At 69.2% G+C, this 214067-nt stretch carries 172 protein-coding genes and 1 riboswitch; of the genes, 83 read left to right on the top strand and 89 right to left on the bottom strand.

Going from position 1 to position 214067, the window contains the following annotated elements; translation table 11 throughout:
* Window positions 1-436 precede the first annotated feature (436 nt).
* From DS843_RS15135 to DS843_RS15120, 4 genes are read right to left on the bottom strand one after another with little or no spacing between them, the layout of a single operon-like run.
* The gene (locus DS843_RS15135; RefSeq protein ID WP_149469713.1) at window positions 437-1633 is read right to left on the bottom strand and encodes an MFS transporter; all 1197 of its coding nucleotides are present in this window, start codon (window positions 1631-1633) and stop codon (window positions 437-439) included.
* Between the two features lie 13 nt (window positions 1634-1646).
* Window positions 1647-2456, bottom strand: a complete 810-nt coding sequence (locus DS843_RS15130; protein WP_149469712.1) for an amino acid ABC transporter ATP-binding protein — start codon at window positions 2454-2456, stop codon at window positions 1647-1649.
* Between the two features lie 4 nt (window positions 2457-2460).
* On the bottom strand, window positions 2461-3123 hold the full coding sequence (locus DS843_RS15125) for an amino acid ABC transporter permease (protein WP_149469711.1): 663 nt from the start codon (window positions 3121-3123) through the stop codon (window positions 2461-2463).
* A gap of 31 nt (window positions 3124-3154) precedes the next feature.
* The gene (locus DS843_RS15120; RefSeq protein WP_149469710.1) at window positions 3155-3952 is read right to left on the bottom strand and encodes a transporter substrate-binding domain-containing protein; all 798 of its coding nucleotides are present in this window, start codon (window positions 3950-3952) and stop codon (window positions 3155-3157) included.
* A 288-nt stretch (window positions 3953-4240) separates the two neighbouring features.
* On the opposite strand from DS843_RS15120, the gene hutG reads away from it, so the two are divergent.
* From hutG to DS843_RS15100, 3 genes are read left to right on the top strand one after another with little or no spacing between them, the layout of a single operon-like run.
* Window positions 4241-5041, top strand: coding sequence for an N-formylglutamate deformylase (hutG, locus tag DS843_RS15110; RefSeq protein WP_149469709.1), 801 nt, complete (start codon window positions 4241-4243; stop codon window positions 5039-5041).
* Window positions 5042-5052: 11 nt separating this feature from the next.
* Window positions 5053-6441, top strand: coding sequence for a formimidoylglutamate deiminase (locus tag DS843_RS15105; protein ID WP_149469708.1), 1389 nt, complete (start codon window positions 5053-5055; stop codon window positions 6439-6441).
* A complete protein-coding gene (locus DS843_RS15100) occupies window positions 6438-7226 on the top strand; it encodes an IclR family transcriptional regulator (protein WP_149469707.1) in 789 nt (262 codons plus the stop codon). Before DS843_RS15105 ends, DS843_RS15100 begins: the two co-directional genes overlap by 4 nt.
* Window positions 7227-7239: 13 nt before the next feature.
* Here DS843_RS15100 and DS843_RS15095 read toward each other — a convergent pair whose 3' ends face one another.
* A complete protein-coding gene (locus DS843_RS15095) occupies window positions 7240-7815 on the bottom strand; it encodes a HutD/Ves family protein (RefSeq protein ID WP_286192115.1) in 576 nt (191 codons plus the stop codon).
* Between the two features lie 89 nt (window positions 7816-7904).
* Entirely contained in the window at window positions 7905-9944 is a 2040-nt protein-coding gene (locus DS843_RS15090) for a M3 family metallopeptidase (RefSeq protein ID WP_149469706.1), read from the bottom strand.
* 628 nt (window positions 9945-10572) lie between these two features.
* Here DS843_RS15090 and proV point away from each other — a divergent pair.
* From proV to DS843_RS15075, 3 genes are read left to right on the top strand one after another with little or no spacing between them, the layout of a single operon-like run.
* Window positions 10573-11769, top strand: a complete 1197-nt coding sequence (proV, locus tag DS843_RS15085) for a glycine betaine/L-proline ABC transporter ATP-binding protein ProV (protein WP_149469705.1) — start codon at window positions 10573-10575, stop codon at window positions 11767-11769.
* Between the two features lie 2 nt (window positions 11770-11771).
* Window positions 11772-12710: an ABC transporter permease gene (locus DS843_RS15080; RefSeq protein WP_149469704.1), complete on the top strand. Its 939-nt coding sequence runs from the start codon at window positions 11772-11774 to the stop codon at window positions 12708-12710.
* Window positions 12711-12751: 41 nt separating this feature from the next.
* On the top strand, window positions 12752-13648 hold the full coding sequence (locus DS843_RS15075; RefSeq protein ID WP_286192114.1) for a glycine betaine ABC transporter substrate-binding protein: 897 nt from the start codon (window positions 12752-12754) through the stop codon (window positions 13646-13648).
* A gap of 39 nt (window positions 13649-13687) precedes the next feature.
* Here DS843_RS15075 and DS843_RS15070 read toward each other — a convergent pair whose 3' ends face one another.
* The 11 genes from DS843_RS15070 to DS843_RS15020 all read right to left on the bottom strand — a co-directional run bounded on the left by DS843_RS15070 (window position 13688) and on the right by DS843_RS15020 (window position 27466).
* Window positions 13688-14632: a DMT family transporter gene (locus tag DS843_RS15070; RefSeq protein ID WP_149469703.1), complete on the bottom strand. Its 945-nt coding sequence runs from the start codon at window positions 14630-14632 to the stop codon at window positions 13688-13690.
* Between the two features lie 239 nt (window positions 14633-14871).
* Complete coding sequence (kce, locus tag DS843_RS15065; RefSeq protein ID WP_149469702.1) at window positions 14872-15816, bottom strand: 3,5-dioxohexanoate:acetyl-CoA acetone transferase; 945 nt, start codon at window positions 15814-15816, stop codon at window positions 14872-14874.
* A 181-nt stretch (window positions 15817-15997) separates the two neighbouring features.
* On the bottom strand, window positions 15998-17545 hold the full coding sequence (locus DS843_RS15060) for an acetolactate synthase large subunit (RefSeq protein WP_149469701.1): 1548 nt from the start codon (window positions 17543-17545) through the stop codon (window positions 15998-16000).
* The gene (locus DS843_RS15055; RefSeq protein ID WP_149469700.1) at window positions 17542-18603 is read right to left on the bottom strand and encodes a histone deacetylase family protein; all 1062 of its coding nucleotides are present in this window, start codon (window positions 18601-18603) and stop codon (window positions 17542-17544) included. Before DS843_RS15055 ends, DS843_RS15060 begins: the two co-directional genes overlap by 4 nt.
* 63 nt (window positions 18604-18666) lie before the next feature.
* The gene (locus DS843_RS15050; RefSeq protein WP_149469699.1) at window positions 18667-19896 is read right to left on the bottom strand and encodes a Zn-dependent hydrolase; all 1230 of its coding nucleotides are present in this window, start codon (window positions 19894-19896) and stop codon (window positions 18667-18669) included.
* Between the two features lie 27 nt (window positions 19897-19923).
* Window positions 19924-20874 (bottom strand): ketopantoate reductase family protein, encoded by a 951-nt coding sequence (locus DS843_RS15045; RefSeq protein ID WP_149469698.1) that lies wholly within the window; start codon window positions 20872-20874, stop codon window positions 19924-19926.
* Window positions 20875-20884: 10 nt separating this feature from the next.
* Window positions 20885-22549 carry an ABC transporter ATP-binding protein gene (locus tag DS843_RS15040; protein ID WP_149469697.1) on the bottom strand — a complete coding sequence of 555 codons (1665 nt, stop codon included), beginning with the start codon at window positions 22547-22549 and terminating at the stop codon, window positions 20885-20887.
* Window positions 22549-23421, bottom strand: a complete 873-nt coding sequence (locus DS843_RS15035) for an ABC transporter permease (protein ID WP_149469696.1) — start codon at window positions 23419-23421, stop codon at window positions 22549-22551. The genes DS843_RS15040 and DS843_RS15035 overlap by 1 nt, the downstream gene beginning before the upstream one ends.
* Window positions 23418-24398: an ABC transporter permease gene (locus DS843_RS15030; RefSeq protein ID WP_149469695.1), complete on the bottom strand. Its 981-nt coding sequence runs from the start codon at window positions 24396-24398 to the stop codon at window positions 23418-23420. Before DS843_RS15030 ends, DS843_RS15035 begins: the two co-directional genes overlap by 4 nt.
* 117 nt (window positions 24399-24515) lie before the next feature.
* On the bottom strand, window positions 24516-26126 hold the full coding sequence (locus tag DS843_RS15025) for an ABC transporter substrate-binding protein (RefSeq protein WP_149469694.1): 1611 nt from the start codon (window positions 26124-26126) through the stop codon (window positions 24516-24518).
* A 29-nt stretch (window positions 26127-26155) separates the two neighbouring features.
* Window positions 26156-27466, bottom strand: a complete 1311-nt coding sequence (locus DS843_RS15020; RefSeq protein WP_286192113.1) for a M20 family metallopeptidase — start codon at window positions 27464-27466, stop codon at window positions 26156-26158.
* Window positions 27467-27687: 221 nt separating this feature from the next.
* On the opposite strand from DS843_RS15020, the gene DS843_RS15015 reads away from it, so the two are divergent.
* From DS843_RS15015 to DS843_RS14995, 5 genes are all read left to right on the top strand, one after another.
* Entirely contained in the window at window positions 27688-28701 is a 1014-nt protein-coding gene (locus tag DS843_RS15015; RefSeq protein ID WP_286192112.1) for a LysR family transcriptional regulator, read from the top strand.
* A 399-nt stretch (window positions 28702-29100) separates the two neighbouring features.
* Entirely contained in the window at window positions 29101-31359 is a 2259-nt protein-coding gene (locus DS843_RS15010) for a PAS domain S-box protein (protein ID WP_167525317.1), read from the top strand.
* On the top strand, window positions 31356-32972 hold the full coding sequence (locus tag DS843_RS15005) for a sensor histidine kinase (RefSeq protein WP_149469692.1): 1617 nt from the start codon (window positions 31356-31358) through the stop codon (window positions 32970-32972). The genes DS843_RS15010 and DS843_RS15005 overlap by 4 nt, the downstream gene beginning before the upstream one ends.
* Complete coding sequence (locus DS843_RS15000) at window positions 32969-34270, top strand: GGDEF domain-containing response regulator (protein ID WP_149469691.1); 1302 nt, start codon at window positions 32969-32971, stop codon at window positions 34268-34270. Before DS843_RS15005 ends, DS843_RS15000 begins: the two co-directional genes overlap by 4 nt.
* A 162-nt stretch (window positions 34271-34432) precedes the next feature.
* Window positions 34433-34870, top strand: a complete 438-nt coding sequence (locus tag DS843_RS14995) for a response regulator (RefSeq protein WP_208852246.1) — start codon at window positions 34433-34435, stop codon at window positions 34868-34870.
* A 7-nt stretch (window positions 34871-34877) separates the two neighbouring features.
* Here the strand turns inward: DS843_RS14995 and DS843_RS14990 are convergent, their stop codons facing one another.
* Window positions 34878-35249 (bottom strand): c-type cytochrome, encoded by a 372-nt coding sequence (locus DS843_RS14990; RefSeq protein WP_149469690.1) that lies wholly within the window; start codon window positions 35247-35249, stop codon window positions 34878-34880.
* Between the two features lie 332 nt (window positions 35250-35581).
* Between DS843_RS14990 and DS843_RS14985 the strand changes: the two genes are divergently transcribed.
* A complete protein-coding gene (locus DS843_RS14985; RefSeq protein ID WP_149469689.1) occupies window positions 35582-38419 on the top strand; it encodes a carbohydrate-binding domain-containing protein in 2838 nt (945 codons plus the stop codon).
* 71 nt (window positions 38420-38490) lie between these two features.
* Here the strand turns inward: DS843_RS14985 and DS843_RS14980 are convergent, their stop codons facing one another.
* The 5 genes from DS843_RS14980 to DS843_RS14960 form a co-directional block, all read right to left on the bottom strand.
* Entirely contained in the window at window positions 38491-39837 is a 1347-nt protein-coding gene (locus DS843_RS14980) for an O-antigen ligase family protein (RefSeq protein WP_149469688.1), read from the bottom strand.
* On the bottom strand, window positions 39834-41090 hold the full coding sequence (locus tag DS843_RS14975) for a glycosyltransferase family 4 protein (protein ID WP_149469687.1): 1257 nt from the start codon (window positions 41088-41090) through the stop codon (window positions 39834-39836). Before DS843_RS14975 ends, DS843_RS14980 begins: the two co-directional genes overlap by 4 nt.
* Entirely contained in the window at window positions 41077-42354 is a 1278-nt protein-coding gene (locus DS843_RS14970; RefSeq protein ID WP_286192111.1) for a lipopolysaccharide biosynthesis protein, read from the bottom strand. The genes DS843_RS14975 and DS843_RS14970 overlap by 14 nt, the downstream gene beginning before the upstream one ends.
* Complete coding sequence (locus tag DS843_RS14965) at window positions 42351-44612, bottom strand: NAD-dependent epimerase/dehydratase family protein (RefSeq protein ID WP_167525316.1); 2262 nt, start codon at window positions 44610-44612, stop codon at window positions 42351-42353. The genes DS843_RS14970 and DS843_RS14965 overlap by 4 nt, the downstream gene beginning before the upstream one ends.
* Window positions 44613-44739: 127 nt before the next feature.
* A complete protein-coding gene (locus DS843_RS14960) occupies window positions 44740-47091 on the bottom strand; it encodes a GumC family protein (protein WP_149469685.1) in 2352 nt (783 codons plus the stop codon).
* A 560-nt stretch (window positions 47092-47651) separates the two neighbouring features.
* Here DS843_RS14960 and DS843_RS14955 point away from each other — a divergent pair.
* The 9 genes from DS843_RS14955 (at window position 47652) to DS843_RS14915 (ending at window position 57964) form a co-directional block, all read left to right on the top strand.
* Entirely contained in the window at window positions 47652-48599 is a 948-nt protein-coding gene (locus DS843_RS14955) for a UDP-glucuronic acid decarboxylase family protein (protein ID WP_149469684.1), read from the top strand.
* A 62-nt stretch (window positions 48600-48661) separates the two neighbouring features.
* Window positions 48662-50266, top strand: a complete 1605-nt coding sequence (locus DS843_RS14950; RefSeq protein ID WP_167525315.1) for an undecaprenyl-phosphate glucose phosphotransferase — start codon at window positions 48662-48664, stop codon at window positions 50264-50266.
* Between the two features lie 50 nt (window positions 50267-50316).
* The gene (locus tag DS843_RS14945; RefSeq protein WP_149469682.1) at window positions 50317-51396 is read left to right on the top strand and encodes an NAD-dependent epimerase/dehydratase family protein; all 1080 of its coding nucleotides are present in this window, start codon (window positions 50317-50319) and stop codon (window positions 51394-51396) included.
* Window positions 51393-52199, top strand: a complete 807-nt coding sequence (locus DS843_RS14940) for a WecB/TagA/CpsF family glycosyltransferase (RefSeq protein ID WP_149469681.1) — start codon at window positions 51393-51395, stop codon at window positions 52197-52199. Before DS843_RS14945 ends, DS843_RS14940 begins: the two co-directional genes overlap by 4 nt.
* 198 nt (window positions 52200-52397) lie before the next feature.
* On the top strand, window positions 52398-53654 hold the full coding sequence (locus DS843_RS14935; protein WP_149469680.1) for a glycosyltransferase family 4 protein: 1257 nt from the start codon (window positions 52398-52400) through the stop codon (window positions 53652-53654).
* Between the two features lie 60 nt (window positions 53655-53714).
* Window positions 53715-54794, top strand: a complete 1080-nt coding sequence (locus DS843_RS14930) for an SDR family NAD(P)-dependent oxidoreductase (protein WP_149469679.1) — start codon at window positions 53715-53717, stop codon at window positions 54792-54794.
* A gap of 27 nt (window positions 54795-54821) precedes the next feature.
* The gene (locus tag DS843_RS14925; protein WP_149469678.1) at window positions 54822-55805 is read left to right on the top strand and encodes an NAD-dependent epimerase/dehydratase family protein; all 984 of its coding nucleotides are present in this window, start codon (window positions 54822-54824) and stop codon (window positions 55803-55805) included.
* 65 nt (window positions 55806-55870) lie between these two features.
* A complete protein-coding gene (locus DS843_RS14920) occupies window positions 55871-57322 on the top strand; it encodes a UDP-glucose dehydrogenase family protein (RefSeq protein WP_149469677.1) in 1452 nt (483 codons plus the stop codon).
* 165 nt (window positions 57323-57487) lie between these two features.
* On the top strand, window positions 57488-57964 hold the full coding sequence (locus DS843_RS14915; RefSeq protein WP_286192110.1) for a helix-turn-helix domain-containing protein: 477 nt from the start codon (window positions 57488-57490) through the stop codon (window positions 57962-57964).
* Here DS843_RS14915 and DS843_RS14910 read toward each other — a convergent pair.
* On the bottom strand, window positions 57945-58694 hold the full coding sequence (locus DS843_RS14910; RefSeq protein ID WP_149469675.1) for a response regulator transcription factor: 750 nt from the start codon (window positions 58692-58694) through the stop codon (window positions 57945-57947). The genes DS843_RS14915 and DS843_RS14910 overlap by 20 nt on opposite strands.
* 710 nt (window positions 58695-59404) lie before the next feature.
* Between DS843_RS14910 and DS843_RS14905 the strand changes: the two genes are divergently transcribed.
* Entirely contained in the window at window positions 59405-60166 is a 762-nt protein-coding gene (locus DS843_RS14905; protein ID WP_286192109.1) for a response regulator transcription factor, read from the top strand.
* A gap of 78 nt (window positions 60167-60244) precedes the next feature.
* Here DS843_RS14905 and DS843_RS14900 read toward each other — a convergent pair whose 3' ends face one another.
* On the bottom strand, window positions 60245-61075 hold the full coding sequence (locus tag DS843_RS14900) for a response regulator transcription factor (protein ID WP_286192108.1): 831 nt from the start codon (window positions 61073-61075) through the stop codon (window positions 60245-60247).
* A gap of 502 nt (window positions 61076-61577) precedes the next feature.
* Window positions 61578-63056 (bottom strand): right-handed parallel beta-helix repeat-containing protein, encoded by a 1479-nt coding sequence (locus DS843_RS14895; RefSeq protein ID WP_286192107.1) that lies wholly within the window; start codon window positions 63054-63056, stop codon window positions 61578-61580.
* Between the two features lie 198 nt (window positions 63057-63254).
* On the opposite strand from DS843_RS14895, the gene DS843_RS14890 reads away from it, so the two are divergent.
* Window positions 63255-65051 carry a glycoside hydrolase family 15 protein gene (locus DS843_RS14890; RefSeq protein ID WP_149469673.1) on the top strand — a complete coding sequence of 599 codons (1797 nt, stop codon included), beginning with the start codon at window positions 63255-63257 and terminating at the stop codon, window positions 65049-65051.
* A gap of 90 nt (window positions 65052-65141) precedes the next feature.
* Here the strand turns inward: DS843_RS14890 and DS843_RS14885 are convergent, their stop codons facing one another.
* Window positions 65142-66341 carry a BON domain-containing protein gene (locus tag DS843_RS14885; RefSeq protein ID WP_149469672.1) on the bottom strand — a complete coding sequence of 400 codons (1200 nt, stop codon included), beginning with the start codon at window positions 66339-66341 and terminating at the stop codon, window positions 65142-65144.
* A gap of 497 nt (window positions 66342-66838) precedes the next feature.
* Here DS843_RS14885 and DS843_RS14880 point away from each other — a divergent pair, with 497 nt between their 5' ends.
* Window positions 66839-68479: a ribonuclease J gene (locus tag DS843_RS14880; RefSeq protein WP_286192106.1), complete on the top strand. Its 1641-nt coding sequence runs from the start codon at window positions 66839-66841 to the stop codon at window positions 68477-68479.
* Between the two features lie 114 nt (window positions 68480-68593).
* Window positions 68594-68923: a hypothetical protein gene (locus tag DS843_RS14875; protein WP_149469671.1), complete on the top strand. Its 330-nt coding sequence runs from the start codon at window positions 68594-68596 to the stop codon at window positions 68921-68923.
* Window positions 68924-68951: 28 nt separating this feature from the next.
* Here the strand turns inward: DS843_RS14875 and DS843_RS14870 are convergent, their stop codons facing one another.
* From DS843_RS14870 to DS843_RS14845, 6 genes are all read right to left on the bottom strand, one after another.
* Window positions 68952-69281, bottom strand: a complete 330-nt coding sequence (locus tag DS843_RS14870) for a hypothetical protein (RefSeq protein WP_149469670.1) — start codon at window positions 69279-69281, stop codon at window positions 68952-68954.
* Window positions 69282-69409: 128 nt separating this feature from the next.
* Window positions 69410-70375 carry a hypothetical protein gene (locus DS843_RS14865; RefSeq protein ID WP_149469669.1) on the bottom strand — a complete coding sequence of 322 codons (966 nt, stop codon included), beginning with the start codon at window positions 70373-70375 and terminating at the stop codon, window positions 69410-69412.
* Window positions 70376-70471: 96 nt separating this feature from the next.
* Window positions 70472-70660 carry a hypothetical protein gene (locus DS843_RS14860; RefSeq protein WP_149469668.1) on the bottom strand — a complete coding sequence of 63 codons (189 nt, stop codon included), beginning with the start codon at window positions 70658-70660 and terminating at the stop codon, window positions 70472-70474.
* 150 nt (window positions 70661-70810) lie between these two features.
* Window positions 70811-73876 (bottom strand): PAS domain-containing protein, encoded by a 3066-nt coding sequence (locus DS843_RS14855; RefSeq protein ID WP_149469667.1) that lies wholly within the window; start codon window positions 73874-73876, stop codon window positions 70811-70813.
* A 302-nt stretch (window positions 73877-74178) separates the two neighbouring features.
* Window positions 74179-75390, bottom strand: a complete 1212-nt coding sequence (locus tag DS843_RS14850; protein WP_149469666.1) for an MFS transporter — start codon at window positions 75388-75390, stop codon at window positions 74179-74181.
* 425 nt (window positions 75391-75815) lie between these two features.
* Entirely contained in the window at window positions 75816-77516 is a 1701-nt protein-coding gene (locus DS843_RS14845; protein WP_149469665.1) for a protein arginine N-methyltransferase, read from the bottom strand.
* Between the two features lie 215 nt (window positions 77517-77731).
* Between DS843_RS14845 and DS843_RS14840 the strand changes: the two genes are divergently transcribed.
* The 5 genes from DS843_RS14840 (at window position 77732) to DS843_RS14820 (ending at window position 82295) form a co-directional block, all read left to right on the top strand.
* Window positions 77732-78895 (top strand): OpgC family protein, encoded by a 1164-nt coding sequence (locus DS843_RS14840; protein WP_149469664.1) that lies wholly within the window; start codon window positions 77732-77734, stop codon window positions 78893-78895.
* Complete coding sequence (locus DS843_RS14835; protein WP_149469663.1) at window positions 78892-79647, top strand: SGNH/GDSL hydrolase family protein; 756 nt, start codon at window positions 78892-78894, stop codon at window positions 79645-79647. Before DS843_RS14840 ends, DS843_RS14835 begins: the two co-directional genes overlap by 4 nt.
* Window positions 79644-80459: an SGNH/GDSL hydrolase family protein gene (locus DS843_RS14830; RefSeq protein WP_149469662.1), complete on the top strand. Its 816-nt coding sequence runs from the start codon at window positions 79644-79646 to the stop codon at window positions 80457-80459. Before DS843_RS14835 ends, DS843_RS14830 begins: the two co-directional genes overlap by 4 nt.
* 783 nt (window positions 80460-81242) lie before the next feature.
* Entirely contained in the window at window positions 81243-81410 is a 168-nt protein-coding gene (locus tag DS843_RS31205; protein ID WP_167525314.1) for a hypothetical protein, read from the top strand.
* 150 nt (window positions 81411-81560) lie between these two features.
* On the top strand, window positions 81561-82295 hold the full coding sequence (locus DS843_RS14820) for a proteasome-type protease (protein ID WP_149469661.1): 735 nt from the start codon (window positions 81561-81563) through the stop codon (window positions 82293-82295).
* On the opposite strand, the gene DS843_RS14815 is transcribed toward DS843_RS14820, so the two are convergent.
* From DS843_RS14815 to DS843_RS14755, 13 genes are all read right to left on the bottom strand, one after another.
* Window positions 82292-84394, bottom strand: coding sequence for a molybdopterin-containing oxidoreductase family protein (locus tag DS843_RS14815; RefSeq protein ID WP_149469660.1), 2103 nt, complete (start codon window positions 84392-84394; stop codon window positions 82292-82294). The genes DS843_RS14820 and DS843_RS14815 overlap by 4 nt on opposite strands.
* Window positions 84395-84422: 28 nt before the next feature.
* Window positions 84423-85565 carry a THUMP domain-containing class I SAM-dependent RNA methyltransferase gene (locus tag DS843_RS14810; protein ID WP_149469659.1) on the bottom strand — a complete coding sequence of 381 codons (1143 nt, stop codon included), beginning with the start codon at window positions 85563-85565 and terminating at the stop codon, window positions 84423-84425.
* Window positions 85566-85618: 53 nt separating this feature from the next.
* Window positions 85619-86296, bottom strand: coding sequence for a GDSL-type esterase/lipase family protein (locus tag DS843_RS14805; RefSeq protein ID WP_149469658.1), 678 nt, complete (start codon window positions 86294-86296; stop codon window positions 85619-85621).
* Window positions 86293-87513: a DUF1796 family putative cysteine peptidase gene (locus DS843_RS14800; protein WP_149469657.1), complete on the bottom strand. Its 1221-nt coding sequence runs from the start codon at window positions 87511-87513 to the stop codon at window positions 86293-86295. The genes DS843_RS14805 and DS843_RS14800 overlap by 4 nt, the downstream gene beginning before the upstream one ends.
* A gap of 121 nt (window positions 87514-87634) precedes the next feature.
* Window positions 87635-88675, bottom strand: a complete 1041-nt coding sequence (locus DS843_RS14795) for an SIS domain-containing protein (RefSeq protein ID WP_149469656.1) — start codon at window positions 88673-88675, stop codon at window positions 87635-87637.
* 49 nt (window positions 88676-88724) lie between these two features.
* Window positions 88725-89921 carry a lipid II:glycine glycyltransferase FemX gene (locus DS843_RS14790; RefSeq protein ID WP_149469655.1) on the bottom strand — a complete coding sequence of 399 codons (1197 nt, stop codon included), beginning with the start codon at window positions 89919-89921 and terminating at the stop codon, window positions 88725-88727.
* A gap of 70 nt (window positions 89922-89991) precedes the next feature.
* Window positions 89992-91167 (bottom strand): acyltransferase family protein, encoded by a 1176-nt coding sequence (locus tag DS843_RS14785; RefSeq protein ID WP_149469654.1) that lies wholly within the window; start codon window positions 91165-91167, stop codon window positions 89992-89994.
* 430 nt (window positions 91168-91597) lie between these two features.
* Window positions 91598-92338, bottom strand: a complete 741-nt coding sequence (gene phbB, locus DS843_RS14780; RefSeq protein ID WP_149469653.1) for a beta-ketoacyl-ACP reductase — start codon at window positions 92336-92338, stop codon at window positions 91598-91600.
* A 290-nt stretch (window positions 92339-92628) separates the two neighbouring features.
* Complete coding sequence (locus tag DS843_RS14775) at window positions 92629-93213, bottom strand: hypothetical protein (protein WP_149469652.1); 585 nt, start codon at window positions 93211-93213, stop codon at window positions 92629-92631.
* Window positions 93214-93283: 70 nt separating this feature from the next.
* On the bottom strand, window positions 93284-94135 hold the full coding sequence (locus tag DS843_RS14770) for a hypothetical protein (protein WP_149469651.1): 852 nt from the start codon (window positions 94133-94135) through the stop codon (window positions 93284-93286).
* A 90-nt stretch (window positions 94136-94225) separates the two neighbouring features.
* Window positions 94226-94714, bottom strand: a complete 489-nt coding sequence (locus DS843_RS14765) for a hypothetical protein (protein ID WP_149469650.1) — start codon at window positions 94712-94714, stop codon at window positions 94226-94228.
* A gap of 134 nt (window positions 94715-94848) precedes the next feature.
* The gene (locus DS843_RS14760; protein WP_149469649.1) at window positions 94849-95706 is read right to left on the bottom strand and encodes a ParB/RepB/Spo0J family partition protein; all 858 of its coding nucleotides are present in this window, start codon (window positions 95704-95706) and stop codon (window positions 94849-94851) included.
* Window positions 95696-96721, bottom strand: coding sequence for an AAA family ATPase (locus DS843_RS14755; protein ID WP_149469648.1), 1026 nt, complete (start codon window positions 96719-96721; stop codon window positions 95696-95698). The genes DS843_RS14760 and DS843_RS14755 overlap by 11 nt, the downstream gene beginning before the upstream one ends.
* A gap of 215 nt (window positions 96722-96936) precedes the next feature.
* Between DS843_RS14755 and DS843_RS14750 the strand changes: the two genes are divergently transcribed.
* From DS843_RS14750 to DS843_RS14725, 6 genes are all read left to right on the top strand, one after another.
* The gene (locus DS843_RS14750; protein WP_149469647.1) at window positions 96937-97572 is read left to right on the top strand and encodes a class I SAM-dependent methyltransferase; all 636 of its coding nucleotides are present in this window, start codon (window positions 96937-96939) and stop codon (window positions 97570-97572) included.
* Window positions 97573-97814: 242 nt separating this feature from the next.
* A complete protein-coding gene (locus tag DS843_RS14745) occupies window positions 97815-99086 on the top strand; it encodes an ABC transporter substrate-binding protein (RefSeq protein WP_149469646.1) in 1272 nt (423 codons plus the stop codon).
* Window positions 99083-99985: an ABC transporter permease subunit gene (locus DS843_RS14740; protein WP_475849190.1), complete on the top strand. Its 903-nt coding sequence runs from the start codon at window positions 99083-99085 to the stop codon at window positions 99983-99985. Before DS843_RS14745 ends, DS843_RS14740 begins: the two co-directional genes overlap by 4 nt.
* A gap of 4 nt (window positions 99986-99989) precedes the next feature.
* Window positions 99990-100811 (top strand): carbohydrate ABC transporter permease, encoded by an 822-nt coding sequence (locus DS843_RS14735; RefSeq protein WP_149469644.1) that lies wholly within the window; start codon window positions 99990-99992, stop codon window positions 100809-100811.
* Window positions 100812-100815: 4 nt separating this feature from the next.
* Window positions 100816-101892 (top strand): ABC transporter ATP-binding protein, encoded by a 1077-nt coding sequence (locus DS843_RS14730; protein WP_149469643.1) that lies wholly within the window; start codon window positions 100816-100818, stop codon window positions 101890-101892.
* 74 nt (window positions 101893-101966) lie between these two features.
* Window positions 101967-102764 (top strand): DeoR/GlpR family DNA-binding transcription regulator, encoded by a 798-nt coding sequence (locus DS843_RS14725; RefSeq protein WP_149469642.1) that lies wholly within the window; start codon window positions 101967-101969, stop codon window positions 102762-102764.
* Between the two features lie 3 nt (window positions 102765-102767).
* Here DS843_RS14725 and DS843_RS14720 read toward each other — a convergent pair whose 3' ends face one another.
* The 3 genes from DS843_RS14720 to DS843_RS14710 form a co-directional block, all read right to left on the bottom strand.
* Window positions 102768-104267: an L-lactate permease gene (locus tag DS843_RS14720; protein ID WP_149469641.1), complete on the bottom strand. Its 1500-nt coding sequence runs from the start codon at window positions 104265-104267 to the stop codon at window positions 102768-102770.
* Between the two features lie 104 nt (window positions 104268-104371).
* Entirely contained in the window at window positions 104372-104950 is a 579-nt protein-coding gene (locus DS843_RS14715) for an NADPH-dependent FMN reductase (protein WP_149469640.1), read from the bottom strand.
* 75 nt (window positions 104951-105025) lie between these two features.
* Window positions 105026-105355 carry a YnfA family protein gene (locus tag DS843_RS14710; protein ID WP_149469639.1) on the bottom strand — a complete coding sequence of 110 codons (330 nt, stop codon included), beginning with the start codon at window positions 105353-105355 and terminating at the stop codon, window positions 105026-105028.
* 124 nt (window positions 105356-105479) lie between these two features.
* Here DS843_RS14710 and DS843_RS14705 point away from each other — a divergent pair, with 124 nt between their 5' ends.
* Window positions 105480-107486: a methyl-accepting chemotaxis protein gene (locus tag DS843_RS14705; protein ID WP_208852244.1), complete on the top strand. Its 2007-nt coding sequence runs from the start codon at window positions 105480-105482 to the stop codon at window positions 107484-107486.
* Window positions 107487-107606: 120 nt separating this feature from the next.
* Here the strand turns inward: DS843_RS14705 and DS843_RS14700 are convergent, their stop codons facing one another.
* The 8 genes from DS843_RS14700 to DS843_RS14665 all read right to left on the bottom strand — a co-directional run bounded on the left by DS843_RS14700 (window position 107607) and on the right by DS843_RS14665 (window position 115522).
* Window positions 107607-108347, bottom strand: a complete 741-nt coding sequence (locus tag DS843_RS14700) for an ABC transporter ATP-binding protein (protein ID WP_149469637.1) — start codon at window positions 108345-108347, stop codon at window positions 107607-107609.
* Window positions 108344-109111 carry an ABC transporter ATP-binding protein gene (locus DS843_RS14695; protein WP_149469636.1) on the bottom strand — a complete coding sequence of 256 codons (768 nt, stop codon included), beginning with the start codon at window positions 109109-109111 and terminating at the stop codon, window positions 108344-108346. The genes DS843_RS14700 and DS843_RS14695 overlap by 4 nt, the downstream gene beginning before the upstream one ends.
* Window positions 109108-110136: a branched-chain amino acid ABC transporter permease gene (locus tag DS843_RS14690; RefSeq protein WP_208852243.1), complete on the bottom strand. Its 1029-nt coding sequence runs from the start codon at window positions 110134-110136 to the stop codon at window positions 109108-109110. Before DS843_RS14690 ends, DS843_RS14695 begins: the two co-directional genes overlap by 4 nt.
* A complete protein-coding gene (locus DS843_RS14685; RefSeq protein ID WP_149469635.1) occupies window positions 110123-111037 on the bottom strand; it encodes a branched-chain amino acid ABC transporter permease in 915 nt (304 codons plus the stop codon). Before DS843_RS14685 ends, DS843_RS14690 begins: the two co-directional genes overlap by 14 nt.
* Before the next feature lie 54 nt (window positions 111038-111091).
* Entirely contained in the window at window positions 111092-112204 is a 1113-nt protein-coding gene (locus DS843_RS14680) for an ABC transporter substrate-binding protein (RefSeq protein ID WP_149469634.1), read from the bottom strand.
* 71 nt (window positions 112205-112275) lie between these two features.
* Complete coding sequence (locus tag DS843_RS14675; protein WP_149469633.1) at window positions 112276-112809, bottom strand: L-2-amino-thiazoline-4-carboxylic acid hydrolase; 534 nt, start codon at window positions 112807-112809, stop codon at window positions 112276-112278.
* Window positions 112810-112811: 2 nt separating this feature from the next.
* Window positions 112812-114137, bottom strand: coding sequence for an NAD(P)/FAD-dependent oxidoreductase (locus DS843_RS14670; RefSeq protein WP_149469632.1), 1326 nt, complete (start codon window positions 114135-114137; stop codon window positions 112812-112814).
* A 212-nt stretch (window positions 114138-114349) separates the two neighbouring features.
* Complete coding sequence (locus tag DS843_RS14665; protein WP_149469631.1) at window positions 114350-115522, bottom strand: M20 aminoacylase family protein; 1173 nt, start codon at window positions 115520-115522, stop codon at window positions 114350-114352.
* Between the two features lie 181 nt (window positions 115523-115703).
* Here DS843_RS14665 and DS843_RS14660 point away from each other — a divergent pair, with 181 nt between their 5' ends.
* Together DS843_RS14660 and DS843_RS14655 are read left to right on the top strand one after the other, a co-directional pair.
* Window positions 115704-116273 (top strand): TetR/AcrR family transcriptional regulator, encoded by a 570-nt coding sequence (locus tag DS843_RS14660; protein ID WP_149469630.1) that lies wholly within the window; start codon window positions 115704-115706, stop codon window positions 116271-116273.
* Between the two features lie 3 nt (window positions 116274-116276).
* The gene (locus DS843_RS14655; protein WP_149469629.1) at window positions 116277-119687 is read left to right on the top strand and encodes an acyl-[ACP]--phospholipid O-acyltransferase; all 3411 of its coding nucleotides are present in this window, start codon (window positions 116277-116279) and stop codon (window positions 119685-119687) included.
* A 12-nt stretch (window positions 119688-119699) separates the two neighbouring features.
* On the opposite strand, the gene DS843_RS14650 is transcribed toward DS843_RS14655, so the two are convergent.
* Window positions 119700-120293 (bottom strand): O-methyltransferase, encoded by a 594-nt coding sequence (locus tag DS843_RS14650; RefSeq protein ID WP_149469628.1) that lies wholly within the window; start codon window positions 120291-120293, stop codon window positions 119700-119702.
* A 114-nt stretch (window positions 120294-120407) separates the two neighbouring features.
* On the bottom strand, window positions 120408-121226 hold the full coding sequence (locus DS843_RS14645; RefSeq protein WP_149469627.1) for a tellurite resistance TerB family protein: 819 nt from the start codon (window positions 121224-121226) through the stop codon (window positions 120408-120410).
* A gap of 244 nt (window positions 121227-121470) precedes the next feature.
* On the opposite strand from DS843_RS14645, the gene DS843_RS31775 reads away from it, so the two are divergent.
* Window positions 121471-121671: a hypothetical protein gene (locus DS843_RS31775; RefSeq protein ID WP_286192105.1), complete on the top strand. Its 201-nt coding sequence runs from the start codon at window positions 121471-121473 to the stop codon at window positions 121669-121671.
* A gap of 37 nt (window positions 121672-121708) precedes the next feature.
* Here the strand turns inward: DS843_RS31775 and DS843_RS14635 are convergent, their stop codons facing one another.
* Entirely contained in the window at window positions 121709-122398 is a 690-nt protein-coding gene (locus tag DS843_RS14635; protein ID WP_149469626.1) for an alpha/beta fold hydrolase, read from the bottom strand.
* Between the two features lie 271 nt (window positions 122399-122669).
* On the opposite strand from DS843_RS14635, the gene DS843_RS14630 reads away from it, so the two are divergent.
* Together DS843_RS14630 and DS843_RS14625 are read left to right on the top strand one after the other, a co-directional pair.
* Complete coding sequence (locus DS843_RS14630; RefSeq protein WP_149469625.1) at window positions 122670-123020, top strand: hypothetical protein; 351 nt, start codon at window positions 122670-122672, stop codon at window positions 123018-123020.
* A gap of 32 nt (window positions 123021-123052) precedes the next feature.
* Window positions 123053-123490 (top strand): hypothetical protein, encoded by a 438-nt coding sequence (locus DS843_RS14625; protein ID WP_149469624.1) that lies wholly within the window; start codon window positions 123053-123055, stop codon window positions 123488-123490.
* Between the two features lie 10 nt (window positions 123491-123500).
* Here the strand turns inward: DS843_RS14625 and DS843_RS14620 are convergent, their stop codons facing one another.
* Window positions 123501-124064: a manganese efflux pump MntP gene (locus DS843_RS14620; protein ID WP_149469623.1), complete on the bottom strand. Its 564-nt coding sequence runs from the start codon at window positions 124062-124064 to the stop codon at window positions 123501-123503.
* An 83-nt stretch (window positions 124065-124147) separates the two neighbouring features.
* Window positions 124148-124271: riboswitch (yybP-ykoY riboswitch) on the bottom strand.
* A 162-nt stretch (window positions 124272-124433) separates the two neighbouring features.
* On the opposite strand from DS843_RS14620, the gene DS843_RS14615 reads away from it, so the two are divergent.
* Window positions 124434-124778 carry a hypothetical protein gene (locus DS843_RS14615; protein WP_149469622.1) on the top strand — a complete coding sequence of 115 codons (345 nt, stop codon included), beginning with the start codon at window positions 124434-124436 and terminating at the stop codon, window positions 124776-124778.
* A gap of 93 nt (window positions 124779-124871) precedes the next feature.
* Window positions 124872-125159: a DUF1289 domain-containing protein gene (locus DS843_RS14610; RefSeq protein WP_286192104.1), complete on the top strand. Its 288-nt coding sequence runs from the start codon at window positions 124872-124874 to the stop codon at window positions 125157-125159.
* A 42-nt stretch (window positions 125160-125201) separates the two neighbouring features.
* Here DS843_RS14610 and DS843_RS14605 read toward each other — a convergent pair whose 3' ends face one another.
* A complete protein-coding gene (locus tag DS843_RS14605; RefSeq protein WP_149469620.1) occupies window positions 125202-125384 on the bottom strand; it encodes a hypothetical protein in 183 nt (60 codons plus the stop codon).
* Window positions 125385-125863: 479 nt separating this feature from the next.
* Here DS843_RS14605 and DS843_RS14600 point away from each other — a divergent pair, with 479 nt between their 5' ends.
* Genes DS843_RS14600 through DS843_RS14585 form a run of 4 tightly spaced genes read left to right on the top strand, consistent with a single transcriptional unit; the run spans window position 125864 to window position 129401 of the window.
* Window positions 125864-126649: an SDR family oxidoreductase gene (locus DS843_RS14600; RefSeq protein ID WP_149469619.1), complete on the top strand. Its 786-nt coding sequence runs from the start codon at window positions 125864-125866 to the stop codon at window positions 126647-126649.
* Between the two features lie 10 nt (window positions 126650-126659).
* Window positions 126660-128300 carry an alpha-amylase family glycosyl hydrolase gene (locus DS843_RS14595; RefSeq protein WP_286192103.1) on the top strand — a complete coding sequence of 547 codons (1641 nt, stop codon included), beginning with the start codon at window positions 126660-126662 and terminating at the stop codon, window positions 128298-128300.
* Window positions 128297-128593, top strand: a complete 297-nt coding sequence (locus DS843_RS14590; protein WP_149469618.1) for a GNAT family N-acetyltransferase — start codon at window positions 128297-128299, stop codon at window positions 128591-128593. Before DS843_RS14595 ends, DS843_RS14590 begins: the two co-directional genes overlap by 4 nt.
* A gap of 10 nt (window positions 128594-128603) precedes the next feature.
* Window positions 128604-129401: a DUF3108 domain-containing protein gene (locus DS843_RS14585; RefSeq protein WP_149469617.1), complete on the top strand. Its 798-nt coding sequence runs from the start codon at window positions 128604-128606 to the stop codon at window positions 129399-129401.
* A 6-nt stretch (window positions 129402-129407) separates the two neighbouring features.
* Here the strand turns inward: DS843_RS14585 and DS843_RS14580 are convergent, their stop codons facing one another.
* The 4 genes from DS843_RS14580 to DS843_RS14565 all read right to left on the bottom strand — a co-directional run bounded on the left by DS843_RS14580 (window position 129408) and on the right by DS843_RS14565 (window position 137703).
* Window positions 129408-130004, bottom strand: coding sequence for an RT0821/Lpp0805 family surface protein (locus DS843_RS14580; protein WP_149469616.1), 597 nt, complete (start codon window positions 130002-130004; stop codon window positions 129408-129410).
* A gap of 120 nt (window positions 130005-130124) precedes the next feature.
* Window positions 130125-132209: a response regulator gene (locus tag DS843_RS14575; protein WP_286192102.1), complete on the bottom strand. Its 2085-nt coding sequence runs from the start codon at window positions 132207-132209 to the stop codon at window positions 130125-130127.
* 10 nt (window positions 132210-132219) lie between these two features.
* Complete coding sequence (locus tag DS843_RS14570) at window positions 132220-137142, bottom strand: HAMP domain-containing protein (protein ID WP_286192101.1); 4923 nt, start codon at window positions 137140-137142, stop codon at window positions 132220-132222.
* A gap of 129 nt (window positions 137143-137271) precedes the next feature.
* Window positions 137272-137703: a response regulator gene (locus DS843_RS14565; RefSeq protein ID WP_167525313.1), complete on the bottom strand. Its 432-nt coding sequence runs from the start codon at window positions 137701-137703 to the stop codon at window positions 137272-137274.
* A 367-nt stretch (window positions 137704-138070) separates the two neighbouring features.
* Here DS843_RS14565 and DS843_RS14560 point away from each other — a divergent pair, with 367 nt between their 5' ends.
* Entirely contained in the window at window positions 138071-139357 is a 1287-nt protein-coding gene (locus tag DS843_RS14560; protein WP_149469613.1) for a pentapeptide repeat-containing protein, read from the top strand.
* A 226-nt stretch (window positions 139358-139583) separates the two neighbouring features.
* Window positions 139584-140177: a DUF4142 domain-containing protein gene (locus tag DS843_RS14555; protein WP_167525312.1), complete on the top strand. Its 594-nt coding sequence runs from the start codon at window positions 139584-139586 to the stop codon at window positions 140175-140177.
* A gap of 60 nt (window positions 140178-140237) precedes the next feature.
* On the opposite strand, the gene DS843_RS14550 is transcribed toward DS843_RS14555, so the two are convergent.
* Window positions 140238-142238, bottom strand: coding sequence for a methyl-accepting chemotaxis protein (locus DS843_RS14550; RefSeq protein ID WP_149469611.1), 2001 nt, complete (start codon window positions 142236-142238; stop codon window positions 140238-140240).
* Between the two features lie 345 nt (window positions 142239-142583).
* Here DS843_RS14550 and DS843_RS14545 point away from each other — a divergent pair, with 345 nt between their 5' ends.
* Complete coding sequence (locus DS843_RS14545) at window positions 142584-144584, top strand: methyl-accepting chemotaxis protein (RefSeq protein ID WP_149469610.1); 2001 nt, start codon at window positions 142584-142586, stop codon at window positions 144582-144584.
* Between the two features lie 24 nt (window positions 144585-144608).
* Here the strand turns inward: DS843_RS14545 and DS843_RS14540 are convergent, their stop codons facing one another.
* The 8 genes from DS843_RS14540 to DS843_RS14505 form a co-directional block, all read right to left on the bottom strand.
* Complete coding sequence (locus tag DS843_RS14540) at window positions 144609-145718, bottom strand: prohibitin family protein (protein ID WP_149469609.1); 1110 nt, start codon at window positions 145716-145718, stop codon at window positions 144609-144611.
* Window positions 145715-145912 (bottom strand): hypothetical protein, encoded by a 198-nt coding sequence (locus tag DS843_RS14535; protein ID WP_149469608.1) that lies wholly within the window; start codon window positions 145910-145912, stop codon window positions 145715-145717. Before DS843_RS14535 ends, DS843_RS14540 begins: the two co-directional genes overlap by 4 nt.
* A 96-nt stretch (window positions 145913-146008) precedes the next feature.
* Complete coding sequence (locus tag DS843_RS14530) at window positions 146009-146680, bottom strand: YcjF family protein (RefSeq protein ID WP_149469607.1); 672 nt, start codon at window positions 146678-146680, stop codon at window positions 146009-146011.
* A 198-nt stretch (window positions 146681-146878) separates the two neighbouring features.
* Window positions 146879-147637 carry a thioesterase II family protein gene (locus DS843_RS14525; RefSeq protein ID WP_149469606.1) on the bottom strand — a complete coding sequence of 253 codons (759 nt, stop codon included), beginning with the start codon at window positions 147635-147637 and terminating at the stop codon, window positions 146879-146881.
* Window positions 147634-149286 (bottom strand): cyclic peptide export ABC transporter, encoded by a 1653-nt coding sequence (locus tag DS843_RS14520; RefSeq protein WP_149469605.1) that lies wholly within the window; start codon window positions 149284-149286, stop codon window positions 147634-147636. The genes DS843_RS14525 and DS843_RS14520 overlap by 4 nt, the downstream gene beginning before the upstream one ends.
* Complete coding sequence (locus tag DS843_RS14515) at window positions 149283-150932, bottom strand: ATP-binding cassette domain-containing protein (protein WP_149469604.1); 1650 nt, start codon at window positions 150930-150932, stop codon at window positions 149283-149285. Before DS843_RS14515 ends, DS843_RS14520 begins: the two co-directional genes overlap by 4 nt.
* Window positions 150929-151939: a TauD/TfdA family dioxygenase gene (locus tag DS843_RS14510; protein ID WP_286192100.1), complete on the bottom strand. Its 1011-nt coding sequence runs from the start codon at window positions 151937-151939 to the stop codon at window positions 150929-150931. Before DS843_RS14510 ends, DS843_RS14515 begins: the two co-directional genes overlap by 4 nt.
* Window positions 151940-151956: 17 nt before the next feature.
* A complete protein-coding gene (locus tag DS843_RS14505) occupies window positions 151957-164574 on the bottom strand; it encodes a non-ribosomal peptide synthetase (RefSeq protein WP_149469602.1) in 12618 nt (4205 codons plus the stop codon).
* A gap of 403 nt (window positions 164575-164977) precedes the next feature.
* Between DS843_RS14505 and DS843_RS14500 the strand changes: the two genes are divergently transcribed.
* Window positions 164978-165181, top strand: a complete 204-nt coding sequence (locus DS843_RS14500) for a DUF3008 family protein (RefSeq protein WP_149469601.1) — start codon at window positions 164978-164980, stop codon at window positions 165179-165181.
* A gap of 38 nt (window positions 165182-165219) precedes the next feature.
* On the opposite strand, the gene DS843_RS14495 is transcribed toward DS843_RS14500, so the two are convergent.
* Window positions 165220-165804, bottom strand: a complete 585-nt coding sequence (locus tag DS843_RS14495; protein ID WP_286192099.1) for a DedA family protein — start codon at window positions 165802-165804, stop codon at window positions 165220-165222.
* Between the two features lie 232 nt (window positions 165805-166036).
* Here DS843_RS14495 and glpD point away from each other — a divergent pair, with 232 nt between their 5' ends.
* The 11 genes from glpD to gltA all read left to right on the top strand — a co-directional run bounded on the left by glpD (window position 166037) and on the right by gltA (window position 178138).
* The gene (gene glpD, locus DS843_RS14490; RefSeq protein WP_149469599.1) at window positions 166037-167590 is read left to right on the top strand and encodes a glycerol-3-phosphate dehydrogenase; all 1554 of its coding nucleotides are present in this window, start codon (window positions 166037-166039) and stop codon (window positions 167588-167590) included.
* An 81-nt stretch (window positions 167591-167671) separates the two neighbouring features.
* Window positions 167672-168775: an ABC transporter ATP-binding protein gene (locus DS843_RS14485; RefSeq protein ID WP_149469598.1), complete on the top strand. Its 1104-nt coding sequence runs from the start codon at window positions 167672-167674 to the stop codon at window positions 168773-168775.
* Window positions 168776-168792: 17 nt separating this feature from the next.
* Window positions 168793-169881, top strand: coding sequence for an ABC transporter ATP-binding protein (locus DS843_RS14480; RefSeq protein WP_149469597.1), 1089 nt, complete (start codon window positions 168793-168795; stop codon window positions 169879-169881).
* Window positions 169881-170765, top strand: coding sequence for a carbohydrate ABC transporter permease (locus DS843_RS14475; protein WP_149469596.1), 885 nt, complete (start codon window positions 169881-169883; stop codon window positions 170763-170765). The genes DS843_RS14480 and DS843_RS14475 overlap by 1 nt, the downstream gene beginning before the upstream one ends.
* Window positions 170766-170780: 15 nt before the next feature.
* A complete protein-coding gene (locus tag DS843_RS14470; protein WP_149469595.1) occupies window positions 170781-171578 on the top strand; it encodes a carbohydrate ABC transporter permease in 798 nt (265 codons plus the stop codon).
* A 19-nt stretch (window positions 171579-171597) separates the two neighbouring features.
* Window positions 171598-171891, top strand: coding sequence for a DUF2160 domain-containing protein (locus DS843_RS14465; protein ID WP_149469594.1), 294 nt, complete (start codon window positions 171598-171600; stop codon window positions 171889-171891).
* 59 nt (window positions 171892-171950) lie between these two features.
* Window positions 171951-173705: an ABC transporter substrate-binding protein gene (locus DS843_RS14460; protein WP_149469593.1), complete on the top strand. Its 1755-nt coding sequence runs from the start codon at window positions 171951-171953 to the stop codon at window positions 173703-173705.
* Between the two features lie 180 nt (window positions 173706-173885).
* Window positions 173886-175391 carry a glycerol kinase GlpK gene (gene glpK / locus DS843_RS14455; RefSeq protein WP_149469592.1) on the top strand — a complete coding sequence of 502 codons (1506 nt, stop codon included), beginning with the start codon at window positions 173886-173888 and terminating at the stop codon, window positions 175389-175391.
* A gap of 12 nt (window positions 175392-175403) precedes the next feature.
* A complete protein-coding gene (locus DS843_RS14450) occupies window positions 175404-176189 on the top strand; it encodes an SDR family NAD(P)-dependent oxidoreductase (protein WP_149469591.1) in 786 nt (261 codons plus the stop codon).
* A gap of 9 nt (window positions 176190-176198) precedes the next feature.
* Window positions 176199-176660 (top strand): flavodoxin family protein, encoded by a 462-nt coding sequence (locus tag DS843_RS14445; protein WP_149469590.1) that lies wholly within the window; start codon window positions 176199-176201, stop codon window positions 176658-176660.
* Window positions 176661-176797: 137 nt separating this feature from the next.
* Window positions 176798-178138, top strand: coding sequence for a citrate synthase (gene gltA, locus DS843_RS14440; RefSeq protein WP_149469589.1), 1341 nt, complete (start codon window positions 176798-176800; stop codon window positions 178136-178138).
* 9 nt (window positions 178139-178147) lie between these two features.
* On the opposite strand, the gene DS843_RS14435 is transcribed toward gltA, so the two are convergent.
* Together DS843_RS14435 and DS843_RS14430 are read right to left on the bottom strand one after the other, a co-directional pair.
* Window positions 178148-179011, bottom strand: coding sequence for an aldose 1-epimerase family protein (locus DS843_RS14435; protein WP_149469588.1), 864 nt, complete (start codon window positions 179009-179011; stop codon window positions 178148-178150).
* 33 nt (window positions 179012-179044) lie between these two features.
* Complete coding sequence (locus DS843_RS14430) at window positions 179045-179671, bottom strand: MarC family protein (RefSeq protein ID WP_149469587.1); 627 nt, start codon at window positions 179669-179671, stop codon at window positions 179045-179047.
* On the opposite strand from DS843_RS14430, the gene DS843_RS14425 reads away from it, so the two are divergent.
* The 12 genes from DS843_RS14425 to DS843_RS14370 all read left to right on the top strand — a co-directional run bounded on the left by DS843_RS14425 (window position 179658) and on the right by DS843_RS14370 (window position 191051).
* Window positions 179658-180263 (top strand): response regulator transcription factor, encoded by a 606-nt coding sequence (locus tag DS843_RS14425; protein WP_286192098.1) that lies wholly within the window; start codon window positions 179658-179660, stop codon window positions 180261-180263. The two genes, DS843_RS14430 and DS843_RS14425, sit on opposite strands and share 14 nt — an antisense overlap.
* A gap of 27 nt (window positions 180264-180290) precedes the next feature.
* The gene (locus tag DS843_RS14420; RefSeq protein WP_149469586.1) at window positions 180291-180929 is read left to right on the top strand and encodes a chemotaxis protein CheC; all 639 of its coding nucleotides are present in this window, start codon (window positions 180291-180293) and stop codon (window positions 180927-180929) included.
* A gap of 74 nt (window positions 180930-181003) precedes the next feature.
* Window positions 181004-182992: a methyl-accepting chemotaxis protein gene (locus tag DS843_RS14415; RefSeq protein WP_149469585.1), complete on the top strand. Its 1989-nt coding sequence runs from the start codon at window positions 181004-181006 to the stop codon at window positions 182990-182992.
* A gap of 26 nt (window positions 182993-183018) precedes the next feature.
* A complete protein-coding gene (locus tag DS843_RS14410) occupies window positions 183019-184587 on the top strand; it encodes a chemotaxis protein CheW (RefSeq protein ID WP_149469584.1) in 1569 nt (522 codons plus the stop codon).
* 18 nt (window positions 184588-184605) lie between these two features.
* A complete protein-coding gene (gene cheB, locus DS843_RS14405) occupies window positions 184606-185724 on the top strand; it encodes a chemotaxis-specific protein-glutamate methyltransferase CheB (RefSeq protein WP_149469583.1) in 1119 nt (372 codons plus the stop codon).
* Window positions 185725-185737: 13 nt separating this feature from the next.
* Entirely contained in the window at window positions 185738-186355 is a 618-nt protein-coding gene (locus DS843_RS14400; RefSeq protein ID WP_149469582.1) for a HEAT repeat domain-containing protein, read from the top strand.
* Window positions 186356-187216: a CheR family methyltransferase gene (locus DS843_RS14395; RefSeq protein WP_149469581.1), complete on the top strand. Its 861-nt coding sequence runs from the start codon at window positions 186356-186358 to the stop codon at window positions 187214-187216.
* Window positions 187217-187228: 12 nt separating this feature from the next.
* A complete protein-coding gene (locus tag DS843_RS14390; protein ID WP_149469580.1) occupies window positions 187229-187672 on the top strand; it encodes a response regulator in 444 nt (147 codons plus the stop codon).
* Window positions 187669-189855 carry a chemotaxis protein CheA gene (locus DS843_RS14385; protein ID WP_149469579.1) on the top strand — a complete coding sequence of 729 codons (2187 nt, stop codon included), beginning with the start codon at window positions 187669-187671 and terminating at the stop codon, window positions 189853-189855. The genes DS843_RS14390 and DS843_RS14385 overlap by 4 nt, the downstream gene beginning before the upstream one ends.
* Window positions 189855-190103 carry a hypothetical protein gene (locus DS843_RS14380; RefSeq protein ID WP_149469578.1) on the top strand — a complete coding sequence of 83 codons (249 nt, stop codon included), beginning with the start codon at window positions 189855-189857 and terminating at the stop codon, window positions 190101-190103. The genes DS843_RS14385 and DS843_RS14380 overlap by 1 nt, the downstream gene beginning before the upstream one ends.
* 55 nt (window positions 190104-190158) lie before the next feature.
* On the top strand, window positions 190159-190602 hold the full coding sequence (gene parS / locus DS843_RS14375) for a type II RES/Xre toxin-antitoxin system antitoxin (protein WP_149469577.1): 444 nt from the start codon (window positions 190159-190161) through the stop codon (window positions 190600-190602).
* Window positions 190599-191051 carry an RES family NAD+ phosphorylase gene (locus DS843_RS14370; RefSeq protein WP_149469576.1) on the top strand — a complete coding sequence of 151 codons (453 nt, stop codon included), beginning with the start codon at window positions 190599-190601 and terminating at the stop codon, window positions 191049-191051. Before parS ends, DS843_RS14370 begins: the two co-directional genes overlap by 4 nt.
* Window positions 191052-191057: 6 nt before the next feature.
* Here DS843_RS14370 and DS843_RS14365 read toward each other — a convergent pair whose 3' ends face one another.
* From DS843_RS14365 to DS843_RS14345, 5 genes are all read right to left on the bottom strand, one after another.
* Entirely contained in the window at window positions 191058-191456 is a 399-nt protein-coding gene (locus tag DS843_RS14365) for a response regulator (protein WP_149469575.1), read from the bottom strand.
* On the bottom strand, window positions 191453-193282 hold the full coding sequence (locus DS843_RS14360) for a sensor histidine kinase (RefSeq protein ID WP_286192097.1): 1830 nt from the start codon (window positions 193280-193282) through the stop codon (window positions 191453-191455). Before DS843_RS14360 ends, DS843_RS14365 begins: the two co-directional genes overlap by 4 nt.
* Window positions 193283-193286: 4 nt before the next feature.
* A complete protein-coding gene (locus tag DS843_RS14355) occupies window positions 193287-193928 on the bottom strand; it encodes a chemotaxis protein CheC (protein ID WP_149469573.1) in 642 nt (213 codons plus the stop codon).
* A 240-nt stretch (window positions 193929-194168) separates the two neighbouring features.
* The gene (gene argE, locus DS843_RS14350; protein WP_208852242.1) at window positions 194169-195320 is read right to left on the bottom strand and encodes an acetylornithine deacetylase; all 1152 of its coding nucleotides are present in this window, start codon (window positions 195318-195320) and stop codon (window positions 194169-194171) included.
* A 210-nt stretch (window positions 195321-195530) separates the two neighbouring features.
* Window positions 195531-195878: a hypothetical protein gene (locus tag DS843_RS14345; RefSeq protein WP_149469572.1), complete on the bottom strand. Its 348-nt coding sequence runs from the start codon at window positions 195876-195878 to the stop codon at window positions 195531-195533.
* A 386-nt stretch (window positions 195879-196264) separates the two neighbouring features.
* Between DS843_RS14345 and DS843_RS14340 the strand changes: the two genes are divergently transcribed.
* Entirely contained in the window at window positions 196265-196738 is a 474-nt protein-coding gene (locus DS843_RS14340; RefSeq protein WP_149469571.1) for a DUF2934 domain-containing protein, read from the top strand.
* A 23-nt stretch (window positions 196739-196761) separates the two neighbouring features.
* On the opposite strand, the gene DS843_RS14335 is transcribed toward DS843_RS14340, so the two are convergent.
* Window positions 196762-198057 (bottom strand): family 4 glycosyl hydrolase, encoded by a 1296-nt coding sequence (locus DS843_RS14335; RefSeq protein ID WP_149469570.1) that lies wholly within the window; start codon window positions 198055-198057, stop codon window positions 196762-196764.
* A gap of 197 nt (window positions 198058-198254) precedes the next feature.
* Between DS843_RS14335 and DS843_RS14330 the strand changes: the two genes are divergently transcribed.
* From DS843_RS14330 to DS843_RS14315, 4 genes are all read left to right on the top strand, one after another.
* Complete coding sequence (locus DS843_RS14330; RefSeq protein WP_149469569.1) at window positions 198255-199586, top strand: GH1 family beta-glucosidase; 1332 nt, start codon at window positions 198255-198257, stop codon at window positions 199584-199586.
* Window positions 199587-199718: 132 nt separating this feature from the next.
* Window positions 199719-201872 carry a glycosyltransferase family A protein gene (locus DS843_RS14325; RefSeq protein ID WP_167525311.1) on the top strand — a complete coding sequence of 718 codons (2154 nt, stop codon included), beginning with the start codon at window positions 199719-199721 and terminating at the stop codon, window positions 201870-201872.
* Between the two features lie 13 nt (window positions 201873-201885).
* Window positions 201886-203430 (top strand): DUF6212 domain-containing protein, encoded by a 1545-nt coding sequence (locus tag DS843_RS14320; RefSeq protein WP_149469567.1) that lies wholly within the window; start codon window positions 201886-201888, stop codon window positions 203428-203430.
* A gap of 119 nt (window positions 203431-203549) precedes the next feature.
* Complete coding sequence (locus DS843_RS14315; RefSeq protein WP_149469566.1) at window positions 203550-205340, top strand: ABC transporter ATP-binding protein/permease; 1791 nt, start codon at window positions 203550-203552, stop codon at window positions 205338-205340.
* Window position 205341: 1 nt separating this feature from the next.
* Here the strand turns inward: DS843_RS14315 and DS843_RS14310 are convergent, their stop codons facing one another.
* Both DS843_RS14310 and DS843_RS14305 read right to left on the bottom strand, forming a co-directional pair.
* Entirely contained in the window at window positions 205342-207414 is a 2073-nt protein-coding gene (locus tag DS843_RS14310) for a tetratricopeptide repeat protein (RefSeq protein WP_149469565.1), read from the bottom strand.
* Window positions 207415-207466: 52 nt separating this feature from the next.
* Window positions 207467-208813, bottom strand: coding sequence for a GH1 family beta-glucosidase (locus DS843_RS14305; RefSeq protein ID WP_149469564.1), 1347 nt, complete (start codon window positions 208811-208813; stop codon window positions 207467-207469).
* A gap of 118 nt (window positions 208814-208931) precedes the next feature.
* On the opposite strand from DS843_RS14305, the gene DS843_RS14300 reads away from it, so the two are divergent.
* The gene (locus tag DS843_RS14300) at window positions 208932-210257 is read left to right on the top strand and encodes a GH1 family beta-glucosidase (protein ID WP_149469563.1); all 1326 of its coding nucleotides are present in this window, start codon (window positions 208932-208934) and stop codon (window positions 210255-210257) included.
* Window positions 210258-210435: 178 nt separating this feature from the next.
* Complete coding sequence (locus DS843_RS14295) at window positions 210436-210903, top strand: Ros/MucR family transcriptional regulator (RefSeq protein ID WP_149469562.1); 468 nt, start codon at window positions 210436-210438, stop codon at window positions 210901-210903.
* Window positions 210904-211012: 109 nt separating this feature from the next.
* On the opposite strand, the gene DS843_RS14290 is transcribed toward DS843_RS14295, so the two are convergent.
* Window positions 211013-212194 carry a polysaccharide deacetylase family protein gene (locus DS843_RS14290; protein WP_286192096.1) on the bottom strand — a complete coding sequence of 394 codons (1182 nt, stop codon included), beginning with the start codon at window positions 212192-212194 and terminating at the stop codon, window positions 211013-211015.
* Window positions 212195-212556: 362 nt separating this feature from the next.
* Here DS843_RS14290 and DS843_RS14285 point away from each other — a divergent pair, with 362 nt between their 5' ends.
* A complete protein-coding gene (locus tag DS843_RS14285) occupies window positions 212557-212952 on the top strand; it encodes a PRC-barrel domain-containing protein (RefSeq protein WP_149469560.1) in 396 nt (131 codons plus the stop codon).
* 41 nt (window positions 212953-212993) lie between these two features.
* Here the strand turns inward: DS843_RS14285 and DS843_RS14280 are convergent, their stop codons facing one another.
* Together DS843_RS14280 and DS843_RS14275 are read right to left on the bottom strand one after the other, a co-directional pair.
* A complete protein-coding gene (locus DS843_RS14280) occupies window positions 212994-213755 on the bottom strand; it encodes an SDR family NAD(P)-dependent oxidoreductase (RefSeq protein ID WP_149469559.1) in 762 nt (253 codons plus the stop codon).
* Between the two features lie 40 nt (window positions 213756-213795).
* On the bottom strand, window positions 213796-214067 hold a 272-nt coding region (locus DS843_RS14275; protein ID WP_208852167.1), incomplete at its 5' end, for a 4Fe-4S dicluster domain-containing protein.

The raw sequence follows: 214067 nt of genomic DNA, 5'->3' as shown, positions 1-214067 counted from the left end.
CATTGCCATCCAAACAGGAAAGCCCCTGCATCACCATCTCCATGCACTATTTCTAATTCTTTGTAGAGGTTTAGTATTTCGGCTGTTGATAGTGTATTTTGGTTACTCATGATAATTCCTAGTTATCCATATTGAAATGATACGCATACTGATTGTATGGAGAACGTACAGTTCTGAAGGCTGGAGCAGTTCTCAGTGGGGATCATAAAATATCTTTCTGAGGCGGTGAAGATAAAAATCACCGATCCGAAGCGCATATTCAAGTGCATACGTGGGTATGGATTTTTCTATGCTTCCAAGCTGCCGTCTGCTGTCAATGTGCCTTTCTTAGAAACTTCCGCACACACCCTATCCCCCCAACTTTCCTGCAAATTTCTGTGGGGCACAGATGGAGACGCCGTGTGGCTCGCATGCGGTGGCTTGACCCAGCCGATCATTACCCACGCTCCGTCCGAAACGGCCCGCTGATAACGCGCCGCAACCCCGCGAACAGCGTCAGGCCGCCCGACACCACCCCGACATAGACGAACAGCGCGTCGTGCCCGAACCACTCCATGGCCGCCGTCGCCAGCAGCGGACCGAGCGCCGCGCCCAGCGCCCAGGCGAGCAGGAGCGCGCTGGCCAGGGGGACCGTCTCCTCCGCCGTCACATGGTCGTTGGCATGGGCCACGCAGATCGCGTAGAGCGACAGCGCGGCGCTTCCCCACAGGGTGAACAGCCCCAGCAGCACGGTCTGCGGCGCCGCTCCGCCGGGCGGGTCGGCGAAGGCGGCGATCAGGAAGGCGGCGACCATCGCCACGGCGGACACCGCGAAGATCACCAGCCGCCGGTCGTGGCGGTCCGAAAAGCGTCCGATCGGCCATTGCAGCACCACGCTGCCGACCTGGATGCCCGACATGATGAGGGCCACCCCCGCGGCGGGCAGGTCCAGCCCGGCGAGCCAAGCCGGGCCGATGCCGGTGACCGCGGTGTTGCACAGGCCCACCATCAGGCACCCCGCAAAGGCCACCGGCGCCCGTCGCACATAGTGCCAAGGGGAGGGCGCCGGACCCTTCGGCGCGGCGCTGGCCGGCGGGCGGATCGCCGCCACCGGCACCAGGGACAGGCCGTAGCAGCCCGCTGCCAGGACGGTCAGCCACAGGGCCGACAGGTTCGGGCTGGCGAGCAGCATCTGCCCGCCGATCATCGCCACCTTGCAGGCGATCATATAAAGAGAGAAGACGCTGCCCCGCGATCCCGGCGGGGTCAGGGTGGCCAGCCCGCTTTCCGCGACGGTCAGCATGCCGACGTAGGACACCCCCATCAGCACCCGCAATCCCACCCAGGCCCGCGCGTCGGGCAGCAGGTTCAGCAGCAGCGTGGCGGCGGCGGCGAGCAGCCCGAAGGCCGCGAAGGACCACACCCCGCCCACCCGACGGATCATCCAGGGGGCGGCCCAGCAGCCCAGCACGAAGCCGACCGAATAGGCCGACGCCACCGCCCCGACCACCAGCGGAGGGGCCGCCGCCTCGGCGAGGCGGAGCGGCAGCAGGATTTGCAGGATGCCGTTGGCGATCTGGATGACGCAGACGCCGGCGATCAGCGCGGCCAGCACCATGAGAGGCGAGGCGGGCGCCCGATGGGAGTTGGGCAAGATCGCGGAAGCGTCAATGGTCGTCGGGCAGGGCGCTCAGCGGATCGTCCGCCACCGGCTGCGGGCGGGCGCCGGCCAGATGGCCGTCCACCAGGGCGCGCAGGAATCCGCGCGTGCGCTCCTGGGTCGGGTTGGTGAAGATCTGCTCCGGAGAGCCGGATTCGACGATGCGCCCGTCGGCCATGACGACCACCGTGTCGGCGACCTCGCGGGCGAAGCCCATTTCGTGGGTCACGACCATCATGGTCATGCCTTCCTCCGCCAGCGTCTTCATGACCTGAAGCACCTCGCCCACCAGTTCGGGGTCGAGCGCGGAGGTCGGCTCGTCGAACAGCATCACCTTCGGCTTCATGGCCAGCGCGCGGGCGATGGCGGCGCGCTGTTTCTGCCCGCCCGACAGGGTGGACGGATAGACGTCGGCCTTGTCGTCCAGGCCCACCTTGCGCAGCAGCCCCATCGCCAGCTCCCGCGCTTCCGCCTTGGCCGTGCCGCGCACCACGACGGGGGCGCGCATGACGTTCTCGACGGTGGTCATGTGCGGGAACAGATTGAAGGACTGGAAGACCATGCCGGTCTCGGCGCGCAGCGCGTTCAGTTCCTTGTCGGGCAGCGGCTTGCCGTCGGCGATGATGGTGCGGTGGTTGATGCGGATCTCGCCGCGGTCGGCGATCTCCAGGCAGTTGCAGCAGCGCAGCAGCGTGCTCTTGCCCGAGCCGGACGGGCCGATGACCACGGTGGTGCGCGACGGCTGCACGGTCAGGCTGACGTCCTTCAGCACCTCGGTGCTGCCGAAGCTCTTGTAGACGTTGCGGATCTCGATCACCGGCTTACCCTCTTTCCACGGTCATGCGCTTTTCGATCTGGCGCAGAATCCAGGTGGCCGCGTTGGTCAGGATGAAATAGATCAGCGCCACCGCGATGTAGACCTCCAGCGCGCGGAAGCTGGTGGAGATGATCCGCTGGCCCTCGCGCATCACGTCGTCGATGGTCAGAAGCGACACCAGGGCCGAGTTCTTGATCAGCGCGATGGTCTCGTTGCCCAGCGGCGGCAGCATGCGGCGGAACGCCTGGGGCAGAACCACCTCCCACATCGCCTCGCGGTAGGACATGCCGAGCGAGCGGGCGGCCTCCATCTGGCCGCGGTCGATGGATTGGATGGCGCCGCGCACCACCTCCGACACGTAGGAGCCGCTGTAGATGCCGAGCCCGATCACGCCGCACAGCCACGCCGGCAGCAGGATGCCGAACTGCGGCAGGCCGAAGAACAGCAGGAAAAGCTGCACCAGCAGCGGCGTGCCGCGGATGAAGGCGACGTAGGCCGACGCGATGCCGTACAGCACGCGCCGCGCCGGGTTGAGCCGGATGATGCCGACGAGCAGCCCAAGCACGGCGCTGAGCACAAAGGCAGCCGCGGTCACCTCGATGGTGACCACGGTGCCTTTCAGAAGCTCCGGCAACCCTCCCCAGACGGGGGCGAAGTCGAGCGTCACGGGAGGGGTCCTCCGTTTACGAAAATGTCGATCACTTCTTGGCTTCGAACCACTTGTCCACGAGCTTCTGATAGGTGCCGTCGGCCTTCAGCTTCGTGATGGCGGCGTTCACCTTGGTCACCAGCTCGGTGTTTTCCTTGCGCATGGCGAAGCCGTAGTCCTCGGTGGTGAGCTGGTCGTCCAGCACCTTCACGGTCGGGTGCGTCTGGGCGTAGAGCTTGGCGGCGGGCTTGCCGGTCACCGCGACGTCGGTGCGGCCGGTTTCGACCTGCCCGAACATCTCGGCGTTGGTCTCCACCTCGACGATCTTCGTCTTCGGGAAATGTTCCTTCAGATGGACGACCGACTTGGTGCCGATCTGCACGGCGGCGGTCTTGCCTTCGAGGTCGGCCGGACCCTTCACGGCGGTGTTGTCCGCCTTGACCATGATGACGAGGCCGCCCGGATAATAGGTGTCGGAGAAGGCGACGACCTTGCGGCGCTCGTCGGTGATGTACATGGCCGAGGCGATCATGTCGAAGCGCTTGGCCATCAGGCCGGGGATCAGGCCCTTGAAGTCGATGTCCACCCACTCGACGCCCTTGGTGGCGCCCAGCTCCTTGGCGATGGCCTCCACCAGTTCGATGTCGAAGCCGGTCTTCTTGCCGTCCTGCGAGAATTCGAAGGGCGCGAAGGTGGCGTCCACGCCGACGCGGAAGGTGCCGCTCTGCTTGATGGACTCCATCACCGCGTCCTGGGCGCGCGCCGGGGCGGAGCCGGCGCCGACCACCGTGACGACCGCGGCGGCGGCGAAGGAGGCGGCGGCGAGAAACTTGCCAATGGACTTCATGGATCAGCTTTTCCCTGTTCGTTGCGCCTGCGTTGCCAATGTCGAAGGCCGGGGGGAAGCCCCCTGCGCAGCGACCGGCTTGGCAGCGCCATGTTTTGCCTATAAAACATATGTTGCCCAGGGAAAACAGCCGCGTCAACGCCGTTTGTCATACTGGAGCATGACGGACGCCTTATGGCAACGCTGGTGTTGCGGTTGCGTACCGCAAAGGCGGCGGAGGCCGGGGGCGCCACAACAGGGATGCTAAAAGTTTTGCTGACAAAACAGATGTCGCAGGGGAGAGAGGGTATGGAGGTCTTCGGGTTTCGCGCCGCGCGCCGTCCGGTGCTGGTCAGCCTGCCCCATGTCGGCACCGCGCTGCCGGACGGATTCATCGGCCGGCTGGTGCCGGAGGCGCAGGGCCTGCCCGACACGGACTGGCACCTGCCGCGCCTCTACGACTTCCTGGAGGAGCTTGGCGTCGGGGTGATCCAGGCGCGTTTCTCGCGCTACGTCGTCGATCTGAACCGCCCCAGCAACGACACGCCGCTCTACAGCGGAGCCACCACGGGCCTGTGCCCGACCACCCTGTTCGACGGGGCGCCGCTGTACCAGCCGGGCGCCGAGCCGGACGCGGCGGAGGTGACGGAGCGCATCGCCCGCTATTGGGCGCCCTATCACGAGACCATCACGGCGGAGATGACCCGGCTGCGCGAGCAATTCGGGCGCGCGGTGCTGTTCGACGCCCATTCCATCCGTTCCACCGTGCCGCGCCTGTTCGACGGGCGGCTGCCGGACCTGAACATCGGCACCAACGAGGGGCGCAGCCTCGATCCCGTTCTGAGCGACCGCTTGCTGGCGGTCTGCGCGGACGCCGGGGCAGACGGCTTCACCCATGTGCGCGACGGTCGCTTCAAGGGCGGTCACATCACCCGCCATTTCGGGCGTCCGGCGGAGGGCTGGCACGCCGTGCAGCTTGAGATGGCGCAGGTGACCTACATGGAGGAGGATGCGCCCTTCGCCTTCGACGAGGAACGCGCCGCGCGGGTCCGCCCGCATCTGCGGCGGTTCATCGAAACGATGGCCGATTGGGCGGAGGGCCGGGCGTGATGGAGGCGAGCATGGACGGGCTTTTCTGCGGACGGGCGCTGCTTCCCGAGGGCTGGGCCTCGAACGTGGCGCTGCGCTTCGACGCGCAGGGGACGCTGACGGCGGTGGAGCGGGATGCGGCTGCGGATGGTCTGCCCCAGGCCGCCGGGCCGGTGATCCCCGGCATGCCGAACCTGCACAGCCACGCCTTCCAGCGCGCCATGGCCGGGCTGACCGAACACGCCGGCCCGTCGGAGGACAGCTTCTGGACGTGGCGGGAGGCCATGTACGGTTTCGTCCGCCGCATGACTCCGGAGGCGGCGGAGGCCGTCGCGGCGCTGCTCTACATGGAGATGGCGAAGCAGGGCTATACGGCGGTGGCGGAGTTCCATTACCTGCACCACGACGCCGATGGGCGGCCCTACGCCGACCGGGCGGAGATGTCGCGCCGCATCCTGACCGCCGCCGACACGGCGGGGATCGGGCTGACCCATCTGCCGGTGCTCTACGCCCACAGCGGCTTCGGCGGCAAGCCGCCGTCCGACGGGCAGAAGCGCTTCATCAACGACGTGGACGGGCTGCTGTCCATCGTCTCCACGATGCAGGGGGCCATGGGTGCTGATCGGGCGGGCCGCCGCGTCGGCCTCGCCCTGCATTCCTTGCGCGCCGTGACTCCGGAGGAGATGCGCGACGCGCTGGCCGGCCTCGACTCGCTCGACCCCGGCGCGCCCATCCACATCCACATCGCCGAGCAGACGGCGGAGGTGGACGATTGCGTCGCCTGGAGCGGCAAGCGTCCGGTGGAATGGCTGTTGGAGAACGCGCCGGTCGGGCCGCGCTGGTGCCTCGTCCACGCCACGCACCTGACCCCGGCGGAGGTGGACGGGCTGGCGGCGAGCGGCGCGGTGGCCGGGCTCTGCCCGACGACGGAGGCCAATCTGGGCGACGGGCTGTTCCCCGCCATTCCCTATCTGGCGCAGGGCGGGCGGTTCGGCGTCGGGTCGGACAGCCACATCAGCGTCTCGGCGGTGGAGGAGTTGCGCGTCCTGGAATACGGCCAGCGGCTGGTGCAGCGGCGGCGCAACGTGCTGCGCGCCGGGGACGGCCCGTCCATCGGCGGTGGTCTTTATCGTGCGGCGGTGTCCGGCGGCGCGCAAGCGCTGGCTCAACCGGTTGCGGGCGGCGGTATCCGGGTGGGCCAGCCCGCCGATCTGGTTGTGCTTGACGCCGACAACCCGAAACTGCTTTCTCGCGCGGACGACAGCCTTCTGGACGCCTATGTCTTCGCCAGCGACGGGCACGCTGTGCGCGACGTGGTCGCCGCGGGGCGGACCGTGGTGCGCGAGGGCCGCCACGTCCGGGAGGACGCCATCCTGGCCGCCTACCGGCGTGCCATCGAGGGGTTGCGCCGGGACATATGAGCGAGACCGATCCGAACACCTACATCGCCCCGGCGCTGCAACGCGGGCTGGCCATCCTGGAGCTGTTCACGCCGCAGCGCCGGACGCTGTCCCTGACCGACATCGCCAAGGCGCTGGGGATCGGGCGGGCCTCGGCCTACCGGCTGGTCTTCACGCTGGAGCATCTCGGCTACATCGGTCGGGCGGGGGACGGCAAGTCCTACCGCCTGGCGCCGCGGTCGATGCAGCTCGGCTACCATTACCTGTCGGGGCTGGACGGGATCGAGGTGGCGATCCCCTACATCGACGGGCTGCGGGACAGCACGCAGATTTCCGCCCACATGGCGGTGCGCGACGGGACGGAGATCGTCTACGTCTACCGCGCGCATTCGCACATGACGCTGTCCAGCAACATCGCGGTCGGCTACCGCCTGCCGGCCCACGCCACCGCGATGGGCCGCATGCTGCTGAGCGGCCTTAGCGACGAGGCCATCGCGCAGCTCTACACGGGGGTGCGGCTGGACCGTTACAGCGACACCACGGCGGTCACGCTGACTTCGCTGATCCAGGAGGTGGCGGAGGACCGCAAGCGCGGCTGGACGATGAACCGCTCCTCCTTCGTGTCGGGGATCGTCGCCATCGCGGCGGCGATCCGCGACCACCGAGGGGAGGTCATCGCCGCCATCAACCTGTCCGGCCCCAGCGCCGTGATGGACCAGCCCGCCACGCTCGACCATCTGCGGGCCAAGGTGGTGGAGACGGCGGACGCCATCTCGCACCAGCTCGGCTACCTGCCGCGGGGGTGAGGGGCAGCGACCCCTACCCGCGCACCGCGATGCGGGCGAGCACGGCGCAGGCGCCCGGTCCGGTTTCCAGTGTGGCGGCGGTGTCGTCCAGCCGGGCGGTCCAGCCCGGGGATACCCGCGCCACGCTGTCCCCCGTGTGCAGGATCACATCCCCCTCCAGCGCGTGGACCAGGGCCACGCCGCCCGCCGGGATGTCCGCCGCCTTGTCCGCCGGCAGGATGTCGAGCCGCGCGTCGGCCCGCTCGCGGTCGAAGATCAGGTTGAAGTCGCGGATCGCCCCGTCCAGCAGGGCGCAATCCACCACGGCGTCGCCGGAAAAGCGGAAGGGCGCGGCGCGGTTGGTCACGGTCGCCGGAACGCCGTCCACGGTCAGCCGCATGCCGGCACCCTCCACCACGGCGATCAGCCGCTCGTAGCCGGTGAAGGCGGAGAAGGGACCGGCCTCCGCCACGTCGGCGATGCTGACCCGCCACAGGAAGCGGCCCGCGTCGCCGGGCAACTCCTGGAGGGCGATTTCGGTGGTCGTCCCGCCGCCGTTCTTCCAGGGCATGCGGCGGTAGCGGGCGGGGTCGAGAAGAGAAACAGCCATCAGAATCCTCACGGGACGGGGGAGGGCGTCCGGCCCGTCCCCCGTCCCTTATCCTCGTAAATATCGCTGCGGCGCCGATGGGCGGTGCGTCAGGCGTCCCCAAGCGATTGGGTCAGGCCCCGGTGCTTGAGAAGCGCCTCGATGCGCGGTTCGCGTCCGCGGAAGGCGGTGTACAGCTCCATCGGGTCGCGGGTGTCGCCCGACGAATAGATCGTCTTCAGCTTCGCCGCAAGCTCCGGATCGAAGGGGTTGCCCGTCTCCAGGAACGCCTCGAACCCGTCCGCGTCCAGCACCTCCGCCCACAGATAGGCGTAATAGCCCGCGGCGTAGCCGCTGCCGGCGAACAGATGCTGGAAATGGGTCGGGCGATGGCGCACGGCGATCTCCGCCGGCATGCCGATCTTGTCCAGCACCGACCGCTCGAAGGCGGCCACGTCCGTGTCGGCGGCGTCGCTCCGGGTGTGGAACTCCAGATCGAGAAGCGCCGCCGCGGTGTACTCCACCGTGCCGAAGCCCTGGTTGAAATTGCGGGCGGCCAGCAGACGGCGCAGCAGATCCTGCGGGATCGGCTCTCCGGTCCGGTAATGGCGGGCGTAGGTGGACAGCGTTTCCGGAACCGCCAGCCAGTGTTCGTAGATCTGCGACGGCAGCTCCACGAAGTCGCGGCGGACCGAGGTGCCGGACTGGCTCGGGTAACGCACGTTGCTGAGGCAGCCGTGCAGGAAATGGCCGAACTCGTGGAACAGCGTCTCGGCGTCGTCGAAGCTGAGGAGCGTCGGCTCGCCCTTCGAGAAGTTGTTGTTGTTGACGATGATCGGCGACACCGCCCCGTCGAAATTCTCCTGGTTGCGGTAGCTGCTCATCCAGGCGCCGGAACGCTTGCTGGAGCGGGCGAAATTGTCGTGCAGGAAGATGCCGACATGCCGACCGTCCTTCTCCGTCACCTCATAGACACGGACGTCGGGATGGTAGACGGGCAGGTCGGGGCGCTCGGTGAAGGTCAGCCCGAACAGGCGGCCGGCGGTGTCGAAGGCCGCGCGCACCATGTTTTCCAGAACGAAGTAAGGCTTCACCTCCGCTTCGTCGATGTCGTACTTGGCCTGCCGCACCTTCTCCGCGTAATAGCGCCAGTCCCAGGGGGCGATGGGCTCGTTCATGCCCTCCGCACGGGCGCAGTCCTGAAGCTCCGCGCGCTCGGCGGCGGCCTTCTCCTTGGCCGGACCCCAAACCTGCAACAGCAGCCGTTCGACGGCGGAGGTGTCCTTCGCCATGCTGTCGTCCAGCTTGAAGTCGGCGTAGCTGGCGTAGCCCATCAGCTTGGCCTGCTCGGTGCGCAGCGCGACGATCTCCCGGATCAGCGGGCGGTTGTCGTGCTCGCCCTCATGCTCGCCGCGGCGAATCCAGGCCTCGTAAGCCACCTGCCGCAGGTCGCGGCGGGCCGAGAAGGTCAGGAACGGCTCCACCGAGGAGCGGGCGAGCGTGATGACGTACTTTCCATCCTGCCCGCGCTCCTTGGCGGCCTGGGCGGCGGCGCTGCGCGCGAAGTCCGGAAGGCCGTCGAGGTCGCTCTCCTCCAGCACGAGCTGCCAGTCCTTCTCGTCGTGCAGCACATTCTGGCCGAACAGCGTGTGCAGGGTCGCCAGCCGCTCGGTGATCGCGCTCATGCGGGCCTTGGCGTCCGGCGGCAGCAGCGCGCCGCTGCGCACGAAGCCCAGATGCTGGCGTTCCAGCAGGCGCAACTGGTCGGGGGCGAGGTCCAGCGTCGCGCGCCGCTCGTACAGGTCGGCGACGCGGGCGAACAGCGCCGGGTCCAGCGCGATGCGCATGGAATGCTGGGCGAATTTCGGCGCGTAGTCGCGCGCGATGGTCTCCAGCGCGTCGGTGGTGTTGCTGGAGTTCAGGTTCCAGAACACGCCGCCGACCCGGTCCAGGAACCGCCCGCCGCGCTCCATCGCCTCGATGGTGTTGGCGAAGGTGGGGGCGTCGGGGTTTCCGGTGATCGCCTCGATCTCCGCGATGCTCTCCGCCATGCCATGGTCGAAGGCGGGCGGAAAATGCTCGGCCTGGATGCGGTCGAAGGGCGGCAGGCCGAAGGGCGTGGTCCAGGTTTCGAAGAACGGGTTGCTCATCAAGGCCCCTTGCTGACCGGAGACGGAAGACAGGCGGATATGGTGCCGCAACCGGTCCTTCGCCACAACACGCTGGTCGCCGCAGGGCATATCGCGGAGCGGCGGATTGCAAGAAGCAGCGGTGCGGTAATAGGAAAAATAGCATATCGATTCGAGTTTTAACGACATTGATCCAGCGCCATATCCAACCGAGACACAAAAAGGCTTCAAATCTCTCCTAAAGTTTGTTAGCCTCTTGTCAGTGGCGGCCAGGAATTGCTCTCTTGAACGCGCTTCAGGGGCGCAATTTCGTGCGCACATATCCCTACAAACCCAGTATGTTTCAGAGGTGAAATCGGCATGCATGCATAGATGAATCTGTTTTCTTGTTTCTTTAGCCTTCGATTTCATGAGTCTTCGCTGTTTTTGCGTTTTCTCATGTAGTTTTACTTTCCCTGTGGTTGGCGGGAGGCAGTCGCCCTGCGGCTGTCAGAAATGTTGGCGTGCGGACGAAAGTCCTTGCCTTGCGTGCCTCTCCACCCCGGCACGCCCCTGCTTCCCCCTGCTTCCAATGAAGGCTGCAAGACGGACCGGTCCCTTTCGGGGTCCGGAACCACACGCATTTTGCCAAGAGCGGAGGCATCAGCGGATGACCGCGAAAATTGCCGTAAACGGCGTCACCCGGATTTTCGGGCGCCACCCCCGTCAGGCGCTCGACCTGCTGAAGGCGGGTCTTTCCAAGGAAGAGATCTTCAAACGCACCGGCCAGACCGTCGGCGTCCAGGACGCCAGCTTCGAGGTCGAGGCGGGCGAAATCTTCGTCATCATGGGCCTGTCGGGCTCCGGCAAATCGACGCTGGTTCGGATGCTCAACCGGCTGATCGACCCGACCGCCGGAGAGATTCTGATCGACGGGCGGGACATCACCAAGCTGTCGCGCGCCGACCTGACCGAGTTGCGGCGGCGCGACCTGGGCATGGTGTTCCAGTCCTTCGCCCTGCTGCCGCATCTGCGGGTGTGGGAGAACGCCGCCTTCGGGCTGGAGATCGCCGGGGAAAGCCTGAAGGCGCGGCGCGACAAGGCGCAGCAGGCGCTGGACGCGGTCGGCCTCGGCGCCTACGCGGAAAGCTTCCCGCGGGAGCTGTCGGGCGGCATGCAGCAGCGCGTCGGGCTGGCCCGCGCGCTCGCCAACGAGCCGTCCGTCCTGCTGATGGACGAAGCCTTCTCGGCCCTCGATCCGCTGATCCGGACGGAAATGCAGGACGAATTGCTGCGCCTTCAGACCGAACGGCAGCGCACCATCGTCTTCATCAGCCACGATCTGGACGAGGCGATCCGCATCGGCGACCGGCTGGCCATCATGGAGGGCGGCCGGATCATCCAGGTCGGGCGCCCCGATGAAATCCTGAAGCAGCCGGCCAACGATTACGTCCGCTCCTTCTTCCGCAACATCGACGTCACCAAGATCCTGACGGCGGGCGACATCGCCCGGCGCGATCAGGTGACGCTGATCCGGCACACGGGCGAAGGCCCGCGCGCCGCCGTCCGCCAGTTGCGGGAGCGCGACCGCGAGTTCGGCTATGTCCAGGACGGGCGCCGCCGCTTCCACGGCGTGGTGTCGGTGGAAACGCTGGTCACCGCCATCGAGCGGCACAACGGTTCCGCCACGCTGGACGAGGCTCTGCTGCCGGGCATCGAGCCGGTGCCCGCCGATCTGCCGATGGACGAGGTGCTGCCGCTGATCGCGTCGGCCCCGTGCCCGCTGCCGGTGGTGGACGGGCAGGGCGCCTATGTCGGGGCGATCTCCAAGACCGCCTATCTGGAAACCCTTGGACGGACGCGCTGACCATGGACTTCAAGCTTCCCATCGGCGATTGGGCCGACGCCGCGGTGATGTTCCTCCTGGACCACGCCCAATGGCTGTTCGACGGCATCGACCTCGTGGTCGGGGCGGTCGCGGACGGCGTTCAGGCCGCTCTGACCTTTCTGCCCGGCGCGGGGCTGGCCGCCATCGTGGTGCTGATCGGGCTGTGGCGGAACGGCTGGCGCTTCGCGCTGTTCGCGGCGGCCTCGCTGCTGGTCGTCGCCGGGCTGGGCATGTGGCACCAGACGGTGGACACGCTGGCGCTGGTTCTGACGGCGACCGCCATCGCTCTCGTCGTCGGCGTTCCGCTGGGCATCGTCGCGGCGCGCAACGACCGCGTGGAGGCGGTGGTGCGACCGGCGCTGGACCTGATGCAGACCATGCCGGCCTTCGTCTATCTGATCCCGGCGGCGATGCTGTTCGGGCTGGGCCGGGTGCCGGGGATCATCGCGACGATCATCTTCGCCATGCCGCCGGTCGTCCGGCTTACCAGCCTGGGCATCCGGCAGGTCCCGCACGAATTGGTGGAGGCCGGCCTCGCCTTCGGCTGCACGCCGCGCCAGCTCCTGTTCAAGGTGCAGATGCCGACCGCGCTGCCGTCGATCATGGCGGGCATCAACCAGACCATCATGCTGTCGCTGTCGATGGTCGTCATCGCCTCGATGATCGGGGCGGGCGGCGTCGGCAACGAGGTGCTGCGCGGCATCCAGCGGCTGGACATCGGCCTGGGCGTCGAAGGCGGGCTGGCCGTGGTGATCCTGGCGATCCTGCTCGACCGCATCACCCAGAGCTTCGGAACCACGGACGCGGGGGGCCGCAGCCCCCGGTCCGTCCTGCGCTCCCTGCTGAACCGCCGCAGCGCGGAACGGCCAAGGGACGACGCGCACACGTCTCCCACGCACGGAGTCACGGAAGCGGGATGAACCGCCATCCCCAAAGCCATACCAGACAAAGGATTTTTTGCATGAGACGCACGTTTCTGAAGATGATGGCCCTTGGCGTCGCCGCCGTGATCGGCAGCACCGCCCTGTCCTCCGCCAGCGTCGCCGCCGAGGAGAAGAAGCCGGTCCGCATCGGCTGGACCGCCTGGTCCGACGCCGAGGCGGTGACCAAGCTCGCTGAACGCCTCATCCAGGAACGGCTGGATCAGCCGGTGGAGCTGGTGCTGGCCGACATCGGCCTGCAGTATCAGGGGCTTGCCAAGGGCGATCTGGACTTCATGATGATGTCCTGGCTGCCGACCACCCACGCCTCCTACCTGGACAAGGTGGGCAAGGACATCGTCCCGCTGGGCATGCTCTACACCCGCGCCCGTCTGGGCTGGGCCGTGCCGGACTATGTGCCGGAGGATCAGGTGAAGACCATCGCCGACCTCGCCAAGCCGGAGGTGCGGGAGAAGCTGAAGGGGAAGATCCAGGGCATCGACCCCGGTTCGGGCCTGATGCAGGTGTCGGAGAAGGCGCTGAAGGACTACGGCCTGAAGGATTACGAGCTGGTGTCCTCCAGCGGCGCCGCGATGGCCGCCGCCCTGGGCCGGGCCGAGAAGCGCGAGGATTGGATCGCCGTCACCGCCTGGAGCCCGCATTGGAAGTTCGCCAAGTGGAAGCTGCGCTACCTGGAGGACCCGAAGGGCTCGCTGGGCGGCCTGGAGCGCATCCACGTCATGGCCCGCAAGACCTTCTACCAGGACCATCCGAAGGTGGCCGAGTTCCTGACCCGCATGTATCTGCCGCTGGAGGATCTGGAGGCGATCATGCTGGAGGCCGACAACAGCTCCTATGAGAAGGCGATCGACAACTACATCGCCAACAACAAGCAGCGCGTGGACTATTGGGTGACCGGCGAGATGCCGGCCTCGTGACGGGAGGCGATGGGCGGCGCGGGGCGCCGCCCATCGGCATCATCGTCCGGAAGAGTTCGCCTCGCGCGGCTTCGCCGTGACTGGGGCGGGCGAGGGAGCGGGCCGCTTGTCACGGACCATCACGACCAGCAGGACGGCGCAGAGGATCAGCGCCAGCGCGGCGTAGGTGCGCAGCGGCGGTGTCTCGCCCAGCACGACGATGGCGCCGGTCACGCCGATCACCGGCACGATCAGCGAACTGACCGACGCCTGCGCGACGCTCAGCCGCCGCACGATGGCGAACCACAGCAGATAGCCGCCGACCATCGCCACCAGGATATGGAACACCAGCGCCACCGCCACTTGCGGCTCCAGCGCCAGCGTCGGGGCGGGGTCCAGCGCCAGGGCGAAGGGCAGCACCACCGGCAGGGAGATGGCGAACTGCCAGCCGGTGATGGCGTTCGGCCCCATGGTCCAGGCCGTCCGTTTGATCAGGACATTGCCCATCGCCCAGCACAGCGCGCCGGTCAGCATGAAGGCGGGGCCGAGCGGCAGGGCGCCCAGCCGCAGCAGATCGGGGCCGAGCAGAACGGCCAGGCCCGTCAGCCCGCAGGCCAGCCCCATCCACTGGCGCGGCCCCGGACGCTCGCCCAGGATCGGGATGGCCAGCAGCGTCGCCCAGGCCGGCATGGTGTAGGCGATGATGGCCGCGCCCGAGGTCGCCATGTTCATCTGCCCGAAGGCGGAGCAGATGTTGAAGCCCGCCATGTTCAGCAGGGCGACGGCGACCAGCGGCCAGCGCTGCCCACGCGGCACGGCCAGCGATTCTCCGCGCGACCGCGCGTAGGCGAACAGCACCACCGCCCCGATGGCGAAACCCAGGCTGCGCAGCGTCCAGGGCTGGATCTGGGTGAGGATGATCTTGACGGCGGGCCAGTTCAGGCCCCAGCAGAGGCTGATGAGGCCCACCAGCGACAGATCCAGCGCCCGAGCGCGGCTTATCATGGCATGGGATTCCGGGTGTGGGGTGATCAGGGGGATCGCACGTTCAGTTCCCTCTCCCCTCCGGGGAGAGGGAGGGGACCCGCCGCGAGAGCGGGGGGGAGGGTGAGGGGGACGGTGCGCCAACGGCGCACCGCCAAGGGGCATGCTGCCCCTTGGCAATCCCCTGGCGTGGGCTCGTGGCCCACTCTGCCCCCTCACCCAAACCCTCTCCCCGGAGGGGAGAGGGAATTCCATATGCCCTAGAACTTCACCGCGTCGCCGCCCTTCAGGGAGAGCATGGCGCGGGCCTCGTCCGGCGTGGCGACCTCAAGGGCCAGCCCCTCGATCAGCTTGCGGACCATCGTGACCTGCTCGGCGTTGGAGGTGGCGAGGCGACCCGGCCCGGCCCAGAGATTGTCCTCCAGCCCGACGCGCACGTTGCCCCCCAGCGCCAGCGACTGCGTGGCGATGGGCATCTGGTTGCGCCCGGCGCCCAGCACCGACCACACATACTGGTCGCCGAACAGCCGGTCGGCGGTGCGCTTCATGTGCATCACGTCTTCCGGATGCGGACCGATGCCGCCCAGGATGCCGAACACCGACTGCACGAACAGCGGCGGCGTCACCAGCTTGCGGTCCAGGAAATGGGCCAGCGTGTAGAGGTGGGAGATGTCGTAGCACTCGAACTCGAAGCGCGTGCCATTGCCGGAGCAGGTCTTCAGGATGTGCTCGATGTCCTTGAAGGTGTTCTTGAAGACGAGATCGCGGCTGTTCTCCAGATAAGGGCGCTCCCAATCGTGCTGGAATTCGGTGAAGCGGTTCAGCATGGGGAACAGGCCGAAATTCATCGTGCCCATGTTGAGCGACGCGACTTCCGGCTGGAAATGCGCGGCGGGGCGCAGCCGGTCCTCGACCGTCATGGCGGCGCTGCCGCCGGTGGTGATGTTCACCACGGCTTTCGTCGCCTGCTTGATGCGCGGCAGGAAGCGCTGGAACAGTTCCGGGTCCTGGGTGGGACGTCCGGTGTCCGGGTCGCGGGCGTGCAGATGGACGATGGCCGCCCCGGCCTCCACCGCGGCGATGGCCTCCGCCGCGATCTGGTCGGGCGTCACCGGCAGGTGCGGCGACATGCTGGGCGTGTGGATGGAGCCGGTGACCGCGCAGGTGATGATGACTTTGCGCGCGCTCGTCTTGGGCGTCGTCATGCTGTCCTCCCGTAGTTTCTTCCTCGCCCCGATCCCCTCTCCCGCCCCGGGAGAGGGTGCCCGCGTCAGCGGGCGGGTGAGGGTCAATCCAAGAATCAATGCCGTCTTCGTGCCGGACCCTCACCCTCCCCATGGCTGCGCCATGGGTCCCCTCCCTCTCCCGGGGCGGGAGAGGGCCTGTTCAGATCACCGCTTCGATCAGGAAGGGTCCCTTGCGGGCGAAGGCGGCGGTCAGCAGGCGGTTGAAGCTCTCCGCGTCCGTGGCCTGCCCGCCTTCCACCCCCATGCCGCGCGCGAGCGCCACCCAGTCGAGGTCCGGACGGCCCAGCTCCGTGCAGTTGCGGGCGTTCGGACCCATGTCCCGGAAGCCCAGGTTGCCCAGCTCCCATTGCAGGATGCCGTAGCGGCGGTTGGCGAAGACGATGGTCACGACGTCGGCCTGCTCGCGCGCCTGGCTCCACAGGGCCTGGAGCGTGTACATGCCGCTGCCGTCCGCCTGGACGTTCACGACCTTGCGGTCGGGACAGGCGATGGCGGCACCAAGCGCCAGCGGCATGCCGATGCCGATGGCGCCACCGGTGATGGTCAGCCAGTCGTGCGGACGCGCCCCGGCGCACGCCGTGTAGACCATGGGGCTGGAGGAAATCCCCTCGTCCAACACGATGGCGCCCTCCGGCAGCAGGGCCGCGAGGGACTGCCCGACGCTGTCGGCGGTCAATGCGCCGGTCGCCGGGGCGGGCAGGGCGAGCGCCTGCGCCGGAACGGGCGTTCCGGCGGCACCCACCGCCTCGACCAGCCAGCGCAGCGCGGCCAGGGCGTCGGCACCCGGCGGGGCGACGGTGTGGATGCGGCAATCCTCCGGCGCCAGACGGCTGGGCTTGTTCGGGTAGCCGAAGAAGCCGACCGGCTCCCCCGAACCGATCAGGATGACGTGCTTCGCCCCGGCCAGCGCGGCGATGCCCAGGTCGATGGGGTAGGGGAAGCGCTCCACCATCACGCGGCCCGCCCCACGCTCGATGCGGGTGGCTCCGGTGTGGGCGTAGAGCTTGGCGCCGGTCGCCGTGGCGATCCGACCGGCCAGGGCCAGCCCCTCCGCCCGCGTGGCGCGGCCGTTCAGAATGACCACCACCCGCTCTCCGCCGCGCAGGGCGTCGGCGGCGGCGCGCAGGGCGTCGTCGTCCGGAACGGTGGGGGCGGGCGGTTCCACGACGATCGGCTCAACCGCCGCCGTGTCGTCCCAGGAGGAGTCCGACGGCAGGATCAGGGTCGCCACGCCCCCCGGCGGCGTCAGGGCGGCGCGGATGGCCTCCGCCGTGTCGGTAGCGACGGAGGCCGCGTCCGGCACCGTGCGCACCCAGGCCGACATGGGCCTCGCCAGCCCCTCCACGTCGGAGGTCAGCGGCGCGTCGACGCCGCGGTGCCACGTCGCGTGGTCGCCGACGATGTTGACCATCGGCACGCAGGCGCGCCGGGCGTTGTGCAGGTTGGCCAGCCCGTTCGCCAGCCCCGGCCCGAGATGCAGCAGCGTGGCCGCCGGGCGGTCGGTCATGCGGGCGTAGCCGTCCGCCGCCCCCGTCGCCACCCCTTCGAACAGCGTCGGGACGCAACGCGCGCCGGGCATGCTGTCGAAGGCGGCGAGGGCATGAAGCTCCGACGTGCCGGGGTTGGCGAAGCAGGTGTCGACGCCGTTCGCCACCAGCGTCCGAACCAGTATTTCCGCGCCGATCATCGCCCCGCCTCCGCAAGCCCGCCTTCGAAACCGTCCAGGAAGCTGGCGAGATTCACCGCCAGCGCGCCGCAGTCGTAGCCGCCCTCCTGCACCAGCACGGTCGGCAGGCCGGCGCCCGCGATCTTGCGGCCCAGCGTTGCGAAGCCCGGCGTCGTCACCTTGAAGAAGGCCAGCGGGTCGCCCGCGTAGGTGTCGAAGCCCAGCGACAGCACCAGCGCCTCCGGCCCGAAGGCGGCGATCTGGGCCAGAGCCTCGTCCACCGCGTTCAGGAAGGTGGACTCCTCCGTGCCCATGGGCAGGGGGATGTTCAGGTTGCTTCCCAGTCCCCGGCCCTTGCCGCGCTCGTGCGCGTAGCCGGCGAACCAGGGGTAGAAGTTGTTGGGATCGCCGTGGATCGACACGAACAGCACGTCGTCGCGGTCGTAGAAGATCGCCTGCGTGCCGTTGCCGTGATGGACGTCCACGTCGAAGACGGCGACGCGCGGCGCGCGGCCCCGCTGCCCCAGCACCGGCAGCATCGCCTGGGCGGCGACGGCGGCGTTGTTGATGTAGCAGAAACCCCCGGCCATATCGCGGGACGCGTGGTGCCCCGGCGGGCGGCACAAGGCGTAGGCCGCGCGCTCCTGCCCGCTCGCCACCATCAGCGCGGCGTGGGCCGCGGTGTCGGCGCCGCCGCAGACGGCCTCCCAGGTGCCGGCGCCGATCGGGCAGGCGGTGTCCGACATGTGCCAGCCCGCCTGACCGACGATGCCCGTCGGATACTCGGCCATGTCGGTGTTGCGGTGGATGTTGGGAACGATGACCTCCGACGCGTCGGGCAGGGCCGACCAGCGGGCGTAGGCGGTTTCCAGGAAGCGCAGGTAATCGGCGGAATGGACCGCCGCGCGCGGGCCGGCGCCGTAGGACGGCGGCTCCTCCACCGTCACGCCGCGCGCCCGCAGGGAGCCGACGAGCGCCTCCGCCCGTTCCGCCTTCTCCGGCGAGGGCTTCGGCTGGCCGCGCACCAGGAAGGTGGGCGGACGGTGGCGCAACTGGGCCTCGGCAAAGACGTAGCGCATGGAAAGGCTCCCGGAATGAATTGATCCCCTCTCCCCAGAGGGGAGAGGGGGAAAAGATGAATGTTACCCCGCGGTCGCCAACACCGCGTCGGCCAGGACCGCGCAGCCGGACGCCGCATGCTCGGGCTTGATGTTCTCCGCCTCGTTGTGGCTGAGACCGCCCTCGCAGGGGATGAAGATCATCGCCGTCGGCACCTTGCGCGCGACATAGACCGCGTCATGGCCCGCCCCGGACACGATGTCGCGGTGGCTGAGGCCGCGCCGTTCCACCGACCGGCGCACGTGGCCGACCAGTTCCGGCGCGAAGGGCGTGGTCGGGAAGGCCCAGAAGTCGGTCAGGTCCAGCGTCAGGCCGCGCTTGTCCGCGATGGCGGCCAGCCGCTCGCGCAGCAGCGCGTCCATGCGGGCGAGCGCGTCGGGGTCGGGGTTGCGCAGGTCGATGGTGAACCAGACGCGGCCCGGAATGACGTTGCGGGAGTCCGGGTGGACCTGGACGCGCCCGATGGTGGAGCAGGCGTCGCCGCCGACCTCCAGCGCGATGGCCTCCACGGCCTCCATCATCACGGCAGCGCCGGCCAGCGCGTCGCGGCGCAGGCGCATGGGCGTCGGCCCGGCGTGGGATTCGCGGCCCGTCACCGTCGCCTCGTACCAGCGCTGGCCCTGCGCGCCGGTCACCACGCCGATCTCGACATCCTCGGCCTCCAGCACCGGACCCTGCTCGATGTGCGCCTCGAAATAGGCGCCCATGGCGTGGCCGGTGACCGGGACGTCGCCCTTGTAGCCGATGCGCGCCAGCTCGTCGCCCAGGCGGACGCCGTCGGTGTCGCGGATGTCCAGCACCTGGTCGAGCGTGAAGACGCCCATCGCCACGCCGGAGCCCAGCATCGGCGGGGAGAAGCGCGCTCCCTCCTCGTTGGTCCAGACGATCAGGTCGATGGGGGCGTCCGTCTCGATGCCCTGGTCGTTGAAGCTGCGGATGACCTCCAGCCCGGCCAGCACGCCGTAGATGCCGTCGAACCGCCCGCCGGTCGGCTGGGTGTCCAGGTGGCTGCCCATGCAGACGGCGGGGCGGTCGGGGTTGCGGCCCGGGCGGCGGGCGAAGATGTTGCCCACCTCGTCCACCGTCACGGTGCAGCCGGCTTCCTCGCACCAGCGCACGAAGAGGTCGCGGCCTTCCTTGTCGAGGTCGGTCAACGCCAGCCGGCACAGGCCGCCCTTCGGCGTCGCGCCGATCTTCGCCAGGTCCATCAGGGTCCGCCACAGGCGGTCGCCGTCGATGCGCAGGTCAGACATGGTCCCTATCCCGATCCCAATTCCAAATCATTGCCGAGTCCCGGTGCGGACCGCGGTCAGCAGTCCGGTCACCGTGGGCAGGCTCAGCCCCGCCCTGTTTGCCAGTTCCAGCGGCGCGTCCAGCACCGCCTCGATCTCCGCCCGCCGGCCCGCCGCCACATCGGCGCGCAGCGCCGGACGGATGCGGCCCGGATGCTGGGCCATGGTCCACACATCCTCGACCTTCGCCGGCGCCGGATGGCCGAGCGCCGCCGACAGTCCCAGCAGTTCCTCCACCACCGCGGCGAAGGTCGGCTGGAGCGCGCCGTCATGGGCGATCTCCTGCGCCGTCTTGCCTGTGGCGAGGCCCAGCAGGCCGAAGGCGAAGGGCGCCAGAAGCGCCGTCCAGACCTCTGCCCGGATGTCCGGCACGACCGGCGCGTTGAAGCCGCCCGCCCCGAACAGGGCCGCCAGATCCTTGACGTCCTCCTGTCCCGCCACCGGGCCGAGGGCTAGCCGCAGCCCGCCCAGATGCCGCAGGTAGCCGGGGGTCCGCCGCTCCACCGCCACGCGGGCGACGGCGCCGACGATGCGGTCCGCCGGGATGGCGTCCGACAGCAGCCCCTTCGGATCGACCGCCTTCAGGGGGCCTCCGAGAGACCCGTCCGCCGGGTACCACCAGGGGATTCCGCCGACCACCGGCACCAGCCGCGTCTCCGGCCCCAGCAGGGGAAGAAGAAGGTCCAGAACGTCGGTCAGCAGCGGGGCGGGCACCGCCAGCACCACCACGTCCTGCGGGCCGAGGGACAGCGTGTCGTCGGTCACCAGGGGCCGCACCGTCACCGGACGGCCCGAGGGGCCTTCGACCGTCAGCCCGTCCCGCCGCAGCGTGTCCAGCGTCCGCCGCCGGGCGACCAGCGAGGCGGGCAGCCCGGCGGTGGTCAGCCGCGCGGCGATCAAGCCGCCGACCGCCCCGGCCCCGATGACGGCGACCTTCATGCCCGCCCCGTCAGGCGCTGTTGCGCAGGGCGGCCGACCGCCGCGTCACCGGAACCACGTCCTCCGGGATGGTCCAGCCCTTGCCGGGGATGGCATCCAGCAGGGTGCGGGTGTAGCTGTGCTGCGGGTTGCCGAACACCTCCTTCGCCGGGCCGATCTCGACGATGCGGCCCTTCTGCATGACCGCGATGGTGTCGCAGATCTGCGCGGCGATGCGCAGGTCGTGGGTGATGAACAGCATCGACAGGTTCAGCCGGTGCCGCAGATCCTCCAGCAGGTCCAGCACCTGCGCCTGCACCGACACGTCCAGCGCCGACACTGGCTCGTCCGCGATCAGCAGCTTCGGCTCCAGCGCCAGGGCGCGGGCGATGGAGATGCGCTGCCGCTGCCCGCCGGAGAACTCGTGCGGGAAACGATCCGCCGCCGAGGCGTCGAGCCCGACGAGCTTCAGCAGGTCCTTCGCCTTCTCCAGCGCCTTGCGGCGGTCCTCGCCGAAGGCCACCGGCCCCTGGGTGATGATGTCGCCCACGGTGTGGCGCGGGTTCAGCGAGGCGTAGGGGTCCTGGAAGACCATCTGCACGTGCCGCCGGTAGGGCCGGAAGGCCGGGCGCGACAGCGACAGCAGATCGACCCCCTCGAACAGGATCTTGCCCGAATCCGGCTTGATGAGGCCGACGATGGAGCGGCCCAGCGTGGACTTGCCGGAGCCGGATTCGCCGACCAGCCCGACCGTCTCGCCCTGGTGGATGGTCAGCGACAGGTCGTCGCCCGCCACCACCTTGCGCCCCGGCGTGAAGAAGCCGCCGCCGATGTGGAAGGTCTTGCACACCTTCTCCGCCGTCAGCACCGGCTGGCGCGCGCGGGTGAAGTCCTCGCGGTGCTCGATCAGGTGCGGGACGGCGGCGATGAGCTGGCGGGTGTAGGGGTGCTGCGGACGGTTCAGAACCTCCTCCGCGGCGCCGATCTCCACCAGTTTGCCCTTCTGCATCACCGCCACGCGGTGGGCGATCTCCGCCACCACGCCGAAGTCGTGGGTGATGAACATCACGCCCATGTGGCGCTTGGCCTGGATGTCCCGGATCAGCTCCAGAATCTGCTTCTGGGTGGTGACGTCGAGCGCGGTCGTCGGCTCGTCGGCGATCAGGATGTCCGGCTCCACGGCCAGCGCCATGGCGATCATCACGCGCTGGCGCTGGCCGCCCGACAGGCGGAACGGATAGCTGCGGCGCAGATGGTCCGGCTCCGGCAGGCCGACGGAGGCGAGAAGCTCCACCACGCGCGCCCGGCGGGCGGCGCGGTCGAGCGCGGTGTGGTAGCGCAGCACCTCGTCGATCTGGTCGCCGACCCGCATCAGCGGGTTCAGCGCCGTCATCGGCTCCTGGAAGATCATGGCGATGCGGCCGCCGCGAAGCGCGCGCTGGTCGCGCTCCGGCAGGCTCAGCACGTCGGTGCCCTGGTGGCGGATGCCGCCGGACGACACCGTCACGGCCTTGGGCAGCAGGCCCATCACGGCGTGCGCGGTCATCGACTTGCCCGACCCGGACTCGCCGACCACGCAGAGGATTTCCCCGCTCTGAAGCGTGAAGGTCAGGTCCTCCACCGCGTGCGGGCGGTCGGCGCCGCGCGGCAGGTCGATGGTCAGGTTGCGGACGTCGAGGAGAGGCGTCTCGGTCATCAGGAACGGCCCTTTCGCGCCAGCTTGGGATTCAGCGCGTCGTTCAGCCCCTCACCCACGAGGTTGAGGGCAAGCACGGTCAGAAGGATCGCGATGCCGGGGAAGAAGCTCATCCACCAGGCCTGACGGATCACCGTGCGGGCCGCACCCACCATGTAGCCCCAGCTCATCAGGTTCGGATCGCCGAGCCCGAGGAAGGAGAGGGAGCTTTCCAGCAGGATCGCCGTCGCCACCATCAGCGAGGCCGACACGATGATCGGCGACAGGCTGTTCGGCAGGATCTGGCGCCAGATGATCGTCAGGTTCGACTGGCCGGTGGTCACCGCGGCGTGCACGAACTCGCGGCTCCGCAGGCTCATGAACTCGCCGCGCGCCAGCCGCGCCAGCGGCGGCCAGGAGACGATGGCGATGGCCAGCACGATGGAGGTCAGCGAGGGGGTGAAGATCGCCACCAGCACCACGGCCAGGACGAAGTTCGGGATGGTCTGGAACAGCTCGGTGAAGCGCATGACCAGATCGTCCACGCGCCCGCCGTAGAAGCCGGAGACGGCCCCCAGGAACACGCCGATCAGCACGGCGACGGCGGTGGAGGTCAGCCCGATCAGCAGCGACACCCGCGCGCCGTGGGCGATGCCCGCCGCGATGTCGCGGCCCAGCGTGTCGGAGCCGAGCAGCGCGTCCTCCGACAGCGGCGGCTGGAAGGGCATCGCGGTCATGTCCCACGGGCTGTCCGGGTAGAGCACGTTGGCGAAGACCGCCATCAGGACGATCAGGGCCAGGAAGACCAGCCCGATCACCGCGCCCTTGTTGCGCGCGAAGGCGCTCCAGAAGCCGGACCCCTTGCGGGCGGGGGTGATGGCCGCGGCGGTCATGGCGCCACCTCGATGCGCGGATCGACGAGGGAATAGATCAGGTCGGTCAGCAGGTTGAAGATCACCACCACCACCGAGGTCAGAAGGAAGATGCCGAGAAGGACCTGATAGTCGCGCTGCAACACGGCCTCGAAGGCGAGGCGCCCGATGCCGGGGAGCGCGAAGACGGTCTCGATTAGGATGGAGCCGCCGATCAGGTGCCCCGCCTGGAACCCCGCCACCGTGATGACGGGCAGGATGGCGTTGCGCAGGATGTGGACCGACACGATGCGCCATTCCGGCAGGCCCTTGGCCCGCGCCGTCTTGACGAAATCCATGTCGCGCACCTCCAGGATCGAGGCGCGGGTCAGCCGGGTGTAGACGGCCATGTAGAAGAGGCCGAGCGTGGTCACCGGCAGCACGAGGTGCTTGGCCTTGTCGACGAAGGCGTCCCAGCCGGTGTAGCCGGCGCCGATGGTCTCGGTGCCGAAGGCGGGCAGCCAGCCGAGATTGACCGAGAAGAGAAGGATCAGCATCAGCCCGATCCAGAAGATCGGCGTCGCGTAGGCGGTCAGGCCCACCACGGTGATGGCGGTGTCCGACCAGGTGCCGGCGCGCATCGCCGCCAGCGTGCCCAGCGCCACGCCGCCCAGCAGGGCCAGGACGAAGGCGGTCAGCGTCAGCGACAGGGTGACGGGCAGGCGGTCCATCAGCAGGTCGAAGACGGGGCGCTGCTGGCGGTAGGAATAGCCGAGGTCGGCCTGCACGACCTTGGCCATATAGGTGCCGAGCTGCTCGTACAGGGGCCGGTCGAGGCCGAACTGCTGGCGGAGCTGCTCGACGAACTGGGCATCGGCGGCCCCGGCCTCGCCCGCCATCACCGCGGCGGGGTCGCCGGGTGCTGCGTGGACCAGGAAGAAGTTGAACACGGCGATCGCCAGAACGACGAAGACCGCCTTCACCAGCCTCTGTGAGATGAATAGGGCGATGCGGGGCATGTTGTCACTCCCGGGATGCGTTTTGCCCCCTCCCTTAACCCTCCCCTGCGAGAGCGGGGGAGGGAAGGGGCCCGCGGCGCGAGCCGTGGGAAGGGTGGGGGCAACCGCTCCCTTTTCTTACTTCTTGACCATGTAGACGCTGTCGTAGCTCTCGTTCACGCCGATGGCGGTCGTGATGGCGTTCTTGAAGCGCTTGTCGAGGAAGGTCGGGAACTCCATCTCCAGGAGCCAGGCGACCGGGACGTCCTCGACCAGGATCTTCTGGGCGGCGGAGTAGAGCTGCCGGCGCTCCTCGTCGTTGTTGGTCTGGGCGGCCTGGGCGAACAGCTTGTCGACCTCGGGGTTGGCGTAGCCCATGGTGTTGGAGAACATCACGCCCTTGCGGATGTTTTCCGACACGTAGGTACGCGACACGCCCAGCGCCGGGTCGCCGTACTGGTAGACGAAGTTGAAGCTCAGGTCGTAGTCCCAGTTGGACACGCGGTTGACCCAGCCGGCGGCGTCGGTGGTCTCCAGCGTCACGTCGACGCCGACGCGCTTCATCGCCTGCTTCACATATTCACCCAGACGGGTCCAGGTTTCGCCGTAGGGCATCACGAGCAGACGGACCTTGGCGCGCGTGCCGTCGGCGCCCTTCTTGTAGCCGGCCTCCTCGAGCAGAGCCTCGGCCTTCTTCGGGTCGTAGTCGTACTTGCGGACGTCCGGCTCGTGGAAGCGGGTGACCGAGTTCACCGGGCCGGTGGCCGGACGGCCCAGGCCGAACCAGATCTTGTCGCGGATGAACTTGCGGTCGATGGCGTGCATCATCGCCTGCCGGAAGCGCTTGTCGTCCAGCGGCTTGTTGCGGGTGTTGATCTCGATCCAGGACAGCGGCGCGAAGAATTCGTAGCCCTTGGTCGTCATCTCGACGTTGGGCAGGCCCTTCAGGCGCGGGACGTCGAAGGTCTCGATGTCATTGAACTGGGTCTGCTGGACGGTGCCCTGCTCCACGGCGACGGCGCGCGAGGCGGCGTCGGGGATCACGCGGAAATAGATGTCGTCCAGATACGGCTTGCCGGGCTTCCAGTACTCGTCGAAGCGGACGAGATGAATGTAGGAGCCCTTGACCCATTCCTTGAACTTGAAGGGGCCGGTGCCGATGGGGGTGGCGTTGGCCGGGGCGGTCTTGAAATCGGTGCCTTCATAGATGTGCTTCGGGATCATCGGGGCCGAAGACACTTCGAAGGACTGGAGGAACGGGCCGAACGGCTCCTTCAGCGTGAAGCGGACCGTGTGGTCGTCCAGCGCCTCGATCTTCTCGCACTTGGAGAAGGTGGCGCGGGCGCGCGGGTGCACCTCCATCAGGAACTTGGAGGTGGAGAACACCACGTCATGGGCGGTGAAGGGCTTGCCGTCGTGCCACTTGGCGTTCTTCACCAGCTTGAAGGTGTAGACCTTGCCATCCGGGGACACGTCCCAGCTCTCCGCCAGTTCCGGCTGCGGCTTCAGATCGAAGCTGAAGGTCAGAAGGCCCTGGTAGATCTTGCCGGCGACCGTCTGCGTCGGCGCCTGCTGGTTGAGGCCCAGCACGAGGATCGGCGGTTCCGGCTGGACGATGATGTTCATCGTGCCGCCGCGCTCCTGCGCGACGGCGACGCCGGGCGCGGACAGCGCCACCGGTGCCGCAAGCGCGGCGGCCAACGCCGCGGCGGTCAGGGTTTGTCGAAAGTGACGCAAACGATTGCTCATGTCTGAAGCCCCCTTATTGTTGATTCACTTCACGCAATGGATTCCAGGCCGCACCAGTCGGCCATGAACAGGGCGAGCACGGCGGTCACCTTCGCCATGCTGTCGAGCGAGACGGACTCGTCGATCCCGTGGATGCGCTCCGCCTCCGGGCCGTAGCAGGTGGCCGGCGTGTCGCCGTAGAGCAGGAAATTGCGGACGTCGGTGGTGCAGGTCTGGGCCAGCTTCGGCGCCGGAGTCCCGAAGATCGACCGGTGCGCGGCGTCCAGCGCCTCCAGCATCGGGTGGTCGGGGTCCAGCGTGCAGCCTTCCGCCTGGAACCCGCGGAAGATGACGCGGGCGTCGATCCCCTTGAGGTCGGAGTCGGTGCGGCAGGCCTCGGCCACCGCGCGCTCGATCTCCGCGCTGACCTCGGCGGCGGCCCGGCCCGGCGGGAAGCCGAAGCGCAGCTCCATCCGGCAGCGGGTGGGGACCGAGGACGCCCATTCGCCGCCGTCGATGTGCCCGACGTTCAGATTGTAGGGGTGATGGTGGTGCGCGTAGGCCGGATGGCGCCCGTCGGGATGGTTCCAGGCCGATTCCAGCGCCTTAAGATGCTTCAGCAGGCGGAAGGCCGCCTCGATGGCGTTCAGCCCGGCCCCGGTGTCCAGCACATGGGCGGGGCGGCCCGTCACCTCCAGTTCGCAGCGGATCACGCCGATCTGGGCGATCTGAAGCGTGTGGTTGAAGGGTTCCGGGATCACCGCGGCGTCGGCCTTGTAGCCGCGGGCGACGCAGGCGAGCGCGCCGTTGCCGGTGCATTCCTCCTCGACCACGGACTGGAGATAGACCGGGGCGGCAGGCTGGACGCCCAGGCTCCGCAGCGCCTTGAAGGCCATGACGTAGGCGGCGATGCCCGCCTTCATGTCGCCGGCGCCGCGCCCGTAGAGGCGGCCGTCGCGGACCACCGGCTCGAAGGGCGGGGCGGACCACAGCTCTTCCGGCCCGGTCGGCACCACGTCGATGTGACCGTTCAGGATCAGCGACTTGCCGGTCGCCCGCCGGGGCCTGTGGACGCCGACGACGTTCTCGCGCCCCTCGTAGGAGATCAGCGAGGGCGACCAGCCGGGCTGGGCCTTCAGCGCCTCCTCGTCGATGGCGAAGCGATCCACCTCCAGGCCCATGTCCCGGAAGATCCGTTCCATCAGATCCTGCGCCGGGCCTTCCTGCCCCAGCAGGCTGGGGCTCCGGACCAGATCGGACAGCAGGCGCACTCCATCCTCGCGCAGCACCGCCACCGCGTCCAGGATCGCGTCCCGGTCCACGGCTGCAATGCTCCGCTCACCCTCGTGGGATGCGGGCATGACGACTCCGTTCTTACCACTTCGCCGCGCAGTCGTCCGTGTGTGTCCGCAAATCTCCGGAAAGACACCGTGGCGATTTCGACTTTCGGACTATGACCCCGGTTTTTCCCTTGCGGGCCTCACCGGGGATCGACCGCTGACTACCGGCGTATTACAATTCAGCTTCTCATTCCCCGCCAAATCGATAATCCTCATTGCCGACATAAGCAGGATTTATGGCGATGGGTTTTCCCCCGATGACGGCGCGCGATCTGGAGCGGCTCGGCCACCAGTTGGACTGGAACCTGCTGCGCACCTTCATGGTGATCGTGCAGGAGCAGGGCTTGACCCGCGCGGCGCAGCGCCTCGGCCTGACCCAGCCGGCGGTGTCCCAGGCGCTGAAGCGGCTGGAGGACCAGATGGGCCGCTGCCTGATCGAGCGCGGTCAGGGCCGCTTCCGGGTGACCGAGGCGGGCGCGATCATCTATGCCGAGGTGCTGGAGATCTACGGCAACATCTCCCGCTTCGCCGTCCTGATGCGCGACATCCGCGAGGAGATTTCCGGCCACATCCGAATCCTGCTGGCCAGCCGAATCCAGTCGCTCCTGTTCGACGCCCTTCTGGAGCGGTTCCACGCCACCCACCCGCAGGTGACCTTCCGGCTGGACGTGATGGCCAGCGCCGACGTCCACATGGCGATCCAGCAGAAGACCGGTTCGCTCGGCCTCTGCCTGATGCGGGAGCCGCCGCCGCTGGTCGAGCACGCGCTGTTCGCCCGCCAGATCTACGGCCTGTACTGCGGGCCGCGCCATCCGCTGTTCGGACGCACCGGCCTGACGCTGAGCGACCTGCGCAGCGAGGGTTTCGTCTCCTTCACCTCCGACCAGATCGGCGGGGTGCTGTCGCCGCTGGCCGTCTTCCGCGCGCAGGAGGGAATCGAGAGCCGGATCGTCGGCGCCTCGGTCAATCTGGACGAGGTGCGCCGGATGATCTCCGTGGGGCTGGGAATCGGGCCGCTGCCCCGGCATGTCGCGGAACGGGACGTTCGCGACGGTCTGCTCTGGCCCTTGCCGCCGGAGGAGGGGGTGGCCCCGGTGGACATCCATCTGCTGTGGAATCCCGCTTCCAAGATGAACCGGGCGGAGCGCGCCTTCATCGAGCATTGCCGCGCCGCCGTTGCCGCCATCCCGCTCGACCGCCGCTTCGATCAGGCGGCGGTGGACGCCTGGATCGCGACCCAGTTCGGCGACGACTGAATCCGTCCTCCCGATGACGCTTTCTGTCCGAAGCGGATGCGCTCCGGAAAGGGATATGCGCAGGAGGCGACAGGAATGTTCCCGCTGCCGTTTCGATACTTTTGCAAGCACAGGAAGGGTGTTGCGCAAGAAAAGAGTGTGACAATTTGCCGATGGACCCATGCGGGTTGCGATGTAGTGTCGCCCGGCAACTGGCGGCGGCTGCGGTTTTCCGTGTGTCCGGCGTTCCGCCGGTCGATGCATTACCGGCGTTCCGCCGGTCGATGCGTTGCAACGGCAACCGGCTCAACGGACATCCAGGCGGCAATGAACATGGCGAGGGCTCTACGCCGGACATCGTATCGGAACCGGTCCACCGGCCGGCTTGCGAAAGCGGGTCGGGGTTTATCCGGCGGACCCGTGGGGCTGGACGCGCTGCGTTCGCCCGTCTGGCTGTTCGGGATGGACGACGGTGGCCTGCGCTGGGCCAACCGCAGCGCCCGCGACCTGTGCGGGACGGCGGACGGGCAGCCGTTGCCGGAGGATGCGCGGGCGCGTCTCGCGCTCCACCGGGCGGCCTTCGCGCGGGGGAAGGCGGTGCGGGAACGGCTGACCTTCCGGACCCGCCGCGGGCCGGTGGCGGTGGACTGCCTGTGCTCCGGCTGGGACGAGGGCGGGCGGGCCGGTCTGCTCGTCGAGGGGCGTCTCATCGAAGGGCGTCTGGCGTCCGAGGCCCCGCCGCCCCGGCCGGACGCCGACGTGGCCGACGTAACCGAGGTGGACGATTCCCGCGCGCGGCTGGACGCCATTCTGGCCAACGCGCCGGTCGGCATCCTCATCGTGGACGGCCAGCGCCGCATCCTGCGCACCAACGAGGCCATGGGCTCCATCGTGCAGCGGCCCATGGCGGCGATGGCCGGGGCGAGCGTCCGCATCATCTACGGCGACGACGCGGTCTTCGAGGACATCGGGCGCCGGGCCTATCCGGTGATGGCGCGGGGCGAAACCTTCGACGACACGATCCCGATGCGCCGCGGCGACGGGTGCGAAATCTGGTGCCGCATCATCGGCCGCCGCATTCACAAGGATCTTCCCGCGCTCGGCTATGTCTGGATCGTCGAGGACGTGACGGTTCGCCGCCGCGCCGAACAGACGGTCAACGACAGAATCGCCTTTCAGCGCGTCCTGCTGGACACGGTGCCGGTTCCGATCTTCATCCAGGACGTGTCGGGCTTCTACACCGACGCCAACGCGACGCTGGAGGATTGGCTGGGGCTGGACCGGCTGGCGCTGTTCGGCAAGATGGTGTCGGACCTCGCCCCGCAGGAACTGGCCGACCAGGATCACGCCGCAAACGAGGCGCTGCTGTCCACCGGCCGGACCCAGACCTTCGAGACGCAGGTGCGCTGCGCCGACGGCGCGCTGCGCGACGTGGTGGTTTCCAAGGCGGTCTATTGCCGGAACGGCGGGCGGCCCGCGGGCATCGTCGGTGCGATGGTCGACATCAGCGAGCGCAAGCGCGCCGAGCAGGCCCTGCTGGAGCGCCACGCCCTGTTCGAGCAGATGTTCGTCGCTAGCCGCGCGGTCAAGCTGCTGATCGATCCGGCCAGCGGCGTGATCGAGGACGCCAACCCGGCGGCGGCGGCCTATTACGGCCACCCGCTGGAGACGCTGCGCGGGTTGCCGCTCGACGCCATCAGCGTTCCGCCGGAGGAGGGCGCGCCGGAAGGGCTGGTGTCCGGCACCGGCTGGGTCCGGCACGAGGGCAGCCTGACGGCGCTGAGCCGCCACCGCCTGTCGTCCGGCGAGGTCCGCGACGTGGAGATCTACGGCAGCCCGGTGCGGGTCAACGGGCGCCGCCTGCTGCTGTCTCTGGTCCACGACATCACGGAACGCCGCCGGGCGGAGGCCGCGCTGCACGGCAAGACGGCGGAGCTGGAACGCTCCAACGCGGAGCTGGAGGCCTTCGCCTATGTCGCCTCCCACGACCTGCGTCAGCCGCTGCGCACCATCAACAGCTACCTGACGCTGATCCAGAGCGATCTGGCCGGCACGCTGGACGCGGAGACCGAGGAGTACATGCGCTTCGCCCGCGACGGCGCCCAGCGCATGGACCGGCTGATCGTGGACCTGCTGGAATACAGCCGGGTCGGACGCCGCACCCGTGGCTTCAACCCGGTGGACCTCGACGGCGTGGTGGGCACGGCGCTGCAGAACCTTCAGGCCGCGATGGCCGAGGCGTCGGCGTCCGTCACCGTGGAGGGAGCGCTTCCCAACGTGGCGGGCGACGAGAACGAGCTGGTGCGGCTGTTCCAGAACCTGATCGGCAACGCGGTGAAGTACCGCCGGCCGGACACGGCCCCCGTCGTGCGCATCACCTGCCGGCGCGACGGGGCGCATTGGGTGTTCGGCGTGCGGGACAACGGCATCGGCATCGCGCCGGAGCATCGGGAGCGCGTGTTCGGCATCTTCCAGCGCCTGCACCGCCGCGAGGAGTATGAGGGCACCGGGGTGGGGCTGGCCGTCTGCAAGAAGATCGTCGAGCATCACGGCGGCCACATCCGGGTGGAAGCGGCGGAGGGCGAAGGCAGCCTCTTCCGCTTCACCCTGCCTGTCGAACGGCCGGGCGAACGGCTTGGCGAACGGAGGGGCGAGCCGTCGGCGGGAGGGCACGAATGACCGAGCCGCCGGACCCGGCGCGCCCGGACGGCCCGTTGCGCCGCTACGGCTGGCTGGCCGCCGGCCAGCTCGTGGTGACGGTCCTTCTGGTGGGCGCCTTTCTTTGGGCCGACAGCCTCTACACCCGCTACCTGATCGCCGAACGGCGCGCCGCGGCGGCCCTGACCGCGGTCAGCGCCGCCAGCGCCCTGTCCAGCGCGGTGAACGAACGGCTGGCGCTCGTGCGCGGCCTGACCGCCTTCGTCGGGGTGGAGTCCCACGTCGGCGCGCTGGACGCGCAGTTCGTGCCCTTCGCGGAGGGGTTGCGCCGCTCGGTGACCGGCGTGCGCGGGGTGTCCGCCGCCCCGGGCTTCGTCGTCCGCCACATCCACCCGATGGACGGCAACCAACGCGTCTTCGGCAGCGCGCTTCTGTCCGACCCGCGCCCGGGCTATGCCGAGACGGTGCAGCGGGCTCTGGTGACCGGCGACGTCACGGTCCACGGCCCGATGGAGCTGGCGCAGGGCGGGCGCGGGCTGATCGCGCGGCAGATCGTTTTCGGAAAGGACCGGCCCTGGGGCGCCGTCGGCATGGTCTTCGACCTGAAGCCCATCCTGGATCAGGCGCGGCTGGACGCCATGCCGCAGGATCTGGCCTTCCTGCTGCGCGCCGAGAACGGGGTCGTGGTGGCGGGGGAGGGCGCGGTGCTGCGCCTGTCGCCCATCGTCGAATCGATCACCCTGACCGACGGCACCTGGGAATTCGCCCTGGCCCCGCGCGCCGGCTGGCTGGGGGCCGCCCACGCCGACCCGGCCTACACCGCCTTCCTGGCGGTCTTCGCCCTGCTGGCCCTGCTGACCGAGGCGCTGGCCTATCTGATGCTGAGCCGGCGCCACACGCTGGAGCGGCTGGTGGAGCGGCGCACCGGCGAGCTGGACGGCCTGAACCGCGAACTGGAGCGCTTCGCCTACGTCACGGCCCACGACCTGCAGGAGCCGCTGCGCGCCATCGCCAGCTACACCCAGCTTCTGGAGCGCCATTTCCAGGGCCGGCTGGACGAGGAGGGGGCGGAGTTCATCCGCCAGATCGTGGACGGCGCGTCGCGGCTGAAGATGCTTCTGCGCGACGTGCAGCTCTTCCTGGCCGAGGACCGCGTCCCGCTGCGCATCCGTCAGACCGACGCGGGCGAGGCGCTGGACAGCGCGCTGGCGATCCTGGACCAGCGCGTCCGCGAGACCGGGGCCGTCGTGACCGCCGAGGGGCTGGGCGCGGTGATGGCCGACGAACGACGCCTGCGCGAGATTCTCGTCGTCCTGCTCGGCAACGCGGTGGAATACCGTCACCCCTACCGGGCCGCCGAGATCGCCGTCGTGCAGCGGCGCGACGGCAGGCAGGACGTGATCGACGTCCGCGACAACGGGATCGGGATCGAGCCCCAGTACCGCGAACAGATCTTCGAGGTCTTCCGCCGCCTGCATTCGCGCGAGGAGCATCCCGGCACCGGCATGGGGCTGGCCATCGCGCGCAAGATGGCGGAGCGGATGGGAGGCCGGATCACGTTGGAGTCGGCGCCCGGCGTCGGCAGCACCTTCTCCCTCCATCTTCCGCACGCCCGCCCGAGAGGACCGTCATGAACCAGAACACCGTCACGATTCTTCTGGTCGAGGACGACGACGCGGACGCCGGGCTGGTCATCCGGACCCTGCGCCCCTATGCCCGCCGCTTCACGCTCACCCGCGCCACATCGCTCCAGGAGGCGCGGGCCTTCCTGCTGCGCAACGCCTGCGACGTGGTTCTGCTCGACCTGTCGCTTCCGGACAGCTTCGGCTTCGACACGGTGCGGCGGATGCGCGGCGACGTGCCGTCGCTGCCTCTGGTCGTGCTGACCGGTCTGGACGACGAGGATTTCGCGCTCCAGGCGCTGGCCGCCGGCACCCAGGACTATCTGGTGAAGGGGCAGGCCGACGGGCCGCTGGTCTGGCGCGCCATCCAGCACGCCATCGCCCGCAAACGGCTGGAGGAGCAGCTCCGCCTGTCGGAGGAACGGCTGGCCGGCATCATCGAACTGGCTCAGGACGCCATCCTGACGACCGACGAGAATCTGAACATCACCCTGTTCAACCCGGCGGCGGAGCGGCTGTTCGGCTACGCGTCGGACCAGATCGTCGGGCGCCCGGTGAGCCTGCTGATCCCGGAGCGGGTGCGGCACAGCCACGCGATGTTCGTGACGACCTTCGCCGGGTCCGACGTCTCCACCCGGGCCATGTCGGACCGCGGGGAGGTGACCGGCCTGACCTTCGACGGGCGCGAATTCCCGGCGGAGGTCTCCATCGCCAAGCTGCAGCACCCCAACGGCATGCTCTACACCGCGGTCGTCCGCGACATCTCCGAACGCAAGCGCGTGGAGCAGGAACTCCGGCGCATGGCCACCACCGACCCGCTGACCGGCCTGTGGAACCGCCGCCGCTTCATGGAGCTGTCGGAGGGCGAGCTGTCGCGGATGCGCCGCTACGGCCGGCCCGTGTCGGTGCTGATGCTCGACATCGACCACTTCAAGTCCATCAACGACACCCACGGCCACGCCGCGGGCGACGAGGCTCTGTGCCAACTGGCCGAGCTTTGCCGGTCCGCGCTGCGCGAGACGGACCATCTGGGCCGGCTGGGCGGCGAGGAGTTCGCCATCCTGCTTCCCGAAACCGGGCTGGACGAGGCGGCGGACGTGGCCGAACGGCTGCGCCGGCGCCTTGCCGACAGCGCGTTCCCGCTGTCCTGCGGCGTCACGCTGCGCATGACCGCGAGCATCGGGGTGGCGTCCTGCACCGCCGACGACACGGCCATCGACCGGGCGCTGGGGCGGGCGGACCACGCCCTGTACCGGGCCAAGAACAATGGGCGGAACCAGGTCGTCACGGAGGCGGTCCAGCCGGGCTGAACCAACCGGGCTGAACCAACCGGGCTGATTGGGCGCCGCCGCTCCGGTTTCGTCGCGGCGGAGGCTGTGCCCTTACCGTCATTGTGGAAATCCACCGGGGTTCCGCTATCATTGCGTCGTGTTCGGGATCGCCCGGAAGCGGCCAAAGCAGGAATCCGTGACATGAGCAGCGCCCCCTTCCACATCCTTCTGGTCGAAGACGATCCCGCCGATGCCGGGTTGGCGAAGCGGGCGATCCGGCAAGGGCGCATCCTGTGCGATGTGCATCATGCCGTCGATGGGGTGGAGGCCCTGGCCTATCTGCGCCGCGAGGGGGAGCGCTACGCCAACGCGCGGCGCCCGGACCTGATCCTGCTGGATCTGAACATGCCGCGGCTCGACGGGCGCGGCGTCCTGACGGCCATCAAGCAGGATGTGGAGCTGCGCGGCATCCCGGTGGTGGTCCTGACCACCTCCGACGTGGACCGCGACGTGGAAGCGATGTACCAGCTCGGCGCCAACAGCTTCGTGACGAAGCCGCTGGACCTGCAGGACTTCTTCTCAGTCATCAGCGGGCTGGAGAACTACTGGTTCGAGATCGTCAAGCTTCCGGCGAAATAGCGGGGCCTCACCGCGCTCCCCTTTTCAGGGTCATCAGATAGGCCACGATGTCGTCCGTCTCGTCCGTAGTCAGCCGGATGTTCGGCATGAGCGGGTGCGAGGTCCGCAGGTAGCTGCGCAACGCCAGTTCGGTCATTGCCGGGTCGGTCATCCGCTCGGTCAGGTCGGGCGCTGTGGCGTCCTCCTCCATCGGGGGCGGCTTGGCGGGCTTGCCCGCCGTCACCCGGTGGCATTCCCCGCAAATCTCCTCCGCCAGCCGCCGGCCATAGCCGACGCTGCCCGGTCCATCCGACATGGCCCCCTGCGGGACGGCCTGCGCCGTGGTCGCGGTCGGCAACAGAAGCGTCGCGGCGGAGACGATCAGTATGGCGGCCCGCATGACGGCGCCTCCCTCCGGATGCTGCGGGAACCATCAGAAAACACTGATAATCAGGTAGGGTAGGACAATACCGGCGGTGTTGTCCATTCTTCGGACGGGATAGGACAGAACTCACAAACGTACGCTATGCGCCCGATGATGCGGTTCTTGATGTTGAAAAGATTTCCTTTTGAAAAACAAAGACCTCCCGGAGTCTTCGCAAAAGAATCACGGAATCTCACAAAAATGCCCCGCCAGAGACGCGGCGCGAATTGGTAGGAGGGGCATATGCCAAAGGGCGAAAACGCCAAAAACTCATACCAGAAGCTGAGACCTAAAGAGAGTATTGACACATGGCCAATCTGTACGGACCGAAGACGCTGACGGCTCCCGCTGGTGCGATCGTCATCGCACCGGGCGCCAACATCCAGTCCATCGTCAACAGCGCTCCCACCGGCGCCAACTTCTGGCTTCAGCCGGGCGAGTACCGCCTCCAGTCGATCACTCCCAAGGACAATCAGACCTTCATCGGGGCCGAGGGCGCCGTGCTGAACGGGTCGAAGCTGCTGACCGGCTTCACCCAGGAGAGCGCCGGGCGCTGGGTGATCGGCGGGCAGACCCAGCAGGGCGAGCGCCGCGAAACGGACAAGGCCAGCCCTGACGCGATGCGCGGCGGCTATCCGGACACCGTCTACATCGACAACAAGGCTCTGACCCCGGTGGATGCGCTGTCGAAGCTGAAGGCGGGGACCTTCTACTTCGACTACAACGCCGACAAGATCTACATCGGCGACAACCCGGCGGGGCACAAGGTCGAGGCCGGAGTGACGGCTCATGCCTTCAGCGGCACCGCCGACAATGTGACCATCAAGAACCTCGTCATCGAGAAGTACGCACCGCCGGTGCAGCACGGCGCCATCCAGGGCGACGTCGGCTGGACCATCCAGGACAACGAGATCCGGCTGAACTACGCGGTCGGTGCCACGTCGCAGGACGGCAGCAAGTTCATCGGCAACTACGTCCACGACAACGGCGAGATGGGCCTGGGCGGGGCCGGGGCCAAGATCCTGGTCGAAGGGAACGAGATCGCCCGCAACGGCGCTTGGTCCGGCATCGACGTGTTCTGGGAAGGCGGCGGCACCAAGTTCGCCTACACCACCGACCTCGTGGTTCGCGGCAACTATTCGCACGACAACACCGGCTTCGGGATGTGGACCGACATCGACAACGTCGGCGCGCTGTATGAGAACAACCTGCTGGTCGGCAACAGCGGCGGCGGCATCACGCACGAGATCAGCTACGACGCCGTCATCCGCAACAACGTGCTGATCGGGAACGGCGCCAAGCCGCAGGCCGAAGGCTGGCTGTGGGGCGGGTCCATCCAGATCCAGAACTCCCAGAAGGTCGAGGCCTACGGCAACAAGATCGACATCACCGGGGTCAAGGGCGCCAACGGCATCGTGATGATCCAGCAGGATCGCGGCGGCGGGGAGTTCGGCACCTACACCACGACCAACAACAAGATCCACGACAACATCACCGTTTCCAGGGACGGCAACGGCCAGTCGGGCGGCGTGGCCGATTTCAATGAAGCCGGCATGCTGAACGGCGGCAACCAGTGGGACAACAACACCTACTACATGCCGGACGGCGACCGTTGGCGCTGGGGCGATTTCCCGGAAGGCGACACCTGGTCCGCCTACATGAACGCGACCACGCAGGATGAGCATTCCACCCTGTCGCAGGCCTATCCGTCCACCGCCGGCTGGTCGTCGGTCCTTCCCACCACGCCGACCAACCCGCCGGCCCCTCCGGCCCCCCCGGCCCCAACCCCGGGCGACACCACGCCCCCCACGGTCAAGGTGACCATCGCCGACACCAGCGTGACCAAGGGCGAGGCGCCGCTCGTCACCTTCGCCTTCAGCGAGGCGGTGAAGGACTTCGCCCTGACGGACACGACGGTGAAGGGCGGCGCGCTGAGCGGCCTCAAGGCTGTGAACGCCTCCACCTACACCGCCGTCTTCACGCCCTCCGCCAGCACGAAGATCACCGACGCCAACGTGGCGGTGAAGGCCGGCAGCTACGCCGACCTCGCCGGCAACGCGGGCAAGGCGGGGTCCGCCGGTTTCGCCGTGGACACGGTGACCACGACGCCGACCGTCCCGACGACTCCCACGGCCAGCGTCACGACGATCAAGGTCAACGCCTCCGGCTCCGCCGCGGGTGGGGTGAACGCCCACTTCAAGCTGCTGGTGGACGGCAAGGCCATCGGTGACGCCACGGTCGGCACGACGGCGAAGGACTACAGCTTCACCACCAACCTGACCGCCGGGCAGCCGCACAAGGTGCAGATCCAGTACGACAACGACGGCTTCGTCAACGGCCAGGACCGCAACCTGTTCGTCAACAAGATCACCATCAACGGCACCGCCCACAACCCGACCGACGGCATCGTCACCTACGACAAGGGCGCGCTGGACGGCAAGGACGTGGTGAAGGGGCAGTCGTCCCTGTGGTGGGGCGGCACGCTGGTGGTGGACGCTCCCGCCAAAGAATTCCCCGCGGGCAGCACCCAGCCGCAGAGCGGTCCCAGCACCACGACGATTACCGTCAACGCCTCCGGCGCCGCCGCGGCCGGGGTGAACGCCCACTTCAACCTGCTGGTGGACGGCCAGAAGATCGGGGAGGGGGTGGCCGGCACCACGGCCAAGGATTACAGCTTCTCCACCAGCCTGACCGCCGATCAGGCGCACAAGGTGCAGATCCAGTACGACAACGACGCCGTCGTGAACGGGCAGGACCGCTCCCTGTTCGTGAACAAGGTCACCATCAACGGCAAGTCCGTCACGCCCACCGACGGCATCGTCACCTACGACAAGGGTGCGCTGGACGGGAAGGACGTGGTCAAGGGGCAGACGTCGATGTGGTGGGGCGGCACGCTGGTGGTGGACGCCGACAAGAGCTTCTTCCCCTCCGCCACCCCGGCCGGGGACGCCACCGCCCTGGCGCAGGACGCCGGAACGGACAGCGTGTGGAGCCACGTTGCGGCCCAGCAGGCGGCCACCGCCCCGGCGGCTCTGGCCGAGGCGGCGGCAACGGCCGGCAACCTCTACGGCGCTACCCTGAGCGACGTGGGCTATGACCCGCTGCTCGACCATGCCGATCCGTCGCTGTTGAGCCATGCGGCGTAAGGCGGCGTCGTAAGGATACGGTCGCGAAGGGCGGGGGCCGCAAGCTCCCGCCCTTTCCGTGTCGGCGGGCGTCAGGGTGCCGCCTGGCGGAGCGGGCGCCTTCGGTCCGCGATCTCCGAGCGGTGGATCAGGCCGGCGGCGATGCCCGTCCCGAACAGGACCCAGAACCAGATGCCCAGCATCGGACCTTCCAGAGCCACGTCGAACGAGGCGTTGATGACGATGGACAGCCAGTAGCAGAGCAGGAAGACGAACAGCCGGGCCCAGGCGCGGTCGCCGTGCCGGCGGGCCAGCAGGAAGGCGCGGACCATGAAGGCCACCCAGCTTCCCAGCAGGGCCACCCACAGCAGGAAGCCGGGAACGCCGGCGCGGGCCAGGATCGTCATGTGCGCGTTGTGCGGGCTGCGCAGCACCTGCGCCTCCTCGGCGTCGATGACCTGGAAGCCGTCGTCGTCCGCCAGATTGATGCCGAACCCCTTGCCGTTCCAGAAATAGTCGCCGTGGACGGTGTAGCCGACGATCTTGTCCCACCACATGATCCGCCATTGCTTGGTGCCGTCCAGGCTGGCGGTCTCGGCGGAGCCGGCGATGCTCATCAGGTTGGTTGCGATCTGGTCGACGGACAGCTTCCGCGACGACACCTCGATCTCCAGGTTCAGCAGGGCCGCGATGACCACGGTGACCACGCCGATCATCAGCAGCGGGGCGAGTTGCCGGCTGCGCGGCACCATGGCCAGCGCGATGCACAGCGGCACGACGATGGCGAGTGTCCCGCCGCGGCTGTGCGCGGCGACCATCGCCATGCCGACCACCAGCAACCCCAGTTGCAGCAGGTTGAGGCGGCGGAACCCCAGCAAAACGAACAGCGCTATTCCGGCGAAGTGCACGCCGACCTCGCCCGGGCGCAGGCTGATCATGGGGACGTTGTAGCGCGGCCATACGGGAAGCTGGGATTGGAGAAGCTGAAAGCCCGGATAGAGGATCGGCATGACCGTCACGAACAGAACCGCGAAGCCGCCATAGGCCAGGACGAGGCGGCGCAGCCGCTCGGGGTCGTCGTACAGCACGGCGATGATGATGAAGGCGAACAGGCCATACATGACGATCACGCTGTCGCGCAAGGCGTCGAAGCTGTAGAGGCCGAAGAAGGGAATGGTTCGCGCCAGGACCCAGACGATCAGGATCGCCAGCAGCGTCCCCGGCAGGCTGGACAGCGTCGCCACGATGCCGCCGGTCCGCAGCATGACGAGAAGGCCGGACAGCAGAAGGATTTCCCCGATGAAGAAGGGCGGAATCCCGATGTAGGCGAAGCCGCGCCCGGCCAGCGTGTAGCCCAGCAGGACCGCCATCAGGAATCCCAGATAGAGGTCCGCCGCCCGTGCCCGGCTGCGCTTGGGTGTGGAGAGGACCGCGCTCATGACGGGCGTCCATAGGCCGCGGCGCGCAGCCGCGCGGCGATCCGCCCCCAGTCGCCGATCCCCGCCACCATGCGGTGCGCGTTGGCCGCCATCTCCCGCCAGCCGCCGGGGCCGGTCCTCTCGGCCCGCGCCAGCGCGTCGGCCACCGCCTCCGCCGTCAGGGCGGGCACGCCGAAACCGGCGCCGTGGGTCTCCACATAGGGGACGAGCCCGGTCTCCCGCGTCACGATCAACGGCAGGCCGGACAGCGCGGCCTCCAGGCAGCCGGTCGGCATCACGTCGAACCGGGACGTCAGGGCGAAGTAATGCCAGCCCGCCATCATCGCCGCCTTCTCCGCGCCGAAGACCGGGCCATGCACGCGGATGCCGGTGCCGAGCCCGTGGGCATCGGCGAGCCGTTCGATGTCGGCGCGGGCGGGACCGGACCCGGCCAACTCCAGAACCCCGCGCCCGCCGGCCCGGCGGTAGGCGGCGAAGCCCTCGATCAGCAGGTCCACGCCCTTGTGCTCGATCTCGTAGCGCGCGCAATAGCCGAAGGTCAGCCGGTCGGCGTCCGGCGCCGTTCGCGGAACCGGCGCGGGAAGGCCGCCGCGCAGCGCCGACCAGGCGGTGTTGGGCAGCAGGCGGACGGCGGCGGTGGGGGCCACCCTGCGGACGAGGGCGGCCTCGTCCTCGGTGATGGCGTGGACGAAACGGGCGCGGGCGAAGGCCGGACCGTCGACGAAGCGCATCCAGGCGGCGGGCAGGCGGCGGCGCACCCGACCCGAGAGGTCGTAGATGTGGGAACACTGGCCGTGCAGCGTCACGCCATAGGCGACGCCGCGCCGGTGGAGCCCGCGGGCGAGCGCCGCGAACAGCGGCTTCACCGCGCCGTGGATGTGCACCACCGTGTCCGGCCCGGCGCCGTCCAGCAGATGGTCCAGCGTCGCGTCCGCGATGGTCAGCGACCGTCCGGAAAGCCGCGGCCCGCCGAGGGAAAAGCGCTGCGCCGGGCAGTCCGCCGGAATGCCGGTCAGGGCGCCGGGATCGTCGGAGAACAGGAACAGCCGCGCGTCGTCGCCCATGGCGCGCTGCTCCGCGATCAGGCAGCGCACCACGTTGTGCAGCCCGTTCGCGGAGGAGGGGTGGGCGATGGCCGGCTGGATCACGACGTGCCGGAGGTCGAGCGGGCGCAGCCCGGCGCCCTTCATAGCAAGGTTGGCCGCAGCGAAGTTGGCCACAGCGAAGGCGGCGCTGCCATCAGCGGGCGACATGGGCGGTCCTCGTCTTGGAAAGATAGTATTGGGCGGCGCCGACGCGCAGCACGCTGGAGAAGAGCAACGCCATGCACACCCCGGCGACTCCGTACATCGCCGCCAGCGGACCGACCGCCGCGAACACCGCGAGCGTGCCGACGACGTTCACCACGAGCGCGAACTGGCTGCGCTGCACGCCGTAGAAATAGGAGCAGACCATCTCCGCCAGATAGCCGGTCAGCGCCCCGATGGAGAGCAGGCGCAGCGCCAGCTCCTGGTTCGCGTAGGGCGACATCGTGCCGTAGACGATGTGCAGCACCTGATCGGGGACCAGCAGCGCGAGGCTGTAATAGACCAGCAGCGGCGCGCCGCCGATGACGACGTAGCCGCGGATCGCCAGCCACGCCTGCTCGTCCGGATGAAGCGCTCCGGCGCCCTCGGACACGGCGCTGCGCCCCCGCGCGGCGAGTTGCGGGACGAGGTTGCCCATGCCGATGATGATCGGGTTGGCGATGTTCACCAGATTGAGCACGGCCTGGAACGCCGCCGTCGAGGCCATGCCGTCCATTGCCGCCATCAGCCAGACGAGGCTCTGCACCCGCAGCATCAGAAACAGGTTGTTGGCGAGCGCCCAATGGCCGATGGACCAGAAGCGGCGGCAGACGCCGGGCAGTTCCGACAGGCCGCCGAAGCCGGGGCGCAGTATGGCGAAATGGATGACCGCCCCAGCCAGCGCCGGACCGGTCATGGCGACGAACACCCGCTCCAGCGTCAGGTGGCCCCCCAGCGCCATCAGGTGCAGCACCGCGACCTGGCCCAGATAGGTGACGCTGTCCCCCCACAGCGCCTTGTCGTGCTTCAGGCCGGACATCAGCCCGCGCCGCCCGATCTCCTGCGCCTGCCAGACGACGAAGTAGAGCACGGCGGGACCCACCAGCTCCGGCATGCCGAGCCCGTAGCCGACCAGAGACAGGATGCCGGACAGCGGCAGCAGCGATCCGGCGGTCAGGACGACGGCGCGGCCCGCCAGGGTCCGGCGTTTCGCCTGGTCCAGCACCGCGCCTTCCACCGACAGCGGGTACTGGATCAGGCTGACATTGACGACCTGGAGCGCCAGCAGGACCGACAGGAAGAACACGAAGGTCCCGTATTCCTGCGACGGGAAGGTCCGGGCGAGCAGGATGTTGATGGCGAACATGCCCAGGCTGACCACGCCCTGGTCGGCGAGGGTCCAGAAACTGCGGGTGAGGGACGCTGGCAGGGACGCCGGGATCATCTTCATGCGCTGCCGACCCGCGTCGTCTCGGTTGGCAGGGGGGTGGGCAGGGAGGAGGGGAGACGATCCTCGTTGGCGGGCCGGGACGCGGGGGCGGTGCGCGGCACGTCCCGGTAGGCCCAGCGCAGATACTCGGCGGTCAGCGCCATGCCGTCCTCGAAGGTGAAGCGCGGCTCGTAGCCCAGCAGGCGCCGCGCCTTGCCCAGATCGATGATCGCCTTGGCCTGATAGAGCGCCAGCTTTTGCGCGTCGGGCAGCCAGAGCTGGTTGCGGCCGGCCTTCTTCTTCAGGAAGTAGTGGACCATCACAAGATGGCGCAGCCGCGGCGGCAGGTTGTCGAACCCGGCCTGGAGCACCCGGCGGGCCGGGCGCCAGCGCACGATGATCTGGATGATCTTCTTCGGGTCCTGAAGCACCATGGCGATGTCGCGCCGCAGGCTCTTCATCTCCTTCCGGATCGCCTCCGCGGGCTGGAAGCGCAGGCTGTCCACGCCCAACGCCTCCTGGAAGCGCCCGAAGACGGCGGCCCAGGGGGGAGCGTCGGGGCCGGAGATGACGAAGCGCTCGCCCACGGCCTGCGGGCTGCGGGTCGCCGCGATCATCGCGTCCACCAGATCGTCGATGTAGACGGCGTTGCACAGCCCGCTCTCCTGCGGCAGCACCACGGTGCCGCTCAGCAGCATCTCGGCGGGGGCGTTCGTCCAGGGTTTGCAGAAGGGGCCGTAGACGATGGAGGGCTGAAGCACCACCCCCGGCAGGCCGCGCTCCCGCGCCGCGTCGAGGACCATCCTTTCCAGGTCCAGCTTGTTCTGCACGTAGCTCCAGGCCCGGTCGCCGTCGCGCGTCTCCTCCGACAAGGGGCCATCGGGCAGCGGTTCGTAGACGGAGAAGGTGCTGAGATGGACGAAGCTCTTCACCCCATGGGCGAGGCTGGCGTCGATCAGCGCCGACATCCCGTCCATGTTCTGGCGGCGCGACCGCACGTCGTAGGCGCAGTGGAAAACCCAGTCGGCGCCGGCCACCGCCTTGCCGATGGCCTCGCGGTCCAGCAGGTCGGCCCGGACAATCTCCACCGGGAAGCGGGCCAGACGCACCGCCTGCGCGATGTCGCGCACGATGCAGCGGACCTTGGCCCCGTGCTCCAGGCACAGCCGCTCGACCAGCCGCCCGCCGATGAAGCCCGCGGCGCCCGTCACCACGACGGTCGGGCCATCTTTTTGGGGAGATGCCGTATGGGATGAGGGTGCCACGGTTCCTTCCACCCAGGGCAGGGCGAGCGGCTTGCGGTCGGCGTAGCAGCGTTCGATCAGCGCGGTGGAGGACAGGGCGTCGCGCCCGCCGACGGTGGCCTCGCGCCCCTCGCGGATCGCGTCGGCGAAATCCTTCAGTTCCGCCTGGAACAGGTCGCCGAAGATCTGCGGCGGGATGTGGTTGGCCGAGAAGCCGTCATGGACGAAATCCAGGATCTGTGGCACGTCCGAGGCGATCTGGTTCTCGTAGAGATGGGCCTCGACGCTGCCCTTGGTGCCGAAGACGCGGATGGTGTTGCGCAGGGCGCGGGTGCGGCTCAGCTCCAGCGTGCCGGTGGCGCCGGACGCCATGGTCAGGGACAGCCGGCAATCGGACTCCAGCCCGCCGTAGCTGTCGTCGCGGTATTCGACCTCCGCAGCCTCCCCGAACCACCACAGCAGAAGGTCCAGCGTGTGCGAACCGGTGTCCAGCAGCACGCCGCCGCCTGCACCGTCCCGGCGCAGCATCGAAGGCGAGCTGATGCCCCAGTTGTAGACGAAGCCCTCCCGGGCCTCGAACCGCAGAATGCGGCCGAGCTGGCCGGACTCGATCAGCGCCTTCAGCCAGCGGATGCCGTTCACGTAGCGGCGCATCAGCCCGACCGCCAGAACCGCCTTGCGCTCCTCCGCCGTCCGCACCATGCGCTCGGCGTCGGCCAGGGTGACGGCCAGCGGCTTTTCCATGAAGACGTGCTTCCCGGCCTCCAGCAGGCTCTGGCCGATCGGCGCGTGGAACATCGGCGGGGCGGCGACCAGCGCCGCGTCGAACCGGTCCGCCGCCTCCCGCCAGTCCGCCACGGCGACGGGAGCGCGGTTGCGGCCCAGCATGGCCTGCACCGCTTCCAGCCGGTCCGGCGAGGGATCGACGAGCACGCTCGGCCGCCAGCCCAGGCGGAGCAGCGCCGGCAACAGGTGATGACTCACGATGCTGCCGCAGCCGATGATGGCGAGCCGCGGGAACTCGGCGTTGGTCATGGAATCCTCGCTTTTCTTGATACCCCCTCTCCCCTCCGGGGAGAGGGTTGGGGTGAGGGGGATGCGCATGTGCCGGACGTAGCGCCCCGGCAGGACCCCCTCACCGGCCCTGGGAGGGGAGGAGGGCCTAGGTGTGGCGCGCGGGCGCGTGCAGGGCGTAGTAGTAGGCCTCGTCCTTGTGGCCGTACTTGACGTGTTTGGACGCGACGACCCGCGACAGCACGACGCCGCCGACCGGGGTGTCGACCGATTTCAGCTTGTTGAAGCCGGCCATGACGGTGTCCAGCGGGGTGTGCTGCCAGCGGACGACGTAGATCACGCTGTCGGCCAGGAAGGACAGGGCCAGCGCGTCGGAGAACAGCATCACCGGGGCGCTGTCGATCACCACCACGTCGAAGTTGTGGCGCGACCATCCGATCAGGTCGCTCATCGCCTGCGAGCTGATGCGGTCGTGGGCGTCGGCGGCCCCGGCGATGTTGCCCAGAACGCTGAGGTTGGGGGACTCCTGGTGGAGCAGGTCGTCGATTCCGACGCGCCCGTCCAGCAGGTCGGCGACGCTGCCTTGCGGCTGGTAGCCCATCATCTTGGCGATGGAGGGGCGCCGGAAATCCGCGTCGATCAGCAGCGTGTTCAGCCCCAGCCCGGCCAGCGACCGCGCCAGATTGGCGGCAAGCACCGACTTGCCTTCCTTGGGAAGGGAGGAGGTGACCAGCAGCACCTTGGGCGGCGTTCCCCGCTTGCGCGGCATGCAGGCCATGGTCCGCACCGTCTGGATCGCTTCGCGGAAGGCGCCGATCTCGCGCGCGCGGCGGCTGTCGGGGTGCAGGGCCAGGCTCCAGGCCGCCTCGTTGCGGGGAAGCGACGGAACCATGCCGAGGCAGGGAACGCCGGTCGCCCGCTCCACCTGGGTCGGCGTGCGCAGGCCGGAGCTGAGCCGCTCCAGCAGCAGAACCAAGGCCACCGCCAGCGCCGTGGAACCGACCATGCCGACGCCCAGCGACATGCGGAGCTGCGGGAAGGCCGGGCGGATCGGCGGCAGGGCCGGGGCGCTGAGATGCGCGTCGAGCGCTCCGGTGTTCCTCAGCGCCAGCGTCTGCTCGTAACGCTCGGCGAGGCTGCGTTGCAGCGTGCGGTGCGCATCGGCGGCGCGTTCGAGGTCGCGGAGCTGGATGCCGGTGGCCTCGATGTCCTTCTGCTTCTCCTGAAGCTCGGCGATGCTCTTCAGCAGGGTGGCCTCGCGGATGCGCGCGACCTCAAGGTCGGCGTCCAGACCCTTCTGGATCTTGCCCATCTCGTCGCGGATGCGGGCCTTCAGTTCACCGATGCCACGACGCAGATTCACGATGTCCTGGTGCTTGTCGCCGTAGACCTGCTGAAGTTCGGCCAGCCGGCGCTCCAGCATCGCCTCCGCCTCGCGCAGCTTCTGGATCAGCGGGGAGGCGAGAACCTCCGGGATCGCCGCGGTGTCGTTGGCGGCGGTCTGGTCGCGGGCCTGACGCACGCGCGCCTCCGCCGCCGCCTTCTGCGCCTGCGCGGCGGTCAGTTGGGTGCTGATCTCGTTCATCTGCTGCTGGACCATGTTGCGCCCGTCCGGGGGCAGTTCCAGCAGGCCGTTTTCCTTGCGGAAGCTGCGGATGGCCTCCTCCGCGCCGCGCACGGCCTCGCGTGCCTGGACCAGCCGCTCGCCGAGCCACCGGTTGACCTGCTCCGTCAGGTCGCGGTTCATCTCCGTCCGGTAATCCAGATAGGCTTGGCCGAAGGCGTTGGCGATGGCCGCGGCCTTGACGGGATCGACCGAGGACGCCTCGATGATGATGGTGTAGGAGCGGTCGTCGTTGCGCGCCTCGATCCGGCGCAGCAGCGTGTCGATGGTCATCAGGCGGGCCTGATCGGCGTCCTGGGCGACGGGGACGTCCTCCGCGCGGAACAGGGCGGTCATCTCCTGCACGAACCGGCGCAGGACGTCGTTGCCCTCCGGCGGCAGGGCGCCGATGCCGGCCTTGGTGACGCGCTTCAGCCAGTGCTCGTCGGTGCCGTCGGACGCCTTGAGCATCGGGTTGAATTCGGGATCGCGCAGCAGGTCGAGCTTCTCCACCACCCGCTCCGCCAGCGCACGGGAGCCGACGATGGACACCTCGCTGCGGACGACCGGCGCCTCGGGCGTCAGGTTGGACACGACCGACTTGAATTCCGCCAGTTCGACGCGCCGGGAATCCAGTTGCACCATGGCGGTCGCCCGGTACATCGGCTTCAGCGACTGCATCACGTAGGTGATGGTCGCCGTTCCCAGAAGGACGATGGCGAGCATCAGCAGCTTGCGCCGCCACAGCACGGCCAGCGTGGCGAAGACGGTCGCCTCCTGCCGGCCGCGGACATCGGAGGACTCCCCGGCGCCGGATTGCAGAAGACTGTCCGGAAGGACGCTGGCGTGCGCCTCGTGGCCTGGAAGCGTCCCGCCTTTGCCGATCGAAGAATTCACGTCGTCGCCCCTTTCGTCTTGCTGGCTGGAGGCCCGGCTAAGGATGGGTGTAAACGATGCGCTTCGGCCTCTTGGTTTTCCTTGCAGATAACCGGCAATTCCGGCGTCTTTTAAAGAAAAGGGCCGATCAGTGGCTGATCTTGAATCTGGTCTCCGGCCTGAGAAACCGTTGCCGGACAGAATCCGAGTACCGTGAATGGCGCCACGCAACAATTGAAAAAAAGAAGGGCACTCCGTCGCTGTGCTTACGACCGCCAACGTCAAAAATAATCATGTCCGCTACTCCGTCCGCGTGTTTGACCGTCAACACCGTGGCGGTCACAGTTTGCCGGGTGCAGCGGAGCCGGTTCATGCTCCGATAAACCGCACAATTCCGAACATAGACGTGCATTCCTGTGCAAAAGACCAAGTGCCGGTCCATTCCGCATAGCGTAATGCTGCGTTCCGTCATCGGATTTTAAAGTAATTTCAGGAGCGGCTCGGCGCCGAGAACTTCGTGCGGAGCCGCGGCCCGGTCGCATTCCCTGGTCAATCCCGGTCAATCCTCAAGGAGAGGCTCAATGACGTCCACGACCACGCGCGTTCTTGTGACAGGTGGCGCCGGCTTCATCGGATCGCACCTGTGCGAGCGTCTTCTGGCCGCCGGGAAAGAGGTCCTGTGCGTCGACAACTACTTCACGGGATCAAGGGCTAACATCGCGCATCTGCTGGACAACCCGAACTTCGAGGCGATGCGCCACGATATCACCTTCCCCCTCTATGTGGAGGTGGACGAGATCTACAATCTGGCCTGCCCGGCCTCTCCCGTGCATTACCAGTTCGACCCGGTGCAGACGACCAAGACGTCGGTGCACGGCACCATTAACATGCTGGGCCTCGCCAAGCGGGTGAAGGCGACGATCCTCCAGGCTTCGACCAGCGAGGTCTATGGCGACCCCTTCGTCCATCCGCAGCGCGAGGATTATTGGGGCAACGTGAATCCCATCGGCCCGCGCGCCTGCTACGACGAGGGCAAGCGCTGCGCCGAGACGTTGTTCTTCGACTACAACCGGCAGCACAAGGTCTCCATCAAGGTCGCACGCATCTTCAACACCTACGGTCCGCGCATGAATCCGAACGACGGGCGCGTGGTGTCGAACTTCATCGTGCAGGCGCTGAAGGGCGATCCCATCACGATCTACGGCGACGGGTCGCAGACGCGCTCCTTCTGCTACGTCGACGATCTGGTCGAGGGGCTGCACCGCCTTATGGAGACGGACGGGACGGTGACCGGTCCGATCAACCTCGGCAATCCCGGCGAGTTCACCATCCTGGAGCTGGCGGAGACCGTCGTCCGGATGACCGGCTCCCGCTCCCGGATCGAGCAGCGGCCACTGCCCCAGGATGACCCGCGGCAGCGCAAGCCGGACATCACGAAGGCCAACGCGTACCTGAAATGGATGCCGCACGTGCCGCTGGAAGAGGGGCTGGAGCGCACCATCGCCTATTTCTCCAAGACCTATTTCTGAGCGCGCCGCCGCCGCATCGCCGAAGGTGCGGCGGCTTGGGATGGGCCAACAGGGAACGACGGATGTTCGAACTCCCTTCACGAAACAGCTCGGCGAAGCCGGATTACGGCACGCGCATGGGGGGCACGCGCATGGGGGTGGCCTTCCAAAGACCCCGGGCGTCCGTATCGTCGGTCGCGGCGGCGGCCTCCGCCCCCGTCCTGCTGTGCGGGCTGGTGGCCGTGGATCTGTTGATGATCGTCGGGTCGGGGCTGGCGGCGGAGGGCATCTCCGCCCGCCTGCTGCGCACGGCGCCCGCCGAACCGGGCCTTCTCTCGGGCCTCGTCAGCACCGGGATCGGCCCGCTGGCGGTGCTGTCGCTGATGTGCTTCTACACGGCGGGCTGCTACCGGAACCTGTTCCCCAAGGGCGCGCGGCGGACCATCGGGTCCCATGCCGGGCCGCTGTTCGGGGCCTGGACGGCGGCCTTCCTGGTGCTCGTCCTCATGCTGGGCGTGACCGGCGATCTGCGGCGGCTGAACACGGCTGCCGCGGGAACGCTGTGGCTGTGGTACGCGCTCGGCCTGTTCGGGCTGACCGCGTCGCGCGGCCTGATCCTGCGCGCGGCGCGCGACTGGAATCTGGCGGGCGGTCTGCGGCGGAGAACCCTGCTGGTCGGCACCAACGATCTCGCCTTCGAGTGGCTGGACCGGCTCCAGCGGGCGGAAGGGGCGGGCTATCAGGTGGTCGGTGCGGTGTCCACCACGGCGGACCGGCCCTCTTCCCCTTCGTCTGCACCGCTGTCCACTTCGCCGCTGTCCACTGCCCGGCTGGCCGGTGTGCCGGTGCTGGGAGGCGTGAACGGTCTGGTCGAGCAGGTGCGCAAGAACCGCATCGACCTCGTGGTGGTGGCCCTGCCCTGGAGCGCCGAGGCCGAGATCAACGACATCCTGGAGCGTCTGCGCGTCCTCGCGGTGGACGTCCGCCTGCTGCCGCATCGGCTGATCGCCCGCACGGCGGGTCTGTCGGTCGATGCGACGGCGGGCATTCCGCTGCTGGGAGTCATCCATCACCCGCTGGCCGGCTGGCGCGGCGTGCTGAAGCGGTCGGAGGATCTGCTGATCGGTGGTGCGGCTCTCGCCGTGCTGGCGCCGGTGCTGCTGTTGGCCGCCGCGGCGATCCGTCTGGAAAGCCCGGGGCCGGTGCTGTTCCGCCAGAAGCGTTTCGGCTTCAACAACGAAGAGTTCGAGATCTGGAAGTTCCGCACGATGCACACCGACCGCGGCGACCAGTCGGGCGCGCAGCGGACCGTGCGCAACGACCCGCGGGTCACGCGCATCGGGCGCTTCCTGCGGCGCACGAGCATCGACGAGCTGCCGCAGCTCTTCAACGTGTTGCGCGGCGACATGTCCATCGTCGGGCCGCGGCCCCACCCCGTCGCCATGAAGGCCGGGGACGTGCTGTACCACGAGGCGGTGGAGAACTACGCCTGCCGCCACCGCGTGCGCCCCGGGATCACCGGCTGGGCGCAGGTGAACGGGCTGCGCGGCGAGATCGACAACCTCCACACCGCCGCCCGCCGCGTCGAGCACGACCTCTACTACGTCGACAACTGGTCCCTGGGGCTGGACGCCGAAATCATGGTGCGCACCGCCCTTCTCCTTTTCTGGGACCGCAACGCCTACTGACCAAAAAGCCCCTGCTGAACCAAGAAGCAACCGCTAAGGAGTTTGACGCCATGTCCGTCGCCCTTGTCACCGGTTCCTGCGGATTGATCGGGTCGGAGAGTTGCCTGCATTTCGGTGCGCTGGGAATGGACGTCGTCGGCATCGACAACGACATGCGGCGGACCTTCTTCGGCGACGAGGCCTCGACCGCGTGGCAGCGCCAGACCCTGGAGCAGACGCTGCGCCAGCGCTACCGCCACCACGCCATCGACATCCGCGACGCCGCGGCCATCGACGCGCTGTTCGAGCGGCACGGCTCGGCCATCTCGCTCATCATCCACACGGCGGCCCAGCCCTCGCACGATTGGGCGGCGCGCGATCCGCAGATGGATTTCTCGGTGAACGCCAACGGCACGCTGAACCTGCTGGAGGCGGCGCGGCGCCATTGCCCGGACGCGGTGTTCATCTTCACCTCGACCAACAAGGTCTACGGCGACACGCCGAACCGCCTGCCCCTGATCGAGACCGAAACCCGCTACGAGATCGACCCGGCGCACCGCTACGCCGGGGGCATCGCCGAGGACATGTCCATCGACGCCACCCTGCACAGCCTGTTCGGCGCCTCCAAGGTGGCCGCCGACGTGCTGGTGCAGGAGTATGGCCGCTATTTCGGCATGAAGACGGTGTGCTTCCGCGGCGGCTGCCTGACCGGGCCGAACCATTCGCCGACGCAGCTTCACGGCTTCCTGGCCTATCTGATGCGCTGCGCCGTCACCGGCACGCGCTACGACGTGATCGGCTACAAGGGCAAGCAGGTCCGCGACAACATCCACAGCAACGACCTGATCGCCGCCTTCCACGCCTTCCACGAGGCGCCGCGCAGCGCGGAGGTCTACAACATCGGCGGCGGGCGGGCGAGCAACTGCTCCATCCTGGAGGCGGTGGCGCTGTGCGAGGAGATCACCGGCCGCCCCATGTCCCTGGCCTTCAAGGAGGCCAACCGCATCGGCGACCACATCTGGTGGGTCAGTTCGCTCGACCGGTTCCGGTCCCACTACCCGTCCTGGGACATCCGGCACGACGTGCGCAACATCCTCACCGACATTCACGACAGCAATCGGCGCCGCTGGCGCGTGGAGGCCGTGGCATGATCGACCATGGAAAAAAGGAAGTGCTCGGCGTCTACGTCAACGCCGTCGATTACGAGGCCGGCGTGCGCGCCATCATCGACGCGGCGGAACAGCAGAAGCCCTTCGCGGTCAGCGCGCTCGCCGTGCACGGGGTGATGACCGGGGCGCTCGACCCCGAGCACCGCTACCGCCTGAACGCCATCGACCTCGTGACACCGGACGGCCAGCCGGTGCGCTGGGCGCTGAACCGGCTGCACGGCGCCGCCCTGCCGGACCGGGTCTACGGCCCGAACCTGATGCTGCGCACCTGCGCGGCGGCGGCGGCCAAGGGGCTTCCCATCTACCTCTACGGCGCCACGGCGGGTCTGCTCGACACGCTGACCACGGCGCTGACGGAGCGCTTTCCGGGCTTGATCATCGCCGGCGCCCGCCCCTCCGCCTTCCGCACCCTGAGCGCCGAGGAGCGCGAGGCGGTGGACCGCGAAATCATGGAGTCCGGCGCCCGGATCGTCTTCGTCGGGCTGGGCTGCCCGCGCCAGGAGACCTGGGTCTACGAGCACAAGGCCGCGCTGTCCATGCCGCTGATCGCGGTGGGCGCCGCCTTCGACTTCATCGCCGGGAAGCAGCCTCAGGCGCCGATGTGGATGCAGAACGCCGGGCTGGAATGGCTGTTCCGACTGTCCACCGAGCCGCGGCGGCTGTGGCGGCGCTACGTCATGCTGAACCCGGCCTTCCTGTTCCTGCTGGCCTGCCAGGCGGTGCGGATGCCGCTGGTCCGCAGCGGCGAGGCGCGTCGTCCGAAAGGAGAGCTTCGATTTGGCTAGATGATGGCCGTTTCTTCGCAGTTGCCAAAGAGAAGTGGCGTTTTTATAAATGAAAAACCAGCCGATGCTGTGAGCATGTTTGCCGTTTTTAAAATGAAACGGTCCGACATCGGCGGATGTACCTGAGCGATCCCAGAACATCGACATGAGCCGCGGCCAAGACGGTCCGCGATTCCATGACAGTCGAGGATTCCTGCGATGAGCCTGAAGATCCTGTCGGCGATCGTCGTCCCGCCGCATCTGGCGGTCAGCGGCGCCAGCAAGGCGGCGGAGAAGCTGAGCGTCGCGTTGCAGGCGCACGACCACATCGACATCGCGAACATGGGCATGGCGAGCCGGGTTCCGATGGACCTCGGCAAGCCGGGCGAACGGATCGAGGTGCCGACCTCCACCCCCTTTGCCACCCCCTTCATCGGGCTCGATTCCGTCCTGCCCAACCGCGCGAAGACCCTGTTCTACCGGTCCGGCATTCCGGCGCTGATCCGCGACGGGTCCTATGATCTGGTCCACATCCACAACCCGATCCCGGCGCTGGAGATGATGCGGGTGGCCCGCGCCTGCGTGGCGAAGGGCGTGCCCTATGTGGTGTCCACCCACGGCTTCGTGGAAATCAGCAACCCGACGGCCTTCCGGCGCATGGACGCGGCACGGCGGCTGGCGTGGGACCTGCTGATCGACCGCCCGGTCCGCTACGTGGTGCGCAACGCCGCGGCGATCTGCGCGATCTCCCCGGTGGACCTGCCCATCGTCCGCGATTTCGGCTTTACGGGGGAGGACATCGCGGTCGTCCCCTACGGCGTGGACCGCCCGCAGGATTGGGGGGCGCCGACCCCGGCGGACCGGGACATCCACCGCAAATTCGGCATTCCGGAGCGCGAGGAGGGCGGCGGCCCCTTCACGGCCTTCTTCCTGGCCAACCACACGGCCAACAAGGGGCTGGGCGTGCTGCTCGACGCCTTCGTGGGGCTGCCCATCCCCTTCACGCTGATCGTCGGCGGAGAGAAGCGGGACTTCGTCGATTACGAGGGCTACCGGCGCCGCTGCGGCCCGGGCCAGACCATCCACTTCACCGGCAATCTGGCCGAGGCGGAGGTGGCCGCCATGTTCCGCCGCTCCGACCTGTTCGTCTTCCCGACCCTGGCCGACACCTTCCCCAACGTGATCCTGGAGGCGATGGCCTTCGGGGTTCCGGTGGTGGCGAGCCGGGTAGGCGGCATCCCGCACCAGGTCGACGAAGACTGCGCGGTCATCGTCGAGCCCGGCGACCCGCAGGCCCTGCGCGCCGCCGTCGAACGGCTGGCCGCGGACCCCGAGCGGCGGGTGCGGATGGGCCGCCATGGCCGCCAGCGCGCCACGCAGCGCTTCGATTGGACAGTCGCCGCCGCCGACACGCACCGGCTGTACGAGGCGGTGATCCGCCGCCCCGCGGGCGCCGCCGTCCTGAAGGCCGCCTGAAACAAGGCCGCTTCAAACCCTGCCCACCCGCTAAAAGCCGCAGAAATGGAGAAGAACACGATGGAAGGCAAGACGCTCGTGACCGGCGGGGCCGGCTTCGTCGGCTGCAATCTGGTCAGGAACCTGCTGGAGGACGGGCGCGACGTCGTCGTCCTGGACGCCCTGCTGCGCCCGGGCAGCGAGCGGAACGCGGCGTGGCTGCAAAGCCTGAACGCCGGGGCCCGCCTGACCTTCATGAAGGCGGACGTGCGCGACTACGCCGCCGTCAAATCCTGCATGGCCGGGGCGGAGGAGGTCTATCACCTCGCCGGGCAGGTGGCGGTCACCTCGTCGCTGGACGATCCCCGCACCGACTTCGACATCAACGCGCTCGGCACCTTCAACGTGCTGGAGGCGGCGCGCCGGATGAAGAACCCGCCGAAGGTGGTCTTCACCTCGACCAACAAGGTCTATGGCGGGCTGGAGCATGTGGCGGTGGAGCAGACCGGCAGCCGCTACCGCTTCGTGGACCGCCCGCTCGGCGTTTCGGAGACGGAGCCGCTGGATTTCCATTCGCCCTACGGCTGTTCCAAGGGGGCGGCGGACCAGTATGTGCGCGACTACGCCCGCATCTACGACCTGCCGACCGTGGTCTTCCGCATGAGCTGCATCTACGGCCCGCGCCAGTTCGGCAACGAGGATCAGGGCTGGGTCGCGCATTTCATCATCTCGGCGCTGGCCGGGCGGCCCATCCACATCTACGGCGACGGCATGCAGGTGCGCGACGTGCTGTTCGTGGAGGATCTGGTGCGCGCCTTCCGCCTCGCCACCGAGAAGATCGACGTCAGCCGCGGGCAGGTCTTTAACATCGGCGGCGGGCCGGAAAACACCATCTCGGTCTGGCGCGAGTTCGGGGAGATGCTGTCCACCCTGCGCGGCGAGCCGGTCGAGGCCGATTTCTCCGACTGGCGGCCCGGCGACCAGCCCTGCTACGTCAGCGACATCCGCAAGGCGGAGGAGGTCCTCGGCTGGCGCCCGCAGGTGGACCGCGACACCGGCATCCGCCGGCTGTGGGATTGGGCGGAAGGCTACCTCGCCCAGAACAGCCTGCCCACCGATCAGAGCCAGGTGGAAGCGGGCCGCATCGCCCTCAGCGCGTAACCCGAACCCTGTGCGGTGGAGAAACCAATGAACGTTCTTGTAACGGGCGGGGCCGGATTCATCGGGTCCCACATCACGCACCGGCTCGTGTCGCTCGGCCACCGGGTGTCGGTGATCGACAACGAGTCCACCGGGCTGCGTTCCAACGTGCCGGCGGAGGTGCGCTACATCCGCGGCGACGTGACGAACCCCGCCGACCTGGACCGGGCGTTCGAGGAGCTGCCCGACGCGGTGATCCACATCGCCGGGCAGGTGTCGATCATCCGCGCCTTCAGCAACCCGGTCGGCGACCTGCGCACCAACGTGGAAGGGACGGTGAACGTCCTCCAGCAGTGCGTGGAGCGCGGGGTGAAGCGTCTTCTCTACGCCAGTTCGATGAGCGCTTACGGCAACGCGGAGGTGGTGCCGACCCCGGAGGAGACGCCCTGTTCCCCGGTGTCCTACTACGGCGTGACGAAGTACGCGGGCGAGCGCTACGTGCATCTGACCGCGGCGCGGCCCGACCTGCCGGGCGGATTGGCCGTCACGTCCTTCCGCATGTACAACGTCTACGGACCGCGGCAGGCGGTGGACAACCCCTACCAGGGCGTGCTGGGCATCTTCCTGGGCAACATCATCCGGGGCGAGCCGATCCGCATCTACGGCGACGGCAGGCAGACCCGCGATTTCGTCTTCATCGACGACGTGGTGGACGCCTGGGTCGGCGCGCTCGACAACCCGGACAGCCACGGGAAGATCTTCAACCTGGGCAGCGGGCGGCAGACCAGCATCAGCGAGCTGGCGGACCTCGCGCTGGAGGCGCTGGGGCGGACGCGGGCGGACCATCCCGTGCTCCATCACCCCGAACGTCCGGGCGAACAGCGGAGCGTGCAGGCGGACGTATCCTACGCCGGGGCGGTGCTCGGCTGGACGCCGCGCACGCCGCTGGAGCAGGGGTTGGCGGAGACCGTGCGCTGGGCGCTGCGCGAGAACGGCCTGGACAATGGAATGGCGGAGCGCGCCGTGGCCTGACGGCCCTAGCGCCGAGCCGGCCCGGGACGGGGTCGGAAACGCCATCAAGGAATAGGAGCGGAACCATGCGGATCGCGGTTGTGGGGACCGGCTATGTCGGCCTCGTGTCCGGCGCCTGCTTTGCCGAATTCGGCATCGAGGTGTGCTGCGTCGACAAGGACGAAACGAAGATCCGGCGCCTGACGGGCGGCGAGATTCCCATCTACGAACCCGGCCTCGACGTCCTGGTGGCGCGCAACATGGCGGCGGACCGGCTGTCCTTCACCTCCGACCTCGCGGTCGCGATGCAGGGGGCGGACGTCGTTCTGATCGCGGTCGGCACCCCCTCCCGTCCCGGCGACGGCGGGGCGGACCTGACCTACGTCTTCGCGGCGGCGGCGGAGATCGCGCGGACCATGTCCCGCTACACCGTCATCGTCACCAAATCGACCGTGCCGGTCGGCACCGGGCGCCAGATCGCCGCGCTGGTGCGGGACGTCAACCCGCGCGCCGAGTTCGACGTGGTGTCCAACCCGGAATTCCTGCGCGAAGGCTCCGCCATCGGCGATTTCATGCAGCCGGACCGCGTGGTGATCGGCGCCGAGTCCGACCGCGCGCGATCGGTCATGGAGACGCTCTACCAGCCGCTGATCCGCGCCGGGACGCCCTTCGTGCGCACCGGGATCGAAACGGCGGAGCTGACGAAATACTCGGCGAACGCCTTCCTGGCCTTCAAGATCACCTTCATCAACGAAGTGGCTGACCTGTGCGAGCGGGTGGGGGCGGACGTGCAGGACGTGGCGGCGGGCATGGGGCTGGACGGCCGCATCGGGCGCCCCTTCCTGAACGCCGGGCCGGGCTTCGGCGGCTCCTGCTTCCCCAAGGACACGGAAGCGCTGGTCCGCACCGGGCGGCAGCACGACTCGCCGGTGCGGCTGATCGAAACGGTGGTGGACGTGAACCGGGCGCGCAAGCGGCAGATGGCCGCGCGGATTCTCCAGGCCTGCGGCCCCGACGCGGCGGGCAGGAGGATCGCGGTGCTTGGCATCACCTTCAAGCCCGACACCAACGACATGCGCGAGGCGGCGAGCCTGGAGATCATCCCGCTGCTCCAGGAGGCCGGCGCCACGGTCCATGTCTACGACCCCGCCGGCATGGAGGAGGGCCGCCATCTGCTGCCCGGCGTGGTCTGGCACGAAGACGCCTACGCCCCGCTGGCGGAGGCGGACTGCGTGACCATCCTGACGGAATGGAACGAGTTCCGCGCGTTGGACCTGGGCCGCGTGCGCAGCCTGATGCGGCGCCCGGTGATGGTCGATCTGCGCAACGTCTACGACCCGGCGGCCATGGCGGCGGAGGGGTTCCACTACTGCTCCGTCGGGCGGCGCGATGTCTGGCCCGAGAGCCTGCGCCCGGATACGGCGAAGCGGCGCAAGGCGGCGGAGGCCATGCTGCTCAGCAACAGCTTCGCGGGCGACGCCTGTGTGCTTCCCTTCTCCGGACGCCTTGCGGAGGCCGCTTCCGATCTGGCTGATTGACGCGGGCTCGATGCCCGCGGACGCCGGCCACGCACCGGTCCCCTGAACGGGCCGTCCCTGCTTCGGCGGCGGCGGCCCGGCGCGGGGATCGGCTGGGATCTCTCGATTCCGAAAGACACAGCCATGCTTGGCTTGGACGCGCCGGCCGGCAACCGCCGAGAGTTCATGCCCCGTGTGCCCCCCGGCGCGCGGGGCGGTCCCCATTCACCCCGTCCGGAGGTGCGGACCGGCGGGCGGGCGCCGATCGCCGTCCTGCTGATCGATGACCGGTCCCTGTTCGGCGAAAGCCTCGCCGCCGCCATCAACGCTTCGGCTCCCGATGTCGCGGTCAGCCACCGGCGCAGCGCCGCGGCGCTGGCCGACCTGCCCGCCGCGTTGCGCGGTTCCGACGTGGTGCTGGTGAACATCGGGCGCGCCGATCCGGCCAAGGGCGACATCGGCCAGCTTCTGGGCGCGCTGACGGGCGGCACCACCCATCCCCCCGTTGCCTTGCTGGCCGACCGGCCCGGCCCCACGGTGACCGACGCGGCGGCGCGTCTCGGCCTGCGTGGAGTGCTGAGCGGGCGGATGCCGCTGGCTGAGGTCATCGCCGCCCTGCGTCTGATCCACGACGGCGGTACGGTCAGCCCCGATCCCGGCTGAGTGTTTTATGAGCGGCCGGCTCGGCCGGTTGCCAGGCCTTGCGCACGGCGTCGGCCCTGTTGGCCGCGCCCAGCTTGCGGAGGATGCCGCGCACATGGACCTTCGCCGTGTTCTCGCTGATCCCAAGCTCCTGTGCGATGACGCGGTTCGTCTTTCCTTCCCGAAGCCGTTGCAGAACGCCGCGCTGGCGCGCGGTCAGCGCCGCCCCGCAGGGCGGTGCCGGCGGGTCCTCCGGCACAGCCTCGCACTGTTGCAGGAGGCGATGCAGGAAGGGTGAGGGAAAGAACGTCCCGCCGCTCGCCACCAGCCGCACGGCCTCCTGAGCGACGGCGAGGCCGACGCTGGTCGGCAGACAGCCCCGCACACCGAGCCGGCAAGCCTCCAGCGGCAGGTCGGCCTCTTCTCCTTCGGACAGGACGACCAGCGGGGTGTCGCCGAAAGCGCCGGCGAGGACGCGCAGCGTCGCCAGGGCGCTGCCGTCCGGCGGGGTCAGGCTGACGAGGTTGCACAGCACCACGGCGGGCGCGGCCCCGGTCGCGAGCATCGCCTTCGCCTCCTCCAGCGACGCCGCGGTGGTCACCTGCAGGGACGGGTCGCGCAGGCTGAGGCCGGCGGACAGGCATTCACGGGTCAGCGGCGTTTCGTCCAGAAGAAGGGCCGCGATGCTCCGGTGCCCGTTCGCCGGCCCGGGGCCGCAGGGCGATGGAGCCGCCATTGCGTTCGATGCCATGAACGATGTCTCCCGGCCCGTTTTCCCGCTACGCCCCCCGCTCCGCCGGCGGGCGGCGCCGTCGTCCCTGATATTGCTGCATTGCACCCGCGAGTCCGTCAACGTCAATCCCGCGCAGAATTAACTATGTCGGCCCCTCCCGTTACCCCCTAATTGAACCATATCCGAACGAATTCCGTGTATTCCGGGGAGGTCCCGGCTCTCGACATCCGGAAGCGCAACGCCATCTCACAGCCGCTCTTCCAATGGTCAGAGCATTCCTGGCCGTGTCTTGTGCCGTTCGGACCTGTTCTTTCGGGCGCAAGGAGAGGGCGACGCATCGGCGCGACCAACCGATCCGGCGCCGGGATGACCGCCTTACGCCGCTCCCCTCCTCACAAAGGCGTACAAATGGCCGGAAAAGGCCGTGCTCCAGGCGCCGGAGTGGGTACGGGAGTAGGCATGGAACCGGCGCAACCTTGCATCGAAGTGCGTATTTACGGACCGCGCTGTTCTGGTAACGTTGAAAACATCAAATGCAAGACGCCCAAGCATTCCTGATGATCTTTTAACAGAAACAAACCATGTGGTCGGCAGGGAAAGGCGCTGAAAATGAAAAAGCTGAAATCTTTCCGAGTATCCGCAGGCGGACGTGCTCACCCGAGAATTGAATGCTCATCCGCATCCGGGGATGGATGAAGATCCGCAACCCCGGCGTGAGGAGATGGGCAATGTCGTTTGAGCAGAAGGGGGAGCGGATGATGACGGAAAATACGCAGCAATCCGGAGTGGCGGTGGTCCTGGTCGATCCGAACAGCCTGACGCGGGACTGCTTCGCGCTCGGCCTCGGCACGCTGTGCCAGGACATGACCGTGCGGTCGGTCGCGTCGCTGAAGGACGCCGCCGGTACGTTGGTGCGGGACGGACGGGCGGAGGTCGTACTGTGCAACATCGGCGCGCAGATGGGACTGAACGACGTGCTGTGCGCCGCGATCCGCGACGCCGTATCGGCCTGCCTGCCGGTGCCTCTGGTCATCATCTCCGACCGCGATGACGGCGGGATGATCCTGGAGAGCCTGCGCCTCGGCGTGCGCGGCTACATCGTTCCCAGCCTGGGTCTGGGCGTCATGCTGGAGGCGATCCGGCTGGTTGCCGCCGGTGGCACCTTCGTGCCCGCCACGTCGCTGCAATCGCTCATCGCCCCGATGCCGGGAGGCATCGCGGTGCCGCAGACCCCGCCGCCGGGCGCGGCGGTGCCGGTGATGGACCGCATCGGCGGCCTGACGCCACGGGAAATGGCCGTGCTGACCTGCATGCGCGAAGGCAAGTCGAACAAGATCATCGCGTACATGCTGGGCATGTGCGAGAACACCGCCAAGGCGCATGTGCGCAACGTGCTGAAGAAGCTGGGCGCCACCAACCGGACGGAGGCCGCCTTCATGGCGCACGCCCATCTGTCCCGCAGCGCGGCCATGCAATCGAACCAGCCCTGAGCGGGCCGGTCGGCTGGAGACGGGGTTTGCGACGGAGGAACGGTGCGGGGCGGGACCCGCGCCGTCGTTCGCGTCCCGTCACTCTCCCTCGCGCCACTCCTCCTCGCGCATGACGCGGCAGACCGCTTCCGTCCGGTTGGTGGCGCCGAGCCGCCGCAGGATGTTCCGCACATGCACTTTGACGGTGCTTTCCCGCATTCCCAACTCGTGAGCGATGACCTTGTTCGGCTTGCCTTCCTGAAGGCATTCCAGGACGGCGATCTGGCGCGGGGTCAATTGGGTCAGCCGGGGGTTGCCGTTGACCGTGGGCGTGGCCGCGGCCAAGGGAGCATGGAGCACGGGGGCCGGTCCCTGGTCCAGGATCAGCCGGTGCAGGATGGTCGCCGGAACGAAGATGCCCCCGGCGGCGACGAGGCGGATCGCCTCCAGCGCCATGGTCAGGCCGATGGTGGTGGAGATGTAGCCGTGCGCCCCCTGGCGGATGGCCTCCAGCGCGGTGGCCGTCTCATCGGAGTCCGACAGCATGATGAGCGGGATGCCGTCCAGCACGGCCAGCAGTTCCGCCAGCTTCGGGTGGAACTCCGGGTCGGTGGCGAGCCGCCCGCTGAAGTTGGCCAGCGCCACGTTGGGTGGGCCGTCCCGCCGCACGGCGCTTTCCAGATCGGCCACGGACGCCGCCGTCAGCACCCGCACCCCCCGTCCGCACAGATTCAGGCTGGTGGACAGGCTCTCGCGCGTCAGTGGTGTTTCGTCGTGCAGGATGGCCGTGACGATCTGATCCTCCCCCAGGGGTCTCGCGCCCCCGGAAATCCGGTAATAGGACGCGAACGGGCCGGAGTCGTTGACCGACGCCGCGGCCTGGGATGCCGCGCCGGAGAATGCTGCGTTCGGCTGTGTGGATGCGTTCATCGGGAAGACGTTCACGGACGCGCCGGTCATGGAACTGGTGGCCAGGATACGGTCAGGCGTGAGGAACATGGCCGAAGGGGCGCGGCGGAAGGCGTTTTGCAAGCGCTCTCCGTCTTTGCACGGCAACATCCAGTGACTCCTTCTGCCACACGCCCCGAACCGTCCCTCCATACGAAACCGCTTGCTGAACCGCCCAGGATCGCCGCCCCCAGGATCGCCGCCAAGATCGCGTCTTTCGCGAAGGCTTTGGCCTTTTCGATCAAGTGAACAGGATCAGGCGAAGATGCGATGTCCCAGGAGGTTTCTTGCGACCGCCGCTCAGTCCATAACATCGCAGGTGTTTTGGAGCGTCAATCGCAAACAAGATCATAAGACTGTGCGCAGATAACCGCAAAGTACCCCCAAATTAGAGATTTTTTCAAAATTGTAACGGTCTCGACAAAACTTCTCCTTGCCGGTGCGCGCCGGGTTTTCTCCTTGCGGAAGAAATGGCAAGAGAAAGTCATCGGCTCCTGTCCGCGGCCGCAATGGAAGAACAGCTTGGCGGAGTCTTTTGTGGAAGGTCGGCGTCGAGGGCGCTTCCCGTCTCCTGCCCCAGGGCGCGGATGGCGTTCCAGTCGGCATCCGCGTCGTTCCAGAACCAGACGCGCTTGCCCAGATCCGCCAGATGATAGCTGTTGCCGTACAGCCGGTTTCCGGTGGCGACCGCGGCGTTGTCGGCGTCCACGTCGGTGACGGCGCCGACGCGCGCATCGGCGTTGCGGATGACGATGCGGTTGGCGAAGATCTCGTTGCCGACGGCGGGGGTGTAGGGCGCGCGGTCCTGGGACACCACCATCACCGCGTTGCCATAGCCGCCCGGCACGTCGATGTCGTTCCCGTAGACCTTCACGCCCTGCGCGCTGGAAATCAGGATCTGGGCGCCCCAGAACCAGCCCTGGCCCTGCTTCCCGTTGTCGGCGACGCGGTTGTTGCGGATCACGCCGTCGTAGCTGATTTCGTAGGTGATGCCGTTGTCGGCGTTGCCGAAGACCACATTGTCCTCGATCACGAGCCCATACACGTCGATGTCGGCCCAGAGCCCGGCGCCCACATTGCCATGCACGCAATTGCGGCGGATGACTCCGCCGCCGGGGGATTCCGTGATCTTGCCGCCGCCGCCTTCCCAATAGAAATCGACGCCGGCATAGCCGTTCCGCGTGATCTCGTTCCCGGCGATCAGGAAATCCGTTCCGGACCCGGAAAAGCCGGCATGGCCGTTGTCCTGGATGCGGTTGTCCAGAATCCGGCTCCCCGTGCCGGCGTTGACGCCGACGCCGTGGTTCAGGCGCACGACGCTGTTCCGGACGGTCCAGGCGCGGCCGAACTCCGCGTCGATGGCGGCGGCCTGGACGGGGGAGGCGTATTTCTCGATGGTCAGGTCCTGAATGACGACGCCGGTCGCCTTGCCGCCGAAGGCGCGGGGGGTGACGCTGGTTTCCACCGTCCGCCCCGTGGGATCGTCGCCCATCACGATCTCGTCGGCGTCGTAGTCGAAGAACCAGCGCCCCGGCCCGACGGCGGACCGGCTGCCGACATGCAGCATCGGCGCGTCGTCGATGAACAGGTCCTCCGGATGGGCGCAGCGGGGAAAGCCGGCGCGGCAGAATTCCGCGGCGTTGACCCAGCCCTCCTGCGTCTGCCCGCGGGCGACCCAGACCGGGCCACGGCGGATGAAGGAGGTCAGCCGCCGCGCCCCGCTCAGCACCGCGCCGGGGGCGCCTTCGAAGATGGTCTGATCCTTGGGATCGATCGACTGCAGCCGGTGGACGCCCGCCTCCAGCCGGAAGCGCGTGCCGGGGGGATGGCGGTCCACCGCCGCCTGGATGTCGCTGCCGGGCCGCAGGGAGACGGTGGCGGGCTCCGCGTCCGCCGCCATCGGCAGACCCGCGAGAAGAACGGCGGCCGCCGCCAGCCGGGTCGTGGTGCGTCCTGCTCTCATGGCGGTCCCCATGCGTTTTCCGCGGCGATGCGCTTGCGGCCGGCTGACGGGCGCAAACGCTACCACGCGGGTCCGGGGGCCAGAATCGTCAAACCGGACGTCTGACCTTCGTCGTGACCGTGGCACCTCCGGCGGGAACCCGGGGCGACCATGGTCCGTTGCCCATCGGCACCCCTTGCCATCGTCCGAGACCGTGCCATGGCCTCCCGCATCGAGGATTACGCTCTTCTGGGGGACTGCGAAACCGCAGCCCTCCTGTCCGTCGAAGGCTCCATCGACTGGCTGTGCTGGCCGCGTTTCGATTCCGACGCCTGTTTCGCCGCTCTGCTGGGCACCCCGGAGAACGGGCGCTGGCTGCTGCGCCCGCGCGATCCCGAGGCGCGGACGGCCCGGCGCTACCGCGGCGACAGCCTGATCGTGGAGACGGAGTTCGAGACGGCGGAGGGAGCCGTCACCATGATCGACTTCATGCCTCCGCGCGGCGAGGCGTCGGACATCGTCCGCATCCTGCGCGGGCGGCGCGGGCGCGTCGCCATGCGGATGGACCTGACCCTGCGGTTCGGTTACGGGCACATCGTGCCATGGGTGACGCGCATCGGCCCGCAGACCCTGCGCGCCATCGCCGGGCCGGACATGGTGGTGCTGCACACCAGCGCCCCGATCCACGGGGAGGATCTGAGCACCGTCGCCGACTTCACCGTGGCGGCGGGGGAAAGCGTCTGCTTCGTGATGACCTACTCCGCCTCGCATCTGCCGCTGCCGGAGCCGGTCGACGCCGAACAGGCCCTGACCGAGACCGAGCATTACTGGGAGGAGTGGAGCGGGCGCTGCACCCACCGCGGTCCCTGGCGCGACGCCGTGCTGCGGTCGCTGGTCACGCTGAAGGCGCTCACCTACCGCCCGACCGGGGGCATCGTCGCCGCCCCGACCACCTCGCTTCCCGAACAGCTCGGCGGGGTGCGGAACTGGGACTACCGCTATTGCTGGCTGCGCGACGCCACCCTGACCCTGCTGGCGCTGATGAACGCCGGCTATCTGCAGGAGGCGATGGACTGGCGCGATTGGGGCCTGCGCACCATCGCGGGCAGCCCGCAGCAAATCCAGATCATGTACGGCATCGCCGGGGAGCGGCGCCTGCTGGAATGGGAGGTGCCCTGGCTGCCGGGCTACGAGGGCGCCGGCCCGGTGCGCGTCGGCAACGCCGCGGCTCCACAGCTCCAGCTCGACGTCTATGGCGAGATGATGGACGCGGCCCACCAGGCGCGGTTGCGCGGCATCACCATCAAGCCGGAGGCCTGGAGTGTGCAGCGCGCGCTGCTCGACCACATGGAATCGGTGTGGGACCAGCCCGACGAAGGCATTTGGGAGGTGCGCGGCGGCGCGCGGCACTTCACCCATTCCAAGGTGATGGCCTGGGTCGCGGTGGACCGCATGGTGAAGAGCGCCGAGAAATTCGGTCTGGAGGCGCCGCTCGACCGCTGGAAGGCGCTGCGGCGGGCGATCTTCGAGGATGTCTGCGCCAACGGCTATTCGGAGAAACGGCGGAGCTTCGTCCAGCATTACGGCGCCGAACACGTCGACGCCGCCCTTCTGATGCTGCCGATGGTCGGATTCCTGCCGGTGGGCGACCCCCGCATCCAGGGCACGGTCGCCGCCATCGAACGGGAACTGATCCAGGACGGCCTCGTCATGCGCTACCGGACGGAGAGGACCGACGACGGGCTTCCCGACGGGGAGGGGGTGTTCCTCGCCTGCTCCTTCTGGCTGGCGGACGTCTATGTGCTTCAGGGGCGTCAGGCGGAGGCGGAGGCGCTGTTCGGGCGGCTGCTCGCCCTGCGCAACGATCTGGGCCTCCTGTCGGAGGAATACGACACGAAGGCGAAGCGGCTGGTCGGCAATTTTCCGCAGGCCTTCTCCCACATCGCGCTGATCAACACCGCGTTCAACCTGACCCGCGCGGAAAAGCCGGCGGAGCAGCGCCAGGACGGCGACTGACGGAAGGTTGGCCGGCGGAGGAGGCGCCCCTCCCACCCGTGGAGGCGGGAGGGGCGCGGTTGGGACGGGATCGGACGGAATCGGACGGAATCAGCGGACGGTGCGGCTGGTGCCGGACACGGTGCTGCCCGTGGTGCCGGCGGTCCCGCTCGTGCCGGTGCTGCCGGTGCCGGTCATTCCGGTTCCCGAAGTGCCGGTTCCGGACGTGCCCATACCGGTGGTGCCCATGCCGGTCGATCCAAGCCCGGCCATGGCCGACGCGCCGGCGGTGGTGCCACCGCTGCCGTGGGTATGCTGGCGGACGCGCAGGTTGTTCTGCACATGGCGGACGCCGGAGATCGTCTCCGCCATGTCCTCGGCGCGGCGCTTGGTCCGGCGGTCGTCCACCGTGCCGCTCAGCGTGACTTCGCAGTTGCTGACGGTCACGTCGATCTCCGACGCGTCGATGTAGGGATCGTCGGTCAGACGGTCGTTCACGTCCTCGCGGATGCGGTCGTCGGAGCGGGTGTAGCCGCGCGGCCCGCGGCCCCGGTGGTGCTGGGCGCCCGAATCGTCATGACGGGCATCCATGCGGCGGCGGCGTTCCGCGTCCTCGTCGCCGAACCAGGAGGCCACCTCGTCGCCGGCCCGTTCGAAGAAGCCGCGGTCCTCGTTGCGGCCATAGCCGCCGCTCCCGCCGCCATAGCCTCCGCCACTGTAGCCCATGCGGCCGTAGTCCCGGCTTCCCTGGTCCCGGCTTCCATAGCCGCGCGAACCGTAGTCGCTGCCTTGGCTGCGGCTGCCGTAATCACGGCTGCTGAAACCTCCGCTGCCGTAATCGGAACGCCCATAGTCGGAACGCCCATAGTCGGAGCGCCCGAAACCGCCGCGGTAGCCGAAGTCCTGGCCGTAGTCGCCGCGGTCGTCATAGTTCTGACGCTCGTCGCGCCCGCGCCAGTCGCGCTGGCCCTGGCCGAAGGAGCCGCGGGACCCGTAATCGCCGGAGCCGGAGCCCTGGCCGTAATCGCCGCGGCCTTCCTGCTGGCGCCAATAGTCCCGGCCATAGTCGTAGCCTTCGCGGCCCTGGCCCTCATAGCCGTAGCCGGGCTGGCGTCCACCGCCGCCCATCATGCTCGAACGGCCGGATTGGCCCCAGCTTGAACCGGATTGGCCGAACTCGTCGCGGCCCCGGTTCTGGTACGGGCTGCCGCTCCATTCGCGGCCTTCGCCGCGTCCACGATCACGCTCCCACCGGTCGTCGTCGCGGCGGTAGCCCTGGTCGCTCCTCCACCTGGATTCATAGTCGGACATGGGATGCTCCCCATTTGAACGGTGCCCGTTCACCGGGCGTCCGAATTCAACAGAGGAAGCGGCGAAGGATCGCGGACCGGCGGCGCTGCCATGCGCGCCGCACAGCCCAGCCAACCGCGGCCCCGCCAGAATGCCCGCAGTCGCAGGCCCGGCGCCGCCCGCCGCCAAGCCTCGGAAAATCAGCGCACGCAGCCCCTTGAACGCGGCGGCGGAGGAAACATATGTGTAACACCGCCGGAAAATGGCCGTGACCTTCGGGTGACCGACCGGCGAACCCCTTTCCGGGCCGTGATTCAGCGGTTGACCTGCGCCGCCATCTGGATTACTGGCTCGAACACCCCTCTCCCTGGCCGCTCCGGCCGGCTGCCTCGACCCATCCCCACGGTCCTGGCGCCGCCGGTATGGCCGGGGAGACCCCGAGATCCGCATCGACCCGCGATGCACGCCCGTCCGGCAGCGTTGAATGCCGGCTGAGATGTCGTAAAGCTGAAGGACGAATGACGTTTGATTCCAAGCGCCGCCGCGCGGCGCCCAAGGGCGGCAACCGCCCGAACTCGAATTTTGGCGGCAACCGCCCGAACACGATTGTTGGCGATGTGCGCAGCGGCAAGTCCGGCGGCCCGCGTTTCCAGAAGAACCAGAACCCCAAGCCTTACGAGCGTCCGCGGGCGACCCGTCCGCCGGGCGCGCCGGTTCCCGGCCCGGTGCCGGGCAACGACGAAATCCTGTTCATTCCGATGGGCGGCTGCTCGCGCATCGGCATGAACATGGCGCTCTACGGCCATGCCGGGAAATGGCTGATCGTTGACGCCGGGGTCGCCTTCATGGGTGACGAGGCGCCGGGCATCGACAGCCTGATGGCCGATCCCTCCTTCATCGAGGAGCGGATGGACGAGGTGGTCGGGTTGGTCGTCACCCACGCGCACGAGGACCACATCGGCGCCATCCACCATCTGTGGCCGGGGCTGGAATGCCCGATCTACGCCACCCCCTTCGCCGCGCACGTCATCCGCGACCGGCTGAAGGAGTCCGGGGGCCTGCGCCACGCCCGAATCCGCGTGTTCGAGCCGGGCGCCTCCTTCGAGATCGGCCCCTTCGGCATCGAGACCATCACCGTCACCCACTCGATCCCCGAGCCGGTGTCGGTGGCGATCCACACCAAGGCCGGCACGGTCCTGCACACCGGCGACTGGAAGTTCGACCCGCACCCGCTGGTCGGCCCGACCATGGACCTGGACGCGCTGAAGCGGCTGGGCGACCGCGGCGTGCTGGCGATGATGTGCGACAGCACCAACGCCAACGTTGACGGCACCACGGGGTCGGAGGCGGACGCCCGCGCCGGCCTGATCGAGGCCTTCGCCGGGCGCAAGGGCGCCATCGCGGTGACCGGCTTCGCGTCCAACGTCGCCCGCATGCAGGCGGTGGCGGAAGCCGCGGCGGCCCACGACCGCAAGGTGGTTCTGGTCGGCCGGTCGATGCTGCGCATGGAGAAGGCGGCCCGCGCCAGCGGCTATCTGGAGAAGGCTCCGGAGTTCATCTCCATCATGGAAGCCTCCTGGACGCCGCGCCGGAACCTCGTTTTCCTGTGCACCGGCAGCCAGGGTGAAGAGCGCGCGGCGCTCAGCCGGCTGGCCCGTGACGGCCACCGCGAGTTGTGGCTGGAGGGCGGCGACACGGTGATCTTCTCCGCCCGCGCCATCCCCGGCAACGAGGTGGTGCTGGCCGACGTGCAGGACCATCTGAAGGCCAAGGGCGTGGAGGTGGTGACCCCCGCCGACGCGCCGGTGCATGTGTCGGGCCACCCGAAGCGGGACGACCTGATCCGCATGTACGACCTGATCCGCCCGCGCTTCTCGGTTCCGGTGCACGGCACGATGGAGCATCTGGAGGCCCACGCCCGCCTCGCCCGCGCCTGCGGCGTGGAGCGTGCGCTGGTTCCGGAGGACGGCGACATCCTGCGGATCGCGCGGGAAGGCACGGCGGTGATCGGCCACATGGAGCCCAAGCGCCTCGCCAACACCGGACGGGAGCTGATCCCCTGGGCGGGCCTTCCCGTCGCGGAGGACGCCGACGCCCTGGCCGGAACCCCCACGGCCGAAACTTCCCTAGCCGATACCCTGGAGCAGATGGCCGCCTGACGCGGCCATCGGCATCAGCGGGCACCGCAAACCACGAGAAGGGGGAGTTCGCCCTCCATTCGCGCGCATCAGGGGCCGGTCCAGCGGCCCCGTTTTCTTTCGGAGAGTTGCCCCATGGCTGGCTATCCCGCCGACCGGCTTTCCTTTCCCGACATCCTCGACCCGGTGCTGGAAGCGCCGGATGGGGACGACGCAGCGCTTGACCGGGCCATCAACGAGGTGGCCGAGGCGCTGGCCGACAGCGGGACCCTGATCGTCGACGCCCTGGGCCAGGCGGCCTACGGCGTGACCGACGAGGAGGCCGTTCTCGGCCTGATCGACACCTACATCCGCGTCCTCCTGCATCTCGGCGAGGTGGAGGAGGCGGCGGAAATGGGCGAGGTGATCGAGCGCATCCAGAGCTTCCAGCGCCGCCGCAAGCGCCGCGGCTCGCGCGCCTCCTGACCCGCCTTCCTCCTTTACGCCAACACCGTCATACCGGCGGGACCGTTTCGCCCGTCAGCCAGCGGGTCGCCAGGGCGCGCAGCCTTGCGGTCTGCTGCCGCTGGCGGCGGACGGAAACCGCGTAGCCGATCCCGGTGAAGCCGACGATCACCACCCAGAATCCCAGAAGGTAGCGCCAGTCGGCTCCGGCGATCAGCAGCACGAGCAGGACCAGCGTCACCACTCCCGCCACAACCCAACTGATGATGCGCATCCGCAGGAAGGCGGCCTCGTCGCTTTGTTCGAAATCCTCGGCCAGTGCCTGGATTTCCAGTCCGGCCTGACGGCGGGCCTCCGCCGCCCGGTTCAGCGCATCCATGCCACCTCCAATCCGTTTCCAGGCTTTGAACGCCGGGCACGATGGTCCGTCATATTCGCCTGCCATGGAAGGAAGAACAGACGAGACGCGCTTCCGGCCACCCGTGCCCGGGCCTTTCCCTCACCCGGTCAGCCGGCGCGCCGCTGCTCGTGCGCCGGGCCGCCGCCGAAATGGTCGAGCGCCTGGGCCAGGGCGTCGTCGAACACCTCCGCCTTTTCGGTGAAGTAGTCGAAGTATCCGTAGTGGCGGCGCAGCGGCAGCTCGGTCAGGGAGCGGATGCGGTAGGCCGGATCGTTCAGCGTGCCGCGCTCCATCAGCTCGATCACCCGGCGCAGGCGCGCGACCTCCGCCTTGTAGGAGTTGGCGAACCACTGGCGGATCTTCCAGTTCTCCACTTCGAGCTGGTTGCGCGGCACCGGCCCGATCCAGGAGACGGGGAAGGGCGCGGCCACCGTCACCTCGTCGAAGCCGTGCAGTTCCGACAGGACGATGCTTCGGTGATAGGCGCCGTCGATCAGCCCGCCCGGGGCTTCCTCGAAGCCGTAGAGATAGAGCCACAGGGCGCTTTCCACCGCCTCCGCGGTGATGTCCTCCAGCCCGACCTCGCCGGCCATCAGGCGGCGGGCCGCGGCGTTGCCGTGGAGCAGCCCGTTGCCGGACCGGAAATCGTAGGTGTTGAAGACGACCCCGACCTCGGCCTCGTTCAAGGTGCGGGCGATCTCGGCCACCGTGTCGCGGTCGCGCACCGGGGCGTATTGCCGGGCCGGCATCAGCCGCTCCAGCACGGCTGAGGGCGACAGCGGCACGTCCAGCCAGCGGCGCGCATGTTCGCCCAGCACGGGGCGGAACACGCCCTTGTGCCCGAACATCGCGGTCTGCCAGGTCTGGATCAGTCCGCCGGACGCCCCCTTGTGTTCGATGAGCAGGCGGCGGACGTCCTCGCCGCGCAGCCACGCGGCCAGCACGACGATTTGCCCGGAGGTCACCGTGAACAGGTCGGGCATCCGCTCCAGGCGGTCGAGCGCCGTCAGCACGCCCGCGCCGTGCAGGTTGAATCCACCGAAGCCGCCCAGGGCGACCGCTCGTTTCAGCATCTTACAACTCCAACCGAAGAACAACCGGCCCGCGCGGTGCCGCTTTCGCGGATCGCCGCCGGGCAGACCCTGAATCCGCGCGTTAACGCCGATGTGTCAGGGGCGATGCGTCAGGAATGAAAGGGGGCGCTCGTCCACCCTCAACCCGCGACCCGTCAGCGCCGTGGCCAGCCGGTTCAGCAGGGACCGGACATGATCCGCACGCAGTCTCGCGGCCTTGCGGCGGATGAGTTGCATGTCGCGTTCGGAGGGAAGGGCGGAAGCGAAGAGCGAAAGCGTGTTCATAAGGGACCTCCTCAAAGGATTGAGAAGGCGTCTCCCCCTCGGGAAAGGGCTTATTGTTATGTTGCAGTGCACAAGATGGGGCAGCGCCACTGCCCCGTCAAGGCTGATCCGCTTTTTGTCCACCGTGGCAGCCTTCCGGTGGCGGAGCGCTCAGTCCCCGGCCTGGTTCAACAGGGGCTGGCTCAGAACGTCCTGGACGGCGCTTTGAAGCTGGCGCGGCGTGATCGGCTTGCGCACCACGGCCAGCCCGAGTTCCGCCGCGTCATGGTCGCAATCGGTGCCGATCTCGCCGGTCAGGACGATGGCGGGAACCGGCGATCCCACCAGCTCGCGGATCTGCGTGATGGCTTCCGTCCCCACCCGCCCGTTGCGCAGGCGGTAATCGGCGACGATCAGGTCCGGGCGGCGGCCCGATCCGCGCAGCCGTTCCAGCGCCTGTTCGGCGGAACCGGCGATCACCACCTGATACCCCCACTCCTGAAAGGTCGTCCGCAGACCCATCAGGACGATCACGTCGTCCTCGACCAGCACGGCCAGCCGCCCGTCGCCGGACGGCTCGGCGGCGGGCTCGGGAGCCGACAGGGAGGGCTCCGGTGCGGCGGCGCGCGGCGCGTCGATGGAGAAGACCGACCCCTCGGCCGGTTCGGAGCGGACCATCACCGGGTGGCCGAGCAGCCGGGACAGGCGCTGCACGATCGCCAGCCCGAGGCCGAGGCCCTGGCTGCGGTCGCGCTCCGGGTTGCCGACCTGATGGAACTCCTCGAAGACCTTGGTCAGATGCTCGGTCGAGATGCCGATGCCGCTGTCCCGCACCGCGATGCGGACGACGCCGTCCGGCGCCTCGCAGGACACGCGGACATGGCCTTCCTCGGTGTAGCGGATGGCGTTCTCCACGAGGTTGCGGAGCATCCGGCCCAACAGCAGCCTATCGCTGCGCACGGCCAGATCCACGGCGGGCAGGTCGACGGCGAACTCCAGGCCCTTGCTGGAGGCGATGGGGGCATAGGCCGCCTCGATCTCCTCCAGCAGCGGGCGGAGGGGCAGCGCGGCGATCTGGGGAGTGATGACTCCGGCATCCAGGCGCGACACGTCCAGCAGACTGTCCAGCAGGTTCTTCAGCGTCTCCAGCGCGCGCTCCAGCGAGGCGAGAGGGCTGAGACCCTTGTCGGGATCGATGTGGCGGTGCAGGACCCCGGCGAACAGCAGGGCGGATTGCAGCGGCTGACGCAGGTCGTGGCTGGCCGCGGCCAGGAACTTCGATTTGGAGATGTTGGCCTCGTCGGCCTTGGCCTTGGCATCACGCAGGGCCTGCTCCATCGCCTTGCGCGCGGTGATGTCGATGTTCAGGCCGCTCAGCCGGACGAGGCGCCTGTTCTCGTAGACGGGGCGACCGATCGCCATGATCCAGCGGACGCCGTCGCGCGGGTGCAGAATGCGGAATTCCCCGCGGTAGTCGGACCGCCGGGCCTCCAGAACGTCGTTGGTGAAGCGGCGCACCGCGTCCCGGTCCTCCGGATGGATCAGGTCGTAGAAGCTGCTCTCGCCGGGGGTGAAGCTGTCCGGGTTGACGCCGTACAGGCGGTACATTCCCTCCGACCAGGCCAGCGTCCGGTCGCGAAGGTCGAAATCCCAGATGCCGGCTTCCGATGCGGTCAGCGCGATGGTCAGCCGCTCCTCGCTGCGGCGCAGGGCTTCCTCGAGCGCCTTGCGTTCGGTGATGTCCAGGTTCAGGCCGCTGAAATGCAGGGGCGTGCCGTCGACGCCATAGACGACGCGCCCGATCGACGAGACCCAGCGGATGGCGCCGCCGGGCTGGATGATCCGGTATTCCAGCCGGACGTGGGAGCGCCGTTCGGTGATCATGTCCGACTGCGCCCTCAAGGTGGCGAGGTCGAAGTCGTCGGGATGGACGACCGATTGCCAGAGCGTGCTGCTCGCTTCGTGCGCGGCGGGGTCGAGGCCGAAGATGCGGTAGGTTTCCTCCGACCAGTGGCCCTGATCCTTCGTCAGATCCCAGTCGAAGGTGCCGGCCATGGCGGATTCCAGCGCAAGGCTCAGCCGGTCCTTGCTCTTGCGCAGATCGTCCTCGGCCTGCCGCCGCCGGGTGATGTCCAACAGGTAGACGGAAAGCCCGTCCGCCTTGGGAAAGGCCCGCATCCAGAACCACCGCCCGGTGCGCGCGCCGCGGAATTCGGCGTCGGTGGGCATCTGCTCGGCCATCGCCCGGTGGGCCTTCTGCCACAGCGGCGTGTCCACCAGCTCCGGAAAGGCGTCCCACAGGGACTGCCCGCGCAGGTCGCGGCCCTGGGCGATCAGGCTGACCGCCTTGTCGTTCAGGTAGGTGAAGCGCCAGTCGCGGTCCAGCTCGATCACGCCGTCCACCGTGCTGCCGAGCACCGCCGCCATGCGCAGGGCGTTGCTCCGCGCCTGTTCATGGGCGCGCAGGAAGCGCCACAGGCTCCATCCCGCGACCATCCCGGCGATCAGCAGAAGCCCGGCGAAGATGAAGAGCGTGCGCTGCGTCGCCGCGTTGACGGATTGCATGGCCCGGTCCTTGTCCAGGCTGACCTGGACATACAGGCTGGAGACCCCGGCGGCCAGCGGCGACACCGCGGTGATCCGCATCCGCCCATCGGGACCCGGCCCCTCGGCCACCCGGCGTTCGCCGTGCTCCAGAAGCGACCGGTAGGGTTCGGGCAGTGGACCGCCAATGGCTTCCGGAGCTTCGGGCTGGTGCGCCAGGACGATGCCCGACCGGTCGGCGATCAGCACCTCCGCGTCGTCCGGCAGGCTCTTCGCGCTCAGGAACAGGTTCAGCCATGTGGTGTCGAGCAACACCGTCATGACCCCCGCCGTTCTTCCCGTTTCGTCCGGGTAGGCCAGCGCGAAGGGAATGGAGGGGCGTCCGGTGGTGCGGGACATCAGGGTGGCCCCGTTGGTGTGCTGCCCGGTGGCCAGAGCCTTCTGCCAATACTCGCGGTCGGCGACCGACTGGCCGTGCGCCTGCGGTTCGGTGGAGCACCATATGATTCCGCTGCGGTCACTGACGCTCAGGGCCAGATACGGGGGAAACTTCGCCTTGATCCGGGAAAGCGTGTCCCTGCAGGCTTCCGGGGAAAGCCGTCCGGCGCCCATCTCGGTAAGAGCAATCAGAACGTGTTCGATGTCTTCAGCGATGCGCTGTTGTTCGGATTCGACTTGATCCAAAAGCTGCATCGACTCCTGGCGAATTTCCGCTTCACGGGACTTTCTCAATTCCAGGATGCTGTATATCTCGAAAGCGATCAGCGGTACTGCAACCAAAAGGAAAAGAATCGACAACCGACGCGCCGACCATCCAGGCCGCTGGTCCGGCTCGTTGGTCTTCACCCTTATCTCCTTACTCGGCACTTCAGCGGGCGAAGATTGCCAGAATACGTTGGTGAGTGGAACAGGCTGTCCGATCTATCCCAATCGCCGGTCCCCGGCCTCTACAGAAAAGCTGTCACAGGGTTGGGGCCGTGTAACCACAGGTGGCCTCATGGCGTGTCCTCGGCGGCGGCGGCGATTACGCGGGGAAGGGGGATGACCAGGGCGGCGGTCCCGGCCAGCGTGGCTGCGGCGACGGTCAGGTAACCGGCGGGATAGCCGAAGCCTCCGGCGACCAGAAGGCTGAACAGGGCCGGACCGGCGACCAGCCCGGCGTAGGCGATGGCAAGCATGCCGCCTGTGGCCTCGCCCGCCCGGCCCGGCGGGGCGAGGCGGGCGACCTCCGCCACGAACAGGCCGTTCCAGCCGCTGGCCGACAGGCCGAAGGCGGCGCAGACCGCCAGGACGGCGGGCACCGGCCAGCCGGGAGAGGCCAGCGCGATCAGGGCGGCGGCGGCGCTCATGGCGATGCCCAATGCGGCCAGGATCACGCGCGGCGGTGCCCAGCGGGTCGCCACGAGGCCCCAGCCGATCCGTCCCGCCAGCCCGAATCCCTGCGCCACCGCCAGCGCCGTCCCGGCCAGCGGCAAGCTCCAGCCCAGGCCGGTTACCGCGAAACTGACCAGGAAGCCGTTCAGGCAAAGCTGCATGGCCGAGAAGGCGCAGACCGCCATGGCAAGCCGCCGCAGCGCCGGCTCCCCGGCGACCAGATCCAGCGCGGGTTTCAGCCCGCCGCGCCCCGCAGGCCGGGGGGCGGAGCGGTCGTCGCCATCGTGGCGGCGGGCCAGCGGCTCCAGCAGCAGCGCCAGAACGGCGGTGGCCCCGGCCACGGCCAGCAGGCTGGCCTGCCAGCCGAAGGACAGAACCAGCAGCGGCACCACGAAGCCCGCCGCCATGCCGCCATACTGGTTGCCGGTCTGGCGCAGGGAGAAGACCAGCGGGCGCTTTTCCGGAGGCGTGAGCCGGGACAGGAGCTGCGTGCTGGCCGGCGTCTCCGGCCCGAAGGCGAAGCCCAGCGCCAGCGCGCCCAGCAGGAAGGCGGCGGGAACGGCGGTGGCGGACAGCAGGGCGGCCGCGGCGGCGGCGAGCAGACAGACCTGACAGGTGCGGATCGCCCCCCAGCGCCGAATCAGACCGCCCGCCGCCAGCGACGCGGGGATGGCGGCGGTGAAGACGACAGCGGTGTAAAGCCCGAGAAGCCCCGGATCGACCCCAAGGTCGGGCGCCGCCTGCGGCGCGATCACCGGAATGGCGAACAGACACAGTCCGACGAACGCCTGAACCGCCGCCATGGCGATCAGAGGCAGCAACCAGACGTTCATACGGACTCCACAGGGAAAGGGACGGGCCGAGGGCCGGGGGGATTTCGTTGCATGCGGTGGACGTGGCGCCCGGGGTGCCCGCAAAGGGGATGCGGGTGGAAGGGGATGCGGGTGGAGCTTCATGCTTTGCGGGACGGACAGAGGGGCAGGCTAGCGGAAAGCCGTTCGCATGCCAATGGTGCGCTCGACCAGCCCGTGGTCGGCGGCGAGAGCGTTTCGGATGCTCGGCAGGGTCACCCGGCGGAAGGTGTGGAGGTGCCCGGCCCCGATTTCCCGCATAGCCTGCTGTTGGTCCGACCCTGGTGTTCGTCCGAAAGGCGTCTTGCGGGCGCGGCGCGTCACCGGGCCGGCTGCCCGCCGAATATGCCTAAGATTTCACCGCCGCACCGGCCTCGGTCATTCTGCCGAATGCGCAGGCAAAGGCATCAGGGTTTCCAGGGGACCTCGCGCCAGGACTGGCCGGGTCCTGTGACCGGCGGCAGGTTCGGCAGGGGGCAAGGGCGTCCTTCCGGCAGGCCCAGCAGATTCAGCGACACCACGTTGGGAAAGGCGTTGTATCGATTGCCCGCATAATTAGCGGGGTTGTAGATCGGCACGATGTGCCACCACAGCCGGTAGCCGGTGTCCTGGAGCATGGCGATCAGGTCGGCGGAATGCTCCTCCCGGTCGTTCTCCAGATAAAGCGCCGGGCGGAAGCGGGCGATGCTGTGGGCGGCGCCCTCGATGACCAGCGTTTCCATGCCCTCCACATCGGCCTTCAGCAGAGCCAGCCGATCCAGGCCGAGACCGTCGATGGTCTCGATCGGCACCGTCTCGCCGGTGATGGCTCCCATGGTGACGGCGCCGAAGTTGCCGGGCCGGCCATAGTCGGGGACCGGCACGGTGACTTGGCCGGGCGCGTTGCCGACCGCCGCCCGGTGCAGGACGACGTTGCCGAGCCCGTTGGCGGCGAGGTTGTGCGCCAGAAGCTCATGCACCGCGCGCTGCGGCTCGAAGGCGTGGACCAGCCCGGTGGGGCCGACCGTGCGGGCCAGCGGAACGGTGTGGGCGCCGATGTTGGACCCGGCCTCCACCACCACGTCGCCGGCCTTCACAAGCATCGCGGCGAGGCGATGCTCCTCGTCCGAATATTCGCCGTAGAGCGCCAGGGAGCGCCCGACATAGGCATCCTTCGGGAAGAAACGCATCAGCCCGTGGCGGCTGGGCCGTTCGGCCAGCATGGGCCGGTCGGGCCGGGCCGGCAGGAACACCACCGCCGGAGGGAAATCCGACGGCCCCGCCGCCGGATCGCCGCCATCGGTGTCCGGCGGCACGGCCTCGTCCTCGTCCTCGCGGAGGCCGGGAGGATTCAGCGCGAGGGCAAGGGCGTCGCGCGCGGCGGTGTGGCTGGAGTCGAGATGGGCGGCGCGGCGCAGGGCGGTCATCGCCTCCTCCGTCCGGCCGCTTCTGGTCAAGGCGACCCCCAGATTGTGCAGGGCGCGGTCCCCTGCCGGGTCGAGGCTCAGCGCCCGCCGGTACATGGCGACCGCCTCGCCGAAGCGGTTGGAATCGAGCAGCGCGGTGGCGAGCTGGAAGCGCAGCTCGGCGTCCGCCGGAAGCAGCGAGGAGGCGCGCCGGAAGTCCGCCAGGGCCAGGGTCTGGCGGGACTGCCGCAGATGGCCCTGCCCGCGCTGCTGGTAGAGCAGGGCAAGCCGCCCGCTCGTGTCGCTTCGCTCGGGGGCCAGGGCGCAGGCGTGCTCCAGCGCCGCGACGGCGGCATCCGTGCCGCCGGTGTGATGCTCGGCCAGGGCCAGGAGGTACCAGGGCTCGGCGGCGTCGGGGGCCAGCGCCAGGGCCGGGCGCGCCGCCGCCGCCGCGGCGCTCCACCGTTCGGCGGCGATCAGCGCCTTGGCGTGGTCGATGCGGTATGCGGCGGTCCCGGGAGCCTCCCCGACCGCAAGTCCCAGCCGGTCGAGCGCGGTGCCGAGGCGGTTCGTCTGGCAGGCCAGCACCCCCGCCAGATGCAGGGCCGGCGCGTTTCGCGGGTCGGCGTCGAGGATGCGGCTGTAGATGACCTCGGCCTCGGCCAGGCGACCGGATGCATGGTGATCGATCGCGATGCCGAGCGCTTCTTCGATTGTCGCCATCACGGTTCCTTCGCTTGGCCGGCTGCGGCGTGGTGCGGCAGAGGCAAAATCGGTTGTGCGGGTTCATAGCACAACACGTCGCCTTCCGCATGGGGCGTTCGCCCCGGTGCCCCGACGGTGCCCCTGTCGCCGAGCCGATTGCCAAGAGGGGGACGCCGTGCCACGGTGCGCCGCACGCGAAACCAGAGCGGGACAAGGCGGTGGCGGCGGGCGGAATGCGCGATCTTCGGTTGGACTTCTTCCGCGGGTTGGCCCTTTGGTTCATCTTCGTGGACCACATCCCGGGCAACCAGATCGCCTGGGTGACGATGCGCAATTTCGGTCTCAGCGACGCGACCGAGGTGTTCGTCTTCATCTCCGGCTACACGTCGGCGCTGGTCTATTCTCGGGTGCTGGACCAGCATGGCTGGCGGTTCGCGGCGGCGAAGGTTCTGGACCGCTGCTGGACGCTCTACATCGCCTATCTGTTCCTGTTCATCGCCTTCACGGCGCAGGTCGCCTACACCGCGCGGGTCTTCGACAACCCGCTGTTCACCGAGGAAATGGGAATCGCCGGCTTCTTCGCCGATCCCGCGGTGTCGCTGGTGCAGGCGCTGGCGCTGAAGTTCCGCCCGGCCAACCTGGACATCCTGCCGCTCTACATCGTGCTGCTGCTGTCCTTTCCGCTGCTGCTTCCGGTGCTGCGGCGCTGGCCGCTGGCGCTGCTGGCCGGGTCGGTCACGCTCTACGCCGCGGCGCGCGGCTTCCGCTGGAACCTGCCGACCTACCCGGACGGCGGCGTCTGGTTCTTCAACCCCTTCGCCTGGCAGCTCCTGTTCGTGCTGGGTGCCACCATGCAGCGGCTGCCCGGCGTGGCGGAGGCGCTGACCAGACCGCGGCCCGCCCTGCTGTGGTTGGCCGGGAGCTATCTCTTCGCGTCGCTTCTTCTGGTGATCTCCTGGCAGATCGCCCCGCTGGCCGCGCTGATGCCGATGGGACTGGCGGAGATCCTCTACCCGATCAGCAAGACCGACCTCGACCTGATGCGGCTGGCGCATTTCTGCGCGCTGGCCTATGTCGTGCTCCAGTTCGCGCGGTTCGACAGCGCGTGGCTGCGCTGGCGGGCGCTGGAGCCGGTGATCCTGTGCGGCCGGCAGTCGCTCCAGGTCTTCTGCCTGGGCATATTCCTGTCCTTCGCGGGCCAGACGGTGCTGAATCACTGGTCCGCCTCGCTTTTGGCCCAGTTTTCGGTCACACTCGCCGGCATCGCCGTGATGGTGGCCGCCGCGCGGGTGCTGACCTGGTATCAGTCCGCCGGACGGCCGCCGCGCCAAGCGGCGTCCGCCCCGACCGCGGCATCCGCCGCGCCGTTGACCCCAGCCAAGGACCCGAGCGCATGAAGCGCGCGACCGTCTTGACCCTGGCCGTCCTTGCGGGCCTGACCGGCGCCGCCACGACGGCGCGCGCGGCGGCGGAGCCCCCCGCCGATCCCTGCGCGGTTCCGGAAACCGTCTACACCGTCGACGGCACCCTGCCGCGGGCCTGGGAGCGGCTGAAGCGCGGCGGCGGCCTGCCCATCCTGGTGCTGAATTCGGCCGGTTCGCGGTCCGACGGCAGCTATCCCGTGCTGCTGGAGAAGGATTTGGCGGCCCGGCTGCCCGACAGTAAGGTGAGCGTGACGGTCCGCAACGCGCCGGGGGCCATCGCGCAGGAGATGCTGCCGATCCTGAACCGGGAACTGGCCTCCTCCTCCGCGTCCCTCCTGATCTGGCAGGTCGGGACGGCGGACGCCATGAGGAACATCGATCCGGACAGCTTCGGGGAGGCGCTGGACCGCGGCATCGCGGAGGCGCGGGGGCGCGGCGCCGACGTGATCCTGATGGACATGCAGTACAGCCCGCAGACGACACAACTTATCACTTTCCAGCCCTACCTGGATTATGTGGAATGGGTGTCGCAGAACAGCGGCGTGTTCCATTTCCCCCGTTTCGAGATGATGCGGCATTGGTTCGAGGACGGGCGCGTCGGCTTCGCCCCGGATTCGAAGGAGGAAAAGCTGCAAGCCTACCAGTTCGTACACCGCTGCCTGGGCGGCATCCTGGCCGGAACCGTGACCGCCATGCTGGACCGCGCCGGGAGACCCGCTCCGTGATCGGCAACCGAGCCCCCCGGACCCGTGGCCGGTGGGCCGCCGTTCCTTCCGCCGCTTTGTTCCTCCTCCTTCCCTTTCTCGCCGGCGTGGCGGCCAAGCCCGATCCGGTGAAGGCGGCGTCCTGCGCCGTGTCGGTGCAAACCGCGGACCTCACCGCGCCGCTGCCGCGCGCCGCGCGGGCGCTGGCCGCGGGCGGACCGCTCCGCATCGTCGCCATCGGCTCCTCCTCCACCGCCGGGGCGGGGGCCAGCGCGCCGGAGAGCAGCTATCCGGCGCGGCTGGCCGAGCATCTGGGCGCGCGCTATCCCGGCGTCGCCCTGACCGTCCTGAACAAGGGCGTCAACGGGGAAACCGGGGGCGACATGCTGAAGCGCTTCCGGCGCGACGTGCTGGATCACGCCCCCGATCTGGTGATCTGGCAGGTGGCGGCCAACACGGTGCTGCGCGGCGACGATCCCGGCGCGGCGGAGGACGTGATCCGAAGCGGCGTGCGGACCCTGAAGGACGCCGGTCTGGATGTGGTTCTGATGGACCTTCAGTACGCACCGGCCATGCTGGCCAAACCCCGGCACGAGGAGATGGAGGCCCGCATCGCCCGCGTGGCGGAGGAGGAGGGCGTGGGCCTGTTCCACCGCTACGCGGTCATGCGCCAGTGGGTGGAGACCCGGCAGTCCGCCCTAAGCGATCTGATCGGGCCGGACGGCATCCACCAGAACGACTTCGGCTACGACTGCGTGGCCCGCACGCTGGCCGCGTCGCTGCACGACGCGCTGGGTTTGCGGACCGCGGGGAAGCAGTTCGTGCGTCCGTGAGGGGCCTTGCCCTCCGCGGACGCCGGCCGGCGCGTCCTTGGGCCGCGACGGGGCGACCGTGCCGCTGCGGATGACCCGTCTGGGTGCTTGCAAGAGCAAGCGCGCCCTTTGTGTCCTTCGTGTCTTCGTGGTGAAAAATCCTTCACCCATCCAGCCCTTGCGTCAGCCGGCGGTTCTGGGGCGAGGGACGCCAACCGGAGCGGAGCCGATGGGCGCGGGATGAGTACCCCGATTGAGGCTTGAGTTATGCTGCGCTGCGGAATATATTAGTGTCACTGACGCCTTCTTGGCGTTTCCTCCCTAGACTTGTGGCCGCCGGAGCAATCCTGGCGGCCATTTTCTTGTTTGCGCCGCAACCGGGAAGCGCGCAATGTCTGGTGGAAACCGAGGCCCCAAAAGTGAAACACGCTGCCGCCGTCAAAGCCCTGCGGGGGTGCAGGGGCCTGAGGCATGCAGCGTGTTGCAATGACTGCGCGCCTTTGTTTTTGTGCGGCGCGCCCCTGCTTTCACGGACTACCGAGTCCTCCCTAGACTCCGGCCTGACGCTGTTCGCAGCGCTACGAAAGATAGACCATACGTACCCGCATGATGTCAATGGGCACGGCGGCGGGGGATGTATGTATTTTAGCCTATGACCTTGCGCTGGCGCCTCCGGGTTCCATGCGAATCGGGACATAGCCTCCCGCCGCCATAGGATCGGCCGGTGCCGACCGCGTACCATCGACGCCTTGGTTCACGTCGTGCCCGCCGGGCATCGGAACCGACCAACTGGAGGAACGCACCATGGCCGACGAACGGAACCCGAATCAGATGGGCAGCCAGGACGAGCGGAAGCAGGGGCAGCAGACCCAGGACAATCCGAAGAATCGGCAACAGGGGCAGGATCAGGCGAACCGGCAGCGGCAGGACATGGACCGCGACCAGGACGAGAAAGGCGGTCAGCAGCGCTGACCCTCGCGGCGCGCGGGGCGGGACATGATGTCCCGTTCCGTGCGACGGGTTTGCGGAATGCCGACTTATTCGGCATACAGTGGGGCGGCCGGCGAGCCGCCCTTTTTCGTGGGAGCGGGCCGGCTTCGCTGGGAGGGGAGAGGACGGGCCATGACCTATTGCGTCGCCCTGTATCTGAAGGACGGTCTGGTGATGCTGTCGGACACGCGCACCAACGCGGGCGTGGACCACATCTCCATCTTCAGCAAGATGCATGTCTTCGAGGAGCCGGGCGACCGCATGATCGCCCTGATGACCGCGGGCAACCTGTCGCTGACCCAGTCGGTGGTCGCGCTGATCCAGGAAGGCGTGGAGCTGGACGGGGAAATCCGGACCATCTCCAACGTGACCGGCATGTTCCAGGCGGCTCAGCTCGTCGGCGCCGCCGTCCGTCAGGTGTGGAAACGGGACGGCAACGCGCTGAAGGAACAGCGGGTGGATTTCGACCTGTCCATCATCCTGGGCGGCCAGATCCATGGGGACCGGGTGCGGCTGTTCCACGTCTACGCCGCCGGCAACTTCATCGAGGCGACCGCCGACACCGCCTTCTTCCAGATCGGGGAGCACAAGTACGGCAAGCCGATCCTCGACCGGGCGCTGAACTACGACACGCCGATCGAGGATGGGATGAAGCTGGTGCTGATCTCGATGGACAGCACGCTGCGCTCCAACCTGACGGTCGGGCTGCCGCTCGACCTGATCGCCTACCGCCGCGATTCGCTGAAGCTGGAGACGCGGCGGCGGATCGGCGAGGACGATCCCTGCTTCAAGGAGATCAGCGACGGCTGGTCCCAGGCGCTCCGCGAGGCCTTCCGCTCCCTTCCGCCGCCCAAATGGGCTGATTAATCGGAAGACGCCGCCTTCCGCACGCGCACATGGCTGTCGTGGAAGGCGGCGCCGCCGAAGGGGGCCACCGGGTCGGCGCCGGTCAGGCTGTTGATGCCGTGCCCGCCCTCGTGCGCGGCGTTGGGCCAGATGGATTCGGCGATGACCACGCCCCGGCGCACCCCGTCGAACAGACGGGCGTGCAGAAGGACGGAGCCGCGCCCGTTGGCGGCCTCCACCCGGTCGCCCTCCGCGATTCCCAGCGCCGCCGCGTCATCCGGGTGCAGCATCAGGCTCGGGCGGCGCTCCCGCCCCGCGGAGGTCGGGGTTTCGGTGAAGCTGCTGTTCAGGAAGTTGCGGGCCGGCGCGGTGACCAGCCGGAAGGGATGCGCCTCGTCGGCCTCCTCCGTCACCGCCCAATGGTCGGGGAAGCCGGGCATCGACTCCACCGGGCCGAAGGTGGACGGGGCGGCGTAGGGCACCTTGGGCCAGTCCGGCTTCAGCCGGAACTTGCCGTCCGGCCAGCGGAAGCCCTTCACGAAATGCGCCGTTTCGAAATCCGGCTGAACGTCGAGGAAGCGCGCCGCCTCCAGCGTGTCCAGCGTGCCGTGGCCGGACGCGCGCAGCGTGGCGTCGATCAGCTCCCGCTCGGTCATGGCGAAGCCGGGGTGGGAGTCGCTGCCCAGCCGCCGCGCCAATTCCCCGATGACCGCGTGGTTGGGGCGGCACGCGCCGGGCGGATCGACCAGCTTCGGGCCGAACAGGATGTGCTGGTTGCCGCCGGCCTGATAGAGATCGTCATGCTCCAGGAACATGGTGGCGGGCAGTACGATGTCGGCCATGCGCGCCGTCTCGGTCATGAACTGCTCGTGCACGCAAACGAACAGGTCGTCGCGGGCGAAGCCGCGCCGCACGCGGGCCTGATCGGGGGCGATGGTCACCGGGTTGGTGTTCTGGATCAGCAGCGCCGTCACCGGCGGGCCGCCGGCCAGCGCGTCCGGATCGCCCTCCAGGATCGGGCCGATCCGCGACTGGTCGAGCATCCGCACGGTCGGGTCGCGCAGGTCCAGCCCCTCGATCAGCGTCTTGTTCCAGCCGTAGATGCCGCTGTTGGAATGGAAGGCGCCGCCGCCCTCGACCTTCCAGGCGCCGCTGACCACCGGGATGCAGGAGGCGGCGTGCATGTTCACCGCCCCGTTGCGAGAGCGGGTGAAGCCGTAGCCCAGCCGGAAATAGCTGCGCGGCGTCCGCCCGACCAGCCGGGCGAAGGCCTCGATCTCCGCCGCCGGCAGGCCGGTGATGGATTCAGCCCACTCCGGCGTCCGGCTGGCGAGATGCGCCTCCAGCCCGGCGGGGTCATCGGCGTGGCTGGCGAGATAGGCGCGGTCGGCCAGACCGTCGCGGAACAGCACATGCATCACCGCGCAGGCCAGCGCCCCGTCGCTGCCCGGACGGATCAGCAGGGGGATGTCCGCCTGCTCCATGGTCGGGGTGCGGTAGACGTCCACCACGGCGATCTTCGCCCCGCGCTCCTTCCGGGCGCGGACCGCGTGGGTCATCACGTTGACTTGGGTGGACACCGCGTTGGTGCCCCAGATCACCACGAGGTCGGACTTCGCCATCTCCCGCGGGTCGGCCCCGGCCAGTTTGCCGGCGCCAGCGAGCCAGCCGGCCCAGGCCGGGTTGGTGCAGATGGTGGCGAAGAAGCCCGACCAGCGCCGGGCGTGGCGCAGCCGGTTGATGCCATCGCGCTGCACCAACCCCATGGTGCCCGCGTAGTAGTAAGGCCACACCGTCTCCGGACCGTGCCGCCGTTCCGCCTCCAGGAAGCGGTCGGCGACGATGTCCAGCGCCTCCTCCCAGGAGATCGGCTCGAACTGGCCGGAGCCCTTGGGGCCGGTGCGGCGCAGCGGTTGGGTCAGCCGGTCGGGATGGTGCACCCGCTCGGCGTAGCGGGCGACCTTCGCGCAGATCACCCCGGCGGTGTAGCTGTTGTCCGCGGCCCCGCGGATGCGCCCGATGCGGCGCTCATCCAGGACCTCGACCTCCAGCGCGCAGGTGGAGGGGCAATCGTGCGGGCAGGCCGAGGCGTGCAGACGGGGGGCGGTGCGGTTGGGCATGGCTTTGCAGATGGGGGCGTGAAGGGGGTCAGGGAAGTGCTGCGGTGCTGTGCAGCGTCACCCGCAGGCCGCCGTGCGACACCGACGGGCCGTTCGGCAGGAAAGGCAGGCCGGTGGCCTGGGCGAGCGACGCCTCGTTGGTGACCAGCCCGACCCGCCAGCCGGGAAAGCGCGACAGCAGGGTTTGCCCCAGCGCGCCGTAGAGGGCGAACAGCGGCTTCTTCTCGCCGATCCGCGCGCCGTAGGGCGGGTTGACGATGACGAGGCCCGGCGGTCCCTCCGGCGGCATCAGGTCGCTGACCGCGTGCTTCTGGAAATCCGTCAAAGCGGCGACGCCCGCGCGTTCCGCGTTGGCGCGGCTCATGGCGATGGCTCCGCCGTCGCGGTCGCTGCCGTGGAAGCGGACGGCGGGCGCGGCGCCCACACCACCCGCCGAACGCATCGCCTGCCACGCTGCGTCGTCGAAGGAGGCGAGCCGTTCGAAGGCGAAGCGGCGGCTGCGTCCGGGGTGCAGGCCAGCGGCGATCTCCGCCGCCTCGATCACGAAGGTGCCGGACCCGCACATCGGATCGACCACCGGCTCCGTCCCGTCGAAGCCGCAATGCCGCAGGAACAGGGCGGCCAGCGTCTCGCGCAGCGGGGCCTTGTGGATTTCCTCCTTGTGGCCGCGCTTGTGCAGGGACTCGCCCGACGCGTCGACGCTGATGGTGCACAGGTCGTCGTCGATGCGGGCCTTGATGGAGACCTCGGCCTCGGCGGAGATGGGGGCGCCGAGTTCTTCGGTGATGGCGCGCTCGATGCGCTGGGCGGTGGCCCCGGCATGGTAGATGCGCGAGCCCTTGCAGGACGCCTCGACGCGGACCGGCACATCGGGGCGCAGGAACTCGGCCCAGGGCACCCGGCGCGCCCGCTTGTCGAGTTGGGCGAGGTGGAAGGCGCGGAAGGAGGCGACGCGGGCCAACACGCGGGTCGCCCCGCGCAGCTCCAGGTTCGCCCGCCAGACCTCCGGCCAGCCGCCGCGGACGGTGACGCCGCCCTTGATGGCGGTGGCGTCGCGGAAGCCCTTGGCCTTCACCTCCTCGCAGAGCACCGATTCCAGGCCCGGCGCGGTGACGATGAAGATCTCGAAATCGGTGCCGGTACGGTCGGCGGCGGCGGTGTCGCTGGTCATGGCCCCTAGATATCCCGAAGCCCCGCCGGCTTCGACATCTTTCTGGCAACTTTCTAGCAGGCGGCCTTGCCGATGGCGGCGGTCAGCCGCTCGTAGCCCGCGCGCGTCGGATGCACCGGGTCCTTGTAGAGCGGGCAGGCGCCCTCCGCCGGACAGGCGTCGCGCAGCGGACCATGGGCGTCCACAACGCGCAGGCCGGGGCCGGCAAGGGCGGCCAGCCGCCAGTTCACCTCCGCGATGCGCTCGGCGAAGGCGGCGTTGCCGTCGCGCCGGGGGAGCAGGGTGAGCAGCGTGACGCAGGCGCCGGGGGCGAAGCGCCTCACGTCCGTTGCGATGGTCTCGATGGAAGCGGCGATCTCCACGGCGGAGCGCTTCGGCAGGTCGTTCGTTCCGATCAGGATCAGCGCGGACTCCAGCCCCATGCCCAGCCCGAAGGACTGCCGCACCCGCCAGAGCAGGTTTCCCGTCGTGTCCCCACCGGCCCCGAAATTCATCGGCTCGGCATCGAACAGACGGCGGGCAAGGTCGGGCGGCCAGCCGGCGATCAGGGAATCCCCCAGCAGCATCGCCTTCGGGTCCTGTTGCCGTAGCGTTTCCATGCGCCGCATCAGCCAGTCCGGATAGGGCGGCAGCGTGCGTGGCCCGATGGCCGCTTCGCCCTGCGCCGGGATGGCCAGGAATGCCAGCAGCGCGGCGACCCCGGCCCATCCCGCGCGGTGGAGCCGTTTCACGCGGCCTTCGCCGAAGCGGGCGGCAGGGTGACGGCGGGAACCTGCTCCGGGTGCAGGGCCGGCGGCGACAAGTCCAGCACGGCGCGCTCCCCCTCGGCCAGAGGACGCACGGCGTTCACGGTCAATTCGATGGCCAGGGCACTCTTCGCTGCGGGCGCGTCCAGCACGAGGTCGGTTGCCCGGCCGGGACGCACCTCGAACCGCTCCTCGGCCAACGTCGCCCCATCCACCGTGGCGATGGTCGCGACGACGCGGAGCGGGACGGAGTCGCGCAAGGGGCAGCGCAGGGTGGCACCGAGATGGAAGGGGCCGGGCGCGTGCACCCCCGTCCAGCGCAGCGTCGTGCCGGGATGTTCCGGATCGGGGCCGTGCAGGCGGAACAGGCCCTCATAGGGGCGGCACCAGTTGTTGCCGTTCAGCAGGCGGACGGTCCCGGCGCGCAGATCGCCCATGACGGGCTTGCTGATGTCCTGGTCCGGACCGAGGGGAAAGCGGAGCTGCACCAGCGCGTCCGGAGTGCCGATGCGCAGGGCGGCGTGGCGCTTCGCCCAGTCGCCGCAGGGGAACAGGCGCAGCGCGCCCTGGACGACGGAGAACCACGCCGCCGCGTCGATGTCGTCCGCCCGGTGATAGGGGGCGAAGCGGGTGACATAGCCGCGCATCAGGCCGGGCCGCCGCCATTCCACGCCGCCGATGCGGGCGGGGTCGTTCGTCGCCTGCACCTCCAGCAGGGCGAAGTCGTCGTGGCCCGCCAGGGCGGCCAGCGCGTCGTAAAGCCCGTCGATGGTGGCCGGGGCGATGCCGGGATTCGACTTCACGACGAAGATCACTCCCCCCATCGCCGCCCGTGCGGTGAACTTGGCCTGGAGATACTGGATCTTGCGGATCTCCCGGCGGTGCAGGGCGCGCCGTGTCGGCTCGTCGTCGCGGAAGACCAACCGCCCGCCGGTCACATCGGACTTCATGTCGCTGTGCCAGCCGATGCCGTAGGCGGAATCCAGCACCATGCCGGTGCGCAGCGGCGACAGGTTCTCGAACCGGTACATGCCCGCGAACCCCGCCCGCAGCTTCGCCAGAAGCTGGTCGGGCTTCATCGAGGCCCAGCGGAACAGGCTTCCCGCCTCGCAGGACAGCCGGCGCAGGACGAAGCCGAACTCGCAATTGTCGCCCAGACTTTCGAACCGCAGAAGGTCGTCCGCACCGATTCCATTGGTCATGCCGCTGTCCCGCCTTTTGCTGCCGAGCCGTGTTTCCGGCAAGCGTAGCGCGAGCCGGTCCGTGCGCGTCAACGGGGGGTGGCGGCGGCGCCGAAATGATCACCGCGAATTCGAGGTACTCTCAGACCGTTTTCGTCACCTTGCGCAAATGGCGGGGACGGTCGGGATCGAAGCCGCGCGCCACCGCGAACCGGGCCATGAAGGGGTAGAAGGCCTGGATCGCCGCGATGGGGTCCAGCGCCGGGTGCAGCGGCGGCGGCAGCGGCAGGGGCGTGTCGGCCAGATCGAGCGCCCGCTCGTCGGCGGAGGCGACCAGCAGATGGGCGCCGGCCCGCTTCAGCGCGCGGGCGCTGTCCAGCACGCCGTCCAGCGTCTCGTCCCGCACCGCCACGACCAGCACCGGAAAACCCGGCTCCACCAGGGCCATCGGGCCGTGCATCACCTCCGCCGCGCTGAAGGGTTCGGCGTGGGTGGCGGCGGTCTCCTTGAACTTCAGCGCCATTTCCTGCGCGATGGGATAGCTGCGGCCGCGCGCGACGATCAGCAGGCTCGGCACCTCCTCCAGCACCGGCTGCGCCGCCGACCAGTCCGCGGCGCCGGCCCGCTCCAGCCGCCCGGGCAGATGTGGAAGGGCGTCGAGAAGCGCCGCGTCGGCGGTCCAGACGGCGGTCAGGCGGGCGATGGCGGCGAGGCTGGCGACGAAGCTCTTGGTCGCGGCGACGCTCAATTCCGGCCCGGCGTGCAGAGGCAGGGGATGGGCGACCCGCTCCGCCAGCGGCGAGTCCGCCGCGTTGACCAGAGCCGCCGTCAGGGCGCCGCCCGCCCGCGCCGTCTCCGCGACCCGCAACAGGTCGGGGCTCTGGCCCGATTGGGAGATGGCGAGGACGAAGGCGTCCTTCACCCGCAGCTCCGCCCCGTAGGCCGTCACCACGGAGGGCGCCGCCGAGGCGGTGACCAGTCCCAGCGCCGTTTCGAACAGGTAGCGGGCGTAGCCGGCGGCGTGGTCGCTGCTGCCCCGCGCGATGGTCATCGCGAAGGGCGGCGGAACGGCCCGCAGCCGGTCGGCGAGGGCGGCCACCGCCCCGGCGTCGTGGTCCAGCAGGCGCCGCACCGCCGCGGGGGCGGTTGCGGCCTCCTGCATCATCAGGGGAATGCTGGTCATGGATCGGCCTCCGTTCCCGGCCGATCCTAGCACGGCGGTGGGGGCGGCTTCACGCCTGGCCGGTCGGCGCCTTGGCCAGAACGGCGGTTTCAGGAGCATCCAAGTCGTCAGCCGGGGCGGGAGCGGGCTGATCCGGCTTCCGATTGCGCAGCCGGTTCGCCATCTCGACGGCCTGCATCTTCCAGCGGACGGAAAGGGCGCGCATCGATTCGCCGCCATGGACCAGCAGGCGGCTGGGCAGGGGACCGGGCGTTTCGAAGGTGCCGATGTGGAGCGTCTCGACCGGCTTCTTACCGGCAAGGCCGCGCTTGAACTGGTAGACTCCGGGGTTGGTCTGGGCGTTCACCCCGTGCAGATCGTAGCGCAAGCCGCCGTTGGCCTTGATCCACAGCATCGCCCGCCATTGCAGCAGGTAGGCGGCGTTCACCCGCAGACCGGCCTCCAGCGTGGCGGAGTTCTGCATCTGCCCGGTGGTCCCGAACAGCGACACGACCACGCCGGCCACGGGCCGCCCCTCGTGCAGGGCAAGGAAGGCGCGCATCTTGTGCCGCGTCGGCAGCGCCTCGTTGATCCGGGTGAAGGTCCGGCTGTCGTAGGCCTTGAAGCCCTTGCGGCGCTGCGTCTCCACGAAGATGTCGTCGATGGTTTCCAGCAGGTCGGTGTGGGAGCCCTCGACGACTTCGATCCCCATCCGCTCGGCCTTGTTCAGCCCGCGCCGCCAATGGTGGGACAGGTTCGAACGCAGGCCCGGCTCGTCCGGCGTCAGGTCGGTGATGAAGGTGCGGTAGGGTGCCCGCTCCTGCGGCAGCATTCCCAGCGTGCCGAGCGCCGCCGTCACCGCCTCGCCATCCTCCTGGGAGACGTGGGGCAGCAGGCGCAGCAGCAGGCCGCGCCGGTCCGCGTATTCCGCCTTCAGCGCGTGGAGCGCGGTCGTCAGGGCGGCGTGGTCCGGCCCCTTGCCGCGCGGGTGCCACATCGGACCCCACATGACCAGCGCCAGGCCGCCGATTCCCGGCACGCGGCGCAGCAACACCTGGACCGCAGCCACCGGTTGCCCGTCGCGCCGCACGACGAGGTGGCTCAGCTCGCGCCCGGCGTGGGCGATTCGGCCATAATCCCAGGTCTGGAAGATGTTGGCGTCGTCGAAGCCATCCAGGATGGCGTACCAGCCGCTGCGGTCGACCCGGTCGATCTCGACGGACGACGTGGGGCACAGGACATCGCCGCCAAGCGCGTCGGTGTACATTGGGGATTCTCCACTGGAGTTCACGGCGATCGTTTTTTTGGAAGCGTTCTCGGTAACGGTCATACCGACCTCAGACGGTTCCGCCGGAGCGGTAGAGGGTGCTGAAGGCGGGCCGGCCGGAGAAGGCGGCCTGTGGGATGTCCAGCAGACGGCGCAGGCGGCCGCGCACCGCCGGTTCCAGAATGGCGGCGACCAGAAGGGCCACGGCGATGGAGATGGCTCCGCCCGTCACCGCCCCGGCCATGGACGAGGCTCCGGCCTCCATCGCCAGCGCTTTGACCGAACCGCCGACCACCTCGTGCAGCAGGTAGAGCGGGTAGGTGGCGAGCCCGATCAGACGCAGCAGGGACAGGACGGACGGCGGCAGCGTGGCGATGTCCGCCCGCCAGCGCACCGATGCGGCGATGGCGAGAATGGACAGGCCCCAGATCAGCAGCGGGTTCATCCACAGGTCGGCGAGGTTCAGCGGAACGGGCGAGCGCTCCACGAACTCCACCGACCGGGCGGTGATCTCCAGCGGTGCGGCGACCAGGGCCAGCAGGGCCGCGGCCATGCCCGTCCGCGTCAGCTTGCCGCGCGACCACAGCCAGAGGAAGATCCCCAGCGCGAAGAACACGCCGTGGCGCAGCAGCGTCATGTTCAGCATGCCGTATTCGAACTCCAGGAACGGCAGGCTGACGGCGCCGAAGACGTGCAGGCTGTAGACGGCTAGATAGGCCGAACTGGCGGCGGCCAGCGCCAGGGCGAACTGCGGCAGCCGGTGGAAGTTTCCGCTGAGCAGCAGGAGGAACACCGCGCCGTAGAAGGCGATTTCCACCGGCAGCGTCCAATAGGCCGACGCGATGTAAGGGCCGTCCGGCGCCAGCGCGAAGGAGGCGATGAAGCGCCGCGCGAGATTCGCGTCCGGCTCCGGCATCAGCAGAAGAACGACGAGACTCAGGATGGAGCAAACCCAGGCCGCCGGATAGAGCCGCAGCAGCCGCGACCGGATGAAGGCGATGGGTGTGGCGTTGTTGGCTGAATTCGCGATGACGAAGCCCGACACCACGAAGAAGACCTGCACCCCGGCCCAGCCCGACCACATCGCGTCGGCGACGGCGGGGTCGCGCCAGGTCAGGTGGAAGCCGGTGACCAGCAAGGCCGCGGCGAACCGCACCATGTCGATCCCATAGACGTAATCGGCCCCGGACATCCTGTCGGCATGGCCACCCACCGGCGGCGTGTTCCTTCGCGGGATTTCAGGCACGTTTCCTCCCTTCCTGCATGGGGCGACGCCCCGCGGCGCAGGTTCTCGACGTCTGTTGATTCCGGAAGACGAACGCTGCGTGCCCCCTGGACGCAACTTGCGTGTTGCCGGGGAGCATAGCCGCTGACGGGTGCGAATACAGGCGCCCGAATGGATTCAACAGCAAATCTGCGGGAGTATACTTTTCAGATGATTGCCCGTTACGGAAGCCCTGGCACGAAAGGGATGCGCGGGGCGCGAACGGTCCGCTCAACCTCCAGGCGTTTTACCGGAAAGGGGTATGTTCGAGGAGCGAAAGGCCCCGCTGGCCGTTTCGCCAGCCAAGGATGGCCGCAGCGCGCGGCGTGGCGAACAGCACCACGCCGCGCGGCGTATCGGCCTTTCCCGGGCGCGGGGACCGGGAAAGGGTAACGTCAGCCGACCCGGCGACTTACTGGTAGTGCAGGCCGCCGTTGATGTTCAGGGTCGAACCGGTGATGTAGCCGGCGATCTCCGACGCGAGGTAGGACACCGCGCCGCCGATCTCCTCCGGACGGCCCAGGCGCTTCATCGGAACGCTGTCGGTGATGGCCTGACGGATGTCCTCGCGGATCGCCATGACCATATCGGTGCCGATGTAGCCCGGCGCGATGGCGTTGACGGTGACGCCCTTGGTCGCCAGTTCGGCGGCCAGGGCCTTGGTGAAGCCGATCACGCCGGCCTTGGCGGCCGAGTAGTTGGTCTGGCCGGCCTGACCCTTCACGCCGTTCACCGAGGAGATGTTGATGATGCGGCCCCAGCCGCGCTCGGCCATCTTCGGCGACACCTGCTGGGTGACGTTGAACAGGCTGCTCAGGTTGGTGGCGATGACCGCCTCCCACTGGGCCTTGTCCATCTTGGCGAAGAACTTGTCGCGGGTGATGCCGGCGTTGTTCACCAGGATGTCCACCGGGCCCAGATCGGCCTCGATCTTGGCGACCATGGCCTTGCAGCTTTCGAAGTCGGAAACGTCGCCCTCGGCCACGTAGAACTTGAAGCCGAGGGCTTCCTGCTGGCCCAGCCAGGCGGCGGCCGGCTCGAAGCCCGGCAGGCAGTTGGCCGCCACGAGGTAGCCGTCCTTGGCCAGCGCCTGGCAGATGGCGGTGCCGAGACCGCCCATGGCACCGGTGACGAGCGCGATCTTCTGAGACATTACAAACGCTCCAGTATTTGAAACGGCCAGCTCCTGGAGAGGCAAGCCCGCTGATGAATTTCGGAAGCAAAAGGGTTGCTTCCGTTTGGGTGGGCTGTCGCGCCGATGGTCCTTTTGATGCGGCCATCAACTTCAACGGCAGGAGCAATATAGATCAAGTCCGGTGTCGGGCCAATGCGCTGCAACATCGCAGATGCGGGCAAACGCGATTTTTCACAGGAATGTCAATAAGAAATGAATTTTCAGGGCCTTACTGCATCGCACCAAGCCAGAGACCCCGCGCATTCGGGTCAAATCCGCGCGATTCGTTCGCCAGCCTTGAGCGCGAGCGGAAACAGCTTGGGCGCCACCGCCCCCAGAAGCCAGGGCCGCAGCTTGGCCAGCACGGCCGGCGCCGCCAGCAGGGCGAGCGTGACGCCGCTGTGCGCCCATTGGCCGGCGGACATCTCCTCGAACCCGTTCCACAGCAGAACGGCACCGCTGCACAGCCCGGTCACGGCGGCGGCGGCCTCGCCCAGCGCCTGGAGCGCGTCGATCCCCCACAGCGGGTTTGCGGTGGTGACCCGCTGCACCAGACGGCGCAACTGCGTGGTCAGATGGGCCGCGGACACGGCGTCGAACCGCCCGTCCTCCACATCCGCGCGGGGCAGGGCGACCAGGACGTCGCCGTCGGGCTGGATCGACACGCGGACCGGCACCGTGCGCAGGCAGCAGCCGCCGCTGCCGCTGCCGCTGCCGCCGGACGGCGGGGCGGTCACGGGCACGCGCAGGATGATCGTCCGCCCGCCCTGGACGAAGAACTGAAGCATCAGGGCGACGCCGTGCCCGCGCCGCGGGATCAGGCCGGCCTCGCCCCGGCGCAGCCGCCCCGCCATTTCGGCCAGGGCGTCACGCCGCCAGACGAAGCCGTGCGGAAGGTCGCCGAGAAGGCGCTGGCGCAGCCGGCTACCCCGTGTCTCCCACCAGGGAATTCACGGCCTTCCCGGCGAAGCGGCCCAGAGCGTCGATCAGGAAGCTCCAATAACGGAAGGAGACGTCCACCGCGTCCTTGTGAACGCCGATCATGACGGCGCTGCCGGCGGTGTCCCGTCCCTTCAGCAGGCGGGTGACCACGTCGCCGTCGATCTGGATCGTGGACTGCATGACCACCAGTTCGGTCCCGACGTCCCACGCCTTGCGGATGGTCACGACGTCCGCCGTCTTCAGAGCGGACATGCGCCGGACCTCGTCGTCCATGCCGCGCAGATAGCTGACGGTGTCCAGCCCGCGCCGCCGCAGGACGTCGTTGATCTGGTCGGAATTGCGCTGGATGCGCATCAGGATCGGCAGGGCGTCGCGGTCGACCACCGCCGCGGCGGAGACCACCTCGGCGCTTGCGCCGGGCATCCGCGCCGCGTCGTGGGTGCGGTCCATCATCTCGCGCAGCCAGCTCGCCACCTCGCGGATGTCGTCGAAGACCTTCAGCGTGGTGCCGCGCGCGGGGTCGTTGCCCGGCAGGTCGCGGCTGAAGAAGAACGGGTCGTACCGGTCGGGCCGGGTGGCGTCGGCGGGCGGCGCGAAGGGCGCCAGCCCCCAATGGAAGGTTTCCGACATCCGCGCCGCCCATGGGGCGAGGGTCGCGGTCTCGCGGCTGCCGAACACGTCCAGTTGGTCGCACAGGAAGATATAATATTCCTGCGCCAGATCGATCAGCGCATCCCCCGCCAGCGGCATCTTCTCCGCCGAGATGCCGGCTTTCAGAACGGTGTTGATTTCAAGCGCGAGAAGGTTGCGCGCCAGATCGACGAACTGGGACATCGGCCACCTTGCGGACACAGCGGGTTGCGGACATGAGGGGCGGTCGCCGGCAGGCGGGGCTGCCGCCCGCCGGCATCAGGCGTCGGGTGCTCAGCTCGGGCGGCCGGAGATCTGGACGGCCAGATCGCGGATCGCCTTCAGGTTGGAACTGACGATGTCGCTGCTCTTGGTGACCTGGGCCAGATGGAACTCGGTTAGGCTTTGGTAGGCGGTGTTGGTCGCGAAATCGCGGCTGATCAGGTTCTCGATGTCGCCGGTGACCAGATTGACCTGGGTCTGGAACGCCTCGATGGTGCTGCCGGACTTCGGACGGCAGGTGAAGCCGACCTGATTGGGGTCGTTCTGCACCACGTCGATGTCGGCGACCGCGGTCACCACCGTCAGCGTGACCAACCGGTCCAGCTTGTCCGCAATGGTGTTCAGCAGGGAATTCGCCTTGCCCTGCTCGTTCTGGATGACGGCGGCGCCGCTCGGCGGCGGGGCAGCCGTCTGAACCACGGGCGTCTGGATCGCAGGAGGCTGCGCGGCGGGCGGCTGATCGGTGGGAGCGGACGGATCGGCGACGGCGGTATCGGACATGGCTGCACCCTTCTGGAGACGGATGGCTTGGACATTACCAAGCATCGCGCAAAAGTCGAGTTTTGTCGTATGACGCCTACCGATACGCAAGTGTGCCAAAAAAAAACTATTTCACGGACCCATTCCGGCAGCCTTCAATTACGAAGAAGCGCGTCGATGGCGTCGCGCAGTTCGCGCAGTTCCCGCCGCTGTTCCTCGGCCAAGGCGTGGCCGGACGCTTTCAGGTTGTGCATTTTCCCGACGTTGCTGCGCAATGCGCGCAGAACGGGCGCTACGGAGGGGGTGTCCGGGCGGGCCGCCTTGCGTTCCTGCTTGGCGCCGCGCACCTCCTTCACGGTCAGGCCATGGCCCGCCCGCGCCCACAGGGCCAACTGCGCGTCCTCGTCGGGAAGCTCCGCCAGCTCCATCAGAAGGGAGACGGAGACGGCGGGCTGGTCCGGCGCCTCATCCAGGATGCGGGCGGGCAGGCGCAGGATTCCCAGCAGCCGGGCCACATACTCCTGCGACTTGCCGATCAGGACGGCGGCCTGATCCTGCGTCAGCCCCTTGTCCCCGATCAGCCGGGCGAGCGTCATGGCGAGGTCGATGGGGTGCAGATCGACGCGCTGGGCGTTCTCGATCAGGGCCAGCGCCTGCACGTCGTCGGTGTCGATGACGAGCGCCGGGATGGTTTCCCGCTCCAGCGAGCGATAGGCCCAGTAGCGCCGCTCCCCCGCCACGATCTGGAAGCGGTCGGGTGCCACCTCCCGCACGTTGATGGGTTGCAGAAGCCCCCGCTCGCCGATGGAGGCGGCAAGCGCCGCGATGTCCGCCCCGCGGGCGTTGCGCCGCGGCTGGTCGGGGTTGGGCTCCACCTGATCCAGCGGGATTTCGCGGTGGCGCATCTTGCCGGACAGGCCGAACAGGGCGGCGTTGCTGCCCCCGCCGCTGCCGGTGCGGCTGAGCGCGCGCTTGAACAGGCCGGCGTTGGAGGTGTCGAGCTTACGCGCCATGGCGCATCTCCTCCCCGGCGAGCGCCAGCAGGGCGTCCGCGATCTCGCGGAAGCTCTCCGCGCCCGCGGAGTTCGGGTTGTAGGCGAGGCCGGGCCGACCGGCCATCACGCTCTTGGAATAGTCGGCGGCCCTCTTCACCGGGGAGAAGAGGCGGAGCTGCTCCGCCGCGGCAAGCTCCCGCAACTCGCCCATCACCGTCTCGTCCTGGAGCCGGCGCGGGCTGTACATGGTCGGCAGGATGCCGAGGATCTGCAAACGCGGGTTCACCAGCTCCCGCACGCCGGCGATGGTCTCGAACAATTGCGGGATGCCCATCATGGACAGCATTTCCGTCTGCGTCGGAATCAGGAGTTGGTCGGCGGCGTTCAGCACCGAGACGGTCAGTTCGCCCAGATGCGGCGGGCAGTCCAGCACCACGAAATCATATTGCCCGGCAAGCTGGGCGATCTTGGCGCGCAGGATCAGCGTGCCGTTGGGCTGGCGCAGCAGCTCCCGGTCCGCCGCCGCCAGCGAGATGGAGGAGGGCAGCAGGTCGAACGCCCCGTCGCAGACCGGAGTCATGAACTCCATCATCGGGCGGCTGGCCTTCAGCGCGTGCGTCAGGGTCGCCTTGGCGAGTTCCCGCTCGTGCGGATCGACGCCCAGATGCACGGTGGCGTTGGCCTGGGGATCGCAGTCGATCAACAACACCCGGCGGCCCGAGCCTGCAAGCAGCCACGCGACGTTGACGCAGGTGGTCGTCTTGGCGACCCCGCCCTTCTGGTTGGCTGCGCAGAAGACCACCGGGGCCGCCCGGACAGCGGCGGCGGGGATGCCGACCGGCTCCGTCGCGGTCTTCAGGGCGCCCGCGACGATCTGCGGAATCCGCTCCGCCCCGGTTTCCCAGCGGGAGATCTTGGCGCGGTCGTAACGCCGGTTCAGCCGTTCGTTCAGCCAGCCGACCAGGGCCTGCTGGTTCATGCCGCGCTGTTCGCGGTAACGGCGCAGCTCCTCGCCGCTCATCTCGTGGGCCACGGGGCATCCCTTATTTCGGGTGATCGCGGCGGCACCATGAGTCATGTTGATGGTGGTGTCAACATCGGTGATGCACATTTGACGGCGCGGCGGAGCGGGCGGGCAAGCGCGGGGCGGCGTGGAACTCCGGCGCGCGCTGCGGCTTTTCTGTGTGACGAAAGGCCGCTATGGTCGCGGCCGAAAGAACCTGCGCCAGGAATCGTGAGGGAGACCCAATGGACGCCGACTCCATCCGCGCCGCCTACCGGCGCTACGCGCGTTTCTACGACCCCGTCTTCGGAAACCTGCTGGCGTCGGGCCGGCACGCCGCCGTGAAGTGGATCAACCGGCGGGGCGGACTGCGCGTTCTGGAGGTGGGCGTGGGCACGGGCATCTCCCTGTCCGACTACCGCAAGGACAACCGCGTCGTCGGAATCGACCTCTCCTCCGAGATGCTGCGCGTCGCGCAGGACCGGGTGGACCGCGAACGGCTGGAGAATGTGGAAGGTCTGCTGGAGATGGACGCCGGAAAGCTGGCCTTCGCCGACGGCAGCTTCGACCTCGTGGTCGCCATGTATGTGATGACGGTGGTCCCCGACCCGCAGGGCACGATGAACGAGCTGGAGCGCGTCTGCCGCCCCGGCGGCGACATCCTGATCGTCAATCATTTCGCCGCCGACAAGCCGGGCATCCGCCGCTCGGTGGAGAATTGGATGGCGCCCTTCTCCAAGAAGCTGGGCTGGCGGCCCGACTTCACGCTGGACACGCTGATGTCCGGCTCCCGCCTGAAGGTGGAGGAGTTGCAGACGGTGCCGCCCTTCGGCCTGTTCAGCCTGCTGCACTGCCGCCGCGAGGCCGCCGCGCCCGCCTGATGCCTGTTCCTTCTCCCCCCTGGGGAGAAGGTTAGGATGAGGGGGCGCCGAAGGCGATCCACTTCACTTCGCAATGCGAGAACTTTCCTCCGCCCAGCCGAGCGTAAATCCCCCTCACCCAACCCTCTCCCCAGGGGGGAGAGGGCTTTGTCATTCGGCTGCAATTCGCCCCTAGGGAACTCGACCGCGGCCATTGGAGTTTCCCAACCGGACCTGGATGAACCGGGAACGGATGGACTCCCATGGCGCGGCGGTGCGCGTTGCTCTTGGCCGGTGTGCTGACGGCCCTGCCGGCGCTTCCCGCCGCCGGGGCGACGGTGACGCTCGCCTGCAGCGGGCTCGGCATCGGCTTCGACCTGTGCCGCGACGGCGCGCAGGAATGGGCGCGGCGCAGCGGGAACGAGGTCCGATTCGTCTCCCCGCCCAAGGGGGCGAGCGAGCAGTTGGCGCTCTATCAGCAGCTTCTCGCCGCCGGGTCGCCGGACATCGACGTCTTCCAGATCGACGTGGTCTGGCCCGGCATCCTCGGCAACTACTTCGTCGATCTGACGGAGCGGGCCGGGCCGGACATCGTCCGCCAACACCTTCCGGCGATGATCGAGGCCGCGACGGTCAAGGGGCGGTTGGTCGCCCTGCCCTGGTTCGCCGACGCCGGAGTTCTCTATGCCCGCAAGGACCTGCTGGAGGCCCACGGGCGCCCGGTGCCGCAGACCTGGGAGGAGCTTCAGGACACCGCCGCCCTGATCCAGCGGGCGGAGCGCGCCGCCGGGCGCGACCGGATGTGGGGCTATGTCTGGCAGGGCCGCGCCTATGAGGGGCTGACGGTCAACGCGCTGGAGTGGATCGCCAGCCGCAACGGCGGCACCATCGTTGACCCGGACGGCGCCATCACCATCGACAACCCCCGCGCCGCGGCGGCGCTGGACATGGCCCATGGCTGGGTCGGTTCCATCAGCCCGCCCGGCGTGCTGAACTACATGGAGGAGGAGGCGCGCGGCGTCTTCCAATCCGGCAACGCCGTCTTCATGCGCAACTGGCCCTACGCCTGGACGCTGGTCAACGCGCCGGACAGCGCGGTCGGCGGCAAGGTGGCGGTGGTGCCTCTGCCCAAGGGCGGGCCGGACGGGCGCCACACGTCCACGCTGGGCGGACAGATGCTGGCGGTCAGCAAGTTCTCCGCCCATGCGGACGAGGCGGTGGGCTTGGCGCTGTACCTGACCGGTATGGCCGAGCAGAAGCGGCGGGCGATCCACGGCGCTTCCAACCCGACCATTCCGGCGCTCTACGAGGATGCGGAGGTGGTGGCCGCCAACCCCTTCTTCGCGGAGCTGGCCGACTCCATCGCCAACTCGGTCAACCGCCCGGCCCAGGCGACGGGCATGCGCTACAATCAAGTGTCGGCGGAGTTCTACGCCAACGTCCACGAGGTGCTGACCGGGCGGCAGGACGCCAAGGCTATGCTTCCGGAACTCAAGGAGGCCCTGGTCCGCGTCAGCCGGGGAGGGCGCTGGTGATCGGTCTTCCGCGATCCAGCCTGGAGCGGCAGAGGCGCCGGGCGGCGTGGCTGTTCCTTCTGCCGATGCTGGTCGTTCTGGCGGGGGTGGCGGGCTGGCCGCTGTTCCGCACCGTCTTCTTCTCCTTCACCGACGCGACGCTCGCCACGCTGGACGGCTTTCAGGGGGTGGGGCTGGACAATTACCTGTGGCTGGTGCGCGATCCCGTCTGGTGGCGGGCGGTGTGGAACACGCTGGTTTTCACCGTCGTCTCGGTGGGGATCGAGACGGCGCTCGGGCTGGGAATCGCGCTGATCCTGAACGCGCATCTGCCGGGGCGTGGGCTGCTGCGCGCCGCCGTGCTGATCCCCTGGGCGATCCCGACCGTGGTGTCGGCCCAGATGTGGGGGTGGATGTTCCACGACCTCTACGGCGTGGTGAACGCGATCCTGATGGGACTTGGCCTGATCGCCGAGCCGAGGGCCTGGACCGCCGATCCCGATCTGGCCCTGCCGGTGGTGATCGCGGTGGATGTGTGGAAGTCCACGCCCTTCATGGCGCTGCTGATCCTGGCCGCGCTTCAGATGCTTCCCCGCGATCTGTACGAGGCGGCGCGGGTGGACGGGGTTCATCCGGTGACGGTCTTCTTCCGAATCACCCTGCCGCTGATCCGCCCGGCGCTGATGGTGGCGGTGCTGTTCCGGACGCTGGACGCGTTGCGCGTGTTCGACCTGATGTATGTGCTGACCGGAAACAGCCGGTCCACCATGTCGATGTCGGTCTATGCCCGGCAATATCTGATCGATTTCCAGGACGTGGGCTACGGCTCCGCCGCGGCGACCCTGCTGGTCCTGGTGCTGGCGGCGGCGACGGTGGTCGCGGTGACGCTGGGCCGCGTGCGCGTCGATGCGGGGAGGTGAGGATATGGCCCTGAAACGCATCGCCTTGGGCCTGCTGGTTGTGGGAATCGTCGTCTGGGCGGTGTTTCCCTTCGCATGGGCCGTCATCACCTCGCTGAAGGCGGGGAGCGCGCTGTTCACGGTGGAGGCGTGGCCGTCGCAACCGTCCCTGGACAATTACACGGCCATCTTCCGGGAGCAGCCCTTCGGGCGGAACATCCTGAACTCCCTGCTGGCCGCATCGGCGGTGGTGGCCCTGTCGCTGGGGCTGGCGGTGCTGGCCGCCTACGCGCTGGGGCGGGTGCGGTTCCGCGGGCGGGGGCTTCTGCTGTTCGTGGTGCTGGGCGTGTCGATGTTCCCGCAGGTCGCCGTTCTGTCCGGCCTGTTCGAGCTGGTGCGCTGGCTCGGCCTCTACAACCGGATCGGGTCGCTGGTGCTGTCCTACCTGATCTTCACGCTGCCCTTCACCGTCTGGGTGCTGACCACCTTCATGCGCGAACTGCCGAAGGAACTGGAGGAGGCCGCCATGGTGGACGGAGCCGGTCCCTTCGTGATCGTGACGCGGGTGTTCCTGCCGCTGATGGGGCCGGCGCTGGCGGCGACCGGGCTGCTCGCCTTCATCGCCGCCTGGAACGAGTTCCTGTTCGCCCTGACCTTCACCCTGACCGACGACGCGCGCACCGTGCCGGTGGCCATCGCGCTGATGTCGGGGGCCAGCCAGTACGAGCTTCCCTGGGGCCGGATCATGGCGGCGTCGGTGGTGGTGACGGTGCCGCTGATCGGGCTGGTGCTGCTGTTCCAGCGGCGGATCGTCTCCGGCCTGACCGCTGGTGCTGTGAAGGGGTAGGGCGATGGCGGGCGTCACGCTGCGCGGGGTGCGCAAGAGCTTCGGGCGGATCGAGGTCATCCACGGCGTCGATCTGGAGGTCGCGGACGGCGAGTTCGTCGCCTTCGTCGGCCCGTCCGGCTGCGGCAAGTCCACCTTGCTGCGCCTGATCGCCGGGCTGGAGGAACCGGGCGCCGGGGACCTGTTCATCGGCGGGCAGCGGGTGAATGACCGGCCCCCCGCCGCGCGCGGCATCGCCATGGTCTTCCAGTCCTACGCGCTCTATCCCCACATGACGGCCTACGACAACATGGCCTTCGGCCTGACCCTGTCGCGGACGGACAAGAGGACCATCGCGGAGCGGGTGCGCGCCGCCGCCCGTCTGCTGCAAATCGAGGATCTGCTCGACCGCAAGCCGCGCGACCTGTCGGGCGGGCAGCGCCAGCGCGTGGCCATCGGGCGGGCCATCGTGCGCGAGCCGCAGGTCTTCCTGTTCGACGAGCCGCTGTCGAACCTCGACGCGGGCCTGCGCGTGCAGATGCGGCTGGAGATCGCCAAGCTGAAGGCGGACCTGCGCGCCACCATGATCTACGTGACCCACGATCAGGTGGAGGCGATGACCCTGGCCGACCGCATCGTGGTCCTGAACGCCGGGCGGGTGGAGCAGGCCGGCACGCCGCTGGAGCTGTACCACCACCCACGCAACCGCTTCGTCGCCGGCTTCATCGGCTCGCCCGCCATGAATTTCCTGGATGTGGTGTCGGAAGGGCGGGCGAGCGGCTCGGTGCGGGTGTGGTTGCCCGGCGGCGTGCCGCTGGAGATCCCGGTGGACGGCGCCGCGCCACCGGCGGGAACCTCCCTGACGCTCGGCGTCCGGCCGGAGCATGTGGGGCTGGCGGGCGAGGGAGCCGGGCTGGTCGCGGCGGTGATCGCCGTGGAGCGGCTGGGCGGCGAGACCCACTGCCACGCCGCGCTGGAGGACGGGCAGCGGGTCCTCGTCCGCCTCGACGGCGACCGGGCGGTGACGGCGGGTGAGCGCTTGCGCTTGAACCTGCGCGGCGAAACCGCGCATCTCTTCGGGTCCGACGGGCAAAGGCTCTGACGGCGGGGGAGGAGGACACCGATCCGCTTTCGAATGAACTTGCGGGCGAAGCGGCGGTCCGCTTGAATGCCGCCATGGACATCATGACTCCCCGGCAAACCGATATCCTGGCGCTCGCCCGCACGCAGGGGCGCGTGATCGTGGACGACCTGGCCGCCCGCTTCAACGTCACGCCGCAGACCATCCGCAAGGACCTGAACGAGTTGTGCGACCGCCGTCTGCTCCAGCGGGTGCATGGCGGTGCCGTCGCCGGGTCGGGGGTGGAGAATCTCGGCTACGAGGCGCGGCGGCTGATCGCCCAGGACGAGAAGCGCGCCATCGGGCGCCGCGCGGCGGAGCTGGTGCCCGACAGCTCCTCCCTCTTCATCAACATCGGCACGACGACGGAGGAGGTGGCACGCGCGCTTCAGGGACGGAGCGGGCTGGTGGTGATCACAAACAACATCAACGTCGCCAACCTGCTTCGTCCCGAACCGCACATCGAGGTGATCGTGGCCGGCGGCGTGGTGCGGCGGTCGGACGGCGGCATCGTGGGGGAGGCCGCCATCGACTTCTTCAACCAGTTCATGGCCGACTTCGCGGTGATCGGCGCCTCGGCCATCGACGAGAGCGGGGCGCTGCTCGATTTCGACTACCGCGAGGTGCGGGTGTCGCAGGCGATCATGGCGAACGCCCGCCACGTCATCCTGGTCGCCGACCGCGGCAAGCTGGAGCGCACCGCCCCGGTCCGCATCGGCCACATCTCGCAGGTCCACACCTTCGTGACCGACGTCCTGCCCTCCGACCGGCTGGCCCGCATCTGCCGGGAGTCGGGCGTGCGGGTGGAGGAGCTGTTCCCCGACCGCGCGGCGGAGCCGGAACCCCAGGACTGATCCCTACACCAGCCAGACCCAGAGCACGACGACGGCGAGCAGCGACGCCGTGGAGGCGAAGCCGATGGGCAGGGCCAGCCGGTAGATCGCCGATTCCGCCTTGGTCAGCCCCAGAAGGCTGGAAGCCAGCACGATCCGGCCCGGCGTCAGCAGGGTGCAGACGCTGCCCGCCACCACCTGGATGGCGGCGGCGGCGATCAGCGGCAGACTGCTGCCGGAGGCCAGATTGACCTGGATGTTCATCATCAGGGCGTTCGACGCGGTGTTGGAGCCGGTCAGCATGCCCGTCGCCGCCCCCAGGACCGGCACGGCCAGCACGGCGGCGGAGCCCGCCACCGCCTGCCACGCCTGCCCGAAGGCCGCGGCCCCGCCGGAAGCGGCCATGAAGGCGGCCAGTTCCACGAAGACCAGGGTCGCCGCCATCGGCACCAGCGCCGCGCGCAGGGCGGGACCCGCCACGCGCGGAGCGCGCCCGCGCGGCAAGCCCGCCAGCATGACCAGGGCAATGGCGACCAGCCACGTCGAGGGGTGGCGCAGCAGCGGCATCGGCGCCAGCCCCCCGAAGGGGTCGAGCACCAGCCGGTCCGCCGTCCAGTCCGACAGCGGCGGCACCAGCCGGGTCGCCATCAGCCCGCCGACCAGGACCACATAGGGCCACAGCAGGGCCAGCAGCCGGGACAGGCCGGCGAGGTCGCGCGGCAGCCGCCGTGCCTCCACCGCCACCAGAAGCACCGCCGTCGCCAACCCGCCGCCCAGTTCCGGGGCCACATACCGGTTGGTCAGCCAGAGCAGCCCGGCCAGAACCAGCATCAGGGCGACGTCCCGCGCCCGGTCCGTCAGGCTGGAGGTCAGCCCGGCACCATGGATCAGCCGCCAGAACACCGGCAGCAGGCAGGGCAGCACCACCACCATCAGGGCCGCGCTGGCGGTCCCCAGCTCCGCGAAGGGCACACCGATCAGCTCCGCCCCGACCCGCGTCCCCACGCCCAGCGCCCCCCAGGGGGCGAGCATCTGGCTGAACAGGCCCAGCGCCGCCGCGTGCGCCGGCGGCAGGTTCAACGGGCGCAGCATGGCGAGCGCGACGACCAGCCCGACGCCGAACCCCGTCACCGACTCCGCGAAGGGACCGGCCAGCAGGCAGGCGACGAAGACGGCGCGGCGTCGGTCCGCCGGGGTCTTCACCTCGCTTTGGACGTTGGCCTTGACGGCGCGCGCCTCGAAGGCGCGGTGGAACAGCAGGCCCGCCGCGATGATCGACATGGCGTGCCACGCCAACCATGCTCCTTCCCCGGCCTTCAGCGCCACGGCGGGAAGCAGCGTGGGCAGCCGGGCTGTCCAATCCGGAGCGGCGATTCCGCTGGGCTGCGCCGCGCTCAGCACCACCAAAAGCACCGCGGCGGCCAGGGCCATGCCCGCGGTTCCGGCGGTCAGCATGCTGACACGCCGCGACATCAACAGGGCGACGGTGGCGGCGAGCGGCAGCAGATGGAGGGTGAGGGGCATGATCGACACTGGGAACCGTGGATGAAGCGTGCTGATATACTAATATCTACCCGCTTGAGCCAGCCCCATCGGTCTTTGCGCGGCAGCCCCGCCCTTCCGGAAGGTTAGAAACCCTCCGCCCGTCGCAGAAGGGCAATCTCCGCCAGCAGGTCGTCGATGGCGGCCAGCGCGAAGTCCAGCGCGGCCCGGTCGGTCAGGCGGCCGTCCTTGATCTTCTCGTGCACCGTGCCGATGACCACCTGCGGGCGGGCGATGACCCGGCCCATCATGCCGGACAGCGTCTCGCGCATCTCGTGCTGGGCGCGCACGCCGCCGGTGAAGGCGGGGGAGGCGGTCATGATGAGGATCGGCTTTCCGCGCACCGGCGATCTCATGGCCGGTCGCGACGCCCAATCCAGCGCGTTCTTCAGCACGCCCGACATGCCGTAATTGTATTCGGGGGAGATGACGACCAGCCCGGCGGCGCCCGCGATGGCCTCGCGCAAGGCGGTGGCCGGCGCCGGTGTGTTCTCGGCGTCCAGGTCGGGATCGTAGGGCGGGATGTCGTTCAGCGGGAACAGCGTCATCTCCGCCTTGCCGCCCAGCGAGTCGGCGAGTGTGCTCAGCACCGCGGTGCAGTGGGACTGGCGGCGGATGCTGCCGGAAAGGCCGAGAAGACGGACGGGCTTTGCGGAGTCGGTCATCGGAACGGTCCTGCTGCGCTGTGAATGAGGTGCCCCTTCCAACGGCCCGAGGGGGGAATGGTGCCGCTTCCGCGGTCAGGCGGTTCCCCGCGGTCCGAGCAGGATGATGGCGGCTCCCACGCCGCAGACGGCGGCGCCGATCAGGTCCCAACGGTCGGGCGTCCGGCCCTCCGCGACCCACAGCCACAGCAGCGAGGCGGCGATGTAGACCCCGCCGTAGGCCGCGTAGGCGCGCCCGGCGAACTCCGCCTCCACCCGGGTCAGCAGCCAGGCGAAGGCCGTCAGGCAGAGCAGGCCCGGGAGAATCCACAAGGGCGATTTTTCCAGCCGCAACCACGCCCAGAAGGCGAAGCAACCGGCAATTTCTCCAACGGCGGCAGCGGCATAGAGGGCGAATGTGCTCATCGCGGGTCCCGGACCATGGTCGTGTATGGTGGGATAATACGGTGATGATTTTTTGCCATTAATACAGTAGAAATACCACTTAAGTAGTGTTCGGCAGGTGTTCTACGCGACGGGGTGCAGGCTTATGCGCGACAATGGACCGGTTACGAACCGCGAAATCGAGATGGCCGACGATGTGCTGCTGGTGTCGCGTACCGACACACGCGGCAAGATTACATTCGTCAATAAAGCATTTGTCGATATTAGCGGATTCTCAGAAACAGAATTGCTCGGCTCACCTCACAATCTTGTGCGGCACCCCGACATGCCTCCGGCGGCCTTCGCCAACCTGTGGGAAACCATCAAGGACGGGCGCCCGTGGGAGGGTCTCGTCAAGAACCGTTCGAAGTGCGGCGACCATTATTGGGTCAAGGCGAACGTCACCCCGATCACCGAGAAGGGCGTGGTGACGGAGTACATCTCCATCCGCTCCAAGCCCAGCCGCGAGGCGGTGGCGGAGGCGGAGCGCATCTATGCCGAGATCCGCGCCGGACGCGGCCAGCAGTATGCGCTGCTGGACGGCCAGATCGTCCGCCGCGGCTTCGGCGTCTGGCTGAGCGATCTGGCGTCCAGCATCGCCGGACGCATCCTTGCGACCACGGGCCTTCTGCTGCTGACCGTCATGATCCTCGGCTGGATGAGCCTGACCGGCACCGACAGCGTCGCGGCCTTCGCCGGGCTGATGCTGTTCGGTCTGCTGGTGGCGGGCATCGGCACGCTCAGCGTCCTGGGCACGGTGCGGCGCCCCCTCGGGCTGGTGGAAACGCATCTGGACGCCATCGCCCGCGGCGACCTGATGAGCAACATTCCCAGCTCCGGCGTGGCGGAATTCGCCCGCATCCGGTCGCAGATCCGCGCCGTGAAGGCGAAGCTGAACTACTCCACCCAGGAGCGCGCGGAGCGCCAGCGCCAGGCGGAGGAGGAGCGCATCGCCGCCCTCCAGGCCATGGCCGAGACGGTGGAGCGCGAGGCCAGCCACGCGGTGGAGCAGGTGGCCCTGCGCACCGGCGGCATGGCCCAGGACGCCGACGCCATGGCCAGCTCCGCCGAGCGGGTCAGCATCAACGCGCAGAACGTCGCGGCGGCGGCGGAAGAAGCGCTCGCCAACGCCCAGACCGTGGCGGCGGCGACCGAGGAGCTGGCGGCCTCGATCCGCGAGATCTCCTCCCAGATCGCCCATTCCAGCGCGGTGACCCGCCGCGCCGTGGAGAACGGCCAGCGCACCCAGGGCACCATCCAGTCGCTGTCCGAAGCGGTGGGGCGCATCGACGAGGTGGTGAAGCTCATCACCGACATCGCCAGCCAGACCAACCTTCTGGCGCTGAACGCGACCATCGAGGCGGCGCGCGCGGGCGAGGCCGGCAAGGGCTTCGCGGTGGTGGCGCAGGAGGTGAAGAACCTCGCCAACCAGACCGCCCGCTCGACCGAGGAGATCACCCGCCAGATCGCGGAGATCCAGGGGGTGACCAGCACCGCCGTGGGTGCGGTGGCGGAGATCGGCGACACCATCGGCGAGATCGACCAGATCTCCAGCGCCATCGCCGCCGCGATGGAGGAGCAGGCCGCCGCCACCCAGGAAATCAGCCGCAACGTGGTGGAGACCTCCAACGCCGCGCAGGAGGTGTCGGTGCGCATCGCCGCCGTGTCCAGCGACGCCGACCAGACCGGCGCCCAGGCGTCGGGCGTCCGGGCCGGTTCGGACGAGGTGGCGAACAGCATCGACGAGCTGCGCCGCGTGCTGGTGCGGGTCGTCCGCACCTCCACCAGCGACGCCGACCGCCGCCGCAGCCCGCGCTACCGCGTGAACGAGGCCTGCGGAGTCGTGGTGCAGGGGCGCGACCAGTCCGGCACGCTGACCGACCTGTCGAGCGGCGGCGCCATGTTGAAGGGGGTCACCGGCGTCGGAGTCGGCGAGCGCGGCACCCTGCGGCTGGACCGTTTCGGCCTGTCCATCGCCTTCGAGGTGCGGGCGGTCGACAAGGCGACCACCCATGTCCGCTTCGCCGACAGCGACGTCGCCCTGCCGCGTTTCCGCGATGCGTTCGGCCAGATGACGCGCGGTCTCCAACCGGTGACGACCGCCGCAGCCTGATAGGGCTCTGCCTGTGCCTGCTTGTCCAAAGCCCTTCTCCCACGGCGGGGAGAAGGGCTTTGCGTTTCAGCCTTCCGTCCTGTCCGCCGCCTTGATCCGGCGGCGCTGTTTCAAGAACCGTCAATGGGCGTGCCCGCCGAGATAGGCTTCGGCGATTCGCGGATCGTCGCGGAGCTGGGCGGCGGGTCCGGCCAGCACGATGCGCCCGTCCTCCATCACCGCGGCATGGTCGGCGACCCGCAACGCGGCGCGGGCGTTCTGCTCGACCAGCAGGATCGACACGCCCTCCGCCCGGATTCGCTGCACCAGATCGAAGATCTGCGCGACCACCATTGGGGCGAGCCCCAGAGACGGCTCGTCGAGCAGAAGCAGGGCGGGGCGGCGCATCAGGGCACGGGCGATGCACAGCATCTGCTGCTCGCCGCCCGACAGCGATCCGGCGTTCTGGCGCAACCGTTCCCGGAGAACCGGAAACATGTCGAGCATCCGGTCCAGTTCCCCCAGCCCGACGTCCCCGCCGCCGAGCACCAGATTCTCCCGCACGCTCATGTTGGAGAAGATCTGGCGGCCCTCCGGCGCCTGGGACAGGCCGAGCTTGACGATGCGGTGGGCGGGCAGGTTGGCGATGGGCTCACCGCGGAAGGCGATGCCGCCCCGGCTCGCCCGGTAGACGCCCGAGATCGCCCGCATCAGCGTCGTCTTGCCCACGCCGTTGGAGCCCAGAACGGCGACGATGGCGCCCTGCGCCACGGTCAGGTCGATGCCGTGCAGGATCTCCTGCGGCCCCATGGTGACGTGCAGGTTCCCGATCGCGAGGATCGGGCCGTTGGAATTCGGCCCATTGGAATTCGGCTGGGTCATGCGTCCACCCCCAGATAGGCTTCCAGAACCGCCGGGTCGCGGCGGATGGCGTCGGGCGGGCCGTCGGCGATCTTGCGTCCGGAGGCCAGCACCAGGATGCGCTGGCAGATGCTCATGACCAGGGTCATGTCGTGCTCCACCAGCATGATGGTCAGGCCGGTGCCGTGCAGCCGCTTGATGAAGTCGGCCAGCGCGCGGGTTTCCGTGTCGTTCAGGCCGGCGGCCGGCTCGTCCAGGATCAGGAATCGCGGCTGCATCGCCAGCGCGCGGGCGATCTCCAGATACTTGCGCTGGCCGTAGGGCAGGTTGGCCGCCAGTTCGCCCGCCACATGGGTCAGGCCGACGGCCTCCAGCGCCTCCCAGGTGCGGCGGCTGATCTCGGCGGAGCGGGCGCCGCCCCCCGCGAGGGAGCCGAGCAGGGCGCCGAGCGGCCCCTGCGGCAAAGCGCCAACCGCGCCGACCGACACGTTGTCGAAGACCGACATGTTCGGGAAGACGCGCAGGTTCTGGAAGGTGCGGCTGATGCCCAGCCGTGCCACCTGATTCGTCTTAAGGCCGCTGATGGTCCTGCCGTCAAAGGCGACGGTGCCCGACGACAGCGGCGTGAAGCCGGAAATCAGGTTGAACAGGGTGGTCTTGCCCGCCCCGTTCGGACCGATCAGCCCGACCAGCTCGCCCTCGTCCACATGGCCGGTCACGTCGTTCACCGCCAGCACGCCGCCGAAGCGGCGGCTGACGTTGCGGATGTCGAGAAGATGGGTCATCGCCAGCCGATCCCTTCGCCCTTCGCGGTGTTGCGCCACGCCGTCCCCAACTGGCGCCGCGCGAGCTGCAGCGCGGAGACCTCGCCCAGCAGGCCCTTCGGCAGCAGGAGGATCGACAGGAACATCACCAGACCGACCATGATGTTGCGGAAGTCGCCGAAGGCGCGCAGCCCCTCCGGCAGCAGGATCAGCAGAAGCGCGCCGATCACCGCTCCGGGCAGGCTGCCCAGACCGCCGACCACCACCATCGCCAGGATCAGGATGGATTCGGAGAATTTGAAGTCGCCCGGCGAGATGTAGCCGGTCATGTGCGCCCACAGGCTGCCCGCCACCCCGGCGAAGAAGGCCGACAGGGTGAAGGCCTCCATCTTCAGCCGCGCGGTCCGCACGCCCATGGCGTCGGCGCACTGGTCGTCCTCTCGGATCGAGCGCAGCGCGTTGCCGTAATAGGAATGGCTGAGCCGCCCGATCGCCAGGACGCACAGCGTCACCACCGTCGCCACCGTGTAATAGGTGGCAAGCCGGCCCGACAGGCTGAAGCCGAACAGTTCCAGCCCCTTGGTGACGATGATGCCGTTGGGACCCTTGGTGAACTCCACCCAGTTCAGCATGACCAGATAGATCATCTGCCCGATGGCGAGTGTGGCCACGGCGAAATAGATGCTGACCAGCCGCATGGTCGGCAGCGCCACCAGGAAGGCGATCAGCGCCGCCACCAGACCGGACAGCGGCAGGGTCACCGTGAAGCCCAGCCCGAACTTGGTCGAGAGCAGGGCGGCGGTGTAGGCGCCCACCCCGTAGAAGGCCGCGTGCCCCAGATGCAGCAGCCCGGCCACACCCGTGACCAGATGCATGGAGGCGGACAGCAGGATGAAGATCAGCGCCAGATTGGCGATCTGGTAGAAATAGCCGCGGTCGAAGCCGGCCAACAGGGCGGGTAGCCCGACGAAGACCAGCAGGGCGAGCAGGAGCGGAATCAGCGCGCCCTGCCCGCGGCGCGGCGCCGACAGGTCAGACACGTTCACGGCGCGCTCCGAACAGTCCGTTGGGGAAGAAGATCAGGGTCAGGATCAGGAAGCCGTAGGCCACCATGTCCGACCAGCCCGACGACACGAAGGTCGTCGCCATGCTCTCCGAGATGCCCAGGATCAGGGCGCAGATCACGGCACCCGGGATGGAGGACAGACCGCCCATCACCATGGCGACGAAGGCCTTGATGCCGGGCACGAAGCCCATGGAGGGGAAGATCGCCCCGTAATAGAGCCCCGTCAGGATGCCCGCCGCCGCGCCCATCATCGAGCCGACGACGAAGGTCATGATGATGGTGCGGTCTGTGTCGATGCCCACATACTTGGCGCCCAGCGGGTTGTTCGACACCGCCCGGATCGACAAGCCGATGCGGGTGCGGGTCAGCAGATACTGGAGACCGATCAGCATCGCGGCGGCCACGCCGAAGATGATGAAGTCGCCGGTCACCAGAATCACCGGCCCGATCCGCACCGGCGTGTTGATGAGATACTCGAACGGGACGGAGCGCATCTGCGACCCGAACACGATCTCCAGCCCCTCGCGCACCACGATGGACACGGCGAGCGAGGAGAGCAGGGTGGATTCGCGCATCGCCCGCGACTTCAGCGACGCCTCGTCGGTGAAGCGGCGGAAGGGCTTGAAGGCCACCCGCTCCAGCGAGAATCCGGCCAGCGCGCCGATCGCCAGGGCGATGAAGATCACCGCGAAGATCGGCGGGGCCGTCGCGGAGATCAGCACCAGCCCGGCGAAGGCGCCCAGCGTGTAGACCTCGCCATGGGCGAAGTTGACGACGTTCAGCACGCCGAAGATCAGCGTGAAGCCGATCGCCATCAGCGCGTAGGTCATCCCCAGCGACAGCCCGATGGCGAGCTGCTGGAGGTAGTATGGGTCGATCATGCGGGCCGTTCGCTGGAGATCGTTGGGCTATCGGGTCGGAAGCGGGCGTGCCGGTCAGTCGGCGACCGGCACGAAGGCGCCGCCCTTGACCTCGACCTTCACCAGTTCCTTTTCGGCCTCGCGGTCGGCGCTGAAGCTGGTCTTGCCGGTTACGCCGGGGAAGTCCTTGGTCTGGGCCAGGGCGTCGCGCACCTTTTCGCGGGTCGGGTTCGGATAGGCCTTCTCGACCGCGGCCAGCATGATGCGCACGGCGTCATAGGCCTGGGCCGGGAACTGGCCCGGAACCGCGCCATTGGAGGCGGCCTTCCACTCCGTCACGAAATGCTGGATGTGCGGGGCCGGATCGGTCGGCAGGAAGTTGGAGGTCAGGTGCACGCCCTCCGCCGCGTCGCCGGCCAGCTCGATCAGCTTCGGGCTGTAGGCGGCGGAGGTGGAGTAGACCGGCGTCTTGATGCCGAGCTGCTGAACCTGACGCAGGAACTGCGCGCCGTCCTCGTAGAAGAAGCCGGTGTAGATGGCGTCCGGCTTCGCGCGCTCCAGCTTGCTGATCAGCGAGCGATAGTCCTTCAGGCCACGGTTGAAGAATTCGGAGAAGACCACCGTGCCGCCGTTGGCCTTCACACCGTCGGTGAAGCCGGAGACGACGGACTGGCCCCAGTCGGTCTGCTCGGCGATGACGGCGATGTTCTTGTAGCCCTTGGACAGCATCCACTTGGCGTTGTAGGGGCCTTCCTGCGCCTGGGTGGCGATGTTGCGGAACTGGTACTTGGAGATCTTGGTGTAGTCGGGGTGCGAGGCCGTCTGCGAGAGCTGCGGCATCCCGGCGTCCTTGTAGACCTGCGCCGAGGCCATCGACACGCCCGACGTGAAGTCGCCCAGCACGCCGACGATCGCCTTGTCGTCCACGAACTTGCGGGCGATGTTGGTGCCTTCCTTGGCGTCGGAGCGGCTGTCCTCGAAGACGATCTCGGCCTTGAAGGGCTTGCCGGCGGCGTTGAACTCGGCCAGCGCGATCTCGGCGGCCTTGCGGAAGTCCTGACCGTACTGGGCGGTCTCGCCGGTCAACGGAAGCTGGTAGCCGATCTTCACGGTGTCGGCGGCCAGAGCGGTGCCGGCCAGCGCGGCCGTCATGAGGGCGGCGAGGGAGGCGGTCTTCAGGGCGGTCATCGTGGGTGAACCTTTCTTGCGAAGGCCGGCTTCGGTGCCGGAATTGGGCAGCGTCGTTCGGTGGGCGTGAATCAGGCGGCCTTGGGGCCGGGCAGGACCTTCAGGCGGCAACAGCCCTCGTCGCCGGGCTTCCAGGTCTCGCCGCGGAAGACGAAGCCCGCCGCCTCGAACAGGCCGCCGTCGATGGCGCCGGCCATGTTGCAGAGCAGTTCCAGATCCTCGTCGGACTTGCCCTGGGCCTGCCACGCCTCCTTCAGGGGGCAGCGGTGGAAATGGATCTCCAGCGCGTCGCCGTCGCAGCGCTTGATCTCCGGCGCGAACATGGAATCGCGGTTGGGGATGCCGTCGAGGAAGGCGTGGCACAGGCCGGCGAGGTCGTCCGGGCCGTGCGCGGCGTACTTCACGCCCATCGCCTCGCCCAGGCGGCGGGTCGCCTCGCGCCCGATGTCCAGCGCCGTGTCAGTGCCGTAGCGCTCGCGCAGCACGTCGAACATGTGGGCGTAGGACGCGGCCCGCATCGCGTAGGCGTTGCGGAGCTGCGTGGCGTGGTCCGGGGCGGCGCCAGCGGCGGGTGCAGAGGCGGACGCCTTGGTGTCTTCAGTCATCGTCAGATTTCCCGGATGTCGTTCCAGCGGTATTGCAGGAGTTTGAACGGACCGATGCGTTGCAGCAGGTCGTTGAAGGGCAGGGGGCGCGGTTCGGTCAACGGCAACGCCAGTTCCGCCGGATCGCGGCCCAGCGCGGCGTAGGCCAGTTCCCGCCCCAGCGAGACGGACAGGGCGACTCCGCGCCCGTTGCAGCCCGCCCAGGTGAAGGCGTTGGGGCCGAGCTGGTGGACCCGCGGGGTGTAGTCGGTGGTCATGGCGATCCGCCCGTTCCACACATGGTCGAACCGCAGGCCGCGCAGCGTCGGGAACATTGAGGCCAGCCGCAGCCCGACGATGCGCCGCAGCCGGTCCGCCCCGTCGATGGGGACCAGCAGCGCGCCGCCGCTGACCAGCCGGTTGTCGGCGGTGTAGCGCATGAAGCGCAGGTCGCCGTGGGTGTCCGACATGGCCTGACGGCCCGGCAGGATGCTGCGCCGCTGCGCCTCGTCCAGCGGCTGGGTCGCCATCTGCCAGGACAGGACGGGCACGACCTCCGTCCGGATTTCCGGGAAGACCGCGGCGGCGTAGCCGTTGGTGCCCAGCACCAGGGCATGGGCGGTCACCGTGCCGCCCGGCGTGCGCGCGACCCAGCGGTCGCCGGTCCGCTCCACCGACAGGACCGGAGAGTTGATGAAGACCGACGCGCCGGCCTCCACCGCCTTGCCGGCCAGCCCGCGGGCCAGGGCCAGCGGGTTGATGTGGCCGCCGCTGCGGTTCATCCAGCCGCCGTAATAGGCGTCGGTGCCCAGCAGGTCCGAAATGCCGGCGCGGTCGAGCAGCTCCACCGGAGCGCCCCGGCTGCCCCACTGCTTCGCCCGCCGCTCGGCGATGGCGATGCGGCCCGGTGAGTGAACCGGCTGCACCCATCCGGTCTGCTCCGCCGCGCAGTCGATTCCCAGGCGGCGAATCAGGGCGAACAGGGTCTCGGCGCTGTCGCGGATCAGCGCGACGAAGCGTTCGCCCCGCTCCGGCCCGAACCTAGCGACCAGATCCTCGGGGTCCGGACGCGTCAGGGTCGGGATGACCTGCCCGTTGTTGCGCCCGGACGCGCCGCGCCCGATCTCCGACGCTTCCAGGACGACGGCGCGCTTGCCCGACTCGGCGGCGTGCAGGGCCGCCGACAGGCCGGTGAAGCCGCCGCCGATGACCAGCAGGTCGGTCTCCACCGCGTCCTTGAGCGCCGGAAGGGCCGGCGGCGGCGGGGCCGTGGCTTCCCACAGGGAGTCGGGCCGCTGCCAGATGCCGCCGGTTCCAGGAACGCCGGTCTTGTTCTCTATCGCCTTCACCGTGCCTTGTCCCACATCTGTCGGGTGAAATCGGCCCGATCATGGGACAAATTGCATACCCGGGCAATTCCCATGGAGAGGACGCGGTAATTTTCCTGTTTCATACACAAGCCATAGGGAGATAGGGATGGTTTGTACAAGTCGCCCGGAATGAACGTGGTGGCCTTTGTAAACCCTCTCCCCTCTGGGGAGAGGGGATTTAAGGGTTGCCGTCACGCCGCGCGCGGCAGCACCGTCTCGGCCAGCCGCACCCAATAGCTGAGGCCGATGGGCAGGACCGCGTCGTTGAAGTCGTAATGCGGGCTGTGCAGGTTCCGCCCGCCGTCCGACGGACCGGCGCCGACCCAGACGTAGCAGCCGGGCCGCTGCTGGAGCATGAAGGCGAAATCCTCCGCGCCCATGCTGGGCATCGGGTCCAGGTCCAGCCCCGATTCGCCGACGACTCCGGCGGCGGCGCGGCGGGCCAGCTCGGTCGCGGCGGCCTCGTTCACCGTGGAGGGATAGCGGCGCTCGTAGCGCATCTCCGCCTCGACGCCGTAGCCCGTGGCGATGGCCTTCGCCAGTTCGCCCATGCGCCGCTCCACCATGTCCTGAACCTCCTTGCGGAAGGTGCGGGTGGTTCCACGCAGGACAGCGGTGGCCGGAAGGACGTTCCACGTATCGCCCGCGTGGAACTGCGTGACGCTGACCACGGCGGAATCGACCGGATGCACGCTGCGGCTGGCGATGGTCTGCCAGGCGTTGACGATCTGGGTCCCGGCCAGGATCGTGTCGGTGCCCAGATGCGGCATGGCGGCGTGGGTGCCCTTGCCGGTCAGGGTCAGTTCGAAGATGTCGTAGGCGGCCATGATCGGGCCGGGGCGCAGCGCGATCTTGCCGACCTCCAGGCCCGGCCAGTTGTGCATGCCGTAGACCTGATCGACGGGGAATTTCTCGAACAGCCCGTCCTCGACCATCACGCGCCCGCCACCCTCGTTCTCCTCCGCGGGCTGGAAGACGAAGGCGATGGTGCCCTGGAAGTTAGGATTCGCCGACAGGTGGCGCGCCGCACCCAGCAGCATCGCCGTGTGCCCGTCATGCCCGCAGGCGTGCATGCGCCCGGGATTGCGCGAGGCGTGGGGCAGGTTGGTCTGCTCGTGGATGTGCAGGGCGTCCATGTCGGCGCGGAAGGCGACCGCCGGCCCCTCGCCGTTGCGCAGCACGCCGACCACGCCGGTCTTGGCGAGGCCGCGGTGAACCTCCAGCCCGAAGGAGGCCAGCTTCTCCGCCACGAAATCGCTGGTCCGTTCTTCCTCGAACGCCGTTTCCGGGTGGGCGTGCAGGTCGCGCCGCCACGCGGTCATGTCGGCCGTCAGCGCCTCCGTCCCGTCGATCGTCCTCACCATGTCCCTGTTCCCCCGTGTTTCGAGCGTGTGTTTCGAGAATGTATGCGAACGATCCTGCCGCAAACCGCCGCCCCCGCAAAGCGCACGGTGGATGCGGTGCCGACACACCACCCTTGCATGGCCTGACAATTCCATGCAGGATGTGAGTGAACATTCACTCATGGTGCTGAACGGGAACTCCATGTCCAACGATGTCCGCAGCAAGGTCCGGGACGCCGCCATCGCGCTGTTCGCCCGGAAGGGGGTGAAGGCGACGACCATCAAGGACATCGCCCGCGCCGCCGGAGTGTCCGAAGGGGCGCTGTACCGGCATTGGGCCAGCAAGGAGGAGCTTGCCGCCGCCCTGTTCGCCGCCGAATACACCGCCCTGTCGCACAGCCTGCGCGAGGCGGCGGGAACCGGTCCGGCGCCGCAGCGGCTGCGCCGCGTCATCGCCTGGGCCTTCGGGCTGGCGGAGGAGGCACCGGACCGCGCGCGTTTCCTCCTGCTGTCGCAGCACGACGCGCTTCCCCTGGTTCCTGACGGGCTGGAGACCCCGGTGGACGTGGTCTGCGCCATCGTCGGGGACGGCATCGCGGAGGGAACCATCGTCGATGCCGACCGGGAGGCGCTGGCCCACACCGTCATCGGCGCCATTGTCCTGAACATCCAGTCGCACGTTTACGGACGGCAGACGGCTCCGCTCGGCACGCTGGCCGACACGGTCGCCGACGCGCTGTTGCGCGGCCTGTCCACCGAAAAGGGAGCCTGACGCATGAGCGAACTCGGCCTTCTCGCCACGCGGCGCTTCCTGCCGCTGTTCGTCACGCAATTCCTGGGCGCTTTCGGCGACAACGTGCTGCGCGGCGCCATCGCGGTCCTGGCCGTCTACGGCATGGCGGGGACGGCGGGCGACGGCGCGCTGATCTCGACGCTTGCCGCGGCGGCCTTCACCGTGCCCTTCCTGCTGTTCTCGGCGACCGCCGGGCAGTTGGCCGACCGGTTCGACCGCACGCTGATCGCCCGCGCGGTGAAGGTGGCGGAGATCGGCCTGATGGCCATCGCCGCCTGGGGCATCATGCGCGCCGACCTCGGCGTGCTGATCGTCGCGCTGGTCGGCATGGGCGCCCATTCCACCGTCTTCGGGCCGGTCAAGTACGGCCTTCTCCCCGACCTGCTGAAACCGGAGGAGCTGACCGCCGGAAACGGTCTGGTGGAGGCTGGGACCTTCGTGGCGATCCTGCTGGGCACCATCGCCGGGGGCTCGCTGGCTCTGGCCCATCCGCTGGCGCTTCCGGGGCTGCTGGGGGCGACGGCGCTGGGCGGGCTGGCGGCGTCGCTGCTGATCCCGCGGGCGGGCAACGCCGACCGGACGGTGCGCGTCGGGCTGAACCCGGTGTCGGTCACCCTGCGCGTGCTGCGCGCCACCGCGCGGGACCGCGTGTCGATGCTGGCGATCTACGGCATTTCGGTCTTCTGGGGTGTCGGGGCGGTCGTCATGGCCCAGTTCCCGGCCATCGCGCGGGAGACGCTGGGGACGGACAGCGCGGGGGCGACGCTGCTTCTGGCGGTCTTCGCGGTCGGCGTGGCGGTCGGCTCCGTGTATGCCGGGCTGGGGCACCGGGTGCCGTCGCGCTCCGACGCGCGCCGCGCCGCCCTGGCGGGCCTCGTCGCTGCCGTGGCCGGGGGCGCGCTGCCCTTCCTGACTCCCGACGTTCCGTCGGCGGAGCCGCTGTCGGCACTGGCGCTGCTGGCCCAGCCCTGGGCGATGCCGCTGCTGGCCGACCTGTTCCTGATCGCCGCGGCGGGCGGCGCCTTCGCCGTGCCCCTCTACGCGCTGATCCAGCACCGCGCGGCGGTCTCGGCCCGCGCGCGGGTGATCGCGGCGGCCAACGTGGTCAACGCGCTGTTCATGGTGGTCGGCTCGGGCATCGCCGCCGCCATGCTGGCGCTGGGCGTCACGCCGCTGACCGTCGCGGCCTGGGGCGGGGCGAGCATGCTGGCCGCCGTCGTCCTGGCGCTCGCCATCGACGCGGTGGGCATGGGACGGGCGCTGGCCCGCGCCTTCTTCCGGATCGCCTTCCGGGTGGAACTGCGCGGGGCGGAACATCTGGAGCGGCTGGAGGGGGCGGCGGTCGTCACGCCGAACCACCAGTCCTTCCTGGACGGCGCTCTGCTCGCCGCCTTCCTGCCGGGGATGCGCTTCGCGGTGGACAGCTTCATCGCGCAGCAGGCCTGGGCCAAGCCCTTCCTGGCGCTGGCCGACCATGTGACCATCGACCCGACCAAGCCGATGGGCACGCGCCTGCTCGCCCGCACCCTGGCCGAGGGGCACAAGATCTGCATCTTCCCGGAAGGGCGCATCACCGTCACCGGTTCGCTGATGAAGATCAACGGCGGACCCGGCATGCTGGCCGACAAGGCGGGCTGCCCCATCGTGCCGGTCTGCATCGAGGGGGCGCAACGCTCCATCCTGTCCCGCATGCACGGGCGGCTGCGGCTGGGCCTGTTCCCGCGCATCATCATCACGGTCATGCCGCCGGTCGCCACCCCGGACGTCACGGGTCTCGCCGGCAAGAAGCGGCGGGCGGCGCTGAAGTCCTGGCTGTCGCGCGTCATGACGGAGACCGTCTTCGCCGCCGGGCAGCGGCCCGACACGCTGGCGCTTGCCCTGTTGGAGGCCGGACGGAAGACCGGCTGGGGCAAGGCGGCGGTGCAGGACGGCGACTTCACGACGCTGTCCTACCGCGCGCTGACCGCGCGCTCCCTGGTGCTGGGCCGCATCCTGGCGCGCGGCACGGCGCCGGGCGAAGCGGTGGGCGTGCTGCTGCCGACCGCCTCGCCCACCGCGGCGGTGTTCTTCGGGCTGGCGGCTTACGGGCGGCCCGCGGCGATGCTGAACTTCACCGCCGGGGCCGAGGCCGTGAGGGCGGCCTGCCGCGCCGCCGGGCTGCGCCGGATCGTCACGTCGGCCCGCTTCGTGGAGATGGGACGGCTCGGTCCGCTGGTGGAGGCGCTGGCTGCCGACCATTCCATCATCTATCTGGAGGACGTGAAGCGCGGGCTGGGTGTCGGGGACACGCTGCGCGCGCTGGCTGCGTCGGTTGCCCCGGAACGCTTCCTGCCGGAGCAAGGGCGGCCGGACGACGTGGCGGCGATCCTCTTCACCTCGGGGTCGGAAGGGCCGCCCAAGGGCGTGGCGCTGACCCACGACAACCTGCTCGCCAACATGGCGCAGGTGGCCTCCGTCGTGGATTTCACGCGGCAGGACGTGGTGTTCAACTGCCTGCCGGTCTTCCATTCCTTCGGGCTGCTGGGCGGGATGCTGCTGCCGATCCTGAACGGGGTGAAGACGGTGCTCTACCCCAACCCGCGCCACGTCCGGCTGATCCCGGAACTGGTCTACCAGACGAACGCCACGGTGCTGTTCGGCACGGATTTCTTCCTAAACGCCTGGGCGCGGGCGGCGGACCCCTACGACTTCCGCTCGCTGCGGCTGGTCTTCGCCGGAGCCGAGCGGTTGCAGGAGGAGACCCGCCGCACCTACACGGAACGGCTGCGGGTGCATCTTCTGGAGGGTTATGGCACCACCGAGACCTCCCCGGTCATCGCGGTCAACACGCCGGCCCGCTTCCGCCCCGGCACGGTCGGCCAGGCCCTGCCCGGCATCGAGACGGAGCTGCTTCCGGTCCCCGGCGTGCCCGTCGGCGGGCGGCTGCGGGTGCGCGGGCCGAACGTGATGAAGGGCTACATGCGCGCCGACAACCCCGGTGTCGTGGAGCCGACTGAGGACGGCTGGCACGACACCGGCGACATCGTGGACATCGACGCGGACGGCTTCATCCGCATCGTCGGGCGCGTGAAGCGCTTCGCCAAGGTGGCCGGCGAGATGGTCCCGCTGGGGCTGGTCGAGGAGTTGGCCCTGCACGCCGCGCCGGAGGCCGCCCACGCCGCCATTGCCCTGCCGGATGCCCGGCGCGGCGAGCGGATCGTCCTGGTCACCGCCGGCACCGGCCCGACCCGCGACGCGCTGGCGGCGGCGGCAAAGTCCAGGGGGGCGCCGGAAATCGCCATTCCCCGCGACATCCTGAGGGTCGAGACCATTCCTCTGCTGGGCACCGGCAAGACCGACTATCCCGCGGTGGCGCGGCTGGCCGCGGAGATGCTGGCGAGCGAGACGGCGTAGCCGGGGACGGGGTCAGGGGCGGCAGGCGACGTGCAGCCCCTTTCCCACCGGAAACACGGTGGAGCCGAAGCCCGGCAGGGCCTCCACCGCCGCGATGTAGCCGGCGATCTCCTCCGGGTGGGACAGGGCGTTGTCGGCCAGCAGCAGGCAATCCGGCTCCAGTTTCGGCAGCAGCAGGCGAAGCTGCTCCGGGGCGGTCCAGCGGTCGGCGTCGAAGAACACGCAATCGAAGGGACCGTCCAGCCCCGCCACCGTCTCCGTCGCGTCGCCGACCAGCAGGGTCACGCGGCTGGCCAGACCGGCGCGCTCCAGGTTTGTGGCGGCCTGGGCGCTCTTGCCCGGATCGCGCTCGATGCTGGTCAGCGGCTCCGCCGCCCCGACGGCCTTCAGCGCCGCGGCGAGCCAGAGGGTGCTGACGCCGTTGGAGGTGCCGATCTCCAGGACCCGCCGCCGCCGCCCGCTGCGCACCAGAATGTGCAGAAGCTCCGCCGTCTCGCGCTCCAGATTCAGCATCTTGCGGGCACGGTCGCCCTCGCGCGCGTCGTTGTCGCGCCCGAAGCTCTCCAACTCGCGCAGCACGCGGTCGACGGCATCGTCCAGAAGCATGGCCCAAGTCCCGGCGGCGGAAGGTGGCCTGAAACTGCGCCGTCCGACCGGTTGCGGTCAACGGAATAACCCTCCCCCGCCGCGACGGCGGGAGAAGGCATCCCATGGGCATCGTCACGCCGCTTTGTTGAGCTGTTCGGCGCGCTGCGGGGCGATCTTCAGACGGGTGGCGAGGTAGCTCAGATAGGCGCGCTCCGCCTCATGCTCGCGGTCCACCGCCATCAGCGACGCCAGATAGACCTGCTCCGCCATGTCCGGATCGGTGACGGAGCGGACCAGCGCGTCGAGCGATTGGGGCTGGGCCAACTCCCGCTCGACGATCCGCCGCTCCTCCGGTCCGCCGCCGGCCTCGTCCAGGGCGGACAGGACGCGCTGGCGTTCCGCTGCGGAGATTTCGCCATCGGCGTTGGCGGCGGCGATCATGGCCCGGATCAGCAGCAGGGCGTGCTGGTCCTCCATGGCGAGTTCGGGAAAGGCGCCCTCTCCGGAGGACGGAGCGGCGTCGGGCGGTGGAGCGGTGCGCTGCTGGAACACCTGGGACAGCCGGTCGCCCAACGATCCGCCCCCGGTTGCCCCGGCCCCGCCGAGGATGCCGCCCGGCGCGTTGCCCGATCCGCCCTGGGTTCCTACCGGCGGAGCGCCCCACGGGCTGCCGCCCGGCTGGGCGGTCCGGTCGCGTCCCTGACCGGCCGGCGGCATGTTCTGCTGCCGCTCCTGATAGGCGCGGTAGGCGAGATAGGCCAGCGCGCCCAGCCCGGCCATGGGGCCGACGCCCATGCCGCCGCGCGCGTGCATCGCCGGCCCGGCCCCCATCCCGGACCCACCAATTCCGGCCCGGTTGAGGATCGAGCCCAAATCCTGGGCGCCCCTGCGGTTGTGTCCGCCCATGCCGGTCGCCAGAAGGGTGCCGAGGATGTTCTGCAGGTTTGCCATGACGCGCCTCTCTCCATGTCGATGCAGCCTTGTGCCCCATCAACAGGTGAGACGGGCCGGGATCACGGCGCAGCTAAGGGTGCTGATGGTGGGCCTGACCAGCCGATGCTATCCCTATGCCGGAGGTGGTGTGGCCTTAGTACAGGCTGTGCAGCGTGCCGACTTCCGCTATCGTGGCGGGCACCAGAGCGCAGCAAGCGCCGACGTCCGCCGCAAGGCGGGCGGCATTTTGGAGGAGACGCCCATGACCACCGACCGGATCGCGGAGCCGCCGCCCCTGTTCGTGCAACCGGCGCTGCCCCTGCCGGCCGAGTCCTGCGGGTCGCTGTGGAACGATTATCTGCACCGGTTGCTGGGTGCGGCGCATGGCTGCATGGCCGGTGGCGACGCCGCGAACGACGACGAGTCCGATCCGGAGCCGGCGTGCTGCTGCGCCGTCGGGTAATGCCGTGACGCGATGATGGGGACGGTCCGGGTGCTCGTCAGCGGGCGCCCGCCGCCTCGATGATGACCGCCGCCACCGCGTCGGGCCGGGAGGCGTGCGGGACGTGGCTGGCCCCGACTTCCACCGTGCGGGCGCCGATGCGCTCCGCGGTCGCCCGCAGGAAGGCCGGAGGCAGCATCCGGTCCTCGTTCGCCACGATGTACCAGGACGGTTTGTGCTCCCACGCCGCGGCGGTCACCCGCGTGCGGAAGCAGGAGGCGTGGACCGGTCCCTGGGTGGCGGCCAGCAGCGCCGCCTCCGCCGCCGGCACATCCTGGGCGAAGTTCGCCGACAGGCTCTCCAGCGACAAATGCAGATAGCCCGAGCGGTCCATGGTCACGCTGGACAGGCCGGGCGAGGGCGGGAAGGGCTTCAGCGTGTCGTTCGGCGATTGCCCGACGCCCGGCGCGAAGGCCGCCACATAGACCAGCGCCTTCACCTTCTCCTGATTGCCGATCTGGGTGATGACCGCCCCGCCCCAGGAGTGGCCGACCAGCACCACCGGCCCCTTGGCTCGGTCGATGGCGCGTTGGACGTGCGCCACATCCGCTTCCAGAGACGTCAGCGGATTCTGGACGGCGATCGCCTCGAGCCCCTGGGCCTGGAGCAGGGGGATCACACGGCTCCAGGTGGAGCCGTCCGCAAAGGCGCCGTGGACGAGGATGACGGAGGTGGCGACCGGGTCCATGGACCGATTCCCCTGGCAGTGACCGAGTGTCCACCTCTCAAACATGGGCGGCTTTTCCCTGTCCAGCGCGAAGTCACCGCTTTTCCTCCCTGCGGAAAAGCCGCTTAGCCCGTGGGGGTGGCCGGGGTTGCTGCGGAGCGGGATAATAATTTCGCGAAATGACCATTGAAGCTAAGATTGTTCTGGGATACGGTATACCAACAGTGCGGCGGGGCGATTGTCCGTCACCCCCGCCAGTCCAGACCGTCAACCCGAGCCGTCGAGGTGAGCCATGGCCAAGACCCTTTCCGCCGTCCTTCCGGGAAGCCGCCCGAACGCCGTCCGCGGCGGCGGCGACGCCGCGCCTGCCGGCGTGCCCGGTGGCGTCGTGGTCGCCCTGCGCCCCGATCACCGGCAACGGGCCGCCGTGCTGGCGGCGACCACCGGCGGGCGCGGGCCGCGCATGGACATGCTGACGATCACCCACAGCCGGGGACGCACGGATGACCGCGGGGCGGACATCATCCACATCGACGGCCCCTATGCGGATGTCCTGGCCTACATCGCCGACTCCCCGGACTGCGTCGTCTGCTTCGACACGCTTCACGGCGGAATGGCCCGCGCGCAACTGTCCGTGCCGTGATTCCGCGCAGGGTCTTGCTGGAGAGCAAACCGATGAACGACTGCATGACGACGCCCTTTTCCGGGCAGGAGCTGGCCTCCGCGATCATAGCCACGGCGCTGTCGCGCCCGTCCTCCGACGGCCGGCTGCGCCTGCCGAACGGCGCCGTGCTATGCGACCCGGCGGCGCTGGAGCGGGAATTCTCGCTGGCCGCGCAGGGGTTGTCCCACTGGCTGGCCCAGAACGGCCCGCACCTCGCCACGGCCTCGCGCGCCAGCCGTCTGAAGATCGGGGCCGGGGTCATCCGCGCCGCCGCCGCGACGCTGGAGCATGCCGGACGGTGCTGCGGCGAACTGCGCCGCCGCGGGCAGCGGGCGCTGTGCATCGACTTCAGCGCGGTCTGCGATCTGGTTCAGGAGCGTCCGGGCCTGCTCGCCCAGACGGTGGCCGCCGTCGCGGCCAACCACACCGATCGGGCCGTCGCGGCGTGAGGGGCGGCTTTTAAAGGAGCGTGTGCTCGACCAGGATCTTGGTGCCGATGGCCAGCAGACCCAGGCCGCCCACCAGCTCCGCGCGGCGGCCCAGAAGCGGTCCCGCGGCCCGGCCCAGCATCACGCCGCCGAAGCCCATCAGGAAGGTGACGGCGCCGATCAGGCTGGCGGTCACCGCGATGTCCACATCCGCCATGGCGAGGCCCACCCCGACCGCGCTGGCGTCGATGCTGGTCGCCACGGCGACGGTCAGAAGGGCCAGCCAGCCCGACCGCGTGGCCGCCGCGTCGTCGTCCTCTTCCCCGGCCAGCGCGTTGCGGATCATGGTACCACCGATCAGCAGGAGCAGGCCGAAGGCGATCCAGTGATCCACCGCCTGGACGAAGCCGGCGAAGGCGGTGCCCACCGCCCATCCAATGGAGGCCATGGACAATTGGCAGGCCCCGAAGGCGAAGCCGACGCGCAGCGCCTCGGACATGGCGGGGCGCTTCTGAACGGCACCGCGGCCCAGCGCAGCGGCGAAGCTGTCCATCGAAAGGCTGAGGGCAAGGGCAAGGGAAGTCGCACCGAACATGGAACACGGCTCCGGCCAAACGGACACGACAGCACGGCTGCACCCGGTTGGCCTTCGGGAGCGTCCGCACCATCGGTCTTGCCGAGCCTGCCGGACGTCGTCCGGCTGCCGCACGCGCCACGGGACGCCCTGTTGCAGGATGGTCCCGAGTCTGTTGGCGCGCGCCCCTCTCTCGCTGGAGGGTGGCTACTCCCCAATGACAGGGCGGACCCTAGCGCCGCGGCGCCTGCGCGTCAATCTATATGAACAGGTATTCATATGTTTTTGAATAACTCTAAACTGCGCCCTCGCCCTGCACCCTTGATGCGCGGAACGAATTCTTAACGGCCTGTGACGCCTTTAAGCTGGCGCAATCGGAGGTCCCCGCTCATGTTCCGCAACCCGCGCTCGCTGCTGTTCGTGTTCGTCGTCGCGTCCCTGGCGGCGCTGCTGCTGTTCAGCGGCGACCCCCCGGACGGCGGGCGGACCGACGCGAACCGCGACTTCCTGGCGGCTTGCGAAGCCAGCCCCTTCGCCGCGCAGAACACCGGCTCGACGGAGGCGGCGGTGCGGGTCTGCTCCTGTATCCTGTCCTGGCACCGCAAGGAGGGTGGGGCCACCGGCCAGACGCTGCCGGCCTCGCTCTACGGAGGGGAGGGGGCGGCCACCTCCTCCGCGGCGGCGGTGGACGCACGGGCGCGGGCGGCGTGCCTGTCCGGGCGCGTGACGCCGTGATTTCTTGAGAGCCGTGATTTTTTGAGAATTGTTCGCTGGGTGGCGCGGCGTGGGCTTTCTCTTCGGCACCGCAGCACCCATCCTATGGACGCTATGGACACCCGCAATCCCTGCACGAAGCTCTGCCGCTACGACGCGGCGGACCGTTGCCTCGGCTGCTTCCGCACCCGCGCGGAGGTGAAGCATTGGAAACGCCTGCCGGACGAGACGAAGGCGGCGATCAACGCCCGCATCGCCGCGCGCGGCGGCACCGTCTCCAAGAAGGACGGCAAGCGCGCGAAGAAGCTCGACAAGAAAATCCGCAAGCTGGAGGCGAAGCTCGCCGCCCTGCGCGCCCGCCGGTCCGATCTGGCGGGGCCGGTCGTCAAAGCGGCGGAGTGAAACCCACCGCTTTCCTGTCCCGCACATTGAAAACGCGCGGCTTCATCCGTTTCCGGCGTGCCGTTCCACATACAGCAGCAGCGCGGGGTAGTAGTGCTGCCGTGACTCTGTCAGTTCCCGACAATAACGGTGGGCGGTGCCGTTGGACAGCCAAGCATCAAGCTCACCGCTCTCGCGTTTCTGGGCGATGACGCGGTCGATCTTGTCCATGATCTTGTGGATCACGTCCGTTCCTTCTCCGATATGGATTTGTCATGAATGAGGCGGGCGCCACATCGGCGCCGCCGTCAACTGTCTGTCCAATATGGACGCAAAGACGACGATGAGCTGCGCATTATGGGCATGCCAGCGTACCGCACCGCACAAAAGGCACTTCTCATGGAGCACCGAGCCCTGGCGCGGGTCTGTTCTTCGCAGGCGTTCATCGACCGGTCTCGCGACGCCTCGCCAATCTGCACGCCGAAGGAGGACAATCGGGGGAGGACCTGCGGTGAGGCTGGCGGCAGCCGCGCCACCGCCTCCGGCACGCTCGTGCTGCTCCGGGGGCTTGCAGCAGGTCGCCAGCAAGGTCGCCATGACCGGATTCTCCCCGGTGCTCCAGGGCGGGGTGCGCTCGCTGGGGGTGCGTAAGAAGGGCGGGAACCGCCCCGGCCCGGATCGGTTGGCTCTGCAGTCCCAGCACAAGCAGCGGAGCCGGTTTGATCATGGACCTGAACGGAAAAGTCGCCCTCATCACCGGAGCCGGGTCGGGCATCGGCAAGGCATCGGCCACCCTGTTCGCCGGCGCCGGGGCCAGCGTCGGCGTTCTCAGCCGCACGGAGAGCGAGGTCCGCAAGACGGCGGAGGAGATCGCCGCGGCGGGCGGCAAGGCCATCCCCCTGGTCGCCGACGTCTCTGACAGCGACGCCGTGAAGCGGGCGGTGGACCGGCTGGTGCAGGAGTACGGGCGGCTGGACATCGTCTTCGCCAACGCGGGCATCAACGGCGTCTGGGCACCCATCGACGAGCTGACGCCGGAGGAGTGGGACCGCACCATCAACATCAACCTGCGCGGCACCTATCTGACGCTTCACCACGCGGTGCCGCATCTGAAGAAGGCGGGCGGCGGGTCGGTGCTGGTCACCGCCTCCATCAACGGCACGCGGGTCTTCAGCAACGCCGGGGCCACCGCCTATTCCTGCACCAAGGCGGCGCAGGTCGCCATGGTCCAGATGCTGGCGCTGGAGCTTGCCAAGCACCGCATCCGGGTCAACGCCATCTGCCCGGGCTTGATCGACACGGAGATCCAGGACAACACCCAGTCCCGCAACACCGAGAAGGCCGAGGAGCCCGCCGAATATCCCAACGGCGAGGTCCCGCTGACCCGCGGCAAGGCGGGCAGCAGCGCCGACGTGGCGGAGCTGGCGCTGTTCCTGGCGTCGGACCGGTCGAAGCACATCACCGGCACGCCCGTCTGGATCGACGGCGCCGAGTCCCTGCTGATCGGCTGAGGGCCCGCTCATGGCGGACGGCTTCATGGCGGAGGGATTCGCGTGGTGGCAGAGCGGGGTGATCTATCAGGTCTACCCGCGCTCCTTCCAGGATTCGAACGGCGACGGGGTGGGGGACCTTCCGGGAATAATGGCCCGGCTCGACCATCTCGAAGCGCTCGGGGTGGAGGCGGTCTGGGTGTCCCCGATCTACCCGTCGCCTATGGCCGATTTCGGCTACGACGTGTCGGATTACACGGGCGTCCACCCGCTGTTCGGGACCATGGAGGACTTCGACCGGCTGGTGGCGGAACTGCACCGGCGCGGCATGAAGCTGATCCTGGATTTCGTGCCCAACCACAGCTCCGACCGGCACCCGTGGTTCCAGGCCAGCCGGTCGTCCCGCACCAATCCCAAGCGCGACTGGTACATCTGGCACGACCCCGCCCCCGATGGAGGCCCTCCCAACAACTGGCTGTCGGAGTTCGGGGGCAGTGCCTGGGAATGGGACGCGGCGACCGGCCAATACTATTACCACGCCTACCTGAAGGAGCAGCCGGACCTCAACTGGCGCAACCCGGCGCTGCGGGAGGTCATGCTCGATGTGTTGCGAGTCTGGCTGGACCGAGGGGTGGACGGGTTCCGGGTGGACGCCATCCATCACCTCATCAAGGACGCACGCTTCCGCGACAACCCACCGAACCCGGGTTGGCAGGAGAGCATGTCGCCGGCCCATCGGCTGTTCCGCCGCCACACGGTGGACCAGCCGGAGGTGCATGACGCCATCGCCGCCATGCGCCGGGTGGTGGACGGTTATGGACCGGGCCGGCTGCTGATCGGGGAGGCCTATCTGCCCATCGACCAGCTCATGGCCTATTACGGCGCCGACCTGACGGGCTTCCAGCTTCCCTTCAACTTCCATCTGCTGTCCACCCCGTGGGAGGCGAAGGCGCTGGCCGCGCTGATCCACACCTACGAGGCCGCGCTGCCGTCCGGCGGGTGGCCGAACTGGGTGCTTGGCAACCACGACCGCTCCCGCGTGGCGAGTCGGTTGGGAGCCGGGCAGGCGCGGGTGGCGGCGATGCTCCTGCTGACCCTGCGCGGCACGCCGACGCTCTACCAGGGCGACGAGATCGGCATGACCGACGTGGCCGTCCCGCCCGACCGCGTGCAGGACCCGTGGGAAAGGAACGTCCCCGGCCTGGGGCTGGGCCGCGATCCGGTCCGCACCCCGATCCCCTGGGACGGCGGCCCGAAGGGCGGCTTCACGACCGGGGAGCCCTGGCTGCCGCTCGGGGCGGATCACGAGCGGGTGAACGTCGCGGCGCAGGAGGCCGACCCATCCTCCATGCTGTCGCTGCACCGCGCCCTGCTGGCGTTGCGGCGGGCGGAACCGGCCCTGTCGGTCGGTCGGTACGATCCCGTGTCGGCGGAGGACGAGGTTCTCGTCTATGAGCGTAACCACCGGGCCGGGCGTTTCCGCGTCCTGCTGAACCTGTCGGCGGAGGAGAGGGTGGTGGATTCGGTGCCGGAGGGTGCCCATATCCGGCTGTCCACCCATCTCGACCGCGGTGGGGAGCCGGTGACCGGCGCCCTTCGCCTGCGACCCGACGAGGGGGTGGTGCTCGCGTGCGAAGACTCGTACGAAGATTTGGGAAAGGGTGGGGAATGAGCGGGGATGTGAAGAACAACGCGGCCAGGAACCGCTACGAGCTGACCGTGGGCGACGCCACCGCGGTGGTGGAATACGAAACGCGCGACGGCACCATCGTCTTCACCCACACGGAGGTTCCCGAAAGCATGGCCGGGCAGGGCATCGGCTCCGCGCTCGCGCGCGGCGCGCTGGAGGACGCGCGCTCCAGCGGGCGGAAGGTCGTGCCGGTCTGCCCCTTCGTGGCCAAATACATCCAGCGCCACCCGGAGTACCAGGATCTGGTCGCCGAAGAGGGCGGGGCATCGGCATGAGGCTTGCGGCGTGAGGCTTCCGGTTCCGCTGGCCGCCGGCCTGCTGTGTCTGCTTCCGGCGGCAAGCCGTGGCGCGACTCTGGAGTTGGACTTCGCCGCCTATGGCGGCGGCGTCTCCCTGGCGCGCGGCAGCGTCGTGCTGACGGAGGAGACGGCGGGCACGGACAGCCGTTACCGCGCGGAACTCCAGGCGGAGGCGGCGCCCTGGCTCGGCGTCTTCACCAACTTCCGCTACCGGGCCGAGGCCGCCGGACGGCTGGAGGCGGGCGCGGCCCAGCCGGACCGCTTCCGCGGCGAGCGCCGGCTGCGCCGCAAACTGGACGTCATGGCCCTGTCCTACGGCCCGGATGGCGTGGAGGTGAAGGCCGACCCGCCGATCAGCCCCGACAAGGCCGCGCGCGTTCCGCCGGACAGCCGCCTGGGCAGCATCGATCCGTTGAGCGCCGGGGCCGCGGTGATCCTGGCCGCCGGGCGGGCGGGAGGCTGCGGCGGACGCTACCCGGTCTATGACGGGCGCCGCCGCTACGACATCGTCATGACGCCAAAGGGCAAGGGGGAGCTGCCGTCCTCGCGCTACCGCATCGCCACGGGAACGGCGGAGGTCTGCGCGGTCACCGTCCGCCCGGTGGCGGGTTTCCAGGGCGACCGCGATCCGGAGCGCTTCTTCGCCGAGGGGGTGGAGCGCAAGGCGACCGTCTGGTTCGCCCGCGCGCCGGAAAGCGGGCGCGTCGTTCCCGTGACGGTGGAGGTGCCGACCGACGCGATGACGGTGCTGGTCCACACGGTCGGCGTGAAGGCCGGCTCGTAATCCGGGTTACGGATTCGCGGCGAGGCGCCATTGCCCGTCGTCTCCGCGGCAGGCGGTGCCGGTCGCGGATTCCTGGCGGCCGTCGATGGTCACCTTGTGCTGGAACTCCTTGCACTCCCGCCCGGCGGAATCGCGCCCGGCGCGGATCGGGGTGATGCTGCCGCCGGTGTTGGCGCTGTCCGGGCTGTTCCAGCGGATGGTCTGCCCGACGGGCGCGTCGAGCGCACGGGTCTCCGCGCTCTGCGCCGCGTTGCGGCTGCCGGGGCTCAACTGTTCCATCAAATAGCCGCCGGCGAAGTAGCCGAGCAGGCCGCCGGCGCCAATGGCCAGCAGGTTGCCCGTGCCCTTGCCGATCTGCGACCCGGCGAGCGCTCCCACGGCGGCGCCGCCCAGCTTGCCCAGCAGATCGTTGTCGATGCCGAAGGTGGTGTTGCCGCCGTTGGCCTGCGGGTCGGCCTGCGGGGTGATCTGGGTCGGGGCGCCATAACCGCCCTGGTTGAACACCTGCGCCATCGCGGGCGCGGAGGTCAGGGGAAAGGCGACGGACAGGCCGAGACAAAGGACCGAGGCGAAGCGAATCCCGGACAGGCGGACAACGGGCACGTCGTCTACTCCTTTATTGCAACACGGTCGTCATCTGAACACCACGGCTCCGCTCAAGGTTGGGGCAAAAGGGCGACAACGACGCTTGGCGACAATGACGCTTGGCGACGAGGGCGACGGTCAGGCGCTCTTCAACTCGGGGAAGGCATCCGTCGCGCCGCCGAGCGCCTTGCGGACGGCGCGGGCGAGGTCGCGGTCGCGGTAGGGCTTGATCAGGAACTCGCCGCCCGGCCCCTCGCCGCTCAGGCCGCCCGCCACCCCATGGGCGTAGCCGGAGGCGTAGAGCACTTTCAAGGCCGGATGACGGTGCTGCGCCTCCTGGGCCAGTTCCAGGCCGTTCATGCCGCCGGGCATCACCACGTCGGTGAACAGCAGGTCCACCCGCGGCTCCCCGGCCAGCACGGCCAGCGCCTCCGGCCCGTTCTCCGCCTCGACCACCGTGTAGCCGAGATCCTGAAGCGTCAGAACGGCGACGTGGCGCACGTCGCGGTCGTCGTCCACCACCAGGATCACCTCGCCCTGGCCGGGCAGCGGACCGGCCTCGACGCTGTCCTCCGGCGCCTTCGCCTTGCGGGCGGCCTCCGGCGCGCAGGGGAGGTAGAGGTGGAAGGAGGTGCCGCGGCCCGGCTCGCTCTCGACCCGGATCAGCCCGCCCGACTGCTTCACGAAGCCGTGGATCATGCTGAGACCCAGGCCGGTGCCCTTGCCGATCTCCTTGGTGGTGAAGAAGGGCTCGAAGGCGCGGGCCAGAACGTCGGGGGGCATGCCGCAGCCGGTGTCCGCCACGGTCATCCGCACATACTGTCCAGGGCGCAGTTCCGCGCTTGCGTCATCGGCCTCCGCCATCGCCGTGGCGATGGTCAGCCGCCCGCCCGTGGGCATGGCGTCGCGGGCGTTGATGACGAGGTTCAGCAGGGCCGATTCCGCCTGGGTCCGGTCCACCAGCGCCGGGCACAGGTGCGGCGCGCTGTCGATCTCCACGGTGATCGTGGAGCCGAGCGTGCGCTCCATCAACTCGCCCATGTTGCGGACCAGCGCCTCCATGTCCACGCTCTCGGGGTGGAGCTGCTGGCGCCGCGCGAAGGCGAGAAGCCGCCGCGTCAGGTCGGAGCAGCGCAGCGACGCCTGCAAGGCCATGTCCACCCGCCGCGCCGCCCTCGGGTCGTCGAAGGCCATGCGGCCCAGCCGTTCCAGGCTGCCGATGACGACGGTCAGCATGTTGTTGAAGTCGTGGGCGATGCCGCCGGTCAACTGGCCGATGGTCTCCATCTTCTGCACGTGGGCGAGCTGCTGCTGAAGCTCCCGCGTGTCGGTGACGTCCAGCACGGTGCCGCAGAGTTCCGGCGGGGCGCCGTCCTCCCCCTCCAGCAGCATGGCCTGTTCCAGAAGCGTGCGGTACCGCCCGTCGGCGGCGCGCCAGCGGTACTCGACGGTGGACACGCCGCCCTGGCGCATCGCCTCGAACCGGGCGACGGCGCGGTCGCGGTCCTCCGGGTGCAGCCGCGATTCCCAGAAGTTGCCGTCGGTCAGGAAGCGTTCGGCGGGGAAGCCGAACAGAGCCTCCACATTCTCCGTGACGTAGCGGAAGGGCGTGCCCCGGTCCGGACCGGCGGTGTAGAGCAGGATGGGCAGGGAACGGGCGATCAGCGCCTGCCGCTCCTCCGACCGGCGGAGCGCCTGCTCGGCCTCCATCTTCTCCGTCCGCACGCGGAAATTCTCGGCCAGCAACCGCTCGCGCAAGGCCGCCTGGCGCTTCACCTCCTCCGTCTTGCGGTACAGCTCGACGAAGACGGTGACCTTGCTGCGCAGGATCACCGGGTCCACCGGCTTGAACATGTAGTCCACCGCCCCCGCGGAATAGCCGCGGAAGATGTGCACCTCGTCCTTGTTGATGGCGGTCAGGAACAGGATGGGGATGTGCCGCGACTTCCGGCGGTTGCGGATCAGCTCCGCCGTCTCGTAGCCGTCCATGCCCGGCATGTGGACATCCATCAGGATCGCCGCGAAGTCCTGGTCGAGCACCCGCTTCAGCGCCTCCTCGCCGGAGCGGGCGAGGATCACCGTGGCGTCCAGGTCGGCCAGCGTTTCCCGCATCGCCAGCAGGTTCCGCGGATCGTCGTCCACGACCAGCACACGAACCTCCGGCAGGAGCAGGGCATTGCCTTCGATGTCGGCGAAACCGGGGGGCGTTTGGGTGTGGGGCATCGGCCTCTCCTCACTCCGTCCCGGCGTCTGGGCCGACATCTGGGCCGGCGTCCTGCCGACGCCCTGCCCAGACCCGCAGCAGGGACAGCAGATGGTCGATGTCCACCGGCTTGGCGAGATAGTCGGTCGCCCCCGCCTCGATGCATTTCTCGCGGTCGCCCTTCATCGCCTTGGCGGTGACGGCGATCACCGGCAGGCCGCGCCCGGCCTCCGTCGCCCGGATTTCCCGGATGGTCTCATAGCCGTCCATCAGCGGCATCATGATGTCCACCAGCGCCACGTCCAGGTCGGGATGCGCCTTCAGCAGGTCCAGGCCCTCCGGCCCGCTTTCGGCGTGCAGCACCGTCATGTCGTGCGACTCCAGAACACTGGCGAGCGAGAAGATGTTGCGGAAATCGTCATCCACGATCAGCACCTTGCGTCCCGCCAGAACGGGGTCCCGCTGGCGGATCTGGTCGAGCGCGCTGCGCTTGTCGTCGGGCAGCCGGTCCACCGCCCGGTGCAGGAACAGCGCCGTCTCGTCGAGCAGCGAGTCCGGGGACTGCACGCTGCGCAGCACCACCGTTTCGGCCAGCCGGCGCAGCCGCGCCTCGTCCTCCGGCGCGATGCCGTCGCTGACATAGGCGACGACCGGCATCCAGGCGGTGGAGTCGCGGGTGCGCAGGCTGTCGATCAGCTCGAAATCGGCGGGCTGGGGGATGGTCAGGTCCAGCACCATGCAGTCGAACCGCTCCTTCGCCAGGACGGCGCGGGCGGCCTCGGCGGAGGTGACGGTGCTGATCTCAATGTCATCGTTGTCGATCAGGCCGGCGATCCCACCGGTGTGCGGATCGGGAACCTTCTCGACGATCAGCAGCCGGCGCTGGTGCCGCTCCACGAAGCCCTTCACCTTGGCGAGCGCCGCGAAGATCGCCTCGCGGTCCGCCGGCTTCTCCGTGTAGTCGAAGGCGCCCATGGCGAGGCCGCGGCGCCGCTCCTCCTTGGCGGAGATGACGTGGACCGGGATGTGGCGGGTGTGCGGATCGCGCTTCAGCAGGTCGAGCAGCGCCCAGCCGTCCAGGTCGGGCAGGCCGATGTCCAGCATGACCGCGTCCGGGCGGTATTTGCGCGCCATCGGCATGGCCGGGCTTCCGGCGTGGGACAAAATCGCCTTGAAGCCCTTCTCCCGCGCCAGATCGACCAGGATCGAGGCGAACTTCACGTCGTCCTCCACGATCAGCACCACGGGGTCGCCGGGCCGGATGCGCTCCCGGTCGTCGGCGACGGGGTGGCTCTGCGGCAGCGCGAGCCCTTCCTCCGGACCCGGCACCACGATGGGACGCGTCGGCGCGACGACCGGGGCGGGCTTCGGCGCCGGGTCGCCGTGGCGGGCGATGTCGAAGTCCATCGGCACGTAGAGCGTGAAGGTGCTCCCCGCCCCGGACTCGCTCTGCACGCGGATCTCGCCGCCCAGAAGGCGGGCGATCTCCCGGCTGATCGACAGGCCGAGCCCGGTGCCGCCGTATTTCCGGCTGGTGGTGCCGTCGGCCTGCTGGAACGCCTCGAAGATGATGCGCTGCTTGTTCTCGGGGATGCCGATGCCGGTGTCGACGACGGTGAAGGCCAGCACCCCGTCCGCCGCGTTCAGCGTGGGGTGGGCGGCGCTCCAGCCCTCCCGCGCCAGTTCCATCCGGAAGGTGACCCCGCCGGTCTCGGTGAACTTGAAGGCGTTGGACAGCAGGTTGTTCAGCACCTGCTCCAGCCGCTTCTGGTCGGTCTGGATGGCGGCGGGCAGGGTGGGGGCCATGTCGATGTCGAAGCGCAGCCCCTTCTCCTCGGCCAATTGGGCGAAGGTGCGCTCCACATGGCCGCGCAGGTCGTCCAGGACCACCGCCCCGATTTCCAGCGTGACCGTGCCGGATTCGATCTTCGACAGGTCCAGGATGTCGTTGATGAGGTTCAGCAGGTCGGACCCGGCGGCGTGGATGGTGCGGGCGAACTCCACCTGACGGGCGGTCAGGTTGCGGTCGCCGTTGTCGGACAGCAATTTCGACAGGATCAGCAGGCTGTTCAGCGGCGTGCGCAACTCGTGGCTCATGTTCGCCAGGAACTGCGACTTGTATTTGGAGGTGAGGGAGAGCTGCTCCGCCTTCTCCTCCAGCGCCTCGTTGGTCTGGCGCAGCTTTTCCTGCTGGGCCATCAGAAGCTCCTCCGACTGGCGGAGCGAGGCGGCCTGCTGCTCCAGCCGTTCGTTGGTGGTCTTCAGCTCCTCCTGCTGGCTCTGCAACTCGGCGGTCAGGCGCTGCGACTGCTTCAGCAGCCCCTCGGTCCGCATGTTGGTGGCGATGGTGTTCAGGACGATCCCGATGCTTTCCGTCAACTGCTCCAGGAAGGAGCGGTGCGTCTCGCTGAAATGGCCGAAGGAGGCCAGTTCCAGCACGGCGTTCACCTCGTTCTCGAACAGCACGGGCAGCACGATGATGTTCAGCGGCGGCGCCTCGCCCAGGCCGGAGCTGATGCGCACGTAATCCTTGGGCACGTTGGTCAGCAGGATCGGCTTCTTCTCGTGGGCGCACTGGCCGACCAGACCCTGCTTCAGCGCGAAGCGGGTGCCCAACCCGTTGCGCTCCTTCAGGGCGTAGCTGGCGACCAGATCGAGGACCGGCTCGTCGCCGTCGCGGGTGGTGACGTAGAAGACGCCGTGCTGGGCGTTCACCAGCGGCGCGATTTCCGACAGGATCATGTTGGAGACGGTGACGAGATCGCGTTCGCCCTGGAGCATCCGGGTGAATTTGGCGATGTTGGTCTTCAGCCAGTCCTGCTCCGCGTTCTTCTGCGTCGTGTCGCGCAGGTTGCGGATCATTTCGTTGATGTTGTCCTTCAGCGCCGCCACCTCGCCCGACGCCTCCACGGCGATGGAGCGGGTGAGGTCGCCCTTGGTCACGGCGGTCGCCACCTCGGCGATGGCGCGGACCTGGGTGGTCAGGTTGGCGGCGAGCTGGTTCACGTTGTCGGTCAGGTCGCCCCAGACGCCGGTGGCGCCGGGCACCTTCGCCTGTCCGCCCAGCTTTCCTTCGATGCCGACCTCGCGCGCCACGTTGGTGACCTGATCGGCGAAGATGGCCAGCGTCTCGATCACGCCGTTGATGGTGTCGGCCAGCGCCGCGATCTCGCCCCGCGCGGCCACGGTCAGCTTGCGCTTCAGGTTGCCTTCGGCGACCGCCGTCACGACCTCCGCGATGCCGCGCACCTGACCGGTCAGGTTGGCGGCCATCATGTTCACGTTGTCGGTCAGGTCCTTCCAGGTTCCGGCCACGCCCTTCACCTGGGCCTGCCCGCCCAGCTTGCCTTCGGTGCCGACCTCGCGCGCCACGCGGGTGACTTCCGAGGCGAAACTGTTGAGCTGGTCGACCATCGTGTTGATGGTGTCCTTCAGCTCCAGAATCTCGCCCTTCACATCGACGGTGATCTTGCGCGACAGGTCGCCGTTGGCGACGGCGGTGGTGACGTCGGCGATGTTGCGCACCTGATTGGTCAGGTTGCCGGTCAGCAGATTGACGTTGTCGGTCAGGTCCTTCCAGGTGCCGGCCACCCCCTTCACCTGGGCCTGTCCGCCGAGCTTGCCCTCGCTGCCGACCTCGCGCGCCACGCGGGTGACCTCGCTGGCAAAGCTGTTGAGCTGGTCCACCATCGTGTTGATGGTGTCCTTCAGCTCCAGAATTTCGCCTCGCACATCGACGGTGATCTTGCGCGACAGGTCGCCCTTCGCCACCGCCGTCGTGACCTCCGCGATGTTGCGGACCTGACTGGTCAGGTTGGTCGCCATCGCGTTGACGTTGTCGGTCAGGTCCTTCCAGGTTCCGGCCACGCCCTTCACCTGAGCCTGCCCGCCCAGCTTGCCTTCGGTGCCGACCTCGCGCGCCACGCGGGTGACCTCGCTGGCGAAGCTGTTGAGCTGGTCCACCATGGTGTTGATGGTGTCCTTCAGCTCACGGATTTCACCCTTCACGTCCACGGTGATCTTGCGCGACAGGTCGCCGTTGGCGACCGCCGTCGTCACGTCGGCGATGTTGCGGACCTGATTGGTCAGGTTGCCGGTCAGCAGGTTGACGTTGTCGGTCAGGTCCTTCCAGGTGCCGGCCACACCCTTCACCTGAGCCTGTCCGCCGAGCTTGCCCTCGCTGCCGACCTCGCGCGCCACGCGGGTGACTTCCGAGGCGAAGCTGTTGAGCTGGTCCACCATCGTGTTGATGGTGTCCTTCAACTCGCGGATCTCGCCCTTCACGTCCACGGTGATCTTGCGCGACAGGTCGCCCTTCGCCACGGCGGTGGTCACGTCGGCGATGTTGCGGACCTGGGCCGTCAGATTGGCGGCCATGAGGTTGACGTTGTCGGTCAGGTCCTTCCAGGTGCCGGCGACGTCCTTCACCTGGGCCTGCTCGCCGAGCTTGCCTTCGATGCCGACCTCGCGCGCGACGCGCGTCAGCTCCGCCGTCACGGTGACGAGCTGATCGACCATCCGGTTGACGGTCCGCGCGGTCACAAGGAATTCGCCCTGAAGGGGGCGCCCGTCGACCTCCAGCGGCATGGACTGGGACAGGTCGCCCTTGGCGACCGCGCCGATGACGCGGGCCATTTCCTGCGTCGGCCGGGTCAGGTCGGCGGCCATGGCGTTGACGCTGTCCACGCAATCGCCCCAGCGTCCCGATGCGGTGGGCAGGCGGACGCGCTGGCCGATGCGGCCCTCCTTTCCGATGGCGGTGCTGACCCGGCCCACCTCCTCCACCAGGGTCTCGTTCATCTCCACCACATCGTTGAAGGCGGCGGCGATCTCGCCGTCCAGCCCGTCCAGATCGAGCGGCAGGCGCACGGAGAAGTCGCCCTTCCGGAATTGCCGGAGAGCGCGCAGGAGAAGCTGCGGGGAAAGCCGGTCGTGAGCGTCCGTCATCGTCATGACGCGATGGTCCTTGCGAAGTCCCAACCCTGAGATTCTGCTTCCCTGTGAACCCGGCTTAACGCCGGAACGGCCGCGCGCCGGAGCGGCGCAGCCGGGGAACGGTGACCCGGACAGGGGAGCCGGGAGCTAATAGCGGGGTGCGGCGCTGTCCAGCAGGGTCTTCAACTGGCGCTCGTCATAGGGTTTCTGGATGAAGCCGTGGGGGCCGGCGGCGCGGGCGCGCTCCAGCAAAACGGGATCGCTGGCCCCGGACATGAAGATGCTGCCCACGGCGAAGCGTTCGCGCAACGCCCGTGCCGTCTCGATCCCGTCCTGGGGCCCGGCGAGGCCGATGTCCACCAGAGCCAGCGCGGGCCGTTCCCGCTCCGCGATCGTCAGCGCATCGGCGGCGTTGGCCGCCACGCCGCAGACCTCGTAGGCCAATTCCTCCAGCACGTCGGTCAGGTACATGGCGACGATCGTCTCATCCTCGACGACCAGGACCCGGACGGGAGCGGCGGCGGTGGGCGAGGCCCCGTCCATCCCGGCCTGTGGTGACCTGTTGATCGGGTTGGTCATCCCTTTTCCCTCATGTCGTTTTGCCGTCTGCGGCGCCCGGGCGGACGGCGCCGGATGCCGGCAAGCCTGACCGGCACGAGTAGCACGGAGGGGTGAGGCAATTAAGGGAGAAAAGGTCAAATACCTCCAACAGGTTATACCCGCCAGAGCGCATGCACCCCGAAAGATCTTGCGCATATTCCTTAGTCGCAATGTGGAATAGCGGCGTGATCGCAACGTGCACTGCTCATCGCTCGTGCCGGACGGAACGCGCCGGGCCGTCGTGAAATGTCAGTTTTTTAACAATTTTGTAAGTGATTCGGCTGGTAAGCTTGCCGTCCTCCACGAGTCGGACGTGGAACCGACCATATGGGCGCTGGGGACCGGGATGAGCGTTGCCCCGACAAACGGGCCGGGCGATGGGGCGGAGTTGAGCCTTGAGGATCTGGCACAGGCCATACGGGCCCACCGGCTCTATCTGGCGGCCCGCCCGAATGGCCTGCGCCTTCAGATGAAGGCGGCGGACCTGACGGGATTCGACCTGTCGGGACTCGTCCTGTCGGACGCCGTCCTGACCGGCGTGAATTTCCGGCGCAGCGTTCTGCGGCGCTGCAATTTCGATGGCGCCGACCTGTTCGGCTCCAGCTTCGTGTCGGCCGATCTGCGGGAAGCCTCGCTGGTCGGGGCCGACATGCGCGGCGCCAACTTCACGAAGGCGTGCCTGCGCAACACCCTGTTCGAGCGGGCCGACCTGCGCCCCGGTCAGCTCGTCCTGTGGAAGGACCGGCGAAAGGCCCGGCGGGAGGCCGCGCTGCGGGAAGCCTCGCTGGTCGGCGCCAATTTCACCGAGGCCGACCTGACCGGGGCCAACCTGACCCGGGCCAGCCTGGAAGGGGCGGATTTCACAAACGCCGCCCTGTTCGGCGCCAACCTCAGCGGTGCGGATCTGCGCGGCGCGGATTTCAGCATGGCGAAGCTGAAGGGGGCGATCCTGAACAACGCCGCCGTCGCCGGGGCCACCTTCCAGGGCGCCGACCTGCGCGACGCGGAACTGCGCAACGTCGCCATGGCCACCGCCGACTGGGCAGAGGCGCGCATGGGCGGCGCCATCTACAATCGTGCCCAGTCGGCCCTGCCGCCGGAAATCCGGGAGGGGCTGGATGGCCACGTCCTGTGGATCAACAGCAACGGCAAGCAAGGCAAGCGGTTCGACGTGTCGAACGGCGCCTTCGTCGGAACCGATTTCGACGGCTGCGACCTCAGCGGGGCGATCTTCCGCAATTGCGACTTCACGCGGGCGACCTTCCGGGACAGCAAGCTGCAGATCGTCCAGTTCCCCGGCTGCCTGATGCGCGAGGCCTGTTTCGAGAACGCGGAACTGTCCGGCGCCAGCTTCGAAGGCTGCGACATGACCCGCGCGATGATGCGCAACGCGGTGATGCGCTCCATCGAGCTTCTGTCGGCGGATGGCCGGTCCACCGGGCGCCTGTGGCCGACCAACTTCCGCAACGCGCAGCTTGCCGACGGCGACATCCGCGGCGCCGATCTTCGGGGGGCACGTCTGACCGGCGCGGACCTGACCAACTGCAACCTGTCGGGCGCCGACCTGCGGGACGCCGACATCGACAAGGCCAACACGACCGGGACGACCCTGGTCCATTGCCGGCTGAAATGACCCGTATCTTCCTCTTCCGGTAGCGTCCGCGGGCAGACGAGGGAGCATGTCCCTTCGGGGAATGCGTCCCTCCCTTCCACGACGAAGGTGGCAGGCCGTCACCGGTCAACCTGTCCTTGGGTGGAGGATCACCCGCAAATGCGACCCGCCCCCGGCACAAGGAGGCGAAGGGGCTGTTGGGGGACGGTTGCATCCCAGCACACGATTGCATCACCGGGAGGTCTGTATGTCCAAGCTACGGTCCGGCGCCTTGGCCGCTGTGTCCATCCTCGCGCTTGCCGCTTGTGCGGGCGAGCCGAACTTCGTGCCGCCGATGGGAAGTTCCGGAGCCACCTCTTCCCAGGCGGGAAGCGGCGGGACGGGGGCCTCCTCGACCCTGTCCGTGGCGGACCAGTCCTTCCTGGCACAGGCGGCCTACGGCGGGTTCGGCGAGGTTGCGCTGGGCACGCTGGCGCAGCGGCAGGGCTCCAGCTCGACCGTGCGCGAACTGGGCCGGCGCATCGCCGCCGATCACACCCAGGCCAATCAGGAGCTTGCCCGGCTCGCCCAATCGAAGGGCGTCAGCCCGCCCACCGCCCCGGACCCCGGCCGCCAAGCCGTCGCCGACGCGCTGGCATCGCTTCGGGGGGCCGAGTTCGACCGGCAGTACCTGCAACAGCAGCTCGCCGACCACGAGGTGTCGATCGCCCTGTTCAACGCGCAGGCGCAGGGTGGGACGGACCCCGACATCCGGGCCTTCGCCGCCAAATGGCTGCCCGGCTTGCAAATGCACGCGCGCGATCTTCGTGCGCTCGGCACCCCGCTCGCCCGCCTGCAATAGAGCGGACGCAAATCCGCGCCTGACAAGTCCGCCGCGCCGTCGCGGCTGGACCTGTCGGCGTCAGGCGACCGCGGGAAGAGGGTGCAGGCCCGCGGTGATGCGCTTGAAATCCGGCAGGAAGCGCTCGGCCATGTCCGGCGTCAGTTCGAACCGGACGTGCAGATCCTGGTCCTTGCCCCCCAGCACCGCAAAGGGGAGGGAGACGGAGCAGCCGGAGATGTTCAGGGCGCCCCGGCTTCCGACCTCCGACCGGTCCAGCCCACGGATGGTGGCGCCGCCTTCCGACAGGTTGGCGAGTTGCCCCTTCAGCGACCCGACGCCCGTCGTCCCGGTGATCGTGCAGGCCAGGTTGACCTCGAACCGCGGGGCGCGGCGGCGGTCCACCTCCGGCGTGGCGGTGCGGACGGCGCGGACCAGCATCTGGCGGAGATGGTCGATGCTTCCCGCCACGTCGGCAGCGACCCGGCGCACCTCCTCGGCACGGTTGCCGGTCACCGCCGCCTCCTCCGACACATGGGCGATGCGGGACGACACCTCCTTCGCGGCTGTGGCGGTCTGGCCGACGTTGCGGGATATCTCGCTGGTGGCCGCGCCCTGCTCGTCCATGGCGCTGGCGATGCTGCTGGCGACGCCGTCGATCTCGGTGATGGTCCGCCCGATGTCCTGCACCGCCTCGACGGCGCCGGCGGTCATGCTCTGCAGGTCGGTGATCTGGCGGGAGATCTCCTCCGCCGACTTGGAGGTCTGGGTGGCGAGGTTCTTCACCTCCTGCGCCACCACCGCGAAGCCCTTGCCAGCCTCGCCCGCCCGCGCGGCCTCGATGGTCGCGTTCAGCGCCAGAAGGTTGGTCTGGCTGGCGATGTCCTGGATGAAGGTGGCGACTTCACCGATATGGCCGATGGCCTCGGACAGAGACATCACCACGTCCTCGGTCTTCCGTCCGCTTTCGACGGCGCGGCGGGAGATCTGGCTGGCGAAGGTGACCTGTCCGGTGATCTCCGCGATGGAGGCGGTGAGCTGGTCGGTGGCCGCGGCCACGGCCTGGGCGTTGCCCAGAGCCTGCTCCGCCGCGACCGCCACGCTCTGCGCGTTGGTGGAGACGGTTTCCGCCGAGCTGGCCATGGCCTGGGCGGTGCTGTCCATCGAGACGGACCGTTCGGCAACGCGGTCCACGGCGGCGCGGGTTTCCTGCTCCACCGTGCGGGCCATGGATTCCAGGGCCGCGATCTTGGCGGCCTCGGCTTCGCGGCGCTCGCGCTCCTGCGTCTCGCGCAGGCGCTGGTTGTCGATTCCCTTCTGCCGGAAGATCTCGACGGTCTTCGCCATGGCGCCGATCTCGTCCCGGCGATCCAGGCCGGGCACCGTCACCTCGTACCGCTCGTCGGCCAACTGGAACATGGTGGCGCGGATCTGGTCCAGCGTGCGGAACTGGCGTCGGACCACCAGCAGCATGACCACGGCCACGCCGATGGTGATGACCACGGCGACCTGCACGATGTTGGCGACCACCTCGTCCAGGACGCGCAGCGCGATGCTCTTCTTCAGGCCGACGAACAGGATGCCGATGACCTCGCCGTTCTGGTCGGTCAGCGGGTCGTAGGCGGTGAAATAGGCTTCGCCCAGGATATCGGCCTCGCCGCGGAAGGGCTCCTTCCGGTCGAAGATGGCGGTGTGGACGGGGCCGCGGGCCAGCTTCGTTCCGACGGCCCGGCTGCCGTCCGGGTTGTGGACGTTGGTCGCCACGCGGGTATCGCCGCGGAAAATGGTGGCCACGCCGCCGGTCACGCTGCGGACGGAGTCGACCACGTCGTTGGCGCCGTCCAGCTTGAAGTCGTCGATGTACAGGGCGCCGTTCCTGATGTGGTACTCCGACCCCTTCTGGTCGAGCAGCATCCGGAAGTTGGTGATCGCCTGCTCCCGCCGTTCCGCCGCGTCCTTGCTGATGCTGGAGGTGACCTTCATGACCGTCGCATAGGTCAGCGCCCCGGACAGGACGATCAGTCCGAGCGTGCAGAGTATGGTCAGCTTCGTGGCGAGGCTCAGCGTCCGGAGGGGATTCATCGGCGGTAGGCTCCCTGGATAACCGTCTTCCCGCCCCGGAGGCCCGGGGCGGCGCATTGTTAGCCTTTTGCGCGCATTTGAAACAAATGGTTTTATCAACCTTCGGACGCGCCGGCGCGATGCAGCGTGAAGGCGCCGCTGCGGTGCGGGATGCCAGTTTATGGGAAAGTGACTGTATTTCCAGGCATATTCTTTGCGCTCCTATTGTGCGTCGCGCAAAGTAAACCATCTGTTAATCATAATGTGGGACAGGATGTCGCACGCTAATTCCTTTTAGGGATACCTTCGGTGTAGCGGAAATGTTATCGGTTGATGCTCTTTCATTACAGAACATACACATTGACCATGCCGGATTCCCTTCGCGCTCTGGACGCCGCCAAGACCGCCTATTTCGACCTGGGACCCGAAGCGGTCGGCAGCCTCCAGCAGGCATTGCCGATCATTTCCAAAGCCCTGCCGGCGATTCTGGACCGCTTTTACGCCCGCACCATGGCGCAGCCGGATATGGCCGCGCTGTTCGCCGGCCCGGCGCAGGTCGAAAGTGCCAAGCGCGCCCAGATCGCTCATTGGACCCGGCTGTTCGAGGGCCGCTTCGACGACGGCTACAAGGAGTCGGTGCGCGCCGTCGGCATCGCCCATCACCGCATCGGGCTGAGCCCGAGCCGGTACGTCGGCGGCTACGCCTTCATCCTGGGCGAGATCATGGCGGCCCTGGCGGAGAGCCTGGGCGGGTCCTTCCTGACCGGCGGCCGGCTGAACTCCATCGTGACCATGCAGCGCGCCGTGGTGTCGGCGGTGCTGATGGATCTGGATGCCGCCCTGTCCGTCTATTGGGACCGGCTGATCGACGAGCGGCTCCAGGCCGTGGACGCGATGGTCGATTCGATCGACCACGAGGCGAACGACGTGGTGGACAGCGTCGCCAGCTACACCGAGGACCTGCGCCGCACCGTCGGCGAGCTGGACAGTGTCTGCTCCGTGGTGAAGGACAGCATCACCGGCACCTCCGCCGACACCGAAGCGGCGCTGGACGCCGCCCAGACCGTCGCCGCGGGGGCGGAGCAGCTCCAGGCCGCGGTCGGAGAGATCTCGGTCCAGGTCACCGGCGCGTCGCGCATCGCGGGCGAGGCGGTTGAGAAGAGCGGCGAGGCCCGCCAGATCATGGCGCAGCTCAGCACCGCCGCGCAGGAGATCGGCGGCATCCTGAACATCATCCGCGCCATCGCCGGGCAGACCAACCTGCTGGCGCTGAACGCCACCATCGAGGCCGCGCGGGCGGGCGAGGCCGGCAAGGGCTTCGCCGTCGTCGCCACGGAGGTGAAGAACCTCGCCGGGCAGTCGGCCAAGGCGGCGGACGAGATCTCCGCGAAGATCGGCGCCATCCAGGCGGTCGCGGAGCAGGCGATCACCGGCATGGACGGTGTGGCCACCACCATCAACACCATGCAGGAGATCAACTCCTCAATCGCCGCGGCGGTGGAGGAGCAGTCCTCCGCCTCGCGCGAGATCGCCCGCAACATCGGCGGCGTCGCGGGAATCTTCCGCGGCATCGCCACCCGCATGTCCGACGTGAGCGGCGAGACGCAGCGCGCCACCACCGTGGCCTACACGGTCGGCGAAAGCGCGAACCGCATGCAGGAGGCGCTGGACACCCTGCCGACGCTGCTGGCGCGGGCCATCCGCACCTCTTCCGATCTGGCGAACCGGCGCCACACGCGCCGCCGCCCGGTGCTTCTGGAAGGCAGCGTGGACCACACGCCGGCTCTGTTCCGTGACATCTCCGAATGCGGCTGCTCCGCCGAGACGAAGGGGGCGCCGCCCGCCGGCGGTCAGGTGACCGTGTCGCTTCCCACCTACAAGCTGTCCATGCGCGGATCGGTGGTGGCCCGGCACGACAACCGGCTGCACATCCGCTTCGACGAGCGGAAGATCGGCCGCGAGGAGGTGGACCGCATGAGCCGCGACGGCGTCGGCGAACTGGTCCGTCTGGCGAAGCAGGACCATCTGGCCTTCGTGGAGAAGATCGTGGAGGCGGTGAACGGCCAGCGCACGCTTCTGCCGGCGGATCTGTCCACCCACCATTCCTGCCGCCTGGGCCGCTGGTACGACAGCGTGAACGATCCCAAGACGATGCGCCTGGGCTCCTACCGGGGCATGGCCAATCCGCACCGGATCGTCCATGAATCGGGCCGCGAGACCCTGGTCGCCCTGCAGGCCGGCAACCGCATGGAGGCGGAGCGCCACGCCGCCGAGATGAAGCGGGCGTCGGCGGAGGTGGTCCGGCTGCTGGACGAGTTGGAGCGGGAATTCGCCCGCACCCTGGCCGAGGCCGAACCGGCCTTCTGACCGGTTTCCGCAACCCGCCGGGCGTCAGCGCCCGGCGGTGTCCGGCGGGGCTTCCCGCGCGGTGTTTTCCGTTGGCGGCGCGTCCAGGGTGGACAGGCGCGCGGTGATCTCGTCCGCTCCGTTCGCGGCCGGCTCCTTCGTGTGGGTTTCCTGCGACGCTGCGGCGGCTGTGCCCGTCCTGGCGTCGTCGCCGGTGTTGAGGATGACCGGCAGCCCGTCGCGCCCGCCGATGATGATCGTCTTGGCGTTCTGGGAGGTGGCGAAGGCCCGCGTCGCCTCGATGCCGCGCAGGCGCAGATATTCCGGCGTGATGTTGCGGGCCACGATGTCCTGGAAATCGCGGACGCCTTCCGCCTCGATCCGCTTGCGGTCGCGTTCCTTGATCTCGCGGGTGATGCGGAAGTCGTATTCCTCCATGATCTGCTGCTGCTCGATCTTGCGGTCGATGGCCTGCCGGACCAGCGGCGGGAAGCTGACCCCGGCGACCAGCACGTCCTCCACCCGGATCATCACGGAGGCGTAATCCTCCGCCGTCGCGCCGGGCGCCAGCTTCAGCGCTTGCATGTCGATCGGCGGAACGGGGAATTGCTGGCGGGCCTCCCGCAGCAGGAAGCCTTGGATGTCCGCCCGGTTGACCGAATAGAAGTTCTCCGGCTTGTGCTGCGACACGAATTCGTAGACGAGGCTGGCGATCTCCGGATGCACCAGCTTTTCCGCGTAATCGCTCCCGGCCAACTTGTGGACCAGACCGGCGGCGGGCGGGTTGATGCGGTAGCGCAGGGATACGTCCACCGTCATCGACATGCCGTTGGCCGCCACGGCTTCATAGGTGCGGGTGTCGGTGCGCAGGCGCACGTCGTACATCGTCACCCGGTCCCACGGGAAGATCAGGTGCGTGCCTTCGCTGTACACCCGGTCGGTGACCGTGCCGCCGAAGAAGCGCAGCCACAGCACGCCGACATGGCCGGAGGGCACCTCCACGAAGATGGCGGGGGCGATGGCGAGGAAGCCCAGGATCAGGGTCAGCGTCAGCGCGTAGATCGACACGCTGCGGCGCTTCATCCACAGCCGGGCGCGCTGCCACAGGGGGGCGCGGGCGACGCCGTCCCCGGCGGACTGGTCCAGCGTGGTCATCGCGGTCTCGTCGTCAGCATCTTCTCACGTTCCCGCGCGCTGGGGCGCCCCACCGCCTGGATCACGAAATTCACGAGCGGGGTCAGGAAGAGGGCCAGCAGGAAATGGCCGATGAAGCCGATCGTGGTGTTGCGCCCCATGACGCCGCACACCAGACAGGCGAGGAGATAGAGCGTGACGAGAAAGACGGGCATGCGCTTCCGGCCTTGGAATGGGAGGACGGCGGGAGGAGAGCGGGGATGTGCGGAACCTCCCCGCCCGTCCTTCCGGGTACGAAACGGACGCGGCGGTCAGGCCGCGGCCGGGGCCGCCTCCGGCGCCGCACCCTTGCGGCGGCGGGCCTCCTCGAACTTCTCGCGGAAATAGGTCTTCACCTTTTCCGGCTGGAAGGTCAGGAAGGTGCCGCCCGACGCGAAGTGCTGCTGGAAGACCTTGCCCAGCGCGTAGGTGAAGGCGCTGTTGAAGGCCGGCTGGGTCGCCAGCCGCGTGACCGTGCCGATCACCGGCACCGACCGCAGGGCCATGTTGAAGGCCATGGAGCCGAGCAGGCCGCCGGCCAGGGCGGTCGGGGCGACCGTGGCGAACAGCGTGCCGACCGCGGAACGGCCGATGTCGCCGCGGAAGTCGACGCCGTGCAGCTCCGACAGCTCCTTCAGCAGGCGGAGCTGCACGACGGCCAGGGCGGCGGTGTCAACGAAGTTCAGCGGGATGACGCCCGCGGCGGCGGACATCAGCACATGCTTGCGGATGATCTCCGCCGCGCGGGTTTCCGTGGAGGCCGGGGCGGCTTCGGACACGGCGGTTTCCGCAGCGGTCTCCGGGGCGGTTTCCGACGCGGTGGCGGAGGCCGTGGATTCGGCGGTGCTTTCGGGGGCGGTCTTCACGGCCTCCGGGGCCGGGGTGGGGGTGGCCGCCGTCTCCGGCTTGGCCTTGCCGCCCGGCGTTTCCTTCTCACTGACCATGCTGTGGTGCTCCAAAAATGGACGTTGTCGAGAGAAAATCAGCAATGAACGCCGCGCACCGGGATGGTCCGCGGCGAAGTCGGCCCCGAAGGGACGGCCCGCTCCGAAAACGCCGCCGGTGGTCGCCGGCGGCACCGTCATATGGGCTAACGAATCCGGTTGTTTCCGTCAAAGAAATTGCCATCGAAAGGTAAGCCGTCATGTTCGCTGATCTGAAAAAGCATTTTCATTCAACCGTGAGACAATCGAAGCGCGGTGCCCGTGCAGGAAAAAGTGACCGCCGGGAAGCGTGAGCCGCATGAAACCCGCCCCGGCCAGCCGCTCCCACCCGGCGACTTCCGCCTCCGTGACTTCGGCGTCTTCCGCTCCGGCGAAGGCCAGCAGCGGCACGGGCAGCGGCGGAGGATCGTCCTCCAGGAAGGCGTCCGACATGGCGAAATCGGCCCGCAGCATGGGAAGCATCAGCTCCATCAGGTCGTCGCAGGCCAGAACCTCCGGCGGGGTGCCACCCAGCGCGGCGAGGCGGACGAGGAAGGCCGCGTCGTCCAGGCCGTCGGACGGCGGCCGCCGCGACGGCAGGTGCGGCGCCCGGCGCCCCGAAACGGCCAGCAGAGCGGGCGGACGCCCCCGCGCCACCAGCGCGCGGGCGGTGGCGTAGGCCAGCGCCGCCCCCAGCGAATGGCCGAACAGGGTCAGGGGGCGGTCCGTCAGAGGCTCCAGCGCGGCCAGGATGCCGGGCACGGTGTCTTCCACCCGCCGGAACGGCGGTTCGGCGATGCGGTTCTCCCGCCCCGGCAGGCGCACGGCCAGAAGCTCCGTGTCCGGCCCGGCCTCGTGCGCCCAATCGCGGAAGACGGCGGCTCCGGCCCCGGCGTAGGGGAAGCAGACCAGGGTCCGGCGCGGCGCCGCCGGCGGGCGGAAGCCCTGAAGCCAGAGGGATGCGGACGGGGCTGTCATGCATCCTCCAGCGCGAAGAGGTGATGGTGGCCGTGCCCTTCCCCGATGCGTCCCTCGTTCATGTGATAGACGCGGTCGGCGAGGCCGAACCAGCGCTCGTCGTGGGTCACGCAGATGACGATCTTGCCCTTCGCCTTCAGCTCCGGCAGCAGCTCCTCGTAGAAGACGCGGCGGAAATGCGGGTCCTGGTCGGCGGCCCATTCGTCCAGGACGATGACCGGTTTGTCCTCCAACTGCGCGACCACGAGGGCGAGGCGCTTGCGCTGGCCGGTGGACAGGGCGACCGTGCTGAAACAGCCGTCCGCGACCGTCACCTTGTCCTGCATCTCCAGCCGCTCCAGCAGGGCGCGGACGCGCGCCGGCTCTGGGTCGGCCACGCCGTAGAGGCGGCGCGACAGGTGGTAGTCGGAGAAGATGGCGGAGATCATGTCGCGGTAGCTCTGCATCCGCTCCGCCGGCACCGGCTCCCCATCGGCCAGGAGCTGACCGCCGCTCAGCGGCATCAGCCCGGTCAGCAGGCGCAGCATGGTGGACTTGCCGGACCCGTTCCCGCCCGTGACGAAGGTGATCTCCCCCGCCCGGAACTCCGCCGCCAGCGGCCCGACCGCGAAGACCGGGGTCCCCTCGCCGTCGCGATAGGCGAAGGTGGCGTCGGCCAGGGCGATGCTGGCGGGCGGGCCGGGCAGCCGGTCGGCGCCCTCGTCCGGGGCGCTTCCGGCGGCGGCGCGCAGCCGCTCCTCCATCGCTTCGATGTTGGACAGGGCCATCTCGGTCTGGGTGACCAGCGGGGTGACGAAGGAGACGGTGCTGACCGGCCCGACGATGAACAGCGCCGCCGTGGTCGCCGGAACCACCACCTCGTGATAGCCGGTGGTGAAGAGCGGCACGGCGAAGACCATCATGCCGATCAGCGTGTAGAACATCGCCTCGACCAGGGCGAAGTTGCGCCCCCACTGCGCCTTCATGTCCACATTCACCGCCCGCGCCCGGGACGAGGCGTCGGCAAGGTTGCGGATCAGCCCGTCGCCGCGGGGGCGGTTCATCCGCACCTCCTTGAAGCCGCGCAGCAGATCGGTCAGCCCGTCGAAGACGCGCGCCTCCGCCGCCGCCGCGTCCATCATGTTGCGGCGCAGGCGCTGCACCCGCGCGACCTTCACGGCCACGGCGATCCCGGCGAAGGCGAAGGCCATCACACAGGCCAGCGGCGACAGCCAGGCCAGATAGACCGCCAGGAAGACCAGCATCACCGCCTGCTGCCCGCCGATCGCCAGAAGGGGCAGGGTCTGGGCCAGCGTCTGCGTGTCCTGGGTCAGCACGCCGTGCAGCGAAGCCCGCCCGATGCGGTCCACGGTCACGAGGTCGGCGCGGCGCACCAGATCGAACAGGCGCAGCCGGATTTTGTGGATCAGCCGTTCGGCGTCCTGGGACGCGGTGATCAGCGCGTAATTGTGGGTCACCCCGAACAGCGTCACCGTGACCGCGTACATCACCAGAAGGCGCGGGCTGACGATGCCCTGGGTGGCGTCCTTGGCGGCGGCGTCCACCAGCCACAGCAGCGCCGCCGTCGCGATCGCCGACAGGACGTTCATCAGGGCGAGCGTGCGCAGATTCTCCGGAATCTCGCGCAGGACGATGGCGGCCAGCCTCATGCCACGCCCCCCGCCGCCACCGTCAGCTCGGTCAGGCGGCCTTCCTCCATGTGCAGGCGGCGGTCGGCGACGTCGAAATAATGGTCGTCGTGGGTCACCGCCACGATGGTCAGGCCGCGCCGCTTCAGCTCCGGCACGACCTCCCGGTAGAACTTGAAGCGGAAATGCGGGTCCTGGTCGGCGGCCCATTCGTCCAGGATCAGGATCGGCGCCTTCTCCAGGATCGCGGCGACGAGGCCCAGCCGCTTGCGCTGCCCGGCGGACAGGTCGCGGCGCCCGAAGCGGTCGCCTTCCAGCGCGGTGACCTTTTCCATCTCCATCCAGCGCATCAGGTCGGCGGCTTCCAGAAGGTTGATGCGGTCCTGTCCATACAGGCGGGCGAACAGGTGGAAATCGGCGAAGACGGTGGCCATCAGCTCGCGGTAGGCGGCGACGCGCTGCGGCCCGACCGGCACGCCGTCCACCGTCAGCCGTCCGCGCAGCGGGTGGTAGAGGCCGGTCAGCAGCTTGATGAAGGTCGATTTGCCGGACCCGTTGCCGCCGGTGATGAACATCACCTCGCCGCGCCGGATGGTCAGGTCGAAGGGGCCGACCGCGAAGGGCGGCTCACCCGGCGGGGCGGGAAAGGCGAACTCCACCCCCTCCAGCCTGACCTCGGCGAAATTGACGGGCACCGGCAGGGTGGGGCCGTCGCTTCCGGCCTCCGCCAGTTCGGCGAGCCGGCCTTCCAGAGCCATCATGCGCCCGGCGGCGGCCTCCGCCGCGCTCATCACCGCCAGCGACTGCATCAGCCCGAAGACCGGGGCCGACATGAAGAAGATGGCGGCGGTGATCTTCACCAGTTCCGCCGAAATGGCGCTGGAATAGGTCGGCACGACGAAGACGACCACGCCCAGCATCAGGTTGAAGGCGCATTCGCCGAACACGAACTGCTGCCATGTGTGCAGATGCACCTCTCCGCGGGCCGCCGTCGTGCGGTCGGACACGGTGCCGAAGGTGGCGTTCAGGTCGTGGCTGCGGGCGCTGTTCAGGCGCTGTTCCTTGAAGCCGTCGAACAGGTCCGACACGCCTTCGAACAGAGTGGCCTCCTCCGCCATCATGGCGCGGTGCCGTTCCTCCAGCGCGCGGCCCAGCCGGATGTAGAACCACGTTCCGGTGCCCAGAAGCCCGCCGATCAGCAGGAAGGCGACCGGGGAGATGGTGGCGATGTAGAGCAGGATCGTCCCGGTCAGCAGGACCGAGCGCACGGTCAGCGCCAGGAACTGCGAATTCTGGGAGATGAGTTGGGTGCTCTGCGTCACGCTCTCAAACAGCGGGGTCTGGCCGAAGCGCTCCAGCTTCCACAGGTCGGCGCGGCGGATCTGGTCGAGCAGCCGCATGCGCAGCGTGTCCACCACCTCCTCCACATCCGCCGACAGATGGGCGACCATGCGGCCTTCCAGGAGCATGTAGAGGACGACGCTGACGACGAAGGCGACGGCGAGCGGCACGTTGACGAAGTCGGCCTTCTCCGCCGCGATCTCCTCGGCGCCGCGGTTGACCAGGGCGAGCACCAACGTGGAGGAGAGCGCCGAGCCCAGGGCGTAGAGGATCAGCCGGCGCAGCGGCGCCGGTCCCAGCCGTCCGAGCAGGCGGAGAAGATTCATCGGGCGGAATCCCGAGGCGCGCCTTCCTGCCGGGCGCCATCCTGCGGGGCGCCATCGTCGATGCGGATGCGCAGTGCGTGGCGCTCCGGGTCGGCGAAGGCGCCCCGCCCGTGAAGCGCCTCGTGGTTGTTGATCGCCAGCAGGGAGTCGGACTCCATGAAGGTCTCCAGCCGCCGGGCCGGGTCGTCCAGCTCCGCCTGGAGGATGGCGAGCGCGCGGCGGACCTCCGGCGTGTCGTGCTCCGGACAGGCGGCCAAGCCCCGGCGCAGCGTGTCGGTGCGGAAGCGGATGCTGGGCCGCTCGCCGAAGACGGTGGCGAAGGTCATCTCGACCGCGTCCCGCGATCCGGTGCTGGTGAAGGTGGCCGGGATGCGGAAGGGCAGCGCCCGCCGCGACAGCAGGTCGAGCGCCCAGCGCCCCTCCTCGCTGCGCTCCAGCGCCTCGCGGACGCAGCGCGCGTCGCGCAGGCTGGACCGCCCGCCGCCGCAGGCCGCGGCCTGTGCGAAGTAAAGCAGCATGTAGCGTTCGGGGTTCGGGAAATACTGGGTGTCGGTGTGGAAGTCGGCCTCGTCGGCGTGTTCGGAGAAGGTGGAGGCGCTGCCCGTGCGGACCATCTCGGGCCGGACCTTGATGTCCCACACCACCTTGCGGTCGATCCGGTCGGTGGCGGTCGGCGCGCCCATGCAGACCGCCAGTGCGTAGAGCAGGCGGCGCCGGGTGTCGAGATCGCGGTGGCCCAGATGGGCGCGGCGGATCAGCACGCCGCTGTGGCTGGTCTCCAGCCGGTCGCGGATCGCCGCGGCCAGGGCGGACAGACCGGGGGCGGCCTCCGCAAGCTCCCCGCGCAGGTCGGCTTCCCGACCGTCCGGGACGAGGGACGCGGCGTCCGTCTCCGCCCCGAGGCGGGCCGCCAGAACGTCCAGGACACGTCCCGCCTCGGTGTCGGACAGCGGCTCCACGGTGAATTCACCGGCGCGGAAGCCCAGGTCTTGGACGTGGTTCAGCATGTAGGGTCCCCAGGCGTTCATCGATAGAAAAGCTCAGCCGCGGCGCGCAGCATGTCGGCCTGCCCGGCGCGCGGAACCGGCGGCCAGCCGAAGCCCATGCGGGCCAGCAGCCGTTGCGTGCGTTCGGAGGTCAGTTCCTGCCGCCGCCCGCGCGCCTGCGGGGAGCGCCCGCCGTAGAGGCCGAAACCTTCCATCGTCTGGGTCAGGGCGGCGTCCATCTCCGGCTCCCCGATGGCGCGCTCCAGCCGGTCGAGCAGGGCTTCGAAGCCGACCGCCCGCACCGCTCCCTCCATCCCGCGGGCGGAGGTCACGAAGTCGGCCAGCGTGTCGCGGCGGTGGTTCTCCACATGGTGCGTCTCGTTGGCGAGCCCGGCGGCACCGGCCAGCAGCGCCACGGCGCGGGCCACGAGGTCCACATGGCAGAGCCAGACGTGCGAATCGTCGGGCACCACCCCCAGCCGCACGAAGGCGGCCAGTTGCCGGAAGAAGGCGTTGTCCCGCAGGTTCAACTGCAACGGCCCGCCTTCCGCCGCGAAGACGACGTTGCCGACGCGGTGGATGCTGGCGTTGCGCAGATCCCCGCGCGCTGCCGTGACCAGCCGTTCCGCCTCCTGCTTGCTGCGGACATAGTAGTTTTCGTCCAGCCGTTCCGGCACCGCGTCGTATTCGGTGACGAGTTGGAACCCCTCCTCCGGCGCCTTGCCGGTGACCGACAAGGTGGAGATCAGGTGGAAGTCCGCCGGATCGCTCCGCCGCTGCGCGGCGAGGTCGAGAAGCCGCCGCGTCGCCTCCACGTTGTCGGCGTGGAACTCCGCGTAATGGCCGAAGTGGTTGACGTTGGCGGCGCAGTGGAAGACCGCCCGCACCCCCTCCGCCAGTGCGCCATGGACAGTCGGGGCGAGGCCCAGCCCGTCGCGGCGCAGGTCGCCGGCCCGGACGGTCAGGCGCGGATCGGCGATCAGCGCCGCCCCGCCTTCCGCCCCGAAATAGCCGGCCAGCACGCGGCCCAGCCGGGCGCGGGCGGCTCCGTCGTCGCCCCCGCGGACCAGCGCCGTCACGCGCCGCTCCGGGTCGGCCAGAAGCTCACGCAGCAGATAGGCGCCGAGATAGCCGGTGGCCCCGGTCAGCAGGACGTCGCCGTAGTCCCGCCGCTCCGCCCCGTCGAAGGCGGCGTAGGCGGCGTTGCGCGCCTCGTAGGCCCGCTGCTGCTCGGCCAGCGCCCGGTCGCGGGCGGCGTCGAAGGCGGGCAGATCCGCCTGATAATCCCGCCAGTGGGCGCGGACGGAGGCGATGACGCGGTGCAGATGGTCCGGCTGGGGCCGCAGCCGCAGCGCGAAATCCGCCAGCACCGGGGCTTCATACAGATCGTTGATCCTGCAGGCGAACTCGCGGCGCAGCCGGTTGACCACGGCGATCGCCCGCAGGCTGTCGCCGCCCAGCTCGAAGAAGCTCGCCTCCCGCCCCGGAACGGGCCGTTGGAGCTGTTCGGCCCACAGGTCGGCCACCCGCTGCTCCACCGCGTTGCGCGGCGGGGTGAAGGCGCCGGAGGCGGCGGCGCCTTCGGACGGGACGGCGGCGGTGTGGTCGGCCAGGGCTTGCAGAAGCGCCCTGCGGTCCACCTTGCCGGCCACCGTCACCGGGATCGCCGGTACCCGGATCACCGCCGCCGGCACCATGTAGGCGGGCAGAGCGGCCGCCGCATGTGCGGCCCAGGCGGCTTGGCTCGGCTCCACCGCGTCCGGGGCGAGGCTGACGAAGGCCCACAGGGTCTGCGCGCCGCCCGGCGGCGTGTCCACCAGGGCGACGGCCTGCTGGACGCCGGGGTGGGATTCCAGCCGGTGTTCGATCTCCCCCAGTTCCACGCGCTGGCCGCGCAGCTTCACCTGACTGTCGGAGCGCCCGAGCACCAGCAGTTCCCCGTTGGGCAGCCAGCGGCCCAGATCGCCGGTGCGGTAGCGGAGTCCTTGCGGGGTTTCCACGAAGGCGGCGGCGGTCAGGTCGGGACGGTTCAGATAGCCGATGGCCAGCCCCATGCCGCTCAGCCAGACATGGCCGACGCTGCCGGGAGGCACCGGCTCCCCGTCCTCGTCCAGGATGTGGATGGCGGTGTTCGGCAGGGGGCGCCCGGCAGTCATGCGGGGGGAATCCGGCGTCAGAATCCCGATGCTGGCGGCGGCGGTGTTCTCGGTCGGGCCGTAGCCGTTGATGTAGCGCAGCCGGGCCGCGTAATGCAGGGCGTCGGCGGCGTTGGGCGGCTCGCCCACCGTCATCAGGATTCGCAGGGTCGGGAAATCCGCCTGCTCGAACAGCCGCAGGTAGGACGGCGGCAGGGTGGCGGAGGTGACCCCCAGCCGTTCGATCCTGGCGCGCAGGCCAGCGGTGTCGTCCATCTCCGCCCGCCGGATGGGAACGACGGCCCCGCCCGTCACCCAGGTCGTCACCGTGTCGGAAATCCAGGCGTCGAAGGAGGGGGAGGAGCTGAGGAGCGTCCGCTCGTCCGGCTGGACCCCCATCATGCGCGCCATCGACAGGCCGAGGTTCAGCGTGCCGCCATGATGCAGCATCACCCCCTTCGGCTTCCCGGTGGAGCCGGAGGTGTAGATGATGTAGGCCAGATCGCCGGGCGCGCCGCGCTCCCCGGCCTCCGGCTCGTGGGAATGGGCGGCGCGGAAATCGTCGGTCAGGGCTTCGGGGCGGAGAAGCGCGTAGCCGGCCTGTTCCAGCGTGTCGGGCAGGGGATGCCCGTCGAGCGCCACCACCACGCGGATACCGGCGTCGCGGGCGATGAAGGCCAGCCGGTCCGCCGGCAGGTCGCGGGTCAGCGGCAGATAGGCGGCCCCGGCCTTCCAGATCGCCAGAACCGTTTCGGGCAGGGCGGGCGAGCGCTCCGTCAGGACGCCGACCGGCTCGCCGTTCCGGACGCCGTGGGCCAGCAGCGCGTGAGCCAGCGCGTTGGCGCGGGCGTTCAGCGCGGCGTAGCCGATCTCCGCATCGTCGGTGACGAGGGCGGGACGGTCCGGCTGCGACCGCGCCAGGGCGGCGAACTGGTGATGGATGCAGGGGACGGGGTGCGGCATCGCCGGGCCGTTCTCCCACGCCGCGAGCTGGGCTTCCTCCTCCGGCAGAAGGGCGGGCAGAGGCGTGCCCGGCGCGCGTCCCGGATCGGCCAGCAGCCGCGCCCAGCCAGCCAACGCCGTGGTCCAGGCGCAGGCGGTCTCCCGCTCGTAGAGGGCGGCGTTGGCGTAGAGCTGGAGGACCAGCCCGCCGTCCGCCTGCCCCTCATGCACCAGAACGATGTCCTGGGCGGGGGCGTTGTGGCGCAACTCGTAGCGGATGTCCTCGCCGTCGAAGGACTCGACGGCGGCGAAGCGCAGCCCGTCCGCTCGGGGACCGGCGAGGACGGGATTCTCGGTCACCGCCAGATCGAACAGCGGGTAGCGGCCCGGATGGTGGGCCTGCGGCTGGTTGCTGCGGAACTCCTGGTAGATTCGGGCGAAGGGGTAGCGGCCATGGCGCAGCGCCTCCGCCAGACGGGCCTGCGTGGCCTTGACGGCCTGTTCCAGAGGCTCGGCGCGGTCCGCGCGGAAGGGCAGCGGCAGCATGTTGACGTAATAGCCGGCGACGCCCGCCTCCTCCGCCGTCTCGCGGGTGGAGGCGGCGGTGCCCATCAGGAACGCCGCCCGGCCCGTGCGGCGCCGCACCTCCCGCGCCATCAGCGTCATCATCAGGGCGTGCAGGCTGGCGCCGTTGTTCCGGGCGAAGGCGCGCAGCGATTCCGCGACGGGCGGGGCGAGGCGGACGCGGTGGCAGTGGCTCCCCTTCGCCGTTCCGGCGCTGCGCACGGACGGACGGGGCAGGTCGAGCGGCCATTCCTCGAAGGCGGCGGGGTCGATCCCGGCGAGCAGGCGCTGCCAATGCTCCGCATCCTCGCGGGCGGCCTCGCCGGCCAGATAGGCCTCCTCCCGCGCGGCGGAGCGGCCGAAGCCGGGGACGGGGGCTCCCGGTGCCCCGCCGCGCAGGAGGAGAGCGAGATCGTCGGCCAGCAGGGCGAGGGACAGGCCGTCGCCGATGGAATGGTGCAGGGCCATCCAGAACAGGTCGCCGTCGCCGTCCGCCACCCGGACCAGCCCGGCCCGCCACAGCGGCGGAACGGCCATGGCGAAGGGCGCCGTCTGGCGCGCCCGGATGTGGTCCAGCGCGGCGGCGCGGTCGGGGGCCGTGTCCATCTCCAGCCCGGCGGTCGTGGAATGGACGATGCGGCGGAGCGTGCCGTCCTCGTCCTCCCGGAAGCCGGTGCGCAGCGCCTCGTGCCGGTCGGCCAGGGCCGTCCAGGCGTCTTGCCAGCGGTCGTCGGGCCAGCGGTCGTCGGCGGGGGTGCCGCCCTCCACCGCCAGGGTCAGGGGGATGTTGAAGCCGCGCGTGTCCAGCCCGGCCTGCTCGGCCACCCAGAACTCCCGCTGGCCTTCCGTTGCGCGGTCGGATTCCACGTCAGGCGAGGTTTCGATGGGAGCGGCGGCGGCGAGACGGGCGGCGAAGCCGCGCAGGGTCGGCTCGGTGAACAGGTCGCGGGCGGAGACGGGGCGCCCAAGCTCCTTTTCCAGCGCGTGGGCGACGGCGATGGCGAGCAGGCTGTGGCCGCCGAGCGCGAAGAAATTGTCGTCGCGCCAGACCGGGCCTCGACCCAGCCGCTCCGCCCAGACGCGGGCGACGGCTTCCTCGATCCGGCCCTGCGGCGGCACCTGGGCGCCCTGCGGGGCGTGGCCCGCGATCAGCCCTTGCAGCGCCGCGCGGTCCACCTTGCCGGAGGCGGTGACCGGCACCGTCTCCACCGCGATCACCCCCGCCGGGATCATCACGGCGGGCAGCCGTTCGGCCAGCCAGCCGCGCCAGGAGTCTTCCGCCGGAACCGGCTTGCCGGGCACGGGGCGGACGAAGGCCCACAGGCTCTGCGCCGTTCCGGCCTTGCCCTGCACCAGGGCCACCGCCTGCGCGATGTCCGGATGGCCGCCCAGCGCCTGTTCGATCTCGCCAAGCTCGATCCGGATGCCGTTCAGCTTCACCTGATCGTCGATGCGGCCCAGCACCTCCAACTCGCCCCCGGCACGCCAGCGCCCGAGGTCGCCGGAGCGGTAGAGCCGCCCGGTGCCCGTCCCGACGAAGGCCGCCGCCTCCTGCTCCGGACGGTTCAGATAGCCCTGGGCGAGGTTCGCGCCGCCGAGCCAGATCTCCCCCACCGCCCCCGGCGGCACCGGCTGGCCCGCCGCGTCGCGGATGTGGACCGACGTGTTGGGCAGCGGACGCCCGACGGACAGGAAGCCCCGGTCCTCCGCGCTCAGCAGGCCCATGGCGCTGGTGATGGTGTTCTCGGTCGGACCGTAGGCGTTGTAGTAGCGCAGCCGCCCGGCATAGGCCCGCACGTCCGCCGCCAGCGGCGCCTCGCCACCCGTCACCAGGATGCGCAGGGACGGCAGCTCCGCCCCGTCGAGCAGGCGCAGATAGGTCGGGGTCAGGTCGGCGACGGTCACCCCCTGCTCCGCCAGGACGGCGATCAGGCGGGCCGGCGCGCTCAGCACCTCGTAGGGAACGGCGCAGAGCGCCGCACCGGCGGCCAGCGGCACGCCGATGTCCGACAGCGACACGTCGAAGGAGGGCGAGGCGAACATCAGCGTCCGGTCCTCGGCGGTCAGGCCGAAGACCTCGCCCGCGCCCAGCACCATGTTCACATAGGCGCCGTGGCTGACCGGCGTGCCCTTGGGCCGCCCGGTGGAGCCGGAGGTGTAGAGGATGTAGGCCGTGTCCTCCGGCCCGGTCGGGATGTGCGGACGGTGGGCGTGCGCGGTGAGGAAATCGGCGGACAGGTCCTTCGGGCGCAACAGTGGCAGGTTGGACAGCGCGTCGGGCACCGCAGCACCATCCAGCGCCAGCAGCAGGTCTGCCCCGGCGTCCCCGGCGACGAAGGCCAGCCGGTCGGCGGGCAGGTCGGCGGCCAGCGGCAGATACACCGCCCCCGCTTTCCACACGCCCAGCAGCGCGGCGGGCAGGTTGGGGGAGCGGCCCGTCAGGACGCCGACCACGGTCCCGCGCTCCACCCCGCGCTCCCGCAGGGCATGGGCGATGGCGTTGGCCTCCGCCTCCACCGCGCGGTAGGTCAGAACGCGGTCGGCGGTGATGACCGCCGGGCGCCCGCCCTGGCCGGTGCCGGGCCGGTCGATCAGCCGCTCGAACAGCGCGTGGAGGGGCAGGGCGGGGCGTTCCGCCGCCGGGCCATGCTCCCACGCCGCGAGGGTGGCTTCCTCCTCCGGCAGCAGGGCGGGCGGCGTCCTGTCGGCGCGGGCGGAGTCCGCCCCCAGCCAGCGCGCCCAGCCGGTCAGCCCCTCGAACCAGCGCTCCGCCGTGTCCTTGGCGTAGAGCGCCGCGTTGACGTGCCATTGCAGAAGCAGCCCACCATCGGCCAGCCCTTCGTGGATCAGCACCATGTCCTGGCCCGGCGAATGGCCGGTGCGCTCATAGGCCAAGCCTTCGCCATCGGGGCGGACGAAGCGCAGCGGGCCGGTGGCGGGGGCGGCTTGCGGATTCTCCGTCACCGCGATGTCGAACAGCGGGTAGCGGGCCGGGTCGCGGTGCTGCGGGTGCTCCGCCCAGAAGCCGTGATAGAGCCGCGCGAAAGGCAGGCGGGCGTGCTGCAGCGCTCCGGCCAGAGCCGCCTGGGTGGCGCGCAGCTCCGCCCCGAAGGGGGCCTCGGCGGCGGGGCGGACGGCCAGAGGCAGCATGTTGACGCCATAGCCGACGACCCGTGCGTCCCCGGCGGTTTCCCGGATGTCTCCGGTCGTGCCGATGGTGAAGGCGCCGCGCCCCGTGCGCCGCCGCACTTCGCGCGCCAGCAGGGTCAGGACGACGGCGTGCAGGCTGGCCTCGTGACGGCGGGCGACGGCCTTCAGCCCGGTGGCGGTGGCCGGGTCCAGCCGCAGTTCGAACCGGTGGCTGCCCGGCGTGGCCCCGGCGGCGCGCGGCGTGTCGAGCGGCCAGTCGTCGAAGGCGTCGGCGGGCAGGGCCGACAGCGCCTCCCGCCAATGGGCCTCGTCCGCCTTGCGGGCCGGACTGTCGAGATAGCGGCGCTCGCGGGCGGCCATGGCGGCGTAGCGCGCGGTCAGGGGCGGCAGGTCATGACCGGCCAGCAGCGCGGCCAGTTCCTCCAGAAGGATGCCGACCGAGCGCCCGTCGCCGATGGAATGATGGAGCGCCATCCAGAACAGCGGCGCGCCGCCGTCCTCCAAGGTCACCAGCCCGGCGCGCCACAGCGGCGCCGAAGCCATGGCGATGGGTTCCCCCTGCCGGGTGCGGATGTGGGCCAGCGCCGCGGCGCGGTCCGGCAGTGCCGCGATTTCCAGCGCGACGTCGAGGGTCGGGGCGATGCGGCGGCGCAGGAGCCCGTCCGCATCCTCCGCGAAGGCGGTGCGCAACGCCTCGTGCCGCGCGGCCAGCGCCGCCCAGGCGTCCGTCCAGCGGGCCGGGTCCGGCACCTCTCCTTCAATCGCGCGGATCACCGGGATGATGAAGGGGCGGGTGTCGAGCCCCGCCGCCTCGGCCACCCGGAATTCCCGCTCCCCTTCGGTGGCGAGGTCGGAGTGGGCCGTATCGGGCTGCGGTGCCTCCGTGTCGCGCAACTCCGCCACCTTGCGGGCGAAGCCGGCGAGGGTCGGAGCGGCGAACAGGGCGCGCGCCGGGACGGTCATGCCCAATTCCTGCGACAGCCGGTGCGCGATGGTCACCGCCAGCAGGCTGTTGCCGCCGAGCGCGAAGAAGTTGTCGGTTCGCGCGACCTCTTCGCCCAGCAGACCGCTCCACAGGTCGGCGATGCGGCGTTCCAACCCGTCCAGCGGCGCCTGCCGCTCCGCCGTGGCGGCATGGCCGTGGGCGTGTGAGAGGCGGAGCAGGGCGTCGCGGTCGATCTTGCCCGCGGGCGTCAGGGGAACGCTGTCCACCGCCGTCACGCTGGCCGGCACCATGAAGGCGGGCAGGCGGTCGGCCAGGAAGGCGCGCCAAGCGTCCTCGTCGGGCAGGGCAGCGCCGTCCTTGGCGCGGACGAAGGCGCGCAGTGCCTTGGTGCCCTGCGCCGCGGCGTCCACCAGAACGACGGCCTGGGCGGCTGCGGGGTGAGCCAGAAGGTCCTGCTCGATCTCGGCAAGCTCGACGCGCTGGCCGTGCAGCTTCACCTGATGGTCGATGCGCCCGCACAGGACCAGTTGCCCGTCCGGCGTCCAGCGCCCCAGGTCGCCGGTGCGGTAGAAGCGGCCCTCCGCCGTTTCCACGAAGGCGCGGCCGGTCAGGTCCGGGTTGTTGAGGTAACCACGGGCCAAGCCCACCCCGCCCAGCCACAATTCCCCCGACAGGCCCGGCGGAACCGGCGTGCCGTCCGGACGGCGCAGCGTGACGCGGCAGTTGGGCAGCGGGCGCCCGGCGGACACCGGGCCGCCGGTTCCGGATTCCGGCGTGATGCGGCCCATGGACACGAGGATGCTCGCCTCCGTGGGTCCGTAGGCGTTCCAGAAGGCGAGATCGGCTGCGTGGTGGCGGGCGTCGTCGGCGTTCGGCGCCTCCCCGCCGGTCAGCAGGACGCGCAGACCGCGGAACGGCTTCTCCTTGCTGACCCGCAGGTAGGAGGGCGCGTGGAAGGCCACGCTGACGCCGAGATCGGCATAGGCGTCCTTCAGCGCCCAGGGATCGTCGCGCAGCTCCGGCGGGACCGGCACCAGCGCCATGCCGTGCAGAAGCGCCAGCCCGAGTTCCCACAGCGAGGCGTCGAATCCCGGCGTCGCGGCCAGCGCCATGCGGTCGTCGGCCCGCAGCCCGACCGTCTCCCCGGTCGCCAGCGCCGCGTTGATGAAACCATCGTGCCGGACGGCGACGCCCTTCGGATGCCCCGTCGTGCCCGAGGTGTAGATGATGTAGGCGAGGTTCTCCGGCGCCCCGGCCACGGCGGGCTTGGCGGCAGAGCCTTCGAGGATCTCGGGACGGATCAGCGTGGGAACGGCCTCGGCCAGGGCCGGCGGGACGGGCTGGCCGTCCAGCGTGATCAGCAGACGGGCGCCCGCGTCGCGGACCATGTAGGCCATGCGCTCCGGCGGCAGGTCCTGGGCCAGCGGCAGATAGGCCGCCCCCGCCTTCCAGACGCCGAGCACCGCCGCAGGCAGGTCCGGCGAGCAGCCGGTCAGAACCGCCACCGGCTCCTCCCGCGACACGCCGCAGTGGATCAGGGTGGCGGCGATGCGGTCGGCGTCCCGGTTCAGATCGCCGTAACTCCGCACGGCGTCCCGGGTGACGACGGCGGGGCGGTCCGGCTGGCGGGCGGCGATCTCCTCGAACAGTTCATGGGCGCGGCGGGCCGGGCGGGGGCGCTCCTCGCCATGCTCCCAGCGGTCGAGAAGGGCCTGTTCCTCCGGCAGCAGGGCGGGCAGCGGGGAGTCCAGCCGCGCCGGGTCGGCGGCCAGCCAGCGCGCCCAGGCGGCGAAGCCGGCGAGCCAGGAGCGCGCCGTCGTCTCCGCGTAGACATCCGGATTCCACAAGAGGGCCAACTCCAGCCCCTCCCCGTCCTCCGCCGTCACCGGCTCGTGGCTGAAGGCGAGGTCGAGGCCGGCGGCGGGGTGGGCGAGCGCGCCCGGCAGGCGGCGCGGGGCCAGGGACAGGCCGCTGTCCGGGTCGGCGCTGGTGCGCGGCGGGTTGGCGGTCAGCGCGACGGCGAAGAGGTTCGGGCGGGCGGGCGGAAGCGCGTCCGGGCGGCGCTGGCGGAACTCCCGCTGGATCAGGTTGGCGGGCAGATCGGCATGGCCGACCGCCTCGGTCAGCGCGTCCTGGGCGGAGCGGATCTGCCCGGCCAAAGGCGCCCCGGCGCCGGACAGCACGACCGGCACGAGGTTGACGAAATGCCCGACCGCACCCTCGGCCCCCGCCGGGCGCAGGGAGACGCCGGTTCCCAGGATCAGGTCGGCCCGCCCGCCGCGCCGCCGCGTCTCCGCAGCCAGGACCGCCAGCAGCAGGCCGTGCAACCCCACGCCCTGTGCCTTCGCCATGGCGGCGAGGGCCGTGGTGGTCGCGGCGTCCAGCCGTTCCGCCAGGGGCGGGGCGGAGCGTCCGCCGGGCGTGGTGGGGCGCGGCTGGTCGAGCGGCAGTTCCTCGAACGCCTCCGGCGGCAGGGCGTCCAGCCTGGCTTGCCAGAAGGCGCGGTCCCGCTCCGCCCGGTCGGAGCGGAGGTGGCGAAGCTCGTCGCGCGCGGCCAGGGCGACGCCGTGGGGTGCCGGGGGCAGGGCGTGGCCCAGCAGCAGGGCGAGGAAATCCTCCTGCACCGTCCGGGCGGACTGGCCATCGACCACCGCGTGGTGCAGCACGAACCAGAACAGAGTCTCGTTGCCGGATTCGATGAACAGCAGCCCGGCGCGGGCCAGCGGCGCGTCGCTCAGGGCAAAGGGGGCTTCGGCGTAGCCGGCGATCAGCTCCCGCGCCTCCTCCGGCGCGTGGCAGCGGTCGAAGGACAGGCGGGCGGAGGGCGGCAGGTCGGCGGCAGCGGCGGTGCGCCAGCGCAGCCGCCCCTCGGCGTCGGTGTGGAAGGCGGTGCGCAGGGCCGGGTGGCGCTCCAGCAGGGTGGCCCAGGCGGCGCGCCAGCGCTCCGCCTCCGGGACCGGGCCGCGCACCGACAGGACGCGCACCACATGCGACCCGGCGGCGGCGAGGCCGAGCTTCGCGGCGACCCAAAAGTCCTCCTGCCCGGCGGTGGCGGAGCCTTCGGTCAGGTCCAGCGGAACGGCGTCGTCCTCGCCCTTCCGATCCGCGATGCGGCGGGCCAGGGACTCCACCGTCCGGGAGGCCAGGATGGCCGGCACCGGCACCGCGTGGCCGAGCGCGTGCAGGCGCTGCCCCACGGCGATGGCGAGCAGGCTGGTGCCGCCGATGGCGAAGAAATCGTCGTCCCGCATCACCGGGCGGACGTCCAGAACCTCTTCCCACACCGCGGCGACGGCCTGCTCCAGATCGCCCCGCGGCGGCGTTCCGCCCGTGCCGCGGGGCGCGGCCAGAGTCTCCTCGGCGAGCGCCAGAAGGGCGCGGCGGTCGGTCTTGCCGGCGGAACTGATCGGCATCTTCGGCACGGCCCTCACCCGCGCCGGCACCATGTAGGCGGGCAGGCTGCGGGTCAGGAAGGCGCGCCAGTCCTCGCCCTGCGCGGCCTCCGGGTCGGCGCTCTCCACGATGGCGGTCAGGCGGCCCTTGTGCTGAAGGGCGGCGGCGCGGCTGACCAGCGGGTGGCGCAGCAGCGTGCGCTCGATCTCGCCCAGCGACACCGACTGGCCGGACACCTTCACCACGTCGTCGGCGCGGCCCAGCGTCTCCAGATCGCCGTCCGGGGTCCAGCGGCCCAGATCGTGCGTGCGGTAGGCGCGCCCGAAGCGCGTCTCCACGAAATTCTCCGCCGTCAGCTCCGGCTGGTTCAGATAACCGCGCGAGACGCCCCGCCCGACGACGTGGATCTCCCCGACCTCGCCATAGGGGACCTCGTTGCCGTGACGATCCAGCAGATGGACGGCGTTGTTGGTGAAGGGCCGCCCGCTGGGCAGCGGGCCGTCGCCGTCCGGCGTCACCTTGTGCATGCAGATGGTGCCGCAGACCTCCGTGGCGCCGTGCATGTTCCAATAATCGATGTGCCGGGCGTAGTGCCGCGCGTCGTCGGGGTTGGGCCGCTCCCCGGCGGTCAGGATCATGCGCAGACCCGCCGGCACAGCCCCGCGCAGAAGCCGCAGGTAGGAGGGCGTGAACAGGGCGATCGTCACCCCCAGCCGGGCCATGTGGTCGAGCAGCCGCGCCGGATCGTCGATCAGCGCGCGCGAGGCCGGGACGTAGGCGGCGCCGGAGAGCAGCGGCAGGCACAGCTCCCGGAAGCCCAGGATGAAGCCGGGGGAGGTGGACAGCAGCACCCGGTCGCCCGGCCCGATGCCCTGCGCTTCCGCATGGCCGAGCGCCAGATTCACGCAGGCGTCGTGCCGGATCAGCACGCCCTTCGGTTGCCCGGTGGAGCCCGACGTGAAGAGGATGACCGCCAGCCCGTCCGCCGGGCCGGCGCGGTTCGGGCGCCGCGTGCTTCCGGCGAGGCTCTCCGCGTCCAGCGCTTCCGGCCGCAGGACGGCGTGGGGCCGTTCCGTCCGGGCGTCGGCGGACAGGGCATCGGTCAGAGCGTCCGGTGGCGTCAGCCCGTCCAACGCGATCAGCAGCCGCATGCCGGCCTGCCGCGCCATGTTGGCCAGACGGTCCGCCGGCAGGTCGGCGACCATCGGCACATAGACGCCGCCCGCCTTCAGAATCCCCAGAAAAGCCTGCGGCAGGAACCCCGACCGTTCCGCCAGCACGCCGACCGGCTCCTCCGTACCCAGCCCGAGCGCCAGCAGTGCGTGGGCAAGCGCGTTCGCCGCCGCGTCCAGCCCGGCGAAATCGAGGAATCCGTCCTCCGTCACCACCGCCGGTGCCGCGGGGTGCCGATCCGCGAGGCGCTCGAACCCCTCGTGCAGACGAAGGGCGGGCCAATCCTTCACAGGCCCGAAACCGCCGGGCAGTTGAAGACGGTCGCTGGGGAGGTAAGGCGTGGTGTCGGGCATCGAAGTCCCCGCAATTCCTTCGGCGTTACAATGTGTCCGACGGGAAAAAATCAGGCGGTTCTTTTACAGAAACGTCATATGCATCCCAAAAAGGGACTAGGCCGCAGAGAATACATCCTAACCGTTGTTTGTCAACAAGCGATACAACTCGGAGAAATTGTAACGATCTTGAAAAGCGCATTGCGATAAGGGAATGGCGGTTTCACACCAATGTGTGCGTGCTTCTTGCGCGACCGGAGCCGCGCCAGGGGTGGCCCGTCAGATTGGTTGTGGCCCATTACCGTTGGTTGTCCCTTCCGTCCGCTTGTCCCTTCCGTCCGCTTGTCCCTTCCGTCCGCGCGAACGGAATTCGCCCTGCCCTGTTGAGGGGGGATGACCCTGTCACCGCACGCGGAGGGATCGGATGAGCAAGGCGGAATCCAAGAAGCAGCAGATGGCCGCAGGCGCGGCGCTGTCCGCCAAGCGCGGGGAGCAGCCGGAATCCAGCCTGCGCGGCGCCTCGAAGGAGATGGCGCGGACGATGAGCGAGAAGGAGCTTCAGGACATGGCGTCCACGAAGCGCAAGGACCTGCCCACCAGCAGCTCAAAGGACGGCGCGAAGGATTGAACGCGCCGTGACGTGAGGAACTGACGGGGGCGGCCCCGTCAGTTCTGCTCCTTCGGGCGGAAGGTGGCGACGCGGTAGGCGTACCAGGCGGCGAAGGCGGCGATGACCAGCTTGGCCGCCGGGTCCATCCAGCCCGCCACCTTGTCGTACTGGCCCTCCAGCACGTAGCCGGCTCCGGCCAGCACCATCGACCACAGCGCCGTGCCGATGGTCGAATAGACCAGGAAGCGGGCCAGCCCCATTCCGGCGATGCCCGCGGGAACGGAAATCAGCGTGCGCACCGCCGGGATCAGGCGCCCGACGAGCACCGACGCCGCGCTGTGCCGGCGGAACCAGCCCGACGCCTCGTCCACCTGCGACGGCGCGACGGTCAGCCAGCGGCCATGCCGCGCCGCCAGCCTTTTCAACCGCTCGCCGCCGAGCCACAGCCCGGCATAGTACCAGAGCAGCGCTCCCGCCACCGACCCCGCGCCGCCCGCCAGCACGACCAGTGGCAGGCTGAGGTCCCCGCGGGCCGCGACGAATCCGGCCAGCGGCATGATGAGTTCCGACGGGATGGGCGGAAAGACGTTTTCCAGCAGCATCAGAAGCGCGATGCCGGCGTATCCGCCGCCTTCAACCATGTCTGCGATCCACTCGAACACGCGCTCCTCCGGTCTGGCCTGCCTGGATAACCCGCCGGCGCGGCGGGAGTTCACCGGCTCTCCCAACGAGGGAAGGGAATGGGTGCGGGGGCGCTTTCGCTTCACGTTCACTTTTTTCGTATTGCGGCCCGTTACGCCGTCAGTTACCGTTCGAAACGAAAACAAAAGCGCAGACCGCAAGGGGCGGCGCGCGTCGAAAGAGGAGGGATGGATGGCCGGGGTCTACGACCTTGCCATCGTCGGCGGCGGCATCAACGGCTGCGGGATCGCGCGGGACGCCGCGGGGCGCGGCTGTTCGGTCTATCTGTGCGAACAGAAGGATCTGGGGGCGGGCACCTCGTCGGCCTCGACGAAGCTGATCCACGGCGGCCTGCGCTATCTGGAATATTACGAATTCCGGCTGGTGCGGGAGGCGCTGCGGGAGCGGGAAGTGCTGTGGCGCATGGCACCGCACATCATCTGGCCGCTGCGCTTCGTGCTGCCCCATCTGCCCGGCCTGCGGCCTTCCTGGCTCCTGCGGACGGGCCTGTTCCTCTACGATCACCTCGGCGGGCGGGAAAAGCTGCCGGGCACGCGCGGGCTGGACCTGCGGACCGATCCGGCGGGGGCGCCGCTGAAACCCGGTTTCGCGCGCGCTTTCGAATATTCCGATTGCTGGGTCGACGACGCGCGTCTGGTGGTCCTGAACGCGCAGGACGCCGCCCGCATGGGCGCGGCGATCCGCACCCGCACCCGTTTCCTGGGCGCCGTCCGCGAGGACGGGCTGTGGACCGTGACGGTGGAGGACACGCGCAGCGGCCAGCGCAGCAGCATCCGGGCCCGCGCGCTGGTCAACGCCGCCGGACCCTGGGTGTCGGAGGTGATGCGAAAGGGTGCCCGCTCCACCGTGGACGCGCGCATCCGGCTGGTCCAGGGCTCGCACATCGTGGTGCCGAAGCTGTTCGACCACGACCGCTGCTACATCTTCCAGAACGCCGACAAGCGCATAGTCTTCGCCATCCCGTACGAGCGCGATTTCACCCTGATCGGCACCACCGACAACGATTACCAGGGCGATCCGGCGGACGTCCGCGCGTCCGAGGCGGAGATCGCCTATCTCTGCGCCGCCGCCGGCGAGTATTTCGCCAAGCCGGTGACCCCCGCCGATGTGGTGTGGACCTACTCCGGCGTGCGCCCGCTCTACGACGACGGCGCCTCCACGGCGCAGGCGGCGACCCGCGATTACGTGCTGGCGCTGGACGCGCCGGGCGAAGGGCAGCCGGCGCTTCTCAACATCTTCGGCGGCAAGATCACCACCTACCGCCGTCTGGCCGACGCGGCCATCGCCAAGTTGGCGCCCTTCCTGCCGAAGCTGGCCCCCGGCGCGTCGGGTTGGAGCAGCGCTGGCACCCTGCCCGGCGGCGACTTCCCGGTGGACGGCGGGGCGGCGCTGGCGGCGGAATTGCGCGGGCGGGCGCCCTTCCTGACGCAGCCGCATCTGGAACGGCTGGTGCGCACCTATGGCACCCGCGCCCGCATGATCCTGGACTCCGCCGCGCGCCCGGAGGATCTGGGCCGGGACTTCGGCGCGACCCTGACCGAGGCCGAGGTCCGCTACCTGATGGCGGAGGAATGGGCGGAGACCGCCGAGGACGTGCTGTGGCGCCGGACCAAGCTGGGCCTGCGGCTGGACGCCGGACAGGCGCAGGCTCTCGACGCTTTCATGACGGCCTTCATGACGGAGGAGTACCGCCGGAGGGAGAGGGCATCCGACGCCGCGGAGTGATGGGCGCGGAATAATAGGCTGGAAACACGGCGACAAGAACCATCTCAATAAAGAAAAAATGAATATTGGGGAGGAATGCCGGTGGGCTTGGTTCTGGACAAGGTCGGCAGGCATGTCGGCGGCCACGTTCACCTGGAGAACGTGTCACTGACCCTGGAGCGCGGGTCGCTGAACGTTCTTCTGGGTCCGACCCTGTCGGGCAAGACGTCGCTGATGCGGCTGATGGCCGGGCTGGACTTGCCCAGCGCCGGGCGCGTGCTGGTGGACGGGGTGGACGTGACGGGGCGGCACGTCCGCGAACGCTCCGTCGCCATGGTCTACCAGCAGTTCATCAACTACCCGTCCCTGACCGTCTACGAGAACATCGCCTCCCCCCTGCGGGTGGCCCGCCGCCCGAAGGACGAGATCGACCGCAAGGTGCGGGAGGCCGCGCGCCTTCTGAAGCTGGACCCCTATCTGGAGCGCACGCCGCAGCAGTTGTCCGGCGGGCAGCAGCAGCGCACCGCCATCGCCCGCGCCCTGGTGAAGGAGGCGCAGCTCGTCCTGCTCGACGAGCCTCTGGCGAACCTGGACTACAAGCTGCGCGAGGAGTTGCGGGAGGAGCTGCCGAAGATCTTCGCCGCGACCGGCGCGGTTTTCGTCTACGCGACGACGGAACCGGCGGAGGCGCTGCTGCTCCGCGGAAACACGGCGACCTTGTGGGAAGGGCGGCTGGCGCAGTTCGGGCGCACGCCGGACGTCTACCGCCGCCCGGCCAACCTGACCAGCGCGCGCGTCTTCTCCGATCCGCCGCTGAACACCATGCGGGTGCACAAGCGCGGCCTGCAGATCGTGCTGGCGACGGGGGAGCATGGGCCGGCGCGCGGCGTCCTGGCGGAACTGCCGGACGACGACTACACCATCGGCTTCCGCGCCGACCACCTGCATCTGACGCGGCCCCACGCCGACGCCGTGGCTCTGCGCGGCGTCGTGGCGGTCAGCGAGATCACCGGTTCGGAGAGCTTCGTCCACATCGACCTGCCGCGCACCGATGGCGGCGCGGACCGCTGGGTGGCGGTCACCCGTGGCGTGCTGGAGGTCGAGCCGGGCGAGCGGATCGAGTGCTTCATCGACCCGCGGCGGCTGTTCGTGTTCGGCCATGACGGGCGGCTGGCCGCGGCGCCGCCGCTGGTCATGGCGGCGTGACGGGGAGGGCGGACGGCATGGCGCGCATCGACCTTCAATCGCTGGCTCACAGCTACACAGCCAATCCCAAAGGCGACGCCGACTACGCGCTGAAGCCGATGACCCATGTGTGGGAGCAGGGCGGGGCCTACGCGCTGCTGGGACCGTCGGGCTGCGGCAAGACCACGCTGCTGAACATCATTTCCGGCCTGCTGACCCCCAGCGAGGGGCGGGTGCTGTTCGACGGCAAGGACGTGACGGCCCTGCCGACCGAAGCGCGCAACATCGCCCAGGTCTTCCAGTTCCCGGTCGTCTACGACACCATGACGGTCTACGAGAACCTCGCCTTCCCGCTGCGCAACCGCGGCCTGCGCGGGGCGCCGCTCGACGCGCGGGTGCGGGAGATCGCCGGGCTGCTGGACCTGACGGGGGACCTCAATCGGCGCGGGCGGAACCTGACCGCCGACGCCAAGCAGAAGATCTCGCTGGGGCGTGGGCTGGTCCGTCCGGACGTGGCCGCCATCCTCTTCGACGAGCCGCTGACCGTCATCGACCCGCATCTGAAATGGGAACTGCGGTCGAAGCTGAAGGCGCTGCACCGGGCGCTGGACCTGACGATGATCTACGTGACCCACGACCAGACGGAGGCGCTGACCTTCGCCGACAAGGTGGTGGTCATGCATGACGGGCGCGTCGTCCAGGTGGGCCGCCCACAGGAATTGTTCGAGCGGCCCGCCCATGTCTTCGTCGGCCATTTCATCGGATCGCCGGGCATGAACGTCCTGCCGGCGGAGGTGTCGGGCCGCGCCGCGCGGGTCGGCGGGCACGTCATCCCGCTGCGCCGCGGCTATCCGGCCATGAACGGCGGCGCGAAGATCGAGATCGGCGTGCGCCCGGAATTCGCCACGCTGGCGCCTGCCGGGGCCGGGGGGCTGCCGGTGCGGGTGCGCCGTCTCGACGATCTGGGGCGCACGCGCATCGCGCGGGTGGAACTGTCGGGCCTGCCCATGGCCGCGACGGTGCCGGAGGATTTGACGGTTGCGGGGGACGAGGCGTCGCTGCTGCTCGACCCCGCCATGGTGCATGTCTACGCGGACGGAACGCTCGTGGAAGGGGAGGCGGCGTGATGGACAAGCCCGTCAACCAGAGGGCATGGCTGCTCGTCCTGCCGGTCCTGCTGATCGTCGCCTTCTCGGCCATCCTGCCGCTGATGACGGTGGTGAACTACTCGGTGCAGGACACCTTCGGGAACAACCAGTTCTTCTGGAACGGCATCGGCTGGTATCAGGAGCTTCTGGACCCCTCCACCGACCTCGGCGGGCGTTTCTTCGACGCGCTGTGGCGCAACCTGCTGTTCTCGCTGCTGATCCTTCTGATCGAAGTGCCGCTGGGCATCGCCGTGGCGCTGTCCATGCCGCGCCATGGCTGGCGGGTGGCGGCGACGCTGGTGGTGCTGGCTCTGCCGCTGCTGATCCCGTGGAACGTGGTCGGCACCATCTGGCAGATCTTCGCCCGCGAGGACATCGGCCTGCTGGGCTGGGCGGTGAACCGGCTGGGCATCCCTTACAATTACACGGCGGACCCGCTGTCGGCCTGGGTGACCATCGTGGCGATGGACGTCTGGCACTGGACCTCGCTGGTGGCACTGCTCTGCTACGCCGGGTTGCGCTCCATCCCCGATGCCTTCTATCAGGCGGCCCGGATCGACGGGGCGTCGCGCTGGGCCGTGTTCCGCAACATCCAATTGCCGAAGATGCACCGGGTGCTGCTGATCGCCGTGCTGCTGCGCTTCATGGACAGCTTCATGATCTACACCGAGCCCTTCGTGGTGACCGGCGGCGGCCCCGGCAATTCCACCACCTTCGTGTCGATCGACCTCGTGAAGCTGGCGCTGGGGCAGTTCGACCTGGGCAAGGCCGCGGCCCTGTCCATCGTCTACAACCTGATCATCCTGGCGGTCTGCTGGGTCTTTTACACGGTCATGACCCGCATGGACGCGCAACGGAATTAGCAAAGGAAACGGGCCATGCTGCGCGCACGGATCGTCCTCACGCTCTACATCCTGTTCCTGATGCTGCCGATCTACTGGCTCGTGAACATGAGCCTGAAGACGAACACCGAGATCGTCAGCGGCCTGACGCTGTGGCCCCAAACCCTGACCTTCGAGAATTACCGGCGGATCTTCACCGATTCGTCCTGGTATTCGGGTTACCTGAACTCGTTGCAATATGTGGCGCTGAACACGGTGCTGTCGATCGCGCTGGCCCTGCCGGCGGCCTACGCCTTTTCCCGCTACCGCTTCGTGGGCGACAAGCATCTGTTCTTCTGGCTGCTGTCCAACCGCATGGCCCCGGCGGCGGTCTTCGCGCTGCCCTTCTTCAACCTCTATTCGGCCATCGGTCTGTTCGACACGCCGCTGGCCGTGGCGCTGGCCCACTGCCTGTTCAACGTGCCGCTGGCGGTGTGGATTCTGGAGGGCTTCATGTCCGGGGTACCGCGGGAGATCGACGAGACCGCCTATCTCGACGGCTACAGCTTTCCGCATTTCTTCGTGAAGATCTTCATGCCGCTTGTGGCCAGCGGGATTGGCGTGACCGCCTTCTTCTGCTTCATGTTCAGTTGGGTCGAACTGCTGCTGGCGCGCACGCTGACCTCGGTGGACGCCAAGCCCATCGCGGCGACGATGACGCGCACCGTCTCGGCCTCCGGCATGGACTGGGGGCTGCTGGCGGCGGCGGGGGTGCTGACCATCCTGCCCGGCGCGCTGGTGATCTGGTTCGTGCGCAATTACATCGCCAAGGGCTTCGCCCTGGGCCGCGTCTGACGGGAGGGAGGACGCCGCCATGGAAAACGTCACCGAACATTTCGCCTGGATGGCCTGGACCTGGCAGACCGGCGCCTTCTTCGCCGTGATCGCCTCGCTGCTGACCCTGCTGACGGTCCTGGCGCTGAACCGCCCGGAGGTGGCGCGCCCCGGCGTGCTGGGCATCACCACGACGCGCGGCGACCGGCTGTTCATCACGCTGCTCGGCAGCGCCTTCATCCACCTCGCCTGGCTGGGGCTGGTGGGGGAGGAGGTGCACTACGCGACGGCGCTGTCGCTTCTCTACGCCGCGGCGGTCTTCCGCTGGGTGTGACGGGCCGGCCTTTGCCGGCGGGAACGGGCCTACAACAAAACGAATGGGAGGAAACCACGATGCGTACCCTGTATCTCGCCTCCGCATCCGCGGCGGCGCTTCTTCTGTCATCGGCCCCGGCCTTCGCCGACATCGAGGCGGCCAAGCGCTGGATCGACAGCGAGTTCCAGCCTTCGACCATGTCGAAGGAGGAGCAGCTCAAGGAAATGCAGTGGTTCATCGACGCCGCCAAGCCCTTCGCCGGCATGGAGATCAACGTCGTCTCCGAAACCATCACCACCCATGAATACGAGGCCCGGACTCTGGCGAAGGCCTTCAGCGAGATCACCGGCATCAAGCTGCGCCACGACCTGATCCAGGAAGGCGACGTGGTGGAGAAGATCCAGACGCAGATGCAGTCCGGCAAGAACATCTACGACGCCTGGATCAACGACAGCGACCTGATCGGCACCCATTTCCGCTACAATCAGGTCGTTCCCCTGACCGACTGGATGGAAGGCGAGGGCAAGGACGTCACCCTGCCGACGCTGGACATCAACGACTTCATCGGCAAGTCCTTCACCACGGCGCCGGACGGCAAGCTCTACCAGATGCCCGACCAGCAGTTCGCCAACCTCTACTGGTTCCGCTACGACTGGTTCACCAACCCGGACATCAAGGCGAAGTTCAAGGCCAAGTACGGTTACGAGCTGGGCGTGCCGGTCAACTGGTCGGCCTACGAGGACATCGCGGAGTTCTTCACCAACGACGTGAAGGAGATCGACGGCGTCAAGGTCTACGGCCACATGGATTACGGCAAGAAGGACCCGTCGCTGGGCTGGCGCTTCACGGACGCGTGGCTCTCCATGGCCGGCAACGGCGACAAGGGCCTGCCCAACGGCAAGCCGGTGGACGAGTGGGGCATCCGCATGGAGGGCTGCCGCCCGGTCGGCTCCTCCATCGAGCGGGGCGGCGACACCAACGGCCCGGCGGCCGTCTACTCCGTCGCCAAGTATGTGGAATGGCTGAAGAAATACGCGCCGCCGCAGGCCGCGGGGATGACCTTCTCCGAATCCGGACCGGTGCCGGCCCAGGGCAACGTCGCGCAGCAGATCTTCTGGTACACCGCCTTCACCGCCGACATGGTGAAGGACGGCCTGCCGGTGGTGAACGCGGACGGCACGCCGAAATGGCGCATGGCCCCGTCACCCAAGGGGTCCTACTGGAAGGACGGCATGAAGCTGGGCTATCAGGACGCCGGGTCGTGGACGTTGTTGAAATCCACCCCGGTGGACCGCCGCAAGGCGGCGTGGCTCTACGCCCAGTTCACCGTGTCGAAGTCCGTCAGCCTGAAGAAGAGCCATGTCGGGCTGACCTTCATCCGCGAGAGCGACATCTGGGACAAGAGCTTCACGGAACGCGCGCCGAAGCTGGGCGGGCTGATCGAGTTCTACCGCTCGCCCGCGCGGGTGCAGTGGACGCCGACCGGCAACAACGTCCCCGACTATCCGAAGCTGGCGCAGCTCTGGTGGCAGAACATCGGCGACGCCTCTTCCGGCGCCAAGACGCCGCAGGCGGCTATGGATGCTCTGGCGGCGGCCCAGGACTCCGTGCTGGAGCGGCTGGAGCGGTCGGGCGTGCAGGGTGACTGCGGGCCGAAGATGAACAAGAAGGAGTCGGCGGAATTCTGGTTCGCCAAGGCCGAGAAGGACGGCACGACGGCGCCCCAGCGCAAGCTCGCCAACGAAAAGCCCCAGGGCGAGACGGTGGACTACGACCAGCTCATCAAGTCCTGGCCGGCGTCGCCGCCGAAGAAGGCCGCGATGGCGCAGTGACGGTGTAACGTGATTCCCTCTCCCGTCCCGGGAGAGGGTGGCCCGAAGGGCCGGGTGAGGGTGCTGCCGAGGATCAACGCCGTGATCCTGGCCGGCACCCTCACCCTCCCACGCTGACGCGTGGGTCCCTCCCTCTCCCGGGACGGGAGAGGGGAAGAAAAAAGACCAATAGGAAAGACCATGTCCGAAGCCGGCCACGTCCTTGCCATCGATCAGGGCACCACCTCCACCCGCGCCATCGTCTTCGACCGCCGGGGCGTTCCCGTCGGGGTGGCTCGGCGCGAGTTCGCGCAGCATTACCCCGCCGACGGCTGGGTGGAGCACGATCCGGAGGACATCTGGCGCGACACCGTGGCGGTGATGCGGGGCGCCGTGGCGGAGGCCGGGCTGGGTGCTTCGGACATCGCCGCCATCGGCATCACCAACCAGCGCGAAACCACCGTCGTCTGGGACCGCCGCACGGGCGAGCCGGTGCACCGCGCCATCGTCTGGCAGGACCGCCGCACCGCCGACCTCTGCCGCAGGCTGGTGGAGGAAGGCTGCGGGCCGCTGGTGCGGCGCAAGACCGGGCTGCTGATCGACTCCTACTTCTCCGCCACCAAGATCGCCTGGATTCTCGATCATGTCCCCGGCGCGCGGGAGCGGGCGGAGCGGGGCGAGCTGTGCTTCGGCACCATCGACAGCTTCCTGCTGCACCGGCTGACCGGCGGGCGGGTGCACGCCACCGACGCCACCAACGCCTCGCGAAGCATGGTCTTCGACATCCACCGCCAGGACTGGGACGACGAGCTTCTGGCCCTGTTCCGCATCCCCCGCGCCATGATGCCGGAGGTGCTGGACAGCAGCGCCGAGTTCGGAGCGACCGAGCCGGACCTGTTGGGCCGCCCCATCCCGATCACCGGCATCGCGGGGGATCAGCAGGCGGCGACCTTCGGTCAGGCTTGCTTCGAGCCGGGCATGGTGAAATCCACCTACGGCACCGGCTGCTTCGCCCTGCTGAACACGGGCGGCACGCCGGTGGAATCGCGCTCCAACATGCTGACCACGGTGGCCTACCGGCTGGACGGGCGGACGACCTACGCGCTGGAGGGTTCCATCTTCATCGCCGGAGCGGCCATCAAGTGGCTGCGCGACGGGCTGGGGATCATCACCCACGCCTCCCAGACCGACGACATGGCGACCCGCGTCCCGGACAGCCACGGCGTCTATCTGGTGCCGGCCTTCGTGGGCTTGGGCGCCCCCCACTGGGACCCGCAGGCCCGCGCCGCCGTCTTCGGCCTGACGCTGGACGCCGGCCCGGCCCACATCGCCCGCGCCGCGCTGGAGGCCGTGGCCTACCAGACGCGCGACCTGCGCGACGCCATGGTCTCGGACTGGTCCGCCGCGCACGAGGTCACCTCGGACGCGCTGCGGGTGGATGGCGGCATGGCGGCGAACGACTGGCTGTGCCAGTTCCTGGCCGATATGCTGGACCTGCCGGTGGAGCGCCCGGCGGTGATCGAGACGACCGCGCTGGGGGCCGCCGGGCTGGCCGGGCTGAAGGCGGGGGTCTACCGCGATCAGGCGGCGCTGGCCGGTGCGTGGCGCTGCGACCGCCGGTTCGAACCGCGGATGGAGCCGTCCCACCGCGCCCGGCTCTACGACGGTTGGCTGGATGCCGTGCGGCGCGTGCGGCGCGAACGCTGAGGAGCGAGAGCCATGACTCTGCTGGGCGAGGATCTGCGCGGCAAGCGCGTGCTGGTGACCGGAAGCAGCCGGGGCATCGGGGCGGCGGTGGGCACGGCCTTCGCCAGCCTGGGCGCGCGGGTGGCGCTCCATGGGTCTGGCAGTGGGTCGGGCAACGGCGACGCCGCGGCGCGGCTGGCGCTCGCCCTCACGGCGGGCGGGACGGAGGTCTTCGCCGTCACCGGCGACTTCCGCGACCCGCGCGCCGTGGAATCGGCGGTGGACGCGGCGGTGCAGGCGCTGGGCGGGCTGGACATCCTGGTCAACAATGCCGGGACCATGGTGGGGCGGGTGCCGCTGGAGCGGATCGGCGACGATTTCCTGGACGAGGTGATCGACCTGAACCTGCGCTCCGTCGTCGTGGCCTGCCGGCGCGCCCTGCCGGCCCTGCGCGCCGCCGGGGGTGGGGCCATCGTCAACACCGTCTCCATCTCCGCCCGCACCGGGGGCAGTCCCGGCTCGTCGATCTACAGCGCGTCGAAGGCCTTCGTCTCCACCTTCACCCGCTCCCTGGCGGCGGAGCTGGCGCCGGACCGCATCCGCGTCAACGCCGTCTCGCCCGGCACCATCGACACCGACTTCCACCAGCGCTACTCCTCGCCGGAGAAGCTGGCGGCGACGGCGGCGCGCATCCCGCTGGGCCGGCTGGGAACGGCGGAGGACTGCGTGGGCGCCTATCTGTTCCTGGCGTCGGAGGCGCTCAGCGGCTACATCACCGGTCAGGTGATCGAGGTGAACGGCGGTCAATTGATGGCGTAGGACATGACCATGAAGCGCCTGCTCGTCGTCGCCCATTGCCCGTCGCCCAACACGCGGGCGTTGCTGGACGCCGTGCTGCGCGGGGCGCGGTCGCCCGACGTGCAGGGTGTGGAGGTGATCGCGAAACCGCCACTGGAGGCCGGGCCGGAGGATGTGCTGGCAGCGCAAGGCGTGATCCTCGGCACGACCGAGAATCTGGGATACATGAGCGGCGCGCTGAAGGACTTCTTCGACCGCAGCTATTACCCCTGCCTGGAGCGCACGCAGGGCCTGCCCTACGCCCTGTTCGTCCGGGCGGGCCATGACGGGACGGGCACCTGCCGCGCCGTCGCCACCATCGCAACGGGTCTGCGCTGGCGTCCGGTGCAGGAGCCGCTGGTCTGCCGCGGCCCGTTCAGTGAGGACTTCCAGACCTCCTGCGAAGAGCTGGGGCTGCTGATGGCCGCCGGGCTGGAGGCGGGGATCTTCTGACCCTTTCATTTCCCGGGGGCCTATGCCCCGCCGGGTGGCATCTATCGGGAGTGCTATTGACGGCACCCCCCATTCATACAGTCTCCTACGTGCAACGAAACAGCGCCACGCCCGATGGCGCGCATAAGGAGGGGCCGATGGAGAGCAGCAAGGGCCGGCCGGTCTGGCGCGGCGATGTCAAGCAGGTCGGGACGATCACCGTCACCGACGACACGACCGGAAAAACCGTCAAGCTGCCGCTGCTGGAAGGCGAAACCGGTCCGCGCGCCATCGACGTGCGCAAGCTCTACGCGGAAACCGGCTATTTCACCTTCGATCCCGGCTTCACCTCCACGGCGAGCTGCGAGTCGGCGATCACCTACATCGACGGTGACCAGGGCGTTCTTCTGCATCGCGGCTACGCCATCCAGGATCTGGCGGAGCATTGCGATTATCTGGAAGTCTGCCATCTGCTGCTGCGCGGCGAACTGCCGAACCCGCAGCAGAAGGAGGATTTCGAGCGCACCATCACCTACCACACCATGGTGCATGAGCAGTTGAGCCGCTTCTACAGCGGTTTCCGCCGCGACGCGCACCCCATGGCGGTAATGTGCGGCGTGACCGGCGCGCTGTCGGCCTTCTACCACGACTCCACCGACATCTTCGATCCCAAGCAACGGATGATCGCCGCGCACCGGCTGATCGCCAAGATGCCGACCATGGCCGCCATGGCCTACAAATATTCGGTCGGCCAGCCCTTCATGTATCCGCGCAACGACCTCAGCTACGCGGAAAACTTCCTCTACATGACCTTCGGCACGCCCTGCGAACCGTGGAAGGTCGATCCGGTCCTGGCCCGCGCCATGGACAAGATCTTCATCCTGCACGCCGACCATGAGCAGAACGCCTCCACCTCCACCGTCCGTCTGGCCGGCTCCTCGCACGCCAATCCCTTCGCCTGCATCGCGTCCGGCATCGCGGCGCTCTGGGGACCGGCCCATGGCGGCGCCAACGAGGCTGTGCTGCTGATGCTGGAGGAGATCGGCTCGGTCGAGCGCATCCCCGAATTCATCAAGCGCGCCAAGGACAAGAACGATCCCTTCCGCCTGATGGGCTTCGGCCACCGGGTCTACAAGAACTACGACCCGCGCGCGAAGATCATGCGCCAGACCTGCTACGAGGTTCTGGACGTGCTGGGCATCAAGGACGAGCCGCACCTCGCCATCGCCATGGAGCTGGAGAAGATCGCGCTGGAGGACAACTACTTCGTCGAGAAGAAGCTGTACCCGAACGTGGACTTCTATTCCGGCATCATCCTGAAGGCGATGGGCTTCCCGACCAGCATGTTCACCGTGCTGTTCGCCCTGGCCCGCACCGTCGGCTGGATTTCCCAGTGGCAGGAGATGATCGAGGACCCGCAACAGAAGATCGGGCGCCCGCGCCAGCTCTACACCGGCAATCCGGGCCGCGCCTTCGTTCCGCTGAACAAGCGCGGCTGAAAATCCCCTCTACCCTACGGCGATGCGGTAGCTCAGCTCCCGCACCTCGCCGGGGGCGAGATGCAGCAGGCCCGGCTTGTCCATGAACTCCCCGTCGAAGTCCGCCGGGGAGGCATGGCCGTGCCAGGGCTCGATGCACAGGAAGGGCGCGCCGGACGGCTTCGACCAGATTCCCAATTCGCGGAACCCGTCCCAGGAAACGGTGAGGGACGGCGCGCCGGGGGCGCCGTAGTGGACGGACCGGCTGGCCGGCTGGTCGAGGATCACCGCATCCCGCGTGAACAAACCTTCCCGCAGAGGCAGGCGGCGGCCCTCGATGGGGGTCGGCTCCGGCTGTGGGGACAGCAGGCCGTCCTCGACGCGGCGGATCGGGGCGGGTTCGTCCGTTTCGAACAGCAGCTCGTGAGCGTCCTTGGCAACCCCCTCCTGCAACGGCCAACGGAAGGCCGGGTGCCCGCCGAGCGAGGCGGGAAGCGCCTCCGTTCCCGGATTGGTCAGGCGGTGGCGGACGGTCAGCCCCTCCGCATCAAGCTCGAAGGACAGCTCCAGCCAAAAGGCGAAGGGGTAGAGCGCACGGGTCTGCGCGTCGTCGCCGAGCGACAGGCGGCAGAGGGTGGGGGTGCGCTCCTCCCAGGTGAAGCGGCGGTCGCGGGCGAAACCATGCTGGGTCATGCGGAAGGTCCGGCCCCGGTGGCGCAGCGTGTCGTCCTTCAGCCGCCCCACGATGGGGAACAGCACCGGCGCGTGGCGCGGCCATTCCGGCCCGGCCTGCCAGAGGAGTTCCCGCCCGTCGGCGGTCAGGGAGCACAGCTCCGCCCCGTCGGCCTTGATCGCGGCGCCGAGGCGTCCGTTGCTGAGCGTGTGCCGGTCCATGTCTCTGTCCTTCGTGCCGGTCAATGTGGCGGATCAGTGGGGCGGATAGACGGCGGTGATGCCTTCGATGATCGTCTGGGCGGCGAGCGCGGCGAGCACGATGCCCAGCACGCGGCTGACCGTGTGGATCACCGTGCGGCCAAGCAGCCGGTTCACCACGTCCGCGACGACCAGAAGCGCCATGACGCTGCCCACGGCGGCCGCCGCGGCGCCCAGCACCATGCCCTGCCCGCCAATGGTCGCGCCGTAGCGGTCCATCAACAGCAGGGTGGAGGTGATCGCTCCCGGCCCGGCGATCAGCGGAATCGCCAGCGGGAAGACGGCGAGGTCGTGAGCCTCCTCCTCCGTACGGGCGTCGTCGGCGGTGCGCTCCTTGCGCTCGGCCCGGCGCTGGAACAGCATCTCGAAGGCGATCCAGAACAGCAGCGCGCCGCCGGCGATCCGGAAGGCCGGCATCCCGATGGACAGCGCGTTCAGCACCAGCTCGCCCAGATAGGCGAAGAAGACGATGATGGCGAAGCTGATGAGCGGGCCGCGCAGCGCGATGGTGCGCTTGCGCCGGCTGTCGAAGCCGCGCGTCAGGCCGAGATAGATCGGAACCAGCCCGATCGGGTCGACCACGACCAGAAACACCACGAGCGCGCTGATGAAATCTTCCACGGACGGAACCCCGGACGGCTTGACCTTGTTTTCGACTCCTCTGTTACCAAAGGCGCCGCGCAGGGCCAAGGGCGGCGGCATGGAAAAACGGTGGTTGCGGGATGCAATCGATGCTGGCGCGCGGCGTGCCGGTGGCTATAATCGTTTCACAATTCAAATTTTCTCCCCTCCCGGAGCACAGGCTTTGAGCAAGACCGTAATCGTCGTGGACGACAGCAAGCTGTCCCGCATGCATGTCCGCGGCATAATACTTCGGAACAAGCCGGATTGGACGGTCATCGAGGCGGCGAACAGTGCCGAGCTTTATGAAAAACTGACCGAAAGTGATATCCATATCGCCATAATCGATTTCAACATGCCGGGCGACAACGGTCTGGAGGCCGCCACCCGCCTGCTGGAAGCCAAGCCGGACATCCGCGTCGCCATCATCACGGCCAATGCCCAGGATTCGGTGGTCTCCGGCATCCGCGCCCTGGGTGCCGCCTTCATGCCCAAGCCGCTGGAGGAGGAGCAGATGGTCCGCTTCCTCACCGCCGCCAGCCTGCCCCGCCGCCCCGCGGCGGGTGACGGGGCCGGCGGGGGAGCGGGTTGACCGGCGCGGTCCGGCGGGGGCGCGCCGATGGACCCGACTCCGATGGGGCTTGATCTGGACGAGTTGGAGCGCGACGCGCTGGCGGAGTTGGGGAACATCGGCGTGGGCCGGGCGTCCACGGCGCTCAGCCGCATGATCGACGGTCCGGTGGAGATCTCCGTCCCGATGGTCAGCCTGGTCCCCGGCGACCAAGTGGGCGGCCTGCTTCAGTCGGCGCTGCCGGGACCGCTGACCGCGGTGGTGGAGTGCCTGTCCGGCGCCTTCCTCGGCTCGGCCATCCTGCTGATGCCGGAACGGAGCGGCCTGCCGCTGGCCTGCGCCGCCCTGCCCCCCGGCGTCCCGAAGGAGGACGCGGCGGAGCTGGAGGAGGAGGCGCTGGGCGAGGTCGGCAACATCGTTCTGAACAGTTGCCTGTCCTCGATGGGGAACCTGCTGGGTGTCTCGGTCGGCACCACGCTGCCGCAGGTCCTGCGCGGTACGGGGGACGACCTGCTGTCCCGCTGCGGGGTCGCGCTGTCGGCGGACTCCCAGGCGATCCTGTTCCACGTCACCTTCCGGACGCCGCCCCACGACGTGGAAGGCACCATCGTCCTGGCGCTCGACGCCGGGTCCGCGGCGGAGCTGAAGGCGGCCATCGGGCGCTACATCGGCCGGGTTCTGGCCTGAGGAAGGCACCGGAAACAATCAACAAGAGCCACCGGTAAAAAGCAGGGGCTTCAAAGGGCAAGGGGTTAGGGATCATGGCATTGGTCAAGAAGAAGCGGATCGACACGGCGCGCGCCTCCCGCAGAGCGGATACCGGCGAGGACGCGGTTCTGCCGGCCGGGGAAACGGAGTTGCCGGACCTTGCTCCCGCCGGCCAGCCCGACAATGCCCTTTCGACCCGACGCGCGGCGGAGGTGCGGCGCCGCGCCCGCGCCGGCAACCGGCGGCGCAAGGCGGCGGAGGGCATCGCCGCCGCCGCGAACGAACTCGCCAGCGGCGTGACCCAGGCCGCCGCCGCCGCGGAGGAGCTTCGCAAGGCGATGGAGCAGGTCGCCGCCGGTGCGGAGGAGGCGGCCAGCGCCACCCAGCAGTCGCAACGGATGATCGACCGCAGCGCCAGCCTGATCGGGCAGGCGCGGAGCAACGCCGAATCGTCGCTTGCCCGGATCGAGGCGCTGCAATCCCTGATGAAGGAGGTCAGCGGCCAGATCCTCGCTTCCGTCGACGGGCTGGTCCGCGCCGCCGAACGGCAGGACGCCGCGGTCGCCCTGGTCCGCGACCTGGAGCGGCAGGCGGCGGAGATCGGCGTCATCGTGGACGGCGTGGCGGTCATGGCCGACCAGACCAACCTGCTGGCGCTGAACGCCGCCATCGAGGCGGCCCGCGCGGGCGACGCCGGGCGCGGCTTCGCCGTCGTGGCCGACGAGGTGCAGGCCCTGGCCGAGCGGTCAGAGCGCTCCGCCAACGACATCAACCGCATGGTCGCCCAGATCCAGGAAGCGGTGGGCGCCATTGCGGAGGGCATCGTGGCCACCGCGGACGCGTCCAAGACGGAGGTGGAGCGGGGCCGCCGGATCGCCGCGCAGCTCGACCAGGTGCGCGACGGCATGGGGGATATCGCCCGCGGCGCGCAGGACACCATCAAGGCGGCGCTGGAGGCCGACGCCGCCGGGCGGGAGGCGCAGCGCGGCGCCGAGAGCGTGGCCTCCGCCGCGGAGGAGCAGGCGGCGGCCAGCGAGGAGGCGCTGAAGACCGTCGGCGAGCAGGCGAAGGCCCTGGCCCAGAGCGAGCAGGCCGCCGGTCAGCTTTCCGATCTGGCGGACGAGCTGAGCGGCAGCACCGACGTCCACCGCGCCGCCGGCGATCTGGCCTCCGCCGCCGAGCAGTTGTCCGCCGCCATCGAGGAGATCAACCGCGCCGCCGCCCAGATCATGGCGGCCATCACCCAAATCTCCCGCGGCGCCCAGGCCCAGGGTGCGGCCACCCACCAGTCCGGCAGCGCCATTGAGGAGATCGAGGCCAGCGCCCGGCTCGGCCACGCCCGCGCGGAGGAGGCGCTTCAGCGCTGCGTCGGGCTGGAAGCGCTGCTGTCCGAGACGCAGGGCATGGTCGGCGCCCTGACCGCCGGGGTGGGCGAGGCGGTCGCCGCCAGCCGCCGCACGGTGGAGCGGATCGGCGCCATGGAGCAGATCGGGCGGCGCATCGACAAGGTGGTGGACGCCATCTCCATCATCGCCATCCAGACCGGCATGCTGGCGGTCAGCGGCTCCATCGAGGCGGCGCGGGCCGGCGAGTTCGGGCGCGGCTTCACCGTGGTCAGCAACGACATCCGCAACCTCGCCCGCGACAGTTCGGAGAATGTGGAGCGGGTGAAGGACATCGTGTTCGCCATCCAGGACCAGATCGGGCGCGTCCGCCGCGACATCGAGGACATCGGGACCGAGACGGCGCGTCAGGCCGCCCGCCACCAGGAGTTCGCCGTCAGCCTCGCCGCCGCCGTCACGGACCTGCGCACGGTGACCGTCGGCAGCCGCGAGATCGTGGAGAACGCCGGCGAAGTGCAGCGCGCCGTGGCGGAGGCGCAGAAGGGCGTCGAGCAGATCGCCACCGCGGCCAACCAGGCCAACCGCTCCGCCAACGAAGCGGCCAAGGCTGCGCGGGAGCAGGCGAAGGGCGCCGAGGAACTGGCCGCCGCCATCGAGGAGATCGCCGCCATGGCCGAAGAACTGCAAGGGGCCGGCTGACCGGCCGGGCTGGGGGGAGACGACCCATGGCCGCGAACATCCGCCGCGACGGCGTGCGTTCCTTCGTTCTTTTCACGGTCGGCGGCATGGTGCTGGCCTTGCCGCTGGACGGCGTGCTGGAGATCCTGCGCCCGCCCACGCTGGTGCCCATCCCGCTGGGGCCGCCCAGCCTGGAGGGATTGGCCCGGCGTCGCGGCGCGGTGCTGCCGGTCATCGGCCTGCGCCGGGTCCTGGGTCTTGGCGCGGTGGAGGGCGAAGAGAGGAGGGCGGCCCGGCTGCTGATCGTCAGCCACAACGGCCAGCCGGTGGGCCTGCTGGTGGACGGCGTGTCCGGCCTGTCCAGCGTGGAGGAGGACCGCATCGCCGACGCCGGGACCGCGCCCGACCCGTCCGTCGACGCGGAGCTTCTGGCCGGCACGATCCTGGCCGGGGACGGGCAGGACGGTGCCCTGATCCTCGATCCCGGCCCCATGATCGAACGCCAGTTCGCCGATCTGGGCCCCGCGGCCGGTCCGGGGGGGAGCGCGGAATTCGGTGCCGCGCCCCAGTCGAGGGCCGTACCGAGGACCGTCTCCGGCACGGCGGCGCGGCAGGACGAGGAACAACTCGTCGTCCTCACCGTTGGGGGGCAGGAGTTCTCGCTGCCGGTGTCGGCGGTGCGGGAAATCGTTCCGGTTCCGGACGCGGTGACCCGCGTTCCCCGCGCCCGCACCCATCTGCTCGGCATGATGACCCTGCGCGACGCGCTGCTGCCTCTGGTCGGGCTGCGGGAACTGTTCGGGCTCGACGGCTCCGGAGAGGCCGGAGGCAAGGGGGGCCGCGGAAAGGTGGCCGTCCTGCGCACGGCGGAAGGGCTGGTGGGCGTGGTGGTGGAGGATGTGCGGGAGATCCTGCGCGTTCCCCGCGGGCGCATCGACCCGGTTCCACCGCTGATGGCGCGGGAGGCGGAGTTCGAGGACATGGACGGCATCGCGCGGCTGGATGGCGGCACCCGGCTGATTCCGGTCCTGTCGGCGGAACGGCTGTTCCGTCACGGCGCCGGGCTGGCCGGCGAAACCGGGCGCGAAGAGGAGACGGCTGTGGCGGCGGGCTTGACGGCGGGCTTGAAGGCGGGCTTGACGGCGGAACAGGCGGACGCCTTCGTGGTGTTCCGGCTGGCCGGGGCGGAGTACGGGCTGCCGGTTGCGGCGGTGCAGGAGGTGCTGCGCCGGCCCGACGCCGTGACGCCGCTGCCCAACGCGCCGGACTTCGTCAGCGGCGTGACGACCCTGCGCGGCGCGGTCCTGCCCCTGGTCGCGATGCGCCGCCTGCTGCGCCTGCCGGAAGGGAGCAGGGGTCCGGCTGAGCGGGGGCGTGTGGTGGTGATCGCCTCGGGTTCGGCGCGCGCCGGGCTGCAGGTGGACGGCATGGCCGGGATCGTCCGCATTCCGGAGAACGCCGTCGAGCCGGCCCCCGTCGTGTCGCAGGCCCAGCACCGGCTGATCCGCCGCATCGGCACGCTGGAGGATGCGGGTGGACGGCGGATGATCCTGCTGATGGACCCGGCGGAATTGCTGGACATGGACCAGCTTTCCGACCTTCTGGCCACCGTCTGAGCCGATGGTGGCCCGTTCATGGTGAAGGTTCTGGTCGTCGATGATTCGGCGCTGATGCGGCGGCGCATCGGGGACATCCTCTCCTCCGCCGGCTTCGAGGTGGAAACCGCCGCCGATGGCGAGGGGGCGCTGAAGCGGCTGCCCGTTTTCGACCCGGACGTGGTGACGCTGGACGTGACGATGCCCGGCATGGACGGCCTAACCTGCCTGAAGCGCATCATGGTCGAGCACCCGAAGCCGGTCGTGATGGTCTCCGCCCTGACCGCGGAGGGGGCGGAGGTGACCTTGGAAGCCCTCCGGCTGGGGGCGGTGGAGGCCGTGCGGAAGCCGACGGGCGTGGGCGCCCTTGCCGCCATCGCGGAGGAGCTTGTGGACACCGTGCGCGCCGCCGCCGGGTCGCGGCCCCGGCGGGTGCAAGGTTTGCGGGAGCGGCTGCGCCTGGCGCGGGAGCGCATCGCCGGGGCCGATTTCCTGGCCGACGCCACCCCGTCCAAACCGCGGAACAAGGACGACGCGGACGCGGTGCCGGGCGAGGGGCCGGGCGAGGGGCCGGGCGAGGGGCTGGTGCTGGTCGGCGTGTCCACCGGCGGGCCGCGGACGCTGGAGGACATCCTGCCGCTTCTGCCCACGGATTTCCCCTGGCCGGTGGTGGTGGCCCAGCACATGCCCGCCAGCTTCACCGGCCCGCTGGCCCGCCGCCTGAACGCCATCTCCGCCCTGACGGTGGTCGAGGCCGTGGCGGCCACCCCGCTCCAGCCCGGCATGGCTTGCATCGCGCGCGGCGGCGCCGACCTTCAGATCGTCCGGCGCGGCGGGCGGCTCTGCGCGCAGCCCGTTCCGGCGGACGAGGCGCGAAGCTGGCACCCCAACGTGGACCGGCTGGTCGAAAGCGCTCTGCGCACCGTGGCTCCGTCGCGGCTGATCGGCGTTCTTCTGACGGGCATGGGATCGGACGGGGCGGCGGCCATGACGGAGTTGCGCCGGCAGGGCGGCCGCACCATCGCGGAAGCGGAGGACAGCGCCGTCGTGTTCGGCATGCCGCAGGAGCTGATCCGCCGCGGCGGCGCCGATACGGTGCTGCCGTCCGACCGGGTGGCCCAGCAGGTGATGCGGTGGGTGAAGGGGCTGACGGGATGAGGGAGACGGTGGCATGGCCCTGGTGAAGGCCCGGAAGATGGGAAAGGTGGCCCCTGCGGACGCCGCGGAGGGCGGCGATCCGCTGGCGCGTCTGGACGACGCCGACCCGGCGCAGCGCCGCCGGGCCGCCCATGGCCTTGGGGAAAGGCCCGACGCCGTCCCGGCCCTGTCCGCGCGGCTGAGGCGGGAAGAGGACCCGAGCGTCCGCGAAACCCTTCTGACTGCCCTGGTCCGCGCCGGCAACCGCGAGGCCGCGGCGGCCCTGGTGCCCTATCTGGCGAGCGAAGATGTCGGGCTGCGCAACGGCGTGATCGAAAGCCTTCAGCAGATGCCCGCCGCCGTGGTGATGCCGGAGATCGCCCCGCTGCTGGGTGCCGCGGACTCGGATCTGCGGATCTTCGCGGCCCAGCTCGTCGGGAAGCTGCCGCATCCGGACCGGCTGGACCTGCTGGCCGGGGTGATCGACGGCGACCCGCATGTGAATGTCTGCCTGTCGGCGGTCGAGGCGCTGATGGAAAGCGGCGATCCCGCCGCCCGTCCCATCGTGGAGCGGCTGGCCGCGCGCTTTCCGGACGATCCCTTCGTCGCCTTTTCCGTCGATGCGGCGCGCCGCCTGTTCTCCGGAGCCTGAATGACGCCGTCTTCGGACAAGGGTGACGCCGCCGGCCTGAGCGCGGCGGACTACGACGCCTTCTGCCGGTTCCTGCGGGAGCGCACCGGCCTGTCCTTCACCGAAGCCAAGCGCTATTTCGTGGACCGCCGCGTGTCGGAGCGGATGGCGGCGGTCGGCATGGATAGTTTCCGGAACTACCTGAATCTGCTGCGATACCAGGCGTCGGGGGAGGAATTGCAGCTTCTCGTCAACCGCATGACGGTGAACGAGACTTACTTCTTCCGCGAGTTGTACCAGCTCGACTGCCTCGTGGACTCCGTGCTCGACGAGGTGGTGCGCGGGCGCGAGCCGGGAAGCCGGGTCCGCATCTGGTCCGCCGGCTGCGCCACGGGGGAGGAACCCTATTCCATCGCCATCACGCTGCTGGAGCGGTGGAGCCGGGTCGACGATTTCGAGATCGAGCTGTACGCCTCCGACATCGACAGTCACGTCCTGGACCGCGCGCGGGAAGGCATCTACGAGGAACGCTCGCTCCAGGCGCTGCCGCGGCATCTGATCGCCAAGTATTTCACCCGTCTGGACGACCAGCGCTGGCAGATCATGGAGGAGTTGCGGGACTCCATCGACTTCTCGCTGGTGAACATCGCCGATCCGCAGCAGATGGCGAATTTCCGTGGCATGGATGTGATCTTCTGCCGCAATTTGCTGATCTATTTCGACGATCTGGGGCGGCGGGAGGCGGCGTCCATGTTCTACGACGCGCTGTCGCCCTGCGGATTCATCTGTCTCGGCCATTCGGAAAGCATGAGCCGGATGTCCTCCCTCTTCGTGCCGCGCCGGTTCCCCGACGCCATTCTCTATCAGAAGCCCCAGAGTTAGGGAGGCCGCCCGGTGACCGACCATTCCAGCCCGCAGTCTTCCAGCCAGCAGTCTTCCAGCCCACGGCCCCGCGTCCTCGTGGTGGATGACGCCGTCACCGTGCGGGCCTACACCCGGCAGGTTCTGGAGGCCGGCGGATTCCGCGTGGACGAGGCGGTGAACGGAATCGACGGTCTGGAGCACGCGCTGGCATCCACGCCGGACCTGCTGATCGTGGACATCAACATGCAGAAGATGGACGGTTACACCATGCTGCGCCGCCTGCGGCGGGAGCCGGCCCTGCGGGACGTGCCGGCCATCATGATCAGCACCGAAGCCAAGGACAGCGACCGCGAGACGGCGCTTCTGGCGGGGGCCAACTGGTACTTCGTGAAGCCGGTGCGCCCCGATGACCTGACCGCCGCCGCGTGCCTGCTGACCGGGCGGCGCCAGGAGACGGGGGAGGGGCGGTCATGAGCGCGCTGTTCGACCAGTTCGTCCTGGAATCGCGGGAGTTGCTGGAGGCCGCCGGGGCCGCCCTGCTGCGGCTGGAGCGCGATCCGGCGGACCGGGGCGCGGTCAACGATCTGTTCCGCGCGCTGCACACGCTGAAGGGCGCGACCGCCCTGTTCGACATGGCTCCCTTCACCCGCATGGTCCATGCCGGGGAGGACGCGCTGATGGCCGTGCGCGACGGGCGCGCCGCCATGACCGGCGATCTGGCCGACCGGCTGCTGGAGTTGCTGGACACCGGCGCGGCCTGGGTCGATGGGTTGGAGGCCACGCAGACCCTTCCCGACGACGCGGAGGCCCGCGCGCGGACGCAGGAGGTGCTTCTGCGCGCGGCCCTCGGCGGGCCGGCGGAGGCCGCCGACAGCGGCACGCCCGCCGGCTTCGCCTGGGTGGAGGCGTTGCCGGAGGCGGAGCGGGCGAAGGCCGCCGGGCGCACCGTCACCGCCATCGCCTACGATCCCGCCGAGGACTGCTTCTTCGCCGGGGACGATCCTCTGGATCTGTGCCGCCGCATCCCCGGCCTGCTGCTGCTGCGCATCGAGACCGCCGGACCGTGGCCGCCCTTGGCCGAGATGGACCCCTACCGCTGCGCCCTGCGCTTCCGCGCGCTGAGCGGGGCCTCGAAGGACGAGTTGGCGCGCCTGTTCCGCGGCGTCCCCGATCAGGTGGCCTTCGCCACGGTCGCCATCCCCGCCCCGGCGGAAGCCGCGCCGCCGCCCAGCCTCGCCGCCGCCATGCTGAGCGAGCAGGCGCGAATCCTCGGCCTGCCCGGCAGCGACGAGGAGACGGCGGCCCGCCGGGCGGCGGTGCTGCGGGCGGCGCGCAACATCCTGACCGCCGAGGGGCGGGAGGCCGAACGGGCCGCGCTGGACCGCGCCGCCGACGGCCCGACGGACGCGCTCGTCCGCTGCATCGCCGCCCTGGCGGACGGCCCGGCGGCGTTGCCGGACGCCCCGTCCGCCGCTCCGGCGTCCCCGGGCCGGCGGGCGCTGCGGGTGGATGCGGAGCGCATGGACCGGCTGATGGCCCTGGTCGGCGAATTGGTCGTCGCCAAGGGAAGCCTGCCCTATCTCGCGCGCGAAGCGCAGGAGGGGCGGAGCGCCGACGCGCTGGCCCAGGGCATCAAGGAGGCCCATGGCCGCATCGATTCCATCGTGGGGGAATTGCAGGACGCCGTTCTGCGGCTGCGCGTCCTGCCCTTGTCGCGCGTCTTCGACCCGCTGCCCCGTCTGGTCCGCGACACCGCGCGGCAGCTCGGCAAATCGGTGGAGCTGCACCTGTCCGGCGGCGAGACGGAGGCAGACAAGGACATCCTCGATATCCTGGGGGAGCCGCTGCTTCACCTCGTCCGCAACGGGCTGGATCATGGCGTGGAGCCGCCGGACCGCCGCCGCGCCGCCGGCAAGCCGGAGGTGGCGTCGATCCGCGTCCAGGCTTTCCAGGACAGCGGCGGCGTGGTGGTGGAGGTCTCCGACGACGGGGCGGGGATCGACGCGGAGGCCGTGCGCCGCAAGGCGGTGGCGCAAGGCGCCCTGACCGCGGAGCAGGCGGCGGCCCTGTCCGACGCGGAGGCGCTGCGCCTGATCTTCCTGCCGGGGGTCAGCACCTCGGAATCCGTGTCGGTCCTGTCGGGCCGCGGGGTGGGGATGGACGTGGTGCGCGGTGCGGTGGAACGGGCAGGGGGGCGGGTGGAGGTCGCCTCGACCCCCGGCGCGGGGACGCGTTTCCGCCTCGTCCTGCCGCTGACGATGATGGTCACGCGGCTGGTGACGGTGGAGACGGCGGGGGCGCTCTACGGCTTTCCGGTCACGCTGGTCACCGGCATGCAGCGCGTTCCCCACTCCGCGATCCGCCGGATGAAGCATGCGGAAAGCGTCGTCGTTCAGGACGCGGTGGTGCCCCTGCTGCGGCTTCGCCGGCTGCTCAACCTGCCGGAGGACGAGCGGGAGCGGAAGGGCGAGGCGGTGCTCGTGGTGGATCTCGGCGGGCAGCCGGTGGCCCTGGTGGTGGACGCCTTCCGCGAGCGCGCCGACGTGGTGCTGAAGCCGATGACCGGGGTGCTCGCCCGGCTGCGCGGCTACGCCGGGACGGCGGTGCTGGGCGACGGGCGCCTGCTGCTCGCCCTCAACCTGCGGGAGCTTCTGTGATGCCCATCCGTTTCGAGGACCGGACCGCCCGTTTCGAGGGGGCCTGCACGGTGGAGGAGGCGATCCCGCTGGCCGAGTGGCTGGGAGCCGCGGAGGACCCCCGGCTGGACCTCGGCGGCTGCACCGCCCTGCACACCGCGCTGCTGCAGGTGCTGCTGGCCGCAAGAATACCGGTCGCGGTGCCGCCGGAGGATGATTTCCTGAAGCGTTGGGTGATGCCGGTGCTGGAAGGAACGCGACCGGCTTGACGCGCCCTGCGCAAAACGCCACCTTCTGTTCGGCATTTTGCGCAGGGAGGTGGCGATGCCCGGCTATGACGCGGCTCTGGCGGACCGTCAGCGGTCGTTGACGGCGGCGATCCTGGGGCTCGACCAACCGCCCGCCGACGATCTCGCGGTGGTGCGGATCGTGCGCAACCGGCTGCGCACCCAGGCCATCGGCGCGCTGCAGGCGGCGGGCCTGGACGCCAAGTCGCTGAGCCGCATCATTCCCCGCCGCACCCTGGAGCACCGCCGCCAGAAGGGCGAAGCGCTGTCGCTGGAGGAAAGCGAGCGCGCCTACCGGACGGCCAGCATCGTGGGTCTGGCCGAGGCGGTGTTCGGCAGCCGCGACAAGGCCCTGTCCTGGCTGAACGCGCCGAAGCAGCGGTTCGGCGGAGAGGCGCCGATGGATCTGATCGATACGGATGTCGGGGCGCGGCTGGTGGAGGACGCGCTGATCCAGATCGACGAGGGCTATTTCGCGTGAAGCTCTGGCGGATCAGCAACCACGCCGATCTCCAAGGCATCGGCGGGTTGCGCGCGCCGGCCCGCTGGCACAACCGGGGGCGCCCGGTGGTTTATCTGGCCGAATCCCCGCCGGGCGCGCTGATCGAAATCCTTGTCCATATGGAGGTGTCCTCCCCGGCGCTTCTGCCCGACCGTTACCGGCTGCTGGGCGTGGCGGTGGAGGACGGGGTAGCCGCGCGTCCCTGTCCGCCGCTGCCGCCCGACTGGACGGGCCGGACCGGCATCACGCGGGCCGTGGGCGACGAGTGGCTGGCGCGCGGGGATTCCGCCTTGCTCCGGGTGCCCGGCGCGATCATGCCGAACGTCCACAATGTCCTGTTCAATCCCTTGCATCCCGACAGCGCGCGGGTCCGGATCGTCGAGGTGCTCGACGTTCCCTTCGATCCGCGCCTGTTCAAGGGAGCGTGACGGGCCTCAGGAGAACAGCTCCATCGTGTCGGGAATCTTGGCCGGCGCCCGCCCGTCCAGGATGGCCCCGACCGCCTCCACCGCGGACACCAGCGAGGACTGGGAGAAGGGCTTGGGCAGGCAGCCGACGCCGTACTCGCGTGTCGGCTCCACCTCCTCCCGGTAGGAGGTGACGAACAGGCAGGCGATGCCCAGCGCGGTCATCTGGCGTGCGGCGTCGATGCCGCTGGACCCCTGGGCCAGATGAATGTCCACCAGCGCCAGATCCGGCTTCACCGCCAGCGCCAGGGCAATCGCCTTCTCGCTGGTGGAGGCCGGCCCATGCACCTCGTGCCCGGCGGTCTCCAGGTAGAAGCTCTGTTCCATGGCGATGAGGACTTCGTCTTCGACGAGAAGGATCTTCATCCGTTCCACTCCGCCGCGCTGTCTTCCAGGATGGGGCCGTGCGCTTCCGGCATGGTCAGCGCGATGCGGAAGGAGGTGCCTCGTTCCACCGGAAGCAGCGTGACCGTCGCGCCGATCTGGCCGGTCAGGCTGGTGATCAGCCTCATGCCGAGGCTGCGCGACCGGCGCATGTCGAACCCGGCGGGAAGGCCGGGCCCCTGGTCGGTCACGGTGAGCGCCAGCAGGTCGCCGGCCCGGTCCAGCGCCACCAGAACGTTGGCGGGCGACGTGCCGCGGTGCTTGATGGCGTTGGTGACGAGTTCGTTGGCGATCAGCCCCAGCGGGGCCGCCTGATCGATGGGCAGGTCGATGCGCTCCGCACGCACCTCGATGGAGCCCAGCGTCTCGCCGCCCGACGCGCGGGAGAGGTCGGCGCACAGCTCGTTCAGGTAGCTGCCGAACTCGATGGTCTGGAACTGCTCGGTCTGGTACAGCCGGCTGTGGACCCGCGCGATGGCGTCGATGCGGCTGCGGGCGTCCTGGAAATGGACACGGTCGGCGGCCCCCGGCAGGCTCATGGTCTGGAGCGTCAGCAGGCTGGAGACGAGCTGAAGGCTGTTCTTCACCCGGTGGTTCACCTCGCGCAGCAGGGTGGACTTCTGCCCCACCAGCTTGCGCAGCGTCGCCTCCATCGACTTGATCTCGGTGATGTCGATGTGCATCAGCACCGCGCCGCCGAAGGGGCCGGCGGCCATCGGGGCGGCGAGGCAGCGGAACCAGCGCGCCCCGGCGTCCGACAGGCCCGGATATTCGATGGACACCGGCGGGCCGCCGCGCAGCAGGCCCCGCAGCCCCTCGATCAGCGCGTCGGCATGCTCCACGCCGCTGCGGGTGGCGGCGCAGGCCTCCAGATAATCGTCGCCGATGGCCGACCCGTCGCCCAGGAATCCCGGCTGCGGCCCGCTTTCCGCCCAGGCCTTGTTGACGAAGGTGATGTGCCCGCCATGATCCAGCACGGCGATGTGCGCCGGAAGCGCGTCCAGCGTGGCCTTCGTCTGCTCGGCGAGCTGGCGCATGGCGAGCGCGTTGGCCTTCAGCTCCTCGCGGGTGCGGCGGCGCTCGGTGATGTCGCGCAGGACGCCGGTGATGAAGCTGCGCCCCTCCGATTCCCAGCGGGCCAGCGAGACCTCCAGGTCGATGCGGGTGCCGTCGCGCTTGCGCCCGATCAGCTCGACGGGGGCGGGCTTTCCGGTCGGGTCGCGTTCCAGCAGCCCGGACCAGTCGGGGGAACCTTCGGTGAGGAACAGGCTGACATGCTGGCCGATCAGCTCGTTCGGCTGAAAGCCGAACTGGTTGGCCGCGGCGCCGTTGGCCCATTGCACCACGCCGCGCGTGTCGGTGGTGACGATGGCGTCGGGGGCCGTGTCCACGATGGCGCGGTAACGCGCGTCGCGCTGCTCGCGCAGGACCCGTTCCCGGTTCACCACGGCGGTGACGTCGGTCACCTGGATCAGGCAATAGGACGAATTGGCGGCCACGAAGGGGCGGATCAGCACGTTGTGGACCATCCGGCGTCCGTCCGCGCAGCGCAGCGGGAACAGCACCGGGTTCAGCGTGTGGGACAGCACGCTGGGCGCCCCGGTTTCCAGAACGTCGCGGACCGCGTTGTGAAGCCGCGTGTCGCGCAAGCTGGGCATGGCCTCCACCAGCTCCCGCCCGTGGATGTTGGCTTCGGGCGTGGCCGACGCCTTCTCCATCCAGCGGTTCCAGAACTGGACGCGGCCATGGCGGTCGAGCACGACGACACCCGCGTCCATAGCGTCCAGAAGACCGTTCAGCCAGGGCATGCGCTTAAACTCGCTCGTTTCCATCGGACGTTCCGGAGGCGATGCGGTCGATGAATCCATGGATCAGGTCCTTCAGCGACTCCAGGGACGACAGACCCATGAGCAGTGCGATGTAGCCGCGGATGCTCCGGCTGCGGATCAGAAAGTCGATGTAGAGAAACATCACCAGCTCGTCGGGGTTCGGCCCGTTGTTCTGGAAGATGCGGTCGCTGTCCCCGCGCAGCACGCTGGGAAGCGAGATATCCAGGTTGTCCTTCAGCGTGTTGGCCATCACGACCAGACAACCGTTCAGGATGATGTTGCCGATCTCCGCCAGCGCGTCCTGCTCCAGATCGACGATCTCCTCCAGGCTCAGCTCGCTGCCGAGCACGGCGCGCGCCAGCTCCAGGCTGTTGGTCTCGGGGAAGATCAGAAGGGCGCGGCCGGAAAAGGACCCGTCGAAACGCTGCTCCACCGCGACGAGGCTCGTCTTCTCGCGCGCGGCCAGGAGGCCCGCGGCGTCGTTGCGGCTGACGATCTCGATGGAAGGAACGGACAGCAGGACCTGGTCCGCAACCATGCGGCTGAGATGGGTCGCCGCACGGCCGACGCCCATGTTCACCAGTTCGGTGAGCGCGTCGCGCTCCAGGTCGTTCAGATCAACCATGCACGGGGCTCCCGGTTCCATGGCGACGCCGCGGCATCGGCGCCCCCGGGCACAGTGCGACAGGAACGCCGTCGAAGTCCCTCCCATCAACGGCATAGGCCGGTATCGGAAGCCCTCCGGGCAATTCAGCGACAAGGTGCCGGTTTCTCAACAATTGGTTCCTTCGATTGGTCGCGATTCGCAGAGTTGGACGGGCTGCACTGTGGTCCGGCGTGACCTTCCGCCGCACCCCGGATCGGCTCAGGCCGCCATTCGACGGATCAGATCCCGAAGGAACCCCTCGCAGGCCGTGACTTGGGCGATGTCGATGTACTCGTTGGGCTGGTGCGCCTGGTCGATCGAACCGGGGCCGCAGAGAACGGTGGACAGCCCGGCCTGCTGGAACTGCCCGGCCTCCGCCGCGAAGGACACCACGGCCGTGTCGTTGCGCCCGGTCAGCGCATGACAGAGCTGGGCCGCGGGACCGTCCGGCTCCGGCGCCAGCCCCGGGACGCCGGCAAGCTGTTCGGTGCGGATGTCGCATTCCGGGCTGATCCGCCGCATGGCGGCGCGCAGCCGGCCGCATTCCGCCTCGAACCGGTCGCGGTAGCGGGTCCAGTCGTCGCCGGGCAGGGGGCGGATGTCCCAGACGAAGGAGCAGTGGCGGGCGGTGATGTTGGCCGCCGTGCCCCCCTCGATGGTCCCGACCTGGAGCGTGGTGAAGGGTGGGTCGAAGCCGCAGGCGGGGTCCGCCGCCGCCGCGTTCTCCGCCGCCATGTCGCCCACCAGATTGACCAGCCGCGCCGCGGTCATCACGGCGCTGACGCCGCGGTCGATCTGGGAGGAATGGACCTCGTGCCCGGTGACCGTGGTGCGCAGCACGTAGCAGCCCTTGTGCGCCAGCACCACGCCCATGGAGGTGGGCTCGCCGACGATCACGGCGCCGGGGCGCGGCAGTTCGCCGACAATGCGGTCGATCATGGCCGGCGCGCCGAGGCAGCCGACCTCCTCGTCGTAGGAGAGCGCCAGATGCAGCGGACGTTTCAGCCCGGCCTCCAGCATCTCCGGCAGCAAGGCGAGAGCCACCGCGGGAAAGCTCTTCATGTCGGCGGTGCCGCGCCCATAGAGGCGCCCGTCACGCTCCACCAGGGTGAAGGGGTCGGTGTCCCAGGGTTGCCCGTCCACCGGCACCACGTCGGTGTGGGCCGACAGCACCACGCCGCCCTCGGTCATCGGGCCGATGGTGGCGAACAGGTTCGCCTTGGCACCGTCCGGACCGGGCACAATCCGGCTTTCAACGCCGTAGCCGGCGAGATAATCCCGCACCCAGTCGATCAACGCCATGTTGGAACGACGAGAAACCGTGTCGAAACCGACCAAGCGGGCAATCATCGCCTTGGAAACGTCTTGCACCCTTCCGATCCGATCTGCGTGACGGCGGTGCCGGCCCCGCGCTTGTGACAAACTTTAGATGTTAGACACTGGCCCCTGCACCCTGTGATGTCAAATGAGTCCTCCGAATCATCGGAACATGGCGGCCAACGGCAAATACCGGTTGAACGGCCATCGCGGTCGCGGACATGGCGTTCAACCGGTCGTGGAGCCGAAGCGGTGGAGAGGCGGTCAGGCCGCCGTCCAGACCTTTTCAGTAAGGATCGTGCGCACCAGCGTCAGCGCGCTTTCGGCGCTTTCGCGCCCGTCGAGCTTCGCCGCCACCGCTTCGATCTGGGCCGGCGGCATGGTGGAGCGCAGGCGGCGCACCGTGTCGGTCAGGTGCTTCTTGGCGAAGCGCGCCTGGTTTCCGCGCTCCGACAATTCCTGGAAGGCCAGCCGCCGGGTGGTGGCATCGCGTCCGGCGCTGGCCGCCGAAGCCCGCTCCGCCGCCGCCGTGAGTTCGTTGGAGGATTGGAGGTAACTGGTGATGGCTTCGGTCAGGATACGGTTGGCTTGAAGCAAGGGATCGAGGGACATGCGCTGAACTCTTTGCCTTCCGTGACGGCGACGGGCCGGAAACGGCCCTCCTGCCAAGACGTTTCCCCAAAGTTAGTTGGGCCGACCGCCCCGATTCAACCCGGCGAAGGGTTCTATGCGGACCGTGTTCCGGATCGGCACCATCGGAACCATCGCCATCGGGTCCCTCGCATGTTCTATCACCGTTCGCTTTCCGTCGAGGCTGGACAAAGAACGGGCCTATGATTCTCCTATGAACTAAGGCACGCTTTCTTTGTGTACGTTTATCGTCACATAAACCGGGCACTAAAACGGGAACCCACGGGCGCAGGACGCCGTTTTCCTCGAGCGTCGATGTTTCTGCGGCCAAAGCCCACTTGGACCAAAGCCCACTTGGAGACGGAAGAATGCAAGGCGATCGCGAAGACCGCATCCGCCACCGCGCCTATGAGATTTGGGAGCGCGACGGGCGACCGGAGGGACGGGGAGAGAGCCATTGGGCGCAGGCCTGCGCCGAGATCGAAGCCGAGGATCGGGCCGCATCCTCCGACGCGCCCGGCGAGGGCGTGGTGCAGAAGGTCGTCCGCCACACGAAGAAGGCCGCGACGGAGCTGCTCGGCGTCGGGCTGAACGCCGTGGTCGATGTGGTGGAGGAGGCGGTCGCCCCCAAGAAGCCGCGCGCACGCAAGGGCAAGCCGGAGGCGGCCGCCGCGGCGGGACCGGCCCCGGAGGCGCCGAAGCCGGAAGCGCCGAAGGCGGCGAAGCCGGTCCGCGCGAAGGCCATCAAGGCAGAGGTGGCGAAGCCCGCCGCGCCTCCCAAGGCCGCCGCTTCCCGGACCCGCGGCAAGCCCGCGGCGTCCGACACCGAACCGGCGCATTGATCCGAACCGGCCCTGCGCCTCCCTTACACACAGGGACGGATGTAGGGCCGGTTGGCCTCCCACAACTCGTCCAGGATCTTCACGGCGGCGTCGGTGGAGTTCACCACCGGGTCGATCAGAAGCGCCTGGAGCGCCAAGTCCTTCGAGGCGTGGACCGCGGCCTCGACGGCGAGTTGCTGCACGCTCGCCTGGACGTGCAACAGCTTGGCGATGGGGTCTGGCAGGGGGCCGAGCGAGATCGGATGGACGCCCGCCGCGTCGGCCAGCAGAGGCACCTCCACCGCCAGATCCGGGGGCAGGTTGGGGATGGCGCCCTGGTTGTAGACGATCCCCGATTCGATAAAACTCTTCCGGTTGTGCAGCACGCCGGCGATGACCTGCACGGCCCGCTCGCCCCAGGAGGGCTGGGTCCAATCCTCCGGCACCGGGGTCGTTCCGGCGATCACTCCATCCATCAGCGCGTTGAGGATGCCGCGCCCGCGTTCGTCCTCCGCGAAGTCGAACCCATGCTCCCCGCCTTCCCAGCCGTAGGGAAGATACTCGCCCAGATGGTCGTCGCTGCAGGTCGGCCACAGGCCGAAGGCGTTGAACAGGCGGCGGGCCAGCGGCGTGAAGGCCGGATCGTGGGTCTTCTCCCTCTCGCGCAGCAGCGGGTAGAGGTCGCGTCCGGTCGTCTTGTCCCGGATGTGCATCAACCACTGGAAATGGTTCAGTCCGGCGCCCCAGACCTCCACGTCCTTTTCGGCCATGCCGAGGATTTGGCAGATGAACCAGCGGGCCAGAAAGATGCCGTGGCACAGCCCCAGAGTCTTGACCCTGGTGTATTTGCCGAGCCCGAGGACGACGCGGCTTTCCGGATTGGACAGGTTGATGAACTGGGCGTCCGGGCACAGTTCCTCAATGTCGCGGGCGAAGTCGAAGATCAGAGGCAGGGTGCGCAGGGTGAAGAACAGGCCGCCGGGGCCGCCGTTCTCGCCCAGCGTGTGGCGGACGCCGTGCTTCTTCGGCACCTCGAAATCGAGCTTCCACAGGCGGTTGCGGTCGATGGCGACGGAGTTCACCACGAATTCCGCACCCCGCAGGGCGGCGCGGCGGTCGGTGGTCTGCTCGATGGTCAGGCCGGCGCCGCCCTTCGTGTTCAGCAGGCGGGCGAGCGCCGTCATGCGGTCGAGCGCTTCCGGATTCGTGTCCACCAGCGTCAGGGTGCTGCCCGCCAGCTCCGTCGTGGTGAAGAGGTCGCGGTACATGCTGAGCCCGAAGGCCGCGCTGCCGGCGCCCAGAAAGACGATCCTGGTGGTTTTGGGGGTGGTAAGGGCCATGGGATGCCTCCCGACGGCGGAAGTTGTGCCCTGCTGATTCGTCGGGGCAGCCGCCTTCAACGAAGTATACACTTGTTAAGACGAAGAGACTATACCTATTGGTTAGAGCAACCGCGGCGATGTCTTCGCTCGCGCAACATGGCCTTCGCATGTGCGATTGTGCATGCGCAGCATAATCACTTCAGGGGAGTCCCGTCATGGCACCCTTCACCTTTCCCAAGGACTTCCTGTGGGGAGCGTCCACCGCGGCCTATCAGATCGAGGGCGCGATCCACGCGGACGGGCGCGGCCCCTGCGTGTGGGACACCTTCACCGACGCCGGGCGCATCCAGGACGGCAGCAGCGCCGCCGTGGCCTGCGACCATTATCACCGCTGGGCGGAGGACATCGCCCTGCTGAAGGACGGCGGTTTCAACGCCTACCGCTTTTCCATCGCCTGGCCGCGCATCCTGCCGGCGGGGACGGGGGCGGTGAACGCGGCGGGGCTCGACTTCTACGACCGGCTGGTCGACGGGCTGCTGGCCGCCGGAATCCGGCCCATGGCCTGCCTCTACCATTGGGACCTGCCGCAGCCCCTTGAGGACCGCGGCGGCTGGCAGGGGCGGGAAGTCGTCGGTCCCTTCGCCGAGTACGCCCGCATCGTCAGTGCCCGGTTGGCCGACCGGGTGAAGGACTGGATGATGCTGAACGAGCCGAACGTGGTCGCCACCCACGGCTACGGCACCGGGGAGCATGCGCCCGGCCACAAGCTGGGCGAGGTCGGCATCCTGCGCGCCCTGCACCACCAGAATCTGGCCCAGGGCGCGGCCCTGCGCGCCATCGCGGCGGAGCATGCGGGCCTGACTCTCGGCACCGTCATCAACCTCCAGCCCTGCCGGGCCGAGAGCGACCGGCCTGAGGACGTCGCGGCGGCGGCCCGCTGGGACGCGGTGTGGAACCGGGTGGCCCTGGACGGGGTGATGCGCGGAAAGATCCCGGATCTGATGGCCGAGCGGATGAAGGATTTCGTCCTGCCCGGCGACGAGGAGGCGATCCGCTACCCCATCGACCTGCTGGGAATCAACTACTACTCGCGCATGACCATGAAGCACGAGGCGGGGCATCCGTTCGACGTGTGGTGGGGCGACGCCCATTGCGACCGCTGGACCGCCATGGCCTGGCCGGTGCAGCCCGACGGGCTCTACGACCTGCTGATGGAGTTCAAGCGCGACTACGGCAACCCCGCCGTCTTCGTCGCGGAGAACGGGGCCGCCTACGACGACGTGGTGACGCCGGACGGTCGGGTGCACGACGCGGAGCGCGTGGCCTTCCTGCGCGACCATGTGGCGTCGGTCGGCCGCGCCCTGGCCGATGGCTGCAACGTGAAGGGCTATCTGTGCTGGAGCCTGCTGGACAATTTCGAATGGGCCTTCGGCCTGTCGAAGCGGTTCGGCATCGTCCGCGTCGATTACGACACGCTGGTCCGCACGCCAAAGGACAGCTACCGCTTCCTGAGCGAGGTGGCGAAGAGCGGGCGGCTGGAAGCCTAATAATACGACGGCATAGGGCGCGCTTTGCAACGAATGCCGATGTAAAACGCGCCCATGCGTCCCGGAAATATCACATCCGGAACAGGCGCGGCCGGGGCTAATCAGGATGCGGTGCCATCACAGCGTCCGGCCATGTCAACGATAAGCGTACGAATCAATTCGGAGGCCTGCGCGGAGGAGGACGGTCAGGGAACCGAGATCCGCGCGGCCATCGTCGTGCCGACCTTCAAGCATTCGGGCCTGCTGGTGGAGGCGCTGTCCACGGCACTCCATCAGGACACGGACTTCGCCTATGCCGTGGTGGTGGTCGACGACGGCTGTCCCTTTCCGGAAACGGAGCGGGTCTGCCGGGAATTCGCCGCGGCCCATCCGGGACGGCTCTTTTATCTGCGCAAGCGAAACGCCGGGCTGAGTGCCGCGCGCAACAGCGGGATCGCCTTCGCGCTGGACGCCTTCCCGGCGCTGGAGGCCGTCTACTTCCTCGATTCCGACAACCGCATCCGGCCCCATCTGCTGCAACGGATGCTGGACGCGCTGCGGGCGGCGGGGCCGGAGGTGGGCTGGGCCTATCCGGACGTGGACAAGTTCGGCTTCTTCGAATTCTGCGACATGTCCGGCCCCTATTCGCCGCTGGAGCATCTGTTCCGCAACGTCAGCGAGGCGGGCAGCATGGCCGGGCGGCGCCTGTTGGACAGCGGCGCGCGATTCGACGAGACGATGCGCCAGGGCAGCGAGGATTGGGAGTTCTGGCTCCAGGGGTTGGAGCGCGGCTTCCACGGCGTCCATGTGCCGGGAACCGGCTTCGGCTACCGCCGCCGCGGCGAGAGCATGCTGACCGAATCGGAGCGCGACTACCGCCCCATCCTGACCCACATCCAGAAGCGCCACCCCGCGCTGTTCGCGGTCCAGGCCGTGCTGCGGGCGGAGGCGGCGGTCGGGCGGCGCTACGCCGTCTATCTGCCGGACCGCGCCGTCGTCCGTTGCGTCACCGACCCCGCGGCGGGAGAGGAGGATCTGCCGCTCGCCGACTTCGTGCGCCGCGCCCTGCGCGCGCCGGAGCGGCCCGGCTACGCGGATTGCCCCGGCCTTCTGGCAATCATGGAGTCCGGCTTCTACGACCTGCTGAAGCGCCATCGCCTGCTGCGCGGCGCCTTGTGGGTGCTGGAATGCGCGGCGGCCCGGGCGACCCTCGTGCGCGCCGAGGTGACGGCGGAAGCGCCGTTTCCCCTCCCGGAGGGCGGCTGCGCGCTGTCCTGGTCCGGCGCGCCCGTGGGGCTGCTGGCGGACGCGCCGTTCCCCCTGCCGTCGGGCGGGGCGGCGATGGCGATGCTGCCCACCGCGGTTCTGCTCGACCTCGTGCGGCGCCAGCCGGTGGGCACGCCCTTGCTGGAGCGTGACCCCCGGAAGCCCTGCGCCGAGGCCCGGCTGAGCCTGACCCTGGCGGCGCCGGGCGCGGTGACGCCGCCGGCCAGCGCCGACGTCGCCCTGTTCACTCTGCGCGAGGCGATGGCCGCCCAATGGGTGCTGCCGTCCAACGGCGGCTGGGCGGCGGCGCCCATCGACCGCTACCGCGCCGGAGTCGCCACGCCGGGCGACGTCTACCGGACGGTGCACCGGCTGCCCTCGGTCCTGCCGCTGCTCCATCCCGCGGGAAACCGGCGGCTGGCGGCCCTGATCGCCGATCCCGGCGATGCGGAGGGGCTGGAGGACGCCGTCCGCATGGCCCGCTGGCTGGACGGGAAGGGCTATGACGCGCATCTCGTTGCAATGGGCGGCGGCGGCCTTTCCCTGACCGCGGCGGCGGCGGCGGTCTTCGCCTCGGTGGTTCCCTACCCGACGCCGCTGGTGCTGCCCGAACGCCCGCTAACCCGCCGCGACGCCTATCTGGGCACGCCGCTGCGCCCGTTGGACCCCGAGGAGGAGGACATGGCGGTCGGCACGCTGGCCGCCTTCGATCTGGCCGTCACGGTGCGGCACGGCATGGGCCACGCGCTGATGGGGCGGCTGCGCGCGCTCGGCGTGACGGGCTGGGCCTTGCTGGGGCCGTCCTCCGCTCCGGATGCGCCATCCGTGGCCGACGCGGTCAACGGCTGCGCCGCCTTCGAGCACGCCTACCAGACCATCGTCCCGCTCGACGCCCGGATCTTCCGCCTGTGCCGGGCGCTGGGACTGCCGCCGGACAAGCTGCGGCGCTGGGACGGCGGGGCGGAGGCCGAATCCGATCCAGATTGGGCCGCCTGCGCGCCTCTGTCCTCATGCCTTCCCGACCCATCCGCGCCCGCCTGAAAAGGGTGTTCCCATGAAGCTCTCCACCCCTGCGGCCCTGTTCGCCTCCCTCTATGACGGCACGCCGAAGATCATCGCCGCCGGTGCCAGCGCCGGGCTGGAGCCGGACGCCGTGCCGTTCCGGCTGCTGCGGCTGGTCCGGCACGACGGCGGCTATCTGCTGCTGCCCGAAGGCGTGGCGTGGGACGGGGAGGGGGCGCTGCGCACGCTGGCGATTCCGCCCGCCGCCGTCCGTGTCCTGTGGTCCTGCGACGAGGCGGCCCGGCGGGACGCCGAACGGCTGCTCGGCTGGTGGGAGGAGACCGGCGGCCCGGACAGCGCGCCGCCGCAGGTGACGGGAGACGCCGCCGCTCTGCTGCGCGGATTGCTGACTCAGGCCTTCCGGGAGATCGACGGGCTGCACCGGCGCAACGCCGGGCTTCAGCACAGCCTGTCGGCCCTGCGGGAGGAGTGGGGACGCTCCGCCCGCCTGCCGCCGGAGGCGGTGGAGCTTCTGGACGCCCTGCGCCTCAGCCCGCCGCGGCTGGTCTTCGCCACGCCGCGCCCGGCGGGCGCGCTGCCGGTGCCGCTGCGCCACGGCCGGCACCCGGCGGGGGCGGGGGAGATCGTGCAGCGCCTGCCCACGGGCGCGCGGGGGCTGGTGGGGATCGACCTGCATCTGGACCGCGCGCCGAAGGGCAGCGGGGTGCTGGCCGCCGCCCTGACCGCCGTGGAGACGGGGGAGACCATCGCAGACTGGCGGCTGTCCTTCGGCGATCTGCGGTCCGGCTGGCTGCCGCTGCGCCTGCCCGCCGCCTGCACGCGGATGGACCGCATCCTGGAACTGCGCATCGGCGCCACCGGGGTGGTGACGGAGTCGCCGCGGCTGTCGCTGGCGCAGGCCGGGCTGCTCGACGAATACGCCACAGCACCGCCGGCCCGCGCCGGGGGGCAGGCGGCCATGCTGGCGCTGCGGCTGTGGGGCGGGCTGCCGGGTCTGGACTACGGTCCATCAGCGCATCCGGCGCCCCACCCGGCCCCCGCCCGCATGATCTGGCCGCTGACCGAACCGGTCCTGGCCCCGGTGCGCAAGGGGCGCGAGTTCGAGGCCACCTTCCCCTGGTTCGGCCTTCTGCGCGGCGGGCGCATCCTGCTCCACCCGCTCCACGGCGTCGTCACGGCGGCGCACATCCCGCTGGACGAGGTGCCGGGCGCCGTCGCGGTGCGGGCGCAGGCGGTGATCGACGATCCGCGCTGCCGCACCCCCATCGCCTGCAAGCTGGTGGCCGCTCCGCCGTCGGTGACGGTGGACGAGGCGGAGCGGGAGGAGGGCATCCTCGCCTCCAGCGGCTGGGTGGTGCTGGACGAACCGCGCCGCCCGCTGGGTCTGTCGGCGGCCCTGGCGGCGCCCTGGTCGGGGCCGATGGCGCTCCATCTCTTCACCGACATCCCGGATCGCGGCCACGGCCTGTACGGACGCACGATCTTTTCCGATTTTGAGCTGGAGATCGATTCCGCGACCGCCTGGGCCACTCCGCCCGTCCTGCCGGCGGCGGACGGCATCGCCGCCACGCCGTGACATTCCGGGGACCGCCGCGACGCTCCCATCCTTTGGTGCACTGCGGGGCAAGCTGTTGGTAATAACCTGATCGTTAGGGTAAAGGAGGTGTTGCTTCAGCCCAGGGGAGTGGAACGGCCATGTCCATCGCGTCCCGGACGCCGGACCGATCCGGCTTCACGCGCCGATTCCTGAACCTTGCCGGCGGATTCTGGTCCGAACGGCGGAACTGGAAGGTGTGGCTTCTGGCGGGCGTGCTGGGAGTGCTGACGGTCGGGCAGGTGGTGGTTCCCATCCTGCTGAACCTGTGGAGCCAGCATCTGTTCGACGCGCTGGAGCAGCGGTCGATGGACCGCTTCATGCTGATGATCGCGGCGGCGGGCGGGATCATCCTGTTCAACATCGTCAACACCATCCTGCATCTGCGGGTGAAGCGCCGCCTGCAACTGGGCTGGCGCACATGGCTGACGCAGAAGCTTCTGGGCGACTGGCTGACGCGCGGGCGGCAGCATCAGGTGACCTATCTGCCCGGCGATCATGACAATCCCGACGGGCGCATCGCCGAGGACATCCGCATCGCGACGGAGGCGGCGATCGACCTCGCCCTGTCGCTGTCCTACTGCGCGCTTCTGCTCATCAGCTTCACCAACATCCTGTGGCGGCTGTCCGGTTCGCCGGAGGTGACGCTGGGCGGGGCCACCTTCCATGTGCCGGGCTATCTGCTCTACATCGCGCTGGTCTACGCGGCGGTCGGGACGAGCATCGCCCTGCTGATGGGAAAGCCGCTGGTGAAGGCCGTGAACCGCCGGCAGGGGCACGAGGCGTCCTTCCGCTTCGGCCTCGCCCGCGTGCGGGAAAACGCGCAGGCCGTCGCCCTGCTGCACGGGGAATCGGGGGAGCGCGACCGGCTGGGCGTGCTGTTCGGCGGGGTGCAGCGGGGCTGGAACGGGCAGACGCACGCCCTGTCCAACATGATGATCTTCAGCGCCGCCTATTCGGTGCTGTCCGCGGTCTTTCCGATCCTGGTCGCCTCGCCCAGCTACATCGCGGGGGCCATCTCCCTGGGCGTGCTGATGCAGACGGCGCAGGCGTTCCAGCAGACGGTGGGCGCCCTGTCCTGGCCCATCGACAACCTCGCCCGCGCGGCGGAGTGGAAGGCGTCCGTGGAGCGCGTGCTCGGCCTGCACGAGGCGCTCCAGCGCCTGGACCGGGAGATCGGCGGGGAGGGGACGGAGCGCATCGCCGTGGAGCGCAGCGACGGCGGGCATTGCCTGAGCTTCCGCGGCCTGTCCATCGCCGAGCCTGACGGGCGGCGCGTGGTGGAGCCCTTCGACCTGGACATCCGCCAGGGCGAGCGCGTGCTGATCGTCGGCGATCCGGCGGCGGCGGTGCGGCTGTTCCGGGCGGTGGCGCGGGTCTGGCCCTGGGGCGGGGGAGGCATCGTCCTGCCCTCGCTCACGCGCGTCTTCTTCATGGCGGAGCGCCCCTACCTGCCGCACGACACGCTGCGCTCCGCGCTCAGCTATCCGCTGGGGGCGGGCACGGTGGACGACGCGGCGGCGGCGGAGGCTCTGGAGCGCGTCGGGCTCGGCCATCTGTTGCCGCGGCTGGACGAACCCGACAGTTGGGACGAGGTTCTGGCGGTGTCGGAGCAGCAACTGCTGGGCTTTGCCCGCCTGCTGATCCGCCGTCCGGACTGGATCTTCCTGGAAGACGCGACCGACAGCCTCGACCCGCGGACCGAGGAGGCGATGCTGCGCCTGATCGACACGGAATTCCCGGACGCCACCCTGATCACCATCGGCAGCCACGTCGCGCTGGAGGCGCACCACCGGCGCAAGCTGGTGCTGGAGCGCGCCAACGGCTCCGTCCGCCTGCGCGAGGAGCTGTGCGGCGAGTGGGACCGGAAGATCGCGGCGGTCGGGGAGTAGACTATTCCGCCAATCCGATGGCCCCCAGGATCAGGGCGCGGTCCAGCCGCGGGTCCGGTGCGGGGGCGGAGCGCTCCAGCCGGTCGACCAGGGTGGCGACGGAGGCGGCGAAGCCGGGCTCGTTCTTTTCCGTCAGGATCTGCACGAACAGCCCGTCGCCGCAGCGGAACAGGCGGCCCTCCGCGGGGATCGGCAGGATGGCCGGGCCGTCGTCCCGCCGGGCCGCGTCGTCCGTCCCCGCCGTCAGCGCGATCTGGTCGAGGAAATAGTGAAGCCGCCGCTCCGCGACCCAGGAGACGAGGAAGCGCCGGATGCGGTCGAACAGCGCGGCGACGGCGGGTTCCGGCAGAAGCACCATCAATCCCCCGCCGACCCCGTCGTAGAGCCGCGCCAGATTGTCCGGAAAATACTGGAGCGCCAAGGGGATGTCCGCGGACAGCGGAGCCGGGAACCCCGCCGGATCGGACAGCACGCAGGCGTCGATGTCCGCCACCAGAAGCGGCGCCCGGTACAACTCCAGCAGGCGCGGCACGCGCAGGAAGCGGGCAATCGTGTAGAAGGTGGTCCGCGCCGCCGCCGTCAGGCCGGCGGGCGATTCTTCATGGCTCCAGCCCAGCCGGACATGGCGCAGCCGCCGGCCCAGCGCCGCGACCTGCGCCGGCGTGTCCGGTCCGGGGTCCAGGATGTGCAGGTGGGCCGCCTGTCCGGGGGCCGAGAAGCGATCCAGGCTGGCGAGGAACAGCGCACCGAACCGCTCCAGATAGGCACGGTCGCAGGAGACGACGACCACCGGTCCCCGCCCCGGCGGGGCGAGCGATTCCAGGACGAAGGCCGCCTCCACCTCCGCCTCCGCGGCGGGGTCCAGCGTGTCCGCCCGGCGGGCGAAGCCGTCGCCGGTCGGGACATGGGCAAGGAAGGGCAGGTGGGGTTCCGCGCGCCGGAAAGCGTCCCGCGCCGCCGCCGCGTCGCCCAGCCGGGCGGACAGCGATCCCTGAAGGAACAGCCCCCAGGCGTGCAGTTCGTCGTCGAAGCCGCGGAAGGCCGCCGCCGCCGGGGGGAGCAGCGCGGCCACCCGGTCCAGCCGGCCTTGCCCGATCAGGATGTTGGCGATGCGGACCAGATGGTAGTAGGCGGTCTTCCAATGGAACCGCCCGGCCCGGCTGAGCCGCGCCACCTCCAGCAGCGTGGCGGCGCAGGCGTCCAGCCGTCCCGCCTCCTCCTGCACCTCCGCGCTGCGCTGCCAGGGGGTGGGATCGGTCGGGGTCAGCGCCTTCAGCCGGTGGAAGGCCCTCAGGCAGCCGTCCACGTCCCCGGTCTGCCGCAGCGCCGTCGCCAGGGCCAGCAGCCGGTCGGCCCGGCCGGGCGTCACGGCCACGCAGCGGCGCAGCGTATCGGCGGCCTCCGCCGGGTGCCCGGCCTCCGTCAGGGCGGTACCCAGATTGACGGCGCTGTCCTCCGCCTCCACGCCGGTGCGCAGGGCGCGGCGGTAGTCGCGGGCGGCGGCGTCGGGGTGCCCCCCTGCCTGCTCCGTGCGGGCGAGGTTGAAGAGGAGCGCGCGCTCGGCGGGCGCGCAGGCCAGCGCGGCGCGAAGCTGCCGCAGAGCCTCGTCCCGCCGCCCCAGCGCTTCCAGGGCCGACGCGGCGTTCATCCGCGCCTCGATCGACTGCGGATGAAGGGTCAGGGCGATGCGGAAGCGCGCCAGCGCCTCCGCCGTATGACCCATCTGCTTCAGGACATTGCCCAGGCTGAAGTAGGAATCGGCACCGGGCTGGAGCGCGATGGCGCGCCGCAGGCTCGCGGCGGCTTCCGCCAAGCGTCCCTCGGCGCGCAGGGCGCGGGCGAGGTTGGCGTGGTAGGCGCCGGAATCGGCCTTTCGCGCGATGGCCGCGCCGATCAGTTCCACCGCGCGGGCGCTGCGACCGGTCTGCGCGCAGAGGACGCCGTAGAGGTGCAGCGCGTCGGGATGGCCGGGCAGGGCGGCCAGAGCCGCGGTGTAGAGCGGTTCGGCTTCCGCCAGCCGCCCGGCCTGATGCAGCGCCGCGGCCTGCCGAAGCGGGGCGAGCGGGTCCGTCATGGCCGGATCACGACGGGCCGGATCAGGGCGGGCCGGATCAGGGCGGGCCGGATCAGGGCGCCCGTCCGAGTGCGCCGCCGATCAGCGCTGAATACCATTTGGCGGATTCCTTCGGCGTGCGCTTCTGGGTTTCGAAATCCACATGCACGATGCCGAAGCGCGTGCCGTAGCCACCCCCCCATTCGAAGTTGTCGAGCAGCGACCAGACGAAATAGCCGCGGACGTCGGCCCCGTCCCTCAGCGCCCGAGCCATTTCGCCGATGCAGGACTGCAGATAGTCCAGCCGTTCCCGGTCCATCACGATCCCCTGAGCGTCCGGTGCCTCGGGCGCCTTGGTGCCGTAGCCGTTTTCCGTCACATAGACCGGCAGGCGGTAGCGCGCGGAGGCGTGCAGAAGCGCCTCGTGGAAGGCGCTGGGCTGGAGCGGCCAGCCGATGTCGGTGCGCGGCATATCCTCCGGCGGCGCGCCGAAACCGCAGCCCCAGACGGCGCCAGGCTCGGCCTGGGCGAAGAGGGGCGCGTAGTGGTTCATGCCGAACCAGTCCACGGGCCGGCAGATCCGGGCCATGTCGCCGGCCTGGACGTAGGGCTCGATGGCGCGGGCGATGCGCGGCGGGTAGCGGCCCAGGATCTGCGCGTCGGGAAAGCACAGGTTCCACAATTCGTCGAACAGGGCCGCCGCCTCGACATTGTCCGGCGCCGGGTCCGCGGGCCGGCAGGGCTGAAAGCTGTGCACCGCGCCGATGGAGGCCCCCGCCACCAGATCGCGCAGTACGTCGACCCCGGCCCCGTGGGCGAGGTTGGTGTGGTGGATGACCTTCAGATGCTCTCCACGGTCGGACACGCTGGGTGCCCCCCATCCCAGCGCATAGCCGAACAGGGTGAAGACCGAGAATTCGTTGAAGGTCGCCCAGTGCTTCACCCGGTCGCCGTAGCGGCGGGCACAAAGGACGGCATAGTCCGCGTACCAGCCCGCGCTGTCCCGGTTCGCCCAGCCCCCGAGATCCTGCAACGCCTGTGGCAGGTCCCAATGATAGAGGCAGGCCCAGGGTTCGATCCCCGCCTCCAGAAGCCGGTCGATCAGCCGGTCGTAGAAGTCCAGTCCAGCCTCGTTCACCGCGCCGCGCCCGCGCGGCAGCACGCGCGGCCAGGACATGGAAAAGCGGTAGGCGCCGACCCCGATGTCCCGCATCAGTGCCACATCCTCGGCGTAGCGGTGGTAATGATCGCAGGCGACGTCGCCGGTGTCGCCGTTGTCCACCCGGCCTTTCAGGCGGCAGAAGCTGTCCCAGATGCTGGGTGCCCGCCCGTCCGCCGCCGCGGCTCCTTCCACCTGAAAGGCCGAGGTCGAGGTTCCCCATAGGAAGCCGTCGGGAAAGTCGGAGGTGAGAGGGGGCATCGCTTGCCGTTCCAAGGGGGCGCTCCGTCGAACCGTTCCTCCGCCATTATGCCTGTTTCTTGACCGTTCCGCCAAAGGTAGTATGGGTGTGGCTCGATTGGCGCGGATGGAGACGGTTATGGCGGACCTGCCGAAGGATTTTGTTTGGGGCGTCTCCACCTCCGCCTATCAGATCGAGGGAGCCGCCGCGGCGGACGGGCGCGGCCCCAGCATTTGGGACACCCGCTGCCGCACGGCGGGCGGCGTGGTGAACGGCGACACCGGCGACGTCGCCTGCGACCACTACCACCGCTACGCCGAGGACGTCGCGCTGATGCGCGGGCTGGGAGTGGACGCCTACCGCTTTTCCGTCTCCTGGCCGCGGGTGCTGCCGCGCGGGCGCGGCGTGGTCAACCAGCCGGGGCTGGACTTCTACGACCGGCTGATCGACACGGTGCTGGAAGCGGGAATCGAGCCCTGGCTGTGCGTCTATCACTGGGACCTGCCGCAGGCGCTTCACGACCTCGGCAGCTGGGCGAACCGGGACAGCGCGGGCTGGTACGCCGATTACGCCGCCTTGCTGGCGCGCCGCTACGGCGACCGGGTGAAGCGCTGGATCACCTTCAACGAGTTTTCCGTCTTCACCCTGTTCGGCTACGCCATTCCCTGGGCGGCCCCCGGCATCACCGACCGGGAGCAGCATCTGCGCGCCATCCACCATGTGAACCTTGCCCATGGGGCCGGGTTGGACGTGATCCGCGCCCTGGTGCCCGGCGCGTCCATCGGGGCGGTGCACAACCGCCAGAAGGTGCTGCCGGAGGGGGGTAGGCCGGAGAACGCGGAGGCCGCCGCCCTGCTGGACGAGCATTGGAACCTGACCTTCTGCGACCCCCAGCTTCTCGGCCACTACCCGCCGCGCGTCGCCCGCGCCATCGAGCCCTACGTGCGGGCCGGCGACATGGCCCGGATCTGCCGGCCCACGGATTGGTTCGGGCTGAACCATTACGGGCCGATCTTCGCCCGCGTGAATCCGGACATGACCTGGGGATACGGCTGGGGCGACGCGCCGCCCGATTCGCCGACGTACGGCGTCGGATGGGCGATTTTCCCCGATGCCTTCCGGGACGAGCTGCTGGAGATCACCCGCCGCTACCGCATGCCCATCGTCATTACGGAAAACGGCTGCGGCGGCAGCGATTCGCCGGACGAATCGGGCGCGATCGACGACCAACACCGAATCAACTACCTGCGAATTTATAACGCCTCAATGCACGAAGCGATTCGGGGGGGAGCGGACGTGCGTGGTTACTTTGTCTGGTCGCTTCTGGATAATTTCGAGTGGGGAAGCGGCTACGGCAACCGTTTCGGCATCGTCCATGTGGACTTCGAATCGCAGAAACGCACGCCGAAAGCCTCTGCGCGCTGGTACGCCGACCTGATAAAGAGCGCCCGTTCCGGCGCCTGAACGGGCAGCGATTTCATCACCAAAGCCTACTATTTCCGTTCGACTGGCCTGCGCTCCCGCGTGTCCTGCATGAAACACATTACACATTTGCATGTTAAACCCGATGCACAGGCTTGCGCTTTGCGCATCACTTTGCCCATCCTCCCTCTTGGATCATTCGTTCTCGAAGGAAAATGACATGCAAAGCAGCGACACCGACGGTTCTGAGAATTCGGCCACGGATCTGGTGGCCATGACGGGCAAGATCGTTGCGTCTTATGTCCGCTCGAACCAGATCGCCGTGAATGATCTTCCCAACCTCATCCGGATCGTCCACCAAAGTCTGTCCGGCACGGGCCGTCCGGTGGAACCGGAATCGGTGGAACTGCGCCCCGCTGTGCCGGTGAAGAAGTCGGTGATGCCGGATTACATCGTCTGTCTTGAAGACGGCAAGAAGCTGAAGATGCTGAAGCGCTATCTGCGCACGGCTTACGGCATGACGCCGGACGAATACCGCCGCAAGTGGGGCCTGCCGGCCGATTATCCGATGACCGCCCCGAATTATGCGGAGCAGCGCTCGGCCTTCGCCAAGTCGATCGGCCTCGGCAAGAAGGCCGCCGCCCCGGCCAAGCCGGCCCGCCGCGGCCGCGCCAAGAACGTCGCCTGATCGACGGCACCGGGCCGGCGATGCCCGATCGACGCCGCTCCGAACCGCTCCTTTCCCAATTCATGGGAAGGGGGCGGCGGGAGCGTTTCCCTTGCTTCGCCAGCCAGACTCAGCGCTGCGCGATTCGCGGCGTGGCGAGGCTGTTCAGGCTGGTGATCCATTCCGACAGGGTGACGAAGCGGCAGCCGCGCGTGCGCAGCAGGCCGATGGCCTTCGGAAGCGCCTCAGCCGTCGCGTTGTAGGTGGTGTGCATCAGGACGACGCTGCCGATTGTGCCGGTCGCCTCGACCTGCGCCATGATCTTTCCGGCGTCGCGGGAGAGCCAGTCGCGCGTGTCGACGTTCCACAGCGCCGGGCTCATGTTCTCCTGCTCCACGGCCTTCAACGTGTCGTTGTTCCAGCGCCCGGCGGGCGGACGGAACAGCACGGGGTCGGCGCCCTGACCGGCCAGGATGCGGTTCGTTTCCGTGATCTGCGCGCGCTGTTCCTCGGTGGTCAGGTTGCGCATGTTCGGGTGGGTCATGCTGTGGTTGCCGACCTCGTGCCCTTCCTGAACGATCCTCCGTATGATCCGGGGATGGCGGACCGCGACGTTGCCGATAGGGAAGAAGGTCGCCCGCACCCCCTCGTTGCGCAGGATGTCGAGAATGCGCGGGGTGACCGTCGGATGCGGCCCGTCGTCGAAGGTCAGGGAGCACAGATTCCAGCGGCTGGCTTTCAGCGCTCCGATGTCCACCCGCGCCTCGTTGCCGGGGACGATGGCGGCGATCCGCGACAGACGGGCCGCCTGCCGTTCGATCTCCTGCATCTCCCGGCTCTGGTCCGGGCTGTAGGTGACGACCCCATTGTGGTCGCCGTCCTCCATGGCGGCGGGAGCCGCTGCCACCGGCTGATCCACGGCGGCATCCACCACGAGGCAACTGCCGCCGCCGCCGACGATCCGGCGGCAGACGAAATTCGGGTCCAGGTCGGGCAGGGGAGCCGCCTGGAGCACGAAGCCGGAGTCCGGCACATCGCGCCTCTGCGGCGCGACTCGGGGCACCAGATCGGCCACCATATCGGGCTGGCGCCGGACGATGGCCTTCCAGGCGACCCAGGCGTCGGCCTCCGTCCGGTAGACCCCGAACTGGAGCATCTTGGCCGGTTGCGCGTCCGCCGCCGCATCCTTGCGCAGCGTGGTGACGGTCGCCAGATGGGACGGTTCCGCCGCCCGGGCCGTTGCGTGGTCGGCCAGTGTCCAGGCCGCCAGCAGGCTCGCCGCCAGGAGCGGCAAACGGGATGGCCAGCGCATTGTCGCGGGACCGGACTTGTGTGCGGCGGAGAGACCCGTACCTGAATTCATGTGCGATCGACCATCAACATCGCCGCGGTGAGATCAGGCGTGGGCGATACCTCTTATGAGATAGAACAAATTTTACCGCGCCTCCATAAGGATCATCACCCAAAGAGAGATGTCACGGATTTTAGAGGTGTATTTTCCATAATGCACCTTATGGGATTTATTCGAACCTTCGACCGCCCCCACCCCGAAGATACGGCCACCCCTTCAGACCGACTGCTTTCCGACCCGGTGGGGTCCCGCCTTGCTCCGCGCTTGGAACCGGCTCGGACGGGTTCATGTTGTTGCACGGTCAGCAGCAGGAGAGCAACGCGATGAGAAAGCTTCTTTCCGTGGCCGCCGCCGTCTTCGTCCTGGTTTCGGTGGAGGCCGCGCACGCCCAGCAGAGCGCCGCCATCCCCAACCCCGCCAACGCCTACCGCGAGGTGAAGGACAACAACGTCATGGTTCCCGCTCTCAACCAGACGGTCGGGCAACTGGACGACATGGACGTCATGGGATCGGACGGCAAGAAAATCGGTGAAGTGGAGGAGGTCTTGATGGATTCCTCCGGGCAGCCGGTCGCGGTCGTGGTGGATGTGGAGCGCGACGTCGGGATCGGCGGCAAGGAGGTGATCGTCGGGCTGGACCAATTGCGCAGCGATGGGCGGAACCTGACGACCACCCTCTCCAACGCGCAACTCGGCGCCCTGCCGGTCTGGAAGGATTGATCCAACACCGGCCAGGATCGCCGAGCGTTAACGGATGAGCCTTACTGCGGCGCCATGCGGATGGCGCCGTCCAGCCGGATCACTTCGCCGTTCAGCATTTCGTTTTCGAGTATGTGCTGCACGAGGCGGGCGTATTCGGACGGCTGGCCGAAGCGTTTCGGGAAAGGAACCGTGGCGGCGAGGCTGTCCTGCACCTCCTGCGGCATGTTGAGCAGCATCGGCGTGCCGATCAGGCCCGGCGCGATGGTCATCACCCGCACGCCGCTGCGCGCCAGATCGCGGGCGGCGCAGATGGTCAGGGCGACGACGCCGCCCTTCGACGACGCATAGGCCGCCTGCCCGATCTGCCCCTCATAGGCGGCGACGGAGGCGGTGTTGACGATCACACCGCGCTCCCCCGACTCCAGCGGGTCGAGCTTGCCCATGTCGGCGGCGGCGAGACGCAGCATGTTGAAGGTGCCGATCAGGTTGACCTCGATCACCCTGCGGAAATCGTCCAGCGGCATCGGGCCGTCGCGTCCGACGATGCGCTTGGCCGGCGCGACGCCCGCGCAATTGACGGCGATGCGGGCCGGACCGTGCGCCGCACGGGCCTCGGCAAGGGCCTTTTCCGCCGAATCGGCGCTCGACACGTCGCAGACCAGGCCGAGACCGCCGATCTCCTCCGCCACCTGCTTCACCGCCGCCTCGTTCATGTCGAGCACGGTGACCTTGGCGCCGAGCTTCGCCAGATGGCGCGCGGTTTCCGCCCCCATGCCGGACGCGCCGCCCGTGACGATGGCGGCCTGACCGTTGATCTGCATCGCGTCTTCTCCCTGATTCTGTCTGTGCTGCCGTTTCGATTCACATGCCGCCGGGATAGTTCGGCCCGCCGCCGCCTTCCGGGACGACCCAGTTGATGTTCTGGGTGGGGTCCTTGATGTCGCAGGTCTTGCAGTGCACGCAGTTCTGCGCGTTGATCTGCAGGCGCGGGTCGCTGCCGTCCTCGGCCCGCACGATCTCGTACACCCCCGCCGGGCAGTAGCGCGTCTCCGGCGCGTCGTAGAGCGCCAGATTGACCGCGATCGGAACCGAGGCGTCCTTCAGCGTCAGGTGCGCCGGCTGGTCCTCCTCGT

Origin of the sequence: Roseomonas genomospecies 6 (assembly GCF_008365375.1) — a bacterium.
Lineage (GTDB): Bacteria > Pseudomonadota > Alphaproteobacteria > Azospirillales > Azospirillaceae > Azospirillum.
Note: the sequence above shows the minus strand (reverse complement) of the source record. Positions and strands in the feature narration are given on the sequence as shown.

Coding starts and splice junctions, on each gene's coding strand:
- DS843_RS15120 (WP_149469710.1), bottom strand. CDS start 3,952: ATGAAGTCCATTGGCAAGTTTCTCGCCGCCGCCTCCTTCGCCGCCGCC.
- hutG (WP_149469709.1), top strand. CDS start 4,241: ATGGAGGTCTTCGGGTTTCGCGCCGCGCGCCGTCCGGTGCTGGTCAGC.
- DS843_RS15105 (WP_149469708.1), top strand. CDS start 5,053: ATGGACGGGCTTTTCTGCGGACGGGCGCTGCTTCCCGAGGGCTGGGCC.
- DS843_RS15100 (WP_149469707.1), top strand. CDS start 6,438: ATGAGCGAGACCGATCCGAACACCTACATCGCCCCGGCGCTGCAACGC.
- DS843_RS15095 (WP_286192115.1), bottom strand. CDS start 7,815: ATGGCTGTTTCTCTTCTCGACCCCGCCCGCTACCGCCGCATGCCCTGG.
- DS843_RS15090 (WP_149469706.1), bottom strand. CDS start 9,944: ATGAGCAACCCGTTCTTCGAAACCTGGACCACGCCCTTCGGCCTGCCG.
- proV (WP_149469705.1), top strand. CDS start 10,573: ATGACCGCGAAAATTGCCGTAAACGGCGTCACCCGGATTTTCGGGCGC.
- DS843_RS15080 (WP_149469704.1), top strand. CDS start 11,772: ATGGACTTCAAGCTTCCCATCGGCGATTGGGCCGACGCCGCGGTGATG.
- DS843_RS15075 (WP_286192114.1), top strand. CDS start 12,752: ATGAGACGCACGTTTCTGAAGATGATGGCCCTTGGCGTCGCCGCCGTG.
- DS843_RS15070 (WP_149469703.1), bottom strand. CDS start 14,632: ATGATAAGCCGCGCTCGGGCGCTGGATCTGTCGCTGGTGGGCCTCATC.
- kce (WP_149469702.1), bottom strand. CDS start 15,816: ATGACGACGCCCAAGACGAGCGCGCGCAAAGTCATCATCACCTGCGCG.
- DS843_RS15060 (WP_149469701.1), bottom strand. CDS start 17,545: ATGATCGGCGCGGAAATACTGGTTCGGACGCTGGTGGCGAACGGCGTC.
- DS843_RS15055 (WP_149469700.1), bottom strand. CDS start 18,603: ATGCGCTACGTCTTTGCCGAGGCCCAGTTGCGCCACCGTCCGCCCACC.
- DS843_RS15050 (WP_149469699.1), bottom strand. CDS start 19,896: ATGTCTGACCTGCGCATCGACGGCGACCGCCTGTGGCGGACCCTGATG.
- DS843_RS15045 (WP_149469698.1), bottom strand. CDS start 20,874: ATGAAGGTCGCCGTCATCGGGGCCGGGGCGGTCGGCGGCTTGATCGCC.
- DS843_RS15040 (WP_149469697.1), bottom strand. CDS start 22,549: ATGACCGAGACGCCTCTCCTCGACGTCCGCAACCTGACCATCGACCTG.
- DS843_RS15035 (WP_149469696.1), bottom strand. CDS start 23,421: ATGACCGCCGCGGCCATCACCCCCGCCCGCAAGGGGTCCGGCTTCTGG.
- DS843_RS15030 (WP_149469695.1), bottom strand. CDS start 24,398: ATGCCCCGCATCGCCCTATTCATCTCACAGAGGCTGGTGAAGGCGGTC.
- DS843_RS15025 (WP_149469694.1), bottom strand. CDS start 26,126: ATGAGCAATCGTTTGCGTCACTTTCGACAAACCCTGACCGCCGCGGCG.
- DS843_RS15020 (WP_286192113.1), bottom strand. CDS start 27,466: ATGCCCGCATCCCACGAGGGTGAGCGGAGCATTGCAGCCGTGGACCGG.
- DS843_RS15015 (WP_286192112.1), top strand. CDS start 27,688: ATGGGTTTTCCCCCGATGACGGCGCGCGATCTGGAGCGGCTCGGCCAC.
- DS843_RS15005 (WP_149469692.1), top strand. CDS start 31,356: ATGACCGAGCCGCCGGACCCGGCGCGCCCGGACGGCCCGTTGCGCCGC.
- DS843_RS15000 (WP_149469691.1), top strand. CDS start 32,969: ATGAACCAGAACACCGTCACGATTCTTCTGGTCGAGGACGACGACGCG.
- DS843_RS14995 (WP_208852246.1), top strand. CDS start 34,433: ATGAGCAGCGCCCCCTTCCACATCCTTCTGGTCGAAGACGATCCCGCC.
- DS843_RS14990 (WP_149469690.1), bottom strand. CDS start 35,249: ATGCGGGCCGCCATACTGATCGTCTCCGCCGCGACGCTTCTGTTGCCG.
- DS843_RS14985 (WP_149469689.1), top strand. CDS start 35,582: ATGGCCAATCTGTACGGACCGAAGACGCTGACGGCTCCCGCTGGTGCG.
- DS843_RS14980 (WP_149469688.1), bottom strand. CDS start 39,837: ATGAGCGCGGTCCTCTCCACACCCAAGCGCAGCCGGGCACGGGCGGCG.
- DS843_RS14975 (WP_149469687.1), bottom strand. CDS start 41,090: ATGTCGCCCGCTGATGGCAGCGCCGCCTTCGCTGTGGCCAACTTCGCT.
- DS843_RS14970 (WP_286192111.1), bottom strand. CDS start 42,354: ATGAAGATGATCCCGGCGTCCCTGCCAGCGTCCCTCACCCGCAGTTTC.
- DS843_RS14965 (WP_167525316.1), bottom strand. CDS start 44,612: ATGACCAACGCCGAGTTCCCGCGGCTCGCCATCATCGGCTGCGGCAGC.
- DS843_RS14955 (WP_149469684.1), top strand. CDS start 47,652: ATGACGTCCACGACCACGCGCGTTCTTGTGACAGGTGGCGCCGGCTTC.
- DS843_RS14950 (WP_167525315.1), top strand. CDS start 48,662: ATGTTCGAACTCCCTTCACGAAACAGCTCGGCGAAGCCGGATTACGGC.
- DS843_RS14945 (WP_149469682.1), top strand. CDS start 50,317: ATGTCCGTCGCCCTTGTCACCGGTTCCTGCGGATTGATCGGGTCGGAG.
- DS843_RS14940 (WP_149469681.1), top strand. CDS start 51,393: ATGATCGACCATGGAAAAAAGGAAGTGCTCGGCGTCTACGTCAACGCC.
- DS843_RS14935 (WP_149469680.1), top strand. CDS start 52,398: ATGAGCCTGAAGATCCTGTCGGCGATCGTCGTCCCGCCGCATCTGGCG.
- DS843_RS14930 (WP_149469679.1), top strand. CDS start 53,715: ATGGAAGGCAAGACGCTCGTGACCGGCGGGGCCGGCTTCGTCGGCTGC.
- DS843_RS14925 (WP_149469678.1), top strand. CDS start 54,822: ATGAACGTTCTTGTAACGGGCGGGGCCGGATTCATCGGGTCCCACATC.
- DS843_RS14920 (WP_149469677.1), top strand. CDS start 55,871: ATGCGGATCGCGGTTGTGGGGACCGGCTATGTCGGCCTCGTGTCCGGC.
- DS843_RS14915 (WP_286192110.1), top strand. CDS start 57,488: ATGCCCCGTGTGCCCCCCGGCGCGCGGGGCGGTCCCCATTCACCCCGT.
- DS843_RS14910 (WP_149469675.1), bottom strand. CDS start 58,694: ATGGCATCGAACGCAATGGCGGCTCCATCGCCCTGCGGCCCCGGGCCG.
- DS843_RS14905 (WP_286192109.1), top strand. CDS start 59,405: ATGTCGTTTGAGCAGAAGGGGGAGCGGATGATGACGGAAAATACGCAG.
- DS843_RS14900 (WP_286192108.1), bottom strand. CDS start 61,075: ATGAACGCATCCACACAGCCGAACGCAGCATTCTCCGGCGCGGCATCC.
- DS843_RS14895 (WP_286192107.1), bottom strand. CDS start 63,056: ATGAGAGCAGGACGCACCACGACCCGGCTGGCGGCGGCCGCCGTTCTT.
- DS843_RS14890 (WP_149469673.1), top strand. CDS start 63,255: ATGGCCTCCCGCATCGAGGATTACGCTCTTCTGGGGGACTGCGAAACC.
- DS843_RS14885 (WP_149469672.1), bottom strand. CDS start 66,341: ATGTCCGACTATGAATCCAGGTGGAGGAGCGACCAGGGCTACCGCCGC.
- DS843_RS14880 (WP_286192106.1), top strand. CDS start 66,839: ATGACGTTTGATTCCAAGCGCCGCCGCGCGGCGCCCAAGGGCGGCAAC.
- DS843_RS14875 (WP_149469671.1), top strand. CDS start 68,594: ATGGCTGGCTATCCCGCCGACCGGCTTTCCTTTCCCGACATCCTCGAC.
- DS843_RS14870 (WP_149469670.1), bottom strand. CDS start 69,281: ATGGATGCGCTGAACCGGGCGGCGGAGGCCCGCCGTCAGGCCGGACTG.
- DS843_RS14865 (WP_149469669.1), bottom strand. CDS start 70,375: ATGCTGAAACGAGCGGTCGCCCTGGGCGGCTTCGGTGGATTCAACCTG.
- DS843_RS14860 (WP_149469668.1), bottom strand. CDS start 70,660: ATGAACACGCTTTCGCTCTTCGCTTCCGCCCTTCCCTCCGAACGCGAC.
- DS843_RS14855 (WP_149469667.1), bottom strand. CDS start 73,876: ATGCAGCTTTTGGATCAAGTCGAATCCGAACAACAGCGCATCGCTGAA.
- DS843_RS14850 (WP_149469666.1), bottom strand. CDS start 75,390: ATGAACGTCTGGTTGCTGCCTCTGATCGCCATGGCGGCGGTTCAGGCG.
- DS843_RS14845 (WP_149469665.1), bottom strand. CDS start 77,516: ATGGCGACAATCGAAGAAGCGCTCGGCATCGCGATCGATCACCATGCA.
- DS843_RS14840 (WP_149469664.1), top strand. CDS start 77,732: ATGCGCGATCTTCGGTTGGACTTCTTCCGCGGGTTGGCCCTTTGGTTC.
- DS843_RS14835 (WP_149469663.1), top strand. CDS start 78,892: ATGAAGCGCGCGACCGTCTTGACCCTGGCCGTCCTTGCGGGCCTGACC.
- DS843_RS31205 (WP_167525314.1), top strand. CDS start 81,243: ATGGCCGACGAACGGAACCCGAATCAGATGGGCAGCCAGGACGAGCGG.
- DS843_RS14820 (WP_149469661.1), top strand. CDS start 81,561: ATGACCTATTGCGTCGCCCTGTATCTGAAGGACGGTCTGGTGATGCTG.
- DS843_RS14815 (WP_149469660.1), bottom strand. CDS start 84,394: ATGCCCAACCGCACCGCCCCCCGTCTGCACGCCTCGGCCTGCCCGCAC.
- DS843_RS14810 (WP_149469659.1), bottom strand. CDS start 85,565: ATGACCAGCGACACCGCCGCCGCCGACCGTACCGGCACCGATTTCGAG.
- DS843_RS14800 (WP_149469657.1), bottom strand. CDS start 87,513: ATGACCAATGGAATCGGTGCGGACGACCTTCTGCGGTTCGAAAGTCTG.
- DS843_RS14795 (WP_149469656.1), bottom strand. CDS start 88,675: ATGACCAGCATTCCCCTGATGATGCAGGAGGCCGCAACCGCCCCCGCG.
- DS843_RS14790 (WP_149469655.1), bottom strand. CDS start 89,921: ATGTACACCGACGCGCTTGGCGGCGATGTCCTGTGCCCCACGTCGTCC.
- phbB (WP_149469653.1), bottom strand. CDS start 92,338: ATGTCTCAGAAGATCGCGCTCGTCACCGGTGCCATGGGCGGTCTCGGC.
- DS843_RS14775 (WP_149469652.1), bottom strand. CDS start 93,213: ATGGCGGGGCGGCTGCGCCGGGGCGAGGCCGGCCTGATCCCGCGGCGC.
- DS843_RS14770 (WP_149469651.1), bottom strand. CDS start 94,135: ATGTCCCAGTTCGTCGATCTGGCGCGCAACCTTCTCGCGCTTGAAATC.
- DS843_RS14765 (WP_149469650.1), bottom strand. CDS start 94,714: ATGTCCGATACCGCCGTCGCCGATCCGTCCGCTCCCACCGATCAGCCG.
- DS843_RS14760 (WP_149469649.1), bottom strand. CDS start 95,706: ATGGCGCGTAAGCTCGACACCTCCAACGCCGGCCTGTTCAAGCGCGCG.
- DS843_RS14750 (WP_149469647.1), top strand. CDS start 96,937: ATGGACGCCGACTCCATCCGCGCCGCCTACCGGCGCTACGCGCGTTTC.
- DS843_RS14745 (WP_149469646.1), top strand. CDS start 97,815: ATGGCGCGGCGGTGCGCGTTGCTCTTGGCCGGTGTGCTGACGGCCCTG.
- DS843_RS14735 (WP_149469644.1), top strand. CDS start 99,990: ATGGCCCTGAAACGCATCGCCTTGGGCCTGCTGGTTGTGGGAATCGTC.
- DS843_RS14730 (WP_149469643.1), top strand. CDS start 100,816: ATGGCGGGCGTCACGCTGCGCGGGGTGCGCAAGAGCTTCGGGCGGATC.
- DS843_RS14725 (WP_149469642.1), top strand. CDS start 101,967: ATGGACATCATGACTCCCCGGCAAACCGATATCCTGGCGCTCGCCCGC.
- DS843_RS14720 (WP_149469641.1), bottom strand. CDS start 104,267: ATGCCCCTCACCCTCCATCTGCTGCCGCTCGCCGCCACCGTCGCCCTG.
- DS843_RS14715 (WP_149469640.1), bottom strand. CDS start 104,950: ATGACCGACTCCGCAAAGCCCGTCCGTCTTCTCGGCCTTTCCGGCAGC.
- DS843_RS14710 (WP_149469639.1), bottom strand. CDS start 105,355: ATGAGCACATTCGCCCTCTATGCCGCTGCCGCCGTTGGAGAAATTGCC.
- DS843_RS14705 (WP_208852244.1), top strand. CDS start 105,480: ATGCGCGACAATGGACCGGTTACGAACCGCGAAATCGAGATGGCCGAC.
- DS843_RS14700 (WP_149469637.1), bottom strand. CDS start 108,347: ATGACCCAGCCGAATTCCAATGGGCCGAATTCCAACGGCCCGATCCTC.
- DS843_RS14695 (WP_149469636.1), bottom strand. CDS start 109,111: ATGACCCATCTTCTCGACATCCGCAACGTCAGCCGCCGCTTCGGCGGC.
- DS843_RS14685 (WP_149469635.1), bottom strand. CDS start 111,037: ATGATCGACCCATACTACCTCCAGCAGCTCGCCATCGGGCTGTCGCTG.
- DS843_RS14680 (WP_149469634.1), bottom strand. CDS start 112,204: ATGACCGCCCTGAAGACCGCCTCCCTCGCCGCCCTCATGACGGCCGCG.
- DS843_RS14675 (WP_149469633.1), bottom strand. CDS start 112,809: ATGACTGAAGACACCAAGGCGTCCGCCTCTGCACCCGCCGCTGGCGCC.
- DS843_RS14665 (WP_149469631.1), bottom strand. CDS start 115,522: ATGGTGAGGACGATCGACGGGACGGAGGCGCTGACGGCCGACATGACC.
- DS843_RS14660 (WP_149469630.1), top strand. CDS start 115,704: ATGTCCAACGATGTCCGCAGCAAGGTCCGGGACGCCGCCATCGCGCTG.
- DS843_RS14655 (WP_149469629.1), top strand. CDS start 116,277: ATGAGCGAACTCGGCCTTCTCGCCACGCGGCGCTTCCTGCCGCTGTTC.
- DS843_RS14650 (WP_149469628.1), bottom strand. CDS start 120,293: ATGCTTCTGGACGATGCCGTCGACCGCGTGCTGCGCGAGTTGGAGAGC.
- DS843_RS14645 (WP_149469627.1), bottom strand. CDS start 121,226: ATGGCAAACCTGCAGAACATCCTCGGCACCCTTCTGGCGACCGGCATG.
- DS843_RS31775 (WP_286192105.1), top strand. CDS start 121,471: ATGACCACCGACCGGATCGCGGAGCCGCCGCCCCTGTTCGTGCAACCG.
- DS843_RS14635 (WP_149469626.1), bottom strand. CDS start 122,398: ATGGACCCGGTCGCCACCTCCGTCATCCTCGTCCACGGCGCCTTTGCG.
- DS843_RS14630 (WP_149469625.1), top strand. CDS start 122,670: ATGGCCAAGACCCTTTCCGCCGTCCTTCCGGGAAGCCGCCCGAACGCC.
- DS843_RS14625 (WP_149469624.1), top strand. CDS start 123,053: ATGAACGACTGCATGACGACGCCCTTTTCCGGGCAGGAGCTGGCCTCC.
- DS843_RS14620 (WP_149469623.1), bottom strand. CDS start 124,064: ATGTTCGGTGCGACTTCCCTTGCCCTTGCCCTCAGCCTTTCGATGGAC.
- DS843_RS14615 (WP_149469622.1), top strand. CDS start 124,434: ATGTTCCGCAACCCGCGCTCGCTGCTGTTCGTGTTCGTCGTCGCGTCC.
- DS843_RS14610 (WP_286192104.1), top strand. CDS start 124,872: ATGGACACCCGCAATCCCTGCACGAAGCTCTGCCGCTACGACGCGGCG.
- DS843_RS14600 (WP_149469619.1), top strand. CDS start 125,864: ATGGACCTGAACGGAAAAGTCGCCCTCATCACCGGAGCCGGGTCGGGC.
- DS843_RS14595 (WP_286192103.1), top strand. CDS start 126,660: ATGGCGGACGGCTTCATGGCGGAGGGATTCGCGTGGTGGCAGAGCGGG.
- DS843_RS14590 (WP_149469618.1), top strand. CDS start 128,297: ATGAGCGGGGATGTGAAGAACAACGCGGCCAGGAACCGCTACGAGCTG.
- DS843_RS14575 (WP_286192102.1), bottom strand. CDS start 132,209: ATGCCCCACACCCAAACGCCCCCCGGTTTCGCCGACATCGAAGGCAAT.
- DS843_RS14570 (WP_286192101.1), bottom strand. CDS start 137,142: ATGACGATGACGGACGCTCACGACCGGCTTTCCCCGCAGCTTCTCCTG.
- DS843_RS14565 (WP_167525313.1), bottom strand. CDS start 137,703: ATGACCAACCCGATCAACAGGTCACCACAGGCCGGGATGGACGGGGCC.
- DS843_RS14560 (WP_149469613.1), top strand. CDS start 138,071: ATGAGCGTTGCCCCGACAAACGGGCCGGGCGATGGGGCGGAGTTGAGC.
- DS843_RS14555 (WP_167525312.1), top strand. CDS start 139,584: ATGTCCAAGCTACGGTCCGGCGCCTTGGCCGCTGTGTCCATCCTCGCG.
- DS843_RS14550 (WP_149469611.1), bottom strand. CDS start 142,238: ATGAATCCCCTCCGGACGCTGAGCCTCGCCACGAAGCTGACCATACTC.
- DS843_RS14545 (WP_149469610.1), top strand. CDS start 142,584: ATGCCGGATTCCCTTCGCGCTCTGGACGCCGCCAAGACCGCCTATTTC.
- DS843_RS14540 (WP_149469609.1), bottom strand. CDS start 145,718: ATGACCACGCTGGACCAGTCCGCCGGGGACGGCGTCGCCCGCGCCCCC.
- DS843_RS14535 (WP_149469608.1), bottom strand. CDS start 145,912: ATGCCCGTCTTTCTCGTCACGCTCTATCTCCTCGCCTGTCTGGTGTGC.
- DS843_RS14530 (WP_149469607.1), bottom strand. CDS start 146,680: ATGGTCAGTGAGAAGGAAACGCCGGGCGGCAAGGCCAAGCCGGAGACG.
- DS843_RS14525 (WP_149469606.1), bottom strand. CDS start 147,637: ATGACAGCCCCGTCCGCATCCCTCTGGCTTCAGGGCTTCCGCCCGCCG.
- DS843_RS14520 (WP_149469605.1), bottom strand. CDS start 149,286: ATGAGGCTGGCCGCCATCGTCCTGCGCGAGATTCCGGAGAATCTGCGC.
- DS843_RS14515 (WP_149469604.1), bottom strand. CDS start 150,932: ATGAATCTTCTCCGCCTGCTCGGACGGCTGGGACCGGCGCCGCTGCGC.
- DS843_RS14510 (WP_286192100.1), bottom strand. CDS start 151,939: ATGCTGAACCACGTCCAAGACCTGGGCTTCCGCGCCGGTGAATTCACC.
- DS843_RS14505 (WP_149469602.1), bottom strand. CDS start 164,574: ATGCCCGACACCACGCCTTACCTCCCCAGCGACCGTCTTCAACTGCCC.
- DS843_RS14500 (WP_149469601.1), top strand. CDS start 164,978: ATGAGCAAGGCGGAATCCAAGAAGCAGCAGATGGCCGCAGGCGCGGCG.
- DS843_RS14495 (WP_286192099.1), bottom strand. CDS start 165,804: ATGGTTGAAGGCGGCGGATACGCCGGCATCGCGCTTCTGATGCTGCTG.
- glpD (WP_149469599.1), top strand. CDS start 166,037: ATGGCCGGGGTCTACGACCTTGCCATCGTCGGCGGCGGCATCAACGGC.
- DS843_RS14480 (WP_149469597.1), top strand. CDS start 168,793: ATGGCGCGCATCGACCTTCAATCGCTGGCTCACAGCTACACAGCCAAT.
- DS843_RS14475 (WP_149469596.1), top strand. CDS start 169,881: ATGGACAAGCCCGTCAACCAGAGGGCATGGCTGCTCGTCCTGCCGGTC.
- DS843_RS14470 (WP_149469595.1), top strand. CDS start 170,781: ATGCTGCGCGCACGGATCGTCCTCACGCTCTACATCCTGTTCCTGATG.
- DS843_RS14465 (WP_149469594.1), top strand. CDS start 171,598: ATGGAAAACGTCACCGAACATTTCGCCTGGATGGCCTGGACCTGGCAG.
- DS843_RS14460 (WP_149469593.1), top strand. CDS start 171,951: ATGCGTACCCTGTATCTCGCCTCCGCATCCGCGGCGGCGCTTCTTCTG.
- glpK (WP_149469592.1), top strand. CDS start 173,886: ATGTCCGAAGCCGGCCACGTCCTTGCCATCGATCAGGGCACCACCTCC.
- DS843_RS14450 (WP_149469591.1), top strand. CDS start 175,404: ATGACTCTGCTGGGCGAGGATCTGCGCGGCAAGCGCGTGCTGGTGACC.
- DS843_RS14445 (WP_149469590.1), top strand. CDS start 176,199: ATGAAGCGCCTGCTCGTCGTCGCCCATTGCCCGTCGCCCAACACGCGG.
- gltA (WP_149469589.1), top strand. CDS start 176,798: ATGGAGAGCAGCAAGGGCCGGCCGGTCTGGCGCGGCGATGTCAAGCAG.
- DS843_RS14435 (WP_149469588.1), bottom strand. CDS start 179,011: ATGGACCGGCACACGCTCAGCAACGGACGCCTCGGCGCCGCGATCAAG.
- DS843_RS14425 (WP_286192098.1), top strand. CDS start 179,658: ATGAAATCTTCCACGGACGGAACCCCGGACGGCTTGACCTTGTTTTCG.
- DS843_RS14420 (WP_149469586.1), top strand. CDS start 180,291: ATGGACCCGACTCCGATGGGGCTTGATCTGGACGAGTTGGAGCGCGAC.
- DS843_RS14415 (WP_149469585.1), top strand. CDS start 181,004: ATGGCATTGGTCAAGAAGAAGCGGATCGACACGGCGCGCGCCTCCCGC.
- DS843_RS14410 (WP_149469584.1), top strand. CDS start 183,019: ATGGCCGCGAACATCCGCCGCGACGGCGTGCGTTCCTTCGTTCTTTTC.
- cheB (WP_149469583.1), top strand. CDS start 184,606: ATGGTGAAGGTTCTGGTCGTCGATGATTCGGCGCTGATGCGGCGGCGC.
- DS843_RS14400 (WP_149469582.1), top strand. CDS start 185,738: ATGGCCCTGGTGAAGGCCCGGAAGATGGGAAAGGTGGCCCCTGCGGAC.
- DS843_RS14395 (WP_149469581.1), top strand. CDS start 186,356: ATGACGCCGTCTTCGGACAAGGGTGACGCCGCCGGCCTGAGCGCGGCG.
- DS843_RS14385 (WP_149469579.1), top strand. CDS start 187,669: ATGAGCGCGCTGTTCGACCAGTTCGTCCTGGAATCGCGGGAGTTGCTG.
- DS843_RS14380 (WP_149469578.1), top strand. CDS start 189,855: ATGCCCATCCGTTTCGAGGACCGGACCGCCCGTTTCGAGGGGGCCTGC.
- parS (WP_149469577.1), top strand. CDS start 190,159: ATGCCCGGCTATGACGCGGCTCTGGCGGACCGTCAGCGGTCGTTGACG.
- DS843_RS14365 (WP_149469575.1), bottom strand. CDS start 191,456: ATGAAGATCCTTCTCGTCGAAGACGAAGTCCTCATCGCCATGGAACAG.
- DS843_RS14360 (WP_286192097.1), bottom strand. CDS start 193,282: ATGCCCTGGCTGAACGGTCTTCTGGACGCTATGGACGCGGGTGTCGTC.
- DS843_RS14355 (WP_149469573.1), bottom strand. CDS start 193,928: ATGGTTGATCTGAACGACCTGGAGCGCGACGCGCTCACCGAACTGGTG.
- DS843_RS14345 (WP_149469572.1), bottom strand. CDS start 195,878: ATGTCCCTCGATCCCTTGCTTCAAGCCAACCGTATCCTGACCGAAGCC.
- DS843_RS14340 (WP_149469571.1), top strand. CDS start 196,265: ATGCAAGGCGATCGCGAAGACCGCATCCGCCACCGCGCCTATGAGATT.
- DS843_RS14335 (WP_149469570.1), bottom strand. CDS start 198,057: ATGGCCCTTACCACCCCCAAAACCACCAGGATCGTCTTTCTGGGCGCC.
- DS843_RS14330 (WP_149469569.1), top strand. CDS start 198,255: ATGGCACCCTTCACCTTTCCCAAGGACTTCCTGTGGGGAGCGTCCACC.
- DS843_RS14325 (WP_167525311.1), top strand. CDS start 199,719: ATGTCAACGATAAGCGTACGAATCAATTCGGAGGCCTGCGCGGAGGAG.
- DS843_RS14320 (WP_149469567.1), top strand. CDS start 201,886: ATGAAGCTCTCCACCCCTGCGGCCCTGTTCGCCTCCCTCTATGACGGC.
- DS843_RS14315 (WP_149469566.1), top strand. CDS start 203,550: ATGTCCATCGCGTCCCGGACGCCGGACCGATCCGGCTTCACGCGCCGA.
- DS843_RS14310 (WP_149469565.1), bottom strand. CDS start 207,414: ATGACGGACCCGCTCGCCCCGCTTCGGCAGGCCGCGGCGCTGCATCAG.
- DS843_RS14305 (WP_149469564.1), bottom strand. CDS start 208,813: ATGCCCCCTCTCACCTCCGACTTTCCCGACGGCTTCCTATGGGGAACC.
- DS843_RS14300 (WP_149469563.1), top strand. CDS start 208,932: ATGGCGGACCTGCCGAAGGATTTTGTTTGGGGCGTCTCCACCTCCGCC.
- DS843_RS14295 (WP_149469562.1), top strand. CDS start 210,436: ATGCAAAGCAGCGACACCGACGGTTCTGAGAATTCGGCCACGGATCTG.
- DS843_RS14290 (WP_286192096.1), bottom strand. CDS start 212,194: ATGCGCTGGCCATCCCGTTTGCCGCTCCTGGCGGCGAGCCTGCTGGCG.
- DS843_RS14285 (WP_149469560.1), top strand. CDS start 212,557: ATGAGAAAGCTTCTTTCCGTGGCCGCCGCCGTCTTCGTCCTGGTTTCG.
- DS843_RS14280 (WP_149469559.1), bottom strand. CDS start 213,755: ATGCAGATCAACGGTCAGGCCGCCATCGTCACGGGCGGCGCGTCCGGC.